Origin of the sequence: Castellaniella sp. S9 (assembly GCF_027257175.1) — a bacterium.
Taxonomy (GTDB): Bacteria; Pseudomonadota; Gammaproteobacteria; order Burkholderiales; family Burkholderiaceae_B; genus Castellaniella.
Genome location: NZ_JAPFGD010000005.1, coordinates 1 through 225,208, shown reverse-complemented (window position 1 = coordinate 225,208; position 225,208 = coordinate 1). Strand labels below are relative to the sequence as shown.

The 225,208-nt window shown below is 66.4% G+C and carries 220 protein-coding genes, 2 tRNA genes and 2 pseudogenes (1 of these 224 cut by a window edge); 124 read left to right on the top strand and 100 right to left on the bottom strand.

Features of this window, described 5'->3' with window-relative positions; genetic code table 11:
• The 13 genes from OOZ48_RS10120 to OOZ48_RS10060 all read left to right on the top strand — a co-directional run.
• On the top strand, positions 1-418 hold the 3' portion of the coding sequence (locus OOZ48_RS10120) for an enoyl-CoA hydratase-related protein (RefSeq protein ID WP_269498195.1). Its footprint begins 386 nt before the window's first position; the window shows 418 of its 804 coding nt (coding positions 387-804); its start codon lies beyond the left edge, outside the window; the stop codon is at positions 416-418.
• A 2-nt stretch (positions 419-420) separates the two neighbouring features.
• The gene (locus tag OOZ48_RS10115; RefSeq protein WP_269497895.1) at positions 421-1,956 is read left to right on the top strand and encodes a malonate--CoA ligase; all 1,536 of its coding nucleotides are present in this window, start codon (positions 421-423) and stop codon (positions 1,954-1,956) included.
• A 135-nt stretch (positions 1,957-2,091) separates the two neighbouring features.
• Positions 2,092-3,270 (top strand): branched-chain amino acid ABC transporter substrate-binding protein, encoded by a 1,179-nt coding sequence (locus OOZ48_RS10110; RefSeq protein WP_269497893.1) that lies wholly within the window; start codon positions 2,092-2,094, stop codon positions 3,268-3,270.
• A 72-nt stretch (positions 3,271-3,342) separates the two neighbouring features.
• Positions 3,343-4,272, top strand: coding sequence for a branched-chain amino acid ABC transporter permease (locus tag OOZ48_RS10105; RefSeq protein WP_269497890.1), 930 nt, complete (start codon positions 3,343-3,345; stop codon positions 4,270-4,272).
• 4 nt (positions 4,273-4,276) lie between these two features.
• Complete coding sequence (locus OOZ48_RS10100) at positions 4,277-5,446, top strand: branched-chain amino acid ABC transporter permease (RefSeq protein ID WP_269498194.1); 1,170 nt, start codon at positions 4,277-4,279, stop codon at positions 5,444-5,446.
• The gene (locus OOZ48_RS10095; RefSeq protein WP_269497886.1) at positions 5,443-6,231 is read left to right on the top strand and encodes an ABC transporter ATP-binding protein; all 789 of its coding nucleotides are present in this window, start codon (positions 5,443-5,445) and stop codon (positions 6,229-6,231) included. The genes OOZ48_RS10100 and OOZ48_RS10095 overlap by 4 nt, the downstream gene beginning before the upstream one ends.
• The gene (locus tag OOZ48_RS10090) at positions 6,228-6,935 is read left to right on the top strand and encodes an ABC transporter ATP-binding protein (protein ID WP_269497883.1); all 708 of its coding nucleotides are present in this window, start codon (positions 6,228-6,230) and stop codon (positions 6,933-6,935) included. Before OOZ48_RS10095 ends, OOZ48_RS10090 begins: the two co-directional genes overlap by 4 nt.
• A 7-nt stretch (positions 6,936-6,942) precedes the next feature.
• A complete protein-coding gene (locus tag OOZ48_RS10085) occupies positions 6,943-8,241 on the top strand; it encodes an amidase (protein WP_269497880.1) in 1,299 nt (432 codons plus the stop codon).
• Positions 8,238-9,524: a M20 family metallo-hydrolase gene (locus OOZ48_RS10080; RefSeq protein ID WP_269497877.1), complete on the top strand. Its 1,287-nt coding sequence runs from the start codon at positions 8,238-8,240 to the stop codon at positions 9,522-9,524. Before OOZ48_RS10085 ends, OOZ48_RS10080 begins: the two co-directional genes overlap by 4 nt.
• Positions 9,521-10,669, top strand: coding sequence for an acetylornithine deacetylase (argE, locus tag OOZ48_RS10075; RefSeq protein ID WP_269497874.1), 1,149 nt, complete (start codon positions 9,521-9,523; stop codon positions 10,667-10,669). The genes OOZ48_RS10080 and argE overlap by 4 nt, the downstream gene beginning before the upstream one ends.
• Positions 10,670-10,742: 73 nt before the next feature.
• Positions 10,743-11,000, top strand: a complete 258-nt coding sequence (locus tag OOZ48_RS10070) for a hypothetical protein (protein WP_269497871.1) — start codon at positions 10,743-10,745, stop codon at positions 10,998-11,000.
• 102 nt (positions 11,001-11,102) lie between these two features.
• Positions 11,103-11,372, top strand: coding sequence for a CopG family ribbon-helix-helix protein (locus OOZ48_RS10065; RefSeq protein WP_269497868.1), 270 nt, complete (start codon positions 11,103-11,105; stop codon positions 11,370-11,372).
• Complete coding sequence (locus OOZ48_RS10060) at positions 11,369-11,662, top strand: type II toxin-antitoxin system RelE/ParE family toxin (RefSeq protein WP_269497865.1); 294 nt, start codon at positions 11,369-11,371, stop codon at positions 11,660-11,662. Before OOZ48_RS10065 ends, OOZ48_RS10060 begins: the two co-directional genes overlap by 4 nt.
• A gap of 293 nt (positions 11,663-11,955) precedes the next feature.
• Here the strand turns inward: OOZ48_RS10060 and OOZ48_RS10055 are convergent, their stop codons facing one another.
• The 31 genes from OOZ48_RS10055 to OOZ48_RS09910 all read right to left on the bottom strand — a co-directional run bounded on the left by OOZ48_RS10055 (position 11,956) and on the right by OOZ48_RS09910 (position 36,451).
• Positions 11,956-12,204 carry a hypothetical protein gene (locus tag OOZ48_RS10055; protein WP_269497862.1) on the bottom strand — a complete coding sequence of 83 codons (249 nt, stop codon included), beginning with the start codon at positions 12,202-12,204 and terminating at the stop codon, positions 11,956-11,958.
• A 144-nt stretch (positions 12,205-12,348) separates the two neighbouring features.
• Positions 12,349-12,750 (bottom strand): lysozyme, encoded by a 402-nt coding sequence (locus tag OOZ48_RS10050; protein WP_442867570.1) that lies wholly within the window; start codon positions 12,748-12,750, stop codon positions 12,349-12,351.
• Positions 12,751-12,821: 71 nt separating this feature from the next.
• Entirely contained in the window at positions 12,822-13,100 is a 279-nt protein-coding gene (locus OOZ48_RS10045) for a holin (protein ID WP_269497858.1), read from the bottom strand.
• A gap of 4 nt (positions 13,101-13,104) precedes the next feature.
• A complete protein-coding gene (locus OOZ48_RS18540) occupies positions 13,105-13,458 on the bottom strand; it encodes a DUF5658 family protein (RefSeq protein WP_442867566.1) in 354 nt (117 codons plus the stop codon).
• Positions 13,459-13,461: 3 nt separating this feature from the next.
• On the bottom strand, positions 13,462-15,309 hold the full coding sequence (locus OOZ48_RS10040; protein ID WP_269497855.1) for a right-handed parallel beta-helix repeat-containing protein: 1,848 nt from the start codon (positions 15,307-15,309) through the stop codon (positions 13,462-13,464).
• A gap of 108 nt (positions 15,310-15,417) precedes the next feature.
• Entirely contained in the window at positions 15,418-18,111 is a 2,694-nt protein-coding gene (locus tag OOZ48_RS10035) for a phage tail tip lysozyme (RefSeq protein WP_269497852.1), read from the bottom strand.
• Between the two features lies 1 nt (position 18,112).
• Positions 18,113-19,279 carry a hypothetical protein gene (locus OOZ48_RS10030; protein WP_269497849.1) on the bottom strand — a complete coding sequence of 389 codons (1,167 nt, stop codon included), beginning with the start codon at positions 19,277-19,279 and terminating at the stop codon, positions 18,113-18,115.
• 1 nt (position 19,280) lies between these two features.
• Positions 19,281-20,381 (bottom strand): hypothetical protein, encoded by a 1,101-nt coding sequence (locus OOZ48_RS10025; RefSeq protein WP_269497846.1) that lies wholly within the window; start codon positions 20,379-20,381, stop codon positions 19,281-19,283.
• On the bottom strand, positions 20,363-20,812 hold the full coding sequence (locus tag OOZ48_RS10020) for a hypothetical protein (protein ID WP_269497843.1): 450 nt from the start codon (positions 20,810-20,812) through the stop codon (positions 20,363-20,365). The genes OOZ48_RS10025 and OOZ48_RS10020 overlap by 19 nt, the downstream gene beginning before the upstream one ends.
• The gene (locus OOZ48_RS10015) at positions 20,796-21,134 is read right to left on the bottom strand and encodes a hypothetical protein (RefSeq protein WP_269497840.1); all 339 of its coding nucleotides are present in this window, start codon (positions 21,132-21,134) and stop codon (positions 20,796-20,798) included. Before OOZ48_RS10015 ends, OOZ48_RS10020 begins: the two co-directional genes overlap by 17 nt.
• Before the next feature lie 3 nt (positions 21,135-21,137).
• Positions 21,138-21,767 carry a hypothetical protein gene (locus tag OOZ48_RS10010; protein WP_269497837.1) on the bottom strand — a complete coding sequence of 210 codons (630 nt, stop codon included), beginning with the start codon at positions 21,765-21,767 and terminating at the stop codon, positions 21,138-21,140.
• Positions 21,764-22,840 carry a hypothetical protein gene (locus OOZ48_RS10005; RefSeq protein ID WP_442867565.1) on the bottom strand — a complete coding sequence of 359 codons (1,077 nt, stop codon included), beginning with the start codon at positions 22,838-22,840 and terminating at the stop codon, positions 21,764-21,766. The genes OOZ48_RS10010 and OOZ48_RS10005 overlap by 4 nt, the downstream gene beginning before the upstream one ends.
• Positions 22,841-23,209: 369 nt before the next feature.
• On the bottom strand, positions 23,210-23,644 hold the full coding sequence (locus OOZ48_RS10000; protein ID WP_269497831.1) for a hypothetical protein: 435 nt from the start codon (positions 23,642-23,644) through the stop codon (positions 23,210-23,212).
• A gap of 4 nt (positions 23,645-23,648) precedes the next feature.
• Positions 23,649-24,338 (bottom strand): hypothetical protein, encoded by a 690-nt coding sequence (locus OOZ48_RS09995; protein WP_269497828.1) that lies wholly within the window; start codon positions 24,336-24,338, stop codon positions 23,649-23,651.
• Positions 24,339-24,530: a hypothetical protein gene (locus tag OOZ48_RS09990; protein ID WP_269497825.1), complete on the bottom strand. Its 192-nt coding sequence runs from the start codon at positions 24,528-24,530 to the stop codon at positions 24,339-24,341.
• 41 nt (positions 24,531-24,571) lie between these two features.
• Positions 24,572-25,786 (bottom strand): P22 phage major capsid protein family protein, encoded by a 1,215-nt coding sequence (locus OOZ48_RS09985; protein ID WP_269497823.1) that lies wholly within the window; start codon positions 25,784-25,786, stop codon positions 24,572-24,574.
• A 9-nt stretch (positions 25,787-25,795) separates the two neighbouring features.
• Positions 25,796-26,599: a hypothetical protein gene (locus tag OOZ48_RS09980; RefSeq protein WP_269497820.1), complete on the bottom strand. Its 804-nt coding sequence runs from the start codon at positions 26,597-26,599 to the stop codon at positions 25,796-25,798.
• A gap of 9 nt (positions 26,600-26,608) precedes the next feature.
• Entirely contained in the window at positions 26,609-28,723 is a 2,115-nt protein-coding gene (locus tag OOZ48_RS09975) for a portal protein (RefSeq protein ID WP_269497817.1), read from the bottom strand.
• Positions 28,724-28,773: 50 nt separating this feature from the next.
• Complete coding sequence (locus OOZ48_RS09970; protein WP_269497814.1) at positions 28,774-30,300, bottom strand: hypothetical protein; 1,527 nt, start codon at positions 30,298-30,300, stop codon at positions 28,774-28,776.
• On the bottom strand, positions 30,203-30,817 hold the full coding sequence (locus tag OOZ48_RS09965) for a terminase small subunit (RefSeq protein ID WP_269497811.1): 615 nt from the start codon (positions 30,815-30,817) through the stop codon (positions 30,203-30,205). Before OOZ48_RS09965 ends, OOZ48_RS09970 begins: the two co-directional genes overlap by 98 nt.
• A 341-nt stretch (positions 30,818-31,158) precedes the next feature.
• On the bottom strand, positions 31,159-31,602 hold the full coding sequence (locus OOZ48_RS09960) for a hypothetical protein (RefSeq protein WP_269497808.1): 444 nt from the start codon (positions 31,600-31,602) through the stop codon (positions 31,159-31,161).
• A complete protein-coding gene (locus tag OOZ48_RS09955; RefSeq protein ID WP_269497805.1) occupies positions 31,599-31,835 on the bottom strand; it encodes a hypothetical protein in 237 nt (78 codons plus the stop codon). The genes OOZ48_RS09960 and OOZ48_RS09955 overlap by 4 nt, the downstream gene beginning before the upstream one ends.
• Complete coding sequence (locus tag OOZ48_RS09950) at positions 31,832-32,395, bottom strand: hypothetical protein (protein ID WP_269497802.1); 564 nt, start codon at positions 32,393-32,395, stop codon at positions 31,832-31,834. Before OOZ48_RS09950 ends, OOZ48_RS09955 begins: the two co-directional genes overlap by 4 nt.
• Positions 32,392-33,333 carry a DnaB-like helicase C-terminal domain-containing protein gene (locus tag OOZ48_RS09945; RefSeq protein ID WP_269497799.1) on the bottom strand — a complete coding sequence of 314 codons (942 nt, stop codon included), beginning with the start codon at positions 33,331-33,333 and terminating at the stop codon, positions 32,392-32,394. Before OOZ48_RS09945 ends, OOZ48_RS09950 begins: the two co-directional genes overlap by 4 nt.
• Positions 33,330-33,659, bottom strand: coding sequence for a hypothetical protein (locus tag OOZ48_RS09940; RefSeq protein WP_269497796.1), 330 nt, complete (start codon positions 33,657-33,659; stop codon positions 33,330-33,332). Before OOZ48_RS09940 ends, OOZ48_RS09945 begins: the two co-directional genes overlap by 4 nt.
• The gene (locus OOZ48_RS09935) at positions 33,656-34,456 is read right to left on the bottom strand and encodes a hypothetical protein (RefSeq protein ID WP_269497793.1); all 801 of its coding nucleotides are present in this window, start codon (positions 34,454-34,456) and stop codon (positions 33,656-33,658) included. The genes OOZ48_RS09940 and OOZ48_RS09935 overlap by 4 nt, the downstream gene beginning before the upstream one ends.
• On the bottom strand, positions 34,449-34,919 hold the full coding sequence (locus OOZ48_RS09930; RefSeq protein WP_269497790.1) for a hypothetical protein: 471 nt from the start codon (positions 34,917-34,919) through the stop codon (positions 34,449-34,451). The genes OOZ48_RS09935 and OOZ48_RS09930 overlap by 8 nt, the downstream gene beginning before the upstream one ends.
• A complete protein-coding gene (locus OOZ48_RS09925; RefSeq protein WP_269498193.1) occupies positions 34,916-35,389 on the bottom strand; it encodes a class I SAM-dependent methyltransferase in 474 nt (157 codons plus the stop codon). The genes OOZ48_RS09930 and OOZ48_RS09925 overlap by 4 nt, the downstream gene beginning before the upstream one ends.
• A complete protein-coding gene (locus OOZ48_RS09920) occupies positions 35,389-35,655 on the bottom strand; it encodes a hypothetical protein (RefSeq protein ID WP_269497787.1) in 267 nt (88 codons plus the stop codon). Before OOZ48_RS09920 ends, OOZ48_RS09925 begins: the two co-directional genes overlap by 1 nt.
• Positions 35,652-36,083, bottom strand: coding sequence for a hypothetical protein (locus tag OOZ48_RS09915; protein WP_269497784.1), 432 nt, complete (start codon positions 36,081-36,083; stop codon positions 35,652-35,654). The genes OOZ48_RS09920 and OOZ48_RS09915 overlap by 4 nt, the downstream gene beginning before the upstream one ends.
• The gene (locus OOZ48_RS09910) at positions 36,083-36,451 is read right to left on the bottom strand and encodes a hypothetical protein (RefSeq protein WP_269497781.1); all 369 of its coding nucleotides are present in this window, start codon (positions 36,449-36,451) and stop codon (positions 36,083-36,085) included. Before OOZ48_RS09910 ends, OOZ48_RS09915 begins: the two co-directional genes overlap by 1 nt.
• Positions 36,452-36,634: 183 nt before the next feature.
• Here OOZ48_RS09910 and OOZ48_RS09905 point away from each other — a divergent pair, with 183 nt between their 5' ends.
• The 10 genes from OOZ48_RS09905 to OOZ48_RS09860 all read left to right on the top strand — a co-directional run bounded on the left by OOZ48_RS09905 (position 36,635) and on the right by OOZ48_RS09860 (position 42,602).
• Complete coding sequence (locus OOZ48_RS09905) at positions 36,635-36,892, top strand: hypothetical protein (RefSeq protein WP_269497778.1); 258 nt, start codon at positions 36,635-36,637, stop codon at positions 36,890-36,892.
• A gap of 327 nt (positions 36,893-37,219) precedes the next feature.
• Positions 37,220-37,588 (top strand): hypothetical protein, encoded by a 369-nt coding sequence (locus OOZ48_RS09900; protein WP_269497775.1) that lies wholly within the window; start codon positions 37,220-37,222, stop codon positions 37,586-37,588.
• A gap of 102 nt (positions 37,589-37,690) precedes the next feature.
• Entirely contained in the window at positions 37,691-38,275 is a 585-nt protein-coding gene (locus tag OOZ48_RS09895; RefSeq protein WP_269497774.1) for a hypothetical protein, read from the top strand.
• A gap of 159 nt (positions 38,276-38,434) precedes the next feature.
• A complete protein-coding gene (locus OOZ48_RS09890; protein WP_269497771.1) occupies positions 38,435-38,704 on the top strand; it encodes a hypothetical protein in 270 nt (89 codons plus the stop codon).
• A gap of 1 nt (position 38,705) precedes the next feature.
• Positions 38,706-38,999 (top strand): hypothetical protein, encoded by a 294-nt coding sequence (locus OOZ48_RS09885; protein WP_269497768.1) that lies wholly within the window; start codon positions 38,706-38,708, stop codon positions 38,997-38,999.
• Positions 38,996-39,283, top strand: a complete 288-nt coding sequence (locus OOZ48_RS09880; protein ID WP_269497765.1) for a hypothetical protein — start codon at positions 38,996-38,998, stop codon at positions 39,281-39,283. Before OOZ48_RS09885 ends, OOZ48_RS09880 begins: the two co-directional genes overlap by 4 nt.
• Positions 39,280-40,101, top strand: coding sequence for a hypothetical protein (locus tag OOZ48_RS09875; protein ID WP_269497762.1), 822 nt, complete (start codon positions 39,280-39,282; stop codon positions 40,099-40,101). The genes OOZ48_RS09880 and OOZ48_RS09875 overlap by 4 nt, the downstream gene beginning before the upstream one ends.
• On the top strand, positions 40,098-41,768 hold the full coding sequence (locus OOZ48_RS09870; RefSeq protein WP_269497758.1) for a YqaJ viral recombinase family protein: 1,671 nt from the start codon (positions 40,098-40,100) through the stop codon (positions 41,766-41,768). The genes OOZ48_RS09875 and OOZ48_RS09870 overlap by 4 nt, the downstream gene beginning before the upstream one ends.
• 91 nt (positions 41,769-41,859) lie before the next feature.
• Entirely contained in the window at positions 41,860-42,159 is a 300-nt protein-coding gene (locus tag OOZ48_RS09865; protein ID WP_269497754.1) for a KTSC domain-containing protein, read from the top strand.
• A complete protein-coding gene (locus tag OOZ48_RS09860) occupies positions 42,159-42,602 on the top strand; it encodes a hypothetical protein (protein ID WP_269497751.1) in 444 nt (147 codons plus the stop codon). The genes OOZ48_RS09865 and OOZ48_RS09860 overlap by 1 nt, the downstream gene beginning before the upstream one ends.
• A gap of 113 nt (positions 42,603-42,715) precedes the next feature.
• Here OOZ48_RS09860 and OOZ48_RS09855 read toward each other — a convergent pair whose 3' ends face one another.
• Positions 42,716-43,051 carry a hypothetical protein gene (locus OOZ48_RS09855; protein ID WP_269497748.1) on the bottom strand — a complete coding sequence of 112 codons (336 nt, stop codon included), beginning with the start codon at positions 43,049-43,051 and terminating at the stop codon, positions 42,716-42,718.
• A 76-nt stretch (positions 43,052-43,127) separates the two neighbouring features.
• Here OOZ48_RS09855 and OOZ48_RS09850 point away from each other — a divergent pair, with 76 nt between their 5' ends.
• The 11 genes from OOZ48_RS09850 to OOZ48_RS09800 all read left to right on the top strand — a co-directional run bounded on the left by OOZ48_RS09850 (position 43,128) and on the right by OOZ48_RS09800 (position 47,871).
• Entirely contained in the window at positions 43,128-43,406 is a 279-nt protein-coding gene (locus OOZ48_RS09850; protein WP_269497746.1) for a hypothetical protein, read from the top strand.
• On the top strand, positions 43,403-43,621 hold the full coding sequence (locus OOZ48_RS09845) for a hypothetical protein (protein WP_269497743.1): 219 nt from the start codon (positions 43,403-43,405) through the stop codon (positions 43,619-43,621). The genes OOZ48_RS09850 and OOZ48_RS09845 overlap by 4 nt, the downstream gene beginning before the upstream one ends.
• Positions 43,618-43,914 (top strand): hypothetical protein, encoded by a 297-nt coding sequence (locus tag OOZ48_RS09840; RefSeq protein WP_269497741.1) that lies wholly within the window; start codon positions 43,618-43,620, stop codon positions 43,912-43,914. Before OOZ48_RS09845 ends, OOZ48_RS09840 begins: the two co-directional genes overlap by 4 nt.
• Positions 43,911-44,255, top strand: a complete 345-nt coding sequence (locus tag OOZ48_RS09835) for a hypothetical protein (protein WP_269497738.1) — start codon at positions 43,911-43,913, stop codon at positions 44,253-44,255. The genes OOZ48_RS09840 and OOZ48_RS09835 overlap by 4 nt, the downstream gene beginning before the upstream one ends.
• Before the next feature lie 212 nt (positions 44,256-44,467).
• Entirely contained in the window at positions 44,468-44,959 is a 492-nt protein-coding gene (locus OOZ48_RS09830; RefSeq protein ID WP_269497735.1) for a hypothetical protein, read from the top strand.
• Positions 44,952-45,167 (top strand): hypothetical protein, encoded by a 216-nt coding sequence (locus OOZ48_RS09825; RefSeq protein ID WP_269497732.1) that lies wholly within the window; start codon positions 44,952-44,954, stop codon positions 45,165-45,167. Before OOZ48_RS09830 ends, OOZ48_RS09825 begins: the two co-directional genes overlap by 8 nt.
• On the top strand, positions 45,164-45,364 hold the full coding sequence (locus OOZ48_RS09820) for a hypothetical protein (protein WP_269497728.1): 201 nt from the start codon (positions 45,164-45,166) through the stop codon (positions 45,362-45,364). The genes OOZ48_RS09825 and OOZ48_RS09820 overlap by 4 nt, the downstream gene beginning before the upstream one ends.
• Positions 45,345-45,545: a hypothetical protein gene (locus OOZ48_RS09815; RefSeq protein WP_269497725.1), complete on the top strand. Its 201-nt coding sequence runs from the start codon at positions 45,345-45,347 to the stop codon at positions 45,543-45,545. Before OOZ48_RS09820 ends, OOZ48_RS09815 begins: the two co-directional genes overlap by 20 nt.
• Positions 45,529-46,344 carry a hypothetical protein gene (locus OOZ48_RS09810; protein ID WP_269497722.1) on the top strand — a complete coding sequence of 272 codons (816 nt, stop codon included), beginning with the start codon at positions 45,529-45,531 and terminating at the stop codon, positions 46,342-46,344. The genes OOZ48_RS09815 and OOZ48_RS09810 overlap by 17 nt, the downstream gene beginning before the upstream one ends.
• Positions 46,341-46,472: a hypothetical protein gene (locus OOZ48_RS09805; protein ID WP_269497720.1), complete on the top strand. Its 132-nt coding sequence runs from the start codon at positions 46,341-46,343 to the stop codon at positions 46,470-46,472. Before OOZ48_RS09810 ends, OOZ48_RS09805 begins: the two co-directional genes overlap by 4 nt.
• A gap of 214 nt (positions 46,473-46,686) precedes the next feature.
• Positions 46,687-47,871, top strand: coding sequence for a tyrosine-type recombinase/integrase (locus OOZ48_RS09800; protein WP_269497717.1), 1,185 nt, complete (start codon positions 46,687-46,689; stop codon positions 47,869-47,871).
• Positions 47,872-47,922: 51 nt separating this feature from the next.
• On the opposite strand, the gene OOZ48_RS09795 is transcribed toward OOZ48_RS09800, so the two are convergent.
• From OOZ48_RS09795 to OOZ48_RS09780, 4 genes are all read right to left on the bottom strand, one after another.
• Positions 47,923-47,999, bottom strand: a tRNA-Arg gene (locus tag OOZ48_RS09795).
• A 64-nt stretch (positions 48,000-48,063) separates the two neighbouring features.
• A complete protein-coding gene (locus OOZ48_RS09790) occupies positions 48,064-48,654 on the bottom strand; it encodes a DNA-3-methyladenine glycosylase (RefSeq protein WP_269497714.1) in 591 nt (196 codons plus the stop codon).
• Entirely contained in the window at positions 48,651-49,700 is a 1,050-nt protein-coding gene (locus tag OOZ48_RS09785) for an adenosine deaminase (RefSeq protein ID WP_269497711.1), read from the bottom strand. The genes OOZ48_RS09790 and OOZ48_RS09785 overlap by 4 nt, the downstream gene beginning before the upstream one ends.
• A gap of 61 nt (positions 49,701-49,761) precedes the next feature.
• Complete coding sequence (locus tag OOZ48_RS09780; RefSeq protein ID WP_269497708.1) at positions 49,762-50,142, bottom strand: DUF423 domain-containing protein; 381 nt, start codon at positions 50,140-50,142, stop codon at positions 49,762-49,764.
• Positions 50,143-50,350: 208 nt separating this feature from the next.
• On the opposite strand from OOZ48_RS09780, the gene OOZ48_RS09775 reads away from it, so the two are divergent.
• The 3 genes from OOZ48_RS09775 to OOZ48_RS09765 are packed head-to-tail and all read left to right on the top strand — an operon-like array spanning position 50,351 to position 53,115.
• A complete protein-coding gene (locus OOZ48_RS09775) occupies positions 50,351-52,000 on the top strand; it encodes an acyl-CoA dehydrogenase family protein (RefSeq protein ID WP_269497705.1) in 1,650 nt (549 codons plus the stop codon).
• Entirely contained in the window at positions 52,001-52,636 is a 636-nt protein-coding gene (locus tag OOZ48_RS09770; protein ID WP_269497702.1) for a thermonuclease family protein, read from the top strand. It abuts the gene before it with no gap.
• Positions 52,637-52,638: 2 nt separating this feature from the next.
• Positions 52,639-53,115 carry a DUF1178 family protein gene (locus tag OOZ48_RS09765; RefSeq protein WP_269497699.1) on the top strand — a complete coding sequence of 159 codons (477 nt, stop codon included), beginning with the start codon at positions 52,639-52,641 and terminating at the stop codon, positions 53,113-53,115.
• A gap of 64 nt (positions 53,116-53,179) precedes the next feature.
• On the opposite strand, the gene efp is transcribed toward OOZ48_RS09765, so the two are convergent.
• The 9 genes from efp to OOZ48_RS09720 all read right to left on the bottom strand — a co-directional run bounded on the left by efp (position 53,180) and on the right by OOZ48_RS09720 (position 64,129).
• Entirely contained in the window at positions 53,180-53,737 is a 558-nt protein-coding gene (efp, locus tag OOZ48_RS09760; protein ID WP_269497696.1) for an elongation factor P, read from the bottom strand.
• Positions 53,738-53,793: 56 nt separating this feature from the next.
• The gene (earP, locus tag OOZ48_RS09755; RefSeq protein WP_269497693.1) at positions 53,794-54,903 is read right to left on the bottom strand and encodes an elongation factor P maturation arginine rhamnosyltransferase EarP; all 1,110 of its coding nucleotides are present in this window, start codon (positions 54,901-54,903) and stop codon (positions 53,794-53,796) included.
• A gap of 42 nt (positions 54,904-54,945) precedes the next feature.
• Complete coding sequence (locus tag OOZ48_RS09750) at positions 54,946-56,151, bottom strand: DUF2863 family protein (protein WP_269497690.1); 1,206 nt, start codon at positions 56,149-56,151, stop codon at positions 54,946-54,948.
• A gap of 220 nt (positions 56,152-56,371) precedes the next feature.
• Positions 56,372-58,957, bottom strand: a complete 2,586-nt coding sequence (gene acnB, locus OOZ48_RS09745) for a bifunctional aconitate hydratase 2/2-methylisocitrate dehydratase (protein WP_269497687.1) — start codon at positions 58,955-58,957, stop codon at positions 56,372-56,374.
• 105 nt (positions 58,958-59,062) lie between these two features.
• Positions 59,063-59,338, bottom strand: a complete 276-nt coding sequence (locus OOZ48_RS09740; protein ID WP_269497684.1) for a GNAT family N-acetyltransferase — start codon at positions 59,336-59,338, stop codon at positions 59,063-59,065.
• Between the two features lie 80 nt (positions 59,339-59,418).
• On the bottom strand, positions 59,419-60,870 hold the full coding sequence (locus OOZ48_RS09735; protein WP_269497681.1) for a bifunctional 2-methylcitrate dehydratase/aconitate hydratase: 1,452 nt from the start codon (positions 60,868-60,870) through the stop codon (positions 59,419-59,421).
• 25 nt (positions 60,871-60,895) lie between these two features.
• Entirely contained in the window at positions 60,896-62,122 is a 1,227-nt protein-coding gene (prpC, locus tag OOZ48_RS09730; protein ID WP_269497678.1) for a bifunctional 2-methylcitrate synthase/citrate synthase, read from the bottom strand.
• A gap of 46 nt (positions 62,123-62,168) precedes the next feature.
• The gene (prpB, locus tag OOZ48_RS09725; protein ID WP_269497675.1) at positions 62,169-63,068 is read right to left on the bottom strand and encodes a methylisocitrate lyase; all 900 of its coding nucleotides are present in this window, start codon (positions 63,066-63,068) and stop codon (positions 62,169-62,171) included.
• 71 nt (positions 63,069-63,139) lie between these two features.
• Positions 63,140-64,129, bottom strand: a complete 990-nt coding sequence (locus tag OOZ48_RS09720; RefSeq protein ID WP_269497671.1) for a malate dehydrogenase — start codon at positions 64,127-64,129, stop codon at positions 63,140-63,142.
• Positions 64,130-64,324: 195 nt separating this feature from the next.
• On the opposite strand from OOZ48_RS09720, the gene OOZ48_RS09715 reads away from it, so the two are divergent.
• The 7 genes from OOZ48_RS09715 to gltA all read left to right on the top strand — a co-directional run bounded on the left by OOZ48_RS09715 (position 64,325) and on the right by gltA (position 70,056).
• Positions 64,325-65,092: a GntR family transcriptional regulator gene (locus tag OOZ48_RS09715; RefSeq protein ID WP_269497668.1), complete on the top strand. Its 768-nt coding sequence runs from the start codon at positions 64,325-64,327 to the stop codon at positions 65,090-65,092.
• 72 nt (positions 65,093-65,164) lie between these two features.
• Entirely contained in the window at positions 65,165-65,578 is a 414-nt protein-coding gene (gene sdhC, locus OOZ48_RS09710) for a succinate dehydrogenase, cytochrome b556 subunit (RefSeq protein ID WP_269497665.1), read from the top strand.
• Entirely contained in the window at positions 65,578-65,961 is a 384-nt protein-coding gene (gene sdhD / locus OOZ48_RS09705; protein ID WP_269497662.1) for a succinate dehydrogenase, hydrophobic membrane anchor protein, read from the top strand. Before sdhC ends, sdhD begins: the two co-directional genes overlap by 1 nt.
• 2 nt (positions 65,962-65,963) lie before the next feature.
• Positions 65,964-67,739 carry a succinate dehydrogenase flavoprotein subunit gene (gene sdhA, locus OOZ48_RS09700; RefSeq protein WP_269497659.1) on the top strand — a complete coding sequence of 592 codons (1,776 nt, stop codon included), beginning with the start codon at positions 65,964-65,966 and terminating at the stop codon, positions 67,737-67,739.
• A gap of 13 nt (positions 67,740-67,752) precedes the next feature.
• A complete protein-coding gene (locus tag OOZ48_RS09695; RefSeq protein ID WP_269497656.1) occupies positions 67,753-68,469 on the top strand; it encodes a succinate dehydrogenase iron-sulfur subunit in 717 nt (238 codons plus the stop codon).
• Between the two features lie 9 nt (positions 68,470-68,478).
• Positions 68,479-68,748, top strand: coding sequence for an FAD assembly factor SdhE (locus OOZ48_RS09690; protein WP_269497653.1), 270 nt, complete (start codon positions 68,479-68,481; stop codon positions 68,746-68,748).
• A gap of 12 nt (positions 68,749-68,760) precedes the next feature.
• Positions 68,761-70,056, top strand: a complete 1,296-nt coding sequence (gene gltA / locus OOZ48_RS09685) for a citrate synthase (protein WP_269497650.1) — start codon at positions 68,761-68,763, stop codon at positions 70,054-70,056.
• Positions 70,057-70,121: 65 nt separating this feature from the next.
• Here gltA and OOZ48_RS09680 read toward each other — a convergent pair whose 3' ends face one another.
• Positions 70,122-70,601: a hypothetical protein gene (locus OOZ48_RS09680; RefSeq protein ID WP_269497647.1), complete on the bottom strand. Its 480-nt coding sequence runs from the start codon at positions 70,599-70,601 to the stop codon at positions 70,122-70,124.
• A 69-nt stretch (positions 70,602-70,670) separates the two neighbouring features.
• On the opposite strand from OOZ48_RS09680, the gene gspG reads away from it, so the two are divergent.
• The 16 genes from gspG (at position 70,671) to rrtA (ending at position 88,560) form a co-directional block, all read left to right on the top strand.
• Positions 70,671-71,114 (top strand): type II secretion system major pseudopilin GspG, encoded by a 444-nt coding sequence (gene gspG / locus OOZ48_RS09675; RefSeq protein ID WP_269497644.1) that lies wholly within the window; start codon positions 70,671-70,673, stop codon positions 71,112-71,114.
• The gene (gene gspH, locus OOZ48_RS09670) at positions 71,026-71,619 is read left to right on the top strand and encodes a type II secretion system minor pseudopilin GspH (RefSeq protein WP_332108272.1); all 594 of its coding nucleotides are present in this window, start codon (positions 71,026-71,028) and stop codon (positions 71,617-71,619) included. The genes gspG and gspH overlap by 89 nt, the downstream gene beginning before the upstream one ends.
• A complete protein-coding gene (gene gspI / locus OOZ48_RS09665) occupies positions 71,616-71,987 on the top strand; it encodes a type II secretion system minor pseudopilin GspI (protein ID WP_269497639.1) in 372 nt (123 codons plus the stop codon). Before gspH ends, gspI begins: the two co-directional genes overlap by 4 nt.
• Positions 71,984-72,616: a PulJ/GspJ family protein gene (locus OOZ48_RS09660; RefSeq protein ID WP_269497636.1), complete on the top strand. Its 633-nt coding sequence runs from the start codon at positions 71,984-71,986 to the stop codon at positions 72,614-72,616. The genes gspI and OOZ48_RS09660 overlap by 4 nt, the downstream gene beginning before the upstream one ends.
• Positions 72,617-72,627: 11 nt before the next feature.
• Positions 72,628-73,527: a type II secretion system minor pseudopilin GspK gene (gene gspK, locus OOZ48_RS09655; protein WP_269497633.1), complete on the top strand. Its 900-nt coding sequence runs from the start codon at positions 72,628-72,630 to the stop codon at positions 73,525-73,527.
• A gap of 5 nt (positions 73,528-73,532) precedes the next feature.
• Entirely contained in the window at positions 73,533-74,552 is a 1,020-nt protein-coding gene (locus OOZ48_RS09650) for a GspL/Epsl periplasmic domain-containing protein (protein ID WP_269497630.1), read from the top strand.
• A complete protein-coding gene (gene gspM / locus OOZ48_RS09645) occupies positions 74,549-75,133 on the top strand; it encodes a type II secretion system protein GspM (protein WP_269497626.1) in 585 nt (194 codons plus the stop codon). The genes OOZ48_RS09650 and gspM overlap by 4 nt, the downstream gene beginning before the upstream one ends.
• The gene (gene gspN / locus OOZ48_RS09640) at positions 75,130-75,900 is read left to right on the top strand and encodes a type II secretion system protein N (protein ID WP_269497623.1); all 771 of its coding nucleotides are present in this window, start codon (positions 75,130-75,132) and stop codon (positions 75,898-75,900) included. The genes gspM and gspN overlap by 4 nt, the downstream gene beginning before the upstream one ends.
• 107 nt (positions 75,901-76,007) lie before the next feature.
• Complete coding sequence (gene gspD / locus OOZ48_RS09635; protein ID WP_269497620.1) at positions 76,008-78,425, top strand: type II secretion system secretin GspD; 2,418 nt, start codon at positions 76,008-76,010, stop codon at positions 78,423-78,425.
• Entirely contained in the window at positions 78,425-79,843 is a 1,419-nt protein-coding gene (gene gspE, locus OOZ48_RS09630; RefSeq protein ID WP_269497617.1) for a type II secretion system ATPase GspE, read from the top strand. The genes gspD and gspE overlap by 1 nt, the downstream gene beginning before the upstream one ends.
• Before the next feature lie 17 nt (positions 79,844-79,860).
• Positions 79,861-81,066, top strand: a complete 1,206-nt coding sequence (gspF, locus tag OOZ48_RS09625) for a type II secretion system inner membrane protein GspF (protein ID WP_269497614.1) — start codon at positions 79,861-79,863, stop codon at positions 81,064-81,066.
• 130 nt (positions 81,067-81,196) lie between these two features.
• The gene (locus tag OOZ48_RS09620) at positions 81,197-83,212 is read left to right on the top strand and encodes a S8 family serine peptidase (protein WP_269497611.1); all 2,016 of its coding nucleotides are present in this window, start codon (positions 81,197-81,199) and stop codon (positions 83,210-83,212) included.
• A 95-nt stretch (positions 83,213-83,307) separates the two neighbouring features.
• Positions 83,308-85,323, top strand: coding sequence for a S8 family serine peptidase (locus OOZ48_RS09615; protein ID WP_269497608.1), 2,016 nt, complete (start codon positions 83,308-83,310; stop codon positions 85,321-85,323).
• A gap of 96 nt (positions 85,324-85,419) precedes the next feature.
• Entirely contained in the window at positions 85,420-85,890 is a 471-nt protein-coding gene (locus tag OOZ48_RS09610) for a hypothetical protein (RefSeq protein ID WP_269497605.1), read from the top strand.
• A gap of 13 nt (positions 85,891-85,903) precedes the next feature.
• On the top strand, positions 85,904-87,913 hold the full coding sequence (locus OOZ48_RS09605; protein WP_269497602.1) for a S8 family serine peptidase: 2,010 nt from the start codon (positions 85,904-85,906) through the stop codon (positions 87,911-87,913).
• 2 nt (positions 87,914-87,915) lie between these two features.
• A complete protein-coding gene (gene rrtA / locus OOZ48_RS09600; RefSeq protein WP_269497599.1) occupies positions 87,916-88,560 on the top strand; it encodes a rhombosortase in 645 nt (214 codons plus the stop codon).
• A 14-nt stretch (positions 88,561-88,574) separates the two neighbouring features.
• Here rrtA and OOZ48_RS09595 read toward each other — a convergent pair whose 3' ends face one another.
• The 11 genes from OOZ48_RS09595 to tssJ all read right to left on the bottom strand — a co-directional run bounded on the left by OOZ48_RS09595 (position 88,575) and on the right by tssJ (position 104,139).
• Positions 88,575-89,336: a prepilin peptidase gene (locus OOZ48_RS09595; protein ID WP_442867569.1), complete on the bottom strand. Its 762-nt coding sequence runs from the start codon at positions 89,334-89,336 to the stop codon at positions 88,575-88,577.
• Between the two features lie 45 nt (positions 89,337-89,381).
• Complete coding sequence (gene tssA / locus OOZ48_RS09590; RefSeq protein WP_269497593.1) at positions 89,382-91,019, bottom strand: type VI secretion system protein TssA; 1,638 nt, start codon at positions 91,017-91,019, stop codon at positions 89,382-89,384.
• A 34-nt stretch (positions 91,020-91,053) separates the two neighbouring features.
• Positions 91,054-91,833 (bottom strand): hypothetical protein, encoded by a 780-nt coding sequence (locus tag OOZ48_RS09585; protein ID WP_269497591.1) that lies wholly within the window; start codon positions 91,831-91,833, stop codon positions 91,054-91,056.
• Positions 91,834-91,841: 8 nt separating this feature from the next.
• Positions 91,842-94,562 (bottom strand): type VI secretion system ATPase TssH, encoded by a 2,721-nt coding sequence (tssH, locus tag OOZ48_RS09580; protein ID WP_269497589.1) that lies wholly within the window; start codon positions 94,560-94,562, stop codon positions 91,842-91,844.
• A 185-nt stretch (positions 94,563-94,747) separates the two neighbouring features.
• Complete coding sequence (locus tag OOZ48_RS09575) at positions 94,748-95,236, bottom strand: Hcp family type VI secretion system effector (RefSeq protein ID WP_269497587.1); 489 nt, start codon at positions 95,234-95,236, stop codon at positions 94,748-94,750.
• 74 nt (positions 95,237-95,310) lie between these two features.
• Entirely contained in the window at positions 95,311-96,795 is a 1,485-nt protein-coding gene (gene tssC, locus OOZ48_RS09570; RefSeq protein WP_269497585.1) for a type VI secretion system contractile sheath large subunit, read from the bottom strand.
• A gap of 74 nt (positions 96,796-96,869) precedes the next feature.
• On the bottom strand, positions 96,870-97,358 hold the full coding sequence (tssB, locus tag OOZ48_RS09565) for a type VI secretion system contractile sheath small subunit (protein ID WP_269497583.1): 489 nt from the start codon (positions 97,356-97,358) through the stop codon (positions 96,870-96,872).
• 188 nt (positions 97,359-97,546) lie between these two features.
• Entirely contained in the window at positions 97,547-101,350 is a 3,804-nt protein-coding gene (locus OOZ48_RS09560) for a type VI secretion protein IcmF/TssM N-terminal domain-containing protein (RefSeq protein WP_269497581.1), read from the bottom strand.
• A complete protein-coding gene (locus OOZ48_RS09555; RefSeq protein WP_269497579.1) occupies positions 101,347-102,024 on the bottom strand; it encodes a DotU family type IV/VI secretion system protein in 678 nt (225 codons plus the stop codon). The genes OOZ48_RS09560 and OOZ48_RS09555 overlap by 4 nt, the downstream gene beginning before the upstream one ends.
• A 3-nt stretch (positions 102,025-102,027) precedes the next feature.
• Positions 102,028-103,422 carry a type VI secretion system baseplate subunit TssK gene (gene tssK / locus OOZ48_RS09550; RefSeq protein ID WP_269497577.1) on the bottom strand — a complete coding sequence of 465 codons (1,395 nt, stop codon included), beginning with the start codon at positions 103,420-103,422 and terminating at the stop codon, positions 102,028-102,030.
• 9 nt (positions 103,423-103,431) lie between these two features.
• Positions 103,432-104,139, bottom strand: a complete 708-nt coding sequence (tssJ, locus tag OOZ48_RS09545) for a type VI secretion system lipoprotein TssJ (protein WP_269497576.1) — start codon at positions 104,137-104,139, stop codon at positions 103,432-103,434.
• Between the two features lie 158 nt (positions 104,140-104,297).
• Here tssJ and OOZ48_RS09540 point away from each other — a divergent pair, with 158 nt between their 5' ends.
• Positions 104,298-105,035: a hypothetical protein gene (locus OOZ48_RS09540; RefSeq protein WP_269497575.1), complete on the top strand. Its 738-nt coding sequence runs from the start codon at positions 104,298-104,300 to the stop codon at positions 105,033-105,035.
• A gap of 10 nt (positions 105,036-105,045) precedes the next feature.
• On the opposite strand, the gene OOZ48_RS09535 is transcribed toward OOZ48_RS09540, so the two are convergent.
• The 9 genes from OOZ48_RS09535 to tssF form a co-directional block, all read right to left on the bottom strand.
• Positions 105,046-105,441, bottom strand: coding sequence for a DUF4150 domain-containing protein (locus tag OOZ48_RS09535; protein WP_269497573.1), 396 nt, complete (start codon positions 105,439-105,441; stop codon positions 105,046-105,048).
• A 9-nt stretch (positions 105,442-105,450) separates the two neighbouring features.
• The gene (locus OOZ48_RS09530) at positions 105,451-106,110 is read right to left on the bottom strand and encodes a DUF3540 domain-containing protein (RefSeq protein ID WP_269497571.1); all 660 of its coding nucleotides are present in this window, start codon (positions 106,108-106,110) and stop codon (positions 105,451-105,453) included.
• A gap of 15 nt (positions 106,111-106,125) precedes the next feature.
• Entirely contained in the window at positions 106,126-107,175 is a 1,050-nt protein-coding gene (locus tag OOZ48_RS09525; protein ID WP_269497569.1) for a pentapeptide repeat-containing protein, read from the bottom strand.
• A gap of 34 nt (positions 107,176-107,209) precedes the next feature.
• The gene (locus OOZ48_RS09520; RefSeq protein WP_269497567.1) at positions 107,210-109,648 is read right to left on the bottom strand and encodes a DUF2169 family type VI secretion system accessory protein; all 2,439 of its coding nucleotides are present in this window, start codon (positions 109,646-109,648) and stop codon (positions 107,210-107,212) included.
• A 31-nt stretch (positions 109,649-109,679) separates the two neighbouring features.
• Positions 109,680-110,972 (bottom strand): hypothetical protein, encoded by a 1,293-nt coding sequence (locus OOZ48_RS09515; protein WP_269497565.1) that lies wholly within the window; start codon positions 110,970-110,972, stop codon positions 109,680-109,682.
• 134 nt (positions 110,973-111,106) lie between these two features.
• Entirely contained in the window at positions 111,107-112,744 is a 1,638-nt protein-coding gene (locus OOZ48_RS09510) for a type VI secretion system Vgr family protein (protein WP_269497563.1), read from the bottom strand.
• Between the two features lie 123 nt (positions 112,745-112,867).
• On the bottom strand, positions 112,868-114,226 hold the full coding sequence (locus OOZ48_RS09505; RefSeq protein WP_269497561.1) for a hypothetical protein: 1,359 nt from the start codon (positions 114,224-114,226) through the stop codon (positions 112,868-112,870).
• Positions 114,227-114,534: 308 nt separating this feature from the next.
• A complete protein-coding gene (gene tssG / locus OOZ48_RS09500) occupies positions 114,535-115,482 on the bottom strand; it encodes a type VI secretion system baseplate subunit TssG (protein WP_269497559.1) in 948 nt (315 codons plus the stop codon).
• The gene (gene tssF / locus OOZ48_RS09495; protein ID WP_269497557.1) at positions 115,479-117,254 is read right to left on the bottom strand and encodes a type VI secretion system baseplate subunit TssF; all 1,776 of its coding nucleotides are present in this window, start codon (positions 117,252-117,254) and stop codon (positions 115,479-115,481) included. Before tssF ends, tssG begins: the two co-directional genes overlap by 4 nt.
• A gap of 101 nt (positions 117,255-117,355) precedes the next feature.
• Between tssF and tssE the strand changes: the two genes are divergently transcribed.
• Positions 117,356-117,793, top strand: coding sequence for a type VI secretion system baseplate subunit TssE (tssE, locus tag OOZ48_RS09490; RefSeq protein ID WP_269497555.1), 438 nt, complete (start codon positions 117,356-117,358; stop codon positions 117,791-117,793).
• Positions 117,794-117,967: 174 nt separating this feature from the next.
• Positions 117,968-119,032 (top strand): hypothetical protein, encoded by a 1,065-nt coding sequence (locus tag OOZ48_RS09485; RefSeq protein ID WP_269497553.1) that lies wholly within the window; start codon positions 117,968-117,970, stop codon positions 119,030-119,032.
• Between the two features lie 50 nt (positions 119,033-119,082).
• On the opposite strand, the gene OOZ48_RS09480 is transcribed toward OOZ48_RS09485, so the two are convergent.
• Genes OOZ48_RS09480 through OOZ48_RS09470 form a run of 3 tightly spaced genes read right to left on the bottom strand, consistent with a single transcriptional unit; the run spans position 119,083 to position 124,238 of the window.
• A complete protein-coding gene (locus tag OOZ48_RS09480) occupies positions 119,083-119,718 on the bottom strand; it encodes a response regulator (RefSeq protein ID WP_269497551.1) in 636 nt (211 codons plus the stop codon).
• On the bottom strand, positions 119,693-121,918 hold the full coding sequence (locus tag OOZ48_RS09475) for a sensor histidine kinase (RefSeq protein ID WP_269497549.1): 2,226 nt from the start codon (positions 121,916-121,918) through the stop codon (positions 119,693-119,695). The genes OOZ48_RS09480 and OOZ48_RS09475 overlap by 26 nt, the downstream gene beginning before the upstream one ends.
• 25 nt (positions 121,919-121,943) lie before the next feature.
• Entirely contained in the window at positions 121,944-124,238 is a 2,295-nt protein-coding gene (locus tag OOZ48_RS09470) for an NADP-dependent malic enzyme (RefSeq protein WP_442867564.1), read from the bottom strand.
• 306 nt (positions 124,239-124,544) lie between these two features.
• On the opposite strand from OOZ48_RS09470, the gene OOZ48_RS09465 reads away from it, so the two are divergent.
• From OOZ48_RS09465 to OOZ48_RS09440, 6 genes are all read left to right on the top strand, one after another.
• The gene (locus tag OOZ48_RS09465; RefSeq protein ID WP_269497547.1) at positions 124,545-127,424 is read left to right on the top strand and encodes a 2-oxoglutarate dehydrogenase E1 component; all 2,880 of its coding nucleotides are present in this window, start codon (positions 124,545-124,547) and stop codon (positions 127,422-127,424) included.
• A 48-nt stretch (positions 127,425-127,472) separates the two neighbouring features.
• Positions 127,473-128,681, top strand: a complete 1,209-nt coding sequence (gene odhB, locus OOZ48_RS09460; RefSeq protein WP_269497545.1) for a 2-oxoglutarate dehydrogenase complex dihydrolipoyllysine-residue succinyltransferase — start codon at positions 127,473-127,475, stop codon at positions 128,679-128,681.
• A gap of 127 nt (positions 128,682-128,808) precedes the next feature.
• On the top strand, positions 128,809-130,236 hold the full coding sequence (lpdA, locus tag OOZ48_RS09455; protein WP_269497543.1) for a dihydrolipoyl dehydrogenase: 1,428 nt from the start codon (positions 128,809-128,811) through the stop codon (positions 130,234-130,236).
• 10 nt (positions 130,237-130,246) lie between these two features.
• Positions 130,247-131,338 (top strand): cell division protein ZapE, encoded by a 1,092-nt coding sequence (gene zapE, locus OOZ48_RS09450; RefSeq protein ID WP_269497542.1) that lies wholly within the window; start codon positions 130,247-130,249, stop codon positions 131,336-131,338.
• A gap of 60 nt (positions 131,339-131,398) precedes the next feature.
• Positions 131,399-132,736 (top strand): tryptophan--tRNA ligase, encoded by a 1,338-nt coding sequence (locus OOZ48_RS09445; RefSeq protein ID WP_269497541.1) that lies wholly within the window; start codon positions 131,399-131,401, stop codon positions 132,734-132,736.
• Between the two features lie 29 nt (positions 132,737-132,765).
• Positions 132,766-133,956, top strand: a complete 1,191-nt coding sequence (locus tag OOZ48_RS09440) for an acyl-CoA dehydrogenase (protein ID WP_269497540.1) — start codon at positions 132,766-132,768, stop codon at positions 133,954-133,956.
• A gap of 51 nt (positions 133,957-134,007) precedes the next feature.
• Here OOZ48_RS09440 and OOZ48_RS09435 read toward each other — a convergent pair whose 3' ends face one another.
• Both OOZ48_RS09435 and OOZ48_RS09430 read right to left on the bottom strand, forming a co-directional pair.
• Positions 134,008-134,175, bottom strand: coding sequence for a hypothetical protein (locus tag OOZ48_RS09435; protein ID WP_269497539.1), 168 nt, complete (start codon positions 134,173-134,175; stop codon positions 134,008-134,010).
• A 93-nt stretch (positions 134,176-134,268) separates the two neighbouring features.
• Entirely contained in the window at positions 134,269-136,638 is a 2,370-nt protein-coding gene (locus OOZ48_RS09430) for a Tex family protein (RefSeq protein ID WP_269497538.1), read from the bottom strand.
• A gap of 109 nt (positions 136,639-136,747) precedes the next feature.
• Between OOZ48_RS09430 and OOZ48_RS09425 the strand changes: the two genes are divergently transcribed.
• A complete protein-coding gene (locus OOZ48_RS09425; RefSeq protein WP_269497537.1) occupies positions 136,748-138,748 on the top strand; it encodes an ATP-dependent DNA helicase in 2,001 nt (666 codons plus the stop codon).
• Here the strand turns inward: OOZ48_RS09425 and OOZ48_RS09420 are convergent.
• Entirely contained in the window at positions 138,745-139,551 is an 807-nt protein-coding gene (locus OOZ48_RS09420) for an outer membrane protein assembly factor BamD (RefSeq protein ID WP_269498188.1), read from the bottom strand. The two genes, OOZ48_RS09425 and OOZ48_RS09420, sit on opposite strands and share 4 nt — an antisense overlap.
• An 88-nt stretch (positions 139,552-139,639) precedes the next feature.
• Here OOZ48_RS09420 and OOZ48_RS09415 point away from each other — a divergent pair, with 88 nt between their 5' ends.
• The 9 genes from OOZ48_RS09415 to OOZ48_RS09375 all read left to right on the top strand — a co-directional run bounded on the left by OOZ48_RS09415 (position 139,640) and on the right by OOZ48_RS09375 (position 147,816).
• Complete coding sequence (locus tag OOZ48_RS09415; protein WP_269497535.1) at positions 139,640-140,611, top strand: RluA family pseudouridine synthase; 972 nt, start codon at positions 139,640-139,642, stop codon at positions 140,609-140,611.
• Entirely contained in the window at positions 140,608-141,390 is a 783-nt protein-coding gene (pgeF, locus tag OOZ48_RS09410; RefSeq protein ID WP_332108271.1) for a peptidoglycan editing factor PgeF, read from the top strand. The genes OOZ48_RS09415 and pgeF overlap by 4 nt, the downstream gene beginning before the upstream one ends.
• Before the next feature lie 138 nt (positions 141,391-141,528).
• Positions 141,529-143,130, top strand: a complete 1,602-nt coding sequence (locus OOZ48_RS09405) for a PHA/PHB synthase family protein (protein ID WP_269497534.1) — start codon at positions 141,529-141,531, stop codon at positions 143,128-143,130.
• Positions 143,131-143,153: 23 nt separating this feature from the next.
• The gene (phbB, locus tag OOZ48_RS09400; protein WP_269497532.1) at positions 143,154-143,891 is read left to right on the top strand and encodes an acetoacetyl-CoA reductase; all 738 of its coding nucleotides are present in this window, start codon (positions 143,154-143,156) and stop codon (positions 143,889-143,891) included.
• Between the two features lie 8 nt (positions 143,892-143,899).
• Positions 143,900-144,472 (top strand): polyhydroxyalkanoate synthesis repressor PhaR, encoded by a 573-nt coding sequence (gene phaR, locus OOZ48_RS09395; protein ID WP_269497531.1) that lies wholly within the window; start codon positions 143,900-143,902, stop codon positions 144,470-144,472.
• A 151-nt stretch (positions 144,473-144,623) separates the two neighbouring features.
• Positions 144,624-145,160, top strand: coding sequence for an iron transporter (locus OOZ48_RS09390; RefSeq protein WP_269497529.1), 537 nt, complete (start codon positions 144,624-144,626; stop codon positions 145,158-145,160).
• The gene (locus OOZ48_RS09385) at positions 145,160-145,504 is read left to right on the top strand and encodes a cupredoxin domain-containing protein (RefSeq protein WP_269497528.1); all 345 of its coding nucleotides are present in this window, start codon (positions 145,160-145,162) and stop codon (positions 145,502-145,504) included. Before OOZ48_RS09390 ends, OOZ48_RS09385 begins: the two co-directional genes overlap by 1 nt.
• Before the next feature lie 21 nt (positions 145,505-145,525).
• Positions 145,526-146,383, top strand: coding sequence for an FTR1 family iron permease (locus tag OOZ48_RS09380; RefSeq protein WP_269497526.1), 858 nt, complete (start codon positions 145,526-145,528; stop codon positions 146,381-146,383).
• Between the two features lie 5 nt (positions 146,384-146,388).
• Positions 146,389-147,816: a 4Fe-4S binding protein gene (locus tag OOZ48_RS09375; RefSeq protein WP_269498184.1), complete on the top strand. Its 1,428-nt coding sequence runs from the start codon at positions 146,389-146,391 to the stop codon at positions 147,814-147,816.
• A 159-nt stretch (positions 147,817-147,975) separates the two neighbouring features.
• On the opposite strand, the gene OOZ48_RS09370 is transcribed toward OOZ48_RS09375, so the two are convergent.
• The gene (locus OOZ48_RS09370) at positions 147,976-148,134 is read right to left on the bottom strand and encodes a hypothetical protein (protein ID WP_269497525.1); all 159 of its coding nucleotides are present in this window, start codon (positions 148,132-148,134) and stop codon (positions 147,976-147,978) included.
• Between the two features lie 25 nt (positions 148,135-148,159).
• Positions 148,160-148,236, bottom strand: a tRNA-Met gene (locus OOZ48_RS09365).
• Positions 148,237-148,311: 75 nt separating this feature from the next.
• On the opposite strand from OOZ48_RS09365, the pseudogene scpB reads away from it, so the two are divergent.
• The 8 genes and pseudogenes from scpB to typA form a co-directional block, all read left to right on the top strand.
• Positions 148,312-148,908 (top strand): annotated as a pseudogene (scpB, locus tag OOZ48_RS09360) (SMC-Scp complex subunit ScpB); the annotation flags it as partial.
• A 98-nt stretch (positions 148,909-149,006) separates the two neighbouring features.
• A complete protein-coding gene (locus OOZ48_RS09355; RefSeq protein ID WP_269497523.1) occupies positions 149,007-150,548 on the top strand; it encodes a pseudouridine synthase in 1,542 nt (513 codons plus the stop codon).
• A 210-nt stretch (positions 150,549-150,758) separates the two neighbouring features.
• Positions 150,759-151,232 carry a ribosome maturation factor RimP gene (gene rimP, locus OOZ48_RS09350; protein WP_269497521.1) on the top strand — a complete coding sequence of 158 codons (474 nt, stop codon included), beginning with the start codon at positions 150,759-150,761 and terminating at the stop codon, positions 151,230-151,232.
• Positions 151,229-152,710 (top strand): transcription termination factor NusA, encoded by a 1,482-nt coding sequence (gene nusA, locus OOZ48_RS09345; protein WP_269497520.1) that lies wholly within the window; start codon positions 151,229-151,231, stop codon positions 152,708-152,710. Before rimP ends, nusA begins: the two co-directional genes overlap by 4 nt.
• A 57-nt stretch (positions 152,711-152,767) precedes the next feature.
• Positions 152,768-155,569 carry a translation initiation factor IF-2 gene (gene infB, locus OOZ48_RS09340; protein WP_269497519.1) on the top strand — a complete coding sequence of 934 codons (2,802 nt, stop codon included), beginning with the start codon at positions 152,768-152,770 and terminating at the stop codon, positions 155,567-155,569.
• Between the two features lie 7 nt (positions 155,570-155,576).
• Positions 155,577-155,987, top strand: a complete 411-nt coding sequence (gene rbfA / locus OOZ48_RS09335; protein WP_269497516.1) for a 30S ribosome-binding factor RbfA — start codon at positions 155,577-155,579, stop codon at positions 155,985-155,987.
• A 34-nt stretch (positions 155,988-156,021) separates the two neighbouring features.
• The gene (truB, locus tag OOZ48_RS09330; protein WP_269497515.1) at positions 156,022-156,777 is read left to right on the top strand and encodes a tRNA pseudouridine(55) synthase TruB; all 756 of its coding nucleotides are present in this window, start codon (positions 156,022-156,024) and stop codon (positions 156,775-156,777) included.
• Positions 156,774-158,594 (top strand): translational GTPase TypA, encoded by a 1,821-nt coding sequence (gene typA, locus OOZ48_RS09325; protein WP_269497514.1) that lies wholly within the window; start codon positions 156,774-156,776, stop codon positions 158,592-158,594. The genes truB and typA overlap by 4 nt, the downstream gene beginning before the upstream one ends.
• Here the strand turns inward: typA and OOZ48_RS09320 are convergent.
• Positions 158,546-159,490: a DMT family transporter gene (locus OOZ48_RS09320; protein WP_269497512.1), complete on the bottom strand. Its 945-nt coding sequence runs from the start codon at positions 159,488-159,490 to the stop codon at positions 158,546-158,548. The genes typA and OOZ48_RS09320 overlap by 49 nt on opposite strands.
• Positions 159,491-159,521: 31 nt before the next feature.
• Complete coding sequence (locus OOZ48_RS09315) at positions 159,522-160,205, bottom strand: helix-turn-helix domain-containing protein (RefSeq protein WP_269497511.1); 684 nt, start codon at positions 160,203-160,205, stop codon at positions 159,522-159,524.
• Between the two features lie 134 nt (positions 160,206-160,339).
• Between OOZ48_RS09315 and OOZ48_RS09310 the strand changes: the two are divergent.
• Positions 160,340-160,924: pseudogene (locus OOZ48_RS09310) on the top strand (YqiA/YcfP family alpha/beta fold hydrolase); the annotation flags it as partial.
• Entirely contained in the window at positions 160,904-161,392 is a 489-nt protein-coding gene (locus tag OOZ48_RS09305; protein ID WP_269498182.1) for a GNAT family N-acetyltransferase, read from the top strand. The pseudogene OOZ48_RS09310 and the gene OOZ48_RS09305, both read left to right, overlap by 21 nt.
• 63 nt (positions 161,393-161,455) lie before the next feature.
• On the opposite strand, the gene OOZ48_RS09300 is transcribed toward OOZ48_RS09305, so the two are convergent.
• From OOZ48_RS09300 to OOZ48_RS09280, 5 genes are all read right to left on the bottom strand, one after another.
• Positions 161,456-162,223, bottom strand: a complete 768-nt coding sequence (locus tag OOZ48_RS09300) for an ABC transporter ATP-binding protein (RefSeq protein ID WP_269497510.1) — start codon at positions 162,221-162,223, stop codon at positions 161,456-161,458.
• A 4-nt stretch (positions 162,224-162,227) separates the two neighbouring features.
• Positions 162,228-162,938 carry a histidine ABC transporter permease HisM gene (gene hisM / locus OOZ48_RS09295; protein WP_269497509.1) on the bottom strand — a complete coding sequence of 237 codons (711 nt, stop codon included), beginning with the start codon at positions 162,936-162,938 and terminating at the stop codon, positions 162,228-162,230.
• Positions 162,935-163,624: an ABC transporter permease gene (locus tag OOZ48_RS09290; protein ID WP_269497507.1), complete on the bottom strand. Its 690-nt coding sequence runs from the start codon at positions 163,622-163,624 to the stop codon at positions 162,935-162,937. The genes hisM and OOZ48_RS09290 overlap by 4 nt, the downstream gene beginning before the upstream one ends.
• Positions 163,625-163,630: 6 nt before the next feature.
• Positions 163,631-164,425: a transporter substrate-binding domain-containing protein gene (locus OOZ48_RS09285; protein WP_269497505.1), complete on the bottom strand. Its 795-nt coding sequence runs from the start codon at positions 164,423-164,425 to the stop codon at positions 163,631-163,633.
• Positions 164,426-164,490: 65 nt separating this feature from the next.
• A complete protein-coding gene (locus OOZ48_RS09280) occupies positions 164,491-165,162 on the bottom strand; it encodes a TIGR00730 family Rossman fold protein (RefSeq protein WP_269497504.1) in 672 nt (223 codons plus the stop codon).
• Here OOZ48_RS09280 and polA point away from each other — a divergent pair.
• On the top strand, positions 165,161-167,884 hold the full coding sequence (gene polA / locus OOZ48_RS09275; RefSeq protein WP_269497503.1) for a DNA polymerase I: 2,724 nt from the start codon (positions 165,161-165,163) through the stop codon (positions 167,882-167,884). The two genes, OOZ48_RS09280 and polA, sit on opposite strands and share 2 nt — an antisense overlap.
• A gap of 16 nt (positions 167,885-167,900) precedes the next feature.
• Here the strand turns inward: polA and OOZ48_RS09270 are convergent, their stop codons facing one another.
• Positions 167,901-169,562, bottom strand: a complete 1,662-nt coding sequence (locus OOZ48_RS09270; protein WP_269497501.1) for a Na/Pi cotransporter family protein — start codon at positions 169,560-169,562, stop codon at positions 167,901-167,903.
• Positions 169,563-169,616: 54 nt separating this feature from the next.
• Positions 169,617-170,495 (bottom strand): protease HtpX, encoded by an 879-nt coding sequence (htpX, locus tag OOZ48_RS09265; protein ID WP_269497500.1) that lies wholly within the window; start codon positions 170,493-170,495, stop codon positions 169,617-169,619.
• A gap of 92 nt (positions 170,496-170,587) precedes the next feature.
• Between htpX and OOZ48_RS09260 the strand changes: the two genes are divergently transcribed.
• Together OOZ48_RS09260 and OOZ48_RS09255 are read left to right on the top strand one after the other, a co-directional pair.
• Positions 170,588-171,487 (top strand): DMT family transporter, encoded by a 900-nt coding sequence (locus tag OOZ48_RS09260; RefSeq protein WP_269497499.1) that lies wholly within the window; start codon positions 170,588-170,590, stop codon positions 171,485-171,487.
• Positions 171,488-171,489: 2 nt separating this feature from the next.
• Positions 171,490-172,356 (top strand): sulfurtransferase, encoded by an 867-nt coding sequence (locus OOZ48_RS09255; RefSeq protein WP_269497497.1) that lies wholly within the window; start codon positions 171,490-171,492, stop codon positions 172,354-172,356.
• Between the two features lie 7 nt (positions 172,357-172,363).
• Here OOZ48_RS09255 and OOZ48_RS09250 read toward each other — a convergent pair whose 3' ends face one another.
• Positions 172,364-173,497 carry an aromatic ring-hydroxylating oxygenase subunit alpha gene (locus tag OOZ48_RS09250; protein WP_269497495.1) on the bottom strand — a complete coding sequence of 378 codons (1,134 nt, stop codon included), beginning with the start codon at positions 173,495-173,497 and terminating at the stop codon, positions 172,364-172,366.
• A 186-nt stretch (positions 173,498-173,683) separates the two neighbouring features.
• Here OOZ48_RS09250 and OOZ48_RS09245 point away from each other — a divergent pair, with 186 nt between their 5' ends.
• The 9 genes from OOZ48_RS09245 to OOZ48_RS09205 all read left to right on the top strand — a co-directional run bounded on the left by OOZ48_RS09245 (position 173,684) and on the right by OOZ48_RS09205 (position 180,703).
• Positions 173,684-173,959, top strand: coding sequence for an exodeoxyribonuclease VII small subunit (locus tag OOZ48_RS09245; RefSeq protein ID WP_269497493.1), 276 nt, complete (start codon positions 173,684-173,686; stop codon positions 173,957-173,959).
• Positions 173,956-174,870 carry a polyprenyl synthetase family protein gene (locus tag OOZ48_RS09240; RefSeq protein WP_269497492.1) on the top strand — a complete coding sequence of 305 codons (915 nt, stop codon included), beginning with the start codon at positions 173,956-173,958 and terminating at the stop codon, positions 174,868-174,870. Before OOZ48_RS09245 ends, OOZ48_RS09240 begins: the two co-directional genes overlap by 4 nt.
• Before the next feature lie 72 nt (positions 174,871-174,942).
• Positions 174,943-176,805, top strand: coding sequence for a 1-deoxy-D-xylulose-5-phosphate synthase (gene dxs / locus OOZ48_RS09235; protein ID WP_269497491.1), 1,863 nt, complete (start codon positions 174,943-174,945; stop codon positions 176,803-176,805).
• Positions 176,802-177,611: a GTP cyclohydrolase FolE2 gene (gene folE2 / locus OOZ48_RS09230; RefSeq protein WP_269497489.1), complete on the top strand. Its 810-nt coding sequence runs from the start codon at positions 176,802-176,804 to the stop codon at positions 177,609-177,611. Before dxs ends, folE2 begins: the two co-directional genes overlap by 4 nt.
• A gap of 108 nt (positions 177,612-177,719) precedes the next feature.
• Positions 177,720-178,097 carry a 30S ribosomal protein S6 gene (rpsF, locus tag OOZ48_RS09225; protein WP_269497488.1) on the top strand — a complete coding sequence of 126 codons (378 nt, stop codon included), beginning with the start codon at positions 177,720-177,722 and terminating at the stop codon, positions 178,095-178,097.
• 28 nt (positions 178,098-178,125) lie between these two features.
• A complete protein-coding gene (priB, locus tag OOZ48_RS09220) occupies positions 178,126-178,419 on the top strand; it encodes a primosomal replication protein N (protein ID WP_269497487.1) in 294 nt (97 codons plus the stop codon).
• Between the two features lie 53 nt (positions 178,420-178,472).
• Positions 178,473-178,745: a 30S ribosomal protein S18 gene (rpsR, locus tag OOZ48_RS09215; protein WP_269497485.1), complete on the top strand. Its 273-nt coding sequence runs from the start codon at positions 178,473-178,475 to the stop codon at positions 178,743-178,745.
• A gap of 16 nt (positions 178,746-178,761) precedes the next feature.
• Positions 178,762-179,217, top strand: coding sequence for a 50S ribosomal protein L9 (gene rplI, locus OOZ48_RS09210; protein ID WP_269497483.1), 456 nt, complete (start codon positions 178,762-178,764; stop codon positions 179,215-179,217).
• A 112-nt stretch (positions 179,218-179,329) separates the two neighbouring features.
• Entirely contained in the window at positions 179,330-180,703 is a 1,374-nt protein-coding gene (locus OOZ48_RS09205) for a replicative DNA helicase (protein ID WP_269497482.1), read from the top strand.
• On the opposite strand, the gene pdxA is transcribed toward OOZ48_RS09205, so the two are convergent.
• Genes pdxA through OOZ48_RS09185 form a run of 4 tightly spaced genes read right to left on the bottom strand, consistent with a single transcriptional unit; the run spans position 180,700 to position 184,403 of the window.
• Positions 180,700-181,713 carry a 4-hydroxythreonine-4-phosphate dehydrogenase PdxA gene (gene pdxA / locus OOZ48_RS09200; RefSeq protein WP_269497481.1) on the bottom strand — a complete coding sequence of 338 codons (1,014 nt, stop codon included), beginning with the start codon at positions 181,711-181,713 and terminating at the stop codon, positions 180,700-180,702. The genes OOZ48_RS09205 and pdxA overlap by 4 nt on opposite strands.
• A 31-nt stretch (positions 181,714-181,744) precedes the next feature.
• Positions 181,745-183,451, bottom strand: coding sequence for a PhoH family protein (locus OOZ48_RS09195; protein ID WP_269497480.1), 1,707 nt, complete (start codon positions 183,449-183,451; stop codon positions 181,745-181,747).
• 11 nt (positions 183,452-183,462) lie between these two features.
• Positions 183,463-183,933, bottom strand: coding sequence for a peroxiredoxin (locus OOZ48_RS09190; protein ID WP_269497479.1), 471 nt, complete (start codon positions 183,931-183,933; stop codon positions 183,463-183,465).
• Complete coding sequence (locus OOZ48_RS09185) at positions 183,930-184,403, bottom strand: Mth938-like domain-containing protein (RefSeq protein ID WP_269497478.1); 474 nt, start codon at positions 184,401-184,403, stop codon at positions 183,930-183,932. Before OOZ48_RS09185 ends, OOZ48_RS09190 begins: the two co-directional genes overlap by 4 nt.
• 181 nt (positions 184,404-184,584) lie before the next feature.
• On the opposite strand from OOZ48_RS09185, the gene alaC reads away from it, so the two are divergent.
• From alaC to thrC, 3 genes are read left to right on the top strand one after another with little or no spacing between them, the layout of a single operon-like run.
• A complete protein-coding gene (alaC, locus tag OOZ48_RS09180; protein ID WP_269497477.1) occupies positions 184,585-185,772 on the top strand; it encodes an alanine transaminase in 1,188 nt (395 codons plus the stop codon).
• The gene (locus OOZ48_RS09175; RefSeq protein WP_269497476.1) at positions 185,769-187,073 is read left to right on the top strand and encodes a homoserine dehydrogenase; all 1,305 of its coding nucleotides are present in this window, start codon (positions 185,769-185,771) and stop codon (positions 187,071-187,073) included. Before alaC ends, OOZ48_RS09175 begins: the two co-directional genes overlap by 4 nt.
• Positions 187,070-188,470: a threonine synthase gene (thrC, locus tag OOZ48_RS09170; RefSeq protein ID WP_269497475.1), complete on the top strand. Its 1,401-nt coding sequence runs from the start codon at positions 187,070-187,072 to the stop codon at positions 188,468-188,470. Before OOZ48_RS09175 ends, thrC begins: the two co-directional genes overlap by 4 nt.
• A 6-nt stretch (positions 188,471-188,476) precedes the next feature.
• Here thrC and hpnE read toward each other — a convergent pair whose 3' ends face one another.
• From hpnE to hpnC, 3 genes are read right to left on the bottom strand one after another with little or no spacing between them, the layout of a single operon-like run.
• Entirely contained in the window at positions 188,477-189,769 is a 1,293-nt protein-coding gene (gene hpnE / locus OOZ48_RS09165; RefSeq protein ID WP_269497473.1) for a hydroxysqualene dehydroxylase HpnE, read from the bottom strand.
• Positions 189,766-190,632: a presqualene diphosphate synthase HpnD gene (hpnD, locus tag OOZ48_RS09160; protein WP_269498180.1), complete on the bottom strand. Its 867-nt coding sequence runs from the start codon at positions 190,630-190,632 to the stop codon at positions 189,766-189,768. Before hpnD ends, hpnE begins: the two co-directional genes overlap by 4 nt.
• Positions 190,632-191,516, bottom strand: coding sequence for a squalene synthase HpnC (gene hpnC / locus OOZ48_RS09155; RefSeq protein ID WP_269498178.1), 885 nt, complete (start codon positions 191,514-191,516; stop codon positions 190,632-190,634). The genes hpnD and hpnC overlap by 1 nt, the downstream gene beginning before the upstream one ends.
• A gap of 66 nt (positions 191,517-191,582) precedes the next feature.
• On the opposite strand from hpnC, the gene alr reads away from it, so the two are divergent.
• The 10 genes from alr to phoU all read left to right on the top strand — a co-directional run bounded on the left by alr (position 191,583) and on the right by phoU (position 201,185).
• Entirely contained in the window at positions 191,583-192,731 is a 1,149-nt protein-coding gene (alr, locus tag OOZ48_RS09150) for an alanine racemase (protein ID WP_269497471.1), read from the top strand.
• Positions 192,732-193,448, top strand: coding sequence for an SDR family oxidoreductase (locus OOZ48_RS09145; RefSeq protein WP_269497470.1), 717 nt, complete (start codon positions 192,732-192,734; stop codon positions 193,446-193,448).
• Positions 193,449-193,450: 2 nt separating this feature from the next.
• Positions 193,451-194,815 carry a DNA repair protein RadA gene (gene radA, locus OOZ48_RS09140; protein ID WP_269497469.1) on the top strand — a complete coding sequence of 455 codons (1,365 nt, stop codon included), beginning with the start codon at positions 193,451-193,453 and terminating at the stop codon, positions 194,813-194,815.
• Positions 194,760-195,590, top strand: coding sequence for a 3-deoxy-D-manno-octulosonic acid kinase (locus OOZ48_RS09135; protein ID WP_269497467.1), 831 nt, complete (start codon positions 194,760-194,762; stop codon positions 195,588-195,590). Before radA ends, OOZ48_RS09135 begins: the two co-directional genes overlap by 56 nt.
• Before the next feature lie 66 nt (positions 195,591-195,656).
• Positions 195,657-196,751: a polyamine ABC transporter substrate-binding protein gene (locus tag OOZ48_RS09130; RefSeq protein WP_269497465.1), complete on the top strand. Its 1,095-nt coding sequence runs from the start codon at positions 195,657-195,659 to the stop codon at positions 196,749-196,751.
• 5 nt (positions 196,752-196,756) lie between these two features.
• The gene (locus OOZ48_RS09125) at positions 196,757-197,881 is read left to right on the top strand and encodes an ABC transporter ATP-binding protein (RefSeq protein ID WP_269497463.1); all 1,125 of its coding nucleotides are present in this window, start codon (positions 196,757-196,759) and stop codon (positions 197,879-197,881) included.
• Between the two features lie 2 nt (positions 197,882-197,883).
• Positions 197,884-198,789, top strand: coding sequence for an ABC transporter permease subunit (locus OOZ48_RS09120; protein WP_442867568.1), 906 nt, complete (start codon positions 197,884-197,886; stop codon positions 198,787-198,789).
• The gene (locus tag OOZ48_RS09115; protein WP_269497459.1) at positions 198,786-199,586 is read left to right on the top strand and encodes an ABC transporter permease subunit; all 801 of its coding nucleotides are present in this window, start codon (positions 198,786-198,788) and stop codon (positions 199,584-199,586) included. The genes OOZ48_RS09120 and OOZ48_RS09115 overlap by 4 nt, the downstream gene beginning before the upstream one ends.
• Positions 199,587-199,637: 51 nt before the next feature.
• On the top strand, positions 199,638-200,321 hold the full coding sequence (gene rpiA, locus OOZ48_RS09110) for a ribose-5-phosphate isomerase RpiA (protein ID WP_269497458.1): 684 nt from the start codon (positions 199,638-199,640) through the stop codon (positions 200,319-200,321).
• A 141-nt stretch (positions 200,322-200,462) separates the two neighbouring features.
• Positions 200,463-201,185 carry a phosphate signaling complex protein PhoU gene (gene phoU, locus OOZ48_RS09105; protein WP_269497456.1) on the top strand — a complete coding sequence of 241 codons (723 nt, stop codon included), beginning with the start codon at positions 200,463-200,465 and terminating at the stop codon, positions 201,183-201,185.
• 1 nt (position 201,186) lies between these two features.
• Here the strand turns inward: phoU and OOZ48_RS09100 are convergent, their stop codons facing one another.
• The 6 genes from OOZ48_RS09100 to argA are packed head-to-tail and all read right to left on the bottom strand — an operon-like array spanning position 201,187 to position 205,889.
• Positions 201,187-201,459 (bottom strand): oxidative damage protection protein, encoded by a 273-nt coding sequence (locus tag OOZ48_RS09100; protein WP_269498177.1) that lies wholly within the window; start codon positions 201,457-201,459, stop codon positions 201,187-201,189.
• Positions 201,460-201,485: 26 nt separating this feature from the next.
• The gene (gene rfbD, locus OOZ48_RS09095; RefSeq protein WP_269497455.1) at positions 201,486-202,391 is read right to left on the bottom strand and encodes a dTDP-4-dehydrorhamnose reductase; all 906 of its coding nucleotides are present in this window, start codon (positions 202,389-202,391) and stop codon (positions 201,486-201,488) included.
• Positions 202,391-203,458, bottom strand: a complete 1,068-nt coding sequence (gene rfbB / locus OOZ48_RS09090) for a dTDP-glucose 4,6-dehydratase (protein ID WP_269497454.1) — start codon at positions 203,456-203,458, stop codon at positions 202,391-202,393. The genes rfbD and rfbB overlap by 1 nt, the downstream gene beginning before the upstream one ends.
• Complete coding sequence (locus OOZ48_RS09085; RefSeq protein ID WP_269497453.1) at positions 203,455-204,234, bottom strand: glycosyltransferase family 25 protein; 780 nt, start codon at positions 204,232-204,234, stop codon at positions 203,455-203,457. The genes rfbB and OOZ48_RS09085 overlap by 4 nt, the downstream gene beginning before the upstream one ends.
• Positions 204,235-204,265: 31 nt before the next feature.
• A complete protein-coding gene (locus OOZ48_RS09080) occupies positions 204,266-204,499 on the bottom strand; it encodes a hypothetical protein (RefSeq protein ID WP_269497452.1) in 234 nt (77 codons plus the stop codon).
• 34 nt (positions 204,500-204,533) lie between these two features.
• The gene (gene argA, locus OOZ48_RS09075; protein ID WP_269497451.1) at positions 204,534-205,889 is read right to left on the bottom strand and encodes an amino-acid N-acetyltransferase; all 1,356 of its coding nucleotides are present in this window, start codon (positions 205,887-205,889) and stop codon (positions 204,534-204,536) included.
• Positions 205,890-205,934: 45 nt separating this feature from the next.
• Between argA and hrpA the strand changes: the two genes are divergently transcribed.
• The 8 genes from hrpA to OOZ48_RS09035 all read left to right on the top strand — a co-directional run bounded on the left by hrpA (position 205,935) and on the right by OOZ48_RS09035 (position 219,140).
• Positions 205,935-209,744, top strand: coding sequence for an ATP-dependent RNA helicase HrpA (hrpA, locus tag OOZ48_RS09070; protein WP_269497450.1), 3,810 nt, complete (start codon positions 205,935-205,937; stop codon positions 209,742-209,744).
• A gap of 24 nt (positions 209,745-209,768) precedes the next feature.
• Complete coding sequence (gene dnaE, locus OOZ48_RS09065; RefSeq protein ID WP_269497449.1) at positions 209,769-213,254, top strand: DNA polymerase III subunit alpha; 3,486 nt, start codon at positions 209,769-209,771, stop codon at positions 213,252-213,254.
• On the top strand, positions 213,251-214,357 hold the full coding sequence (locus tag OOZ48_RS09060) for a glycosyltransferase family 4 protein (protein WP_269497448.1): 1,107 nt from the start codon (positions 213,251-213,253) through the stop codon (positions 214,355-214,357). The genes dnaE and OOZ48_RS09060 overlap by 4 nt, the downstream gene beginning before the upstream one ends.
• Positions 214,345-215,181: a polysaccharide deacetylase family protein gene (locus tag OOZ48_RS09055; RefSeq protein WP_269497447.1), complete on the top strand. Its 837-nt coding sequence runs from the start codon at positions 214,345-214,347 to the stop codon at positions 215,179-215,181. Before OOZ48_RS09060 ends, OOZ48_RS09055 begins: the two co-directional genes overlap by 13 nt.
• Positions 215,182-215,190: 9 nt before the next feature.
• A complete protein-coding gene (locus OOZ48_RS09050) occupies positions 215,191-215,976 on the top strand; it encodes a glycosyltransferase family 2 protein (protein ID WP_269497446.1) in 786 nt (261 codons plus the stop codon).
• 21 nt (positions 215,977-215,997) lie between these two features.
• Positions 215,998-216,765: a polysaccharide deacetylase family protein gene (locus OOZ48_RS09045; RefSeq protein ID WP_269497445.1), complete on the top strand. Its 768-nt coding sequence runs from the start codon at positions 215,998-216,000 to the stop codon at positions 216,763-216,765.
• Between the two features lie 4 nt (positions 216,766-216,769).
• Positions 216,770-217,879 (top strand): glycosyltransferase, encoded by a 1,110-nt coding sequence (locus OOZ48_RS09040; protein WP_269497444.1) that lies wholly within the window; start codon positions 216,770-216,772, stop codon positions 217,877-217,879.
• A 70-nt stretch (positions 217,880-217,949) separates the two neighbouring features.
• A complete protein-coding gene (locus tag OOZ48_RS09035) occupies positions 217,950-219,140 on the top strand; it encodes a glycosyltransferase family 4 protein (protein WP_269497443.1) in 1,191 nt (396 codons plus the stop codon).
• Here OOZ48_RS09035 and OOZ48_RS09030 read toward each other — a convergent pair.
• On the bottom strand, positions 219,116-219,880 hold the full coding sequence (locus tag OOZ48_RS09030; RefSeq protein WP_269497442.1) for a YdcF family protein: 765 nt from the start codon (positions 219,878-219,880) through the stop codon (positions 219,116-219,118). The two genes, OOZ48_RS09035 and OOZ48_RS09030, sit on opposite strands and share 25 nt — an antisense overlap.
• Positions 219,877-220,863 carry a glycosyltransferase family 9 protein gene (locus OOZ48_RS09025; RefSeq protein WP_269497441.1) on the bottom strand — a complete coding sequence of 329 codons (987 nt, stop codon included), beginning with the start codon at positions 220,861-220,863 and terminating at the stop codon, positions 219,877-219,879. Before OOZ48_RS09025 ends, OOZ48_RS09030 begins: the two co-directional genes overlap by 4 nt.
• 57 nt (positions 220,864-220,920) lie before the next feature.
• On the opposite strand from OOZ48_RS09025, the gene msbA reads away from it, so the two are divergent.
• Together msbA and OOZ48_RS09015 are read left to right on the top strand one after the other, a co-directional pair.
• Positions 220,921-222,708, top strand: a complete 1,788-nt coding sequence (gene msbA / locus OOZ48_RS09020; protein WP_442867563.1) for a lipid A export permease/ATP-binding protein MsbA — start codon at positions 220,921-220,923, stop codon at positions 222,706-222,708.
• Positions 222,709-222,795: 87 nt separating this feature from the next.
• Positions 222,796-223,227: a hypothetical protein gene (locus OOZ48_RS09015; protein WP_269497439.1), complete on the top strand. Its 432-nt coding sequence runs from the start codon at positions 222,796-222,798 to the stop codon at positions 223,225-223,227.
• A gap of 55 nt (positions 223,228-223,282) precedes the next feature.
• Here OOZ48_RS09015 and rng read toward each other — a convergent pair whose 3' ends face one another.
• Positions 223,283-224,755 (bottom strand): ribonuclease G, encoded by a 1,473-nt coding sequence (gene rng, locus OOZ48_RS09010; RefSeq protein WP_269497438.1) that lies wholly within the window; start codon positions 224,753-224,755, stop codon positions 223,283-223,285.
• Between the last annotated feature and the right edge of the window lie 453 nt (positions 224,756-225,208).

The following is a 225,208-nucleotide window of genomic DNA, read 5'->3' as shown; positions in this document are numbered from 1 at the left end:
CATCGCGGCGCGCGGCGCGTGCTTCGGTGCGCCCATCAATCGCCTGGGCTTTCCCATGGCACCCGACGAGATGCGCGGCCTGCTGGACCTGGCCGGCCATGCGGCCACGCTGGAGATCCTGCTCGAGGGCAGGGTGTTCGATGCCGACGAGGCCATGGCCAAGGGGCTGCTGACGCGGGTGGTCGACGATGAGGCGTTCGACGAGGCCTTGCAAGGCGCCGTGGCCCGCATCGTGGCCGGCGCACCGCTGGCGGCGCGGCTGAACAAGCGGATCGCCGCGCAATTGCGGCGCGCCGAGCCGGCGAGTTTCTCGGACGCGCAATGGCGCGAATTCTTCAGTTATGCACACAGCGGCGACCACCGCCGCGGCATCCAGGCCTTCCTGGATGGACAGGACCCGGTATTTACAGGAGATTGATCTTGGAGTCCAACGCCAATCTGTACGCGGTGCTTGCCGCCGGCTTCCCGGCGGATCGCCGGGGCGTCGCCATCGAGACCCCGGAAAGGCACTATTCCTGGGATGACATCGAGCGCGGCAGCGCGCGCATCGCCAATCTGCTGCGCTCGCTCGCAGACCCGGGGGCGCGCGTTGCGGTGCAGGTCCACAAGTCTCCGGAGGCCCTGATGCTGTACCTGGCGGCGCTGCGCGCGGGCCTGGTCTATCTGCCGTTGAACACGGCCTATCACGAGTCCGAGGTCGCCTATTTCCTGGGCGACGCCGAACCCGCCGTCGTCGTGTGCGACAACGGCAACCTCGAATGGATAGAGCGTGTCGCCAGGCAGGCGGGCACCGCGCACGTGCTGACCCTGGATGCCGATGCGGGCGGCACCCTGATGACCCGCGCCGCGGACTGCGGGGACATGCTGGATCCCGTGCCGCGGCAGGCCGACGACCTGGCCGCGATCCTCTATACCTCGGGCACGACCGGCCGCAGCAAGGGGGCGATGCTGACCCATGGCAACCTGGCCTCGAATGCGCTGACCCTCAAGGCATACTGGGGCTGGCGCGCGGACGACGTCCTGCTGCACATGCTGCCCATTTTCCACGTTCACGGCCTGTTCGTCGCCTCGCATGGCGCGCTGCTCTCGGGTGCCCGGATGATCTGGCTGCCCAAGCTGGACGTCGACCAGGCGCTGCATTACCTGCCCCGAAGCACGCTGATGATGGGGGTGCCGACCTATTACGTGCGCCTGCTGGGCGATGCACGCTTTACCCGCGAGCTCTGCGCCGGGATCCGCCTTTTCGTTTCGGGCTCGGCGCCACTGCTGGAGGACACCTTCCGCGAGTTCGAGGCGCGCACCGGACAGCGGCTCCTCGAGCGTTACGGCATGAGCGAAACGGGCATGAATACGTCGAACCCCTACGACCCAGCCCTGGGTCCGCGCATCCCCGGCACCGTCGGCCCGGCCCTGCCGGGGATCACGGTGCGCGTGGTCGACGATGCCGACCAGCCCGTCGGGACCGGCACCACCGGCCACGTCCAGGTGCGCGGCCCCAATGTGTTCGCGGGCTATTGGCGCATGCCTGAAAAAACCCGCCAGGAGTTCACCGCCGATGGCTGGTTCCGTACCGGCGACCTGGGGGTGCTCGGCGGCGAGGGCATCCCGGATCACTACCTGAGCATCGTCGGCCGCAGCAAGGACTTGATCATCTCTGGTGGATACAATGTATATCCTAAGGAAATCGAGATGGCCATCGACGTCATGCCCGGTGTGCAGGAATCCGCCGTGATCGGCGTGCCGCACAAGGATTTCGGCGAGGCCGTCGTGGCCGTCGTGGTGCCGCGATCGGGCGCCACGGTCGATACCGCCGCCATACTGGCCGGCCTGAAGGTCGAACTGGCCAATTTCAAGATCCCCAAGCAGATCCACGTGATCGACGCGCTGCCGCGAAACACCATGGGGAAGGTACAGAAGAACGTGCTGCGGCAGCAGTATGGCAACCAACCCGCATAGGAGGCGCGCACCCCGTAACTCGCAGACAGCCGCCGGTTCGCCGTGGAGGGCGGGCCTGACAGAAGGCGGCAAGGGCCGGTGTGCAGGCACGCGGGCCAACCCCTTGGAAAACGACAGGAATTCTGGAGACAAACGATGAAGACAACCGTCAAGACTGTACTGAAAGCCACTGCGCTGTGCCTGTCCCTGGGCTTGGCGTGGGCCCCCGGCTCCGCGAGCGCAAAGGATGTGGTCAAGATCGCGTTCATCGGGCCGCTGACCGGCGGCTCGGCCTCGATCGGCCTGGGTGGGCGCAACTCGGCGGATCTCGCCGTGCGCTTGCGCAATGCCGACCCCAACGCGAAATACACCTACGAACTGGTCGTGCAGGACGACGAGTGCCGCCCCAACATCGGGGTGCAGGTGGCCACCAAGATGGCGGCCGACAAGAGCATCATGGGCGGCGTGACGCATTATTGCTCGGCGGTCGCGATCGCCACCACCGGCGTCTACCACCGTTTCGGCATGCCGGCGATGGTCTGGGGCGCGGTGCTGCCCGAGGTCACCTACGGAAACGACTACAAGGAAGTGTTCCGCGTCAACGGCACCATGATCAACCAGAACGAGGTCGCGGTGAAGTTCATGGCCGGGCAGGGCTACAAGACCTGGGGCGTGATTCACGACACGACGGACTACGGCAAGGGGCACAACGAGTATTTCAACCGCTACCTGAAAGAGGTCGGCGGGCAGGTCCTCACCACCTTCGGCGTGACCGCCGACCAGCAGGACTTCACCACCGAGCTCACCAAGATCAAGGAGCTCAATCCGCAAGTGCTGTTCTTCGGCGGCCTCACGCCGCTGGGCGTGCGGATCCGCACCCAGATGGACAAGCTCGGAATCGTGGCGGCCTTCCAGGGCACCTCGGGCATCAAGTCCGACGCCTACATCGAAGGGGTCAGCCCGGCCGTGGCCGAGGGTTCGCTGTCCTTCCTCGAGGGCGCTCCGCTCGAGAAACTGCCCGGCGGCGCGTTCTTCAGCGAGCAGTACGAGAAACAAGGCTACGGCGAGCGGCCGGAGGCCTACGGCCCGTTCGCCTTCACGGCAGCGAACCTGATCATGGACGCCATCGAGAAAGTCGGACCCGACCGCAAGAAGATCATCGCCGAGCTTGGCCAGACCAAGGATGCCGAGACCATCATCGGCAAGGTGACCTTCGACGATCATGGCCAGAACGTCGTGCCGCTGGTCACCAAGTATGTCGTCGACGACGGCAAATGGGTCGTCTGGGAAGACAGCAACTACGGCACGGGCAGCAAGAAGCTCCCTGGCAAGTAATCCCGGCCGGGGCCGCGAGCGCGCGCGGGCTCGCGGCCCCGGGCAGACAGACATCCGCTTTCGGGGAAGACAATGAGTGTCATTGGGCAGTATGTATTCAACGGGCTCATGCTGGGCATGATCTACGCAATGGTCGCGGTGGGCTTCACGCTGTTTTTCGGCGTGCTGGACGTGATCAATTTTTCGCACGGCGACGTGCTGGTCGTCGGCGCCTTCATGGGCCTGGCGGCATCGATCGGCGTGTTGATGCTGGGCTTCGACGCCGCCTGGCTGCAGTTGCTGGCCGCCCTGGTTTGCGCCATCAGCGTCACCTGCCTGTTGGGCGCGGCGGTCGCCAAATTCCTGGTCCTGCCCCTGCGCAAGGCCGATCCGCTGAACACGCTGCTCGCCACGCTGATGCTGGGCACGGTCCTGCGCGAGGCGGTGCGCCTGTTCTATCCCGACGGCTCGAACCCCAAGCGCTTCCCGGCCTTGCTGCCGACCTCGTCGATGGAGCTGGGCGGCTTCACCCTGCGCGCCGACAGCGTGATCCTGCTGCTGGTGGGACTCGTGGCCATCTACGGGGTGCATGTCCTCATCACCCGCACGCGGCTGGGGCGCGCGATTCGCGCGGTCGCCCAGGACAGCGAGACCGCGCGGCTGATGGGCATCAACTTCGAGGCCGTGGTCCTGCTGACCTTCGCCCTGGGCTCGGGGCTGGCCGCGTTGGCCGGGATCATGAACGGCCTGTATTACAACGAGATCAACTTCAGCGTGGGCCTGATGCTCGGGGTCATCGGCTTCGCCTCGGCGATCCTGGGCGGGCTGGGCAGCATGTACGGCGCGATCATCGGGGGCTTCCTGTTCGCCGGCCTGCAGGTATTCGGCAGCGTGGCCTTGCCGGCCCTGGTGCCCGGCATCGCCAGCGCCTACAAGGACGTCTTCGCCTTTGCGATCGTCATCGCGCTGATGGCCTGGAAACCCACGGGCCTGATCGCCGAGAAATCCAGCGAGCGAGTCTGACATGATGAAGCCAAAAACGCCTCTCACAAGTCTCGGCGCCTCGGGCCTGCTGGCCTTGACGACGCTGTGCCTGACCTTTTATCTGTGGATGTTCCTGCACGCCGAGACCCAGCTGGGCGTCGCCGCGCTGCTGGTGGTGGCCGGCCTGGTGGTCGCCGGCGCACGCCGCTACGGCCTCATGGCCCGCGTCGAGCAGGCGGGGGAAATGCACGTGGGACAGTCCAGGCTCTGGGCGGTGGCCAGCGTGCTGATCCTCGTTGTCGCCCTGCACGATTCGCACTTCGAACTGCTGATGATCTGCACGGTGCTGCTCTTTACCACGGCCTGCCTGGGCCTGACCATGCAGTTCGGGTTCACGGGCATCCCGAATTTCGCCGGCGCGGCGTTCTTCGGCATCGGCAGCTACACCACGGCGGTGCTGGCCGAGCACACGGCGGTGCCGCACCTGCTGATCCTGGCGCTGTCCGGCGTGGTCGCGGCCGTGGTGGGCAGCCTGCTGATCCTGCCGGTGCTGCGCACGCGCAGCCACTACACCGCGCTGGTGACCATCGCCTTCGGCATCCTGTTCAAGACCTTCCTCGAGGTCAACGACACCCTGGGCGGCCCACAAGGGCTGCACGTGCCCGGCATGTCCGTGCTCGGCTTCGAGTTCAACCAGGGCTTCGAGCTCTTCGGCGCGGATGTCTCCTTCTATGTCGGCTATACGCTGCTGGCGCTGGTGATCTGCGCCGCGGCCTACCTGGTCGTCGACGTGCTGCGGCGTTCGTGGATCGGCTTGAGCATGGACGTGGTGCGCACCGACGAGACCGCCGCCGCGACCTTCGGCCTGCACATCGCCCGCTGGAAAGTGCTGTCCTTCATCCTGGGCAACTTCATGGCCGGCGTGGCCGGCAGCGTCTACGGCATGACCACCGAGTTCGTGGCGCCGAACAACTTCACCTTCGCCGATTCGCTGCTCATGGTGTCCATCGTGATCCTGGGCGGCCTGGGCAACAGCCTCGGGCTGATTCCCGCCGCGATCATCGTGCTCGTGCTGCCCGAAAAACTGCAGTTCATCCAGGAATACCGGTTCCTGTTCTATGCCGCCCTGGTCATCGTGATCCTGCTGTTCCGGCCCGACGGGCTCATTCCCCGCAAGACGCGTCTGTTCTTCAAAGAGAGGGCCTCGGCATGAGCAGCGGAAACGTACTGAGCGAAGTCACCGACCTGACCATGCGCTTTGGCGGGGTGGTGGCCCTGGACCGGCTCAACATGCAGATCCTCGAAGGCGAGATCCTCGGCCTGCTGGGGCCGAACGGCTCGGGCAAGACGACGTTCTTCAACGTCCTCACGGGCCTGTACAAGGCGACTGCCGGCCGGGTGACCTTCGAGGGCCAGGACGTGATCGGCAGGTCGCCGCAGGAGGTCTACCGCATGGGCGTGGCGCGGACCTTCCAGCGGTCGCGCCTGTCGCTGCCGCTGACCGTGTTCGACAACATCGTGATCGGCGATTACGAGAACATGCAGCGCGGCCTGATGTTCAACCTGCTCCGGCGCAGCGCCTTTCGCGCCGAATACGAGCAATATGTCGAGAAGGTGCGCGCCTTGCTGCGGATATTCAGTCCCATGCTGGTGGACCGCCTGTTCGAGGCGGTCGGCACCTTCACCATGATCGACCGCCGCCGCATCGAGGTGTGCCGGGCGTTGATCAGCAACCCCTCGCTGCTGCTGCTGGACGAACCCTCGGCCGGCATGACGCACGACGAAACGGCCGAGCTGATGGGCGACATCCTGCAGGTGCGCGACAAGATGGCCGGCTTGACGGTCGTGCTGATCGAGCATGAAATGAACGTCATCGAGCGGATCACCGATCGCTGCATCGTCCTCAACTACGGCCAGAAGATCGCCGAGGGCACCTATGCCCAGATTACCGCCGATCCGGCGGTCCAGACCGCCTACCTCGGGGGGGAAGCCGCATGAGCAATCTCGTGATCCGCGATCTGACGACGCGCTACGATACCGTCGACGTCCTGCACGACGTGTCCCTGGACGTCGAGGCGGGCAAGATCACCTGCATCCTGGGCGCCAACGGCGCGGGCAAGACCACGCTGATCCGGTCGATCCTCGGCCTGACGCCGCCGCGCAAGGGGTCGCTGCAGTGGGACGGGCGCGAACTCGCCGGGATGAAGACCCATCACATCGTGGCCAGCGGGATTTCCTGCATTCCCGAGGGACGCAAGGTCTTTCCGCGCATGACGGTGGCCGAGAACCTCGCGCTGGGCGCCTTCCTGGAAAAGGACGAGGCCGTCATGCAGCGGCGCATGGACAAGGTCTACGAAATCTTCCCCCGGCTGGGCGAGCGCATGGGACAGCTGGCCGGCACGATGTCGGGCGGCGAGCAGGCGATGATCTCCATCGGCCGCGGCCTGATGGCCGAACCCCGGCTGCTGGTGATCGACGAACCCTCGCTGGGCCTGTCGCCGCTGTACGTGAAGGAGAACTTCAACGTCATCAAGCGCATCAACGAGCTGGGCATCACCGTGCTGCTGGTCGAGCAGAATGCGCGTCAGACCCTGGCCATCTCGCATTACGGCTACGTGCTGTCCCAGGGCAGGGTCGTGGCGCGGGGCGGCGCCCGCGAGCTGTCCGAGAACGACGAAGTCCGTTCCGCCTACTTTGGATGAGGCCGCCATGAACCAGAGCGTGACGGACTTGCCGGTGCGCGAATTGGCGCGGGGGATTTCGGACGGCAGCCTGAGTGCCGTCGAGGTCACGGCCGCGTTCATCCAGCGAATCGAGGCCGCGGCACCGGTCCGCGCCTGGCTGTCCTTCGATCCCGAGGCGGCGCTGCGCCAGGCGCGGGCCGTCGATGCCGGCGGCGGCGCCCGGCCCCTGGCGGGCGTGCCCATCGGCGTCAAGGACCTGATGGACACTGCGGGCCTGCCGACCGCATACGGCTCGCCGATCTATGCCGGCCACGTGCCGCGCCGGGATGCGGCCTGCGTCGCCCGCAGCCGCCAATTGGGGGCGGTGGTGATGGGCAAGACCGTCACCACCGAGTTCGCGGCGTTCGAGCCGGGGCCGACACGCAATCCACGCAGCCCCGACGGCATGGTGCATACGCCGGGCGGATCTTCCAGCGGATCGGCGGCCGCGGTGGCCGCGGGCATGGTGCCCCTGGCGCTAGGCACGCAGACCGCGGGCTCCATCGTCCGGCCCGCGGCCTTCTGCGGCGTGGTGGGCTACAAGCCCACCCTCGGCGCGGTCTCGGGGGTGGGGATCAAGGCGTTTGCCCCCAGCCTGGATACGGTCGGGGTGCTGGCCCGGCGGGTGGATGACGCCGCCTATTTCATCGGCGCGCTATGCCGCTGGGCGCTGGACCCGCGGCCCATCGAGGGCCTGCGGGTCGGGATCTGCCGCACGCCGTACTGGGACTGCGCCGATGGCGATGCGCGCGGGGTCTTCGAGGACGGCATCCGCGGTTTCGAACAGGCCGGCGCCCGGGTCGTCGAGGTCGTCCTGTCCCCGGCGTGCGCGGGCCTGAACGATGCCCAGGTCACGATCATGCGCTACGAGGCCGCGGCTGCTTTCCAGGCCGAGGCGCAAACCGATGCGGCCGGATTCAGCCCGTCGTTTGCGCAATTGCTGGAGCAGGGCGCGGCGATCACGGGCGAGGCCTATGCGCAGGCGCGCCGGCTGGCCGACAAGGCCCGCGTGGAACTCGCGCGGGTCTTCGAGTCGGTCGACGCGCTGATCGCGCCCAGCACCCCCGGCGAGGCGCCGCAAGGCCTCGAGTCCACGGGCGATCCCGTATTCAACCGGATGTGGAGCCTGCTGGGCAATCCCTGCATTCATCTGCCGATCGGGACGGGGTCGACCGGCATGCCCGTCGGCGTCACCGTCGCCGGCGCCCTGCACGAGGATGCCCGGGCGCTGTCGGCGGCCTGGATGCTCGAGCAGGCCACCGGCGGTCCGGGAGGCGCCCGATGATCAACCCCCATGCGGATGCGGCGGTCCGGGCGGACCGGGCGGTGGATCACGATCGCCTGCAGGCGCGCATCGCGACGCTGGCGACTTACGGTGGGCGCGAGGACGGCGGCGTCTCGCGCGAGACCTTGACCGACGTCGATCGCGCCGCGCGCCGCTATTTGGTCGACGAGGCCCTGTCCCTGGGATGCGAGGTGGCGATCGACGACTGTGCGAATCTGTACTTCCGGCGTGCGGGCACGGAGGACCTGCCGCCGGTCGTCACCGGTAGCCACATCGACACCCAGCCGATCGGCGGCAAGCTGGACGGCGCCTATGGGGTGGTGGGCGGCCTGGAGGCGATCGCCGCCCTGAACGATGCGGGCATCCGGACGCGGCATCCCATCGAGGTCGTGGCATGGACCAATGAGGAAGGCTGCCGGTTCGGGCCCGGCGCGATGGGTTCCAGCGCCTTCGTCGAACCCGCCGGCCTGGCGGGCTTCCGGCAGTCCGAGGACGGGCGCGGCGTGCGCTTCGGCGATGCCCTGGACCGTACCCTGTCCGAGGCCCGCGACTTGGCGCATCGGCCGCTTGCGCGGCCGCTGGCCGCCTATGTCGAGCTGCATATCGAACAAGGCCCGGTGCTGGAGCAGGCGGGCCTGCCGCTGGGCGTGGTCACCGGCATACAAGGCGTGCGCTGGTACCGCGTGACCTGCACCGGCCAGGCGGCGCACGCGGGCACCACACCGATGGACCGGCGCGCCGACGCCATGCTCGCCGCCATGGACCTGGCGCGGCAACTGCACGCGCAGGCCGGCGAGGCCGCCGACACCCCCCGCGTCACACTGGGCCGCTGGCTGGTCGAGCCCAATTCCGTGAACACGATCGCCGGCAAGGTCACGTTCACGGTCGACGCCCGCTGCCCGGACGAGGGCGCGCTGGAGCATTTCGAGGCATTTCTCGAGGCCGCGGCCCGCGACCTGGGGTGGCGTGGCACCGTCGAGGTCGAGAACGTCTTCCGGAAATCGCCGACGATCTTTCCCGCCGACCTGGTCGAGCTCATCGGCCGCAGCTGCGACGCGGTCAGCGCCGCCGCCGGGCATCCCGCCGCGCGGCGGCTGAGCTCGGGCGCCTTCCACGATGCCATGTACCTCGCGCAGCACTGCCCCAGCGCCATGATCTTCGTGCCCAGCAAGGACGGCATCAGCCATAATGCGGCCGAGGCCACCGATCCCGTGGCGCTCACTCTGGGTGCGCGCGCGCTGGCGCATGCCCTCACCGTGCTTGGACAAGGAACCCGACCATGAAAGCAGACACCTTCGACATGATCGCCAGGCTCGTGGCCTTCGACACGGTCTCGCGCAATTCCAACCTGGAACTCATCCATTTCGTGCGCGACACCCTCTCGCGGCACGGGGTCGACAGCCAGCTCGTGCCCAGCCCCGATGGCCGCAAGGCGAACCTGTTCGCCACCGTCGGCCCTATGGCCGAGGGCGGGGTCGTGCTCTCGGGCCACACCGACGTCGTGCCGGTCGACGGCCAGCCCTGGGATACGGACCCCTTCGAGGTGACCCGCAAGGACGGCCGGCTGTACGGGCGCGGCACCTGCGACATGAAATCCTTCATCGCCATCGCCTTGGCCAAGGTGCCCGACATGCTGCGCGCCGGCCTGCGCCGCCCGATCCACCTGGCGCTCAGCCATGACGAGGAAGTCGGCTGCCAGGGCGCCCCCGCCATGATCGAGCGCATGGCGGCCGAACTGCCCAAGCCCAGCGCCGTGGTGATCGGCGAGCCCACCAGCATGCGGCCCATCATGGCGCACAAGGGTCTGGCCATCCTGCGGACCACCGTGACCGGCCACGAGGCCCATTCCAGCCAGATCCAGCGCGGCGTCAGCGCCGTCATGACCGCGGCCAAGCTGATCGGCCGGCTCGAGTCCATGACCGCCGAGAATCGCCGCAACGCGGACCCCGCCTCGCTGTTCGTGCCGCCGTTCTCCACCCTGCATGCGGGGGTCGTGCACGGCGGCACAGCCGTGAATATCATTTCGCGCGAATGCTCCTTCATGTGGGACGTGCGCGTGCTGCCCGGCGAGACCTTGTCCGCCTACCTGGATCCCTTCAAGCGGTATTGCGAGGAACTGCTGGTCGACATGCGGCGTGTCGCGCCCGAGGCCGACATCGTGACCGAGGTGCTGGCCGATGCGCCGCCGATGGCCGACGAGGGCGGCGAGGCCCAGGCGCTGGCCCAGCGGCTGTCCGGGCATCGATGCTGCGGGGTCGTGCCTTATGGCACCGAGGGCGGCCAGTTCCAGCGCGCCGGATTCTCGGTCGTGGTCTGCGGCCCGGGATCGATCGACCAGGCGCACCAGCCCAACGAGTACATCGACATCGAGCAGGTCGGCGCCTGCGAAACCTTCATCGACGGGGTGATCGCGCAATTGGCGGCGTAGGACTGCGTGCTGCGGGCGCACCCTGTTTCGGACGGTTACGCACATCCCGGGCGGCGCACCTTATAGTGCGGGCATGCCAGGAAAAATCGTTCCCATCCCCGCCCGCTGCGCGGCGGTCCTGTTCTTGGTCGCACTGGTGTCCGGCTGTTCCGCGGTCGACTCCGGGGTGACGGCCGCGGCCCGCCTGTTCGGCAACGAATGTGGACTGAGCCGCAACGCGTGTCTCTACGAGGGATCGTACGAGCCGGGCGAACGCGCTTATGCCGAAAACGAGGCGCGGCGGCTGAACCAGGCATCGCTCGACAGGCTGCGCCGCAACGCGGGGGGTTGAACCGCCGCGGCAACGCAAAAGCCGCCTTTATGTCATCTACTTGGTTTGCTGCTGCAGATTTTTTCGATTATATTTTAATCGAACTGATAGCAGGTGATAAATATGGCAACCGAGACGAAGGTGTTGACCGCGCACGTCCCGTTGAGGCTCGCGGAAAAGGTTGAAGCGATGGCCTCGCGGCTTGAACGCTCGCGCGGCTGGGTGATGAAACAGGCGCTCGCCGCCTGGGTCGATCAGGAGGAGGAGCGTCACCGGATGACGCTCGAAGCCCTGGAGGATGTCGATGTTGGCCAAGTGATCGACCATCGGGCAATCCAGGTATGGGCCGACAGCCTCGGGACGGACAAGCCGCTGCCCTCGCCAGTCAAATGAAGATTCAGTGGACCAGTAAGGCGTCGTCGGACCTTGTGCGTCTGCACGAGCATCTGAGTCCGGTCGCGCCCGAGGCGGCGGCGCGCGTGATCCAGCAACTCGCCCATGCGCCCGATCGGCTGCTCGATTATCCGAGGATCGGCGAGAAACTGGAAGCCTATGAGCCGCGTGAGGTCCGCCGAATCATCGTCGGCAATTACGAGATGCGCTACGAGGTCGCGGCCGGGACGATCTTCATCCTGCGCCTCTGGCATTGCCGCGAAAATCGCAGCTTCGAGTCGGAGGAGTAGCGGCGATGGCGTAGGTGAGTCCGGTCGGCGACGCGGCGTTCCACAAAAGCACAAGGGCTTACAGACCAAAATCTGTAAGCCCTTGACTTGTATGGCGCGGCTGGCAGGATTCGAACCCACGACCCCTTGGTTCGTAGCCTCACGCTTGATTTTAAGTTGTTGATTTATAACGGTACTTAATGTGCGTTCGCTGCCGATTCTGCACCGTAACGTACCGTTTTTCAGGGGCTATTCCCCCAAAATTCACCCAGGCTGTTTCGATAGGATTGCCTTCACGTACCCTTGCAGCCCGTTCACGGTGTCTGCCCACTCTGCAGCATCTGCAGCCAGGTCTGCATATTCCCCGTAGCACGCTGCAAAACCTCCGATCCAGTCGGGGCCGGCTGCATCAGATCCGCTGCGGGCTCGGGGATTCTCGAGGTCACGACCATGGGCGCGGAGCACCCTGTCAAGTTGACCACGCACAGCGACAAGATCACGCTCCACAGCCTCGCGGGCAAGAACCGCACCCCGATGTTCGGCATCAGCTCGATCACGTTCATATTGCATCCCCTCGGATAGGGCTGCGGCTGCAAGGGCCGCATCGATTTTCGCCTGGGCATACCCAGCGCGGTACTGAGCGGTGCCGTGGGCCCGCCACGCCAGCCCGATGATGCCGGCCAGGACCAGGCCGCCGGCCGCGGCAATCAGCGCAGTCCTGACAGACATATCTGCATTTCCGCGTTGCGGCGCTTGACCAGGCCGGCCAGCTTCCGGCCGCCCGCGTAGACCCAGCGCGGCAGCTCCTTGCAAGCGCCGATGACGTCGCCGGCGCGCAACTTGCGCAGCAGGGTTGACCCGTTGTAGGCTCCCGGACCGACGTTGTAGACGAAGCTGGCCAGGGCCACCCGAGGGCCGTCAGGCAGGCCCGGCGCGGACGCGTCCACGACAGCCAGGGCCCGGGCAACCTCCTGCCGTGTGAGCGCGTCACACTGCGCTGGTGTGGCTACGTCGCCCATCTTTACACCATGTGTAAAGCCCTCGCAGATGGTGGGGATGCCCACCGGATCGATGTAGGCCACGAGGCTGCGACCTTCGTACCAGCCCACCAGTGCGACGGCGGCGGTCAGTGCACCAGCCGCCGCCCGAGTTGCAAGGCGAGATTTCAGACCCTCAGGAATCACAGCTCGCACCGTTCTTTGAGCGCCGCGATCCGTGCCTCGCTCTCGCGCGTCTCACGTCGATCCCTACGTATCTGGAAGTACGCATTCAGCGCAAGACCGAGGATCGCCACAGCCCCGGTGATGATCGAAATCCAGTTCCATCCAGCCATGGACGCGACAATGCTGCTGGCGCTGGCTCCGTAGGTGGTGGTGGCTGTCGCCTTGATCGCAGCCGCGTCTGCTGAGTGGGGCGGCATGTCTACTATGCGCGCGATGATTGTCCTTATGACACTCATGGCATCACCTCAATTTGATATATTGCGATGCGTTCCATCCGCAAACCCAGACGTACCAGAGACACAGCAGGAACATCACCCAGGTCCACATCCACGGCAGGACCAGGAATATCGCCGCGCAGATCACAACCTTCGTGGCGAACAGAGTTGGCACGACGCCAATCCGGCCCATGGCCCATCGCATGATCGGGTTCAATTCCCGTCCGCCCCGGTTGAGGGTTAGGGTGGTGAGAACAGCATCGGCCCTTTGTGTGGCGAGGAATAATACATAGAGCCAGTGCTCAATGTATATCCTGTCCCCGAGTACATGCAGCGTGTGGGGGAGATATGAAGCTGTTTGTATATAAAACCATAACATGAACTATGGATCAATCTTACCAAACGCCTTCCACGTCCCGGGGGTTCCTGCCGCAACACACACCCATCCGATATTTCCAGCAGCGACGGGGGTTGAGTGATATACAATATCCCCAACTGCCCAAGTCCCGGTTGAGGGGGCTGAAGTATAATAACTAACACGATAGTTGGTGCCACTCTCAAACCGCTGGGCATTATGGATACCAACAACATATGGGTGCGTTGCTGAGTAGTTTCCGGTTATAATTGCTCCCGCAACATTACATTCGATAAAACGCTCTAACACTGTGTAGGGGGCCACGTTAGCGTGTGTGTTGTTTTGAATATAAACACGATCTGCCGTTACTGCTCCCGGGACAAGAATGCAGTCTACATAAGATATGCCAGCAATATTAACCTGCTTAAAATCATTATCGCAAACACGCACGATACCCGATGCGGAGGTTATTGCTACCCCGTATACGAAAATATTTTTAAAGGAATTACCTATAATACTAATGTCTTTAGCACCTTCTTGTACATCCGCGCCGTTGCCCCCGGAGATACCATCAAAAATATTTCCAGAGAAAATAACTTGTTCTGCCGCTCTAATTATAGAGCTAGTCTTTACGTTGCGGAAGATGTTGCCGGAAACTAAGATGTCCTTTGCCGTATAACCCGGATTAGACGAGCTAATAAATATTCCAGTGGCAATGGTGCCTGTCGTACAGTTCTGGCCAATATTATTACTAACGACAACCCGTTTTGGGGCGAACGTATTATATGAAGACTCAGAGGCAAGGTAATAAGCGGCCTGAGCCGAGTTATCGACGAAATTCCCCTGGATTAAAATGTCTTCTCCCCCCACAACTGTAATGCCTCTAGCAAGGCCGTCTATACACGTGTTGTTTACAATTTTTATATAACTCACCGGGGAGCCATTCGATACGTAGGAAACAGCTGCAATACAATCGTCCCCCGTACTTGCTGTTTTGTTTCCCTGAATCAAAACCTCGGTAGATGCCCCTGTTACGTGAATCCCATCCGCCAACGTATCAGTGACGAGATTATTTAGAACAATACCACCTGTGGATTGAGTTATAAAAATCCCTGCTGAAGCAGAATCTGCCACGGAACAGCCAGCAACTTTAAAATTAGTTGCATTATTTATGAAAATTCCTGCTGAGTTGGCGTTCGCTTGCCTAACTCCTCCCCAATCTGCCTTAATTATAATATTTTCGATGGATGGGCTATTTCCAGTTAATACAACTGCATGTTGCGGGTCGGGGGTAGTAGTATCCGTAGATCTTAAAGTTCCACCCCCATAAACTGAAATGGAATCAAAAGTAAGTATTCCTGAGTGACTGAACTCACCAGCAGGAATGTGCAGCGCTACCTTCCAAATTTTGGCTGCATCTGCTGCCGCCTGGATAGCCGCAGTGTCATCGGTGACTCCATCCCCCACAGCACCAAAATCCTTGACGCTGACAACCTCGCGCATCTTGTCGCGCGAGGTCCTTGCGACTGCGCCGGCGCCAGCCTGGATAAATCCAACCATCGACGACCCATCAGGAGCCGCAAGATCAATCTGAGAGGCACCCCCTGCGACATCATCCTGGCTCCACACAAGCGCCCCGAACCAGTCTCTGAGGACGAACGTATAGACTTGTTCAGGATCCAGCCAGACTACAGCCTCACCTCGCGCATCAAGCACGATCGGGTTGGTGTTGTACGCGGTCTGTTCCCGGTCCTTCCACGTCGGGTGTGGCGTGGTGGTCTTGTTCTGGTAGGTGTAGAGCGTGGACCCGACCATGGGACGGCCATTTTGATCGATGGCCTGGAAGCGGGGCATGGTGTAGGATATTCCGGACATATCGTTATCTCATAAAGAAGCCCCGCTCGGGGCGGGGCCTATATGGAAGAAAGCAACTTGTTATGGGGTCACAACCCTATATTGATCGGGTGGCTAGGCGCCATGATCCTACTCGCTGCCTGGCATGCCTGGCGCAGCAAGAAGTGAGCCAGTCGTAGACAATTGCAGCAAGCGATTCGAGGGGGTCGTGACCCGGTCAAGCAGCGCGGGCGATACACGTTGAGCGGCACGTTGTTGAAGCCCCCCCTGGATCGCGCCGATCTGATCCCCAATTCCTAAAATGCGCAAGCCTCGACCTACTGTGCCGAGCGCATCAAACGCGCGCCCAACAAACGTAGTGGCGCTGTTGCTGTTGTTCACAGCGCTTCCCACTGGCTGATTGGACATCAGCCGACCGACGCGAGAAATAGCCTCGAGCTGTTCGATCTCCTGGGGTTCAAAGAACGCCGCCAATTTGTTGCGGCCGAGCTGTTTCAGCGCTTTTGTGTAGTTCGCTGCACTGAATCTCGCTGCACCGATATCGTCCGGCATCCCCGATAGCGCTCGATCTTTCAGATGCTGAACCAAGGCGCCGCGCACCGAATCTCGAGCAGGTGGGTCGGCTGCCAGCAGACGCGCCAATCGGTTGACGTTGCGTGCCGGCACCGACGAACTGATGATGTATTTCTGTAGAAAATTATCCGGCGCTACCGTGCCTTCATACAGGGCCTTAAGCGCTGGGGTGCTTTCTACTTGACGCATCATCGCCCGGTTTGCCGATCTGGCACGATTGAATGCCTCTACCGCTTGCTCGCCGATTTCAGACCCGGTGGTGGCAGGCAGATTGCCAGGATTCACCGCGCGAGCGCCTGCGGTTGTAGTCTGCTGACCCAACGGCAACACAGGAGCATCGTCCAAAGCCTGGCGCACAAGGCCCAGAGCGTAGCGGGCGCTGCCATCACTGGTGCCGCGTTGCAGGCGACCCATCAGAGTTTTCAGTTGCTCGGCATAGTCCACGGTGAATGGCACTTCGCCCGCGCTGATGCGATTCAAATGGTTGCGCACATCTGCTGGCAGCGCGCCGCCCACCAACTGATCATCCAGCGCCTGGATGGCTCGATCTGCAAATGCACGACCATCCAGAGGGAAGCTGCGGCCCGCACTGTCACGTGCAAGACTGTACAGATCATTGATGCGGGCCTGTTGTCCGCCCAAGCGACGTTGCAGGGATTCGATTGCGCGATGCCCGGCAGTCATGGCGTCGTCAGACGCGCCAGCCTGATCCAGGGCCCGCACCAACGATACGTTGTTTTCGTTTTGGATCTGCGACAGGTTGCGACCGCCTGCCACAGTAGAGTTGGCCTGAATCTTTGCGAGATTTTGCTCTCGCGTGATTTGCCCCGGATCCTGCGTGAGCATGCCTCGTGTTGGCGTTGCGCCCTCGATGCGCTGGAAATCAGCCAGTCGTCGCAAAGCCCCTGGGCTCAGCTCATCGCCTTGCCGCAACGCCTGAGAAACCTCGATGCGCATTTGTTGCTGGACGCGTGCTGGGAGATCGTCAAAGTTGGTCCCGGCTTGTGCGAGGGTTTGCCGGATGCGCTGATCAATGTCGGAAAATCGACTTTGGATACCGCGCACGGCAGATTGAGCACTAGAGACCGCCATAGGCGCCACAAGGCCACCAGCGAGAGCTGCCCCTGCCTGGGCCAATGGTGATCCGCCAGCCTCGCGCACGGCGCCCCCAGCAGCCCCAGCACTGGCAGCTGAAGCGACCTGACTTCCGGGGTTGGCCCCAAGCGCCTGTAATGCCGATTGGGTCACGCCCGCCGCCCCGCGCGCCAATGCGTTTGCTGTCCCGGCCACTCCTGCCACGCCCGCCATCAGCCGAGTCGCATCACCGACCACCCGCTCATTGGCAGTCTGTGGCCCTGGGAGCCCCAACGTGTCTGCTGCGGATGATGCAACCTGGGCGGTGTTCGCCGCCTCGGGCAGTCCAGCTGCGCGCAGACCCACATTTAGGCCCTGACGAATTGGCTCAGTCACGATGCCCGCTGCTTGGCCAAGGCCTTCTAATCCGTAGCGTGCGGTCAGCCCGACCTGGCGCGGGATCTCCATAATGGCTGCACCGGCGCGCTCAGCAAAAGAGCGCTGAGGCGGTTCTGCCAGTAGATCCGGCTGCTGACCAGCCTTCAGCCCCATGCGCCCAAAGATTTCTTCATCTGTGAAACCAGCATCACGAGCCTTTTGAATTCTGGCAGACATGTCGGCGTTGGCCTGGATGCGCTTTAAAATTTCGTTGTCGTCAAAACCAGCGGCATGGGCCCTATCGATGCGCGCGCGTATGGATTCGTCCTGCTTAGGCAAGGTCCCGGCCCGTGCCGCTGGCATGATGAAATTCAAGGCTTGCTCCGTCCATGATTGCCGTTTGTCATATGCCGGGACACCGGGGCGCAGGAACTGGTCAGTGAACACGCGCCCGGCTGTCTGTGCGTCTTGTGCTTTTCGGACGCCATCGAGGACGCGGGACTCTGGTGTATCCCTCAGTTCATGCAGCAGGAACTGATAGTTTGCCTCGGGGTCTGTCACATCCATTTTTTGTCCGGCGGCAAATGATTCGAACTGTTGACGACGGGGCCCGGTCCATTGCGCCCAGCCGAAGCCACCACGAGATCCGGGAACTGTCGGATTGCGCTCGTTGATGGCTTGCAATCCATCCGACTCATACCCGAGCTGGCCGACAATTCCAGCGGCCTGCGCAGGCGTCAATTGCAGGTCTTTGGAGAGCCTTGCTATCACCTGCGGGGCGAGTTGTTCCCATGCCATGTTAGAACCCCAGAATTTGATCCAATTGAGCGTCTCGGTCCGTGGCTTGAGTCTCATTGGACCGAGGCGGCGCGCCTTCCGCCGCTGCGCCAAGGCCAGAACGAATAGCATCGAGCGCGGTGCGTCGAGATGTCCTCTTCTGCGCCAGAACCTCGGGGCTATCTCCGGGCTGGGGCAGATACATCTTTCCGTAGATGTCGAATTCCTGGCTGGTGATGGCCGCGCCTGTATCCTTTCTCAGGATGGCCGCCAAGAACTCTCGGCCCGCCTGGTCGGCCCGCTGAAAGTCCGGCGACACGGTGAAGTTCCCAACCAGTGGAATTGCGCCACCGGCGCGCTGGGCAGGGTCCGCGAGCTGTGATCCCAGTTTATCCAGGATGGGGCTGGCCGCCTCGCCTCGGGTCAGATACACCAGGTCCTTGCTTTGCTGTTCGGTCAGTTTTCCGGACTTCGCGCCGCCCGTAGTGACGCTGACCGTCCCATCCGGATTCGTGGTGATGGATAGGCCTTCTCGAGCCTTGGGGGAAAATCCTTGAACCGGCCGCAATGAGCCATCGCCGTAGCGCTGAACCAGCATCGGCACGCCGTTGGGCCCAGTGACTTCAATGGGCGCTCCTATCGGGGCGCCTTGCTTTTCCGACGCCTGCGATGCGCGGAATTGGTTGTCCAACTGCTGCTGGTAGGTCAGCGTCTGCCGTCGTTGCTGATCCACCCATGCGGGATCGTATCGGTCAGGCACACCAGTCAAGGGAATTCCGAGTTGCAGAGCTTGTTGCCGTGCGGCCTGGAAACTGTTCTCGTCTGTGACGCTGCCAAGCAACCTGCCGACCAGATCGATCTGTGTTTTCGCCTGATCGAGCTGGGCCTTTTGGGCGTCGGATATTGCCTTCCTCTGACCCTGGATCGTCTTCGAGAAATCCATGGCCTGGCCAGGCGCGACACGTGCGACTTCGGGCAGAATGGTTGGGTTGATGCCGCCCTGGGAATCGAAGGTTCCCGGCCTCTGAAAGAGAGCCGCCAGCGCGTTCTGTTGCTCCAGTGCCCGGCCGCGTTGAGCAATGTCCATTTCCTGACCCTGGATCGCCAGCGCCTGCAACCGATTCTGGTTTGGCGTGTTGATCTGGGGGGATTGGAAGGACATCGGGATTCGGGTATCGAGTGTGGCCATATCAGCTCCAGCGAAGTCCGTTCAGCGCCACCCCGGTCGACGAGGGCAAGCTCTTGTTTGTGAAGTACTGGCTCAGTGCGTTGGTGACGCCGCCCAGCGCGTTGCCCCATGCATTGGCCTGGCCCATGATCCCCGCCGCCCCAGCATTTCCGGCGTTGATATACCCGGACGCTGCGGCATTGCCCCCGGCCATCGTCAGGTTCCCTATGTTCGACGCCATGTTCGAGCCCAGGTTTGCCAGTTGGTTCGTGGCCTGCTGGCCTGTTCCGGCAACGCCAGATAGACGGTTGAAGATGTTCGTCTGGTCATTGTTCCAGCGACCGTATGCGTTTCCGAATTCCTGGGACGCAAGGCCGGAATTGAATTCGGTCAGGTCTTTCAGGGCGCGGCCCGAGTCGTACCGGCCAGCAGCGGCAGCGGCGCGGTTGATGGCCTGCTCGCCCTGGTCAATGCGAAATTGATAGCCCGGGTCCTCGAGGTAGTCATCCATCGTGAATCGACGCAGCAGGGATCCGTACTGGGGATCGTTTTGGGCGTCTATCCCGGCCTGCCTCTGTTGCGCGTTCCAGGCGTCGTATGCCGCTTGTTGTTCGGCCATTCTGCGGGCCACGGCAGCATCGAGAGCTGCATAGTCCACCGACTCGGATGTGATCGGCTGTTGATCGTTTAAGCCTGGGAACGGGAGATCGTGCCCGACGAGCCCGAACCCCATATTCAGGCGAGCAGCAAGCTCAGGGCTGATTCCCTCGGGAAGCTGTGCCGCCGCGTTCTGCGTGGTGCGCGTCGTGTACTGGGGCAGTAGCTCCGCGCGGATCTGGGCCTCAGTCATGCGCTGTGGCGCCCCAGTGGGCACGTTCAGCCCCATCAAGTACGCCAGACGGTTGAGCGCGGCCCCGCCAGTGGCCCGCCACGGCTCGAGATCGGCGCGTGACGTGTCGTACTGTCGGCGTTGTTCCTCGATCGCAAGGCGCTGGGCCTCGAGCTGGGCTTGCGATGCGCGATCCGCCGCGGCCGATTGAGTACTGGCTGCGCTGTCAGCGGCATCGGCCCCCATGAGACCGCCGACGATGCTGCCAGCCGCTCCTATTGCTGCTTCAGGCATTTCGATACTCCCATCATGATCATGTCGTGCAGCTTCCCGCGCGACAGAAAGGCGCCGGTAATGCGGCCCTCTTGTGTGTAGCCAGCGCGGCGCGCATAGGCGATCGCGGCGCGGTTTCTGGCCGGTATATTGGCGGTCAATTTTCGGGCTTCGGTGTTGTCCCACATCCAGCGCACACAGGCGCATGCGAAATCATCCGAACGCACGCCCGGCAGCATCGCAACATGCGATTCGTACATCACCGCGCCGACCGCCCGAAATGCAATCACGCCTCGGTCATCGAGACGCAGATAATGCACTCGAGGATGGATAATCGGGCGGTAACCCTCCGTGCGCTGGCCGTCCTCGGAGACCCAGGGCCAGATTCGCGGGTGCGTGAAGATGGACACGAGGAAATCCACGTCCTCAGTGCGCTCAGGCGACAGTTTCATATCCAGATGCCACCATATTCAGGGACGCCGCAGTGCCTGCTACGGCCTGGATCGTCCCGCCCGGGTGGAGTGTCTGCCCCACAGCCTCGCCGATGATCCGGGACTCACCGGGAGATAGGTTGCGCTCGAACAGGATCGCATTCGTCGCGTCGGGCGATCCGCCAGAAGGCACCAGATACACGGTCACGTCCACCACGTTTCCAGTGGTGTTGGTGACTGTCATCGCTGAGATCGTGGTCCACGTCCCGCCAGGTGTCGTGTACATGATTCCTGCGGTGTCTGCGATTGCACTGACCACCAACAGTTTCGGTTCGCGTTTCATTTGTCACCTCGGAATAAGTGTCAGGGTCGGGGCTGAGGTGTAAGCCACCGTCAGTGTGTCGCCCAGGTTCAGTTCGATGAGGTTCCCCGAGACGTCCAGATTCACGCCGGCGCGGGAAAAGGTCAGGGAATCCACGGGGCCGTCGACGTGGATCGCGCAACGCCTGTCGGCAGTGATCGTCATCGGTGATGCAGTGACGGTCAGAGCCTGAGGCGCCAAGGGCGATCCATCGATTCGCAGGACCTGGAATGTGGCCTCGCCACGTTCAGAATCGCCCTGGGGCTGAAAAATAGCGGGCTCCTGGGCTTGGAAACTGTCTGCCGGTGCCTGGGCATGGACCGCCTCGAAAACATCGCCTGTGGCCTCGTTTCGTGAGGCCTGCACCATGTCCCCGAGCATCATCGCGGCCTCTTGCGCATCCTGAGAAAGCGGCGAGGCCATCGTGGCTTCGAGGAAGATTTCATCGATGGTCGGGATCTCGGATGACGGGCCTCCAAGACGCTGCAGGGTCAGTTGAAGCGCACGATAGAACTCCGGCGTCATCTGCACCTTGACGGTCTGCTGCCGACCGCCCGAGCTCGTGGAGAACTGGCCGATGGCGATCCGGGCTGGAAAGAGGGGAAGGGAACTCATGAGTTTCCAGCCTCCCCAGTCATCACGGCCCCAAGGATCACGGCATTCACAGGGTCCGTGATCGAGATTTCCCACACGCGAGCCCGACCCGACCCGAGACGATTCCAGATGCAGCGGGCGCCGTATTCTCCGAGCTTGCCCATGGTGGCGACTCGCACATTGCTCCAGGTGTGGCCACCATCGTTGGACCAACGGAGCATCATCACGGGTTCGGATCCTTGCCCGACAGGAAGACCGACACCGGCCTGCAGGTCAAGCTGCAGGGATGCATAGAACACCCGCCGAAGATCCGCGTCATCCGCGTATGTGGTCCGTACCCGCCGAATCGTTTCGCCAGCGTCCGTGTAGACCCGGGGGTCAAGGATGTACAGGTTTCCCGATTGCCAATCACCGACTACGTGATCCCGGCCAAGCATGAAGTGACAGTTGGAACGATGGCGGTGGAACTGGCCCGATGCATCATCGAAAGCCAGCCACTCGTGCCAGTACGATCCGTTGATGTTGTAGACCCAGGTCTTATCCGCGGTGGGGAAGTGCAGCACGTACCATGCGGATCCACCGAGTTGATAGACGAAACCTATTGCGTCATCGATCCGGGGGTACTGGCGAAGTTCCCATTCAAGCGCGTGGGTCGAGACGCGAAGAGGGTCGTATCCCTTCATCCGCCACACCACACCGTCGCCTGTACGGTCTCGGCCAAGCCAGAAAACGTCACCCAGGGCCTTGCGGACCGAATAGACGGCGGCGCAGCCTGTTTCCCCGAAGGCATTTCCGGAACGTTCAATGGGGAAGGTCGAATTCCCAGTGTTGGTCCAAATCTCGAAAGATGCGTCTCCGAACAGGAACAGGTCTCGGTAATTCACGATGCCGGCGATCAGTGGATCCGGATCACCCTCGGCATTCGCGTATTCTGTGCCGACCCACACAGAACCGTCTCCAAGATCGGAAATGTAGAACCGGCCCGATCCGTCACCACCGACCACGAAATACTGGTCCAGGTACTGCGCCCAGGTCACGCCGTTGGGGAAGTCCACGTCAACGATCTGCGAGACCGTGTTCGCGGTGGTGTCCACGAGATAACCCCTAGATCCATCCACGATCAGGAATTGCCGACCGTTGTACGCCATTCCCACAGGGCCAGTGGCAGATCCGATCGAGCCCGCACGTGACGACACGAAGCCAGGAGACACGCGGTAGACCTCAGGCCCTGACACGACATACACATGACCGCCGTTGATCTCCAAGGCTCCACGGACAGGGCCAGAGCCCACCACTGCACCCAGACGAAGCCCAGGGGTAGGGTAGAGCGTGAAATCGGTCTTGCCGCCTTGCTCAGTGGCCTCGACATACCAATTGATCAGACGCTGGGCTGACTGATTCGGAGAGCGGGTTTCGTAGGCCGGGCCGACGAATGGGACTCTGATTGGACGCACTGCCATATATCAACCCTCCACCCAGTGCGCCTTCTTTAGCCCGCCGCCGTGGCTTCTGGCCAGCGCAAACAGACGCGAATTTCCGTAGTCATGGCAGACTGGGCGGCCATCCAACATCCCCCAGTTGCTGACCTTCATGTCGCAGAAGAGTGCGGGAATTTTGTCGGGCAGTTCGCTGGCCCGAATGGGTTCGGTTTTTCTCTGAATCAGCCAGAATCCATCATTGCTCAGCCACTCGACAGGTGCGAGCCATTTGCTCAAGGGCGTGCCTTCGAGTTCTCGCCACAGGGAAAACTCGAAGATGTTCGAATGGTTGTCTCGCGTGTCGTGCTTGATAACCCACGCCGGGTTGAGCCTGCACTCGAAAACTGTTCGGTAGGCTCCGCTTCCAATCTGTCGTCCGCACACCAGATTCACAAGATCAACGGCTGCTTTCTTTTCCATCGCGTCACCCAGCGGCAAAGGTCCGGTATGCGCCAGTCAATGCCACATCGAACTGCGCTGCCTCGGGCACCGCATTGATGTTGTTGCGCTTGACGGACGCAACAGCGTCGCTCATCAGCTCAGGCAAGCCAGCCGGGATGTCACGCTGGAACTCGACACACAGGTCTATGGCCAGCGTCAGGAAAATGGCGCGATCGTACCCCGGCGCGAATGTGATGTCCTGAGCCGGCGACTCTACGCGGGACAACTGTTGATTGACGATCAGATGGATTTCGCAACTCGAGTTTGGCGTTGGCCACAAGTCGATCCTGGCGTCTGGCATCGTCGGCCAGAATCGGTATTTCGTCGGTCGGTTGACTATAGACTTGTTGTCGATGCGCGAATATTCGTCGTCACCAGCCGGAGCGATGGGGGAGTCGTCAGCTCCGACACGAGAAAATGCGGCGACGATCATTTCGGGACGAGTGCCAACTACATCCCCGGTGGGTCCGATGGTATAACCAACGGAACCGTCGCCAGAGAACGTTATTTCTCGCCGTGCGTAGACGGTCAGGCCATCGATCGACCATTGCTCGAGGATTCCATTGAGTACAGCCAGCGCATCCGACGTTTCGCCGGCCTCAGGCGTTTCGCCGGCCGCAAGGATGCCAGCCCGACGCATTGAGCGACCGATCAGATCAATCGCGGTGGCCATTTATTCCTCGGCCTTGGGCTCGGCCCTTGACGGTCTTCCTCGGCGCGGCTGATCGGAAGGCTTTTCCTCGGCCTTGGGCTCGGCATCGAAATCGTGCCACCCATCGGTGCGCAGTGCATTTTCGTGTTCCGCATCATTGGCGATGGTGTTCTTATCGTCGCGATAGAGCATCTTGGGGAATTCTTGGAACATGATTTCTCCTGTTGGGCCGAGCCGAAGCCCGGCCCGGTTCATCACTCGGTGATGCGCGAGGCGTGTATGCCCCGAACAGCGGCGAACCCGTACAGAACGTCGATACGGGTCGCTTCCTTGTCATTGGTGAAATCACCGCCCGTCATGACGCGGATGGAAAACCCGTTGGGCATCCGAGCGGTGTAGCCCTCGCAGCCCGGCAGGACTTCCAGCGGAACCATTGCGGTCGTGAACGCATCGCGGTGGAACATGATGTTCTGCCGGTACGCAGTGCTGGCCGCGCCCACGAACGTCAATGCCGCCGAGTTGGCGGGAAGCGCCGAAACCGTTTTATTCGGCATCGCCGCCTTGATGGGCGGGTAGATACCGATCGTGCCGGTGGTGCCGGCCGCAGTGAAATCGGCCGTCACGACGAACTGTTGCAGGTGGGCATACGGCAGACCGGTGAGCGGGTGCGTTGCGTAGACCCCGGCGATGGTGAACACGGAACCCTTGGTAATGGTGTCCGCAGCGGTCAGGCCACCAATGGTCAGTTCCGCCCCGGATTGGCTTGCACCGGACACCACCACGCTGGCCACCTTTGTGCCGTTGGTGTGGATGGGGCAGGATTGATGCTCGTAGAAATCCGCGCCCTGGGCCTCGCCGATACTGCCGCGCAGGAATCCGCGATCGATTTCCTTGGCGGTGTGAAAAAGCGCCTTGGACGAGTCGACCAATTCCAGGTTGGCATCGGAACTGAATACCGTGCTGCGATTGCCAGATGGCGCAAGATAATGCTGCAACTTGCTCCGGGCCTCGCCGTAAGTCTTCATGGCCGTGGGCGTGGTTCCAGGGGTGCCGACAAGGTTCGGGACACTGGCGTAAGCCCGTTGCAGCAGATCGGCCTCCACCACCGATGACAATGTTTGGATCGCGGGGCGCAGGAAGCGATCGCGGAACTCGGACAGATCGAGCTTCTTTTGGGCCGCGCCGAACTCGATACCCGTGTGCTTCTGGGTGTCGACCGTGAGCGTGACTTCCTGCTCGCCGAAGTTGTTGGGCGTGCCGCCCCCGGCAAAGGTTGCGCCGTCGTAGACGATGGGCACCGGCGGAATCTTGATGCGAACGCTGTTGCCCTTCTTGAACCCTTGGGTGACGGCGCCGAATTCATCCTGGCGCCCCTTGTTGATGTTGGCGGTGAAAGGCGCTTCCTCCAGAAACATCTTGGCGGATTCACGCGCAATCATTTGGTGTGTGAGTACTTGGGTGGTGGCCATGCTGGCTCCTTAAGACTTGGATTTCTGTTGCGATGCCCACCATTCCGCATCCGTCATGGTTCCTGGATCCTTCTGGAACTGACCGGATGCCGATCGATTCGGCTGGGCTGGGGGCGGGGCTTTCGATACAGACGGCTTCGTCTGCTGTTGGTCTGGCGCATCGGTCTGTTTTCCGATCGAGGCTTCGATCTTGATCAAGTGGCGCAGCTGCTGGCGTGGCGTCATTTCAGCCAGTTCAGCGGCCTCGTCTGGGTTGCTCCCCAGGTGGTAGATCAATGCCGTAGGATCATCGGCGTCCAGGATCGCATGCAGGATCTGGGTGGGCTTACCGTGCGGGTCAAACAGCGGCAATTCATGGCCAAGCTCGAGGACCTTTTCCTTGAAATCGGAATGTTGCGCCTCGCCTTTGGCCGCCACATCATCACAGCGCGCATTGATGCGCTCGAATTCGACCATCTCGCGCGCCTGCCGTTGCAGGTCCTGGCGCGTCGGCGCTGCGGCATTTGCCTGCGTGTCTTCAGCGTTATCCTGGCCCGGCTGGGTGCGGAATTGCGCGAGCTCTGCCTGCAATTGTTGGATCTGGGCTTGGGACTGATACTTGTTGCGCGTCAGCCGATCGATGCGGCGCTGTTGGCGTCGAAGTTCGATATCCTGCGGCGTCTGTTCGGTCTTTTTGCCTTCGTCCTGGCCCTCTTGCTGTTGGCCATCATCGTGCTGCTGCTGGTCGCCATCGATATGGGCGTTCTGCTGCTGCTCGTCGGCTTGGGTGGTCTCGTCGGATGTGGTTTGTTGCTGTTGGTCTGCGGTTTGCATATCAGGTCCTCAAAGGGGGTCATCCGGAATAACGGCGCCGGAAGTCGCGGGAACGGCGCCGGGTGCAATCGGTGACTGCGCTGGCGCAAAATCGGTGGAACCAAAAGAAAAGCCCGCTTGGGGCAGCGGGCTGGTCGGTGATGTGGACTGTTGTGCAGGAGGCGCACCCGGATCTGCCCCGGTTCGGTACGCGGCGGCTGTAAGCGGCGCTGGAGGCTGCAAACGCTCAGACAGCAGCTTGACCATGCCCTTGAGCTCTTCCACGTCCTGGCGGCTTTGTGCGTTGATCTGTGCGACAGCAACACGGCTGTCCGCATCAATGCGGGCCTTTTCGACTCCCGACTGGGCTTCTTGCAACGCTTGCTGGGCCTGTTGCAGCATCTGCTGCATTTGGGCCATCTGCTGCTGGACCTGCGGCGGAATGGCTTGTTGCTCCTCGCCTTCTTCAGGCCCTCGTATCTCGGGCGGGATGGTGCGTTTGATGCGCTCTGCCACTTCGTCTGCGCCGGGCCAGTCCAGATTCCCGATCACCTTGTCGCCTGCGATGTCCATCATCTTTGGCCAGGCCTGGGCAAGCTGGGTCATGCCGTCAGCGGCCTCTTGACGCTGGGTGGTGTAGCTCGGGCCCGCAGTCACGGTCACGTCATATTTTCCGACCGTCAGATCATTCAGGATTCGCTGCGTGCCGTCATCGCCCGTGACGGGCGTGTTGATCTGGGCAGAGTCCAGGGCCTCATCGTCGCCCCGGATTTGCACTACACGCTCGGTGTCGTAATAGTGAGGCAGCATGTCGATGATGCAACGCCCGGCATGTCGAACAGCGCGATTCAGGTTGTCCGTGAAATGGAAGTTCGACAGGTCGCCCTCGCGCTGGCGGGCCATGATTGCCCGGCCCGAGGTCTCGTTGCTGCGCGCCCCCAGGCTGGCGTCGAAAATACCGGTGACCGATTTAATGTCCTCATTGGCGTGCGCCGCCATCTGTAAGACACCAATGGGCACATCAGCCATCGGCTGACGTTGCGGGGGCGGTGCCAAGTGCCCATCAATCGTCTTGGGCGTGTACTGGATGTAAGGCCAACTCCTGAGGTTTGCCGTCGCCCATTTGGCCTTGTCGGCCTCAAATTGCCCTGCGGCACCGATGAATGGGGTCTTGGGTCGAAGCGCGACTTCCTCGGTCGCTGTCGTCATCCAGAAGTTGTACATGCGTGCAGGATCCTTTGCGTCCCGCACCATGCCACGCCGGGTGACCTCACCACCGACATCGATCTCGTCACCGTAGACAGGAAAGACCGGGATCCAGCGACACTGGATGTCTGTCTCTTCCAGCACATCAGCGCCTGTGATCTTCGCCCACCGAACACGCCGCCGGGTGCTTTCGCGCTCGGCGACGATGCTGACGCCTGCCGTCGCCGCAACGTCCGCGTTGAAATCGTCCTTGTAACCGGTCGTGCCGTCCGACAGCATGATGAGTGTGGCCGCAACCTCATCGATCCAATAGTATTCCGCGACCACGACCGCATCACCCTGGAACCAGTGCGCGGCGGACGCCCCGATCGATGCCGCGTCAAAGTCGGCCGATGAAATCGCGGCCTTGGGGTGCTGACGCTTGAACTCGCTCTTTGGCATCGCATCGATGATGAACGCCCACCCCATGTCCGAGCCGTCAGGCTTTGTGGAAAAGGGGTCGATGAATACATTCAGCGGGTTGCGCTCACGCTTGAATCGGATGACCTGGTTAAAGCTTGTCTCGCTCTCATAGTCGGTCACCAGACGGAAGAACCCCCGCCCGCAGGTTGCCGCGCTGTTGACCGCAGTGTCGTAGGCAACATCGGCGTCACTGTCATATTCGATGTGTCGGACGATCCCCTGAATGACTTTAGCGGTCTCGATGTCCGCGCCGGAATCCACCGGATGCACCTTGATCGAAGGTGTGTTCTGTCGCTGATCGTTGGTGATCTGCCGCAGCGATGCGGGCAGCTTGTTGAAGGTCATCAGCGGGCGGCCGTCAATTTTTCGCTGTGTCACGGCTTCGGCTGGCCACTGATCTTCGCCGCCGCGCATGAATTTCAGATCGTCAAGCGCAAGAGCGCGGTCCGCGGAATCGGATTCGACGGCCAAGGCCATGCGCTCTCGAGCTGTACTCAATAGCGTGTCGTGATCTTTGCTTGCCATCATCAACCCCAAAATCCACCACTGGCGAGCTCGGCCACTTCGGGCTCAGGCTCTTCTTCTTTCGGCCACACCAGGTCCAGCCCGGGCTCTTCAATCCGTGCCAGTGCATCCAGCATGTCATCATGCAACGGGACCGGGAACGCCTTATATTCCTGTTCCACGAACACATTGACGAGATCCTGTGTGCGCCCTTCGTAGTCTGTGTAGGTGAGTTGCCGAGGCAACAGAATGTCGCCCTGTTCGAATAGCGGGATCAAACGCTTGATCCTGTCGCTTTTGGCCGTGCGCCCAGCCACCTTCGTAATCTCGAACGTGTACGTTTCCTGGGCCATCAAGGTTTTCAGGTGCTGGATGTCGGCTTGCAGACCGTATTCTTCATAGCGGGTTTGCAGCGGCTTCCATTTGCGATGCATCTTCATCACCTTTGCGCCGCGCTCCGTCAGGTTCAGCCTGTCACGCACGATGTCCAGCACATACCGCTTGCGATCCACGCCGAGACCCAGGGCCCATATGGCGGTGTAATCGTTATGCTTGCGCTTGCCGTTGGCCGCGTCGACCAACAGATAGACATTCATCTTGGATCGATTTGCGCCGTCGTGATAGCGCAGCCATTCATCCTTGAAGCCCTGTGTTTCGTCGCCTTTGGGGTTTTGCATGATTTGACAGGAAAACGTGTAGGGGCCCATGTCGCGTCGTTTGTCAGCCAGCTGACTGCGGCTCCAAAGCGCTGGCGTGCCGTCGAGTGTGCCGTCATGAGTGGCCAGCCGGATCCGTGGGGTCACAGTTTTACGCTCGATCAGCGTTTTGTACGTGTCGTTGTAGTGATACCTGGTACCAATAAACCGCCGAAAGCCGCCATCGGTCCCGAGGTTGTATGAGGTCTCCAAGGCCGCTGTGGTCTTCTGGATCATTTCCGGCGTGGTAACGGACTCGAGCGTCACGATGTCGTCATAAACCAGGCCGTTGAAGTGCTTCGATGTCGGCTGCCCATCAACCAGCCCCCACGCCTCCACGGTGGCCTCTTTCGGGTTGCTCTTGCGCTTGAGCACAATGCCACCATCCTCGGACCATTTCGGCGCCTCGACCTCGGGTCTCGCCCAAATCACATCGGGAAAGAGGTCACGCAGGAAATCGTTCGTCTCGAACTCCCGCTTGATCTGCCGCAGGAAACCCTTTGCGATCGGCCGCGTGTGGCTAAATATGCCGAACGTCAGTTCCTGCCCGCCCCACTGTGGAAGCGGATCACCACCATGACTGGCCAAAATATCCTGAATGGTCTTTGCGTAGGTGATGATTGTTGACTTGTAGTGTTCGCGGCTCCAAAGGTCGAGCATGCTGTCGGGGGCGGTCTGTATCTCCTGGCAACGGTCAAACAACCACTGACGCTGTACATCGGGGCGCGACAGGCCAAACCGCAGCAGGTAGAACAGATCAGTCCTGCACAGGCGGCGCATCGCTGACGCCTGCTGCTGCTTTGGCAAGCTCTGCAAGAGCGCGCTCAGCTGCGTCAGATAGTTCGATAGTTGCATTTGTCTTGATCGGGCCCCCTGCGGCGCCGGTGTGCTCGATGCGATCCTTGAACATTCCGAGGTGCCGGCCAATATCAACCAGCGCGCCCTTTTTGTCGTGGAACTTGACCTTCAGACCTTCCTTGCCTTGAGATATTTCAGCGATCGCTGCGGCCGTGTCGTCATCGATCTCGTCCGCGGCGGTAAGAGCAAGGCCATGATAGATCTCGACCAGCCCCTCATCAGCGCCGTCATTCAAGCGGATTTCGGTATTGCCCCAGCGGACCACCTTACGAATGTCGGCAAAGCCAATCTTAGCCAGCTCCTTGAGCACCATGTCTTGCGTAATCTCGGTGCGCTTAGAGCGCTCTGCCTGGGCCGCCTGAACTGCCTTAGAAATCTCAGGTTTTCTCAGGTTCTCTTCGCCGATGGATGCTGCGGTCTTCTTCGAGTACCCCGCCCTGACTGCCGCTTGCGTGGCATTGAGGTCTATCAGATACTCTTCCACGAAGCGGCGCTGTTTTGCAGTGAGCGCCATTGTGATATTCCAGAAATAGAAGCGCCCCGCGAATCCAAGGACTCAGCGGGGCGCGAAACGATGCCGAAGCATCGGGAGGAGACAACTGGCTGCGGCAACCTGGCGCCACCAGGTCAAAGGCTTTTTGTTTGCAGACCCCAGGATCCAATCTGACCAGCCTGCCGGTACCGCATAATCTATCGCCCGGCGATCAACCCGGGCGGCCTGCCACCTACTCGACAGGACTTAAGCCGCGCCCACGTGGGGCCGGAAAAGCAAAAAGCCCCCGGCGATTACTCGCAAGGGGCTTGCTGTTCCGACTCACGCTTATTTTGTGCGCGCGCCGTCCGCCGAAGGGCTTTCTACTCACCCCGTAGGGCGGCCTCAGTTTGTCTTGGTCCTATTTTACCCCGATATTCCAGAATATCAACAGCCTGGCGGAATCTCTCCACAGCCTCGCACAACAGAGACTCCCATGACAGGAATCTGATCTTCAGCGCGGAGCAAACACGGCGCGGGTCTGCATTCTCGGCCCAGTACGCCCGAATCAGAGCACGGTCCTGCACGCTCACGCGGTACGCGCACATGCACCAATGCCGCTCCATGATCATCGCGTCATCAACGTTAATTTCTGGTCTGGGGTTAGATTCCCTATAGCCGTCTTTCCAGCCCTGGCCCTGCGCGGCTGCGAGTTCTTTGCAGACTCTGTATGTCGCTGATTCCGCAGGCCGGTACTGGTCGCGGTAATACATGCCCCAGTTTTCCAGGCGGGCGATGAATGCTGGATCAAGGTCGGAGATTTTCATCCGGCCATCTTTTTGAATTCGGCCCGCGACATGACCTGGACGGCATCGAGCCTCGCCTCATCAATGCACGAGGAAATTCTTTTCGCAACCGAATCGATGCTCTCTCCCTCGGAAGTCAACACCCCGACTTGAGTGACACCCCCGCCTCTCAGCAATACCACTACCATCGCCAGTCTCTTTCCGTCGCCGGACTCCGGATGCAGATAAACCTTCTCGTTCGGAATTTCCATCATTCGCTCTCCTGTTCGATTGCCCAATGCAGAATTGCCAGCGCGTCAGCCGCGTTATCTGAGTCCGGCCGAAAGCCGCGGCGCTTGGCTTCAGCGATCATCGCGGCCTTGTCGGCATTGCCTTTGCCTGTCCAGTGCCGCTTGATGACCCCGACGCCCACGGGCAGCAGTTCGATGTTGCGTCCCTCGGCGGACATTTCCGTGAGCGCCTGGAATGCGCCGTAGGCGTGGGCGGCTTCGGTGCCGAGGTGCCGGTGGACCAACTCGTAGGTGATCGCGTGGACCTGTTCGCGATCGATGATTTGCGCCAGCCAGGACCGATACCGCTTCCACCTTTGGCCTGGCCCCCACGACTTGCGCGGGCTGAAAGATTCGGTCCCGTGGATGATCGTGCCGTCCCGCCGACGCACGGCCCAGCCGGTGTGCGTGCCCAGATCGAGGGCCAATAGGTTCCGGTCATGAGCTTCCGGTTTTGCGTCCAGATTTGAGGCCCGGATCATGCTGGCAGTGACTTGCAGCATTTCGCTGGCCACAGGAGGGAATGCGAGGTCATCGAGGCTCATTCCAGGCTCCCGAGAAAGTTCAGCGGCTTGCAGCGGGAATCTCCGGTGTATTGCAGGCTCTCTCGGTGATACCAGAGCGGGATGCGCCCCTCCCACTCGCCGTTGCGGTTTTTCTCGCAGCAGAGCATCGCGTCGGGTTTGTCGCGCACTTCGTCGTCCAGCTGTTTGCCCGTAGCCGCAGCCGCCGCTATGGCGCGCTCCTTGGCTTTGTTGCGCCAGACGATCATGAGCTGATCGAGCTGGTCCACGATGGTCCCCGAACCCTTCACGTCCCATTTTGTGGGCGGCTTGTCCTCGTTGTCGCCTTTGCGCACGTGGTGCACGACGTGGATGTGGATGTTCTCGTCTCTGGCCAGCGTGCACAGCATGCCGACGAAATCTTTTTCCCCGTTCCGATCGTCCTCGCCACGAACGCATTTCATCAGACTGTCGACCACCATGTGTTGGATTTTCAGGACTCGGGCGCAGTACCGGATGACGGCGTACAGCATTTTGGGTTCGACCTGCCCCTGCTGGTCGTAGAGCCACATTTTTCCGTCCAGAAGCCGCATGAATCGATCTGTGAAGGATCTTGCCGGCGCCTCGCACATCGCCGCCTGCCGCCGCATCCTGGCCAGCGTGTTCAGGGGCGTCATTTCGAAACTGGCGATGCAGGACCGCTCTTGCTGGGCCGCGAACCCAAGCACAACATTTCCCAGCAGCTGGGACTTTCCGGATCCGTTGATGCCGACCCAGCCTGTTGTCTCGCCGGGCCGAAAGCGGATGTGATCATGGGTCCTGGACCAGGGCAGTTTCGCGCCCTTGATTTGCAGCGGATTATCGGACAGGGAGGCGAGCTGGTCGGCCCAGGTGGATGCGGAATGCACCCTCGCCGCGGGCTCCGCATCGGCGTAGTACTCCGCAAAATCCGCGTCGTCGGATGAGAAAATGACACTCATTTTTTGCTCCAAATTATGGGTGTGTCACCCCAGCAGGCGACGACAGTCGAGGGGTGAAAATGTGTGGCGCGTCGGGCGACAGCACGGACCCTGGCCTCTGTCTCGCCGATGACGTGGACACGGACGCCACGGAGGAACCGCAGGTCCAGCAGTCCCACGACCTCGGATGGGCCGATTTCGACCTCGGGGAAAAAGCCGTTGGCAATCGAATCTTCGGGATCGGCAATGCCTGTCGCCGGGTCTCGGTCCGCGAGGACGAATACGAACACCTCGCTGGGCAGGATGTTCGCCAGACGAAGGCGCGTGATGGCTTCGTGGCCTCTCACAGCGGGACTCCGTACTGGTCGGTGGCACCGCCCTGGTTCCCCTGGCGCGGCTTGTCCTGCTGTCGGGTCAACCACGAGACGATGAACGCATTGATGCCCCGGGCGGTCTTGCGCTTCCGAGGGTTTGCGGTCAGCCAGACGGACATTCGCTTCAACTCGGCTTCGATGTCCACGGCCGGGAATGCCTGTGCCCAGGCCGCAACGTCGTCGGGCATGACCCGATGATCTGGGCCGGTGTTCAACGGCAGTTCAGCAACGGGATCAGGTTCCGGTGCTGGTGGAATTTCCGGGACCAGCGCAAGGGGCTTTTGCTCCGCGCTTATATCCTGTTCCTGTTCCTGTTCCTGTTCCTGGTTAAGGAAGGGTTCCGGAACGGTTTCCGAACTGCTTGAATATTCTTCGTCGGAAATTTCCAGAAAATCACGCCAATCCCGCATGAATATTGGCTTCCATCCACATTCGTCCGGCACACTTAGGGCGATTTTCTTGGCTGCTTTACGTTGATTTGGATTTTCTGGCTTGTTCCACTCAAAATGCTTGCAGATATAGACCCATTTTGTGGTTTCGCAACGGTTAGCGAAACCCTTGCCTAACAGTTCATCAAACCCTTTACTAACCCTTTCCGAGGACCATCCCATGTCCTCGCAAACGTACCCATCAGGCAGTCGAAAAACACCCGATATGGTGCTGTGAGGGCTGGTCAGAAGGTACAGGGCGAGCATCTTCCCGTCGTCTGAGAGCATCCCAATTGTTTTGCTCGACCAGAACGATGTGTGGATTTTTCCGTAGTCACGCATGGGCTGCCTCCCCGTGGACCACCCGCGCCAGCGGCACGATGGCGATCTGATAGGCGGCCTCGACCTCAGCCGGCCACTGGTTGCGCCGGATCAGCAGCGCTCGAGTGCGATCCACGTATTCCCATTCGCGCTTGATGCGCTCCAGGCGGGTCATGCCGCCGCCTTGGTCGTGCTCGCGGTGCAGCTCCGGGCACAGCGGAAAGCACAGGGAGTCGCAGACCTTCAGGCCCATGCCCTTGCCGAAGTTCGCGTGACATGCCTGGGCTGGCCGTCCTGTAATCAGGCAGCCCAATGCAGCCACATTGCGGCGGTGCGCTTCGCTGCGCAGCAAGCCCGATTCACCGCGAGCGTGCTTGATGGCGCGGCCAAGCGATTCGGCGATGCGCTGCGCCAGACCCTTTCCTTTCTTCTCGCGGTTGCGCTGCAGGGGCTTGCCGGGCTTGAGGGTGGAGTTGAAGGTCATGCGGCCCCCTTCATAAATGTCAGCCAGTGCGTCTTTTCGCGCTTGCCGGACTTGTGCCCAAACAGTGGCTTGTGGGGCGTCAGGGCCAGGATCTGCGATACAGGAATCTGGATCGCTGACCACTTGAGAATCAGCACGCCCTCCGGTTTCAGCACGCGAAAACATTCAGCGAAGCCCTGGCGCAGGTCGTCGCGCCAGTCGTCGCTCAGGATTCCGTATTTAGCGCGAAGCCAGGATGTCTGTCCGGCCACACGCAGGTGCGGGGGATCGAACACCACCAGACGGAACGATTTGTCCGGGAACGGCATGTCCCGAAAATCCATGTTCAGGTCGGGCGTGATGTTGAAGGCCCTGCCGTCGCAGAGCGTGTGTTCTTCGCTGCGGATGTCGCCAAACAAGGCGCGTTGGTCCTGGCTGTCGAACCACATCATGCGGCCGCCACAGCAGGGATCGAGGACGGGCATATCCATCATGCCGGCACCTCCAGGTCCTTGCGCGTCGGAAGGCTGTCGCCGTCAGCTGGCGGGTCGATTTTCTTCAGCGTCGACGCGAGCATGAAATCGCCAGGCGACTTCACAATGTCGACCGGGATGGCAGTGCTTTTTCCGCACAGGCAGCAGTCCCCTATTGCGCTGAGCGTCCTTGCAACGGTGAACACTAAGCCTAGGTTGCCCGAATAGCCGCAGCACGGTGCGGGTTTGACCACCATCACGAGATCGCCGGCTTTGATGTTCACGCGGCCACCCCATCCAGTTCGAGAATGACGCCCAGCGGCTCGAAATGCTCCCGCATGGCATCGATGTAGCGGCCGATCTGTCCTTTGTCCATCAGCGACGTGACCGGGAAATACGCCATCACGGCGAGTTTGGTCACGTAGGGCAGGGGCTTGATCGACTTGTCGTAAACGTCGCGGAACTGCTCATCCTCGGCGCGCAGGATTCCAACGCCGAAATGCAGCTTGCAGTACCGCTTCCACCCAGCTGCGTCGTCCTCGGGCAGTGCCTGGGCGATGATTTCGTACAGGACATGCGTACCGGCGTTCTGAGCGCCGGTCCTGGGAGGCGGGGTGATCCGTGCGACCCAGCCATCGGGAGCAGTCGCTACCAGCTTCGCGGCATATTCGCGGGCACGCGGATTGGTGAGGGGGATGACTTTGCGTTCCATTATGACCTCCCAAGCACACGGCGCAGCGCGGCGACTTCCTCGCGCAGTTCCCGGTTCTGACGCTCAACCTCGGTTTCCCGTTTGCGCAGGGAACTCAGGTCATAACCCCGGTTGTGCAGCATCCAGAGCAAGGGCGCATCGTTGCCACAGGCATCCATGAGCGTGCAGAGCTTCTCCCACTTGATGCCCTCGCCGCCAGAACGCCAGCGCGAGAACTGGGCCTTGTTCACGCCCATGGGGATGGACACTTCCTTGTCCACGTCGAAGCCTGCGGCCTTGGCGCACAGACCGATGGCGCCGCCCAATGACTTCTCGCGGGATACCTCTTGTGAGGTCACGTCGACGGGGATGGAGATCTGGTTACTCATCACTTCGCAACCTTGTTGAGAGCGGTTGAGAGGTGTTTAGGCGCAAAATTTTTTGCATGAACACCTCACACATCCAGCGGCCCGACCGGAACCCTTTCGTCCCGGTCGAGGGTATTGGCGCCAGGCTCCTTCCCCGTATGATCGAAGTTGCGACACAACAACCACTTGGGAAGGGAGTCGGGCATGACCGAAAAGGACTTACTGGCAAGCATTCGCGCGCTCACTATCAAGAATCTTGGCGTGGCGATGGCGCATCAGGCCGCGCTCGGGGCCATCGTGTCAGGTCTATCTGCAGAGCAGCGTCAATCTCTTTCTTCCACATTTCGTACTGCTGCCGAGTCTGCTCTTTCTCAGCTAGACGACGGGCCATTCTCGGAAGAACTGCGCGCAGCAATCGCCGACTCCATGAACGGACTGATTCGCGAAGCCGAGAGGGAATAGATGGGTCAGACATTGCCGGCCTCCGCAGGCTGGGGCTCGGGGGTGGTGGGTTCTTGGGTGGGGGCCAGTGGTGCACCAGCAAGAAATATCTCTGGGTGGGCGACTTTCACGTGCGCGGGAATGCCTCGCGTCATCCAGTTGGAGACCCGGTTTGTTCCCCAGCGCCCATAACCGAGCATTCGGGCCAGCTTTGCCGGCCCCCCATAGTTGAGAATTAGCGTGCGATCGTCATCCATGCCAATATTACACACCATGTGTGATAACCGGTCAACACATCATGTGAAACAACATCGCGTGTGGTCGAGGCAACATCACCGCATGGAGAAAATGCATAAGACGACGGCCCGCCTCTTCGCCGCCATTGAGGATCGATATCCAGGGGAAGCGGTGACGTCCAAAGTGGCCGCCAAGATGAACGTTGCCGACAATCGGGTCACGAACTGGAAGGCTCGAGGGATCAGCTTTGAGGGTGCCGTGCAGGCCGAAGTGGTTTTTGGAATCCCGGCAGCCTGGATCATGTACGGCCAACAGCCGCTGCAAACGGATCAGTGGCCGTTCGATAAATGGGTGAGGAAGGAAGAAATAACCGCTCTGTCGGAAGCCGATTTGGGCTATGTTGCGCACAGCATAAGGGCAGCACTCAACGACATCAGTCGGGCCCAAGGTTCCAAAAGCGCGATCAAAAGATCATCTTAAGTTGATCTGGTCGGATGGTTTTTTTTGGAATGGAGGTAATAAAAAGTGAAAGGTGTATGCAGACTGTTGGTGACGGCCGCTCTTCTTGCTGCGACGAGTCACGTGCACAGCCAAGTGATAACAGAGGATATGATAGGGAAGGAAAGGCGCGGGAGTTGGTCCAGCTATGCCCTGGGCAAAGGGAAAGATCTGGTGCTTCGGGCGTTCTCAGTCGCCACGCACACAACCACGGGCTTGGCCATCGATATGGCCCCCGAGTCATGTGGCACCAATTTGTCGTTCATATTTCCTTACGACGCCCCGCTTGATCGCGATCTGGAAATGCAGTCTGTGCAGATAGACGCGCGGATCGATTCTGGCGGTATCTTTTACCTGCTGGGTATGACTAAGGGAACCATGGGTGACGAGTTCGGCATCATATATCTGAACGCCACAGATCGGTACAGCGCCTTGATAGACGCCATGCGGGCGGGGAACACTGTTAGGTTCAAAATATCCAGATCGAGCGGGGAATACATTTCGACAGAAATTTTTTCATTGTCTGGGCTGACGTATAGCCTGAATCGAATCGGTGCGGCTTGCGGCGAGATCAGCTCTGCAGCGAGCCGAGGCGCACCAGACGCCAATCTGCCGCGGGTTCCTGCCAAGCCCGAGCGGGGGCTAAAAAGCCTGCTTTACAGGCCGTGATCAGAGCCCCACTTCGGGGCAACATCCAGCTGTAATCAGGTCAAGTTACAATTTAATCACACATCATGTGTGATTTTTCTTGACCTTCGATCACACATGATGTGTAATTCTCCCATCGCCTCACCAAACGAGGCAGTCCACCGAGACAGGGAGACCACCATGAACCCACGCCTCACACTCGCCCGCCGCCGGGCCCTGCACCCGGGGTACGTCCGGGCCACAGCGGCCAAGCTCGACACCCCCGCCGAAATCTACGCGTACCCCGCCGCAGCTCGGCGCGAAGCCGCGAAGGCCTGGCGCGCACCGAAAGTGCCGGCCACGCCCAGTGCGCCCGAGCCGGTGCCGTCGCTGCGCTGGTTGCCTGCGGCCTACGGCGTTGTGCTGCTCGCGGTCTGGGCGGCCGCGGCCAACATCACTCCGGGAGCCTGACATGGAATCCAATCACACGCCGGGCCCCTGGCACCTGGACGACTCCGTGCGCCCCGTCCGCGTGGTCGCCGACGGCCTCATCATTTGCGAGATCCCGCCCCATGCGGCGGGGCTGGACATCGACATTGGCCGCAGGATCGCGGCCGCGCCTGGGCTGCTGGAAGCCCTGAAGCTCGCCCGCGCCTACCTGTCCAAGTGCCCGCCCCACGGCGAGGACATCACCGGCACCGAATGGGGGCGCGTGATGGATTTGTCCGGCGCAGCGATCAATAAAGCCGCGGGAGGCGAATCATGATCCTCGCCGCCCACATCCAGGGGATCCCCTGCAGGGTGCGCGTCACCCGCTATTTTCACCAGCCGGCGATGGGCTACTGGGCTGACAGCCCGGACGACTGCTACGGCTACACCGAGGTCGAGTTCGAGGTCCTGGATGGCCGCGGCAGGCGGGCGCCATGGCTCGAGCGCCGGATGCTGAGCGAAGACCGCAACGTCATCGAGCAGGAAATCATCGCGGCCAAGGAGCGCGAGCGGCAGGACGCCGAGATTCAATCATTTTCCGAATGGGGAGCATACGCATGAACGAACTGACCACTGGCGAACGTTTCAGCCTGACGCCGCAATCACTCGACGAGGCCATGCGCTTTGCCGAGATCCTGTCCGAGTCGACCATCGTGCCGAAGGACTTCGCCCGTAACCCGGGCAACATCCTGGTCGCCATCCAGTGGGGCATGGAGTTGGGTCTGCAGCCGATGCAGGCCATGCAGAACATCGCCGTGATCAATGGCCGCCCATCGCTCTGGGGTGACGCCGTGCTGGCCCTGGTGCGCAGCTCGCCGCTGTGCGAGTACGTGCGCGAATCGGATGACGGCGAAACGGCGACCTGCCGCGTCAAGCGCCGCGGCGATGAAGAGCATGTCAGCACGTTCAGCATGAGCGATGCGAAGACGGCAGGCCTGGCGGGCAAATCGGGACCTTGGGCTCAATACCCCAAGCGCATGCGCCAGATGCGGGCGCGCGCCTTCGCGCTGCGCGACGTCTTCACCGACGTGCTCAAGGGCATTCCAGTCACAGAAGAACTCATGGACGCAGCTCAGGAGCGTGACATGGGCGCGGCCGAACAGGTCGCTCAGCCAGCGGCCAGCGCTCCCGCCGCCCTACCCGACTACACCGAATCCCAGCTCAAGGAAAATCTGGACGCTTGGCGCGATGCCATCGAGGCCGGCAAGGCCACGGGCGAACGGATCATCAGCATGGTCAGCAGCAAGTACACGCTGACCGAGGACCAGAAGCGCGCCATCCATGACTTGGAAAGGCCCGCCTTTGGCCCTGCTACCGCCCAGGCGAAGGACCCGTTCGTGGCCGAAATGGAACGCGCTGAAAAGGAGCAAGCACAGTGAAAATTCACAACCTGATCCAGGGCAGCCCGGGATGGCTGGAGTTCCGCCTGAACCGCCATGGCGCCAGCGAAGCCGCCGCAATGCTGGGCGTGTCGACGAAGGTCAAGCGCTCCGAGCTGCTGCGCATGAAGGCCACCGGCCTGCCGCAGGAATTCAGCGACTGGGTCCAGCGCTACATCCTGGACTACGGCCATGAGGTGGAGGCCCTGGCGCGCCCGATTGTCGAACGCATGATCGGCGAGGATCTGTACCCGGCCACATGCTCGAATGAGGACGTCGGCGGCAACCTGTCGGCCTCCTGCGATGGTCTGACGATGCTCGGCGACACCGTCTTCGAGCACAAGCAGTGGAATGAGGAGTTGGCCGAATCGGTGCGCGCCGGCGTGCTGCCCGAAGAGCACAAGCCGCAGACCCAGCAGCAGCTGCTCGTGACTGGCGCCGCCAAGGTGAAGTTCGTCGTGTCGGACGGGACCGAGGTCAACATGGTCATGATGGACGTCTACCCCGAGCTCGAGTATCAACGCCGGATCGTGGATGGCTGGCGCCAGTTTGATGAGGACCTGGCCAACTACGCGCACGAACCCGCTGCCGATCCGGTCACCGCTCAGGCCCAGGAGGCTCTGCCGGCCGTGTTTGCTCAGGTGTCGGGGTCGTTGTCAGTGTCGTCCAACCTGGATCTGTTCGGCGTGGCTCTGCGCGCTTTCGTCGATCGCATCCCCAAGAAGCCCGAAACCGACCAGGAGTTCGCCGACACGGAAGCCGCCTGCAAGCGGTTGAAGGAAGCCGAGGATCGGCTGGCAGCCGCCGAGGATTCCGCGTTGGCCAGCCTGACCAACGTCGAGAAGATGCGCCGTACTGTGGCCGACCTGAAGGAACTGGCTCGCCAGACGCGCCTGGCCAGCGAAAAGTTGGTCAAGGCTCGCAAGGAAGCCATCCGCACCGAGATTGTCGTCCAAGCCCGCCAGGACATGACGGCTCATGTCGCCAGCCTGCAAAAGATCATCCCCGAGGTCAAGCTGGCCGTCGCCATGCCCGATTTCGGCACCGCCATCAAGGGCCTGAAAACGCTGTCGAGCATCCGAGACGCCGCTGCCACCGCGCTGGCAAACGGCAAAGTCGAGGCCAATCAACTGGCCACCGACATCCGCGCCATGCTCGATTGGTTTGCCGAGAACGTGCCCGAGGAGTACCGAGGCCTGTTCCGCGATCTTGACGATCTGGTGACGATGGCCCCCAAGCACTTCGAGGTGACGGTGTCCGGCCGGGTCGAGCAACATAAGGCCCAGGAGGCTGCGCGCCTGGAAGCAGATCGCGAACGGATCCGGAAAGAAGAACAAGCCAAGGCTGAACAGCAGCTTCAAGCGACACCACAGCAAGTCGCGCAGCCAACACCGCTGCATGGTGCGCATGGCGTGGTCGCCTATGAGGGGAACGGCCTACCGCGCCAGCCTTCGCCTCAGCCCGATGAGCCAGCCACCTTGTCGCTCGGTGCGATCAACACCCGCTTGGCTCCTATCGGCCTGACGGCTGCCGGACTGGCTGAATTGGGCATCACTCACTCGGCCACCCATAAGGCCGCAAAGCTCTATCGGGAAAGTGATTTCGATCGGATCTGCGCGGCCCTTATCCAGCACATCGAAGCCGTCCACCAGACAGCAGCAGCGTAGAACCTGCCCCCCCCGGGGGAGAGGGGACGCCGCCGATGATCCAGGCGTGACAGCTGGCAGAGACCGCAATACCAAATACCAGGAGATGGAAATGGACACCAACATCATTGCCAAGCCGATCATTGTCATGGACTCGGTCGAGTCCTCGCAAGTTGCCGCTATCGGCCACGACCCAGCAACCAACACGCTTGCCATTCGGTTTCCCAAGAACCGGCGCGGCGTAAGCAGCGTCTACCACTACGCCAACTTTACCGCCGAACAATTCGAGGCCTTCAAAGCCGCCCAATCGAAGGGTTCGCACTTTGGCAAGTTCATCAAACGCTGCCCTGATCAGTTTCCGTACGAAAACGTGACGGAGCTGTATGCGGCCAAGGCAGACGAGATTGCGTAATGGACAAATTCACCTACTGCGGCCCCGCTGTGATCCGCCATCTGAACATCCGCAAAGAAGGCCCAGAAGAGGACAAGATCCTAGCCGTGGACATCAAGTTCCAGTGCACGGCTCCGTCGACCATGTTCGACTTCTTCGATAGCGACTTGCGCAGCGTCCTCTACACGGACATCGGTGCCGTCAAGAACACCGCCATCAAGCCAATCGAATTCACCAATACGGTCATGAATTGCGATCTGACGGTGCTGGGACGCCGATACGGCAGCGTCGAGGTCGGCAAGTTCAGCCTCAAGCCGAAGGATGACCACAAAGTCGAAATGATCTTTGGTACCAGCGTCCAACCGACCGGCGACGAAGTGGCGCAGCTGTCGGAATTTGTCGCCGACGAAGTCGATATCCGCATCGAGCCGCAGCCGGAGCTGGACTTCGGCGCCACGGCTTAGATCAACGGGCATCAAGGGCGCGGCGGCACCGGTCTCCTCCCTCACAACCCGCTGCCGCGCCTGCCCACCTATTTCAGAGCATAGACATGAAAGGATCACCACACACCATCGCATCAGGCCTCCGGATAGCCATCCCTTGCCCGCTCAGCACGAATCAGTTGCTCGCAAAGTGCAGGGGCGTGGCTTCTGGCCTCAGCAACAGACGCAAACAAGTGGGGCGACTCCATCACTGCCCCGTTGCCTGCGACGGCCCGGACCCGATACCCGCCGTCATCCTTCTTGATCTGCGCGATGCAAGCCCATCCTTCTGCCAGCACCCTTCCCATTTCGCCCCAAGCCCGAGGGTCAAAGTCTTTCTCCATATCAGCGCTCCTAATGTGGTTAAACGCACATCCATGATCGCTCATATTTGGGCCAAAACCAGGGTGGGGGATCTTGATGAAAGCCAAGCGGAAATCCTTATTTAAAGAACTTGTTTGCTTAACAAACTTAGTTAATTAAGAGAGCGAAATATTGGAGATTGAGATGAGCGAATACCCCATCGAATCCAAGCCGAGCGCACCACGAGACGGCGGGCCCGCATTCCCCACGAAAGGCCCTGACAACGGCGTGTATGGAGCCGGGATCAGCGTCCGGGATTACTTCGCATCCAAGGCGCTGCAGGGTCTGTGCGCGAATCCCGGAGGCCCGTTCCAGCGAAGCGACCGATGCGGCTGGGAGATCGTCAATTGCACGGTGTCCCAGGTTGCCGAGGAAGCCTATGGACTGGCCGACGCCATGCTTGCAGCCAGGGAGCGGACATGAGCACCCAACGCGGCACCACAGCCACATACAAATGCGCGAACTGCGGCGATCCGTTCATCGCCCGCACTGCCGACCGCAAGCGCGGCTGGGCGCGGTTCTGCTCGAAGTCCTGCAAGGCAATCAAACAGGAAAAGCGCACCGGCCAACATGCGGCGCACAAGATGAGCGAGGCGGGCGAATGTTTCCCGTCCCATGCTGATGGAGAAGTCCAATGAGCACCGAAGCTTATCCACTCGAAGACATAGCGGAAATCACGCTGAGCGTTTGGCACAGAGATATTTCATCCGACGACGCGACCAACCAGATCACTGATCTGATAGATGCATACACCGCTGCCAATGCGCGCGAGGCGCTTGAGGCGGCGGCCCAGGCCTGTGAGGCGCTGAAATCCATGCGCGCGTATCTGTCCAAATGCCCGCCCCACAGCGAGGACCGCACAGGTGCCGAATGGGGGCGCGTGATGGATGTGTCGGGCGCGGCCCTGGCCCGGGCTGGAGGGAAGTCATGAGCCTGTTCGCCGACGTCTGCTGGCGCCACTGGCCGAAGGCCTGCACTTGCCCGCCGTCCGCCGACGAAATCGAGCGGATGAAGTCCGACGTTTTCCTTCTGGGCCGCGAGGTCCAACGCGAGAACCGGCGCGCCCGCGAATTTTCCGAGGCTCTGGCCGATCTGGTGCGGGCTGTGTGCCGGGCGCGTGATGTGCGGATGGCCGACGGCGGCGAGGACAACGTACCAGCGGACATCCAGGCACTGGCCGAGCAGGCGAAGCAAGCCGCTGATCTGTTGCGCGAGGATCGCAACCAGGACCGCGTGACCGAACTTATGAAGCGCATCGAGGGGAAATCATGAGCAAGAAATCTCGCCAGAAGCGCCAGAAGCCATTTCGCGACTACCCCATTCCAGGCCAGGACGAGGAATAGACAAATGCAGCCACCGATATCTCATAACGAGCTTGTGAGCCTGATCACCTATGACCAAGAAAGCGGCACTACCCCCCCCGATTTGGCTCGCTGGCTCGTAGAAACAGCCAGGCGGTGCCGCGTGAATGAAATGGAGGTCGCATGACCATCAACACACAGAAGCTGGCACTGCAAGCACTCGCTGGGCACGGACACGTAAAGCCAAGGCCAGACGGGGTTCGGGCGCGATGCGGCGGCCCTGCTATTTGCCGGGTCTGCCAGCAAGAAAAAGCACAGTTGGAAATGTCTCAACGGATGGATCAAGCCCTCCATCCACTAGACGGCCAGCACATCAATCAGGGCAGCGTAGATGCCGCCGCAGAAGCATACGAGCGCGACTTCCTGCAAGCCAAGATCGACGCCCAGTCAGCAGAGATAGCGCGATTGCGCAACATGGCCTGGACCAACGGCGACATCCTGAAAGAGTCCCAGGCCGAGACGGTGAAGCTACGCGCGGAACTTGCTCATTTGCGAGCTGTGCTGTCTCAAGCGCTTATGGCGCTGGAGGGCTACTTGCCGAGCCATCGAAACGACGTGACGGATCGCGCTATTGCTGTCGCCCGCGCCGCCCTATCAGGAGAATCCAATGGATGACAAATATGCTGACCTGCGGGCCGCGCTGGATGACGGGTGGGTGCAATCGATCCACCCTGACACAGTGCGCGCCCTGCTGGCCGATTACGACCGGATGCGGGATGCGCTCACGACGATCAAGGAATGGCCCATCACTAGCCCACTGAATATGGACGCCTACAACATGCAAGTCGTCGCGCATGCCGCACTCGAACAGGAGGGGTCATGACCACCCTGAATTACGACACCACAGACCCAGACAAGATGCGCCTGCCAGCAGGCAAGACGTGCGGCGATTGTGTGCACATCCGCCGCTGCAAAGCGATCTTCGGGCACACCGAAACCGACACGTATTGCGATTGGTCGCCGTCTCGATTCCAGCCCGCACATGAACAGGGAGGCAGCAATGCGAACGGTAATCGTTGAAGTGAAGAACGACATCCTGGGCGATGGCGTGTTCTGGCGCGGCCCGGAAAATTTAATCGAGGAAATCCACAACCTGCCAGCCCGCATGCTTGCCCGCAGCGTGGTCGCCACCGGAAAACCGGCGCAAACAGGGATGTGGCATGTGCGTATTGAGGAAGGCCATCATGACAACCAAGACTGAAATCACCCTGCCACTGCTGCCGCAGCCGTGCGGACAGATCGGGGAATACGCCGATGAAATGGGCGATGCGTTCGACGTGGGGCAGATGCAGGATTACGCCCGCGCCGCAGTCGAAGCCGACCGCAAGCGCAGGGGTGAGCCGGTGGCATGGCCGAAGGTCAACGGCGTGGGGCGCGACGCCGAACATGAGCGAAGCCTCGTAATCTACTTCGCCAGCGAGCCAACCGACGACCAGTTGCGGTCAGTATATGAATTTCTCAAAGACCCACAACCCGCCGAGCCGGTGAAGGTGCCGAGTGACGAACATTTGATAGGAACAGGGTGCTATCAGACCGTCATCGAACGCCATAGCCAGCCTGCCGCAAGCGTGGGGCCGGTGCCGGACATTCCTGTCGGATGCGAAATGACGCGCAACTGGTCGGTCACGGTGTGCGCCGAAGGGACAGACATCCTCACACTCTCGTCCGAGTATGTCGCAGGCGTCGCAGACCTGGAACCGTGGTATTCGACGATTCGCGGCTGCGCTCAGCATCTACTATCGTTCGTCGGGGACGCCGCCTCTGTAGCACAGGAGCCGGTGTCCATCATGGAGCGCTGGCAGGACGGCGACGACAGAAACATGGTATCGCGCGTAGATACAACCGCCCCTGTTGCCGCCCAGGCGCAGCACGACGAACTCAAATCTGTTCTCGCAGCGGCGCGTCAAACGGGATGGTCATTCGAAAAGCGCGCGGATGGCATCACCTATATGGTCCCGCTGGTCGTCGGGGACGCCCGCGCAGCGAAGGGGCAATCATGAGCGTAATCATCTTTTTGGTGGGCCTGGTGCTGGGCATTTGCTTCTACGCGATTGCGCGGTGGATTGAGTATTACGTCGAGACCCGGCGCGAGGATCGGCGGCGGTTCACGCATCACGAACGGAGGTGAACATGAAACGGTGCTTCAACACGGCGGAAGCCATGGAGTATCTGGGGGTGCGCCGAAAGTTCTTCACCCAGAACATGGCACCGCTGCTGGAGGGGAAGGGCGTTCGGGCCGGGACATCCATCGTCTACGAAAAAACGGACCTTGATGCCGCGTGGGATCGGTATAAACTGAGTGCCGGCAGCGAACGCACCAGCTCTGATAAAGGAACACAGATATGGGACGTTCAAAACAAACCGGCATCTACCCGGAACCGGACGGCAGCTACTCGGTTGACGCCAGGTGTTGCGGGCAGCGGATTCGCCGCCGTGGTTTCGATGGCTACACGCAGGCAAGCGAATACCTGATCGGCCAGAAGGCTGCAATCCGCGCGGTTTATCGAGACGGTGACCGGATCGATATGACCCTTGAGCAAGGGGCGATCCGGCTATTGCAGGACAAACTTGATCGGGGCATGCCATCGGTCGCAACCGACGCGTTCATGCTCAAGCCTTTGGTGGAAATGCTCGGCTCTTTAACACTGCGAGACATCAGCAATGACACCCTGGCGCCTTTCATCGAAAGACGAAGGGCCCAGGGCATGAAGGCTAAGACCATCAACAATGCGTTGACGGTCGTGAACCGGATCTGCAATCTGGCGGCCACATCCTGGCGCCTACCAAATGGTTTGACTTGGCTGGCCTCGGCCCCCAAGGTCGATCTGCTCGAGCTGGATGACCAGCGTCCCCCGCGGCCAATTACCTGGGCCGAGCAGGCGCGGCTCATGCCTCACCTGCCGGAACACCTTCAGCGGATGGCGCTGTTCGTTCTGAACACCGGAACGCGGGATGACGTACCGTGCAGTCTGGAATGGTCTTGGGAGGTTCCCGTGAAGCTATCCTCTGAGCTTACGGTATCGGTGTTCGTGGTGCCACGCCGACACGTGAAGGGGCGCAAACAGGAACGCATCGTAGTCTGCAACAGCGTTGCCCAGGAAATCATCGAATCTCAGCGCGGTCGGCATTCGGATCGTGTTTTCACGTGGTGCCGGAAGACGAAGCCAGACAGCACGACGGTCCCCAAACATCAGCCGGTGAGCAGGATGAGCAACACAGCGTGGCAGCGGGCCAGAAAGGACGCTGGACTGGACGGTCTGCATGTCCACGACCTGCGACACACAGTGGGTATGCGATTGCGCCATGCAGGGGTTTCTGAGCGCACCCAGGACGATATCCTGTGGCACTCAAAAAAGGATATGACGAGCCACTATTCAGTAGCCCAGATCCGAGAAATCTACGACGCTCTGGAGTTGATATCGAGGGAAAGTGAGCAGGGGGAAACGCTCAACCTGTTGGCATTGATGCGCCGCCACCAAATGAAGGTGTTTACCCAAAATTCACCCAGGCAAAGAAAAACCGCCTAAGGGGGCGATCCTTAGGCGGTCTCCAACCAATTGACTTCATTGGTGAATTTCTGGCGCGGCTGGCAGGATTCGAACCCACGACCCCTTGGTTCGTAGCCAAGTACTCTATCCAACTGAGCTACAGCCGCAAAAGAGGCGTAACTATAGCATGCTTTTTTTGCCCTGTCATATGGGTGATCGGGATGCCGTCTGTCAGCGCGCGCGCCGGCGGGGCTGGCGGCTGACGCAAGGGTGGCCGTCGGCGTAGAAGCGCAGCGGCTTGGCCGCCCACTCGCCGGCGTAGTCCACGCCGATGCGCGGGCTGCGCGCGATGTCGTAGCCATGTCCCAGGCCGTCGTCGGCCAGGTATAGGCTGTCGCCGCACAGATCCCGGCCGTAGTGTGCCAGGCTGATGCCCAGCGCCTTGCACAGGCGCCCCGGGCCGTTGGTGGCGCAGGGCAATGCCGTGACCGGCTCGAGGGCGCGCAGCAGCACCGCCGTGCCGCTGCCTTCGGGCCCCGCCACCACGTTCATGCAGTGGTGCATGCCATAGACCAGATACACGTAGGCGTGGCCGGGCGGGCCGAACATGGCGCGCGTGCGCGGCGTGGGGCCGCGCGCGGTGTGGGCGGCCAGGTCGCCCGGCCCCAGGTAGGCCTCGACCTCGACGATGCGGCCGATGCGCGCGTCGTCGCCGTCGTGATGGACCAGGAGCTTGCCGATGAGGGCCTGGGCCAGGATCACCGCATCCCGATCGTAGAAGTCGCGGGGCAGTTTCCGCAAGCCGTCGGCTGCGATGTTCATGGCTGCGTCACCGCCTGTGCAAGGCGGTCGAGCAGCCGGGCCTTGTCCGCCAGCGGCAGGAAGCTGGCCTGGAGGCTGTTGCCCGCCAGTGTCGCCAGTTCGTCGCGATCCAGGTCCAGGGCGGTGGCGCTGGCCATGTAGTTGTCCAGGATGTAGCCGCCGAAGTAGGCGGGATCGTCCGAGTTCAGCGTCACCATGGCGCCTGCGCGCAGCAGCCGGGCCAGGTTGTGCCGGCTCAGGTCGTCGACCACCCGCAGCTTGAGGTTGGACAGGGGGCACACCGTCAGCGGAATGCGGCGGCGGATCAGTTCGGCGAGCAGCGCCGGATCCTCGTCGCTGCGCACGCCGTGGTCGATGCGCTCGACGCCCAGCGCGTCGAGGGCGCCGCGGACGTATTCGGGCGGCCCTTCCTCGCCCGCGTGGGCCGTCAGCCGGAAGCCCAACTGGGCGCAGCGCGCATAGACGCGGGTGAATTTTTCGGGGGGATTGCCGCGCTCGCCGGAGTCCAGACCGATGCCGGTCCACAGGTCGGCGTACGTCTCGCGCAACGGCAGGGCCTGTTCCAGCGTCCGCAGGGCATCCTCCTCGGACAGGTGGCGCAGGAAACTCAGCAGCAGCACACTGGTAAGGCCCAGGGTGTCGCGGGCCTCGCGCAGGGCCGAGGCCAGGCCCGCGAACACGGTCTGGATCGGGATGCCGCGCGCGGTATGCGTCTGCGGGTCGAACATGATTTCCGCATGGACGACGCCGTCGGCGTGCGCCCGCGTCAGGTAGGCGGCCGCCAGGTCGTGGAAGTCCTGCTGCGTGCACAGCACGCCGGCGCCCGCATAGTACAAGTCGAGGAAGGACTGCAGGTCCGTGAACTGATAGGCCTCGCGTACCGCCCGCACGTCGGCGTAGGGCAGGCGCACGCCGTTGCGCGCGGCCAGCTCGAACATCATTTCAGGTTCGAGCGTGCCTTCGATGTGCAGGTGCAGCTCGGCCTTGGGCAGTGCGCGCAGCCAGCCGCGCAGGGCGGCCTGGTCCTCGGTGGGGTCGGTGGGCATGGGGTATCCGGTGTCTGGCCTTTGCGATCATTATAGGCACCTGGCCCGGCCGCGGCGGCGCTCAGCCGGGCCCGGCGCGCCAGGCCGCGAGCGCGACAAGGACCCAGGCGCCGATCAGGAGGACGCCGCCCACCGGCGTGATCGCGCCCAGCGCGCGCATGCCCGACAGGGTCAGGATGTACAGGCTGCCGCTGAACACCAGGACGCCGCCCAGCATCAGCCCGCCCGCCCAGGCCGCCAGGCCGGGATCCAGAGCGCGCGCCAGCGCTGCGAGCAGCAGCAGGCCCAGGCCGTGGATCACCTGGTACAGGACGGCGGTTTTCCAGACCTCGAGCAGGTCCGGGGAGACGAGGCGTTTGAGGCCGTGCGCCCCGAAGGCGCCGGCCGCGACGCCCAGCGCCAGGAGGAGTGCGCCGGTGATGATCAGGGTCCGGATCGACACGAATGGGCTCCGCGTATGTGAGTAAGGGTGGTCAGCCCGCTGGGCTGTGCCGGAGGGCGGCGAGGCGGCTCGTGGCCGGGCTGCGTGCCGCGGGTATGCCGCCGATTGTAGCCCCCGGGGCCCGGGCTCGGCGATGGCCCCGGCCGATGAACGCGGGTAGACTGGAGAGATCCGGCGGCGCCGGACACAGACTTTGACGGAGGCGACCATGTCCGTGGATGACAGGATGCCGCGCACGCCCGAGGCCGACAATCAGGTGCCCGACCTCAAGGACTACAACCTGTACCTCAGCGACACGGCCCTGCGCGACGGGGTGCGGCGCGAGGGGGCCGGCGACCACGAGGCCCGGCTCGAGGCCTATGGGGCGCAGCTGGGCCGCGCCGAGACCATGGCGCTTGCCCATGCGGTCAATCGCCATGGCCCGGAGCTGCGGGCCTACGACCGGCGCGGCGTGCGCATCGACCGGGTCGATTTCCATCCCGGGTGGGCGGATTTCATGGGCATGGCGTTCGCCCAGGGCATGCATTGCAGCGCCTGGTCGCACGCCGGGCCCGGCGCCCACGTGGCCCGCGCGGCCTGCTATCTGATGCATGGCCAGGTCGAGGCCGGATCGCTGTGCCCGACCACCATGACCTCGGCGGCCATTCCGCTGCTGGCACGCGAGTCCTGGTTCGATGCTTTGCGGCCGTTGCTGTACGCGCGCCGCTTCGACGGCCGCGATCGGCCGCTGGCGGACAAGGCCTCCATGATGGTCGGCATGGGCCTGACCGAGCGGCAGGGCGGTTCCGACCTGCGCGGCAGCACCAGCCGCGCCGTGGCGGCGCCCGAGGGCGGCGGCTGGTACCGCCTCAGCGGCCACAAGTGGTTCTTTTCCTCGCCCACGTCCGATGCGCATCTGGTGCTGGCCCGCGACGAGGAGGGCTTTGGCTGTTTCTACGTGCCCCGCTGGCTCGAGGACGGCCAACGCAACGGCGTGCGCATCCAGCGTCTCAAGGACAAGCTCGGCAATCGCTCCAACGCCAGCGCCGAGGTCGAGTTCGACGATGCGCTGGGCCGCCGGGTGGGGCCGGCGGGACGCGGCATCCGCACCCTGGTCGAGATGGCCGCCTATACGCGGCTGGATTGCGTCCTGGGCAGCGCCGCCCTGTTGCGCCAGGCCGTGGTCCAGGCGGTCCACCATGCCCGTCACCGCAGCGCCTTCGGGCGCCCGCTGGCCGCCCAGCCCCTCATGCGCCAGGTGCTGGCCGACCTCGCCCTGGAATCGGAGGCCGCCACCGTGCTGGCCTTGCGCCTTGCCGGCGCCTTCGATGCGCCCGAGGACGAGGACGAGCACGCCTTGCGCCGCATCCTCACGCCGGCCGCCAAGTTCTGGGTGTGCAAGCGCACCGTCGAGGCGGCGGGCGAGTGCATGGAGGTCTGGGGCGGCAATGGCTACATCGAGGACGGTCCGATGGCGCGCCTGTACCGCGAGGCGCCGGTCAATTCGATCTGGGAGGGCTCCGGCAACGTGATGTGCCTGGACGTGCTGCGCGCGGCCAGCCGCGCGCCCGAGGCCGCCGGTCGGGTGGTCGCCGGCCTGGCGGCGGGCCATCCGGGCGAGCCGCTGGTCCAGGCCGCCGCCCGGCGGCTGCTGGATGCCTTGGGCCGCCCCGACGACGAGCAGCAGGCGGCGGCCCGCTATACTGCGCAAGACCTCGTCTTGCTGGCGCAGGCCGACCTGCTGCTGCGCCATGCGCCGGACTGGCTGGCGCGCGCTTTTGTCGACAGCCGCCTGGGCGGCGAGGGCGGGCGCGTGTACGGCGCGCATGCGGTGGCACTGGCCTCCGATGCGCTGTTGCAGCGGGCCTGGCCGGATTGAATGGAGCACTACTTTATGGATGGACGGCGCAGGGCCGCCGCCTGGCGGCGCATTCGCCGCGGGACCGCCGGATGGTTGCTGGCCGCGGGCCTCGCCGCCGGCCTGGGCGCGGCGGCCTTCGGGCTGGGCGCCGAGGACGCGCCGTCCGCAGGCACCTACGCGCTCGCCGGGCGCGTGGTCGACGTGGCCGACGGTGACACCCTGACCCTGCTCGTCGGCCGCAATCGCGAGCGCATCCGCCTGGCCAGCATCGATGCGCCCGAGACCTCGCACGGGCGCGAACGCCCCGGACAGCCCTTCGGCCAGGCCGCGCGCAAGGCGCTGGCCGGCCTGATCGCCGGCGGTACGTACACGCTGGCCTGCTACGAGCGCGACCGCTATCGGCGGCATGTCTGCGACCTGCCGCTGGGCGAGGGCGAGACCGCCAATCGCCGCATGGTGGCCGCCGGCATGGCCTGGGCCAATATGCAGGGCGGCGGCAAGTACATGCGTGATCCGGACCTGCCCGGGCTGCAGGATCATGCCCGCGACCGACGCCTGGGGCTGTGGGCCCAGCCCGGCGCAATCGCCCCCTGGGAGTGGCGCTGGCGCTGCTGGGCGGCCCTTGAATCCGGCAACGCCGCCCCCATCTGCTGACCATGGCACTCAAAGTATTCGACCTCTCGTGCGAGCACGATCATCTCTTCGAAGGCTGGTTCGCCTCGCTGGAAAGCTATGAGGACCAGGCCTCGCGGGGGCTGGTCCGCTGTCCCGTCTGCCAAAGCGCGCAGATCACCCGGCGCGTCTCGGCGCCTCACCTGAACGTCAGCCACCTGAAGGCCCAGCGCGAGGACGCCCCATCGGTGCCCGCCGGCCGCGCGTCGGTCATGGCGCCCTCGGACGGGCAGCTCGCCCACCTGCAGGCCGAGGTGCTGCGCCACATCCGCCGGATCGTCAGCCAGTCCGACAACGTCGGGGCGCGTTTCGCCGACGAGGCGCGGCGCATGCACGAGGGCGAGATCGAGCATCGCGCGATCCGCGGCACGGCCACCGCCGAGGAATGCCAGTCATTGGTCGAGGACGGCATTTCGATCATGCCGATTCCCGATATCCTCGACGACGACCGCCTGCAGTAGTCTTGCGGTTGCGCGGCCATGAAAAAAGCCAGGCATCGCCTGGCTTTTTCGCATCCCGACCGGATCACATCACGCGGCTGCGGTACTCGTTGGTGCGCGTGTCGATCTCGATCTTGTCGCCGATGTTGCAAAACAGCGGGACGGCGAGCTCGTAGCCCGTGTTGATCTTGGCGGGCTTGAGGACCTTGCCCGAGGTGTCGCCCTTGACGGCCGGCTCGGTGTAGGCGATCTCGCGCACGATGATGGTCGGCAGTTCGACCGAGATCGCGCGGCCTTCGTAGAAGACCACCGCGACGGTCATGCCTTCCTCGAGGTAGTTGAGGGCGTCGCCCATGCTGTCGGCCTCGACCTCGTGCTGGTTGTACTCCTCATCCATGAAGACGTACATCGGGTCGGCGAAATAGGAATAGGTGCATTCCTTGTTCTCGAGCACGACGAGTTCGAATTTTTCATCGGCCTTGTAGACGGCCTCGCTGGCGGTGCCCGACAGCAGGTTCTTGAACTTGAGCTTGACGACGGCGGCGTTGCGCCCCGACTTGTTGTATTCGGCCTTCTGGACGACCAGGGGGTCGTTGCCGACCATGATGACGTTGCCCACGCGCAATTCTTGTGCGGTTTTCATAAAGGAAGTGGCTCCGGGGTGTTCTGCCCCGTGGGGTCCGGAGCAAAGCTGAAAAATCAATAACTTTCTATTTTAACGCTTTGGCGATGCCGCATGCAAAACGCCAGCAGGTTTGCGGCCAGGTCGGGCGCCTCGGACAGCGCGTCGGACCATTGCCGGCTGCGCCGGCGCCAGGCGTCGCAGGCCGGCGCCTCGAGGGCCTGCGCCAGGGCTTGTGCCAGCGCCGAGGCGTCTGGGCCGTTCCATGCCCGCACCGCCTCGGCCGCGGGTGGCGGCAGGGCGGCAAGCGCCAGCCAGGCCTCCAGCTTGTCGAGGTGCGTGTCCCCGGTCTGGGGATAGATGTGCCAGAGCAGCGGGACGCCCGCCCACAGGGCGCGGACCAGCGAATCCTCGCCGCGCACGAGGTTCAGGTCGCAGCACCACAGCAATTCGTCGAATCGCCGCTGGGGCGTGAAGGGGATGGCATGGACCTGCAGGGCGCCCTCGCCGGTCAATCCGGCGGGCACGGCGCCCGGCGCCAACAGCAGGGTGGGGCGCGGATCGGCGGCGAGCGCGCGCTGCAGTCCCGCCAGCGGGGCGTGCGGATAGCAGAACAGCAGGACCACCCGCGCCTCGTCGGCCAGGGCGCCGAAATCCCGCCCGGTCAATTCGCGCAGGCGCTGCCGGCGCGGGATCGACTGCGCGGCCTCGCGCCGGGCGACCAGGCCGGGCTCGCGCAGCAGGCCGCCGGTGCCGGGGACGAAGCCGGGAAAAAAGAAATGCTTGGGGACCCCGTTGGCCTGCGGCGAGGGCAGGCCATGGCAGCCGCGCACCCAGTCCTCGGCGCTGAGGTATTCGAGATTGATCCACAGGCAGCCGCGCCCGGGCATGGCGGCCAGGTAGGGGGCCGGCGGCGTGCAGGCAAAGGCCTCGATGACGACGCCGTCCCGGGGCGGCAGCGCCGCCGCGGCGTGCGCCCATGGCAGGACGCGGACGCCTTCGACGGTCTGGTCGGATGCCGCGGCATCGATCGCCGGCACGAGGCGCGCCAGTGCCGCCCGTTCATCGATCCATAGCCTGACGGCGTGGCCGCCGGCCGCCAGCTGGGCCGCCAGCCGCCAGCACACCCCGGCGTCGCCAAAATTGTCGACCACCCGGCAGAATAGGTCGAAAGCCGGTGGGTTCATGCGCACGAACCGGGTGTCATGGATGGACGGGATGCGGCGACGTCAATGGAAATGCATGGGCTCCGGGTCGATTTCCTCGGGCAGCTCGGGGTGTTGCATCTCGCCCAGCATGTTGGGGAAATAAGGAGTGCCGCAATCATCGCAGAATTCCAGTGCCTGCAGGCCCGGCAGGCGGCGGATGTCCTGGATGCCTTCCTCGCGCAGCAAGGCGGCGATTTCCTCCCAGGCATTGATCTGGTCGTCGGTGCTGGGCTCGGGCAGGGCCTCCTCGCGGCTGAGGGCCGGCCAGACGCAGCCGTAGATGACGTCGTTGTTCTCGCGAGTGCAGAATCCGACCCGGTATTCCTCGACGCCCTGTTCGCCGCAGGCGACGATGGCCGCGCGCAGATCCTTGGCCGGGATGTGCCCCGCGGTCTGCAGCCAGGTCACCGCGGCCTTGAGCGACAGCGGGCGGATGCGCTGGTCGGCCAGGCGGGTGCTGGTGTAGTAGGCCTCGGGCTGCAGGTATTCGACCTGGCAGCCCGTGAAGACCGGATCCAGGAGCCGTGCGCAATTGGCGCGCCAGCGGGCCGCCGATTCCTCGCGCAGTTCGGCGGGCCGCTCGGCTTGGGCATCCTGCCAGCGAAACAGGGCCTCGCCCTCGGGGACGGCGATGATGCCCACGAGGAACAGCACGTCGGCCAGCAGGTTGTCGGGCTGCTCGGCGTCGCTGCGGATCGGTGCGCCCGGGCCGCCGCCCAGGGCGCGCAGCGCGAGGCTTTGGGTCCAGGCGCGGGTTTCATGGAAGGACTGCGGCAGGCGCTCGAAGCGGATCAGTTCGGGCAGCAGCGCCAGCCGTGCGCCCGGGGCCGCCACCGAATCCGCCAGCAGCGCTTCCAGTTCGCGGACGTGGTCCGGGTTCAGCCCGCCCTCGGGCAGCTTGTAGCGCGTCCAGGCCAGGATGGGCGCGGAAAACAGCAGAACCTCCCAGGCCTGGCCCTGATGGGTGAGGCGCAGGGATTCCGAACGGTTTTCCGCCTGTTCGACCAGGACCTCATAGGCCTGCGACTGGGCATCCATGAGGTGGTCGAGGGCCGACTCGACCGTGCGTCCCGGTTTGCCCGACAGGGCGCGATCCAGCAGGGCGCCGAGCTGGCGTTCCCAGTAATCGTCCTCGATGCGGCTGCCCGAGCGCGCCAGCGCGTCGGCCAGGGCGATCAGGGAACGGGAGGGGCGGGACAGGTGTGCGTGACGAGAGGAGGATGCCATGACGTGCGGACGAAGGGCTGCGGCTTGCTGGTGTCGTGTCTCGTGGACGCAACCGTGACATCGCGCCTGCGCGGCGATGTGCGTATGAGACACCGTACTAGTGTACCGCCTGCCCGCCGTTCGTGTTTGGGTGGACTGGAAGGCCCGGGGGGGCGGGACGGTCCGCGAAGACCGTCCCGCCCCCCGGGAGGATGCCCGCCTTGGGCGGCGGGCCGTGCCGTCAGGCCTCGACGGTATTGGCGACCGCCGTGAAATCCTCGATCTGGTCGAAGTTCATGTAACGGTAGATCCGGTCGCCGTCCTTGGACAGCACGCCCATGTCGGCCAGGTATTCCTCGCGCGTCGGGATGCGGCCCAGGCGCGAGCAGATCGCGGCGAGCTCGGCCGAACCGAGGAACACATTGGCGTTCTTGCCCAGGCGGTTGGGGAAGTTGCGGGTGCTGGTCGAGAACACGGTGGCGCCTTCGCGCACCTGCGCCTGGTTGCCCATGCACAGCGAGCAGCCCGGCATCTCCATGCGCGCGCCGGCGGTGCCGAAGGTGCCGTAGTGGCCTTCCTTGGTCAATTCGCTGGCGTCCATCTTGGTCGGCGGGGCGACCCAGAGCTTGGAGGGCAGGTCGCGCTTGCCCTCGAGCAGCTTGGCGGCCGCGCGGAAGTGGCCGATGTTGGTCATGCAGCTGCCGATGAAGACCTCGTCGATGGGGGTGCCGGCCACGTCCGACAGCGTCTTGACGTCGTCGGGGTCGTTGGGGCAGGCGACGATGGGTTCGTGGATGTCGGCCAGGTCGATCTCGATCACCGCCGCATAGTCGGCATCGGCATCGGGCTCGACGAGCTGCGGGTCGGCCAGCCAGGCCTCCATGGCCTTGATGCGGCGCGCCAGCGTCCGGGCGTCCTGGTAGCCGTTGGCGATCATCCACTTCAGCAGCGTGATGTTGCTGTTCAGGTATTCGATGATCGGTTCCTTGTTCAGGCGCACGGTGCAGGCCGCGGCCGAGCGTTCGGCCGAGGCATCGGAGAGTTCGAACGCCTGTTCGATCTTGAGGTTGGGCAGGCCTTCGATCTCGAGGATGCGGCCCGAGAAGACGTTCTTCTTGCCTTTCTTCTCGACCGTCAGCAGGCCTTGCTTGATGGCATACAGCGGGATGGCGTTGACCAGGTCGCGCAGCGTGACGCCGGGCTGCATGTCGCCCTTGAAGCGCACCAGGACCGATTCGGGCATGTCCAGCGGCATCACGCCGGTGGCCGCGGCGAAGGCCACGAGGCCCGAGCCGGCGGGGAAGCTGATGCCGATGGGGAAGCGCGTGTGCGAGTCGCCGCCGGTGCCCACGGTATCGGGCAGCAGCATGCGATTGAGCCACGAGTGGATGATGCCGTCGCCTGGGCGCAGGGACACGCCGCCGCGCGTGCTGATGAAGGCGGGCAGCTCGTGGTGGGTCTTGACGTCGACGGGCTTGGGATAGGCGGCGGTGTGGCAGAAGGACTGCATCACCAGGTCGGCCGAGAAGCCCACGCAAGCGAGGTCCTTGAGCTCGTCGCGGGTCATGGGACCCGTGGTGTCCTGGCTGCCGACCGAGGTCATGCGCGGTTCGCAGTAGGTGCCGGGGCGCACGCCCTGGCCCTCGGGCAGGCCGCAGGCGCGGCCGACGAGTTTCTGGGCGATCGAGTAGCCCTTGCCGCTGTCGACGGGGTTTTCGGGCAGGCGGAACAGGGTGGTGGGCGGCAGGCCCAGCGCGGCGCGCGCCTTGGCCGTCAGGCCGCGGCCGATGATCAGCGGGATGCGGCCGCCGGCGCGGACCTCGTCCAGCAGCACGTCGGACTTGAGCTGGAACTCGGAGATGACCTGGCCGTCCTTCAAGGCCTTGCCTTCGTAGGGACGCAGCTCGATCACATCGCCCATGTTCATGGCCGAGACGTCGAGCTCGATGGGCAGGGCGCCGGAGTCCTCCATCGTGTTGTAGAAGATCGGCGCGATCTTGCCGCCCAGGCAGACGCCGCCGAAGCGCTTGTTGGGCACGAAGGGGATGTCCTCGCCGGTGTGCCAGATCACCGAGTTGGTGGCGGATTTGCGCGAGGAGCCCGTGCCGACCACGTCGCCCACGTAGGCGACCAGGTGGCCCTTGGCCTTGAGCGCGTTCAGGAATTGGATGGGGCCGACCTTGCCGGGGACGTCGGGCTCGATGCCGTCGCGCGGGTTCTTCAGCATGGCCAGCGCGTGCAGCGGGATGTCGGGCCGGCTCCAGGCGTCGGGCGCGGGCGACAGGTCGTCGGTGTTGGTTTCGCCCGTGACCTTGAACACGGTCAGGGTCAGGCTTTGCGGGACCTCGGGGCGGCTGGTGAACCACTCGGCGTCCGCCCAGCTTTGCAGCACCGCCTGGGCGTGGGCATTGCCCGCCTTGGCTTTTTCCTCGACGTCGTGGAAGGCATCGAAGATCAACAAGGTCTTTTTCAGGCCCTCGGCGGCCACGGGCGCCAGTTCGGCATGGTCGAGGAGTTCGATCAGCGCGCTGATGTTGTAGCCGCCCAGCATGGTGCCCAGCAGTTCGGTGGCGTGCTTGCCGTCGATCAGCGGACAGACCTCTTTGCCCAGGGCCACCGCGGCCAGGTAGGACGCCTTGACGCTGGCCGCCTCGTCCACGCCGGCCGGCACGCGATGGGTGAACAGGTCCAGCAGGAACTGTTCCTCGCCCGCGGGCGGGTTTTTCAGCAGTTCGATCAGGTCGGCGGTCTGGTGCGCGGTCAGCGGAAGCGGGGCTATGCCCATGGCTTCGCGCGCGGCGGCTTCGGTGCGGTAGGAATCCAGCATGTCGGGGCTCTAAAGAAAAGTTTCAGGGGGATTCTGTCGGCCCCTATTTTACGGGGAGGCGGGATTTCAGGCAACAGTCTTATATAAGATATAAGACACGAGTGTTCAATCCAGCAGATCCTGGTATTCCGGATGCCGCCGCATGAAGGCGGCGACGTAGGAGCAGACTGGGCGGACGCGCCAGCCGCGCAGCCGGGCGGTCTCCAGGGCGGTGCGCACCAGGTCGGCGGCGATGCCCCGGCCCTCGACGGGGCGGGGGACCCCGGTGTGCGTGAAGGCCGCCACGCCGTCGGCCAGGACGTAGTCCATGACGCAGAGGTGGCCTTCCTCGGTCCATTCGAAGCGGCGGCGGGCCTCGTCGTGCCGTACAGCGCGTGTCATGGCGATCTTCTCTCTGGGGTTCGGTGTCGATGCGGGGCGGCGCGGCGTGCCGGGGCCTGTCCGGCGGCCGCGCCCAGGCCTCAGATGACGTACAGGTCCACGTACTCGTGCACCGGCATCGCCTCGAGCGCCTTCTGGTCCAGGGACACGTCCAGGATGCGCTGCTGCTGGCGCGCCGGGAACTGGCGCGCGAGATTGGTGCGGAACTTGGCCTCGAGCAGCGGGATGCCTTCCTTGCGGCGGCGCTTGTGGCCGATCGGGTACTCGCAGACGATCTCGTCCAGGCGTGTGCCGTCCGTGAACTCGACCGTCAGCGCGTTGGCGATGGAACGTTTTTCGGGATCGTGGTAATCGGCGGTAAAGGCCGGATCCTCGACGCAGACGATCTTGTCGCGCAGCGCGTCGATGCGCGGGTCGGCGGCGATGCCGTCCTCGTAGTCGGCCGCCGTCAGGCGCCCGAAGATCACCGGCACGGCGACCATGTACTGCACGCAGTGGTCGCGGTCGGCGGGGTTGTCCAGCGGGCCCTTCTTGTCGATGATGCGGATGCAGGCCTCGTGGGTGCGGATGGTGATCTTGGCGATGTCCGCGTCGGTCTTGCCCAGCGCCTCGAGGCGGTCGTGGATCTGCATGGCGCATTCCACGGCGGTTTGCGAGTGGAATTCGGCCGGGAAGGAGATCTTGAACAGCACGTTCTCCATCACGTAGCTGCCGTAGGGCCGCTGGAACTTGAAGGGCTGGCCCTTGAACAGCACGTCGTAGAAGCCCCAGGTCGGCGCCGTCAACACGGAAGGGTAGCCCATCTCGCCGGTGCGCGCGATCAGGGCCAGGCGCACGGCGCGGCTGGTCGCGTCGCCCGCGGCCCAGGACTTGCGGCTGCCGGTGTTGGGGGCGTGGCGGTAGGTGCGCAGGCTCTGGCCGTCGACCCAGGCCAGGGACACCGCGTTGATGGTCTCGTCGCGCGACAGCCCGAGCATCTGCGAGACCACGGCCGTCGAGGCGATCTTGACCAGGACCACGTGGTCCAGCCCGACCTTGTTGAAGGAGTTCTCCAGCGCGATGCAGCCCTGGATCTCGTGGGCCTTGATCATGCCTTCGAGCACGGCCCGCATGGTCAGCGGCGGCTTGCCGGCGGCCACGGCGTTGCGCGAGAGCCAATCGGCCACCGCCAGGATGCCGCCGAGGTTGTCCGAGGGATGGCCCCATTCGGCCGCGAGCCAGGTGTCGTTGAAGTCCAGCCAGCGGATCATGCAGCCGATGTTGAAGGCGGCCTGCACCGGGTCCAGCTGGAACTGGGTGCCGGGGACCTTGGCGCCGTTGGGCACCACGGTGCCCGGCACGATGGGTCCCAGCAGCTTGCGGCAGGCGGGGTATTCGAGCGCCTCGAGGCCGCAGCCCAGGGTGTCGATGAGGCAATTGCGCGCGGTCTCGAGCGCGAGCGCGCTGTCGATCTGGTAATCCAGCACATAATCGACGATGTCCACCAGGACCTGGTCGGGCTGGGGACGCACGTTGGAAATAGTCGCAGACATGGGGTTTCCTGAAAGAGGTTGCGGCTTATTTGCGCTTTTCGATGGGGAGGAACTTGCGGTCCTCGGGGCCGACGTAGTTGGCCGTCGGGCGGATGATCTTGTTGTCGATGCGCTGCTCGATGATGTGCGCCGACCAGCCGGCGGTGCGCGCGATCACGAACAGCGGCGTGAACATGGCGGTGGGCACGCCCATCATGTGGTAGGACACGGCCGAGAACCAGTCCAGGTTCGGGAACATGCGCTTGACCTCCCACATCACCGATTCCAGGCGCTCGGCGATGTCATACATCTTGGTCGAGCCGGCCTTCTTGGACAGTTTTCGGGCGACTTCCTTGATGACTTTGTTGCGCGGGTCGGAGACCGTATAGACCGGGTGCCCGAAGCCGATGATGACCTCCTTGGCCTCGACGCGGCGGCGGATGTCGGCCTCGGCCTCGTCGGGATCGTCGTAGCGTTTTTGAATCTCGAAGGCGACCTCGTTGGCGCCGCCGTGCTTGGGGCCGCGCAGCGCGCCGATCGCGCCAGTGATGGCCGAGTACATGTCCGAGCCGGTGCCCGCGATCACCCGGCCGGTGAAGGTCGAGGCGTTGAACTCGTGCTCGGCATACAGGATCAGCGACGTATGCATGGCGCGCACCCAGTCGTCGCTGGGGGTTTCGCCGTGCAGCAGATGCAGGAAATGTCCGCCGATGCTGTCGTCGTCGGTCTGGACGTCGATGACGCGGCCGTTGTGGCTGTAGTGGTACCAGTACAGCAGGGCCGAGCCCAGGCCCGCCATCAGGCGGTCGGCGATGTCGTGCGCATCGGCGAGGTTGTGGTCGTCCTTTTCGGGCAGCACGCAGCCCATCACCGAGGCGGCCGTGCGCATGACGTCCATCGGGTGGCTGGCGGCGGGCAGCGCCTCGAGGGCGACCTGGACCTGGGCGGGCAGGCCGCGCAGGCGGCGCAGCTTTTCCTTGTAGGCCTTGAGTTCGGCCCTGGTCGGCAGCTTGCCGTGGATCAGCAGGTGGGCGACTTCCTCGAATTCGCAGGTGTCGGCGATATCCAGGATGTCGTAACCGCGATAGTGCAGGTCGTTGCCGCTGCGGCCCACCGTGCACAGCGCGGTGTTGCCGGCGACGACGCCCGACAGGGCCACCGATTTCTTGGGCTTTGGCCCGGCGGGGGCATCGGCCTGGGCGGCGGGCGTCTGCGGCACCGCGGCCTTGCGGGCCGGGGTTTTCCGGGCATTGGAGGTGTTCTTGGTCGCCATCGGGGGTCTCCTTGGATGAGGGTTTCGGGTCGCGGGCGTATCCCGGTCAGGACGCCTTGTGCTTGCCCTGCCGGAACAGGGCGTCGAGCTGCGCTTCGTAGCGGTGGTAGCCGATCCGGTCGTAGAGTTCCTCGCGGGTCTGCATCAGATCGACCACATTGTGCTGGTGGCCGTCGCGGCGAATCGCCTCGTAGACGGCCTCGGCCGCCTTGTTCATGGCGCGGAAGGCCGACAGCGGATACAACACCATGCCTACGCCCGCGCCGGCCAGCTCCTCGACCGTGAACAGCGGCGTCTGGCCGAACTCGGTGATGTTGGCCAGGACGGGGACCTTCAGGCTGGCGGAGAATGTCCGGTAGGTGTCCAGGTCGTAGGACGCCTCGGCAAAGATCGCGTCGGCGCCCGCCTCCACGCAGGCGTGCGCGCGTTCGAGCGCCGCGTCCACGCCGTCGACCGCGATCGCGTCGGTGCGGGCGATGATGTAGAAATCGCTGTCGGTGCGGGCATCCACGGCCGCCTTGACGCGGTCGGCCATTTCATCGGTGCCGACGATTTCCTTGCCGGGGCGGTGCCCGCAGCGCTTGGCGCCCACCTGGTCCTCGATGTGGCAGCCGGCGGCGCCGAACTTGATGAGGGACTTGACGGTGCGGGCGATGTTGAAGGCCGACGGCCCGAATCCGGTGTCGATGTCCACCAGCAGCGGCAGATCGCAGACGTCGGTGATGCGGCGCACGTCGATCAGCACATCGTCGAGCGTATTGATGCCCAGGTCGGGCATGCCCAGCGAGCCGGCAGCCACGCCGCCGCCCGAGAGGTAGATCGTGCGATAGCCCGCGCGCTGCGCGAGCAGGGCGTGGTTGGCGTTGATGGCGCCGATGATCTGCAGGGGCGATTCGTCCTTGAGGGCCTGGCGAAAGAGCGCGCCGGGGGAAGCGGGTCGGGTCATGTGGATCTCCTGTGCGGATGCCGGCGTCCGAGCCCGGGTGCGCTGTCCGGCCGGCGCGCCGGGGGGGCGGTTTACTGCAGCAGGTCGGCGATGCCGTCGCGTTCCTCGAGCAGCTCGTTCAAGGTGAAGTCCATGCGCTCGCGCGAGAAAGCGTCGATCTCGAGGCCCTCGACACGCGTGTATTCGCCCTTGGCGGTGATGACCGGCACGCCGTAGATGATGCCTTCCGGGATGCCGTAGGAGCCGTCGGAGGGCACGCCCATGGTGACCCACTTGCCGTTGGAGCCCAGGACCCAGTCGCGGACGTGGTCGATGGCGGCATTGGCCGCGGAGGCGGCCGAGGACAGGCCGCGCGCCTCGATGATGGCGGCGCCGCGCTTGCCGACGGTCGGGATGAACGTGTCGCGGATCCAGGCGTCATCGTTGATCAGCGTTTGCACAGGCTGGCCGTCGATGGTGGCAAAGCGCGTGTCCGGGTACATGGTGGGCGAGTGGTTGCCCCATACGATGAGTTTTTCGATGCCCGCGACGGCCTTGCCCGTGCGGGCGGCGATCTGCGACAGGGCGCGGTTGTGGTCCAGGCGCAGCATGGCGGTGAAATTGCGGGCCGGCAGGTCGGGCGCGGATTTCATGGCGATGTAGGCGTTGGTGTTGGCCGGGTTGCCGACCACCAGCACCTTGACGTCGCGGCTGGCGACCTCGTTGAGCGCCTTGCCCTGGGCGGTGAAGATCTGGGCGTTGACCTGCAGCAGGTCCTTGCGCTCCATGCCCTTGCTGCGGGGGCGGGCGCCGACCAGCAGGGCCACGTCGGCATCCTTGAACGCCTCGCGCGGATCGCTGTGGGCGCTCATGCCGGCCAGCAGCGGGAAGGCGCAGTCCTCGAGTTCCATCATCACGCCCTTGAGCGCCTGCTGGGCCTTGTCGTCGGGAATTTCCAGCAGCTGCAGGATCACGGGCTGGTCCTTGCCCAGCATTTCTCCGGAAGCGATGCGAAACAACAGGGCGTAGCCGATCTGGCCGGCGGCGCCGGTGACGGCCACGCGCATGGCGGCTTTGGACATAAAAATCTCCGAGAGGATGAATGGCGGAAACGGGGGATCCGGAAACGCGGAAAAGAGTAGTTTATTCCAGTTCTTGCGTCAAGACTCTTATATCTTATATAAGACACAAGAGTATTAGACATCTGGCGTCCGCCATGCGAAAATGCGAAAGTTTTATTTTGTAGCACGACCGCCCCGCGGGCCCCTCCCGAACCCATGTCAGATTCCTCCCCGACCGATCGCGTCCACGAGCTGGGCCGCGCCAATAGCGCTGCCTTCAGCCCGCTGTACCAGCAGATCAAGGGACTGATCCTCCAGGGGCTGGACCGGGGGGAATGGAAGCCCGGCGAGGCCATCCCCAGCGAATTCGAATTGGCGGCGCGCTTCCAGGTCAGCCAGGGCACGGTGCGCAAGGCCATTGACGAGCTCGCGGCCGACAACCTCCTGATTCGCCGCCAGGGCAAGGGCACCTTCGTGGCGACCCACAACGAGGCCAAGGTCCGCTATCGCTTCCTGCGCCTGGCGCCCGACGACGGCCGCCAGGCGGTGTCCTCCAGCCAGATCCTCGACTGCCGCCGCACCAAGGCGCCCGCCGACGTGGCCCAGGCCCTGGACCTGCGCGCGGGCGACGTGGTGGTCAACATGCGGCGCGTGCTGTCCTTCGACGACATGCCCACCATCCTCGATGACATCTGGCTGCCGGGCGCCCCCTTCAAGGGCCTGACCATGGAGTCCCTGACGCGCTATCGCGGTCCGGTCTATGCCCTGTTCGAAACGGAATTCGGGGTCAGTATGGTGCGCGCCGAGGAAAAGCTGCGCGCCGTCGTCGCCAGCGACGCGCAGGCCGGCTGGCTGAAGGTCGATCCCGGCAGCCCGCTGCTGCAGGTCGAGCGCGTGTCCTACACCTTCGGCGACCGGCCCATGGAGCTGCGCCGGGGCCACTACGTGACCGAGCGCTATCATTACCGGAACAGTTTGAATTGAATCCCGGATCGGCGAAAATGCCTGTCACGAGGATGAGCATCCACGACATTTGTTTAAATAAAAGAGGCCATCATGTCTGAACCCGCCACAAAGCCGCGTCCGCAGTTCCGGAACCTCGGCTTGACCGACCTGCTGAGCTACCGCCAGCCCCCGGCCGCCAAGTCGTCCATCCTCCACCGCATCAGCGGCGCCCTGCTGTTTCTCGCGCTGCCCATCGTGCTGGTGCCGCTGTTCGCGCAAAGCGTCCAATCGCCGGCGACTTTCGCCGCGATGCAGGAATGGGTCGCCAATCCCTTCTGTAAGATCATCCTCCTGGTCCTGATGTGGGGTTATTTCCACCACTTCTGCGCGGGCATCCGCTACCTGGCGCTGGACCTGCACTACGGCAACGCCCGCGAGCCCTCCCAGCGCTCGGGCGCCCTGGTGCTGGGCGTCGGCCTCGGGCTGACGGTCGTGTTCGGTTTGAAACTGTTTGGAGTCTGGTAATGGCCCACCAAGAACGCATCGGCCGCCGGCGCCTGGTCGTCGGCGCCCACTATGGCACGCGCGATTTCATCGTCCAACGCGCGACCGCCGTCATCATGGCGGTCTACACCCTGGCCCTGGTGTTGTACGCGGTTTTCGTCCCCAGCCTGGATTTCGAGTCCTGGCGCGCCTTCTTCTCGTTCACCGTCGGGGCCCTGCCGCTGGGCCAGCTCCTGGCGACGGTCGCCTTCCTGTCGCTCGCCTGGCATGCCTGGGTGGGCGTGCGCGACATCTGGATGGACTACGCCCGTAACGACGGATTGCGCCTGTTCCTGCAGGTGCTGACCATCATGTGGCTGGTGGCCGCGGTGGTTTTCTTTGCTCAAATTCTCTGGAGTCTATAACCGTGGCCGCTGTCAAGACATCTCTCCCGCGCCGCCAGTTCGATGTGGTGGTCGTCGGCGCCGGCGGGGCCGGCATGCGCTGCTCCCTGCAGCTCGCGCAGGCGGGCCTGTCGGTGGCTGTGCTCTCCAAGGTCTTTCCGACGCGTTCGCACACGGTGGCCGCGCAAGGCGGCGTCAGCGCCTCGCTGGGCAACATGAGCGAGGACAACTGGCTCTGGCACATGTACGACACGGTCAAGGGCTCGGACTGGCTCGGCGACCAGGATTCGATCGAATTCATGGTGCGCGAGGCGCCCAACGCCGTCTACGAACTGGAACACTTCGGCATGCCGTTCGACCGCAACGCCGACGGCACCATCTATCAGCGCCCGTTTGGCGGCCACACGGCCAATTTCGGCGAAAAACCCGTGCAGCGCGCCTGTGCGGCGGCCGACCGCACCGGCCACGCCATGCTGCATACGCTCTACCAGCGCAACGTCGCGGCGCGCACCCAGTTCTTCGTGGAATGGATGGCGCTGGACCTGCTCAGGAACGGCGACGGCGACGTCCTCGGCGTGACCGCCATGGAAATGGAAACCGGACAGATCTACGTCCTCGAGGCCAAGCACACCGTGCTGGCCACGGGCGGGGCGGGGCGCATCTTCCAGGCGACCACGAACGCCTTCATCAACACCGGCGACGGCCTGGGCATGGCCGCGCGCGCCGGCATTCCGCTGCAGGACATGGAGTTCTGGCAGTTCCATCCGACCGGCGTGGCCGGCGCGGGCGTGCTCATCACCGAGGGCGTGCGCGGCGAGGGCGGCTTCCTGCTCAACAAGGACGGCGAGCGCTTCATGGAACGCTATGCGCCCCAGCTCAAGGACCTCGCGCCGCGTGATTTCGTGTCCCGTTCGATGGACCAGGAAATCAAGGAGGGCCGCGGCTGCGGCGACGGCAGCTACGTGGTGCTGAAACTCGACCACCTGGGCGCCGAGACCATCATGAAGCGCCTGCCTTCGATTCGCGAGATCGCGATCAAGTTCGCCAACATCGATCCGATCAAGGATCCGATCCCGGTGGTGCCGACGCTGCACTACCAGATGGGCGGCATCCCGGCCAACTATCACGGCCAGGTCGTCACCCGCGTCAATGGCGAGGACCAGATCGTCAACGGCTTGTATGCCGTGGGCGAGTGCGCGGCAACCTCGGTGCACGGCGCCAACCGCCTGGGCACCAACTCGCTGCTGGATCTGATCGTCTTCGGCCGCTCGGCGGGCAACTTCATCGTTTCCCAGCACCCCGAACGCCAACACGCCCACCAGGACATCCCCGAGTCGGCCATCGACGCGTCGGTGGATCGCGTCGATCGCACCGAGCGGCGCACCTCGGGCGAAAAGACGCATGACGTCATCGACAAGATGCGGGCGATCATGCAGAGCCATTGCGGCGTGTTCCGCAAGCTCGACATCCTGGCCGAGGGCGAACGCATGATCGAGGACATGGTCGAGGAATTCAAGGCCATCCACTATGCCGACAAGTCCAAGGTCTTCAACACGGCCCGCATCGAGGCGCTCGAGGCGGCCAACATGATCGAGGTGGCCCGCGCGACCACCAAGTCGGCCGTCAACCGCCTCGAATCCCGCGGCGCCCACGCCCTCGAGGAATACCCCGAACGCGACGACGTGGAGTGGCTGAAGCACACCCTCTGGTTCTCGGAAGGCAGCCGCCTGGAATACAAGCCCGTACGCATGAAGCCGCTCACGGTGGACACCATGCCGCCCAAGCCGCGCACCTTCTGAGCAGGAACCCGAAATGAGCCAAAAACGCATCGTCAAGTTCGAGATCTACCGCTACGACCCTGACAAGGACGAGCGCCCCTATATGCAAAAGCTCGAGGTCGAGCTGCAGCCCACCGACAAGATGCTGCTGGATGCGATCCTGCGCATCAAGAACGAGGTCGACGACAGCCTGGCGCTGCGCCGCTCGTGCCGCGAGGGCGTGTGCGGCTCCGACGCCATGAACATCAACGGCAAGAACGGCCTGGCCTGCACGACGAACCTGCTGACGCTCAAGGAACCCATCGTGCTCAAGCCGCTGCCCGGCCTGCCGGTGGTGCGCGACCTGATCGTCGACATGACGTTCTTCTTCGACCAATACCATTCGGTCAAGCCGTATCTGATCAACGACACGCCGCCGCCCGAGAAAGAGCGCCTGCAAAGCCCCGAGGAACGCGAGGAACTCAACGGCCTGTACGAGTGCATCCTGTGCGCCTGCTGCTCGACGGCCTGTCCCTCATTCTGGTGGAATCCCGACAAGTTCGTCGGCCCCGCCGGGCTGCTGCAGGCGTATCGCTTCATTGCCGACTCCCGCGACGAGGCGACCGGCGAACGCCTGGACGACCTCGAGGATCCTTATCGGCTGTTCCGCTGCCACACCATCATGAACTGCACGGATGTGTGTCCCAAGGGGCTGAACCCCTCGGCGGCGATCGGCAAGATCAAGGAAATGCTCGTGCGTCGCACGATTTAGGCATACGAGATGCCCAGCGGACTCTCGGACCTCGATCGTGCGCGCCTGCGTTGGCGTGCACGTCGCGGCCTGCTCGAGAACGACTTGATCATCACGCGTTTCCTGGACGCTCACGAGTCCACGCTGGCCGCGCGGGACGTCCAGGCGCTGACGCACCTTTTTGAAATGGGCGACAACGAACTGCTCGATGTGCTGCTGGGCCGCGCCGATCTGTCGGGGGATTACGACGACCCCGACATCCGCCGGCTGGTCGAGCAAATGAAAGCGATATCACTTTAAGGAAGACCCGACATGCAGTTATCCGATAAAAAAGCCACGCTATCGTTCTCGGACGGCAGCCCGTCCGTCGAATTCCCCGTCTACGAGGGTACTGTGGGCCCGAACGTGGTCGATATCCGCAAACTGTACGGCCAGACCGGGATGTTCACGTACGACCCGGGCTTCCTGTCGACGGCCGCGTGCGAATCGGCGATCACCTACATCGACGGCGACAAGGGCCAGCTGCTGTATCGCGGCTATCCCATCGACCAGCTCGCGCAAAAGTGCGACTTCCTGACGATCTGCTACCTGGTGCTCAACGGCGAGCTGCCCGATGCCCGCCAGAAGGCCGATTTCGACGACCTGGTGACGCATCACACGCTGGTGCACGAGCAGATGCACACCTTCCTGCAGGGCTTCCGGCGCGACGCCCATCCGATGGCGGTGCTGACCGGCCTGGTGGGCGCGCTGTCGGCCTTCTACCACGACTCGACGGACATCACCAATCCGCGTCATCGCGAGGTTTCGGCCATCCGGCTCATCGCCAAGATGCCCACGCTGGTGGCGATGGCCTACAAGCATTCCCTGGGCCAGCCCTTCATCTATCCCAAGAACGATCTGTCGTACACGGGCAATTTCCTGCGCATGATGTTCGCTACGCCTTGCGACGATTACCACGTCAACGAGGTGGTCGAGCGCGCGCTGGACCGCATCTTCATCCTGCACGCCGACCACGAGCAAAACGCCTCGACCTCGACGGTGCGCCTGTGCGGTTCTTCGGGCACGAACCCGTTCGCGGCCATTGCGGCCGGCGTGGCGTGCCTGTGGGGGCCCGCCCACGGCGGCGCGAACGAGGCCTGCCTGAACATGCTGGAAAACATCCAGGCCCAGGGCGGCGTGGCCAAGGTCGGCGAGTTCATGGAGCAGGTCAAGGACAAGAACTCGGGCGTGCGCCTGATGGGCTTTGGCCACCGCGTCTACAAGAACTACGACCCGCGCGCCAAGATGATGCAGGAAACCTGCCGCGAGGTGCTCGACGCGCTGGGGCTGCATAACGACCCGCTGTTCAAGCTGGCCATGGAGGTCGAGCGCATCGCGCTCGAGGATCCGTACTTCGTCGAGCGCAAGCTCTACCCGAACGTCGACTTCTATTCGGGTATCGTGCAACGTGCAGTCGGTATCCCGACCTCGCTGTTCACGGCGATCTTCGCCCTGGCCCGCACGGTGGGCTGGATTGCCCAATGGAACGAGATGCTGTCGGATCCCGACTACAAGATCGGCCGCCCGCGCCAACTCTATTCCGGCGCGCCGCTGCGCAACGTGCCCTGATCCGCGGGTCCGCCCGCGACCCAGGCCGCGGGCGTCCGGGCGCATTCGACCGGGTCGCCGCGCGGCTAGTTCGAATGAGGCCTTGTCGTGCCGGCGTCCGCCGGCACGAATCCTTCAATGGGGGCGTGTTGCCGGGGCATGGCGATGTCTTCGGCCAGGCCGTCCTGCTCGATCGTGATCGCGCCGGGCAGCACATCGGACAGGATCACGCCCGGGACCAGCGTCTGGCCGACGTGATAGGCGCGCGGCGGCGCGCCGTTGATGGACAGCAGGGCGGCGCCGTCCCGGCCCGAGGCGATCAGGCCCACGATGGTCAGCCGCAGGCGTGCACTGCCGCCGCCGAACCAGCCGATGACGGAATCCACGCCATGGCCCTGCGTGTCGGCCGCGGCCAGCGCCGGCGGCACCGGCGCCGGGCGCGGCGCCAGCAGCAGGGCGCCCCACAGGCCGATGCCGGCCGCCAGCGCCAGGGCCGAGGCCGCCTGCAGGATGCCGGGGCCGCGCTGCACGAACCAGGGCGCGGCCTGTTGGAACGGAGCGCGCATTGACCTTCCTCCTTCGCCACAAGTAACATGATTTTTCCATCGAATGCCCGTGACTTCAAGTATCACGCCATGACCCAGACTCGCTCCCGTGTCCTGCGCCGACACCGTTACGCCCGCTTGCAACGGGGTTTTTCACTGATCGAGATCATGGTGGTCGTGGTCATCATGGGCGTCCTGGCCGCCCTGATCGTGCCCAACGTCATGGATCGCCCCGACCAGGCCCGCGTGATCGCGGCGCGGCAGGACATCGGCGCGATCATGCAGGCGCTCAAGCTCTATCGGCTGGACCATGGACGCTATCCCTCCAGCGAGCAAGGCCTCGCCGCGCTGCTGGGCGACGCGCAAGGCCAGGGCACGCGCTATATGGACCGGCTGCCCAATGATCCCTGGGGCACCCCCTATCAATACCTGAATCCGGGCGTGCATGGCGAGATCGATGTGTTTTCCCTGGGGGCCGATCGGCAAGCCGGGGGCGAGGGCTTCGATGCGGACGTCGGCTCCTGGGGGGACTAGGGCGTCGACAGGCCCTGGGACCCAGGCAGGCTTCAGCCTGCTCGAAATGATGGTGGTGTTGCTGATCATCGGGATCGCCACCGGCCTGGCCAGTGTGGCGGCCTTCGGCCATGAGGGCGAGCGCGCGCTGCGACACGAGGCACAGCGCCTGGCGCGCTTGTTCGCCCTGGCCCAGGTCGAGGCGCGCGCGGGCGGCCAGCCCATTGTCTGGACGTACGATGCGCAAGGCTATGGCTTTGCGCGCCTGCCCGGCTCCCTGGTCCTGTCGCCGCGCCTGGCGGCGCGCGCGCGGGCGCAACAGCCGCCCTTGTCCCAGGCGAACACGGCCTTGCGGCGGCGCGATTGGCCGGACGGGGCGGCCATCGAGGTGCACATTCCCTCAGGCACGGACCTTGTGTTCGATACCGAATGGGTTCATGCGCCCTTTCAGGTCGAGCTGCGCTCAGGGGCGTACGGGGCACGCATCGCCCGCCTGGACGACGGCCATTTCGTGGTGCGGCCATGAGCGCCCGGCGGCGGGCCGGCGGCTTCACCCTGGTCGAGGTCCTGGTGGCCCTGGCCATCGTCGCCGTCGCCTTGGCGGCATCGATCCGCGCTTTGGGGATCGGTACCAACGGTGTGCGCAACCTGCAGGAACGCAGCCTGGCCTTGCAGGCCGCCGGCAATCTGCTGGCCGAGATGCGGCTGCAGGGCGCTTTTCCGTCCGTGGGCCGCCACAGCCAGCCGTGCCCCCAGGGGGGCATGCCCCTGTTGTGCGAGCAGTGGGTGCAAGCCACGCCGAATTTGCGCTTTCGCCGGGTCAGCGTCAGCGTGCGCATGGCGAACGGCCCTGTGCTGGCCCGGATCGACGGGCTGGCCTCCAGCCTGCAATGAGCCGCCCGCACCGCCCGCAGGGCTTCACCCTGATCGAAGTGCTGGTGGCCTTGACGCTGCTGGCCTTGCTCAGTCTGATCTCGTGGCGCGGCCTGGACGCCATGCAGCAGGGCGGCGAACGCCTGGACGCCCGGGCCCAGGACACCCTGTCCATCGTCCATGCGCTCTCGCAGCTGGAGCGCGACGTGCTGCTGCATGCGGGCGCCGATGTGCTGCCGCCCGCCGCGCCGCCGCCCGCCGGCCTGGCCTCCAGCGCGCAGGACCATCCCGGGCTGGCATTGCCGGGCATCGCCTGGTCGCCGGATACGGGTCTGCGGATCCTGCGCGCGGCGGGCGAGGGACGCTGGCAGGCCTTGCATTGGTATCTGAAGGACGGTGTGCTGTACCGCGCCGCGGGCCCGGCCGGCTTCGCGGTCGCGCCGGCCGAGGCGCGGGCGCCGGTGCCGGTGGTCGAGCGTGTGGCCGATTGGACGGTCCGGTTCTGGCGCCCCGGCCTGGGCTGGGTGGCGGCCGGCCAGACGCAGGGCATTCCTTCCACGGCCGACGCCTATACCGGGGTCGAGATCACCATTCGTCGCCAGGGCGCGGACGAGGTCATGCCTTACCGCAAGGTCGTGGTGCTGGGATGAGGCGGCGGCGCGTGTCTTCGGTCCCCGGGTCGCAGCGCGGCGTGGCGATCGTCGCCGCGCTGCTGGTCGTCATCGCCGCCGCCGCGATGGCGACCGCCTTGATCGAGCGCCAGGGCGTGCTGGCGGCTGAACTGACCATGCAACGCGACCGCGCGCAGGCCGCCTGGGCCCTGCGCGGCGCGTTGGACTGGTCGCGCGTGGTGCTGCGCATGGATGCGGAACGCAGCGCAACCACGCGGCTCGACGGCCTCTGGTCGCATCCCGTGATCGACCTGCCCGTGGGTCCGGCCGAGGATCCGGGCCGCATCCTGCTGTCCGGGCAGATCGAAGACGAACAGGGCAAGTTCAACCTGACCAGCCTGTCGCACAAAGGCCGCATCGACCCGCAGGCCTTGCATGGGCTGGAACAATTGCTGCAGTGGCTGCGGCTGGAACCGGCGCTGGCGGCCACGGTGGCCCAGCGGGTGGCCCAGAGCCAGGCCGCCGAGGATCGGCCGCCGCTGGCGCTGGCGCTGCGCGCGGTGGAGGACCTGGCCGCCCTGGAGGGCTTCACGCCCGAGCATGTCCGCGTGCTGCAGCCTTATCTGACGGTCTTGCCCGATGCCTCGCAGATCAATGTCAACACCAGCTCGCCCGAGGTGCTCGCCATGGCGATCGAGGGGGTGGATCTGGCGGCTGCCCGCGCGCTGCTGCGCGAGCGGGACCGCGGACTATGGTTTACCAACCGCGGGGATTTCATCAACCGGCTGCGGCGCAGCGGCGCGGACGGCGGCCAGCGGGTGGTGGTGCGCAGCCAGTGGTTCCGGGTGGCCGGCGAAGCGCGGGTCGGTGCTACCATAGTCGCCTTGCGGGCATTGCTGCATCGCGACGAACAAGGGCAATCCAGCGTGCGCTGGATCGCTTATCCATAAAGATCATGAGACAAGAACTGCGGCTGGCCTTGCCTTCTTTGCCCGAGCTGGACCCGGACGGCGTCGTGGCGTTCGCGCTGATCGGCCGCGATGGGCAATTGCTGCGCGGCGGCGAACTGCCGCTGCGTTCGCTGGGCGCGCTGTACCCGCGCATACCGGTGGTCGGCATTTTGCGCGATACGGATGCGATCAGTGCCCGGGTCACGGTGCCGCCGGTCGGGGCCGCCCGTCTGCGCGCCGCGGTTTTGAGCAGTGTGGAGCCCATGGCGCTGTCCGAGCTCGACGAACTGGTCGTGGCGCACGGTCCGCGCGCCGACGATGGCTCGGTCCAGGTCGCCTGGGCCGCGCGCGACGCCTTGCGAGCCGCCTGGATGGCGCTGGCCGGCGTGGGCCTGCGCGTCGACGCGCTGTTGCCGCAGGCCCTGGCCGTCCGGGCCGAGGACGATCCAGACGTTCCGCTGTCGCTGCCCGTGGGGCCGAGGTGGCTGGCGCCCCTGCCGCGCTGGTCCCTGGCCGAGGAAGGCCTGCGTCCGGCCAGCGGCCTGGGGGCCTGGCGTCGCCCGCTGGCATGGACGGGCCTGGCATGCGCGGTGTGGCTGTTGGGCCTGAATGCGTACGCGGCCCGGCTGGATGCCCGGATGCGGCACTTGCAGGATTCGATGCAGGCCGCGGTGGCGCAGGCCTTTCCGCAGATTCCGGTCATCATCGATCCCTTGCGCCAGGCCATGCAGGAACGCGATGCCCGCCGGCAGGCCTTTGGCGGTTCGGGTCAGGATGATTTCATGCCGCTGGCACGGGCCGCGGCGCAGGTGCTGGGTTTTGCGCAGGGCCATGTGCGTTCGGTGGCGTACCGCCAAGGCACGCTCAGCCTCGTCCTGGCCGAGGGCTACGTGCCGCCGGCCAACGAGGCGGCGCTGGCGCAGGCGGCCTCGGTGCAGCAGATCCACATCGAGAAAGACCCCGTGCAGCCCCATGTCTGGCATGCCCGGCGGACCACGCCGGCCGCCGCACCGGGGGCCCGATGAGTCCGCGCGACCGGATGGCGCAGGGCGTGGCGCGCTGGCGCAACGGAATCGACGCCGTCTCCGTCCGGTGCGCCGCCCTGTGGGCGGCGCGCAGCCAGCGGGAAAAGCGCCTGCTGCTGGCGATGGCGGCAGTGCTGCTGGCGGCGGTGCTTTGGGCGCTGGCCCTGTCGCCCGCGCTGCGCACGATCGAGCGCGCCCAAGCCGGCTTGCCGGGCCTGCAGGCGCGTGCGGCGCAGCTCGATGCCGTGATACGCGAAGCCCAGGCGCTGGGCCAGGTGCGGCGCGGACAGCTGTCGGCCGCCGAGGCGGGCGAGGCGCTGGCCGCGAGCTTGCGCGGCGCCGGCCTGGATGCCGGCCTGGCGGCGCAGGGACCGGGCGCCGACAGCGATGCCGTTGCGCAGTGGCGTATCCGGTTCGACGACGCACCGGCCGCGCAAGTCCTGGAATGGCTGGCGGGGCTGCCCGACATCGCGTCCCTGCGCGTGCTCGAGCTCGATCTGGGGCGCAGCCTGGTTGCGGGGCGCGAACGCCCCGGCCGGCTCAGCGGCGAAATCCTGCTGGTCCTGGCGGAGGCTGCGTGAGGCCCGCGGCGCGCATCCTCGCGGCCGTGCTGCTGCTGTGCGTGGCGGCGGGCGCGGCCCTGTGGGTGCTGCCCGCGCGCTGGGTCATGGCCTGGATTCCGGCAAATTCCCCGGTCGTGGTGGTCGATGCCAGCGGTTCCATCTGGGCGGCCAAGGCGCAATTGGCGGTGGGCGTGCCGGGCTTGCGGCGCACCGTGCCCGGCCTGGCGCAATGGCGGCTGCAGTTCGATCCGGCACCTGTGCTGGTGGTGCAGCACGCCTGGCTGCGCGGTCCCGTGGCGCTGTCCGCCACCTGGCGCGGCGTGCGCTTGACGGGACAGTCCCTGCAGTTGCCCGCCTCCGTGCTGACGACGTTGCATCCCCTGTTCAATACGCTCGATCCGGGTGGGGCGCTCTCGATCGAATGGCCGGACCTGCTGCTGCGCGGCGGCGGGGCCGTGCCGGCGCAAGGCGGCTCGCGCCTGCTGACGGCGCGCTGGCAGCAGGCATCCTCGTCGCTCAGCCGCATCCGCCCCTTTGGCGACTATACGCTCGCCGCCGACCAGGTTGACGAGGGCGCGCTGCAGTTCACGGTCCAGACCGAGCGCGGTCCCCTGTTGATCGAGGGCCGCGGCCGGCTGCCTCGCGGCGGCCGGCTGAGCTTCGACGGGCGGGCGCGCGCGGATGCCTCGTCGGGGCCCGATGTGCGCGCGGCCTTGCGCGGGGTGCTCGACGTGCTGGGCCCGGGTGCCGGCGAGACCGGCGAGGTCGCCTTGCGGCTGCGTTGATGTCATGAAGCCGCATTTGGGGCAGCCCTGCATTGTGCCGATCAGGCTATCCGTGGTTTGATGGCAAAGATTTGCATTTGTATCCTGATTTTTAACTGTCGATGAAGATGAGCCCAGCCCCTGTCGTCCAACCCCGTGTCCGCGTCCGCATGTGCCGGCGGCTGGCCCTGCCGCTGCTCGCCGTGCTGCTGGCGGGCTGCGCCGTCCCCCAGGCCACGCAGGATCGCGAATCCCCGATCACGGTTTTCACGGCTGTGGGTTCCGAGGCGCCGCAGGCCGCCGAGCGCTATACGCCCTCGGCGCCCGCACCCGCTGCGCGGCCGCGCAATCTGCCGCCCATCCCGGAGCGCCCCGCGCATGCCACGCCGGAATCCGCCTCGGCGGCATCGGCGGGCCCGCGCACCATGCTGAACTTCAACGAGGCCGAACTGCACGGCGTGGTGCGCGCGCTGGCGCAGTTCACCGGCCGTAATTTCGTGGTCGATCCGCGCGTCAAGGGCCAGCTCACCCTGGTGTCGGATACGCCCGTCGACAAGGATACCGCCTACGCCATGCTGTTGGCGGCCCTGCGCATGCAGGGCTTCGCCGTGGTCGACGTCGACGGCGTCAATCGCGTCGTGCCCGAGGCCGACGCCAAGACGCAAGGCGGCGCGGTCGTGGGCGCGGCCGGCCCGGACGCATCGGGGGAACTCGTTACCCGCGTGTTTTCCCTGCATTACGAAAACGCCGGCGATCTGGTGCCCGTCCTGCGGCCCATGGTGACCCCCAACAATACGATCGTCGCCGAGGCCGGCAGCAACACGCTGGTCATCACCGACTATGCGGACAATATCGAGCGGGTGGCCCAGGTCATCGCGCGCATCGATACGCCGATGGCGGTCAACACCGACGTGATTCCGATCGAGTACGGGGTCGCCCTGGACGTCGCCGCGCTGGCGCAGCAGCTCCTGTCGGAAGGCGGGACGGCGGCGGCCGGCAGGGCGGGGCGCCAGTCGGTCGTCGTCGTGGCCGATCCGCGCAGCAACACGGTGCTGGTGCGCGCCAGCACCCCCGAACGCCTGCGCCTGGCGCGCGACCTGATCCTGCGCATCGATACGCCCGAATCCCGCGCCGGCAACCTCCACGTCGTCTACTTGCGCAACGCCCAGGCCACGCACCTGGCCGAGGTGTTGCGCGGCGCGCTCTCCGGGCGCGGCGGCGGCACGGGAACGGGGGGGACGGAGTCCAGCCTGGGCGGCGGGACCTCACCCTTTTCGCAGACGGGCGGACGCACCGGCAGCGGCGCCATGGCGGGCCTGTCGGGCGGCACGGGGCGGGATGCCGGCCAGTCGAATCTGATCACGCCGGCCATGATGGACAGTGTCGGCCTGTCCTCGTCGTCGGTGGCCTTCACGGCGGGCGGGGCGACCGTCCAGGCCGATCCCACCACCAATACGCTGATCATCTCGGCGCCCGATCCGCTCTACCGCAGCTTGCGCGAAGTCATCGACATGCTCGACCAGCGCCGCGCCCAGGTGCTGATCGAAAGCCTGATCGTCGAGGTCAATGCCGACAAGGCGGCCGAATTCGGCCTGCAGTGGTCCGCCGGCGGCAACAGCCTGGCCGATGGCGGCACGGCGTTCTTCGGCGGCGCCAATCTCGGCGGTTCGGGGTTGGGCACGGCGGTCGTCAACCCCACCACCACCATCGATGCGCTGGGGGCGGGACTCAGCGCCGGCATGGTGCGCGGCACCGTGAACGTGCTGGGCACCGAACTGGTCAACCTGGGGGTGCTGGCGCGCGCCATGCAGCAGCAGGGCGGCGTGAACGTGCTGTCGACCCCGAACCTCATGACGCTCGACAACGAGGAAGCCAGCATCATCGTGGGCAGCACCGTACCCTTCGTCACCGGCAGCTACACCACCTCGGGGGACGGCGCCAGCAATCCCTTCCAGACGGTACAGCGCGAGGACGTCGGCCTGACGCTGCGCATCCGGCCGCAGATCTCCGAGGGCGGCACGGTCAAGCTTTCGCTGTACCAGGAGGTCAGCAGCCTCGATCGGGCGGCGTCCACCGAAAACCGCATCATCACGCGCAAGCGGGCGCTCGAGACCAAGGTGCTGGTGGACGACGGCCAGATCATCATCCTGGGCGGCCTGCTGGAGGACATCATCGATGACAGCACCAGCCAGGTCCCCTTGCTGGGCGACATCCCCGTGCTGGGCAATCTCTTCAAGTATCAAAAACGCACGCATTCCAAGACCAACCTGATGCTCTTCCTGCGCCCGCACATCGTGCGCACGGCCCAGGATGGGGCGCGCCTGACGCTGGATCGCTACAACTACATGCGCGCCGCACAGCTCGACATGCCTGTGTCCTCGTCCTGGCTGATGCCCGGCTCCACGGGAACCAGCCTGCCGCCGATACGGCGCGATCCGGCCAGCGGCCTGCTGGATTTGCGCCGTCCGTCGCAGGATCCCGGCGCAGCGGCGCCGGCCACGCCGCAGGCCGTCCCCACGCCGGGCGAGGCGTCGGAGGCGCACTGATGGCGCGCCTGCCGTATGCGTGGGCGCGCAGCCATCGCGCGCTGATCCAGGCCGGCACGGCCGGGCCGTCGCTGACGGTGTCCGAGCGCACCCCGGCCTGGGCGCTGGCCGAGATCCGGCGCCGTTACGGCAGCCTGCCGCAGCGCCGCGTGCCCGATGCCGAACTGGACACGCTGCTGGCGGCCGCTTACGCGCGCACGGATGACGCGGCCTCGGTGGTGGACGCCGCCGCCAGCGAGGTCGACCTGGACCGGCTGATGCAGGACATGCCGGAAATCGAGGACCTGCTCGACACCAGCGACGATGCGCCCATCATCCGCATGATCAACGCGCTGTTCACCCAGGCGGTGCGCGACCAGGCCAGCGACATCCATCTCGAGGCCTTCGAGACCCATTCGGTCGTGCGCTACCGGGTGGACGGCACCTTGCGCGACATCGTCAGCCCGCGCCGCGCGCTGCACAACGCCCTGGTGTCCCGCATCAAGATCATGGCCAGCCTCGATATCGCGGAAAAGCGCATGCCGCAGGATGGCCGCATCGCCCTGCGCGTGGGCGGCCGCGCCATTGACGTGCGGGTGTCCACGCTGCCCACCGGCCATGGCGAGCGCGTGGTGCTGCGCCTGCTCGACAAGGAGGCCGGCCGGCTGGAACTCGGACGCCTGGGCATGGCGCCCGACGTGCTGCAGGGCCTGGATGCCCTGATCCACCTGCCGCACGGCATCGTGCTGGTGACCGGGCCCACCGGCAGCGGCAAGACCACCACCCTGTATGCCGCCCTGGGCCGGCTGGATGCGGGCACCACCAACATCCTCACCGTCGAGGATCCCATCGAATACGATCTGCCCGGCATTGGCCAGACACAGATCAATGCCCGCATCGACCTCAGCTTCGCCTCGGCCCTGCGGGCCATCCTGCGCCAGGATCCGGACGTCATCATGGTGGGCGAGATCCGCGACCTCGAAACGGCCGAGATCGCGGTGCAGGCCTCGCTGACCGGCCACCTCGTCCTGGCCACCCTGCACACCAACGATGCGGTGTCGGCGGTGACGCGGCTCATCGACATGGGGGTCGAGCCCTTCCTGCTCGCCTCGACGCTGCGCGGCGTGCTGGCGCAGCGTCTGGTACGCAAACTGTGCACGCATTGCCGGGTGCCGCAGGCGGACGGCACGGCGGCGTGGAATCCCGCGGGCTGCGCGGCCTGCAGCCATACGGGCTATAGCGGCCGCACGGGGGTGCACGAGCTTTTCGTGCTGGATGACGGGCTGCGGACGCTGATCCACGAGGGCGAGGGCGAGCAGGCCTTGCGCACCGCCGCGCGCCGCGCGGGCATGCGCTCCCTGTACGACGACGCGCAGCGCTGGGTGGTCCAGGGCGTCAGCTCGCTCGAGGAAGTCCTGCGCGTCACGCGCGAGCAATGAGTCGATAGGACCAGGCCATGCCTACCTACCAGTACGAAGCCCTGGACGCCGGCGGCCGCAGCGAGCGCGGCATGCTGGACGCCGACAGCGAACGCGGCGCGCGCCAGGCGCTGCGCGCGCGCGGGTTGCTGCCGCTGTCGGTGTCCGAGGCGCGCGGCCGCGGCCGCCAGGCCTGGATGGCCCGGGCCCGCATCAGCGACGCCGACCTGGGCTGGCTCACGCGCCAGCTCGCCAGCCTGTTGTCGGCCAGCCTGCCGCTGGAGGCCGCGCTGCGGGCCACGTTCGAGCAGGCCGAGCGCCGCCACGTGGCGCGGGTGCTGGCCCAGGTGCGCGACGATGTCCGCGCCGGGCTGCGGTTCGGCCAGGCGCTGGCCGCCCATCCGCGCGACTTTCCCGAGATCTATACGGCCCTGGTCGATGCCGGCGAACAGTCCGGCGACCTGGCGCAGGTGCTCGAGCGCCTGGCCGACTACATCGAGAGCCGCAGCGCATTGCGCAACAAGGTGCTGACCGCCTTCATCTATCCCGGCATGGTCACCCTGGTGTCCATCGGCATTGTGATTTTCCTGCTCAGCTATGTGGTGCCGCAGGTGGTCGGCGCCTTTTCACAGGCGCACCAGGCGCTGCCCCTGCTCACCCGCATGATGCTGGCGGCCAGCGATTTCGCCCGCCATTGGGGGCTGGCCACCCTGGCCGGGATGGCGGTGCTGTTCATCCTGTGGCGGCTGCACCTGCGCCGGCCCGCGGCGCGCCTGGCCTGGCATGCCCGGGTGCTGCGCCTGCCGGTGTTCGGGCGCTACGCGCTGGGGGTGGACGTGGCCCGCTTTTCGGCGACGCTGGCGATCCTGACGGCCAGCAGCGTGCCCCTGCTGACCGCCCTCGAGGCGTCGCGCCGCACCCTGGGCAACCGGCGGCTGCAAGCCGCCGTGGCCGATGCCACCAACCGCGTGCGCGAAGGCAGTCCGCTGGCCCGGGCCTTGCTGGCGCAGCAGATCTTCCCGCCGCTGTTGATCCATCTGATCGGCAGCGGCGAGCGCACCGGCGAACTGCCCGCCATGCTGTCGCGCGCGGCGACCGTGATGTCCACCGACCTCGAGCGTCGCGCCATGACGATGACGGCGATCCTCGAACCCCTGATGATCCTCATCATGGGCGGCATCGTGCTGGTGATCGTGCTGGCCGTGATGATGCCCATCATCGAAATCAATCAACTGGTGCTGTAGGCCGCTATTGCGGCGCCGGCCCTGGGCGTGCCATGCGGGCGGCCCGGCATCCGGCCAAAGACCCATTGACTTATACAGTAACACCAGCAACACTTTGAATACATATCGGTTACACATGCAAAGGAGCCCCATGCGACGACTCGCCCTACTGCCCATCAGCCTGCTGATACTGGCTGGTTGCGACGGCAGCGGTTCTTCCTCGTCTCCGCAGGCCGCGGCCACTTGCCCAGAGACCGGCCCCCACGCCTGCAAGGCGGGCGAAACCGAGCCGCTCTACACCTTCCAGTGGGCCTTGAACCACGTCGCCAGCTTTTTCAGCGGCACGCCCGACGTATCGGACGGCGGCCTAGACCTGAACGTCGAACCCGTCCATCGCCAAGGCATCAAGGGCCAGGGCGTGAACGTGCTGGTGCTGGATTCGGGCGTCGATTTCCGCAACGAGGACCTGGCGCCGAACGCCGATCCCAGCCTGTCCCGCAATCTGCTCACGCAGACGTCCGATCCCTTTCCCTCTGAAACCGAGCTCAAGGCCCCCGAAAGCGCCCACGGCACGGCGGTGTCCGGGACCATCCTGGCGGCCCAGAACGGCCAGGGCGTCATGGGCATCGCGCCGCGGGCGTCGCTGGGCGCCGCCAACCTGCTCGATGCCGCCGTGGTCGCGATCGCGGATGCCGCCACCCTGTTCGAGGCCTATGGCGGCGGCGACTGGTCCAGCAAGGCGCACGTCATCAATGCGTCCTATGGCAAAGGCATTTACGCTGAACCCTACGAGCAAGGCACCGCGATCGATACCGCGGCGATACGATCCCTGAAAGGCCTGCGCGCCCAGAAGGGCATCGTCTTCGTCAAGTCGGCGGGCAACTATTTCGGCAGTTTCAACCTTGGCGGACTGGGATTCCGCTGTATGCCGGTCGGGCAGGCCCGGTCCCCTTGCGTCAATCCCGCCAACGACATCGAAATGCTCGAACCCAACGTCATCGCGGTGGCGGCGCTCAATGCGCGCGGGCAACGCAGCAGCTACAGCAGCGCCGGGCCGGTGGTGTGGATCACCGGCATGGGCGGCGAATCCGGCAGGGGCGGCGTCTATGGCGAGGGCAACGGCCCCGTGGACGGGCCGACGATCTTCACCACGGACATCAGCGGCTGCTCGCTCGGTTTCAGCCAGTACGAGGCAAACCTGGACCCCGCGCGGTACATCGTGACCGACTTCATGGTGGGCAAGTCCAGCCGCAACGGCGTGCCCGACAATCCCAACTGCGACTATACGTACATGAACGGCACCTCGTCGGCCGCGCCGACGATTTCAGGCGTGGTTGCCCTGGTGCTCAGCGCGAATCCGGATTTGTCGTGGCGCGACGTGCGCGACATCCTGCGCCTGTCGGCGCGCAAGGTCGATATCGGCTACCCCGATCGCAGTCCGGCCCTGGGCGAACCCGCCTACGGCGCGCTGTTCGATTTGACGGACCACAGCTTCGCGGCGCCGGGCGCGGCGGACGATATCGTGGCGGGCGCGACCGCGGTGCCGCTGAACCTGGGCTGGCAGACAAACGGCGCCGGCCTGGAATATTCCGACTGGTACGGCTTCGGCGTGCCCGATACGCAACGGGCGGTCGCGCTGGCCCAGGAATACGCCCGCGACCCGGCCCTGGGGCGTGGCCACGATGTGCGTTTCGAGCCCTTCAAGGAAGTCGCCTTCTGGCACAAGGACACGCCGCGCGCCGCGCCGCAGCCGGGCGATGATAGGTTCAAGGACGTCGGCTTTCCTTATCAAACAGTCACCCAGATTGCGACGTTCCCGGGCGGCGACGGGGTGGCCGACGAGTTCCAGGTGCGCCTCAGCCAGCAGAACGTCTGCCTGGGTTCCGTGGGGATCGCCGTGCGCTCGCCGGCGGGCACGGTGTCCCTGCTGAAGCAGCCCCTCGATCATTTCGCGCTGATCAGCTCCAGCTATTCCAACGCCCAGCATTACACCGTGGGCAGCTACGCCTTTTATGGCGAGCCCGCCGCCGGCGACTGGCAGATCCTGGCGGTCGCGTCGAACCCCGACACGCCGCCTGCCGACCCGGCGTTGTGCTCAGCTTTGGACGGTGGCGGTGATCCACGCGCATTCCAGTTCCTCGCCGAGGCCCGTATCATCAAGCAATGAAACGACTCTGGGGTCTCGCAGCCATCAACCATACGGGCGACATGATTCGCAGAATTGCGGGCTTGCGGGCTCCATCAACCGACGGAAGACTTGCAATGAACATCCATCGCAGCATGAAACGATACGGCATGGGCCTGCCGCTGGCGCTGGCTTTGGCCGGCTGCGACGGCAGTTCCACGCAAAGCGCAGGCGCGCCACAACCGGCCTGCCCCGAGACCGGCCTCTATGCCTGCAAAACGGGCGAGGGCGAGCCTCTATATACCTTTCAGTGGGCTCTGAACTATGCCGCCAGCTTCTTTCGCGCATACCCCGAGACGTTCGGCGGCGGCCTGGACCTGAACGTCGAGCCTGTGCATCGGCAGGGCATCAAGGGCCAGGGCGTGAATGTGCTGGTGCTGGATTCGGGCACCGACTTCAAGAACGAGGACCTGGCGCCGAATGCCGACTACGGCATGTCGTGGAATTTCGTGACGCAGACGTCCGACCCCTATCCCATCAATCCCGAGGATCCGGAGCAATCCCACGGAACCAACGTGGCCGGCATGATCGCCGCGGCCCAGAACGGCAAGGGCGTGATGGGTATCGCTCCCAGGGCAGTCCTGGGCGCGGCCAATCTGATCGAGCCGCCGGTGTCCGACGATCCGTCAAACATTTTCCTGGCCTATGGCGGCGCCGACTGGTCGCGCAAGGCCCACGTCATCAACGCCTCGTATGGCAAGAGCGATGCACTCGAGGCCTATGACACCAAGGGCGGGAAGGTCGACACCTACGCCGTGCGAGGCCTGAAGAACCTGCGCGACGGCAAGGGTGTGGTCTTCGTCAAGGCGGCGGGCAACGACTTCGCCAAGCATCGGGTGTGCCGGATCGATGACGCCCAATTCCATACCTGCGAGAATCCCGCCAATGACGTCGAGGCGCTCGAGTCCAATACGATCATGGTGGCGGCGCTGAACGCCCGTGGCCAGCGCAGCAGCTACAGCAGTGCGGGCCCAGTCATGTGGATCACCGGCATGGGCGGGGAGGGTGGCAAGCTGGGCGTTTATGGCGAGGGCGGCACCGATGTCGCCGATGGCCCCACCCTATTTACCACCGACGTGGCGGGTTGTGACCGGGGTGCCAGTCAGCACAAGGCCACCCTGCCTGAGGACGAGATCGACACCGATTTCATGGTCGGGGTATCCAGCCGCAATGGGGTGCCCGACAACCCCAATTGCGACTATGCCTACATGAACGGCACCTCGTCGGCCGCGCCGACAATCGTCGGCGTAGTGGCCCTGATGCTCAGTGCGAATCCGGATCTGTCGTGGCGCGACGTGCGCGACATCCTGCGCCTGTCGGCGCGCAAGGTCGACGCCGATTACCAGGACCGCAGTCCGGCGCCGGGCAAGGCCGCCTATGGTGCGCGGCTCGACTTGGTGACGAACGCCATGACGGCCGACCAGGGCAGCGCCGCAGACTTCAAGGATGGCAGCACGGCCGCACCCCTGAACCTGGGCTGGCAGCGCAATGGCGCCGGACTGGAGTATTCCGACTGGTATGGCTTCGGCGTGCCCGATGCCCAGCGCGCCGTGGCCCTGGCGCGGGAATACGCCCGCGATCCGGCACGCAGCCGCCTCGGCGACGTGCGGATTCCCGGCAAGTTCACGGGCGTCATGTTCTGGCGGAACAATCTGGCGCCGGCCCCCGATGGGACACCGGACGCCGATCTTCCGGCTTTTCCTTACAGGAAGGTCGCGACCATCGGCACGCTCGAAGGCGGCGAGGGCGTGGTCGACGCCTTTCAGGTGCGTCTGACGGGCGAGGGCGTCTGCCTGGGCGCCGTGGGGATCGCGGTGCGTTCCCCGGCGGGGACGGTGTCCCTGTTGAGGCTGCCGAACGATCAGGTGGTGGAACTGGGCCTGCCGGCCGCCGATTTCCGCAACTATGGGCTGGCCAGCTTCGCCTTTTATGGCGAAGCCGCGGCGGGCGCCTGGGAAATTCTGGCGTTTTCGGTTGACCCGGATAAGCAGGATCCTCCGGTTGGCGATCCGAAGAATCCGCCGCCACCGGACAAATGCGTACCGGGGGCGGGGTTCTCCCTGCTGACCGAGGCCCGTATCATCACGCAATGAAACCGGGGGTGGCCAGGGCGGGTGAAACCTGCTCGGCCCGCCCCGCCTGACGCGCTTGCATCTTCATCAAACGACGCACTGACGAAAGGAACTCACATGAACATTCATCAACAAATGATCCGCTTCGGGGGTAGCCTGGCCCTGGCGCTGGGCCTGGGTGTGGCGGCGCCGGCCGGCGCCTACGAACTGGGCCAGAAGCTCACGGCCGACGAGATCGCGCAATTGGGCGAACTGCCCAGCGCCACCATCGATGGCACGGAATTGCGGGTGCTGCCGGGCGTGCCCGAGGGCGGCCAGGGCACGTTCCTGCTCAATGCGCAGGGCGCGGTGGGCATCAGCCGTCACGAGGTGATGGTGGCCGATGCCGACGAGGCCGATCTGGACGTGCAGTTGCGCATGGTGCAGCCGCAGCCGGTGTCGGTGCGGCGCTTTGCGCCCACGGGCATCACGCTGGTGAAATTCGCCGACTTTTCGCAAAGCGTGGAGGGCTACGAGGCGCTGAGCCAGGCGCTGCCGCAGGCGACGGTGCGCCTGTCCGTGGTCTTTGGCCGCAAGACGCCGCGTTAAGGAACAGCACATCATGCTCCATGCCCGACTCCTGATCGCACTCCCCCTGGCTTCGCTGCTGCTGGCCGGCTGCGACGGGGGCGGCTCCACGCAGACCGCCGCCGCGCCGTCGGCGTGCCCCGAGACCGGTGCCTACGCCTGCAGGACGGGGGATAGCGAACCCCTCTATACCTATCAGTGGGCGTTGAACTACGCCGCCAGCTTCTTCACGGGTTTTCCGGCCACGGCCAGCGGCGGCGTCGACCTGAATGTCGAACCCGTGCATCGCCAGGGCATCAAGGGCCAGGGCGTGCGCGTGCTGGTGCTCGATGGCGGCACCGACCTGCACAACGAAGACCTGCTGCCCAATACCGATTTCGGCATGTCGCGCAACCTGGCGGACGGCAGCGACAATCCCTATCCAACGGAGGATCCGAACGATGCCCATGGCACGGCGGTGGCGGGCATCATCGCCGCGGCGCAGAATGGCAAGGGCGTGATGGGCATGGCGCCCCGGGCGACGCTGGGCGCCGCCAATTATGTCGAGCAAGAGGACAAGGTGTTCGAATCCTACGGCGGCGAGCCCTGGTCCGCCCAGGCTCATGTGTTCAACGCGTCCTATGGCGAGGACGAGGGCGTCCTGCCCTATGAGGCGGGCGTGGGCGGGCAGGGCCCCCTCCTCGTGCGCAGCATGAAGGCCTTGCGCAATGGGCGCGGGGCGATCTTCGTCAAGGCCGCCGGCAATGCGTTCGAGGGGGAGGCCTGCCGTTACCTGAATGCGGACAAGTCCCAGGCGCCATACCATTATCCCTGCACCAACCCCGCCAACGATCCCGAGACGCTCGAACCCAACACCATCACGGTGGCTGCGCTCAACGCCCTGGGGATGCGCAGCAGCTACAGCAGCGCCGGGCCGGTCGTGTGGATCACGGGCATGGGCGGCGAGTACGGCAACAGCGGCGATTATGGGGAAGGGGCGGTCAACAACGATGGCCCCACCCTGTTCAGCACCGACCTGCGCGGCTGTGCCGTCGGCTACAGCCGTACAACCGCCAACACGTCCTTCAATCGCGGCCAGACCACGCGCAACGGTCAGCCCGAAAACCCGGCTTGCGACTATACCTACATGAACGGCACCTCGGCGGCCGCGCCGTCCATCAGCGGCGTGGTGGCCCTCATGCTCAGCGCCAATTCCGATCTGTCCTGGCGCGACGTGCGTGACATCCTGCGCCTGTCGGCGCGCAAGGTCGATGCGGACTACCCGGCCCGCGTGCCGCTGCGCAGCACCCAGCCCTACGGCACGATGCTGGACCTGTCCACCACCAAGCCGGTTGCCGACAATGAGCAGGGCGGGCCCGACCGTCTCGTGGATGGTGCCACGCGGGCCCCCATCAATCTGGGCTGGCAGCGCAATGGCGCGGGCCTGGACTATTCCGACTGGTACGGCTTTGGCGTGCCGGACGTACAAAAGGCGGTGGCGTTGGCGCAGGATTATGGCCGCAATCCGCAACGCAGCCGCCAGATCGACGTGAACATCCCGCCGTTCGAGGAATTCGCTCGCTGGCAGCGCGACCCTTTCGCGCCCCAGCCCGTGCCAGAGGGCGGGCGCGTAGGGGCCTTCCCCTACGAGCACGTGACCTTGATCCGCGAGCTGCCCGGCCCCGACCGGATCGTCGATCAATTCCAGCTGCGCATGAGCGGGGAGGGCGTCTGTCTGGGTTCGCTGGGCATCGCCGTGCGCTCGCCGGCCGGCACGGTCTCGATCCTGAAGTCGCCCGCCGACCACTTCGCGGGCCTGAAAACCGGGCCGATCACCGAGTTCGCAAACTATGCGCTGGGCAGCTATGCCTTCTATGGGGAATCGGCCGCGGGCCCCTGGCAGATTTTCGCCATCGGGGGTAATCCCGACTTGCCGGTGTCGGTGAGGGAGATCGTCGGTGGGGTCGCTAAGGAAACGATCATGCCCAGCTGCCACTCTCTGGACGAGCCGAGTGTGCCAAGAAACTTCAACCTGCGCTTCGAGGCCCGGCTGATCACGCAATAACCATGGCTTCGGACTCGCCCACGGGATTCCAGGAGGACCGGGTCATCGCCAATGGGTTCGACGGCCAACCGCCGCCCCGGCGCGTCTGGGCCGCAGTGGCTGCATTGTGCGCGGCCTTCCTGGTCCTGGCCGCGCTGGGCGACGAGGCTCGCACGGCCTTGCGTTTCGATCGGGCCGCCCTGGCGCAGGGCCAGTGGTGGCGGCTGCTGAGCGCGCATCTCGTGCATCTGGGGTGGGCGCATGCCCTGTTGAATGTCATCGGCGTGGTGCTGTGCGGCCTGCTGGCGCCGGCGGTGTTCGGTCGCGGATTGGGGGCGCGCCTGGTGCTGCTGGGCCTGGGGGTGGGCCTGGCCTTGTGGCTGGCATCGCCCGGTGTGCCGGATTATGCGGGATTCTCCGGTGTGCTGTACGGCTTGTTCGCCTGGGGCCTGCTGCCGCAGCTGCGTGCCGGCGACCGGATTGCCGGCTGGGTGCTGGCCGGGATCGCGGGCTGGATGCTGTGGCAATGGATTCAGGGGCCGGCGGTCTCCGAGGAACTCCTGATCGGCGGGCACATCGTCGGCATCGCCCACGTGTATGGGTTTTGCGGGGGCATCGTGGGATGGGGCGCCTGCGCGCTGGCGGCGCGGCGCCGCCGGGGTCGCTGAACGCGGCGACCGCCTCAGAGCTGCGGGCCCAGCAGGGCCCAGGCGCCGGCCAGGGCCAGCCACGGCCCGAAGACCAGGTGTTGCCCGGCCCCGGCGCGGCCGGTCGCGCGCAGCCACACGGCAAAGCACAATCCGCCCAGAGACGCCGACAACAGGATCCCGGGCAGGGCCTGCCAGCCCAGCCAGGCGCCCAACGCGGCGGTCAGCTTGAAGTCGCCGTAGCCCATGCCCTCGCGCCCGGTCAGGCGTAGGAACACCAGATACAGCGTCCACAGGCACAGGTAGCCGGCGACGGCGCCCAGCACGGCATCGGGCAGGAAGGCAAAGGTATCGTCCAGGTTCACCAGCAGGCCCGCCCACAGCAGGGGCAGCGTCAGGCCGTCGGGCAGCAGGCCCGTGCGGCCATCGATCCAGGCCAGCGTCCACAGGACCAGCACGCAGCCCGTGGCCGCGAGGGCCGCCGGGGTGGCGCCGAAGCACCCGCCGCAGGCGGCCGCTAGCGCCAGGGCGCCCGTCCACCAAATCGCCAGGATGCGGCGGCGGCCGGGCCCTGCGCCGGGCAGCACGGAGCCGGCCTCCAGCGCCTCGGCTAGGCGGTGGGCGGCATGCAGCAAGACGCCGCCCAAGGGCAGGGCGAGGCCCATGCACAAGGCGATGCCGAACCAGCGTTCAGGATGCCAGGGCATCCACATTCCCATTGTCATGTCGTGTTCCCGGCGATGGGTGTCGGGCGCATTCCGGTGCGCCGCGCCATTGTGCCATGCGCCCGGCAGGATCGGTCAGGCGTATATGCCGACATCCTGCCGGGCGGATAGAGGGATTCAGCGGCTTTTCGAGGCCATGATGAAGTCGATGGCGGCCAGTTCGCGCAGGGCCTCGCGGGCCGCCTCCTGACAGGCCTTGTGCCGGTGCTCGTCGTCGGCCGCCGCGGGACCGGCCAGGGCCTGGCGGGCGGCGCGCAGGACGAGCTGCCAGGCCTGGAGGGCCAGCTTGGGTTCCCAGGCGGCCAGTTGGCGCTGGCGGCATTCCTCGGCCAGGTGGGATACCAGGGGCACGAGGTCCGCGTCGCCCGGCATGCCGAGGAACAATTCGGCCAGCGCCAGGCGGGCCTGGAAGCGTTCGCGCCCGCTCCAGGTGGATTCGATCAGCGCCTGATAGCATTGCATGGCCTCGTCCTGCCGGCCGGCGTCCAGGGCCTCGAGGGCTTGCTGGCGCACGCGGCTGAATCGGTCGGCGGGGCCTGCGCCGCCCTGGCTTTCCGCCTTGCAGTTCTCCAGCCATTGCAGGGTGGCGTCGTCGGCGAACGGCGTGCCGTCGGAAAAGGCCAGGCGTTCGATGCCCGGCAGCCGCTTGACGAAGGCCAGGGCGTTCTGGACGACGGCCTGGCGCATGGCGGCGCCGGGTTCGCCCAGCATGCCGTAGCCGCGGGCGGATTCACGGTCCAGGTCCAGCCAGTAGGGAAAGGTCGCGATGCGCGATTCGCAGAACTCGATCAGGCCGTCGGCGTTGCCGCTGCTGGCGATGGTGGCGAAGGCATCGGAGATGGCCACGGGCGGCGGGATGAAGGGTGTGACGCCTTGTTGCGCGGGCGGCGGGCTGATCAGGGCGCCACGCGCGGCAAAGCGCCCCATTTCGATGGACAGGGGATTGAACCGGTCCAGGGTGCGCAGCGCGTTGGTGATCTGGCCGATGTAGCCGAGGGCGGGCGACAGTGCGCCGATCACGGCATCCAGGCTATCGAGCGCGTCGGCGGCCGGCGCTGCCGCGCTGAATGCCTGGGGTGAGGGGCCAGCGGCCGGCGCGGTGCGCGCCGCTGCGGGGGCGGCGGGTGCGGCCGTCGAGCCGGCACCCGCGGCGCCGTCCTGGGGCGCGGCCGCCTCGGCGGCCGGGGCCGCTTCCGGCGCCTCGGCCGCGACCGGCGCGATGACCTCCAGCCGGCGGATCTGCTGGACGAAGGCGCCCAGGGGCGGCGATTCGGGATCGAGTTCGGCCAGCCGGGCGTCCAGGGATTCGGCGGCGGCCACCATGGCCTGGTAGGTTTCCTCGCGCAGCGGCGGGATGTCCTTGTTTTCGAACCAATTGGTGGTGCGCTCGGTCCACCAGTTCAGGGCGTTGCGGCGGCCGCGCAAGCGCTTGAGCGGCGGGTATGCCGTGTCCCAATACCGGCTGACCAGGCCCTCCTGGAGCTGCAGGCCGGCGCCCAGGCCCTCGATGCCGTAGCGCTCGGTCCAGGCCGCCGCCACCCAGGCGGCGATCATGAAATCCTTGCCGTGGGCGGAAAACAAGCGGGCGCCCAGGGTCTCGACCTTTTGCCAGTCGACCTGCCCCGAGCTGGTGGGGCTGGTCATTTTCTCGATTTCGGCCGCGACGGCCTCGTAGTCCTCGGTGTCGCGGATGTCGGTGCCGCCGGGCGCGGCCTCCGAGACGGGTTCCAGCAGGGGTGCAACGTCGATGATCATGCCATGGGGGGAAGTGGGTTCGCAGGGGCGGGCATCAGCCCATGGCGACGAGGCTGACGTCCTCGGGTTCGCCGCCGGGCAGGGTCCCGATGGCCAGTGTATCGGGTTCCCCGTCCAGACGGACATAATAGCTGTGGTCGGGGGCGATGGCATTGCGCAGGCCCCAGGCCTGGAACGCCTGGCCGCCGGCCTCGAATTGCAGGCCCTGGAGCTCGTATTCGTTGACGGTACGTTCCGGCATGCCGCCGGCCGGACCGACGGCATGGAAATCGATCCGCGCATCGTTGCCGGCGATGCCGACCAGGGCGCCCGGGGCCGTGCCGCCGGGCGCGGGATGGGTTTCCAGCCAGATGCCCAGGCGTTCGTGCGCGTGCAGGGCCAGCCGGGCCGGCCAGGACGGCGCGATCGGTGCATGGGCGCGCGCCACGACTTTGGCCTGCCAGCGCGTGCCATCGAGGCGGCTCCAGTCGCCCAGCACCGCGTGGCCGGCGGCCGGCTCGCCGTCGGACGCCTCGCCCGTCACCAGCGTGAAGCCGTTGACGGCGCGGCCCAGCCGCGTCTGGAGGGCCAGGCGAAACAGCGCGAGGCCGCGCCGCACGGCGGCCTCGGCTTGCCGTGCCGGCGATCCGATCACGAGGACGACGGCCGCGCCCGCATCGGCGGCCTCCTGGGCCGATCCCAGCCAGGCTTTGTCCTCGGCGGGCCAGCGCTGGCCCTTGACCGCGAGGCCATACGGGCCGAGCTGCCCGGCGGCCAGCCGGGCGGCCGTGTCATCCTCGTCCAGGTTGATGAACCATGCGCACTTGTCCGCCATGCCCGCCCCTATTCGAAACTGGCCGTGAACTGGCCGTGCTCGTCGACCCCCAGGCGTGCGCGACTGAGCGCGTCGGCGTCGGACATGCGCGCCAGCAGGGTATTCGACAGCAGGGGCAGGATGGTGCCCTTGAGGATGAAGTCGATGTTGCGCGCGCCGGTCTCGACCTCGGTGCAGCGCTGGGCGATCGCATCGATCGCCTCGTCGGCGACCTCGAGGGCGATCTTGTTGTTGCGCTGCATGCGCTGGGCGAGCTTGCGCAGCTTGAGTCGCACGATGCCATGCAGCGCGTCGCCCTTCAGCGTCATGAAGGGGACGATGGTCATGCGCGCGAGCAGCGCCGGCTTGAAGTGATTGGACAGGATCGGCCGGATGGCGGCCTGGATGGCCTCCATCGGCGGGGGCTCGTCCCCCGCGCACAGCTCGGTGATCACGTCTAGGCCCAGGTTGGAGGTCAGGAACACCACGGTATTGCGGAAATTGATCTCGCGGCCCTCGCCGTCGGACAGCACACCCTTGTCGAAGACCTGGTAGAACAGATTCACCACGTCGAGGTGGGCTTTCTCGACCTCGTCGAGCAGGACCACCGAGTAAGGGCGTTGGCGCACCGCCTCGGTGAGCACGCCGCCCTCGCCGTAGCCGACGTAGCCCGGGGGCGAACCCACCAGGCGGCTGACGGTGTGCTTTTCCTGGAACTCGCTCATGTTGATAGTGACCATCGATTGCTCGCCGCCGAACATGGTGTCGGCCACGGACAGCGCGGTCTCGGTCTTGCCCGTGCCCGAGGGGCCGACCAGCAGGAAGATGCCCATGGGCTGGTCGGGATCGCGCAGCCCCGAACGCGCGGACTTGAGGACCTCGGCGATGTGGGACAGCGCGTAGTCCTGGCCTTTGATCCGGGCGCCGAGGGTGTCCTCTAGGGCCAGGGCGGCCGCGGCCTGGTCGCGCATCATCTTGCCCAGCGGGATGCCGGTGCGGTCGGACACGACCTTGGCGACGGTGTCGGGCGAGACGTCGATGAAAATGAACTTGTCCTGCGCCTGCAGCGTGTCGAGGGCCTGCTCGGCCTCGGCCAGTTCCGCCTCGATGGCCGCCAGGTCGCGCGCCGCGGCCGGCGCGGCCTGGGCGGCGCCCTCTGCCGGCGCCTGGTCTGCGGTGGGCGCTGTCTCGTCGGCCGGCGCCGGGGACGCCGCGCCGTCGCGCGCCTGGGCACGCTCGGCCCGCAGGGCGAGGATGCGCTGGGCCGCGTCGTATTGCGCCTGGAAGCGGTTGCGGCGCTCGTCCAGTTCCGCCTGGGTGCTGGCGGCGAGCGCGTCGATCTCGTCGAGGCGCGCGGCATCGGTGGGCACGCGGTTCTCGATGTCGCGCAGCAGGCCGCGCTTTTCGCGCTCGAGCATCTGCAGGGTGCGCTCGCGATCCTCGATGAAGTCGGGCTTGGAGGACAGGTTGACCTTGATGCGCGCGCAGGCCGTGTCGAGCAGGTCGATCGCCTTGTCGGGCAGCTGGCGGCCGGTGATGTAGCGGTTGGACAGTTCGGCCGCCGCCACCAGGGCGTCCTCGCGGATGATGACCTTGTGGACCTGCTCGTAGCGTTCCTTGAGGCCGCGCAGGATCTGCACCGCCATGTCCACGGTGGGTTCGTCGAGCTTGACGAGTTCGAAGCGGCGCGCCAGCGCCGGGTCTTTTTCGAAGTATTTTTTGTACTCGCTCCAGGTGGTGGCGGCGATGGTGCGCAGCTCGCCGCGCGCCAGGGCGGGCTTGAGCAGATTGGCGGCGTCGCTGGTGCCGGCCGCGCCGCCCGCGCCGATCAGCGTGTGCGCCTCGTCGATGAACAGGATGATGGGGGTGGGCGAGGCCTTGATCTCGTTGATCACGCCGCGCAGGCGGTTTTCGAATTCGCCCTTGACGCCGGCGCCCGCCTCGAGGGCGCCCATGTCCAGGCCGAGGATGGTGACGTCCTTGAGAAGCTCGGGCACGTCGCCCTCGGCCACGCGCACGGCCAGGCCCTCTATCACGGCGGTCTTGCCCACGCCGGGGTCGCCGACGCAGATGGGGTTGTTTTTGCGGCGCCGCGCCAGGATGTCGACCATCTGGCGGATCTCGGGGTCGCGCCCGAACACCGGGTCGATGCGGCCCTCGCGCGCCTTGGCCGTGAAATCCTCGCAGAATCGCTGGATGGCCGAGCCCGCGCGGCCCTCGGGTGCGCCGGCCGCGGCGGGTGCGCCGCCCGGGCCGGCCGCGACGGCCTCCTCGGATTCCCGCGACGTGGCGGCGACGACGCCCAGCAGCTCGACCGTGCGGTTCTTGTCGAGTTCGGCGAGCAGTTCGGAATAGGTGCCGCTGGCGTAAAAGGATGCGCGAGCGACGAAGGCCGCCAGCAAGGCGCCGGAGCGGATGGAGCCTTCGTAGAGGTCGACCGAGGCGATCATCCACGCGTCGGCGAACAACTCGGGCAGCAGCGGTGAAAACTGGGGGCGGCCGGCGTTGCCGGTCTTGAAGGTCTCGATGGATTGCTCGAGGGCGCGCTGCACGCGTCCCGGATCGATGCCGGCCTGCTTGAGGATGAGCTGCGTGTCGCAGCGCGGATCATCGATCAGGCGCACCAGCATGTGCTCGATGGTGATCTCGTAGTGCGTGCGGTTCAGGCAGATGCCCGCCGCGTTTTCCAGCGCATCGCGACAAGTGGGGTTCAGTCTGCTGACCAGCGACTTGAACTCGACGATTTGCATGCTCGCCCCCGGAGGTGGTTGAGTCATATCGGGGGGTGGCTCGAGCTCTTGCGTGATGGGGCCCGGTCACTCGCCCGCGGAAAGACGGTGTTGCGGCGCCAACCGCCCGCCGGGAACGCAGGCGGTGTGCGATGGCGGGCGGCAGGGTGTGGCGATCGTGGACGAACGCCACCCCTTGGGACTGCTTAGGACTTCGGCGCGTTCCAGGAGTCCTGGGCCTCGATGCCGTCGGGCGTGAAGGTCTCGATGATGGTCTCGTAGGTGAACGACACCGCCTCCATGTGGCCCATGGATTTGTTGGCCGGGTCCAGGCACATGGGGACGAACTTGTGCATGGAGGTGATGATGGCGTTCTTGATCTCGACGGTGTAGTAGAGCTCCTCTTTCCCTTGCGGCGAGATGCGGTAGTACTCGAGCTTGGCGTCGGTGAGCTGCTCGCCCGAGGTCAGGGCCTGGAAGAGTTTCGGCGAGGCCTTGTCGATTTCCTTGGTGATCGTCAGCGGCCCGTGGATGCGCTTGCCGGTGGGCAGGCCGGTCTGAATGGATTTGGGGATCTCGATCGTGTGGTCGACAGCCTGGACCAGGATTGTGTCCTCGTGGCCCTGGATGGTGCAGCTACCGTCGATTTTTCCTTGCGTCTGACCCGTCAGGGTGAAGTAGCCTGGCATTGGCATGATTGTGATCTCCTACCCGCATCTTGCGGTGGTTAAGGAATCCATGATCCATGGATGGCATTGGGGCCGTTCCGTCATTTGCGATCGAGCTTGCCGACCAGCGAGAGCGTGAACGATGCTCCCATGTATTTGAAGTGCGGTCGCACCAGCATCGACACGCGATACCAGCCGGGGTCGCCTTCGACGTCCTCGACGTTGATCTGTGCGGTGCGTAGCGGCCGGCGGCTGCGGACTTCGGGCCCCGGGGCGTCCATGTCGGCCACGTACTGACGGATCCAGTTGTTGAGCTCGCCTTCGAGATCGGCGCGTTCCTTCCAGGTACCGATGTTCTCGCGCTGCAGCACCTTGATGTAGTGGGCCAGGCGGCTCACGACAAAGATGTAAGGCAGCTGCGTACCCAGTTTGTAGTTGGTTTCGGCCTCCTTGCCTTCCTTGGTGTTGCCGAAGAATTTCGGTTTCTGGCAGGAATTGGCCGAGAAGAAGGCCGCGTTGTCGCTGTTCTTGCGCATCGCCAGGCCGATGAAGCCTTGTTCGGCCAGTTCGAATTCGCGGCGCTCGGAGATCAGCACCTCGGTGGGGATCTTGGTCTGGATCTCGCCCATCGCCTCGTAGTTGTAGATGGGCAGGTCGCCCACCGTGCCGCCGCCCTGCGGGCCGATGATGTTGGCGCACCAGCGGTAGTCGGCAAAGCTGGCGGTCAGGCGCGATGCGAAGGCGAAGGCCGCGTTGCCCCACAGGAAGGCGTTGTTGCCGGCGGAGACGTCTTCCTCGTAGTTGAATTTCTTGGACGGCGTGGTGTCGTTGCCGTAGGGCGTGCGCAGCAGGAAGTGGGGCAGCACCAGGCCCACGTTGCGCGCGTCTTCGCTTTCGCGAAAGCCGTTCCATTTGGTGTATTGCGGCATCTCGAAGATCGAGGAGAGATCCTTGAGGTCGGGCAGCTTGGCGAAGTCGTCCAGGCCGAAGAACTGCGCGCCGGCGGCCGCGATGAAGGGCGCATGCGCCATCGAGGCCACGCTCGCGCAGTACTGCAGGAGCTTGACGTCCGAGGATCCGGGGCCGAACTCGTAGTTGGCGATGATGGCGCCGAAGGGCTGGCCGCCGAACTGGCCGAATTCAGCCGTATAGCAGTTCTTGTAGAGGCCGGATTTGGTGACCTCGGGCGAGTCCTCGAAATCGCTGAGCAGATCGTCCTTGTTGACGTTCATGATCTGGATCTTGATGTTCTCGCGGAAATTCGTGCGGTCGATCAGGAACTTCAGCGAGCGCCATGAGGATTCGAGCCGCTGGAATTCCGGGTTGTGCAGGATCTCGTCGACCTGCCGGCATAGTTTCTTGTCCAGCTCGGCGATCATGTCGTCGGCCAGCGAGGCGGTGATGCGGTCGGTCGCGCGCGCCGGGTCGAGCAGGGAGGAAATGAAGGTCTGGATCCCCTGACGGGTGATCGCGTAGGATTCGTCGCCGGGGCGCACCCGGGTGGTCTCGAGGAGCTGGTCGATCAGGGAGCCGCTGGCGGCCTCGCTGCCGGCGGCTTCCTCTTGCTTTGCGGTTTCTTCGCTCATGGTGTCTCAACCCTGTATGGCGTATCTGGTTTTTACAGCGTGTCCGTGACGGCTCGATGTCCGTCGGGACGGCGTCATTTATCCTCGATGCCGAGTTCCTTGAGCAGCTTGTCGCGCGCGCCTTCGTTCTGGACGAGTTCCTGGAGCTTCTTGCGGAAGTCGGGGATGTTGCCCAGGGGGCCCTTGAGGGCCTTGAGCGCGCCGCGCAGCTCGACGATGTTGCGCAGCTCGGGGACTTTCTCGACGATGTTGTCGGGCTGGAAATCCGCGAGGGAATCGAACTTGAGGTTGACTGCGATGTTGTCGTCGGAATCGGGTTCCAGGCGGTTGGGCACCGACAGGTCGAGGGACAGGTTCTGGGCCTTGAGGACGTCGTTGTAGTTGTCCTTGTCGACGCTGATGGGGGCGCGGTCCTCGACGCTGCGGTCGTCTTCCCGTTGGGTGAAATCGCCCAGAATCAGCAGCTTGAGGGGCAGTTCGACTTCGGTCTGGGCATCGCCGGTGGCCGGCTTGTAGGTGATGTTGACACGTTCCTTGGGGGCGACGGATCCTTCGGTTGCCATGGTGTTCTCCTGTGACGGGGTGCTGTTGGCCGATCGGACCGCAAGGGCGCATGGCGGCGCACGCTGACAGTGCAAAAAGGAAGGTTCGAAGTTTTATTAATAAACTTTGCAACAGCGGAATGATTTTGTCTTATGAAGCAAAACGTGTCAATGCATGGAAAGCCTTGCCCGCCGTAAGTTTCGGGTTGTTACACGGGGGTGTCCTCCGGCGGCAGCTTGAGAATCTGGCCCTTCATGATCAGGTCGGTATTTTTCAGGTGGTTCAGTTGCTGCAGGACCTGGACACTGGTGCCGTATTGCTTTGCAAGTGAATACAAAGTATCGCCTTCCTTGACACGGTGCGTGCGTTCCGGCAGCGGTGCGGGCGGGGGCGGCAGCGGCGGCGGAGGCGGCGACGCCTCGATGATTTTCTCGGCGCGCTGGCGGATGTACAGCGGCATGGGCGAGGCGGACTGCTCGGGCGGGCCTTCCGTCCAGCATTGACCGATGCGCTCGGGCACCTTGAAGGCGGCGCGCGCCGGCGTGGCGCTGGTCGAGGGCGTCGAGGTGCTGGCCAGATAGTCCAGGTTGTCCGCGAGGTTGAGGAGCTGGTCCTGGCCCGAAAAGTCGTAGCGGACGTGGATGGTGCGCACGTTCAGCGCCTCCAGCCGCTCGCGCGATTGCGGGAAATCCTCGGGGGTGAAGATGCGTTCGCCGTCCCGGAATTCAGCGATGAAGCGGGCCATCCCCATGGGGCCCGGATAGCGCTGCGTGAGCGTCAGCTCGTCGATGGTGATGCGCAGCGTGACGTCCCCGCACTGGTCGGGCGACCAGTCGAAGCTGTTGGTCACCGACATGTTGAAATTGTCCAGCGTGATTTCCTGCTGCGCGCACTGGATCGACAAGGTGACCGAGTATGGCTTGGCCTTGGCACCCTCGTTGATCCCGATCGGGCGGGCCGTGATGAGGATGGTGGCGGACTTGCCCTGCGCCGATTCGGCCAGCTGCGATTTGACCACCGCCTCGACGCGGGTGTCGACCGAGCGGTTCAGGAAAGGCAGGAAGGGATTGGCGAAAGGCAGGGTGTAGTCGTCCTTGGTGGCGGGCGTGAAGTGGGTCGCCTTTTGCAGGATGAAGGGCTTGGCCGGCCCGTCGACGAAGGCCCACACCGATCCGTTGTCGCCAAAGAGCTGGTCGTTGGTCTCGCGGGCGCTGACCGCCATCTGAGTCTTCCAGAGGACTTTCTCCTCCCATTCCTTTTGCAGGTGGCAGGAGGACTGTTCGAGCGCGTAGCGGGTCAGGATGCGCAGCGGCCCGCCGATGAGCTTCCAGATCACCTGGTCGTCGGGCAGGTCGAAGCCGGAGGCCTTGCGGAAGGCCTGCAGGCTGTCCTGCGCGGTCTGCAGCGCCGAGGCGCTGGTTTCCGGATTGGTGCCCAGATTGAAGTAGTCGGCCATGAGCTGGTAGGACTGGCCGTTGCCTTCCATGGCCTGGGCCGCCGCGACGTCGAACTGGTGCGCATAGTCGGCGAAGGCTTGCACGCCCTTGATGGAGCGGCGGATGGTGGAGCTGGCCGTCGTCGAGGGGTTGGCGCCGAAGTCCGAGGGCCGCACGATGCGCTCGCCCACCGTGTTGATCGTCTCGAGGATGGCCTTGGCCTTGCCCACCGAGGCGCCCTCGGCCGCCGCGCGCCGCAGGGCGGGGAACTCGCGGGCGAACAGCATCAGGCCCGGCAGTTCGCCGTCCGGGATCTCGGCGAATTCGCTGCGCAGGCGGTCGAAGAACTCATAATAGGGACTGGTGTCGGTGTCCACCTTGGTCACCATGTCGCGCCAGGCCGGCTCGTTGGCGAGCAACAGCTCGCCGTTGTCGAAGGACCAGGCAAAACCCTGCCAGGCGTTGAAGCGCTCGGTCCGGTACCAGGCCTCGAAGGCGCCGCGCTTGAACTGGAAGGCGGTCGAGTTGCTGAGGGCCTGTTCCATCTCGTTCAGGAAGCCGCGGATCTGGCGCTGGCCGGCCAGCGTGAGCGCGGGCGGGATGGTCTCGGGGCTGCCGCCCTGCGAGCCCGGCAGCCAGAAGGTCCGCAAGGTCACGGGGCTGAGGCTGCTCTGCTTGTTGGCCCAGTTCAGCAGCCACGAGAAATGCTCGGACTGGTCGACGGCCTGTGCGAGGGCCCGGCGGTCGACGTCCAGGGCTTGCAGCAGCGCCGGGTCGGCAGGGTCGCTCCAGGCCTTGTAGGCGGCGGACATGTGCGCGGGCGCCTGGATCAGGTGGGCCGGCAGGTCCAGGCCCAGCACCTCGGAGATCTGCTCGGGGGCCTGTGGCATCCGCAGCAACTGATCATAGGTCGCGCCGTCGATGCGCGCCTGAGTCATGTTGATGCTGCGCGTGAGCGTGAGGACGGCCTCGGCATAGGTGGTCGCGTCGGCATTGCCGGCCAGGGCGGGCAGGATGTCCTCGCGGCGGTTTTTCTGCAGCAGCTCGCGGAATCCCCTGACGTATGCGGCCTTGATGTCGACCTCGAGCCGTTCGAGGTCGGGGCTGAAGGCCAGCCAGCGGGTCTGCCAGTTGCGCTCGTGGTTCTGGATCAGTTCGATGAGCCTGAGCATGTCCTGCAGCGTGTTCAGGCGCTGCTCCGCAGGCTGGTCCTTGTCCAGCGCCTGCATGGGGTAGGCGTCCTGGATGGCCGTCAGGCTGCTGCGCGTCTGGTAGTAGGACAGCATCAGGAACAGCAGCGCGGCGGCGAAGGTGCAGATCCAGAACACGGCCGCCAGGTTGCGCGTCGCCAGGCGCCAGCGGTCGATGATGACGGTGGGGCGGAACGTCCAGCGGTCGGCCGGCAGCACGCGCTCGAAGAAATCATGCAGGAAGGCGCCCTTTTCGGAGGCGCGCGCAGCGCTGGGTTCCTGGATCAGGCCGAGCATGTTGGGCAGGGTCTCGCCGTCCTGGCGGGCGCTGCTCAGGAACAGCCCGCGCAACAGGGGTTGCTCCAGGTAGGGGTTGTTGCCCATGCAGGCAGCCAGGAAGCGCTTCAGGCCGCCGCGCAGGCGGTCGATCTCCTCGGGCAGCAGCAACAGGGGCGCGCTGAGGTCCACGCCCTTGACGCCCATGTCCAGGCGCAGCTGCCGCAGGCGCGTGGTGATCTGGTCGAAGGCCTGGTCGGCAAAGCGGGCCTCGGCGCCGTCGCCTTCCTCGAGGGCGCCGACGTAGCCCATGGCCTGGGCCAGGGCTTCGGGCGGCAGGGTCTGCGTCCACTGCTCGAAGCCGTAGATGCGGTCGCACTTGGTGACCAGCAGGAAAATCGGAAACCGCTTGTCGAACAGGCGGATGAGCTGGTCGATGCGTTCACGGATGACGTGGCCGTATTGCTCGAGCTTGTCGTCGCCGCGCGCCAGCTGGTCGGCATCGACCGCCAGGACCAGGCCGTTCAAGCCTTCCTTGAGCCGGTACTTGGCCAGCAGCTCGAGCATGCGCTCCCATTCGGCCTGGTCCTCGGACGTGCCGGTGGGCGAGACGTAGCGGCCCGCGGTGTCGATGATCACGGTGCGGTTGAAGAACCACCAGTCGCAGTTGACGGTCTGCTCGATCGGTTCGAACTGACTGCCGGTCTTGTTCAGCGAGCCCAGGCGCGAGCGGGTGATGGCCGAGGTCTTGCCCACGCCCGACTCGCCGATCACCATGTACCAGGGCAGGGCGTAGATGGGGTTGCCGAAGCGGCGCAAGCTGGAGCGGCGCAGCGTGGCGATCGCGTCCTTCCACTTGCGCGTGAGGTCGGCTTGTGCGCTGGATTTTTCGACCTGTGCGCGGCCGGCCGCCTCCGAGGCGGCCAGCTTGACCCGCGAGCGCGAAACCAGCCACAGCCGCCGGGCGAGCTTGATGCCGAAGTACGCGCCGATCACGCCAAAGAAAATCGCCAGGCCGCCCCAGAGCGGCCAGAGCAGATAGAGGGTGACCACCCAGCTGAATAGCGCCAGGGTGATGAGCTGCAGCAGCCGGATGAGGATGACCTTCATAGATTGACGGCTTCGCGGAACTGTTGGACGGCATGGGTCAGGTTGGCGTGCATCACCAGCCCGACCACGAGGAGGATCAGCGGTGGCAGGAGGACGAACAGCACCTGCCGGGTGGAAAAGCGCCCGAGCAGGCCGCGCGGCTTGCGCTGGGTCTTGCCGCCTTGCAGGTAGGCCTCGGGAAAGAGTTCGTGGCTGCCGCCGGCCAGGGCGGGATCGTGCTGCTGCAGCAGGCGGTATTGCTCGATCCGGATGTTGGCCAGTTCAGAGGCATTGGGCGCGATGCTGTAGCGGCCCTCGAAGCCCAGGCACAGGCACAGCAGGTAGACCTCGCGCAGGGCGCTGTCGCGCGGCTCCAGCGCCTCGAGCCGGTCGAAGAACTCGCGGCCGGCCAGGCCGGTCTTGAAGTAGCGCCGCTGCAGCAGGAAGGGCTGCCAGGCGTGGCCGCTGTCCCAGGCGCGTGAACGCGAGATCTGCTCGTCGGCCCAGGCGAGGACCGGAAACAAGGCCTCCTGGAAGCGGGGCGGCTCGATGCCGTGTTCGAGCGCGCTCACCCGCGCCTGGTTGACGAGGGCGTCGATTTCCTTGGACAGGCCTTCGGGCGTGCGCTCGCCGGACGCCTGTCCGAAAGCCTTGACGAAGGCCGTCACCGGTATGAAGTAGTCCACGAGTTTCATGGCTCAGCCCTTGAGGACGACGACCTGGGCACGCAGGTCGGCAGGTGCGCTCGGCCAGAACAGGCCGATCTCGGCGACCTGCTCGACCTGCTCCCACGCATCGCTCATTTGCTCGATGCGGAAGTAGCGGGCATTGGCGCGCTGGGGCATGCCCTGCGGCGGCGTCGAGACCTCGATCATGTCGATGCCCGGCAGGGCGTGGTCGATCATGGCGGGCAAGGCATGCGGCGTGGCCAGGCGCGCGGTCTTGAGGAATTCCTGGCCGCCGTCCTCGCCGAGGGAGGCCGCCTGGATGACCAGGTAGAAGCGGTTGCGCGAGGTGAAGTAGTCGCGCGGGATGGGCGCCACCAGGTAATTGTCGAGAGGCTCGAGCGTGACGCGGAATTCCGGCCCCACGGAGATCTCGCCCAGCAGCCGGTTGATCATGCGGCGTGCCGCATGAAAGCAGGCGTAGAGCTGCTGGTGGTCGTAGGGCGGCAGGCCCTCGTCGCCAGGGCGGTCGCGCCGGCGCCCGAGGGCGTCGTATTGCTCGGAAAACGTACTGATCTCGCCCACGCACTGGCGCAGGGCGCCGTAGACTTCCCAAGGATGGATCTGGTCGGTCTCGGTCAGGTGGGTCAGGGTCGGCACCATCCGGTTGAGGGCCTGCAGCGATTGCATCAGCATGATGAAATCGGGGTCCAGGTCCTGGCGCAGCATGTCGCGCGGCGCCTTGTACTCCGAGAGCTGGCGCATGCGTCCGGACATGTCGTCGCGGATGTCGCGCACGAGGTCCTGCAGGATGTGCGAGCCCGACATCGCATAGCAGGGCGGGACCTGGTCGGCGCTGAACTTGATGGCGTCGTTGTCGCGCGTGAGGCGGCCGATCGGGATCAGGTCGTATTCATCCAGCGACTCGAGCTCGGGGCCGAAGAATATGCGCACCACGTTCATGACGACGGGGATGTGGGCGCTGGGGCCTTCGCCGTAGAAATCGGGGGTGGGCAGGCCGTTGGCTTCGGATGCGAAGCGCGTCTGGACCGATGCGGCCGCGTCGAACGAGTCCACGACCGTGACGTTGGGCGACACGATGGAGAATTTTTTCAGGCCCAGGTAGAGGTCCAGCGGCTGGTCCGTGTCGGTCCAGGCCTTGTCGAAGGACCGGGGCGGAATGACGGCGTTGCCGGGGAACTCGACGTAGGTGTCCTGGCGGAAGATCAAGCGGGCGCTGCGGACCTCGACTGTATGCGCGGACAGGGACTCGGGTGCGCATTCCAGCTCGCCCACGCCCCAGAAATGCGGGGTGACCAGATCGAACAGGGGCTTTTTCAGGAACTGCTGGTGCAGTTCCTGGCGCTGGAAGTGCTGGGGTTGCAGAAACAGTCCCTGGTGCCAGTACGTAGCCGTCCGGAAGTCCATTGGCGATCCTTATTTCCTGAGCTTTCTGGCGGCGCCGGCGGAAGCCTCGGCGTCGCTCAAGGTTTTGTCGTTCAGCTCGATCTCGAGCGCGCCGGCATCGAGCGGCACGGCCTCGATGTTGGGTTTTGCGTCGGCGTCGAAGGTCAGGCTTTGCGCATTGGCGATGCGGGTGCGCCCCAGCTGCAGGCGCAGCGCGAGGTGCGCGGGCTGGGCCTTGTAGGTCGTGCTGACCAGCCCGCTGGTCTCGATGTTGAGCGGTATGCGAAAGAGCCGCGACGACGCCGTCGGATCGAAATGATAATACCCCGCAACGATACCCACGAACTTGGCGTCCTGTACGCGGTCGATGTCGAGGATGGTGTGCTTGCCGGGGCTGACCACGTAGCGGTCGAGCTGGATGACGTCCTGGCCGGCGTCGCCCGTGGCGAGGATGGTCTTGAGCTGGCCGGCGTCGCCCAGCAGCTTCGTGAAGGCCTTGGCGTCCTCGAGCTGGAACACCCCCATGACCAGGGTGTGCGGCTGGTCGAAATAGGCGTTCAGGTTGTCGTCGGACGCCAGTTCGATCTGGATGGCATCGCGGGCGAAATCCCAGCTGACCTCGGCCTTGGCTTCCTTCTGGGTATTGCCGCCCATGGCGGAATTGACGCTCGAACACCCCTGGGCCAGAAACAGCGCACCGGCCAAGGCGAGTAACAACAGGTGTCGTTTGTCAGGCATTCGGGTGCGCTTGCAATGGTGAGGGTATGAAAATAAACTGCCTCAATATTCGAGATGTATCCCGACGTCTCGTGGGATTATAGCCCATGACCCTTCGTCAATCCCCAGGTTTTGTGCCGCGCACCCTCGGAAAATCATGTGCTTGCGTGATCTACTCAATGTCCTTTCTAGCTTGGGGCATGGCGTGCGGGACGGGTTCCGCCTGGGCGGCGGGCGCCTCGTTCGGCGCGCGGGCCGCCGGCGCGCAGGGCAGCGTGCCGGTCCTCTCGGTCACACATGAAACAATCGCCAAAACAAAAAAAGAGGACGTGTGCTGGCAGACGATCGTCAGCGAACGCGAGCGCGCCCGACAGCAGTACGAGAACCAGTCCTGGCTGGTGAAATACTGGAAACCGATTCTGGGCGGGGTGCTGGGCGGCCTGGTGGGCTACAAGTTCACCCGCAACTATGGTGAAAATCACAAGAAATGGACCTACCCGACGGTCGCCGGCGGCATCGCCGTCGGCGCCATCGCAGGGCCGGGCATGGTGGCCGGCGCCTATGGCCTGGGCTCCTTGGCCTACTCCTACTGGCCCGGCAAGCTGCCCCTGGTCGCGGCGGTCTCGCTGATCGGCGGCATCCTGGGCGATGGCTTGTTCAATCTGCTGTTTCCGGACAGCCCGCCCCAGTCGCTGCTCGAGCCCACGCAGCCCGGACAGTTTCTGCCCGACCAGCAGTTCTACATCGAGACCACCTGCCTGCCCAGGGTGCGCGTGCAATACACCGAATCGCCGTTTCGCGTCACCTACGAGTACGGCGGCGAGCGGCGCAGCGCCCTGGTCCGGCACTATCCCGGCGACCGGATCGCGCTGGACGCCTCGGGCCGTCCGGTCAATGAGTTTCATCCGCAACCTTAGGCGCCGGCCTTCAATTGCAGTTGACCTTGGCTTGGCTGGGCTGCAGCAGTGATCCGAACGCGTTGCCCTTGTTCGACTTGGCGCTGTCGCCCTGGCGGATGACGGGCTTGCCCTCGAACTTGACCTTGAAGCTGGCCATGACCCACTCGCATTCGCCCATGATGGTGCCCGACACCACGCCGCCGACCGACCCTGCGGTGTCGCCGTTGCTCAGCGGTAGCTTTGAGGATTTCGTCACGGCGGGCGCGCCATCGACCAGGACTTTGGTGGTGGGCGGGTTGGCCAGCGTCGTCATGGCCGTGTTGGGATAAGGGATCGGGATGGGCGAGCCCGGCGGCGCGGGGGTCTTGCAGACGTCGGGCGTGCAGATGGCCTGCCCGGACTTGATGGTGGCGACGAATGGCATGGCGTGTCCTCAACCCAGGTCGATCTTCTGGCCGTCGATCTTGACGAAGCCGTCGGCGCGCGCGGTGATGTGGCCGGCCTCGAGCCGATGGTCGTCGCGCACCCGCGTGCGGCTGCGGCCCACGCGGGTTTCGTCCAGGCCCTCGACGGATCGGAAGCTTTCGAGCGAGCGCGACAGCAGCCGCCCCAACCTGGCCGACAGGGTCTTAGCCGAATATTCGATGGAGACGGCGTAGGCCTCGAGGGTATCGAACCAGCCTTGCCAATGCTTGACGGTCGTGGAGGCGCTCACGGCGGCCACCTCGAGCGCGCCGGTATCCAGGGCGATGCGCTCGCGGCCCTCGAGCCGCAGGGACGGCGCCCGCAGGGCCACCTCGCCGTCGCGGGCGAGGATCACGCCCCCGCCGGGCAGCGCCAGGTCGGCATCCTGCGGCCCGGGCCGCTCGAGGACGGCAAGAACATGCCCGTGCACGTGTGCCGGATCCAGGGCCAGCAGGACGAGGTCGCCGGCCTGCGGTTCGATCAGGCAGCTCAGGGCGCGCCGCGCGACAGGGCCTTCGGGATGATCGACCTGGATCATGCCGTCCTGCGTCCCGCTGACGCGGGCGTGGACGAGGCGCGCCTCGATGGCGGGCGCGGTCTTTTTCAGGGGGGAAATCGTGGCGGCCATATCGGGCTCCGGAACTTATTGGGGCGGTGCCCAGTTTTCAGCCTGGGCGCGCTCCGGATTGGTGCGCTGGGTTTCGTTGAACGTGGTACCGTCCCAGAGGGTCTTGTCCTCGGACATCTCGTGCAGGTTGCAGATGTTCAGTGAACCGTTGCGGAAACTGGCCCGGTCGAATACCACGTGGGACAAGTCGCAGAGCTTGAGCGAGGCGCCGTCCCAGACGCTGTCGCTCGCCTGCATGTGGACCAGCGGGCAGGTGGAGAATGTGCTGTTGGTGCAGCGTGCCGCATTCAGCGTCGCGTTGGAGAAGTCGCACATCTCGAAACTGGCGTCCGAGAGGTCGGCGGCGCTCAGGTCCGCCATGGCGAAGCTCACGCTGTTGGCATTGACCCCCTTGAGGCTGGCGCCGCTCAGTTTGGATTTGGCGAACTGCGTGTCCTGCAGGGTGCAGTTCGAGAAATCCGCCCCCTGCAGATCGGCCTCGACGAACAGGGTCAACTCCAGCGCGCATCCGGGGAAGCGCTGGCCCGCCAGGTTGGCCTTCATCAGCATGGCGCTGTCGAGTGTATTGTCGCGAAACAGGGCTTTGCTGAGATCGGTGTCCAGGGCCATGAAGCGCTCCAGGTTGGCGCCCGACAGGTCGGTGCCGTCCAACTGGCAGCCGTTGATGCGGGCCAGCGACAGGTCGGTGTTGCGCAGCACGGCCTGGTTCAACGAGCACTGATCCAGGAGCACAGCCGACAGATCCGCGCCTTCGGCGCTGGCGCCGTTCAGACTGCTGCCGGTCATGGTGGCGGTGGTCAGGCTGGCGCCGTCCAGCCGGGCCTGGTCCAGTATGCAGGCGGCCAGCGTGGCGCCCATGAGGTTGGCCTCGGCCAGGTTGGCGCCCGTGAAATCGCACGCCTGGAAATCCGCGCCGGTGAAGTCTACGGTCCCCAAGTCGGCGTTGCGGAAGATCACCTGGCGGAAACGGATGCCGGTGAAGTCGGTGCCGGCGAGGGCGGCATCGCTGAGGTCGGCGTCTTCGAGGGTGCCATCGATGATTTGAGGGGTCGTGTGTGGTGGCATGGCGGGTCCGTGGGTGGGCTACGGTCGATCGGTCTCAGGCATCGGCACGAATCTTGAGTATCGTGCCATCCAGGTTGGCGCCTGCGAGCCTGGTATGGTCCAGCGTCGTATCCATGAATGTCGCGCCGTACAGATTGCTGTCCTCGAGCCGGCAGTGGCTGAGGTCGGCATGGATGAATGAGGCCTCCATCAGGTTCGAGCGCTCCAGCCTGGCGTGGCTGAGGTCGGCGCGGTCGAAGGTGGCCTTGCGCAGGTCGGCGTTCGCGATGCCCGCGCTGCGCAGATCCGCATCCGACAGATCGGCATTCAAGGCCTTGAGGCCGTCCATCTGCGCGCCCTCCAGCGAGGCGCCGATCCAGCTGGCGTCATCGAGTACGGCCTTTTGCAGATTGGCTCCGCTCCATTGCGAGCCCGCGGTGGATTGGCTGTTGCGCAGATCGCAGCGCGCCAGCGAGGCATCGTTCAGGTCGGCCTGGGTAAAGTTGGCGGACACGCAGGAGGCATCGTCCATGACGGCGCGGCGCAGCCGTGCGCCTGTGAAGTTCGCCTGATCCAGGCTGGCGCGCGCCAGATCGATGCCCTCGAGATTGGCATGCGAGAAATCGGCGCCGTCAGCCTGGATCTGGGGGGCCCGGACGCGATTGAGCCACGCGTAGGACAAGGTGGCCTGGCGCAGGCTGACGCCCGACAGGTCGGTGCCGGCGAAATTGGCGCCGGTGCAGTCGCTGCCGTCCAGGATCGCCCCTTGCAGAACGGCCCCTGAAAAACTGGCGCGGTCCAGCGTTGCCTGCTCGAGCCGGCAACCGGCCAGATTGGCCGCATCCAGCCGGGCCCCTTGCAGGACGGCCCCTTGCAGGTTGGCCCCTTGCAACTGGGCACCCGCGAAATTGGCGCCGGCCAGCAAGGCGCCGGAAAAATCCATGCCGGCCAGGTTCAAGCCCGCGAGATTCGCCTGGCTGAGGTCGAGCTGGCTGCAGGCTTGGCCATTGCTCGCCCGGTTGAGCACGATCTGGCGATGGCGGGCGCCCAGGGCCTCGTCGCGCAGTGCCTCGCCGTGGGATGCGGGCGATGCGATCGGGGCGTCGGGGGCCTGCGGCGCCGTGGCCGCGGGTGGCGGCAGCACCGAGGCCAGGGAGGGCATGGGCGCCGCGGTCGCCGTCGTGTCCGTCCCCTCGATGGCGTGCAGCAGTTGCTCGATTTCGCTGAAAAAGCCGGACAGGCTGCCGCTGCGCTGCGCGATGGTCTGGGCGAACTTCCGGGTGTGGGGGTTGTCCGAGAGTTCGCGCATGAGGGTGGCTTCATCCACGCCCCGCTTGGCGAGCATCTGATGAAACAGTTCTTTTTGCTCGGTGATTTTCTGCAGCAGTTCGTGGTTGTCCAGGTTGGCGTTGGCCTTTTCGACCTCGACCGGATCGGGAATGTCCTTGAACGCCTCGGGCGACATGGCCCGCAGGCAGCGGCCGATATAGTATTCAAGCGGGCTTTCCGGGTCGTCGGGGGACTCGAATTCGGCCAGGAAACCATTGACGTCGCGGGCATCGGGCGTGTGGATGGGAACCAGGGCGCGATAGATCGCCACGCCGATGCGTTCGCCCGGCAGCAGCCAGACGGTATCGGTGTTGACCTTCAGTTCGACGAAACGCACCTCGCCGTCAGGCTGGGTCTGGTGGACGAAGAACCGGGGCCGCAACTGGGGCACGCGGCCGCCCAGGTCCGGAAAATCCGGGTGCATATTGCGCGCCAGGACGGGCTCGCCTCCTGCCCAGAATCCCTGGATCCGCTGGTCCTCGGGTGCCGCCATGAAGAACTGCGGATCGCTGTCCAGCGGCAGATGTGGCCAGCGTTCCTCCAACCACTGCGGCCCGTGGGATCCCAGATGGCGGGCGCGCTGCGGCGCCGTGATGGGCAGCGGTCCGAAGCCGGCCGGATCGGGCCGGTCGCCGTGGGCTGCGATCAGTGCGTGCGGGGATTCGATATTGGGCAACTCGGCCCCATCCTGGGTATCGAATCCCTTGCCCGCTGTGTTGAAAGCATGATCCTCGCCGCCGAAGGCCTGGGCGAGTGTGAGGGGCATCGCGTCGAAGGGCAGGGGCGCCGAAATTCGGCCCATCGGACCATAGCGCCGTTCGCCGAAAACCGCCAGCTGCTTGGTGAGAGAGCCCGCCGAGATGCTGGCGGATACCGGCTGGTCGCGGTGGCCTTGGGGCGGATGGCAGGATCCGGCCGCCAGCAGTTCGCCGCGGGGTTTGGGCCAGCCTTCGTCCAGCAGGCCCTCCTTGCCCAGGACCTGGGTCACCCGGTTCCAGAGACCGTCCATGGCCGGCGCCGGTCCGCCCTCGGGTGGGTACAGGGGGAACGGCAGGATGACGCCGAAGGCGAGCGCGGTCTGGCCCGGGGCGGGGCTGTAGATTCGCCGCATGAGTTCGGCGCCCTCGGGGATAAAGGTCTGCAGGGAGGGAAAAGCGGGGGTCACGGGCGGTGTCCTGGCCTCGGGAAATGGTGGTTCATGCGTCGGGATTCGAGACGGAGCTTGCGCTGATGATGGCGGCCTGCGACGAATCTGCGGATTGGTCTTCGATCTCGATTTTCTGCTGCTGGGCTTTCAATTGGGCCTTCTCGGCTTTCCTGGCCGCCTTGAGCTTGCTGAGGTGTTTTTTGATCTTGGCGATGTCCTTGGCGCCGAGCGTTGAACTGCCGCCCCCGGGTGCCATGATCGTCAGTGCGCCGCCGCCCAGGTTGATGCCGGTGGGGTCGATCTTGATTTCGGTACCGCCCAGGTCCAGTGTGACTTTCCTGTCCTCCAGGCAGAGCGTGCTGTCGCCGTGCTTGAGCAAGCATAAGTCCTCGCTCACGAGCACAGAGGATGTGTCGGCCGCGATGCAACTGCCTATGTTCTTGTCCGTGAAAAATCCGGTTGTGTTGGTCGCCTGGATGGCGGCGCCGGTCGCATCCATGCGCAGGTGGCTGTCGGTCTCGCCGCCTTGATCGTCAGTGATCACCAGGTTGTGCTTGCGTGCCTTGTGGGTGGCGTCGCCCTTGAGGGTGATCGCCATGTCCTTGCCCCAGGCTTCGATATTGCCTTTGGCATTGAGCTTCAGCCGTGCGCCCCCTACGGGACCCGCATTGGGTTTTTTCTTGAAGCCGATGGTGGCGGTGCCGGCCTTCCGGTACTCCAGGTCGTCATCCGCGGTGCTGAGTTCGATCCCGGTCCTGTTCATGGCGACGCCGGCCGAACTGCGCCCGGACGAATCCCGTGTGCCCAGGAAGACGGAGCCCGTCGCGGCGCTTTGCATTGAAAGCAGGCCCACCGGCGTGTCGGTCTTGCAATACCGGTTGAATCGTTTGTTCAGAATCCCCAGCATGACCGCCAGGCTGGTGAGGATCGTGGCGATCGAGGCCACGTAGCCAAAGACGTCTTTGCTGCTGTGCGGATCGGCTTTGCCTGCGTTTTCCAGTTCGTCGACCTTGAATGCCAAAGCCGTTGTCGCCAATGCGGTCATCGACACGGTCTGGATATTGATCAGCAACCAGGCGGCCGAGCGCGCCTTTTCGATCAGGAGCTTTTGCGCCCTGCTCGAGCCGACGCTGGCAAAGTGGTGGTCGGAGTAGTGAAACCCACCCTCTCCGCCTACCCGAAGAACGCTCGCCTTGGATATCTCGAACGCGGTCCCTTTTTTGGCGTCGAAGCTGGTCCCGTGGAAAAACGTGCTCTTGGCGCCGATCGTGAAATCGTTGGTCATGCCCAGGAACAAACTGGTTTTGACCCCATAGGTCAGTGTGTAGTTCGAGGCGGCCACCACCTCGGTCTTGCCTTGGCCGATCCACGTCTTGTAGTTGCCTGCCGTGAAAAGGCCCATGCCTTTGTCTGCCATTGTTCAATCCAGGTGAGGTTTGATCCAGGTACGTATCAGGGTGAGTCGGGCGCCTTGCGTCATATCACGGACTGCAGGACGTCGGCCGGGTTGCTGGCGGATTGGGTCTCTTTCGGCGAATCCTGCGCCTCTGGAAATGCGCCGATGTAGATCAGTGACTTCTGGGTGGGCGAGTAGAAACTGATTAACTGTTTATCCTTTGTGTCTACCATCACGAGCGAATTCCCGCCGGCGGTGCGTATGCCGTTGTTGGTGGCATTGGAACTGTCGACGATGCTTTGCGCCTCGGAATTGGGGGCGGCGCCCAGGATGATCGGCTGGTCCGGGTCGCCCTGGTTGAAGGCCAGCAGCACCTCGGTCCCCTTGAGCAGCGGAAAATGCATGCCCTCGGATTTCCCGGCGTAGGGCGTGGCCATGCGCAGCCACGATGATCCCTTGTTGACGGGCTTGTCCGAATAGTCGTACAGCAGCTGGACCTTGTATTGGCCGTAATCGTTGAGCTCCGCCACCGCCCCATCGCCCTCGGAGTCGATCAGGGCGCTGAGGACCCCGTCGATGGAGGGGCGCGGCGTCAGCCGGGGGGCGCGGTACTGCAGGTCCGAGCCGATGGCCTGGAATTCGCAGTGGTAGGTCGAGCCTTGCTCGCTCTGGTTGTAGCCGGTGTTCTGTCCGGCGAGCACGACGCCGGCCTGGGATCCGCGGTGGGTCACCTCGGTGACGAGGTAGCGGGCGTTGCAGCTGTCGCGGAAATGGTTGTCGACCTCGATGAAGTAGCCGCTGCGCACGCCGATCGCCGGGGCTTCGCCGTGGAACACGGTGCCTTGCGCGCCCAGTTCCTCGGCGCGGATCCTGGACAGGCGCCGGGCGTCGCCTTCTGTGCGCAGGTTCTGGCCATAGAGCATGTATTCGCCTTGCGCGCCGTCGCGGACCTGGGCCTCGGCCTTGAGGTTGTCGCCCAGCTTGGCCAGCCGGTAGTTGAAGTCCTGGACCAGTGTCTTGCCGGGCAGGTGCGTCTTGCGGCAGGTGAATGCGGTGACGCAGCTGTCCTGGCGGTCGGTCTGGACGTTTTCGGGCGGGGTGTAGCGCAGTTGCAGGGCGTCGGTGGGCTGGGCTTCCTTGTAGTCCAGGATGGCCAGCACCTCGCCGGAGTGGCTGCTGTCGTGGTCGAAGTAATAGTACAGGCCTTCCTGTTCCATCCAGCGCGAGACGAAGGCCAGGTCGCTTTCCTGGTACTGGCAGGTGAAGCTGCGGGCCCGATAGTCCGAGGGCTCCTTCAGCAGCATCTTGAGGTCGGGGCCTTTGAGGTCGTTGCGTTCGAGCAGCGTCCGGATGATCTGGGGGATGGTTTGTTCGTCGAGGTAGACCTCATTGAGGCGATTGAGGCCGGCCCGCCAGAGCCGGGGGACGAGCGTGGCGCGATAAAAATAATAGTTGTCGACGCCGCCCAGCTGTTCGAATTGCGCGAGCATGCCGCGATAGGGCGTGGAGGCCGATAGGTCGCGTGATCGAAGGGTGAGGACCGCCGTGGACTTCAGGGCCGCATCGAGATCGATGTCGGGATCGTCGCTGACCAGGGTGATGTCGAATTCGAACAGGCGCGATATCGCCTCGCGGCCCTCGAAGCGTATCACTTGCAGCTTGGAGCCGGACCCGTCCAGTTCGAAGGTGAAGAGCAGATCCTTGTCGTTGATCGCCATATGGATGTCTCCCTGTCGCTGTCTCAGGGCCAAGCTTAACACCAAGCAATATCGAGGTGTATGACGCGCGGCGCCGCAGGACGCGGGCGCATGATTCGAGTGCGCGCATCAAGCGACCGGGCGCTACATCTTGTCGCCCGGACGAAGGGCGATCAGTGTCTCGTTCATCGTGCGCACGGCCTTGCTCAGGGCCTGGAGCTTTGCATTGTGCACGATCAGTCGGGTGACATGGGCTCTTTGGAGCGCCTCTTGCTCGGTGGACCGCATCTTGAGGTTGACGAGGTCGAGCGAACTGATGGGGCCCCCCGGCGCCATGATCGAGATCGCACCGCCGCCCAGATTGATGCCGGTGGCATCGATGGTCAGCTTGGTGTTGCCGAATGCGAGCGTGACCGCGCCCGCGCTGCATTCCAGGGTGTTGCCGTCGCGGCCGATCGCGGCCTTGGATGCGCCCACGCCCAGGAACGAGTCCCCGGCGATGGCGTTGACGCCGATCGCGGAGCTCACGAACAGGGCGTTGTCCGCATTGGCGTGGATGTAGGTTCCGCCCTCGTTCGTGCGCAGGAAGCTGGGCTGGTCCGCACCCGTTCCGTCCGTGACCTGCAGCACGTGGATCTGCGCTTTTTGAGTGGCGGAGCTGGCCACTGTGGTCGTCAGGCTGTCGCCCCAGGCCTGGAGCGAGCCGTCCGCATTCAGGTTCAGGCGCGCGCCCGCCACGTTCTGCGCGTTCGGCTTGTCCTGGAAGCCGATGATGGACGAGCTGTGGGGGGAGGGCTTCTGGTAGCGCAGGTCCGCGTTTGCGGTGCTCAGCTCGATGCCGGTGGCATCGAGGGTGACCCCCGCGGATGTGCCGCCGGCGGCCGGCCGGGATCCCAGGAAGACCGCCGAGGTCGTGTCCATGGACAGCACGCCGGCCGGATCGCTGGTCTCGCTCAGGTCCATGAGACGGCCCGCCGCAATCGTCAGCATGGCGCCGAGGTTGATGGCGATCGTGAGCATGGAACTCAGATGCGCCATCGGGAATTTGCTGTCGGGCAGGTAGAGGTGCTCGTCCTTCGGGTCCTTGACCTTGATTGCCACCGCGGCGACCGAATACGCCACCATCAGGGCCGCCTGCAGGCCGATCAGGATCCAGGCCGCCGTCGAGAGGATTTTGATGGCGAGGCGTTGGCCGGCGCTGGCACCGATGTTGGCGACATAGGAATCGAGGTAATGAACGCCGCCGCTCTTGGCGAACTCGAGCGCCCCGTCCTTTTTGAATTCGAAGGCATAGCCGACGCTGGCCTCGAGTTTGGCGCCGATGGATATTTCGGTTTTGGCGGCCAGCGAGAATTCCGTACTCATCCCCAGGGAAACCTCGGTTTTCACCCCATAGGTCAGCGCGAATTCCGAGTTGGCGGCGACCTTGGTCTCGCCGTCGCCGTACCAGGAGAACTTGTGTCCTTCAGTGGACTCGGCAACGCCGTGTTCGGGTTCTGTCATGATGGGTCCAGAAAGCTTGCCCACCTGGACCGTGTGCGCGGATCCGGCGTGGGAAATGAGAGTGGCGGTAGGATGGAATCGCGCCTTGAGGGTGGGGGCGCCTGCCGATGAACGTCAGGGTTCGGCGGGTGGCCGAGGGGGCGCGCTGGACCATGTGCCTGGGGGAGGCCAGGGGGTGAGGAAGGATTGCTTGCTGGAGGTCGCCATGAGGGTCTCCCGTCGCTGCTTTTGACGAAAGATTACATCAAGACACAATCCCGCGGCATGCTTTTCGGGGGGATTTTTTAATTAGAAAATGATTCTTTGATTTACAAAATGAATCTCAGCCGGCCCCGGTGCTTGGTATCGTGCCAGACGAGCCAGCTGTCGCGGCCCAGCGAGGTCCAGCGTCCCGCCCCCAGCAGCAGCGGGCGCGCCGTGCCGGTCTTCAGCCCGATCTCGAGTTGGACGTGCAGGGGGTCCAGCAGGTAATAGCGCACCAGGAAGCGGAGCTTTTCGAATTCCTCGCCGCCGGGCAGCAGCTTGAGGAACAGGCCGCTGTCGACCTCGGTGATGCGCAGCGCGAGGTTGCCGCTGCGGCATTTGACCAGGACGCCCAGGTGCGCGTCCTCGCCCAGGGTGCAGGCCTGGTGGCCCAGGGCCAGGCGCTGGTCCGGCGGAATGGGCTGCCAGCGCTCGTCCTGCTGGATGATGTCGACCCGGGTGCCCGGGTACAGGGCCGCGACGATGGTCTGCAGACCCATGGCCGAGCGCGGGTACTGGCTGAACAGCCCGGCAAACCGCAGCAGGTGCGAGACGCCCGGGCGGTCGAGGTAGCGCAGCGGCCGGCTGATGCCGACGAAAGTGTGGAAAATCTCGAGCAGCCGGCGGTCGTCGAATTCCTTGATGCGGATGTGCGCCCGCGATTTCAGCCACGCCCGAAAGAACAGCGGATAGATGGTCTGGCTGATGATGTCGAGGAAGTCGCGATTGCTGTGGCGCCCGTCATGCAGTTCGTCGAGCAGGTCCTCGGTATAGAAATTGGGCAGCGGCGAGGTGACCCCGTACAGGCCCAGGAAATTGGCCGTCAGGCGGTATTCGCCCGGACCGACTTCATGGACCGAGCTGAGGTCCGTGCCGGGAAAATCCAGGCTGAGGTTCGGCCGCACCTTGATGGCGGGGGTCTCGGCGCCTTCGCGCCGGGCGAGCAGCCGCAGCAGGCGGTAGGCCTGCGAAAACGAGAAGCGCTCGCCGTGGGCGAGCAGCCGGGGCTTCATAGCACCGGCTTGCGTCCCATGCGCATCGGCCATTTGAATGTGGTCCCCGTATTCTTGTCGTGGATTTCGAACCGCGTATAGGAATTGATGCCGGCGTAGCAGGCCAGGAAGCGATCCAGGACGCAGCCCCACAGATACATCGCCCCCGCGCTGGGCCAGTTTTTTTCCTCGCACGTGAGCACGACGTGCTGGCCCTGCATCATGGTGCCGCGCACCAGGCGCATCTCGCGGGTGATGGCCAGATCCAGCAGGCCGTCGATCTGGCGTTCGTTGGCGCTGCGCACGCCGCTGTCGTACGAGCAGGTCGAGTTGTACAGCCGCAGCATGGCGCGCAGGGTCTCGATGCTGGAGAGCGACAGCAGATTGAGCGTGGTGTGGCTGATGACGTCCCACAGCAGTTTCTCGCCGTGCGGCGGGTCGATGGCGGCGGTGACGGGCGTGATGTTGCGAAATTCGAAGCGCTCGGGCGATGAACTGGTGGCGCGCGAGACGTCGCCGAGCTTGAGATTTTCTGGCAGGGTGCGGTTGGTGCAGGTCAGCCGCAGCGACAGGGTTTCGTTGGCGGGCTCGTCGCCGGCGTGGTAGACGACCGACAGATAGGTGTCGATGGTGTCGCCCACCATCGCGGGCCGCATCGAGGTCCGGTAGCTGGCCTGCGCCTCCTGGCGCGAATGGGTCAGCAGGGAAAAGGGCACGTAGCGCTTGGGCTCCGCGCCGCCCTGCACGTAGCCGCTGACCGAGTCGATGGAATAGATCTGATGATGCCGGCGCTGCGAGCCATGGGGCAGGATCAGGTATTCCGACATCTCGTGGTCGAGATTGATGGGCTCGGCCTCGACGGGAAACAGATTGACCGCCGGCGTGACGTTCAGCGCAAAGTTGCGTGCCGTGACCTCCGGCATGGTGAAGCTGCTGCGATGGAAGACGATCTCGATGCGGAAGCGCTCGCCTTGCAGGCGCCCGAGGCCTTTGTGCAGGTCGGTGAATTCGATGAACAGGAATTTTTGCGGCAGGAACAGCAATTCCTGGATCCAGCTGAAGGCCGGGAAGGCGTTGTCCGGATAGGGCAGTAGGGATTCGTCGAAGCCGGGTAGGGACAGCGTGCTCGACAGCGGGACGCTGTGCCCGCTTTGGTCCAGCGCGCGTACGCTCTTGACCTGGCTGCCGAGCAGCATGAACAGATTGGCCGCGTCGGCGTGCTCGCCGGCGAGGAACAGGCGCAGCCGTTCGGGCAACTGGATGCCCTGTGCATCCTGGGGCGCCTGGAATTGCAGGCGCAGGGCGTGGGAGCCGTCCGGGAGGCGCTCGCTGGAGGCCGTTTCCAGCGTGATCGGCTGAATCTGCAGCGAGGCCGTGGTGCGGAAGCGGCACGAGACGCCCTCGACGGGCGTCGAGCCGATCTCGGTGCCCTCGGCGATGGTGGCCGTCTCGGACAGCTTGGCCTTCGGCGTGAAGGCGATCATGGTCGAGGCCGGCAGGGGGCGCAGGAACTGGGGCACCAGGATGCTGGCCAGCTCCTGGACGATCTCGGGGAACTCGTCGTCGAGCTTCTGGCGGGTCAGGCCATTGAGAAAGGCCACCCCCTCGAGGAGGCGCTCGACGTCGGGATCGGTGGACACCGAGCCGAGCATGGGGGCGACGGCCGGGTTGGCCTGCGCGAATTCCAGCGAATTGGCGCGCAGGCGGGCGAGTTCGGTGGCGTAGAACCGGTTGAAGCTGGTGGCCATGGCCTGTTCGGTAAAGGAGTCTTGGGCGGGGACCGCGCCGGTCATACTGCATGAACCCGTTTCCCCGTGTCAAGGCAGGCGTGACGGCGGGCGCGCGGGAGATGCTATGATTTTTCACGCCATTCTTTCAATGGAAGCCCGACGGCATGAGCAATATTCGTCTGTTTGAGCGCTTGACGGCGCTGGAGGATCCGGGCCGCGTGGGGGGCGTTCCGTACGACCGCCAGTTGCGCGACTCCGTCGCCCGCCACCTCGAGCGGCTGCTGAACACGCGGGCGGGCTCGGTGCCGATCGATCATGAGTATGGCATGCCCGACATGAGCAACATCGCCGGCTCGTTCGCCCTGGGAACGACCGAATCGCTGTCGGAGGCCATCATCCGCCAGGCGGCCCGCTACGAGCGCCGCTTGCGCAACGCCCGTATCACGGTCGAACAGGAACAGCGCGAGGTCATCACCCTGCGCTTCGAACTGCGGGGACAGCTCGAGTCCGACCGCGCCGATGCACCCGACCAGGCGTTTGCCATGATCCTGCGGGTGAATTCGGCGGGGCGGATCTACGTGGAGCCCAGGACCTCGGCCTAGCGCGGGGCTCCGTACGCATTTCCTCAAAAACATCCCCTGTACGCGGGATGGTTTCAAATCTTGAACGTGTGTAAATTTTTCATGTCGACGACATGAACCTGTGTCCGGCATGCCTAATGCCGGGCGCTCCGGCCCGGAATGCGTGGTCGACCATTTTCAAGAGGATTCTGAATCATGGTTTTCAAGCTTCGGTCTGTGGCCCCTTGTCTTCTGCTTGCCACACTGGCGGCCTGCACGACGGTCGGCACGACAGACGGCGTCGTGGGTGCCGAGACCCGCAAAGGCGGTTTTCTGGGCCTTTCCACCAAGGACGCCGTCGAAGTCCGCTATGCGAAAGGCTTTGCGCAGGTGAGCAAAGTCGTCATCGGCGGCTTCAAGGTCGGGTTCAACGACAGCAAGGAGCTGGAACGCAAGCGGGAGACCATGGCGTACAACACCGTGACCCGTGGGCTGGTCAAGCTCGAAGGGATAGACGATGCCACGCGTCAGCGCGTGACCGATGAAATGTACGAACACCTCATCACGCTGCTGCAGGCGCGCGGCTACCAGGTCGTGCCTCGCGAGACCTTCACGGGCAGCCCGGCCTACCAGGGCGTCAAGGAATTCGACTTCCCCTATCAGGAAGATAATTCGGGCCTGTTCTCTTCCTACGGAACAGGCTACTTTTATTCCCCGGCCCAGATCGGCCCGAAGCAGGCTTTCTTCACGGGCGAGCGCCCGGACCCCGGCGCCTTCGCGGGCTTCGACAGCATGGGGATCTCGAATGCCGCGTTCAAGTTCGCCGAGATCTCCGATGCGCGGGTCCTGAACGTCTCCTATATTGTGGACTTCGCCGGGGCGGCCGGCAGTGATGGTTTCTTTTCGTCGACGGCCATGCGGGTCGGGCAGCGCATGACGGTGGATTCGGGCATTCTGGGCATCAGCAAGGGCGAGACGGGGATCACCACCGCCCAGACGGGGCAACTCACGCTGGGCCAGCCGGTGCATTCCGACCAGGAATTCGCCACCATCGAGGACGTCACCAGCGAGGTCGAGGCCGGCGCCACGATGGCCCTCAATGCAGCGACGGGCTACCTGAGGGGCGGTCTCTTCGGGGCCATGACCAAGACCCAGAACCAGACGCGCGAATACATTTTCCACGCCACATCGGGCAAGTACGCCGATGCCGCCCGCGCCGTCCTGACGCAGGCCAATACCCTGATGGTGGACAAGATGGCCGAGCTGCGCAGCGGCGGCTGAATCCCGAGGGCGGGTGGCCGGCGCGGCCCGCCGCCCGTGCAGAGGATGGATCAATCGACCAGGCCCAGGCGTTGGGCCTCCAGCGCGGCTTCGGCTCGACTGCTGATGTTCAGCTTGCGGTAGATGGCTTTGACATGGTCGCCCACCGTATGGTGGGAAATTCCCAGGGCTTGGGCGATGTCCGCCAGGCGCAGGCCTTTGGCCAGCAGGCCCAGTGTTTCGGACTCCCGGGGGCTGAGGCGGCATTCGACCGCGGGCAGGGCATGCGTTTTGCGAAAATGCCGGATCATGCGCCGGGCGATGGCGGGAGACAGGGGCGGCTGCTCGTTGCGGATGCCCTGCAACTGCTGTGCGACCAGCTCCGGTGGTTCGTCTTTCAGGATGTAGCCTTGGGCGCCGGCCTGCAGCGCCGCCATGAGATGATCGTCGTCATCGAAGATCGTGCCCACGATCGGCACGCAGTCGGGCTGCCGCTCGGCCAGCCAGGCGATGAGTTCGGCGCCGTCGCCGTCGCCCAGTTCGAGGTCGATGAGCGCGAGTTGAAATGTCCGGCGGCGGATGCAGCGCTTGGCCTCCTGCACGCTGTCCGCCGTCTGTAATGCGATGTCGGGAAATGCCCGGCGGATCAGGTCCGACATCAGCGCCAGCGCATCGGGCAGGTCATCGACCAGCAGGCAGTGTTCCATGGTCGTTCCTCCTGGGTGAGGCGCCCGCCTGCCGGCCTGGCGGGAGGGCGAGGGCCATTTGCATGCGGACCCGGCTGCCTTGGGGCAGACGGTGAAATTCAACCGTGCCGCCCAAGTCGTGCAGGCGCCGCTCCAGCCCGCGCAGGCCCCGGCCCTTGATCCATTGCCCGGGGTCGGCCGCCTCGCCATTATCGGTGCAATCGAGGGTGAACAGGCCCGTCTCCGACAGCATGCCGCACAGTTCGATCTGCAAGCCGTCGTGGTGCGCGTGCTTGAAGCAGTTGTTCAGGCATTCCCGCAGCGCCCGGGTCAGCAGCATTTTCTGGCGCGGCTGGATCAGCGGATCGGTGACCGTGGCCGGCACACGCCATATCAGGCCGGCGCCTGCCGCATGGCAGCGGGATTGGGCTTCCGAGCGCCAGTCGGCCAGGCTTTCGCTCAGCCGGCTGGGCTCGGCGTCGATCACCGAAAGCGCGTCGCGCAGATCGCTCATGGCCTGGCGCGCCAGGTCGGCGGTTTCCTGCTGCGGTGCGCGATGGATGAGCATCAGCAGGCGGGCGCCGACGTCATCGTGCAGATCCTGCGCAATGCGGCCGCGCTCCTGGCGGATGGCGTCCTCGAAAGCGTCGCGGCTGGTTTCGGCGCGCTCCAGCAGGCGGATCATGCTGGTGGCGAAGCGCGCGTCGCGGCTGGAAAACAGACGCGTGCCCTGGTTGCGGTGCAGCAGCCGCAGATCGGGGCGCCGGGTGCCGGCCGGGACGTACAGCGCGGCGCCGTCCTGCTCGACGGCCGCCCGGCTGTCCAGCGTTCCAGCGCTGTCCGGCAGGATCTCGATGCGCAACGGATCATAGTGCGTGCGCAGTAGCTGCTGCCAGCCGTGCTCGCGTTTCTGCGGGCCGGGTTCGAAGGCGACTTCGACCAGCAGGGGCAGAACCCGGACCAGGTCATCGTCGCGAGGCCTGTCCAGCAGCTTCCAGAGCCGTTGCCGTACCAGGAGATACAGCAGTCCGACGCCCCAGATCGACAGGCCCAGCGAGGTTTGCGCCGACCAGCCCAGGAGCGTGATCATCGCGGCGTCGGCCAGCAGGATGGCCAACAGGACCCCCATCGACACCAGCAGGCGGTAGGCCCAGGCATCCAGGTCGAACAGGCGGTAGCGCCTCAGGCCCAGGGCGATGCCCAGATAGATGATGAGAAAGAACCCGAAGGCATAGCCTTGCGGGATGGGCGGCAGCCAGCCGAGGATGCTGGAGACGACATGGCTGGCGATATACAGTCCGGCGCCCAGCAGCAGCGACAGCAGGAACCAGCGCAACGCGGCCCGGTCCGCAGCCTGGAAGCGGCTCAGCCGCCATTGGATCAGCGCGAAGGCCAGGGCCGCCAGCATCAGGCTCAGCGTCGGCAGGCGGATCACCCAGTCCGGGTCGGTCAGCAGGCCCACGGCGGAGAGCAGCCACCAGAGGACGGCGGCGAGCGGAAAGGCCAGCAGCACCGCCGGCTTTGCGAGGCGGCGCGGGTGTGCCAGAAAGATTGCCGCAAAGGCGGCGCCGTATGTGAGGGCGCCCAGGCAGTTCAGCGAGGTCAGCACGCGAAACAGGCCGGGGTCGAGCGCGAGTTCCCGGGTGCCGTAGATCGCTGCCGGCAAGGCAAAGAGCGGGAAGGTCAGGCCGGTCAGGGCAAACAGCCGCGTAGCGGCATCCCCCGGCCTGAGCGCCCAGACCCAGATGGCGATCAGGCAGCCCGTCGCGGCAGCCAGCCACTGGAACCAGAAGATGGCCGGCAGGCTGGTCCAGGGGCGGGTGGCCGGCTCGATCCGAGTCTGGTGCGGGGCCGCCCCCGCCGTGCCGTGCCAGAGGACGGAGACGGCCGGCGCGCCCAGCAAGGCCGCCAGCCTGCCCTGGTCTTCGAGGAACTGCCGCAGGGCCGCCGCGTCCGGCAGGACATCCGGCTCTTCGGTGAGATCGACGACGGTGATTTCTGCAAGCGCCCCGGCGCCGGGCGCTTGCAGGCCGGCGATCACGGCGCCGGACGGGATGCCGGCGCAGGGGGTGCGGCAAGTCTGCGCCGTCACCCGGCCATCGGGGCCGCCATGCAGACCCAGGCCCAGCCAGGGCTGGGCGGTGGCGATCCAGATCGCGGCCAGGCCCGCCGCCAGGCAATAAACGAGAGCGGCCAGCAGCCGATGGCCGGGGGTGCGCATGGGCAGCGCCGCTGTCTGAGCCGCTTTACACCGCCTCCCCCACCTCCTGCTGGGCGTCCACCACCGCCAGGGCCGTCATGTTGACGATCCGGCGCACCGTCGAGCTGGTGGTCAGGATGTGCACCGGACGGGCGGCGCCCAACAGGACCGGACCCATCGCCACGCCGTTGCTGCCGGTCATCTTGAGCATGTTGTAGGTGATGTTGCCCGTGTCGAGGTTGGGCGTGATCAGCAGATTGGCCGCACCGGCCAGCGTCGTGTCCGGGAAGGCCTTGTTGCGGATCTTTTCGGACAGGGCCGAGTCCGCGTGCATCTCGCCGTCGACCTCCAGGTCGGGCGCGCGCGCCTGGATGATGCGGCGGGCCTCGGCCATCTTCATCGACGAGGCGGTGGGCCGGCTGCCGAAGTTCGAGTGCGAGAGCAGGGCGATCTTGGGCACGATCCCGAAACGGCGCACCTCGGCGGCGGCCTGTATCGTCATGTCGGCGACCTGTTCGGCCGTCGGGTCCTCGTTGACGTGGGTGTCGCAGATGAACAGCGTCTGGGTGGGCAGCATCAGCACGTTCATGGCGGCATAGGTCTGCGCGCCGTCCTTCAGGCCGATGACCTCCTGCACGTAGCGCAGCTGGTTGTCGAAGCGGCTGGCCACCCCGCAGATCATCGCATCGGCATCGCCGCGCTGCAGCAGCATCACGCCGATCAGGGAATTGTGCTTGCGCACCATGGCCTTGGCGATGTCGGGCGTCACGCCCTCGCGGCCGCGCAGCTTGTAGTAGGCGCTCCAGGTTTCATTGAAGCGGGCATCGTCCTCGGGGTCGACGATCTCGACGTTTTGACCCGGCACCAGGCGCAGGCCGAATTTCTGGACCCGCATCTGGATGACCGAGGGGCGGCCCACCAGGATGGGCTGGGCGATCCCCTCGTTCAGCACCGTCTGTGCGGCCTGCAGGACGCGCTCGTCCTCGCCGTCGGCATAGATGACGCGCTTGGGCGAGGCCTTGGCCTGGCGGAACAGGGGCCGCATCAGCTGGCCCGAGTGATAGACGAAGCTCATCAGGGACTGGCGGTAGGCATCCATGTCCTCGATGGGCCTGGCGGCCACTCCCGAGGCCGCCGCCGCCTCGGCCACGGCCGGCGCGATCTTGGCGATCAGGCGCGGATCGAAGGGTTTGGGGATGATGTATTCCGGCCCGAAGGACAAGTCCTGGTCGGCGTAGGCGGTGGCGACCTCGGCGCTGGACTCGGCCTCGGCCAGTTCGGCGATCGCCTTGACGCAGGCGAGCTTCATCTCCTCGTTGATGACGGTGGCGCCGCAGTCCATCGCCCCGCGGAAGATGAACGGGAAGCACAGCACGTTGTTGACCTGGTTCGGGTAGTCCGAGCGCCCGGTGGCGATGACGCAGTCGGGGCGCGCCGCCTTGGCGTCCTCGGGCCGGATCTCGGGGTCGGGATTGGCCAGGGCGAGGATCAGCGGGCGCTCGGCCATGGTGCGCAGCATGTCGGCGGTCAGCACCCCGGGGGCCGAGCAGCCGAGGAAGACGTCGGCATCGCGGCAGACGTCGGCCAGGGTGCGCGCATCGGTGTCCTGGGCGTAGCGCGCCTTGTTGGGCTCCATGTCCGGGTCGCGCCCCTTCCAGATCACCCCGCGCGAATCGACGACGAAGATATTGGACTGGCGCACGCCGAGCTTGACCAGCAGGTCGAGGCAGGCGATGGCTGCCGCGCCGGCGCCCGAGCACACCAGCTTGACCGTCTCGATCTGCTTGCCCACGACCTTCAGGCCGTTGAGGATGGCGGCCGACGAGATGATGGCGGTGCCGTGCTGGTCGTCATGGAAGACCGGGATCTTCATGCGCTCGCGCAGCTTTTTTTCGATGTAGAAGCATTCGGGCGCCTTGATGTCCTCGAGATTGACCCCGCCCAGGGTGGGTTCCAGGGCGGCGATGATGTCCACGAGCTTGTCGGGGTCGTGCTCAGCGAGCTCGATGTCGAAGACGTCGATGCCGGCGAATTTCTTGAACAGGCAGCCCTTGCCCTCCATGACGGGCTTGGCCGCCAGGGGGCCGATGTTGCCCAGGCCCAGCACGGCGGTGCCGTTGGTCACCACGCCGACGAGGTTGGCGCGCGAGGTGTACTGGGCCGCGGCGGCCTCGCCCTGGGCGTGGATGGCCATGCAGGCGACGGCCACGCCCGGTGAATACGCCAGCGAAAGGTCGTCCTGGTTGCCCAGGGGCTTGGTCGGCACCACGGAAATCTTGCCCGGCTGAGGGTGGGCGTGGTAGTCCAGTGCCAGTTTTGCGCGATCGTCGTTCAGGTCCATGTTGTAGGGAGCTCCTGCTTTTCCTTTGTTTGGGACGTGCGGGGCGGCCTCCCGGAAGGTCCGTCCCGTGAAGTGTTTGTTAATGCCAACGCCGATGCGGCCGAAACGGGCACTAAGCGGGCATTTCGGGCCGATCAGTGTATACCCCTTGGGGTTCGCGGGTATACTTGAATCCTAATACGGCTTATGCAAGGCGTCGTACTATTGCCTTCTGCCCCCGCTATCCGCTATCCGGTCTGGCCGTGTCGCGGAAGGTTTTTCAATCCTGCATCGTCCGAGTGAAGCACTCGTAAGGTGAAGCATACAATGTCCACGGAACAAGAACTCCAGTCCAATTCCTATCTTTTCGGCGCCAATGCCCCCTACGTAGAAGAACTCTACGAATCCTATCTGGACAATCCGGGCTCCATTCCGGATCAGTGGCGCAGCTACTTCGATCAACTCCAGCTCCAGCCCGCCGCCGACGGCCGCGAGGCGACGCGCGACCAGGCCCATGCGCCGATCATCGCCTCGTTCGCCCAGCGCGCCCGCGAGAACACCTTCACCGCCCGGCCGGCCCAGGCGTCCGACCAGGCCCTGGCGATCGCCGGCAAGCAGGTCTACGTCCAGTCCATCATCGCCGCGTATCGCTCGCTGGGCTCGCGCCTGGCCGAACTCGATCCGCTCAAGCGCCGCGATCGCCCCGACATCCCAGAACTGGACCCGACGTTCTACGGCCTGACCGAGGCTGACCTGGACCAGGTCTATTCAGCGACCAACACCTATTTCACCAAGGCCGACACGATGACCCTGCGGGACATCCTCAAGGCCTTGCGCGACACTTATTGCCGCAACATCGGCGCCGAGTTCATGCATATCTCGGATCCCACGGTCAAGCGCTGGATCCAGGAACGCCTCGAGTCCACGCTGGGCGTGCCCGAATTCGCCGTCGAGCAAAAGCGCAACATCCTGCGGCAGGTGACCGAGGCCGAGGGTCTCGAGCGCTTCCTGCACACCAAGTACGTCGGCCAGAAGCGCTTCTCCCTCGAGGGCGGGGAAAGCTTCATCGCGTCCATGGACGAGGTGGTCAACCACGCGGGCGACAACGGCGTCCAGGAAATCGTGGTCGGCATGGCCCACCGCGGCCGCCTGAACATGCTGGTCAACATCATGGGCAAGATGCCCGGCGACCTGTTCGCCGAATTCGAAGGCAAGCACAGCCAGGCCCTGAGCGACGGCGACGTCAAGTACCACAACGGCTTTTCCAGCGACCTGTCCACCCGGGGCGGCCCGGTCCACTTGTCGCTGGCCTTCAATCCCTCGCACCTCGAGATCGTCAATCCGGTCGTCGAAGGCAGCGTGCGCGCCCGCCAGGACCGCCGCGGCGACGACCAGGGCCTGCAGGTCCTGCCCGTGCTGGTGCACGGCGACGCGGCCTTTGCCGGCCAGGGCGTGGTGATGGAGACCCTCAACCTGGCCCAGACGCGCGGCTATGGCACCGGCGGCACCCTGCACATCGTCATCAACAACCAGATCGGCTTCACCACCTCGGACCCGCGGGATACGCGCTCGACGCTGTATTGCACCGATGTGGTCAAAATGATCGAGGCGCCGGTGTTCCACGTCAACGGCGACGATCCCGAGGCGGTGGTGTTCGTGACGCAGCTCGCCCTGGACTACCGCCAGCAATTCCAGCACGACGTCGTGGTCGACATCGTGTGCTTCCGCAAGCTCGGCCACAACGAGCAGGACACCCCCTCGCTGACCCAGCCCCTGATGTACAAGAGCATCGGCAAGCACCCCGGCACGCGCAAGCTCTACGCCGACCGGCTGGTGGCGCAAGGCGTCCTCGCCGAGGGCGAACCCGACCAGATGGTCAAGGACTACCGGCAGCTCATGGAGGACGGCCAGCGCACGGTCGAGCCCGTGCTGACCGACTACAAGAACAAATACGCCACCGACTGGTCGCCGTTCCTGGGGGCCAAATGGACCGACCATGCCGACACGGGCATTCCGTTGGCGGAACTGACACGTATCGGTGAAAGGCTCACCCAGGTGCCGGATGGCTTCACCGTGCACCCGCTGGTCAAAAAGCTCCTGGGCGACCGCCTGGCCATGGCGCGTGGCGAGCATCCCGTGGACTGGGGTATGGGCGAGCACCTGGCCTTCGCGACCCTGGTGGCTAACGGCTATGCCATCCGCATTACCGGGCAGGACTCGGGGCGGGGCACCTTTACCCACCGCCATGCGGTGCTGCACGACCAAAAGCGCGAGCGCTGGGACGACGGCACGTATGTACCCCTGCAGAACGTCTCCGACGGCCAGGCGACCTTCACGGTCATCGACTCGGTGCTCTCCGAGGCGGCGGTCCTGGGCTTCGAGTACGGCTATGCGACGGCGGAACCCAACGTGCTGACCATCTGGGAGGCGCAGTTCGGCGACTTCGCCAACGGCGCGCAGGTCGTGATCGACCAGTTCATCAGCTCGGGCGAGGCCAAGTGGGGCCGCCAATGCGGCCTGACGCTGATGCTGCCGCACGGCTACGAGGGGCAGGGCCCCGAGCACTCCTCCGCCCGCGTCGAGCGCTTCCTGCAGCTGTGCGCCGACAACAACATGCAGGTGGTGCAGCCGACCAACGGCGCCCAGATCTATCACGTACTGCGCCGCCAGATGATCCGGCCCTTCCGCAAGCCGCTGGTGATCTTGACGCCCAAGTCCCTGCTGCGCCACAAGGATGCCACGTCACCTCTCGAGGACCTGGCCCAGGGCGGCTTCAAGCCCGTGATCGGCGAGACCAACGCCGATATCGTGCCGGCCGAGGTCAAGCGCGTGCTGGTGTGTTCGGGCAGGGTCTATTACGACCTGGTTCATGCGCGTGCCGACCAGGATCGCAAGGACGTCGCCATCCTGCGTATCGAGCAGCTCTATCCGTTCGCGCACAAGTCCTTCCAGGCCGAGATGCAAAAGTACGGCAATGCCACCGAGATCGTGTGGGTGCAGGACGAGCCCCAGAACCAGGGGCCCTGGTTCTACGTCCAGCACCACCTCTACGAGAACATGACCGACGGGCAAAAGCTCGGCTACGCCGGCCGCGCGGCCTCGGCCTCGCCGGCCGTGGGCTATCTGGCCAAGCACCAGGAACAGCAGCGCAACTTGATCGAGCAGGCCTTCTCGGCCAAGCTGAAAAGCTTTTCGCTGATCAAGTAGTACGATCACCGATACGCCAACATCAATAGATAGAACGGAACACACATTATGGCCATTACCGAAGTCCTCGTGCCCCAGCTCTCCGAGTCGATCTCCGAGGCGACGCTGCTGAACTGGAAGAAACAACCGGGCGAAGCCGTCGAGGCCGACGAGATCCTCATCGAGGTCGAAACCGACAAGGTGGTGCTCGAGGTGCCCGCGCCGTCCGCCGGCGTCCTGACCGAGATCGTCAAGGGCGACGGCAGCACCGTCACGTCCGGCGAGGTGCTGGCGCGCATCGACACCGCCGCCAAGGCGGCCGCGCCGGCAGCGCCCGCCGCCGCACCCGAAGCCCCCACCGCCCCCGCGGCGGAATCGAAGCCCGCCGCCAAATCCGCCGCGGCCTCGCCGGCCGCGGGCAAGATCCTGTCCGAGAAAGGCATCGACCCGGCGACCGTCGAGGGCTCCGGCCGAGGCGGCCGCGTGACCAAGGGCGATGCCCTGAACGCCACCGCCGCACCCGCGGGTGCATCCAGCGGGGCCGCCGCGCCGGCGCCGGCGTCGGTGGGCCTGGACGGACGCCCCGAGCAGCGCGTCCCCATGAGCCGCCTGCGCGCCCGCGTGGCCGAGCGCCTGCTGCAGTCGCAGTCCGAGAACGCCATCCTGACCACGTTCAACGAGGTCAACATGCAGGCCATCATGGACCTGCGCAAGCAGTACAAGGACCAGTTCGAAAAAGAGCACGGCGTCAAGCTCGGCTTCACGTCCTTCTTCGTCAAGGCCGCGGTCGCCGCCCTCAAGCGCTATCCGGTCGTGAACGCCTCGGTCGACGGCAAGGACATCATCTATCACGGCTACTTCGACATCGGCATCGCGGTCGGCAGCCCGCGCGGCCTGGTGGTGCCCATCCTGCGCAATGCCGACCAGCTCTCGATCGCCGAGATCGAAAAGCAGATCGCCGATTTCGGCCGCCGCGCCCAGGACGGCAAGCTCGGCCTCGAGGAACTCACCGGCGGGACCTTCTCGATCTCGAACGGCGGCGTGTTCGGTTCCATGCTGTCGACTCCCATCATCAATCCGCCGCAATCGGCCATCCTCGGCATCCATGCCACCAAGGACCGCCCGGTGGCGGAAAACGGCCAGGTCGTCATCCGTCCCATGAACTATCTCGCCCTGTCCTACGACCACCGCATCATCGATGGCCGCGAGGCCGTCCTGGCCCTCGTGGCCATGAAGGAAGCCCTCGAGGATCCGCAGCGCCTGCTGCTCGGCATCTGAGTCCGCGTTCCGCATCGCGCGCCCGGCGGTCCCGGCCGGTGGTTCGCCGGGGATGCCGGGGGTGCGCCCTTCCGGTGCGCCCCGGCTTCGGCCGGGCGCCGCCCGAACACCCTTTATGAGTACTGTCATGGCAAAACAATTCGATGTGATCGTGATCGGCGCGGGCCCCGGCGGCTATATCGCCGCGATCCGGGCCGCCCAGCTCGGCCTGTCGGTGGCCTGCGTGGACGCCTGGTCCAATGCGGCGGGCAAGCCCGCGCCCGGCGGCACCTGCACCAATGTCGGTTGCATCCCGTCCAAGGCGCTGCTGCAGTCTTCCGAGCACTTCCACCAAGTCAACCATCTCCTGGGCGACCACGGCATCCAGGTCAAGGGCGTGAGCCTCGATCTAGACACGCTGATCGGCCGCAAGGACACCGTCGTCAAGCAGAATAACGACGGCATCCTGTACTTGTTCAAAAAGAACAAAGTGTCGTTCTTCCACGGCACCGGCGCCCTGGCCGCCAAGACCGATTTCGGCTGGCTGGTGAAGGTCTCCGGCGCCGCCGAGGACGAGCTCGAGGGCCGCCACGTGATCGTGGCGACCGGTTCCAGCGCCCGCGAGCTGCCGGGCGTGCCGTTCGACGAGACGCAGGTGCTGTCCAATGACGGCGCGCTGCGCATTCCCGCCGTGCCGAAAAAGCTCGGCATCATCGGCGCGGGCGTGATCGGCCTCGAGATGGGCAGCGTGTGGCGCCGCCTGGGCGCCGAGGTCACCATCCTCGAAGCCATGCCCGACTTCCTCGCCGCCGTCGACCGCGACGTCGCCAAGGAGGCACGCAAGGCCTTCGACAAGCAAGGCCTGAACATCCAGACCGGGGTGCGCATCGGCGAGGTCAAGACCTCGTCCAAGAGCGTCACCGTCGCCTATACCGACGCGGCGGGCGCCGAACAGAAGCTCTCGGTCAGCCACCTGATCGTCTCCATCGGCCGTGTGCCCAACACGGCGGGCCTGGGCGCCGACGTCGTCGGCCTGAAGCTCGACGAGCGCGGCTTCGTGGTGGTGGACGAGGACTGCCGCAGCAACCTCACCAACGTCTGGGCGGTGGGCGACGTGGTGCGCGGGCCGATGCTGGCGCACAAGGCCGAAGAGGAAGGCGTGGCGGTCGCCGAACGCATCGCCGGCCAGCACGGCCACGTCAATTTCGACACGATCCCCTGGGTGATCTACACCTCGCCCGAGGTCGCCTGGGTGGGCAAGACCGAGCAGGCGCTCAAGGCCGACGGCCGCGAGTACAAGGCAGGCAGCTTCCCCTTCATGGCCAACGGGCGGGCGCGGGCGCTGGGCGACACCACCGGTTTCGTCAAGATCCTGGCCGACGCCAAGACCGACGAAGTCCTGGGCGTGCATATCGTCGGGCCCATGGCGTCGGAACTGATCGCCGAGGCGGTGACCATCATGGAATTCCGCGGCGCGGCCGAGGACATCGCCCGCATCTGCCACGCGCATCCGACGCTCTCGGAAGCCGTCAAGGAGGCCGCCCTCGCGGTCGACAAGCGTACGCTGAACCTGTGATCCGCCCGGCATGAACGTCCGGGAATACTACGAGGAAGCCCTGCGCGAGCGGGGCTTCCTCGCTGACGCCGCCCAGCAGGCCGCCGTCGAGCGGCTGCAGCGTTATTACGACGACTGGATCGAGTTCAAGCGGCAGCGCTCCAGCCCCTTGAAAAAACTCTTCCTGCATCCGGCGGTGCCGCGCGGCGTGTACATGTGGGGCGGGGTGGGGCGCGGCAAGAGCTTCCTGATGGATGCGTTCTACCTGACGGTCCCCGTCAAGCGCAAGACGCGTCTGCACTTCCACGAATTCATGCGCGGCGTGCATCGCGAACTGCGCGAGGTCAGCGGCGAGGCCGACCCCCTGGACCACGTGGCGCGCAAGGTGGCCCGGCGCTACCGCCTGATCTGCTTCGACGAATTCCACGTGTCGGACGTGGCCGACGCCATGATCCTCTATCGCCTGCTGTCCAGATTGTTCGAGTACGGCACGTCCTTCGTCATGACCTCCAACTACGAGCCCTCGACCCTGTATCCCGACGGGCTGCACCGCGACCGCATCCTGCCCGCGATCGAGCTGATCCAGGCCCGGATGGACGTGATGAACGTCGATGCCGGCACGGACTACCGCCGCCGTACATTGGCGGCCCTGCGCACCTACCTCACGCCGATCACCGCCGCCACGCACGACGAGCTGCAGGCGGCCTTCGATCGCTTGGCGGACACGGCGGCGCAGAAACCGGTGCTGACCATCGAGAACCGCCAGGTCCAGGCGCTGGCACTGGCGGGGACGGTGGTCTGGTTCGATTTCGCGACCCTGTGCGGCGGCCCGCGCTCGCAGAACGACTATCTGGAGCTCGTCGACCGGTTCCAGACCGTGATCCTCTCGGACGTCCCGCGCATGACGCCGCGCCAGGCCTCCGAGGCGCGCCGGTTCACCTGGCTCGTGGACGTGCTCTACGACCACAAGGTCAAGCTCATCATGTCCGCGCAATGCCCCCCCGACGAGTTATATACTCAGGGTCCCATGTCCAACGAGTTCCACCGCACCGTGTCGCGCCTGCTGGAAATGCAATCGCGCGAGTACCTGGACGAGCAGCGCCGGGTGGCGGTGGCGCTCTAGTGTGAACAGGCCCTAAACACCCGGGCGTTCCTGCGCCTTCAGTCAACAGGCTCCCATCGCATGACCACCACCACGACGCGCGTCCTCACCGGCATCACGACCTCCGGCACGCCCCATCTGGGCAACTACGCGGGGGCGATCCGTCCCGCCATCCAGTCCAGCACCCAGCCCGGCGTGGACGCCTTCTTTTTCCTGGCCGACTACCATGCGCTGATCAAGTGCGACGATCCGGCCCGCATCGCCCGCTCGCGCCTCGAGATCGCCGCGACCTGGCTGGCCGCCGGCCTGGACCCGGACCACGTCACCTTCTATCGGCAGTCCGACGTTCCCGAGATCCCCGAACTTTGCTGGATGCTGGCCTGCGTCACGGCCAAGGGGCTGATGAACCGTGCCCACGCCTACAAGGCCTCGGTCGATGCCAATACGGCGAACGCCGTCGATCCGGACGACGGCGTGACCATGGGCCTGTTTTCCTACCCCGTGCTGATGGCCGCCGACATTCTGATGTTCAACGCGCATCGGGTGCCGGTCGGGCGCGACCAGATCCAGCATCTCGAGATGACGCGCGACATCGCCCAGCGCTTCAATCACCTGTATGGCGGTGGCGAAGCATTGTTCGCGCTGCCCGAGGTGCAGATCGACGACGAGGTGGCCACGCTGCCGGGCCTGGACGGACGCAAGATGTCCAAGAGCTACAACAATACGATTCCGTTGTTCGAGGGCGGGCCCAAGGCCTTGCGGGCCGCTGTCTCGCGCATCGTCACCGATTCACGCCAGCCGGGCGAACCCAAGGATGCCGAGGGCTCGCACCTGCTGACCCTGTACCGGGCGTTCGCCTCGGCGGATGAATCCGCGGCTTTTCGGGCCGCCCTCGAGGAGGGCCTCGGCTGGGGCGAGGCCAAGCAGGCCCTGTGCGAGCGCATCGAGGCGCAGATCGGACCCATGCGCGCGCAATATGCGGACCTCATGGCGCATCCCGGCCGGATCGAGGATATCCTGCAGGCCGGCGCCGCCAAGGCGCGGCGCATCGCCGTACCTTTCATGGCGCGCCTGCGCGAGGCGGTGGGCCTGCGTGCGCCGGCCCGTGCCGACGGTGCCGCGCGCGCCGCCGCAGACGCGGCGCGCGCCGGTCGTGCCCGCATCGTGTCCTTTCGTGACGAGGACGGGCGTTTTCGCCAACGCCTCTTTGGCGTCGACGGCGCCGAACTGCTGCTGTCCGAGCCCTTCGACGATCCCAAGGCGCTGAACGCTTTGGGCCGCGGCTTTGCCGGCCGCGACCTGTCGGCGCTGGCGGCCGACGGCCATGGCATGGTCCGGCTGGAGGCCGATGGCCTATGCTGGGCACACGTGCCGGCCGAACGCCTGGACGCCGTGCAGGCGGCCCTGGCGGCGATCTAGGGCCGGCGTCCGACGTTTAGGAGATCCTCATGTCCCCCTCACGCTCCTCTCCATTCCAATGGCTGGACCCGCTGCTGCTGGACCAGCAACTGAGCGACACCGAGCGCATGGTGCGCGATGCCGCTCGCGCCTATGCCCAGGATCGCCTGGCGCCCCGTGTCCAGCAGGCCTTTCGCAGCGAACGCGCCGAGCCGGCGATCTTTCGCGAGATGGGTGAACTGGGTTTGCTGGGCGCCACGACTGCCGAGGAGTACGGCGGTGCCGGCATGAATGATGTCTGCTATGGACTCATCGCCCGCGAGGTCGAGCGCGTCGATTCCGGCTACCGCTCCATGATGAGCGTGCAGAGCTCCCTGGTCATGGTGCCCATCGAGACGTTCGGCACCGCCGCGCAAAAGGAAAAATACCTGCCCAAGCTGGCCTCGGGCGAGTGGATCGGCTGCTTTGGCCTGACCGAGCCGGACCACGGCTCGGACCCGGGCTCCATGGCCGCACGGGCCAGGAAGGTGCCCGGTGGCTACAGCGTGACGGGTGCCAAGACCTGGATCACCAACAGCCCGATCGCCGACGTGTTCGTGGTCTGGGCCAAGGACGAGGCCGGCGACATCCGCGGCTTCATCCTCGAAAAGGGCTGGAAGGGCCTGTCGGCGCCCGCCATCCACGGCAAGGTCGGCCTGCGCGCCTCGATCACCGGCGAGATCGTCCTGGATGAGGTCTTCGTGCCCGAGGACAACGCTTTTCCCGAGGTGCGTGGACTCAAGGGGCCCTTCACCTGCCTGAACTCGGCACGCTATGGCATTGCCTGGGGCGCCCTGGGCGCCGCCGAGGCCTGCTACGAGACCGCACGCCAATATGTGCTGGACCGCAAGCAGTTCGGCCGTCCCCTGGCCGCCAACCAGCTGGTTCAGAAAAAGCTGGCCGACATGCTGACCGAGATCACCCTGGGCCTGCAAGCCGTGCTGCGCGTCGGCCGCCTCAAGGGCGAAGGCATGGCCTGCGTCGAGGCCACCTCGATCATCAAGCGCAATTCCTGCGGCAAGGCCCTGGACATCGCCCGCGCGGCGCGCGACATGCTGGGCGGCAACGGCATCTCGGACGAATTCTGCGTCGCCCGCCATCTGGTCAACCTGGAGGTCGTCAACACCTACGAGGGCACGCACGATGTGCATGCCCTGATCCTCGGACGCGCGATCACCGGCATTGCGGCCTTCGCCAACTGACGGCGCGCCGCATCGCCGGCGCCGTGGTGTGCCGATTCCGGCAGCGGGGCGCTAGCCGAAGACCTGGATCGCCTTGGCGATGACGGCGGCCAGGATGCCCAGAAAGCCGATTCCCAGCAGGATGATGCCAGGATTGCGGTCGCGGATGCCGAAACCGATGAAGGTGGCAATGACGCCCAGCACGAAAACCGTCAGAATCGTGTTGTTGTGCAGGAACATTCCGTAAGCCTCGGCAAACAGTCAGGAATGCATCCATCATAGGCGGTGCGCGGCGGGGCCACCTTGCGCCAGGACAATAACCGTGCGTTCGGTTCAGCGCTTGCCTTGCAGGCGCGCAAACGCCGCGGCCATGGCGCCTTGCGGCGCAGCCGCCGCCGGCCGTTCGGCGCGGCCGCCGCGAGGGCCGGGCCGTCCTCCCGGCGCCGGTGCCTCGGCCCGCGGGCCGCGCGCCGCCGCGGGCTCGTCCTTGCGCATGCTCAGCGCGATCCGCTTGCGGGCGACGTCGACCTCCAGGACCCGCACACGCACCGTCTGGCCGACGCGCACCACATCGCGCGGGTCCTTGACGTAGCGGTCCGACAGGGCCGACACGTGCACCAGGCCGTCCTGGTGCACGCCGATGTCGACGAAGGCCCCGAAATTGGCGACGTTGCTGACCACGCCCTCGAGCATCATCCCGGGGACCAGGTCCTTGATGTCATTGACGCCTTCCATGAATTGCGCGGTCTTGAACTCGGGACGCGGGTCGCGCCCGGGTTTCTCGAGTTCGGCAAAAATGTCGCGCACGGTCGGCAAGCCGAAACGCTCGCTGGTGAAGTCGGCGGGCGACAGGCCCTCGAGGGCCTGGGCTTGGCCCATGACCTCGGCCGCCGGCTTGCCGATCCTGGACAGGATCCGTTCGACGACCGGATAGGCCTCGGGGTGCACGGCAGATGCATCCAGCGGGTTGTCGGAGGTCGGCACGCGCAGAAAGCCGGCCGCCTGTTCGAAGGCCTTGTCGCCGAAGCGCGGCACCGCGCGCAGGGCCTCGCGGTTGGGGAAGGCGCCGTGCTGCTCGCGCCAGCCCACGATGTTGCGCGCCAGCCCGGCATTCAGCCCGGACACGCGCGTCAGCAGGGGCGCCGAGGCGGTATTGACGTCCACGCCCACCGCATTGACGCAGTCCTCGACCACGGCATCCAGAGACCGCGCCAGATCGCGCTGGCTCACGTCGTGCTGGTATTGCCCCACGCCGATGGCCTTGGGTTCGATCTTGACGAGTTCGGCAAGGGGGTCCTGCAGGCGCCTGGCGATCGAGACGGCGCCGCGCAGGCTGACGTCCATGTCGGGGAACTCCTGCGCGCCGAGTTCGGAGGCGGAATAGACCGAGGCGCCGGCCTCGGAGACCACCACGCGGTCGAAGCGCAGTTCCGGATGGCGTTCGCGCAGCAGGCCGGCCAACCGTTCGGTTTCACGCGAGGCCGTGCCGTTGCCGATGGCGACCAGCGCGATGCCGTGGCGGCGGATCAGATCGGCGAGCGTGCGCAGGCTGCCGTCCACGTCCCGCCGAGGCTCGAAGGGATAGATCGTATGCGTTTCTAGGACCTTGCCGGTGGCGTCGATGGCGGCGGCCTTGACCCCGGTGCGGATGCCCGGATCCAGGCCGAGAACGGCCTTCGGGCCGGCCGGCGCGGCCAGCAGCAGGTCCTTCAGGTTGGCGGCGAACACGCGGATCGCCTCGGCCTCGGCGGCTTCGCGCAGGCGTCCGACCAGTTCGGTCTCGAAGGCGGTGAGCAGCTTGACCCGCCACGTCCAGCGGCAGACTTCGGCCAGCCAGTGCTGGCGCGCATCGGCATGGGCGTCGAAGCGCGCATCGATGCCCAGGACCTCGGCCACGCGCAGGACGCAGGGGTGCGGATTGCGGGCCTCGAGGTCGGGTTCGAGTTCCAGGCGCAGGTCCAGGATGCCTTGCTGGCGGCCGCGCAGCAGCGCCAGAGCACGGTGCGAGGGCATGGCGCGCAGAGCCTCGCTGAAATCGAACCAGTCGCGGAATTTCTCGCCCTCGGCTTCCTTGCCGGACACCACCCGGGCATGCAGCAGCCCGGTGTTCCATAGATGCTCGCGCAGTGTATCCAGCAGGCCGGCGTCTTCCGCAAAGCGCTCGGCCAGGATGTCGCGCGCGCCGTTGAGCGCCGATTTGGCGTCCTCGAAGCCGGCTTCCGGATTCAGGTGGCCGGCAGCCAGGGCGGCGGGGTCGGCCGCCGGCCCCGCGAGCAGGGCATCGGCCAGCGGCTCCAGGCCCGCCTCGCGGGCGATCTGGGCGCGTGTGCGGCGCTTGGGCTTGAAGGGCGCGTACAGGTCCTCGAGGCGCTGCTTGCTGTCGGCCTCGAGGATCCGCGCGCTGAGGGTGTCGTCGAGCTGGCCCTGCTGCTCGATCGAGTCCAGGATCGCAACCCGGCGGGTCTCCAGCTCGCGCAGGTACAGCAGCCGCAGTTCGAGCGTGCGCAGCACCGTGTCGTCCAGGCCGCCGGTGGCCTCCTTGCGGTAGCGGGCGATGAAGGGAACGGTGGCGCCGGAATCCAGGAGTTCGACCGCGGCCGCCACCTGTCCGCCGCGCGTGCCCAACTCGTCGGCGAGCTGCTTGAGGATGCGGGCGTGGTCGACGGTCCGGGCGGAGGCGGGGGCAGGGCTGATCGTGTTCATGGGTCCATCATAAAATGCGGGCAACAAGGGGCAGATTTTGCCACAAGGCGGGCCCATGGCCGAAATGCCTCGGCTATCATGTTCCCCGTTCCTCCTCCACCGCACAGCCATGTTTCCCGATGAGTTGGCCGACGTGTTCGGTCCGTCCGGCGCCCTGGCGCGCCACATGCCGGGCTACAGCCCCCGTCCCGCCCAGCGCGAGCTCTCCGAGGCCATCGGGCGCGCCCTGGCCGACGGCGGCGTGCTGGTGGCCGAGGCGGGCACCGGCACGGGCAAGACCTGGGCGTACCTGGTGCCGGCCTTCCTGTCGGGCGACAAGGTCCTGGTGTCCACCGGCACGCGCACCCTGCAGGACCAATTGTTCCACCGCGACATCCCGCGCCTGCGCGAGGCGCTGGCCTTGCCGGTCGACGTGGCGCTGCTCAAGGGCCGCGGCAATTACGTCTGCCATTACCACCTGGACCGGCTGGGGCAGGATCCACGCGGCCTGAAATCCATCGACGAGGTCCAGCAGTTGCGCGAGATCCAGCGCTTCGTGCGCGAAACGGGCACCGGCGACAGGGCCGACCTGCCGGCGGTCCCCGAAGGGGCCGACATCTGGAATCGCGTCACCTCCACGCGCGAGAACTGCCTGGGGCAGGAATGCCCCTTCGTGCGGGACTGCTTCCTGCTCAAGGCCCGCCGCCACGCCCAGGAGGCCGACGTCGTGGTGGTCAACCACGCGCTCTTCATGGCCGACCTGGCCTTGCGCGAGGAGGGCATCACCGATCTGCTGCCCGAAACCCGCATGGTGGTTTTCGACGAGGCTCATCAATTGCCCGATACGGCGACGCGTTTCCTGGGGCACAGCGTCTCCCTGCATCAGGTGCTGGATTGCGCGCGTGCCATGGAGGCCGCGGGACTCGCCCATGCGCGCGAGGCGACGCCCTGGAGCGACACCGCCCGGCGCCTCGAGGGGGCGGCGCGCGAATTGCGGCTTGCCGCTGCGCCGGTGGGGCTGCTGCCCGGGGCGCGGGCCACGTTCCAGGCCCTGCCCGAGGCTGCGGCATTCGATGAAAAGCTCGACGGCCTGATCGAAGCCTTGGACGAGGCCTTGCGGCGCCTGCAATCCCAGGAGGACCGCCATCCCGACCTGGCTGCGGCGGCGCGCACGGCCCAGAGCCTGCTCGAGCGTCTGCGGCAATGGCGCCTGCCGGGGCGCGGCGACGAGGCGCCCGCCGCCGACGCCGCCGTGCGCTGGATCGAGGCAGGGCACCAGGCGCTGCGGCTGCATCGCGCGCCCTTGTCGGTGGCGCGGATATTCTCGGGCTTCCGGCGCCCGGGCCAGACCTGGGTGCTGACCTCGGCCACGCTCTCGGTCCAGGGGGATTTCGGGCATTTCCTGCGCCAGCTCGGCCTCGAGGATGCCGTCACCCACCATTGGACCTCGCCTTTCGATTATCCGGCGCGCGGCCTGCTGTACGTGCCCCAGGGCCTGCCGTGGCCGGGCGATTCCCGCTTCGTCGACGCCTTCGCCCAGGCGCTGCTGCCGCTGGTCGAGGCCTGTGCCGGCGGGGTGCTGGTGCTGTGCACCACGCTGCGCGCCGTCGACCGGGTTGCCGACGTGCTGGCGCGGCATCTGGGGGCTTGCGCCCCCGCGCGCCCGGTCATGCGCCAGGGCGAGGCCTCGCGCGGCTTGCTGCTCGAGCGTTTTCGCCGGGCGGGCGACGCGGTCCTGGTCGGCAGCGCCAGTTTCTGGGAAGGCATCGACGTGCCCGGCGACGCACTCACGCTGGTGGCCATCGACAAGCTGCCCTTCGCGCCGCCCGACGACCCGGTCATCGAGGCGCGCCTGAGCGCCTGCCGGGCCGATGGCGGCAATCCGTTCATGGAATATCAGCTACCCCAGGCCGCGCTGGTCCTCAAGCAAGGCGCGGGACGCCTGATCCGCTCAGAGGGGGACTGGGGGGTGCTGATGGTGGGCGACGGCCGCCTGGTCGACAAGCCCTACGGCCGCCAATTGTGGCGCGGCCTGCCGCCGTTCGCCCGCACGCGCGATGCGGAATGCGCGCGCGATTTCCTGGCCCGTCCGCCAGAGGCGGGCGCGGACTCGCCGGCGGAACAGCACTAGAACCAGTTGATCGGATTCCAGTAGTTGACGGGCGCATCCAGGCCCTGGGTGTAGTACTTGCTGTCCGGAAAATTCTGGTCGAGTACGCGCTTGGCGTCGTCGCGCAGCGTGTCCAGGTGCAGCTTGTCGTAGCTGAGCACCATCAGGTAGAGGGCTTTCTCGACGATCGGCGCGCCTTCGAAGTCCGTGACTACGGTCTGGGCCCGGTTGGCCGCCGCGACGTAGGCGCCGCGCCGGTAATAGTACTCGGCGACGTGCACCTCGTTTTCGGCGATGGTGTTCACCAGCCAGGCGACACGCTTGCGGGCGTCGGGGGTGTAGCGGCTGTCGGGGTAGCGCTTGATCAGGTCGTTGAAGGCCTCATAGGAGGCGCGCAGCCCCTTGGGATCGCGTTCGGCGGGGTCCTGGCGCGTGATGTTCGACAGCACCGCGCTGGGCGGGGTGAACGTCAGCATGCCCTTCAGGTACAGCATGTAGTCAGTGCCCGGATGGTTGGGGTACTGCTGCATGAAGCGGTCGATCGATGCCCGCGCCTGTTCGGGCTCTTCGTCCTTCCAGTTGACGTAGGCCTGGTCGATGAGCGCCTGCTGGGCATAGATGCCGAAGGGGTAGCGGGCCTCCAGGGCCTCGAGGTTGCGGCGGGCGTCGGTCCAGCGGCCGCCGCTCATGTCGTCGCGGGCCTGCTGGTACAGGCGCTCGGCACTCCAGCCGGCGGTGGGGTCGACGTCGCCCTTGGTGGAACTGCAGCCGGCTGCGAGCGCCAGGCAGAAAACGGCGATGGCGGTCAGTGCGCGCCGCGCGATGGCGTTGAAACGAAGCGAGTCGCGGAGGGTCACGGAGCGTCCTTGTTTAGGGTGTTAGCATTGCTGGCAGATTATATGATTTGTCGACATGTCTGACACGGATATCGAAACAGAGGACCTGGAGGCGGACGAACCCGAGACGTTCGAACTGCCGTTCACGGCGCTGGCCGAGCGCCTGGACAAGGTGCTGGCGCGCCTGATGCCGCAGCATTCCCGCAGCCGCCTGCAGGCCTGGATCGAGGAGGGCCATGTGCGCGTCAACGGCCACGCGGCACGGGTGCGCGCCAAGGTGGGTTCGGGCGACCGCATCCAGGTCTGGCCGCAGCCCGCGCCCGAGACCCTCGCCTTCGTGGCCGAGCCGGTCGAATTCAAAGTGCTTGGCGAGGGCGCCGATTGGATCGTGGTGGACAAGCCCGCGGGGCTGGTCACGCACCCCGGCGCGGGCAACTGGCACGGCACGCTGCTCAATGGCCTGCTGCATCGGTATCCGGAGCTGGCCCGGGTGGCCCGCGCGGGGATCGTCCATCGCCTGGACAAGGACACCTCGGGCCTGCTGGTGGTGGCGCGCCATGAGATTGCCCAGACTCATCTGGTGCGCCAGTTGCAGGCGCGCAGCGTCAAGCGCGAATACCTCGCCCTGGCGCACGGCTGGCCGGATGCCGAGGGCACCGTCGACCTGGCCATCGGCCGCGATGCGCGGGTGCCGGTGCGCATGAGCGTCCAGCAGCCGATCGCGCCCAAGCCGGCGATCACCCATTACCGGACCCTGCGCCGCGGCCGTGCCGGCGAGGCGCCGGTCGCCGAGGTGGCCTGCAGGCTCGAGACCGGCCGCACGCACCAGATCCGCGTGCACATGGCCAGCCTGCATCATCCGCTGTTGTCCGATGCCGTCTATGGCGGGCGGCCCCTGGCGGGCGCCGCCCGCCAGATGCTGCACGCGCGCGCCTTGGCCTTCGACGACCCGGCCTCGGGCGAGCGGCTGGCGTTCGAGGCCGGCGTACCGGATGACTATGCGGCGGTGCGCCGCGCGATCCAATGGCAATCAGGAGAACACCAGTGACGGTGGATAGGGGCCGGATGGTCGTCGAGGATGTGCGCGGCCTGCCATGGCCCGGCGTGCGCTATTTCTGCAGTACGCGGGCGGGCGGATTCAGCGCGGCGCCCTGGGATGGCCTGAACCTGGGCCTGCACGTGGATGACGCCCCCGCGGCCGTCCTGCGCAATCGCGCGCTGCTTGCGGATGGGCTGCCGGCCGAGCCCCTGTGGCTCCGGCAGGTCCATGGCATCGAGGTGTGCGACGCCGACGCATGGACGGGTGGCGAGGCGCCCCAGGCCGACGCGGCGATCACGACCCGGCCGAATCGTCCGCTGGCCGTCCTGACCGCGGATTGCCTGCCGGTGGTGCTGGCCGATGACGGCGGCTGCGTGCTCGGCGTCGCCCATGCGGGCTGGCGGGGGCTGGCCGCGGGCGTGCTCGAGAACACCCTGGCCCGGATGCGGCCGAAGGCCCCCGCGGACAGCCGGTGGCGCGCCTGGATCGGGCCGGCCATCGGCCAGGCCAGCTTTGAGGTCGGGCCCGAGGTCCGCGAGGCATTCGTCGCGCCCGACCCGGCGGCGGCGCCGTTCTTCGCGGCGCGCCCGGGCAGCGATCGCTGGCTGGCAGACCTGCCCGCGATCGCCCGCCACCGCCTGTATGCGGCCGGCGTCGACCACATCGAATGCAGCGGGCATTGCACGTACCGGGACGCGCAGCGATTCTATTCCTACCGGCGCGCCGCGCGCACCGGGCGGCAGGCGACCGTCGCCTGGTTGACGGGCGACAGGGCGGAGCAGCCGTGAGGCGCATGGATGCTAGCGACTTACCCTGATTGACACGATTTGTCAGAATCGCCATGATCATTTCCAATGAACGGCCACGTGTGGCCGCATTCAGGCAGGGGGAAAACAGTGGGTGAGCGCAACGGATTTCAAGGGCAGATGCCACCAGGCATTTCGCCGGATCGCCTCGCCCGCATCCAGGCCGACTTCATGGGCGAATGCCAGGCCTTGTTCGACCAGGCCCGCCAAGGCGCGTTGGCGCCACCCGACGATCGGCGATTCTCTTCGCCTGCCTGGGCCGATAGTCCGCAGGGCCTGTTCGCCGCGCATGCCTATCTGATCGGCGCCCGCGCGCTCCGGCGCCTGGCCGAGTCCGCCGACTTGGGCGACGATGCACGCCAGCGCCTGCAGTTCGCGGTCATGCAATGGATCGAGGCCGCGTCGCCCGCCAACTTCCTGGCCACCAATCCCGAGGCCCTTGCCACCGCCTGGCGCACGCAGGGCGAATCCCTCTTGAAAGGCATGAGCAACCTGCTCGGCGACATGCAAAAGGGCCATATCAGCCAGACCGACGAGTCCGCGTTCGTCCTCGGGGAAAACATCGCCGCCTCGCCGGGCGCGGTGGTTTTCCAGAACGCGCTGATGCAGGTGATCCAGTATCGCCCCCTGGCACGGCAGGTGCATGCGCGCCCGCTGCTGATGGTGCCGCCGTGCATCAACAAGTTCTACATCCTCGACCTGCAGGCCGACAATTCATTCGTGCGCCATGCCCTGGAGGCGGGGTACGCCGTCTACATGATTTCGTGGCGCAACCCGCTGGCCTCCGATACGGACGGCATCGAACGTGCCGGCTGGGACGACTACATGCAGGACGGTGTGCTGCAGGCGATCGAGGTGGTGCGCGACATCAGCGGCCAGGACCAGATCAACGCGTTGGGGTTCTGCGTCGGCGGCACCATGCTGGCCAGTGCGCTGGCCCTGGCGCAGGCCCGCGGCGAGGACCCCGTGGCCGCGCTCACACTGCTGACGACTTTCCTCGATTTCCGGGATACCGGGATCCTCGACGTCTTCGTCGACGAATGCCATGCCCGGTCGCGTGAGCAACAGTTCGGCGACGGCGGCCTGATGACCGCACGCGAACTCGGCACCACGTTTTCGTTCCTGCGGCCGTCCGAACTCGTCTGGAACTACGTGGCCTCGAACTACATGATGGGGCAGACCCCGCGCGCCTTCGACCTGCTGGCCTGGAACGCCGATGGCACCAACCTGCCGGGGCCGTTCTTTGCCTGGTATTTCCGGAACACTTATCTCGAAAACCGCCTCAAGACGCCCGGCGCGGTCCAGGTCTGCGGCCAGTCCATCGACCTGGGCGCCCTGCGCATGCCGGCGTACCTGTACGCCTCGCGCGAGGATCACATCGTGCCCTGGGCGTCGGCCTACGCCTCCCGCGGCGTGCTGGGCGGCGATACGCGTTTCGTGCTGGGCGAATCCGGCCACATTGCCGGGGTGATCAATCCGCCGGCCCGTGGGCGGCGCGGCTACTGGGCGTATGATGAGGGCGATCGACGTGACGCCGCGGTCGACGCGCAGGCCTGGCAGCGCGATGCGCCGCGGCATGCCGGCAGCTGGTGGCCCGATTGGCTGCGCTGGCTGTCCGGTCATTCCGGCCGCAAGGTGCGTGCCAAGGATACGCTGGGCAATCGCCGATACCGGACTCTCGAGCCCGCGCCGGGGCACTACGTGAGGGTACGCGCCGAATAGCGCGTCAACAAAAGGAGAATCACATGAGCGGGAAACTGGCTTACGTCACCGGAGGCATGGGGGGGATCGGCACGTCGATTTGCCAGCGCCTGGCCAAGGAAGGGTTCAACGTGGTCGCCGGTTGCGGCCCCAGCCGCGATCACGCCAAGTGGCTCGGCGAACAGGCCGCTCTGGGCTACACGTTCAGCGCATCGGTCGGCAATGTCTCCGATTGGGATTCCACGGTCCAGGCCTTCGCGCAGGTGCGCGAGCAATTCGGCCCGATCGACGTGCTGGTCAACAACGCGGGCATCACTCGCGACGGGGTCTTCCGCAAAATGAGCCTCGAGGACTGGCGCGCGGTCATGGACACCAACCTCAACAGCCTGTTCAACGTGACCAAGCAGGTCATCGACGACATGGTCGAACGGCAGTGGGGGCGTATCATCAACATCAGCTCGGTCAACGGCCAGAAGGGCCAGTTCGGACAGACCAACTATTCCACCGCCAAGGCGGGGATTCACGGTTTCACCATGGCCCTGGCCCAGGAGGTCGCCAGCAAGGGGGTCACGGTCAATACCATATCGCCGGGCTACATCGGCACCGACATGGTGCGCGCCATCCGGCCCGATGTCCTCGAAAAGATCGTGGCGACGATCCCGGTCAAGCGCCTGGGCACCCCCGAGGAAATCGGCTCGATCGTGGCATGGCTGGCCTCGGATGATTCGGGCTTTGCCACCGGAGCGGACTTCTCGCTCAACGGCGGCCTGCACATGGGTTGATGGACGACATGGCTCAGCAGACCCCCAAGGCAGTGCGCCTGGTCAAGAAATACCCCAACCGCCGGCTGTACGACACCCAGTCCAGCGCCTACATCACGCTGGCGGACGTCAAGCAGCTGGTCCTCGACAACGAGGAGTTCCAGGTCGTGGATGCAAAGTCCGGCGAGGACCTGACGCGCAGCATCCTGCTGCAGATCATCCTCGAGGAGGAATCCGGGGGGGTGCCGATGTTTTCCGCGACGGCGCTGTCGCAGATCATCCGGTTCTATGGGCATGCGATGCAGGGCGTCATGGGCTCGTTCCTGGAAAAGAACATCCAGGTCCTGATGGACATCCAGGACCGCATGGCCGAGCAGTCGCAGGGCCTGTACAAGCAACAATTCGGCCCGGAGGTCTGGGCCCAGTTCATGAACGTGCAGACCCCGGCGCTGCAGAACATGATGAACAACTACATCGAGCAAAGCCGCAACCTGTTCGTGCAGATGCAGGACCAGATGCAGGATCAGACTCGCAATATGTTCTCGGCCTTTCCCTTCGGCGAGCCCGGGGCCGGGGGCCAGGGCAAGCCCAAAAAGAAATAGCCGAGGGGCGCTCTTGCGCCTGGCCCGCACACCCACGATCCGCCCCCCCAGGCGGATTTTTTTGAGGAGACGTCGGTTTCCAGCGGGTTTTCTGGTGATATATTAACGAGAATGAATCTTGTTTCTTATTGCTAAGACGGAGGTTCCATCGATGATCAAGCAATGGTGTGTGGCGTTCGCGGGCCTGGGACTGGCAGCCTCGGCCGCGGCGGCCGAATATCCCATCGGCGAGCCGACCGAGATCAACGGACTGGAGGTCGCGGCCGTGTACCTGCAGCCCGTCGAGATGGAGCCCGCCGGCGTGATGCGCGATGCCAAGGATTCCGACATCCATCTCGAGGCCGACATTCATGCGACCGCCGACAACCAGAACGGCCTGCCCGAGGGTGCGTGGGCGCCCTATCTGAACATCCAGTACGTGCTGCAGAAGCAGGGCAGCGACCAGGTCCACAAGGGCGACCTGATGCCCATGGTGGCCAACGACGGCCCGCACTACGGCGACAACGTCAAGCTCGACGGACCCGGCAAATACCGGCTGACCTTCGTCATCGGTTCGCCCGAGACGGCCCCGATGAATCATTTCGGCCGCCACGTCGACAAGGAAACCGGCGTGGCCCCGTGGTTCAAGACCTTCGAAACCCACTACGAGTTCGTCTATGCCGGCACCGGCAAGAAGGGCGGCTATTGATGAGGATCCGACTCATCGCCCTGCTGGGCGCCCTGGCGATCGGGTTCGGCCCGGCGGCGCTGCGGGCCGATGAGCTGCCGACCTATACGCTGACTTTCAAGGCCGACGGTACGTTCGAGCCGGCGCGCCTCGAGGTTCCGGCGGGGCGGTTCAAGATCGTCCTGATCAACGAAAGCGCCGAGGCGGTCGAGTTCGAAAGCCTGCCGCTGCGCAAGGAAAAGGTGCTGGGCCCGGGCGTCAAGTCCTTTGTCGTGCTCAAGCTGTCGCGGCCCGGCGAGTATCCGTTCTTCGACGACTTTCACCCCGACGTCAAGGGCACGCTGGTCGTGATGCCCGGATCGTGAGGCATTCCACCCCTATTCATCATGGAACAAGTCGGCTTCATCGTCTGGCGTGAAAGCGTGGAGGCCCTGCTGGTCGTGGGCATCCTGTACGCCTGGCTGCGCGACGATCCCGGCGGACGCCGCGGCCTGCCGTGGCTATGGGGCGGGGTGGCGTGCGGCCTGGTCCTGGCGGGCCTGCTGGCACTGGTCCTGCTGGGCATGGCGTCCTGGCTGTCGGACACCGGACAGGAATGGTTCCAGGCGCTCATGGCGCTGGCCGCCTGCATCCTGGTGGTCCAGATGGTGGCCTGGATGCGTGCGCACGGCCGCGGGCTGAAGCGCGAACTCCAGACGGGCGCCGGCACGATGGTTCGCCGCAATCGATGGTGGGGCCTGCTCGCCCTGGTGATGATCGCCGTGGCGCGCGAGGGCAGCGAGACCGTCGTGTTCCTCTACGGCGTCATTCTGTCGTCCCGGGACGAAGGCCGCCTGGCGTCGATGCTGGCCGCGGGCCTGATCGGGTTCGGCGCCGCGCTGCTGACGTTCTGGGTGCTGCAGCTGGGCGGACGGCTGATCACCTGGCGGCGGTTCTTCAAGGTGACCGAGATCCTGCTGCTGTTGCTGGCGGGCGCCTTGCTGGTATCGGCCACTGATCGGCTGATTTCGCTCGAGGTCCTGCCCACGCTGGTCGATCCTGCCTGGGATACCTCCTGGCTGCTGGATACCGCAGGGGGCCTGGGCAAGGTCCTCGCGGATTTCGCCGGCTATCGCGCCTATCCGGCCTTGTCGCAAGTCCTGATCTGGCTGGCTTACTGGGTGGTCGCGCTCGGCGTGCTGCGACGCGCTTCCCGTCCGGCGGCCGCGCAGCCGGGTTCGCCCGTGGGCGATTCGGCGGCATGACTCCGATGCCGCGGATCCCGATGGGGCATGGATTTCGTGCCCGCATCGCGCGCGTGGGGGATGTCCTCAGGGACCACCAGCGCGCGATCCGCAGGCTGCAATGGGCCATCGTGGGCGTTTACGTCTTCTTGCTGGCGGTGCCGGCGATATTGCCGCTGCCCGATCGCACGGCCTCCGTCTTCAACAACCTGACGATCCTGGCCCAGTTTGCCTTCTGGGGCGTCTGGTGGCCCTTCGTGCTGGTATCGATCCCGCTGTTCGGCCGGGCCTGGTGCGGCCTGTTCTGTCCGGAGGGCGCCTTGACCGAATGGGCCAGCGGGCACGGGCGCGGCGGCGCCATCCCGCACTGGATGCGCTGGGGCGGCTGGCCTTTCGTGGCGTTCGCGCTGACCACGATCTACGGCCAACTGGTCAGTGTCTATCAGTACCCGTGGGCGGCGGCGGCCGTGCTGGGCGGCTCCACGGTCGCCGCCATGATCATCGGCTGGCTGTACGGGCGTGAAAAGCGGGTCTGGTGCAAGTATCTCTGTCCGGTCAGCGGCGTGTTCAACCTGCTCGCAAAGCTCGCGCCCTGGCATTACCGGGTCGACCCCCACGCCTGGCGCCGGCCCGTGCGCCGGATCGAATCGATCAACTGTGCGCCCTTGCTGCCGCTGCGCCACATGAAGGGCGCCGCCGAATGCCACATGTGCGGGCGCTGCAGCGACTACCGCGGAGCGATCGCCCTCAGCGCGCGCTCGCCGGAGGCCGAGATCGTTGGCGTGGCCGAAGGCGATGGCTGGCAGACCGCGCTGATCGTGTTCGGCCTCATGGGGCTGGCGGTCGGCGCATTCCTCTGGAGCGCCAGCCCCTGGTTCGTGACCATCAAGCAGACGGCGGCGACCTGGCTGGTCGAGCACGACGTCTACTGGCCATTGGCGCAAAATGCGCCCTGGTTCATCCTGACGCACTATCCGGAGGTCAACGATAGCTTCAGCTGGCTCGACGGGGCGGTGGTTCTCGTGTTCATCGCGGGTGCCGCCCTGTGCGTGGGCGGTCCGGTCTTTGCCGGCCTGTGGCTGGCGGATCGGATCTTGCCGGCAAGGCGGCGCCCGGGCGTGCTGGATGCGTCCGGGCGCTTGCTGCGCGGGCGGCTCGCGGGGGTGCACAAACTGGCGCAGGGCCTGATCCCGGCCGGCGGGGTCGGGGTGTTCCTGGGCCTGTCGGCGACTACGCTGACCCTGCTGCACCACGAAGGCGTGCCCACGGGCTGGGCCAATGCGGTGCGCTTCCTTCTGCTGGGCCTGGCCCTGGCTTGGAGCCTGCGATTCGAATGGCGCCTGGCCGGCTTGCGTTGCCGGCGCTGGCCGGTGCGCGCCACGGCGGTCGGCATGGTCGGGTTGGGCCTGGCGCCGTTTTGCGTGGCGTGGGTGCTGTTTTTTGCAGTGTGGTAGGGGCGCATCGCGCTATTGCAATGTCGTGTTGCGGATGTTGTAATAGCGACACTTTCCAGGCGCATCGCGCGCCGAATCCCGGAATGGCGCAGGCATGGACCCATGGTCGACGGACTTGCGCCCCGTGCGTCCGCCGTATGGGCGGGCCCGCCTCCAGGCTCATTCATATTCGGTGTTTTTATCCGGCGTGTTTTTTCCGGCATTTTCCCGCAGGCTTGGCCTGATGGCGTGCCGGCCCGGCACGGGCCTTGCGTCGTGACAGTCGATGTGCAAGGTTTTGGCCTTTCCGGGGCCGCCAAGGAAAAAGGCCATTTGCATCAGCAAATGGCCTCGATCCGAAGACTGGTTGCGGGGACAGGATTTGAACCTGTGACCTTCGGGTTATGAGCCCGACGAGCTGCCAGACTGCTCCACCCCGCGTCTGGAAAAAAGAATAATAGCAAGTATTGTGGATGCAAGCAAGTACGCAAGCAATAAACGCGAGTTCAAGATAAAATGACGGATACAGAAGTCCATCGCATACTCGAGGCAGCTCTGCTGTGCGCGCACGAACCCTTGACGGTGCCCGAACTGCGCAGGCTCTTCGACGATGCGATCGAGGGCGACGACATCCGCCGCCATCTGGCGACACTCCAGATGGATTGGCAGGAGCGCGGCCTCGAACTGATCCAGTTGGCCGGCGGGTGGCGTTTCCAGAGTCGCCCCGACATGCAGCGCTACCTGGGACGGCTAAACCCCGAGAAACCTCCGCGTTATTCGCGCGCCGTGCTCGAAACCCTGGCCATCATTGCCTGGCGCCAGCCGGTGACGCGCGGCGACATCGAGGACGTGCGCGGGGTGTCGGTGTCGGCGCAGATCATACGCACCCTCGAGGAGCGCGGCTGGATCGAGGTCCTCGGGCACCGTGATGCGCCCGGACGCCCGGCCCTGTTCGGCACGACGCGGCGTTTCCTGGATGACCTGGGACTGCGGGCGCTCGACGAACTGCCGGCGCTCGATTCCGTGCAGGCCGAGGAGGCGCTGAGCGCCCTCAACCTCGAGCCGGAGACGGCGGACCCTGCCGGCGCGCCGGCCGAGGAATCGGCCGCCAGCCCCGCTGGGTGAACAGCGCGCCATGCGCGGCCGTTCCCGCCGGACGATCATCTGGATACCGACAATTTGAATCAATGAAAAAGGAGCCACTGGACCCCATGACCTCAGACACCGAAGCGATGCCTCGATCGGATCACGCCCCCCTCCCGCAAACGACCGAGGCGCAGAAGACCGCCCCCGAGGCCGAACAGCCGAAGGACGCGGCCGGCGCGCCCCAGCGCCAGCGTGGCCGCAAGCTGCGCACGCCTTTTCGCCGGCGGCGCGGGGATGCCGAGGCAGGCGAGTCCGGCAAGGCCCCCGCGGGCGCGGCGCCCGCCGTGGACGAAGGGTCCCACGAGGAAGCCGCCCGCGCGCTGTCCTATCTGGAGCATGCGTCCAAGACCGCGCAGCGCCTGGACAAATACCTCAATAGCGATACCCTGCAGCCCAAGCTGCACAAGGTCCTGGCCGATGCGGGCATCGGATCGCGGCGCGACATGGAGGAGCTGATCATCGCGGGGCGCGTGTCCGTCAACGGCGAGCCCGCCCACATCGGCCAGCGCGTCGGGCCCGACGACAAAGTCCGCATCAACGGCAAGCCCATCACCCGGCCCAAGGCCAACAAGCCGCCGCGCATCATCCTCTACCACAAGCCCGCCGGCGAGATCGTCAGCCACGACGATCCGGGCGGCCGCGCCACGGTGTTCGCCCGCCTGCCCAAGATCCGCAGCGGCAAGTGGCTGTCGGTGGGGCGCCTCGACATCAATACCGAAGGTCTGCTGATTCTGACCACGTCGGGCGACCTGGCCAACCGCCTGTCGCATCCCCGCTATGGCGCCGAGCGTGAATACGCCGTGCGCGTCCTCGGCGAACTCAGCCCCGAGCAGCAGAACAGCCTGACGGCGGGCGTCGCGCTCGAGGACGGCATGGCGCAGTTCGGCAGCCTGGAATACCTGGGGGGCGAGGGCAGCAATCGCTGGTATCGCGTGACGCTCAGCGAGGGCCGCAATCGCGAGGTCCGGCGCATGTTCGAATCCCAGGGCGTGACGGTCAGCCGGCTGATCCGCACGCGCTTCGGCGACGTGGTCCTGCCGTCCTCCCTGCGCCGGGGCCGCTGGGAGGAACTGCAGCCCGAGATGGTCGGCGCCCTGATGTTGCGCCTGGGCCTGATCCGCGAGGCCTCCGATGAGACCGACCAGCAGTTGGAGCGCCAGCCCCTGTCCCACGCCAGCGCGCTGCCGCCGGGGTTCGGGACGCCCGGCCAGAACGGCCAGAACGGCGCGCGCCTCAACCGCCGCGGCCGCGTCTCGGGCGGCCGCGCGGGCGGGCTGGATCCCTTTACGCCGGGCCTGCTGATCAGTGGCGGCCTGGCCAACGGCCATCCGGATGGCCCCAAGCCCAAGGCCGGCCAGAAGGGCGGGCAGGGCCGCAAGAAAAATCCCAAGGCCGCCCAGGGGGCCTCCGGGACAGCCACGGCCAAGCCCGGGCCGTCGGGCGGCGGGCGCAAGCGCCCGGCCAAGGCGGCGGGCGCCGGACCCAAGGCGCCTCGCAAGACCGCCGGCAACCGTGCGCCCAAGGCCCGCGGTGCGGGCCAGGGCGAGCGTCAACCCAAGGGCGCGCACGCGCATGAATCGCAGCTCGGGCGCCTGGGCCGCAGGTGAATCGAAAGTGCTGTAGCCGGACGTTATTCTGTTATAATGTAAGGCTTTACAGCCCTTTTGGATTGTGATCTAGGCCTTTATCCTTGCATCGCGGTCGGCGCGGCTGTCTTTCCCGGGGCCTTGCCGTAGCGCCTGGTGGCAGGCATGGCTTTGGCGGCCCCAGGGGCATCGACAAAGGGCTGGCTGGACAGCCCCTTTTTTTTGGAATTTATGGCGGATATCTTTGCGGTCACCCAGCAGGCGATGCTGGGGCTCGATATGGAGCTGGTGGATGTGGAACGCGCGCCCCTGGGGCTGTTGCGCGTGACCATCGATCGCCCGGAAGGGGTGCGCATCGAGGATTGCGAACAGGTATCCAGGCAGTTGTCCCGCGTATACGAGGTCGAGGGCATCGATTACAAACGTCTCGAGGTCAGTTCGCCCGGTGTCGACCGGCCGTTGCGCCGCCTGGGCGATTATGTGCGATTCGCCGGGCAGCGCATCGAGGTTCGCCTGCGCGAGCCGGTCGAAGGCCGCAAGGTCTTTACCGGCATCCTGGGGGTTGCCGATGCGGATGCCGAAACCTCGCTGAGCCTGGAATACGAGGCGCCGCCAGGCCAGTCGCGGGTGCTGGCGTTTTCTTTCGACGATGTGGATCGGGCCAAGCTGGATCCGGTTCTTGATTTCAAAGGTAAGAAGCGATGAGTCGCGAAATTCTTCTGTTGGTCGACGCCCTGGCGCGTGAGAAAAACGTCGAGCGCGAGGTCGTCTTCGGCGCCCTCGAGAGCGCCCTGGCATCGGCCATGAAAAAGCGCTTCAAGGAAGACGCCGACATTCGCGTATCCGTCGACCGCACGACCGGCGAGCACGAGGGTTTCCGCCGCTGGCTGGTGGTGCCCGACGAGGCCGGCCTCCAGGAACCCGACCAGCAGGAACTCCATTCCGAGGCCCAGGAGATCGTGCCGGGCATCCAGGAAGGCGAGTACATCGAGGAACCCCTCGAGCCCGTCGAGTTCGGCCGCATCGGCGCCCAGGCGGCCAAGCAGGCGATCCTGCAAAAGATCCGCGACGCCGAGCGCGAGCAGGTGCTCAATGACTTCCTGGATCGCGGCGAAACCATCGTGTCGGGCACGGTCAAGCGCCTGGACAAGGGCGACGCCATCATCGAGATCGGCAAGGTCGAGGCCCGCCTGCCGCGCACCGAGATGATTCCCAAGGAAAACATCCGGGCCGGCGACCGGGTGCGTGCCTGGGTGATGAAGGTCGACTACGCCGCGCGAGGCCAGCAGGTCATCCTGTCGCGCACCGCGCCCGAGTTCATCCGCGAGCTCTTCGAGAACGAAGTGCCCGAGATCGAGCAGGGGCTGCTCGAAATCAAGGCCGCGGCCCGCGATCCAGGCGTGCGCGCCAAGATCGCCGTGGTGGCGTACGACAAGCGCATCGATCCGATCGGCACTTGCGTCGGCATGCGGGGGTCGCGCGTCACCGCCGTGCGCAACGAGCTGGGCGGCGAGCAGGTCGACATCGTCCTGTGGGCCGACGATCCCGCCGAGTTCGTGATCGGCGCGCTGGCGCCGGCGCACGTGGTGTCCATCCTGGTCGACGAGGACAAGCGCGCCATGGATGTCGTCGTGGACGAGGAAAACCTGCCCAAGGCGATCGGCGCGCGCGGCCAGAACGTGCGCCTGGCCTCCGAGCTCACCGGCTGGCAGATCAACATCATGACGCCCGAGGAAAGCCAGGACCGCCAGGAACAGGAACGTGCCGCGCTGCGCCATACCTTCATTTCCAGGCTCGATGTCGACGAGGAGGTCGCCGACATCCTGATCGACGAGGGTTTCACCGGCCTCGAGGAAGTCGCCTATGTGCCGATGCAGGAATTGCTCGAGATCGAAGCCTTCGACGAGGACACGGTCAACGAATTGCGCACACGCGCGCGCAATGCCTTGCTGACCGAGGCCATCGCCCAGGAGGAACGCGTTCAGACCGCGCGCGACCTGCTCGAGATCAAGGGCATGGATGCCGCGCTGGTGGCCACGCTCGCCGAGAACAGCGTCACGACGCTGGACGATCTCGCCGAGCTCGCCACCGACGAATTGGCGGATATGACGGGTCTGTCGCAGGATGTCGCCAGCGACATGATCATGCAGGCAAGGGCGCATTGGTTCGAGGACGAGGCCTGATCGCCGCCGTCCCCCATGCGCCATTGTCTGAAATAGTAGTGATAAAGAGAGAGTCGAATGCCGAGTAACACCGTCGCTCAGTTTGCCGAAGAGCTGAACATGCCCGCCAACGTGCTGCTGGAACAATTCCGCTCGGCCGGCGTCGAGCTCAAATCGGTGGATGCCGGCGTGACCGATGCGGACAAGGCCGCCTTGCTGGAGGCCCTGCAGCGTTCGCACGGCACCAGCCAGGGCAAAAAACTGACCTTGACCCGTCGCCAGACCAGCGAGATCCATCAGGCCGATGGTTCGGGACGTTCGCGCACCATCCAGGTCGAGGTTCGCAAGAAACGCGTCTTCGTCAAGCGCGATCCGGCCGAGATGCTCGAGGCCGCCCGGGCCGAAGGCGCCGCCGCGCCGGCGCCCGCGGCCATCGAGCCGGAGGTATCCGCGCCGCAGGCCGAATCCGCGCCCGCGCCCGAGCCGGTCATGCAGGTCGAGGACGCCGCGCCGGAGGCTCCGGCCGCCGAACCTTCCGCGCCCATCGAAGCCGAAGCCGAGGTCGCACCGCCGCCTGCCGAGCCTTCCGCGCCCGCCGAAGCCCCCGTTGAGGCGGCCGCCCCCGAGCCTGTGCAGCAGCCACAGGCCCCGGCCGAGGTGTCCGAACCCGCCCCGGCGCCCGCGCCCGCGGCGCCGTCCCCGGGCAAGGCCCGCCGCGCGGCGCCCGCCGCCGCGCCCGCGGATCCCGAGCGCGATCGAGCGCGCCGCGCCGCCGAGGCCGAGGCCGCGGCCCTGCGCGAGATGCTCAGCCGTCCGCGCAAGGTTCTGCGTGCGCCCGAGCCCGAAGAAACCAAGACCGGGACGCTGCACAAGCCCGCGGGCACCCGCAGCACGCCCAAGAAAGAAACCGAAGGCAAGAAAATCATCAAGACCTCGGACGTGTCCTCCAGCTGGGCCAATGACGGCGGGCGCAAGAAACCCGCCTCCAAGGCCGAGACGCTGTCGCCGGGCGCGGGCCGGGACGCCTGGCGGGCCGGCGGCAAGGCTGGTGGCCGCGGCGCCAAGGGCCGCCAGGGGCGCCAGGGGCGCCAGCGCGTCGAACAGAACGAGGTCCAGCATACCGAGTTCATCGCCCGCGAGGTCCACGTCCCCGAGACGATCTCGGTCGCCGACTTGGCGCACAAGATGGCCGTCAAGGCCGCCGAGGTCATCAAGCACCTGATGAAGCTCGGCCAGATGGTCACCATCAACCAGATCCTGGACCAGGAAACGGCCATGATCGTGGTCGAGGAATTGGGCCATACCGCCATCGCCGCGAAGCTCGACGATCCCGAGGCGTTCCTCGAGGATTCCGCCTCGGCGGAGGCGGAAGCCCTGCCGCGCGCGCCCGTGGTGACCGTCATGGGCCACGTCGACCACGGCAAGACCTCGCTGCTGGACTATATCCGGCGCGCCAAGGTCGCCACCGGCGAGGCCGGCGGCATCACGCAGCACATCGGCGCCTACGCTGTCAAGACCGACCGCGGCATGGTGACCTTCCTCGACACTCCGGGCCACGAGGCTTTCACCGCCATGCGGGCGCGCGGCGCCCAGGCGACCGACATCGTGATCCTGGTGGTGGCGGCAGACGACGGCGTCATGCCCCAGACCAAGGAAGCCATCCACCATGCCAAGGCGGCCAATGTGCCCCTGGTGGTGGCGATCAACAAGATCGACAAGCCCGAGGCCAACCCCGAGCGCGTCAAGCAGGAACTGGTGGCCGAGGAGGTCGTGCCCGAGGAATACGGCGGCGACGTGCCCTTCGTGCCCGTGTCGGCCAAGACCGGGGCCGGCATCGACGATCTTCTCGAGAACGTCCTGCTGCAGGCTGAAATCCTCGAACTCACCGCGCCGGTGGAAGCACCCGCCAAGGGTATCGTCATCGAGGCGCGCCTGGACAAGGGGCGCGGGCCGGTGGCGACCATCCTGGTCCAGAGCGGCACCCTGCATCGCGGCGACGCCGTGCTGGCGGGCGTGGCCTATGGCCGTGTGCGCGCCATGCTGAACGACACAGGCAAGCCCGCCCAGTCCGCCGGCCCGTCGACGCCGGTCGAGATCCAGGGCCTGGCCGAGGTGCCGGGGGCGGGTGACGAGGTCATGGTGCTTGCCGACGAGCGCAAGGCGCGCGAGATCGCGCTGTTTCGCCAGGGCAAGTTCCGCGACGTCAAGCTCGCGCGCCAGCAGGCCGCCAAGCTCGAGTCCATGTTCGACAATTTGGGCGAAGGCGCCCGCACGCTGGCCCTCATCGTCAAGACCGACGTGCAGGGGTCCCAGGAAGCCCTGGTCGCCTCCCTGCTGAAACTGTCCACCGACGAGGTCCGGGTGCAGGTCGTGCATGCGGCCGTCGGCGGCATCTCCGAAAGCGACGTCAATCTGGCGATCGCCTCGAATGCGGTCATCATCGGCTTCAACGTGCGCGCCGACCAGAGCGCCAAGAAACTGGCCGAGGCCAACGGCATCGATCTGCGCTACTACAACATCATCTACGACGCCATCGACGACGTGCGCAATGCGCTCTCGGGCATGCTGGCGCCGGAGAAGCGCGAGGAAGTCATCGGTCTGGTCGAGATCCGCGAGGTCTTCACCGTGTCGCGCGTGGGCAACATCGCGGGCTGCATGGTGCTCGAAGGCCTGGTGCGGCGCGATTCGCAGGTGCGCCTGCTGCGCAACCACGTCGTGCACTGGAGCGGCTCGATCGATTCGCTGCGCCGCTTCAAGGACGACGTCAAGGAGGTCAAGTCGGGCTTTGACTGCGGGATCACGCTCAAGGGCAATAACGACATCCAGGTCGGCGACCAGCTCGAAATCTTCGAGATCAAGGAAGTCGCCAGGACGCTGTAGACCCATCATGGCCCGTCATAAGACCAAACCCGGCACCGGCCGCAACACGCGGCTGGCCGACCAGATCCAGAAGGACCTGGCCGGCCTCGTCCAGCGCGAGCTGGACGTCGCGCGTGCGGGCCTGATCACGCTCACGGGCGTGGACCTGTCGGCCGATTATGCCCATGCGAAGGTGTATTTCACCGTGCTGGGCGCCGAGCCCGAGACGGCGGCCCAGGCCCTGAATGAAAAGGCCGGATGGCTGCATTCCCAGCTCTTCAAGCTGCTGCACATCCATACGGTGCCGACGCTGCGCTTCGTGCACGACGTGCAGTTGGCACGCGGCATCGAACTCACGCAACTGATCGACCGGGCCAACCGCCCGCAAGCGGGCGCTTCCGACATCCCCGAGCTCGAAGACCCCGACGGCACGCCCTGACGGGCTGTCGTCTCCACCCTGGACGGATTGAACGATGGCTACTCGACGCGGGCAGTTGCTCGACGGTGTCCTGTTGCTGGACAAACCCGAGGGCCTGTCCAGCAACCATGCCCTGCAGCGCGCCAAGCGCACCGTCGATGCGCGCAAGGCGGGCCATACCGGCACCCTGGACCCTTTCGCGACGGGTCTGCTGTTGTGCTGCTTCGGCCGTGCGACCAAGATCTCCGGCGCCATGCTGGAGGCCGACAAGACCTATGTGGCGACCCTGGCCTTCGGCGAGGAAACCGACAGCGGCGACTGCACGGGAGTCGTGACCGGGCGTGCGCCCGATGATTTCCCGGGGGTCGAGCGCGACCGGCTCGAGGAGGTGCTGGCGCGGTTTCGCGGGCCGATCGAGCAAGTGCCGCCGATGATCTCGGCCCTCAAGCGCGACGGCAAGCCGCTGTATGAATATGCGCGCCAGGGCATCGAGCTGGAGCGTCCGGCGCGCCGGGTGACCATACACGCGCTGGACCTGCTGGCATGCGAGGCGAGGCAGGCGGTCGTGCGCGTGGACTGCAGCAAGGGCACCTACATCCGCACACTGGCCCAGGACATCGGCCGCGCCCTGGGGTGCTACGCGCACCTGGCGGCCCTGCGCCGCACCCGCATCGGCCCTTTCGACATCGAACGCTCGATCGGGCTCGACGCCTTGCAGGCCATGGAGGCGCCGCAATCGGCCCTCATCCCCTTACACGCACTGCCGGCCTCCCTGTCGCCGGCGGTCATCAAACCAGAGGACTTCGCATGAAACGCGCTTTGCGTAACGTGGCGATCATCGCCCACGTCGACCACGGCAAGACCACTCTCGTCGACCAGCTCCTGCGCCAGTCGGGCACCTTCCGGGACAACCAGCAGGTGTCGGAACGGGTCATGGACTCGGGCGACATCGAGCGCGAGCGCGGGATCACGATTCTCGCCAAGAACTGCGCGGTCGAGTACCAGGGCACCCACATCAACATCATCGACACCCCGGGCCACGCCGACTTCGGCGGCGAGGTCGAACGCGTGCTGTCCATGGTCGACGGCGTGCTGCTGCTGGTCGACGCCGTCGAAGGCCCCATGCCGCAGACTCGCTTCGTCACCCGCAAGGCCCTGGCGCTGGGCCTCAAGCCCATCGTGGTGGTCAACAAGGTGGACCGCCCCGGCGCCCGTCCCGACTATGTGGTCAACGCGACCTTCGATCTCTTCGACAAACTGGGCGCCACCGAAGAGCAGCTGGACTTCCCGGTGATCTACGCCTCGGGCCTGTCGGGCTACGCGGGCCTGAGCAACGACGTGCGCGAGGGCGACATGCGTCCCTTGTTCGACGCCATCCTGCAGTACGTGCCCCAGCGCGACGACGATCCCGAGGGGCCGTTGCAGATGCAGATCATTTCCCTGGACTACAGCAGCTACGTCGGCAAGATCGGCGTGGGCCGCATCAACCGCGGCCGCCTGCGCGCCGGGCAGGACGTACTCGTCAAGTTCGGTCCCGAGGGCGATTCGTTCAAGGGCCGCGTCAACCAGGTGCTGAAGTTCAAGGGCCTGGACCGCGAACTGGTCGAGCAGGCCGAGGCCGGCGACATCGTGCTGGTCAACGGCATCGAGGACATCGGCATCGGCTGCACCCTGATGGATCCGTCCATGCCCGAGGCGCTGCCGCTGCTGCGCATCGACGAGCCCACGCTGACCATGAATTTCATGGTCAATACCTCGCCGCTGGCCGGCCGCGAAGGCAAGTTCGTCACCAGCCGCCAGTTGCGCGACCGCCTGGACCGCGAGCTCAAGGCCAACGTCGCCCTGCGCGTCAACGACACCGACGACGACACGGTGTTCGAGGTCTGCGGGCGCGGCGAGCTGCACCTGACCATCCTCCTCGAGAACATGCGCCGCGAGGGCTACGAACTCGCGGTGTCCCGCCCGCGGGTCATGTTCAAGGAGGTCGACGGCGTGCGCCACGAACCCTACGAGCTGTTGACCGTGGACGTCGAGGACAGCCACCAGGGCGGCGTGATGGAGGAACTGGGTCGCCGCAAGGGCGATCTGCTGGACATGCAGGCCGACGGCCGCGGCCGTACGCGCCTGGAATACCGCATCCCCGCGCGCGGGCTGATCGGCTTCCAGGGCGAGTTCCTGACGCTGACGCGCGGCACCGGCCTGATGAGCCATATCTTCGACAACTACGGTCCCATGCGCGAGGGCGGCGTGGGCGAGCGCCGCAACGGCGTGCTGATCAGCCAGGACAACGGCACCGCCGTCGCCTATGCGCTGTGGAAGCTGCAGGAACGCGGCCGGATGTTCGTGTCGCCCCAGGACCCGGTGTACGAAGGCATGATCATCGGCATCCATTCGCGCGACAACGACCTGGTCGTCAATCCCATCAAGGAAAAGAAGCTCACCAACGTGCGCGCCTCGGGCAAGGACGAGCACATCGACCTGGTGCCGCCCATCGAGATGAGCCTGGAGTACGCCGTCGAATTCATCGCCGACGACGAACTGGTCGAGGTCACGCCGAAATCCATCCGGCTGCGCAAGCGCTATCTGCAGGAGCACGAACGCCGTCGCAGCCTGCGCGAATCGGCTTGATCGACCGCCACTTCAGAGCGGATGACGAGAGCCAGACCGCCCAGCAGGGCGGCCAGGCCGGCGTAGGCGGCGAGGCCCGGGTGTTCGCCGACCACCACGATGGCCAGCAGGAACGCGGTGACGGGCTCCATGAGCGCCAGCGAGACGCCGCTGGCGGCCGTGATGCCCCGCAAGCCGCTGCTGAACAGCAGGTAGGCCACACCCGTGGCGGCGATGCCCAGGAACGCCACGATCGCCCAGCCCCGGCCAGTGATGTCGAGGGGTCCCGCCCAAACCCCCGCCGCGGGCAAGGCGATGGCCGCGGCCACCGAGAATACCGCCAGGGTCACGATGGCGGGCTCCGCCCGGTGGACCATGTGCTTGTTGAGGATGGCATAGAGGGCGTAGGCGAAACCTGCCGCCAGGCATAGCGCCACGCCCGCCGGGTCGGCCTGCAAGGCGCCGCCGCGGCCCAGGACCAGCAGGATGCCCCCGCCCACCGCTAGCAGGGTGCCCGCCCACCATCCGCGCGACGGCGCGCCGCCGCCGGGAATCTGCAGGAGGCCCGCCCAGATCGGGCCGCTGCCCAGGGCGAGGGCCGTGCCGATCGCCACGCCGGTCGCCTTGACGCCTGCGAAGAAGGCCAGGTTGTAGCCCGCCATGCAGGCGCCGGCAAGTATGGCGCGGCGCCAGTCGATGCCTGCCAGCGATGCCGTGATCCGTCCCGGTCCCATGGCGGCATAGGCGGCGAAGAACGCGGCGGCGATCGACAGCCGCAGGGCGCCCACCCAGTAGGGCGAGAGGCCGGCCGGTGAGAAGCTCTGCGCGGTACCCGTGGTGCCCCACAGGATGCCCGCGCACAGGACCAGGACGATGCCCCTGGCCGAGTTCGTGGTGCGTGCGTTTATTCTTTCCATGTCGCCATGATGGCAGACGTGGAACGAGGAACTATCGAGAGACGCTCGAGCTTTGGCGCAGCGCGCGGGTGCCGGTCTGCCGGTCGCGCCGCAGGGCATAGGCCAGGGCGCTGCCCGAGCGATAGCCGACCTGCGCGGCGACGGCCTCCAGGGCCATGCCGCCCCTCAGGAGGCGCGTGGCGCGCTCCAGGCGCAGTTCGCGCAGGGTGGCACCCGGCGTGCGGCCCGTGAGTTCCGACAGGCGGGCATGGAAGCGCTGCGGACTGAGATGGAACAGGGCGGCCATGCGCGCCGTGGACCAGTCTTCATGCAGCGCCTGGCCGAGGGCACGGTCCAGCAATGCCGGATCCAGCTCGCGGCGGGAGGGCAGGACGGATGGCAGCGCCAGCAGCCGCGAGAGCTGTTCGCAGGGATCGGGAAGGGCGGCGAGCGCGCGGCAGGCCGGCGTGAGCGTGAAGTATCGCAACCGCTCGAGGCCCCGCTGATCCCGCGCATCGATCACCAGGACGCGCGTGCCTGAACGCGCCGAATAGGCGTGCGAGGCGCCGGCCGGAATGATCATGCCGCGGGACGCATCCACATAGTGGGCGCGGCCGGCGATCTCGAGTTCCATGCGCCCGGCAAGCGGCACCATCACCTGCGCGTGGTCGTGCGCATGGGTGTGCATCTGGCTGTCGTAGCTGCGGATCGAGCTGTTCGGGTGGATCAGGAGCATGGCGCGCCGTCGGGCGGGAAACTCGTCAATCTTACTTCGAAAGCGGCGGGAGGCTGGAAGGCTTCGCTCTACAATGGCCGGATGCGAACCCGGTGGGCGGTTGCGAACCGCCTGCCTCCGATCACAGGCCCCTCATGATTCTCTACCTGCATGGATTCCGCTCTTCGCCACAGTCCTACAAGGCACGCCTGATGGCCGCCGCGCTGGCGCGGCGCGGGCTCCAGGACCAATGGTGGTGTCCGCAGTTGCCGGCCAGCCCGCGCGCTGCGATGGCTCTGGCCCTGCAACGGGCCGAGGAATGGCTGGCGGCGGGCGGGCGCCGGGATGCACTGGCGGTGGTCGGCTCGTCCCTGGGCGGATTCTACGCGACCTGGCTCGCCGAGCGCCTGCGGTGCCGTGCCGCCGTGCTCAACCCGGTCGTCCATGCCGCCCGCGACCTGGCGACGCAGGTCGGCGCGCACCGGACGTTCCACGGCGACGAGCCTTTCGAATTCCTGCCGGTCCACATCGACGAACTGGCCCTGGCCGAAGCCGGAATTCCCGCGCAACTGGATCCGGCGCGCTACTTCCTCCTGGCGGCCACCGGCGACGAGGTCCTGGACTGGCGCGAGATGCGCGAACGCTACGCCGGATGCCGGCAGCGCATCATCGAGGGCAGCGACCACGGTATTGCGGATTTTGCGGACTGGCTGCCCGAGGTGCTGGCGTTCGCGCTCGGCGAGACGCCGGCTGGCGCGGCCTCCGGGCGCATCGCGACCGCGCCGCGCGTGGTCGTCGGCACCTGGGCGCAACTGGGCGCCGAGGCCTCGCGCATCCGCAGCGAGGTCTTCGTCCTCGAACAGTACGTGTCTCCCGAGATCGAGCTGGACGACATGGACGCGCAATGCGTGCATGCCGTGGCCCATGCCGCCGACGGACGGCCCATCGGGACCGGTCGGCTGTTGCCCGATGGCCATATCGGCCGCATGGCGGTGCGCGCCCCCTGGCGGGGCCAGGGGGTCGGTTCAGCGCTGCTGTCGGCGCTGGCGGACGAAGCCCGGCGACGCGGCGATCGCGAGGTGGCCCTGGCCGCGCAACTGCGGGCCCGGCCGTTCTATGCCCGCCACGGCTTTGTCGAGGAGGGCGAGACCTTCATGGATGCGGGTATTCCGCACGTGATGATGCGGTTGCGCTTTCCCCACGGCTAGGATTACTGTTTCCCGAATGCGGGTCTCAGAGCCCGGCACCTACCCGCGCGCGGGCGCCCAACCCTATTTCAAGTTCCCCGACAAAAACTGCCGCAGCCGCGGGCTTTGCGGCTTGTCGAAGATCGCCGAGGGCGGGCCGACCTCCTCGGCCACGCCTTGATGCAGGAACATCACCTGCGAGGCCAGGTTGCGGGCGAAACCCATTTCGTGCGTCACCACCAGCATGGTGCGTCCTTCCTCCGCCAGCTTTTGCATCACCTTCAGGACCTCGCCGACCAGCTCTGGGTCCAGGGCCGAGGTGGGCTCATCGAACAGCATGACCTCGGGCTCCATCGCCAGGGCGCGGGCGATGGCCACGCGCTGCTGCTGGCCGCCCGACAGCGACGAGGGATACTGGGTTTCCAGCTTGGGATCCAGGCCGACCTTGGCGAGGTAGTGGCGCGCGCGTTCGATGGCCTCGGCCCGGCCGACCTCGAGCACATGGATGGGCGCCTCGATCACGTTGCCCAGCACGTTCATGTGGGCCCACAGGTTGAAGTGCTGGAACACCATGGCCAGCTTCGAACGCAGCCGGCGCAATTGGTCCAGGTCGGCGGCGTGGGGCTCGCCGCGCCGGTCGGTGACGATCTTGAGGGTCTCGCCGTTGAGCGTAACGGTGCCCTGGTTGGGTTTCTCAAGGAAATTGATGCAGCGCAGAAACGTCGATTTGCCGGATCCGCTGGACCCGAGGATGCAGACCACGTCGCCCGCTTCGGCCTTCAGGGACACGCCCTTGAGGACCTCATTGTCGCCGTAGCGCTTGTGGATGTTTTGTACGTCGAGTGTGGACATGGTGTTATCGGTGTGGCCCCAGGTAGGCCAGGGTGCGGCGTTCAAAGCGGCGGAACAGCCCGATCAGTGTAAACGACAGGCACAGGTACAGCAGTGCGGCGATGCCGTAGGAGGCAAAGGTCTGGTAGGTGGCGGCGTTCGCATCGCGCGCGACCTTGAGGATGTCCGGGACGGTGGCGGTGAATGCCAGCGAGGTCGCGTGCAGCATCAGGATGACCTCGTTGCTGTAGGCGGGCAGGGCGCGCCGCAGCGCGGAGGGCAGGATGACCCGCCGGTACATGGCCAAGCGCGACATGCCGTAGGCCCGCGCCGCCTCGATCTCGCCCGCGCTGGTCGCGCGGATGGCGCCCGCGAAGATCTCGGTCGTGTAGGCGACGGTGTTCAGGGTCAGGGCCAGGATCAGGCAGTTGGCGCCGCTTTGAAAGAATGCCGCCAGGGGCGGGGTGCCCTTGACGACGTCGAGGCTGTAGATGCCGGCGTAGATGAACAGGATCTGCACGTACAGTGGCGTGCCGCGAAAGACATAGCTGAACAGCCACAACGGCAGGGACAGCCAGCGCCGCGACGAGACGCGGGCGACCGCCAGCGCGATCGAGATGAAGAACCCCATCGAGACCGAAGCGACCAGCAGCCACAGTGTGACCACCATCCCGGAGGGGGCGCCGTTGCTGGCATACAGATAGGCGCGCCAGAATTGATCGAGGACGTCGGTCATAGCTGCGGCTCGCGCACCCCGACGCTGTAGCGCCTATCGAGGATGTACAGGATGCCGTTCGACAAGGTGGTCAGGGCCAGGTAGATCAGCCCCGTGATGCTGATGAACAGGAACACGCGAAAAGTCACGTTGCCGGCATCCTGCGCGACCTTGACGAGATCCGACAGGCCGATCAGGGACACCAGCGCGGTGGATTTCAGCAGGACTTGCCAGTTGTTGCCGATGCCGGGCAGGGCATGGCGCATCATCTGGGGAAACAGGATGCGGCGGAACACCTGGGACTCGCGCATGCCGTAGGCGCTTGCCGATTCGAGCTGCCCGCGCGGAACGGCCATGAAGGCGCCGCGAAAGGTTTCCGTGAAGTAGGCCCCGTAGATGAATCCCAGGGTCAGCACGCCGGCGCTGAACGGATCGATGTCGATGGGGTCCAGGCCGAGCAGGTCGGTGAGGTCGTTGAGGCCGATCTGCACGCTGAAGAAAATCATCAGCATCAAGACCAGGTCGGGCACCCCGCGGATCAGTGTCGTATAAGCACCCCCGGCGAAGCGGGCGCCGCGCGACGGCGAGAGCTTGGCCCAGGCGCCCAGCAGGCCCAGGCCGACCGCCACGGCCAGGGAGAGCAGCGCAAGCTTGACCGTGACCCAGGTCCCGGCCAGCAGCAGGGGGCCGTAGCCGCTCAGGAACATGGGGCGCTAGTGGCCGTTGGGGAACGCGATATTGCCGTCGGCGAAATATTTCCCCGCGTAGCCCTGGAGCGTGCCATCGGCCAGCATGGATTTCAGCGCTTCGTCGACCTCGGCCCTGAGGTCGTCATTGCCTTTGCGAATGCCGATCGCGATGGGTTGGTTCAGGATGGGCGCATCCAGCGTCATGGCTGCGAGTTCGAAATCGGCGCCCTCGGGCTTGTTGAGGAAGCCCTCGACGGCACTTTGCGCCTCCTGGAAGGTGGCGTCCAGCCGCCCCGTGGACAGGTCCACGAAGGCGTTGGTGTAGCTGGGGTACGAGACGATCTGGACACCCTGGGAGGCCCATTCCCGACGGGCGTAGGCCTCCATGGTGGTGCCTTGCTGCACGCCGACGCGCTTGCCCTTCAGGGATTCGGCGGTGGGCTGCAGACCGCTGCCTTTGCGGACCATGAGCTTGACCGGCACGATGTACATCGGCGTGGAGAAATCGATGACCTTGCGGCGTGCGTCGGTCGCCGTCATGGTCGAATTGGCGAGATCGAACTTGCGTGCCTGCAGGCCGGGGATCAGGCTGTCGAAGGACTGGTCGATCCAGACGCAGGTGCGCGCCAGGCGCTTGCAGATCTCGTTGCCGATGTCGATATCGAAGCCTTCGAGCTGGCCGCTGGGGTTGCGATATTCGAACGGCGGGTAGCCCGCCTCAGTGGCGATCCTGAGTTCTTGCGCATCCTGCGCGGCGCCTGCTGCGGGGATCAGGCCCGCCGCGACCAGCAGGGCGGCGCCCAGCACGGTGTTTTTCATAGTGTCCTCCGAAATCGCCGGGCGTGCTCATGCCGTGCCGGCCGTGACAAGGCGTGATCTTAACCTCATTCGGGCAGGGCGGGCTCGCGGTTGGGCTCGATCTGGGCGGCGTCCTGGATCAGCCGGACGATTTCGTCCAGGTCGTCGGTCACCAGGATCAGGTCGAGGTCGTAGGGGCTGATCATGCCGTTGGCCAGCAACTGGTCGCGCACCCAGTCCATCAGGCCCGACCAGAAGTCCACGCCGACCAGGATGATGGGCGCCGGCGGTTGCTTGAGCGTCTGGACCAGCGTGATGGCCTCGAAGACCTCGTCCAGCGTGCCGAATCCCCCCGGCAGCACCACATAGGCGAGGCTGTGCATGAAGAACGAGGCCTTGCGTGAATAAAAGTATTCGAAATGCAGGCTGTCGGTCTGGTAGGTATTGTCGCGCTTTTCACGCGGCAGCCGGATGTTGAGGCCGATGCTGCGCCCGCCCGCCTCGTAGGCGCCGCGGTTGGCGGCCTCCATGAGGCCCGGGCCGCCGCCGGCGATCATCGGCAGGCCCAACTGGGCGATGCGTGCGCCGATCTCGATGCCGAGGTCGTAGTAAGGGTGCCCGCGCGGGATGCGGGCGCTGCCGAAGACGCTGACGCCCAGGCCGATATGCCGAAAAGCCTGAGCCGCCGTCGTCATCTCTGAGATAATCGTGGGAATCTGTTGTTCTGCCGAAACCCGTGTCGTCTTATTGTTAGCCATGAAAAAAACCTTGTTGCTGGTGGATGGGTCGAGCTATCTTTATCGTGCCTATCATGCGATGCCCGATCTGCGCAATGCGCGCGGGGACCCGACCGGGGCCCTCTACGGTGTCATCTCCATGTTAAGGAGACTGCTTGAGGATTACAAGGACGAGGCGGCTTACGGCGCCTGCATCTTCGATGCGCCCGGGGGCTCTTTTCGTGAGCACATGTATCCCGAGTACAAGGCCCACCGCCCGTCCATGCCCGATGACCTGCGGGCGCAGATCCCGCCCATCCACGAGGCGGCGGCGGCCCTGGGCTGGACCGTGATCGTCCAGCCGGGCGTCGAGGCCGACGACGTGATCGGCACGCTGGCCCGCCAGGCCAGCGGCGAGGGCTTCCACACCATCATCTCGACGGGCGACAAGGATCTGGCCCAGCTGGTCGACGACCGGGTCGAGCTCATCAACACCATGTCCGGCGAGCGCCAGGACGTGGCGGGCGTGATGCGCAAGTTCGGCGTGCCGCCCGAGCGCATCGTCGATTTCCTGATGCTCACGGGCGATACCGTGGATAATGTGCCCGGCGTGGACAAGGTCGGCCCCAAGACCGCGGCGAAGTGGCTGGCGACCTACGGCGACATCGATACGCTGATCGCCCGGGCGGGTGAAATCAAGGGCGTGGCCGGCGACAATCTGCGCGCGGCCGTGCCCAATTTTCCCATGACCCGCGACCTGCTGACCGTCCGGCTGGACTGCGAACTGCCCGAGGCATTGCAGCCGGCGGCCCTCGCGCTCAAGGCCCCGGATCACGACACCTTGCTGCGGCTCTACGAGACCTACGGGTTTCGCTCGTGGCTGCGCGAGGTCACCGGCGACCCGCAGCGCATACCGGCGCAGGACGCCCGCATTGCGGCCCAGCCGCCGTCGGCGCCGGCGGACATCGATTACGAGACCGTGCTCGACGTCGACAGCCTGGATCGCTGGCTCGACCGCGTGCGTGCGGCGCCGCTGGCCGCGCTGGATACCGAGACCACCAGCCTCGATCCGATGGCCGCGCGCCTGGTGGGCCTGTCGCTGTCCGTCGAGGCCGGCCGCGCCTGCTACATCCCCGTCGGCCATCGCGGGCCCGACAAGCCCCAGCAGCTGGCGCGCGAGCTGGTCCTCGAGCGCCTGCGGCCCTGGCTCGAGGACCCCGGCGCGGCAAAGCTCCTGCACCATGCAAAATACGACGCGCACGTCCTCGCCAACGAGGGGGTGGCCCTGCGCGGCGTGCAGCACGACACCATGCTGCAGGCGTATGTCCTGGAGTCCCACCGGCGCGTGAACATGCAGGAGCTCGGCCAGCGCTGGCTGGGCGTGACCGGCACGACGTACGAGGACCTGTGCGGCAAGGGCGCCCGGCAGATCGGCTTCGACGAGGTCGATCTCGAGCGCGCGGCCCACTACGGGGCGGAGGACGCGGATTTCACTTTTCGCCTGCACGAGGTGCTGTATCCCAAGATCTGCGCCGATGAAGGCCTGGCGCGCATCTATCGGCTCGAGATCCAGACCTCGGACGTGCTGACCACCATCGAACGCAACGGCGTGGCCATCGACGTCGAGGTCCTGGCCGCGCAAAGCCACGAACTCGGCCGGCAGATGCTCGTGCTCGAGGGCGAGGCCCACGCCCTGGCCGGCCAGCCCTTCAACCTGAATTCGCCCAAGCAGCTGGGCGAGATCCTGTTCCAGCGCATGCAGCTGCCGGTGCTGCGCAAAACGGCCGGCGGCGCGCCCTCGACCGATGAGGACGTGCTCAGCCGCCTGGCGGCGGACTATCCGCTGCCGCGGCTGCTGCTCGAATACCGGGGCATCGCCAAGCTCAAATCCACGTATACGGACAAGCTGCCGCGCATGGTCGATGCCCGCAGCGGCCGCGTGCATACCCGTTATGCGCAGGCGGCGGTCATCACCGGCCGCCTCGCCTCCTCGGACCCCAACCTGCAAAACATTCCCGTGCGCACGGCCGAGGGCCGCCGCGTGCGCGCGGCCTTCGTGTCCAGCCTGGGGCGCATCGTGTCGGCGGACTATTCGCAGATCGAATTGCGCGTCATGGCGCACGTGTCGGGCGACGAGAACCTGCGGCGGGCGTTCGCCGAGGGCCTGGACATCCACCGCGCCACGGCGGCCGAGGTGTTCGGCCTGCCCCTGGACGAGGTGGGCGCCGACCAGCGCCGCGCGGCCAAGGCGATCAATTTCGGCCTGATCTACGGCATGGGCGAATTCGGCCTGGCCTCGAACCTGGGCATCACGCGCGCCGCGGCGAAATCCTATATCGACCGCTACTTCATGCGCTACCCGGGCGTGGCCGAGTACATGGACCGCATTCGCAAACAGGCCCGCGAACAGGGTTATGTGCAGACGGTGTTCGGGCGCCGGCTGCATTTTCCCGAGCTGTCCTCCGGCGCCAAGGGCCCGCGCGCCGCGGCGGCCGAGCGCGCGGCCATCAATGCACCGATGCAGGGGACGGCGGCGGACCTCATCAAGATGGCCATGGTCGCGGTGCAGGACTGGCTGCGGGCCGAGGGCCTGCGCAGCCTCATGGTGATGCAGGTGCATGACGAACTGGTGTTCGACGCGGTCGAGGACGAGGTCGAGCGCCTGCGCGCCCACGTGCCGGTCCTGATGGCCGGCGTGGCCGAACTGGCCGTGCCCCTGGTCGCCGAGGTCGGGGTCGGGGCGAACTGGGGCGAGGCGCACTGAGCCCGGCGCCCGCGGCTCAGGCTGCGGGATCGCGCAGGCGGTTGGGGCGCAGTTCGCCGTGGCGCTCGAGGATGGGGTAGGCCGAGGCGTTGATCAGGCAGGCGTTCACGCTGCTCGCATCGCGCAGGATGTTCAGGTAGAACGCGCCGACGTCGGCGGCCTCCAGGTGTCCCGCCTTGATGCGTTCCAGGTGGCGGTCGGCCGCATGGGCTTCCAGCGTGCGGAAATAGTCCTTTTCGAAGGCCAGCCGCCGGGCGGCGTCCCGGTCGCCCGACACGAACAGCGCCGACGCCTGCCTCAGGTTGTGCCGCAGGCGCTCGAGGGTGGTGCGCAGCTCCTCGCGCTGCGCCGGTTCCAGCACCCAGTGCGTCCGGCGCAGCTGGGTCGCGTGGCCCAGCAGGCCCATGCCTGCCAGGCCCGCGGCGTGAGACATGTTCATGGAAAAGGTCAGGATGGTCTTCAGGTATTGCTGGTCCTCGGCGCTGAGGCTCTCCTGGTCGAGCTTGGCCAGGTATCCGGTGATCGACAGCTCGAGCTGATCGATGGCGCTGTTCAGATAGCGGGCGTGGCTGCCCGCCTGGCTGTTCTCCTCCAGCAGGGCGCTTTGCGTGGATTGCAGGGACTCTTGCAGCAGATCGGTCAGGCGCAGCGCCTCGCGGGCCGCCTGGCCCATGGCCACGGCCGGGACTTCATGGGCCGAGACGTCCAGGTAGATCGGCAGCGCGGGATCATTGGGGTCGCCCTGATGCGGTAAAAGCCGCGTCAGCACGTGGGCGTAGGGCCGCAGCAGCGGCATGAAGCAGGCCGCGACCAGCACGTTGAACAGGACATGGAAATTGGCGACGGCGTGGGCCGGATCGCTGCCCAGCAGGCCCATCATGCCATCCGCCCAGGGCAGCGCCGCTATGCCGGCGATGCAGCCCGCCAGGCGGGTGCCGAGGTTGCCGACGGGCAGGCGCCGCGAGGCGGGGTTCTTGTCGCTGACGCCTTCCAGCACGGGGTTGATGGCCGTCCCGAGATTGGCGCCCAGGACCAGCGCGTAGGCTAGCGCAGGCTGCGCCAGCCCGTGATGAGCGAGGGACATGATCAGAATCACGACGGCCACGCTGGAGTGCGAGGCCCAGGCGAGAACCGCGCTGGCGATGAGCGCCAGCACCGGCGCCTGTTCCAGCGCTTCGAGGGCCAGGGCCAGCAGCGGGGCGCTCTTGAGCGGCTCGAACATCGAGACCAGCTGGTCCAGGGCGAGGAGCAGCAGGCCGAGCCCCACCAGCGTGCGGCCCAGGTCGCGGGCGCGTCCGGGGGCATAGTGGCGGAACATCCACACCCCCACGAGGATCAGGCCCGGGGCGAGGAAGGTCGGATTGAAGGACAGGACCTGGACGATCAGCGTGGTGCCTACGTTGGCGCCCAGCATGGCGGCCAGGCCCGGCGCCACGGCCACCAGTCCGTTGGAGGCCAGGCCCGTGATCATGAGGCCGGTGGCCGTGCTGCTCTGGATCGCCGCCGTGATCGCCAGGCCCGTCAGAAAGGCGCGCAGAGGGTTCCCCAGCGCGCGGGCGAGCCATATCCCCAGCGCCTTGCCGTAGGCGCGCTGCACGCCGGTCTGCACCATGTGGACGCCCCATAGCAGCAGGGCGACATAGCCGCCGAAACCGAGGATGACCTGGAGTTCTTTCATGGTGTCCGGACGGCGGGGCCGCCGCCCGGTGGCTCAGGGCGGCGGCCTGCGCGTCTATTGGGCGCGCAGCGCCCGCAAGGCCTCGATGCGGGCCTCGATGGGCGGGTGCGAGGCGAACAGGGCGCCGATCGCGCCGCCCGTGATGCCCGCAGCCTGGAAGGATTTGGGCAGTTCGCCTGCCTGCAGGCCGCCCAGGCGCGCCAGCGCATGGATCATGGGCTCGCGCGCCCCCAGCAGATGGGCCGATCCGGCGTCGGCGCGGAACTCGCGGCGGCGCGAGAACCAGGCGACGATGATCGAGGCCAGGACACCGAAGAAAATCTCGCAGGCGATGACGGTCAGGTAGTAGCCCATGCCGACGCCGCGATCGTTCTTGAGGATTGCGCGGTCGACGAAGTAGCCGACGATGCGCGAAAGAAAAATCACGAAGGTGTTGACCACGCCCTGGATCAGCGTGAGGGTCACCATGTCGCCGTTGGCGATGTGGGCCACCTCGTGGCCGAGCACCGCCGTGACTTCCTCCTCGGTCATGGAGGACAGCAGCCCGGTCGAGACCGCCACCAACGAGTCGTTGCGGAAGGCCCCGGTGGCGAAGGCGTTGGGCGCGCCTTCGTAGATGGCGACCTCGGGACGGCCGATCCCGGCGCGGTCGGCCAGCTGGTGGACCGTGTCGACCAGCCAGGCTTCGCGGGCGTTGCGCGGCGCGCGCGGATCGATGACCTGGGCGCCGGTGCTCATTTTGGCCATCCACTTGCTGGTCAGCAGCGAAATGAAGGCGCCGACGAAGCCGATCATCCCCGAAAAGATCAGCAGCTGGACCGGATCGATGCCGTTGGCGGTGAGGTAGCGGCCGACGCCCAGGATGTTCATGGTGATGCTGAGCACCAGCATGACGGCCAGGTTGGTTGCCAGGAACAGGACGATTCTTTTCATGAAATGGGACCCCGCGGGGAAGACGATCGTGCGATAACCAAAGTGTATAGTATCGACTTCCTGGTTTGTGTCTTCCGCGACCTACGACGAGCATGCAGTCATTGTGGATGTTGTTGGCGTGCGCCATGTTCGCCATCATGGGCGCGTGCGTGAAGATTGCCGCGGATCTGGGCGCGAGCCTGCCCGAGATCGTCCTCTTTCGCGGCATTCCGTCCGTCCTGCTGTTGTGTTCCTGGGCGCTGGCCACCCGACGCCAATTGCGGCCGCGCAGCTGGCGCCCGCACATCTGGCGCAACCTCAGCGGCATCGCCTCGATGTGGCTGGGTTTTTTTGCGCTCGCGCACCTGCCGCTGCCCACCGCCATCAGCCTCAATTACACCGCCCCCTTGTTCATCGCCGGCTGGATGCTGGGCTGGGGTGGTTCACAGCGCGACCCGGTGCGCATCCTGGCGGTGTTGGCCGGGTTCCTGGGGGTGTTGGGCGTGTTGCGCCCCAGCATCGAGCGCGAGCAGTGGCTCGCCGCCCTCATGGGGCTGGGCGCCGGCGGGCTTGCGGCGGTGGCCATGATGCAGATCCGCCAGCTGGGCCGGCTCGGGGAGGCCGAATGGCGCACCGTGCTGCTGTTTTCCGCCGGCGTGTGCGCCAGCGGCCTGGCGGGGCAGGGCGTCCTCGGCTGGCGCTGGCTGGATCTGCCGACGGTTGGCGCGCTGGTGGCCCTGGGCTGTGCCGGCCTGGTCGGTCAATTGGCGATGACCCGGGCCTTCGGGCTGGGCTCGACGCTGTTGACGGCGGCGCTGCAGTACACCACCATCATCTTTGCCGCCCTGATCGGGGTCGTCTTCTGGGGCGACCGCCCCGCGACCCTTGCCTGGGCCGGCATGGCCCTGATCATCGGATCGGGCCTGCTGTCGATCTGGCGCACATACACCGAAGGGCGGATCCTGAGCGGCGCCGGTTCGTCCCCACCCAAGACCGCCCAGGAGGTGCGATAGTCATGAATGCCTTGTTGATCCAAGCCGAGGAACTGCGCGAGCGGCTGGCCAAGCCCGGCTGCCTGGTGTTCGATGTCCGCCACGACCTGGCCGACCATGAGGCGGGCCGGCGGGCCTACGAGGCAGGGCATGTCCCGGGAGCCCTGTACCTGGATCCGGAAACCCGGCTCAGCGGCCCGCGCACCGGCCGCAACGGCCGCCATCCGCTGCCTGAACGCACCGAATTCGCGGCCCTGATGCGGTCGCAGGGCCTGACCGCGCGCACCCAGGTGGTGGTCTACGACGCCGGCAACGGCATGTTCGCCGCCCGCCTGTGGTGGATGCTGCGCTGGCTGGGCCACGAGTCCGTGGCGGTGCTCGACGGCGGCTGGGCGGCATGGCTCGCGGCCGGTGGCGAGGCCGAAACCGGCTGGCGGGATCCGGCGCTCAGCGAGGCCCAGGCCATTCAGGGTACCGTGCTCTCGGGCAAGCCCTCGATGCCCCAGGTGGATGCGCGCGCGGTCCTGGCGAACCTGGACGAACGGCGCTTCACGGTGCTGGATGCGCGGGCGGCCGATCGCTTCAGCGGTGCGGCCGAGACCCTGGATCCGGTGGGCGGGCACATCCCGGGCGCGCTGAACCGGCCCTTCCAGGACAACATCGGGCCCGACGGACGCTTCAAGCCGCCCGCCCGCCTGCGCGAGGAGTTCGAAGCCCTGCTGGGTGATCGCCTGGACCACGGCGTGGTGCATCAGTGCGGTTCGGGCATCACGGCCTGCCACAACCTGCTCGCCATGGAACTGGCCGGCCTGCGGGGCTCCGCCCTGTATCCCGGGTCCTGGAGCGAGTGGTGCAGCGAGCCGACGCGCCCCGTGGCACAGGGCGCGTGAGCCCGGCTCACTCGTCCATCATGCGGCGATACCAGGCATGGAAATGCTCCATGCCGTCCTCGAGGGGGCTCTGGTAGGGGCCCGCCTCGTCGGCGCCGCGGCGCAGCAGCGCGAGGCGGCCGGCGTCCATGCGTTCGCCGATTTCGTCGTCCTCGACGGCGGTTTCCATGTAGGCGGCGCGCTGTGCCTCGATGAACTCGCGCTCGAAGGCGACGATGTCCTCGGGATAGTAGAACTCGATGACGTTCATGGTTTCCCGGGGGCTGACCGGATGCAGGGTCGACAGCACGAGGACGTGGGGGTAGACCTCGATCATGTGGGTGGGAAAATAGGTCACCCAGATCGCGCCGAAATCGGGCGCGGAGCCCGAGCGGTATTGCAGCAGGCGGTCGTGCCACTGGCTGTAGACGTCGGTGCCGGGTTGGCCCAGGGCCTGGTGGATGCCCACGCGCTGCATGCTGTGGAACTCGCCGAACTCCCAGCTCAGGTCGTCGCAGGTCACGAAGCGCCCGAGGCCCGGATGAAAGGGGCCGACGTGGTAATCCTCGAGGTAGACCTCGATGAAGGTCTTCCAGTTGTAATGGCAGCGGTGCAGCTCGACGTGGTCCAGGACATAATCCGAAAAATCGAATTCCGGGGTGCCGAACAGCTCGCCGATGTCCGCCAGGGGGTCGCGCGGGCCTTCGAACAGCAGCCCGTGGCAGTCCTGCAGCGGATACGCCTGCAGGCTCAGGTCGGGCTTTTCGGGAAATAGCGGCGCGCCGAGGAGCTTGCCGCGCGTGTCGTAGGTCCAGCGGTGGATCGGGCAGACGATGTTGCCCCCCGTGGCGCACAGCGAGCCGCTGGCGCAGGCGGGGTCGTCGCCGCGCTGGGCGCCCAGCATCAGGGCCTGGCGGTGGCGGCAGACATTCGACAGCAGCCGCACGCCCTGCGCATCGCGCAGCAAGACCCGGCCGCCGCCTTCGTGGGCCAGGGTGCGCCAGTCGCCCGGTTCGGGCACCATGCGCTGGTGGCCGACGTAGCGGGCGCTGCGCGCGAATATGCGTTCGCGCTCGCGCGCAAGGACCGCCTCGTCGAAATAATGTTGCACGGATAGCTGGGTCACGGCGTTGACCGTGGTTTGACCGAGTGAATTGGCCATGATTCCCCCCGCAAAGATGAATGCGGGCGCGGGGCCGCGCCGCTGCGAAGAAAAAATCGGAGTGACCGGAGGTTTTCCGAAAAAGGACCGAAATTGTACCCCATGCGCTTGCGCGGGTCGGACCGCCGTTTTATCCGTGCGCGGGGTTCCCGTACAATTCGGGATGGAATCCTTTTGACGAAACACATGGTCGACAAGCACACACCGCCGGATGCGGCATCCGCGCCGGCCCAGAGCCTGCCCGCCGACTTCGAGCAGGCCCTGGCCGAGCTCGAAGCCCTCGCCGGGCGCATGGGCGCCGGCGACATGGGCCTGGACGAATCCATCGCCGCCTACGAGCGCGGCGTCGCCCTGGCGCGCGTCTGCCAGCAGCGCCTGGAGGCGGCCGAGCGCCAGGTCAGCGTATTGCAAGGGCAGCTGCTGCGCCCGCTGGATGCCGGCGATGCCGGGGGGGATGCATGAGCACCGTCCAGATCGCTTTCGACCAGTGGCTGCGCGAAACCGTCGAGCACACCGAGTCGGTCCTCGACGAGCTCCTGCCCACCGTCGACGAAGGGCCCGCGCGCCTGCACGAGGCCATGCGCTATGCGGTCCTCGGGCCCGGCAAGCGCGTGCGCGCGGCGCTGGTCCATGCGGCGGGCGAGGCCAGCCTGCAGGCCGGATCGGCGGCGATGGCCCAGGAACTGGCCCTGGACTATGCCGCCGCGGCGGTCGAACTCATCCACGCCTATTCCCTGGTGCACGACGATCTGCCCTGCATGGACGACGACGACCTGCGTCGCGGCCGCCCCACGGTGCACCGGCAGTTCAACGAGACCCTGGCCATGCTGGCGGGCGACGCCCTGCAGCCGCTGGCCTTCGACCTGCTGGCCCAGATGCCCATCGCGCCGGCGCTCACCGTGCAAGCGGTACAATTGCTCGCCCGCTCGGCGGGCAGCTTCGGCATGGCCGGCGGCCAGGCGATCGATTGCGAAAGCGTCGGCTGCAGCCTGCCGATCGAGGACCTGCAGCGCATGCACCGCATGAAGACCGGCGCCATGCTCGAGGCCAGCGTGCTGCTGGGCGGCATCGTGGCGGGTGCCGGATCGACCGCGCGCGAAGGCCTGGAGGCCTATGCGGGGGTGATCGGCCTGGCGTTCCAGGTGGTCGACGACATCCTCGACGTGACCGGCGATACGGCCACATTGGGCAAGACCGCCGGCAAGGACGCCGCCAGCGCCAAGCCCACCTATGTGTCCGTGATGGGCCTCGAGGGTTCGCGCGCCCTGCTCGAAAACCTGCGCGTACAGGCCCACGAGGCCTTGCGACCCCTGGGGCCCCCGGCATGCCGCTTGCACGAGCTGGCCGATTTCATCATCGGCCGGACGTGCTAGCGCCTGTGCGCACCGACCCCGCCGTACCGACCGTCCCGAGCAGATCCCATGGATGCGATGATGCCTGAAGGAATGACTACGAGCTTGCTGCAGCAGATCGCCTCGCCGGCGGACGTGCGCCGCCTGGACCGGCGCGAACTCAAGGCGCTGGCGACCGAACTGCGCGCCTTCGTCCTGGAATCCGTGTCGCGCACGGGCGGGCACCTGTCCTCGAACCTGGGGACGGTCGAACTCACCCTGGCGCTGCACCACGTATTCGATACGCCTGACGACCGCCTGATCTGGGATGTCGGACACCAGTCCTATCCCCACAAGATCCTGACCGGCCGGCGCGAGCAAATGGCCGGCCTGCGCCAGCGCGGTGGCATTTCGGGCTTTCCCAAGCGCAGCGAATCCCCCTACGACGCCTTCGGCACGGCGCATTCCTCGACCTCGATCTCGGCCGCCCTGGGGATGGCCGTGGCTTCGCGCAATGCCGGCGTGCAGCGCCAGCACATCGCAGTGATCGGCGACGGCGCCATGAGCGCCGGCATGGCCTTCGAGGCGCTGAACAACGCCGGCGTGACGCCCGGGATCAACCTGCTGGTCGTGCTCAACGACAACGACATGTCGATCTCGCCGCCGGTGGGCGCCTTGAACTACTATTTCGCCCGCCTGTTGTCGGGGCAGTTCTATGCGCGCGCCAAGACCATGGGGCGCGCGGTGCTGCAGCACGTGCCGCCGGTGCTCGAACTGGCGCGCAAGCTCGAAGGCCATGCCAAGGGCATGCTGTCGCCGGCCACCCTGTTCGAGGAGCTCGGCTTCAATTACATGGGGCCGATCGACGGGCACGACCTGGATGTGCTGGTGCCCACGCTCGAGAACCTGCGGTCGCTGGGCGGCCTGCAGTTTCTGCACGTCGTCACCCGCAAGGGCCAGGGCTACAAGCTCGCCGAGGCGGATCCCGTGCTGTATCACGGCCCCGGCAAATTCGACCCCAGCATCGGCATCCAGAAACCCTCCGCGCCGTCGCGCACGACCTTCACCCAGGTGTTCGGGCGCTGGCTGTGCGACATGGCCGAGGCCGATCCGCGCCTGGTCGGCATCACCCCGGCCATGCGCGAGGGCAGCGGCCTGGTCGAATTCGAGCGGCGCTTCCCCAGCCGCTATTTCGACGTCGGGATCGCCGAACAGCATGCCCTGACGTTCGCGGCGGGCCTGGCCTGCGAGGGCGTCAAGCCCGTCGTCGCCATCTATTCCACCTTCCTGCAGCGGGCCTACGATCAACTGATCCATGACGTCGCGCTGCAGGATCTCGACGTCACGCTGGCCCTGGACCGCGCCGGCATCGTGGGCGCCGACGGCGCCACCCATGCCGGCAACTACGACATCGCGTACTTGCGCTGCGTGCCCAACATGGTGGTGGCGACCCCCTCGGACGAGCATGAGGCGCGCCTGCTGCTCAATACCTGTTTCCTGCACCCGGGGCCGGCCTCGGTGCGCTATCCGCGCGGCGCCGGGTGCGGCGCCGACCCGGGGGCCACCCTCGAGCCCGTGCCGATCGGCCGGGGCGTGGTGCGCCGCGAGGGCGCACGCATCGCGCTGCTGGTGTTCGGCACGCTCCTTCCAGAGGCGGCACGGGCGGCCGAAGCCCTGGATGCGACGCTGGTGGACATGCGCTTCGTCAAGCCGCTGGACGAGGACCTGCTGCAGCGCCTGGCGCAGACCCACGAGGCCTTCGTCACCCTCGAAGAGGCCGCCGTCATGGGGGGGGCGGGCAGCGCCGTCCAGGAATATTTCAGCCGCGCCGCCATCCAGCATCCCGTCCTGCTGCTGGGCCTGCCCGACATGTTCATCGACCACGGCGACCAGAAAGCCATCCTGTCCGAGCTCGGACTGGATGCCCAGGGAATCGAGGCGTCGGTGCGCCGACGCTTTTCAAGGGAATCGCAATGACCATCGTGACCGAGCCGCCGGCCTCCATGCCGGACGTGCAGCGCAGCCCGGATACCCGCCGGATCCCCATCCAGCGGGTCGGCGTGCGGGGGGTGCGCCATCCTCTGGTGCTGGGGGGCGAGGGCGGGCCCCAGGCGACGGTCGCCGACTGGGAGCTCACCGTCGCCCTGCCGGCGACGGAAAAAGGCACCCACATGTCGCGTTTCGTGGCGTTGCTGGGACGGTACCGCGGCACGCCGCTGGACCCGCAGGCCTTTTGCCGGGTGGCCGACGACATGCTCGAGCTGCTCGATGCGCAGGAAGGCGACCTCACCGCCGCATTTCCCTATTTCATGGACAAGGCCGCGCCGGTGTCCGGCGTGCGCAGCCTGATGGATTACCAGGTGCGCTGGACGGCGCGGGCGCGCCGGGGGGCCGAGGCGCGGTTCTCGATGGACGTCCAGGTGCCGGTCACCAGCCTGTGCCCATGCTCGAAGGCCATCTCGGAATACGGCGCGCACAACCAGCGTTCGCACGTCAGCGTGCACCTGGACTATGCCGCGCCCGCGCAGGCCGCCCTGGACGCCCTCATCGGAGGCGTCGAGGGCCAGGCTTCCTGCGAGCTCTGGGGGCTGCTCAAGCGCGTGGACGAGAAGCACGTCACCGAGCGCGCCTACGACAATCCGAAATTCGTCGAGGACCTGGTGCGCGACGTGGCGGGCATGCTGCGGGACCTGCCCGGGGTCGAGGGCTACCGGGTCGAGGCCGAGAACTTCGAGTCCATCCACAACCATTCCGCCTATGCCATGGTCGTCAGCGATTTGTGATACGGCCGATATATTGCTAGAATAACTGGTTTTCTTGCTCGATCGGCCGAAACTGTCGTGCCGACGGGCTGTCTGTCAACATCGCAGATATCCTCAAGGAGTTCATCCATGCGTCACTACGAAGTAGTGTTCATCGTGCATCCCGATCAAAGCGAGCAGGTGCCCGCCATGATCGAGCGTTACCAGGCCATGGTCACCGCCCACGGCGGCCAGATCCACCGTCTCGAGGACTGGGGCCGCCGCCAGCTGGCCTATCCCATCCAGAAGCTCGTCAAGGCGCACTACGTGTGCTTCAACATCGAGTGCGACCAGGCCGCCCTGGACGAGCTCGAGCATTCGTTCCGCTACAATGACGCGATCCTGCGTTACCTGTTCATCAAGACCAAGGCCGCGCAGTCCACGCCGTCGGTCATGATGAAGTCGGTCGAGCGCGAGGAAGCCCGCAAGGCGTCGGCATCCGCCGAGGCGCCCGCGGCGCAGTCCTGATCGGACGGCGGTCGGGGCGGGCCTGGATTTGAACCGTCTGGAACTCGGTGCGCGCGTGCTTGAAATCGACGCGCTGCGGCATACACCGGCGGGCATTCCGATCCTGCACATGCGGCTGGCGCACGAGTCCGAGGTTTCCGAAGCCGGGCATCCGCGCCGGGTCGAACTGGAAATTCCGGCGGTGGCCCTGGGCGAAATGGCCTTGCTGCTGTCCGATGCCCCGCTGGGTTGCGGCATGGACGTCGAGGGGTTTCTCGCGCCGTCGCGCAAAGGCTCTTCCAGGCTGGTCCTGCATGTCACCCGCGCATCCCGCCGCTCATGAATGAATACTCCGGGCACAGGCCCGGCAAACGTTAAAGGTTAAAGGCAACCATCATGGCTTACTTCAAAAAGTCCAAGGAAAAACGCAAATTCAACCAGCAGAACCCGCTGTTCAAGCGCCGCAAGTTCTGCCGCTTCACGGCCGCCAATGTCGACGAGATCGACTACAAGGACCTGGACACGCTGCGCGATTTCATCCAGGAAAACGGCAAGATCATTCCCGCCCGCCTGACCGGCACCAAGGCGCACTACCAGCGCCAGTTGGACACCGCCATCAAGCGCGCGCGTTTCCTGGCCCTGTTGCCGTACACCGACAACCACAACTGATCCGAGGTCAATCGTCATGCAAGTCATTCTGCTTGAAAAAGTCGTCAATCTCGGCAACCTCGGCGAGGTCGTGCGCGTGCGCGACGGCTATGCGCGCAACTACCTGATCCCGCAGCGCATCGCGCGCCGGGCGACCGATGCCGCGCTGAAGGAATTCGAGGCGCGCCGCGCCGAACTCGAAAAGCAACAGGCCGACAAGCTGGCCGCGGCCCAGGCCGTCGGCGAAAAGCTGGCCGGATACAACCTGGTGATCGGCCAGAAGGCCGGCGTGGACGGCCGCTTGTTCGGTTCGGTCACCAACATGGACGTCGCCGCCGCCTTGCAGGCAGCCGGTTTCGCCGATGTGCACAAGTCCCAGGTCCGCATGCCCGACGGCGCGATCAAGGCGGTGGGCGAGTACCCGCTGCAGGTTGCGCTGCACGCCGACGTGGTGTCCGACATCACCGTGGTGGTGCAAGGCGAAATGGCGTGATCGCCATTTGCGCAACGGGTGCTATGCTCTAAGGATGGCGCCAGTAAGGCCGGCGTGATGCCGGCCTTTTGTTTTTTCCCTGAACGATCAGGCGGCACAAAGAGGATTGGGCGTGGAAATCGATACGGATGCGCAACTGGACTATCTGCGCGTGCCCCCGCACTCGGTCGAGGCCGAGCAATCCGTGCTGGGCGGCCTGCTGCTGGACAATGCCGCATTCGACCGGATCGCCGACGTCCTGATCGACGACGATTTCTATCGGTTCGACCACCGCCTGATCTGGCAGCACATCACGCGCCTGGTGGGCCTGGCGCGGCCGGCCGACGTGGTGACCGTGCACGAGTCCCTGGCCATCGCGGGCAAGGCCGAGGAATGCGGCGGCCTCGCCTACCTGAATGCGCTGGCGCACAACACGCCTTCGGCCGCCAACATCCGCCGCTATGCCGAGATCGTGCGCGAGCGCGCCATGCTGCGCAAGCTCGTCTCGGTCGCCGATGAAATCTCGTCCACCGCCTTCAATCCCCAGGGCAAGGAGGCGCGCCAGATCCTCGACGAGGCCGAGTCGCGCGTGTTCCAGATCGCCCAGGAGGGTGCGCGCGGGACTGCCGGCTTCCAGGAAATCCAGCCGCTGCTGTCCCAGGTCGTCAACCGCATCGACGAGCTCTACCATCGCGAGGGCGATTCCGACGTCACCGGGGTGCCCACCGGCTTTACCGACCTGGACCGGATGACCTCGGGCCTGCAGCCCGGCGACCTGGTGATCGTGGCGGGCCGTCCGTCCATGGGCAAGACCTCCTTCTCGATGAACATCGGCGAGCACGTGGCCATCGAGCAGGGCCTGCCGGTGGCGGTCTTCTCGATGGAAATGGGCGCCGTGCAACTGGCCATGCGCATGGTCGGCTCGGTGGGCATGCTGGACCAGCACCGCATGCGCACCGGCAAGCTGACCCAGGAGGACTGGCCGCGGCTGACGCATGCCGTCCAGCGCGTCCAGGAGGCCCAGATCTACATCGACGAGACGCCCGCGCTGACCTCGATGGAGGTGCGCGCCCGCGCGCGCCGCCTGGCGCGCCAGTGCGGCCAGCTCGGCCTGATCATCATCGACTACTTGCAGCTGATGTCGGCCAGCGGCGCCGGCGAGAACCGGGCGACCGAGATCTCGGAAATCAGCCGCTCGCTCAAGAGCCTGGCCAAGGAACTCAACTGCCCGGTGGTGGCCCTGTCGCAGCTCAACCGCAGCCTGGAGCAGCGCCCCAACAAGCGCCCGGTCATGAGCGACCTGCGTGAATCCGGCGCCATCGAGCAGGATGCGGACCTGATCGTCTTCATCTACCGCGACGAAGTCTACAACCCCGACTCGCCCGACAAGGGCACGGCCGAGATCATCGTCGGCAAGCAGCGCAACGGGCCGATCGGCACGGTGCGGTTGACCTTCCAGGGTGCCAGCACCCGCTTTTTGAATTTCTCGACCGCGCCCGGTTTTTAAACACCGCCGGAATCGGCGCTGCTCATGCGCAGGGCCATGTGCAAGGCCGCGCGCAGCGAGGCAGGATCGGCGATGCCACGGCCCGCGATGTCAAAGGCCGTGCCGTGATCCACGCTGGTGCGCACGAAGGGCAGGCCGACCGTGATGTTGACGCCTTCCTCGATGCCCAGGTACTTGACCGGGATCAGGCCCTGGTCGTGATACTGCGCCACGACGATGTCGAATTCGCCGCGCCGGGCGCGCATGAATACCGTGTCCCCCGGCCAGGGGCCGCTGGCGTCCAGGCCGTCAGCCTGCGCGCGGCGGATCGCCGGCAGGATGTGGCGGGCCTCCTCGTCGCCGAACCGGCCGCCCTCGCCGGCGTGCGGATTGAGGCCCGCGACCGCGATGCGCGGGCGTTCGATGCCCTCGCTGCGGCAGGCCCGGTCGGCCAGGCCGATGATGCGCCGCTGCGATTCCACATCGAGGCTGCCCGGCACCGCCGCCAGGGGGATGTGGATCGTCGCCAGGATGACGCGCAGCTCGGCATTGGCGAGCATCATGGCGTAGTCCGTGGTGCCCGTGCGGTCGGCGAGTATTTCCGTATGGCCTGGAAATTCCAGGCCCGCCGCCTGCATGGCCAGCTTGTTGAGCGGCGCGGTCACCAAGGCCCGCACGCGCCCATCCACGGCATCGTCGATCGCATGGCAAAGGTATTCATAGGCGCCGCGACCGGCTTGCGCATCCACACGGCCCGGCGGCAAGTCCGCCGGCAGGGGTTGCCAGCGGTTCAGGACGCCCACGACGCCGGCGGTGGTGCCGGCGCCGGCGGCCTCCAGGGCCTGGATGCGCAAGGTGTCGTCCAATCCCAGGCGCCCGCGGGCGGCGCGCAGCGCGCCCGCATCACCGTACACCACCGCGGGGTGCGGCAGGCCCTCGGCGAACAGCTTGAGGATCAGCTCGGGGCCGATGCCGGCGGCGTCGCCCATGGTGATGGCCAGCGGACGGTCGCGGCGCGCGGGCGTGTCCATGTCTGTGCGGCGCCCCTGATCGAGCGCGACGCTAGAGCGCGTCGCTGGCATAGTCCGCCAGGCGCGAGCGCTCGCCACGCTGCAGGGTGATGTGCCCGGCGTGCGGCCAGCCCTTGAAGCGGTCGACCACGTAGGTCAGGCCTGAACTGCCCTCGGTCAGGTAGGGCGTGTCGATCTGCGCGATGTTGCCCAGGCAGACGATCTTGGTCCCCGGGCCCGCCCGGGTGGCCAGTGTCTTCATCTGCTTGGGTGTGAGGTTCTGGGCCTCGTCGATGATGAGGAATTTGTTCAGGAAGGTGCGCCCCCGCATGAAATTCAGGGACTTGACCTTGATGCGCGCGCGAATCAGGTCCATGGCCGGGGACTTGGACCAGTCCTGGCCGTTGCCGGCCGCGCCCAGGCCGCCCGCGCCCTGGTGCAGGACCTCGAGGTTGTCCTCGAGCGCGCCCATCCAGGGCGCCATTTTTTCCTCTTCGGTGCCCGGCAGGAAGCCGATGTCGTCACCGACCGGCACGGTGGCCCGGGTGATGATGATCTCGTTGTAGCGCTTGGTCTCGAGCGTTTGCGCCAGGCCGCTGGCCAGCGCCAGCAGCGTCTTGCCCGTACCGGCCTGGCCCAGCAGCGAGACGAAGTCGATTTCCGGGTTCATCAGCAGGTTGAGGGCGAAGTTTTGTTCGCGGTTGCGCGCGGTCACCCCCCAGACGCTGTTCTTGGCGTGGCTGTAGTCGCGCAGCGTGGCCAGCACGGCGCTCTTGCCGGTGACCTCGCGGACCTGGGCGTACAGGGGCATCTCGCCCTCGTAGTAGACGAACTCGTTGACGATGAATTCGGCGCATAGCGGGCCGCGCACCCGGTAATAGGTGGTGCCGCCCTGTTGCCAGGACTCGATGTTCTTGCCGTGCCGCACCCAGAAATTCTCGGGCAGCGGCATCACGCCGTCGTACAGCAGGTCCGAGTCATCGAGGACGTGGTCGTTCAGGTAGTCCTCGGCGGGCAGGCTCAGGGCGCGCGCCTTCAGGCGCATGTTGATGTCCTTGGACACCAGCACGACCTCGCGCTTGGGGTTTTCCTGCTGCAGGCTGTGGACGATGCCGAGGATCACGTTGTCGGCCTTGCCCATGGGCAGCTCCAGGGGCAGCCGCGTGTCCTTGGCGGAGGTCTGGAAAAACAGCGTTCCCAGGGCTTCCTGGTTGCCCAGGGTATCCAGGGGCACGCCCTTGGCCAGGTCCTCGGCGCCGATCAGGCCGTCGAGGTAGCGGCTGACCTGGCGTGCGTTGCGCGCCACCTCGGACATGCCTTTTTTCTGGTGGTCGAGTTCTTCGAGGACGATCATCGGCAGGAAAACGTCGTGCTCGGCGAAACGGAACAGCGAGGTCGGATCGTGCAGCAGCACGTTGGTGTCGAGTACGAAGAATTTGCGCTGCGCCGCCGGCAGCCGCCGCAGCGCCGCGCCCTTGGGCCGGACGGCGGGCGCCCTGTCGGGCTTCGCGGCGGGGGCCTTGTCGGCGCGGGCGGCGGGCGCGGGCGTGGTCGCGGGGGCCGGCGGCGCGGCCTTGGCCTTGGTGAGGATGGCGGCGGTGCGGCGGGCGGGGCGGGCCTCGGGGGCCTTGGCGCCGGTCCGGGCGCTCTTGGCCGTCGGGACCGGTTCGGCCAGGGCCGGCCCGGGGACCGCTTCAGTGTGCGCGGCGCGCGCTTGCACGATGGTACCCATCCGGGTCGGCTGCTTGGGTAGGGGCATGAGGGCTCCGGTCAGGCCGCGAGGTTCTGGACGGCTTGGAGGACCTCGAGGGCGTGGTCAGGCACCTTGACCCCGCGCCATTCGCGCACCAGCACGCCGTCCTTGTCGATGAGGAACGTGCTGCGGTCGATCCCGCGCACCTGCTTGCCGTACATGTTCTTGAGCTTCATGACCCCGAACAGCGTGCACAAGGCCTCGTCCGGGTCGCTGATGAGCGGGAAGGGCAGGGATTGCTTGTCGATGAAGCCCTCGTGGGATTTCAGCGAGTCGCGCGAAATACCGAAGACCGCGCAGTCCGCGGCCTGGAACTGCGCGTACAGGTCGCGGAAGTCCTGCGATTCGGTGGTGCATCCCGGCGTGTTGTCCTTGGGGTAGAAATACAGCACGAAAGGCTTGCCGTGCAGCGCCCGGCTGTCGATGTCCCCGGCGGTGGAGGGGGCGGTGAAGGCGGGCAGGGGCTGGCCGACGGCGATTTGAGTCATGGCGTGGGTTCTCCTGGAAGCAACAGGGCGAGGACGCGGCGTTCCTCGGACATGAGAATGTTGTAGGTGCGCGCTGCCGCCTGGGTGGTCATGGTTTCGATGCCGATCCCGAGGGACAGCAAGGCGCCGGTCACGGCGGGCGGCAGGAAGGCCTGCCTGGCGCCGGTGCCGATCAGCACCACCTCGGGCGCGTCCGGCGGCAGGGCGGGCGGCGCGTCGTCGAGAAAAGCGAGGGGGTCGCGGCGGGCATCCTTCAGCCCGACCAGAGACCGCAGCAGCTCGGCGTCGATGTCCGCCGGGGATGTCAGGTCCAGGCTGCGGATGAGACCCTCGGGTGTGAAGCTGACGGCAGTCCGGAAACGCACCCGGTTGATTTCCAGGTAATCGTCGCCGTAGGCGGTGACGGTGTTGAGCGCGGGGTTCGAGTCTTTTTGCAATAACACAGACGGCTCCGTTATTCCTGTGATCATAGCGCAATCCTTGCGGCGGCCCCGCGTCGCGCGGCTCGTCACCCGCGGCGCTGGACGTTCCCCGCTGGACGCTCCCATTTGCGAGTCTCCATCGCTTGCGCTAGATTATTGGATTTGCTGCGCTGCATCCATGTGCCTTGCGCGGCTTTCCATCGGCCACCCATCCCCTTCGAGGATCATCATGACCACGTTCTCGCGCATCGAACGCCTGCCTCCCTATGTGTTCAACATCACGGGCGAGCTCAAGATGGCTGCACGGCGGCGCGGCGAGGACATCATCGACATGTCCATGGGGAATCCGGACGGCCCCACGCCGCAGCACATCGTGGACAAGCTCGTCGAGGTGGCCAACCGCCCCGATACGCACGGCTATTCCGTGTCCAAGGGCATTCCGCGCCTGCGCCGGGCGATCTCCGGCTGGTACCAGCGCCGCTATCAGGTCGACATCGATCCCGATTCCGAGGCCATCGTCACCATCGGCTCCAAGGAAGGCCTCGCGCACCTGATGCTGGCCACGCTGGACCGGGGCGACACGGTGCTGGTGCCCAATCCCAGCTATCCCATCCATATCTACGGCGCGGTCATCGCCGGCGCCAACATCCGCTCGGTGCCCATGACGCCCGGCCTGGACTTCTTCGAGGAAATCGAACGCGCCGTGCGCGAGTCGATCCCCAAGCCCAAGATGATGATCCTGGGCTTCCCCAGCAATCCCACGGCCCAGTGCGTCGAGCTCTCGTTCTTCGAGCGCATCGTGGCGCTGGCGCGCGAGCACGGCATCCTGGTGGTGCATGACCTGGCCTACGCGGACATCACCTTCGACGGCTACGTCGCGCCCTCGATCATGCAGGTGCCGGACGCGCGCGACGTAGCGGTGGAATTCTTCACCATGAGCAAGAGCTACAACATGGCAGGCTGGCGCATCGGCTTCATGGTCGGCAACCGTGAACTGGTTCACGCCCTGGCACGGATCAAGAGCTATCACGACTACGGCACGTTCACGCCGCTGCAGGTGGCCGCGATCGCCGCGCTGGAAGGGCCGCAGGATTGCGTCGCCCAGGTGGTCGAGCAATACCGCAGCCGGCGCGACGTGCTGGCGCGCGGCCTGCACGAGGCCGGCTGGAACGTCGACGTGCCCAAGGCCTCGATGTACATCTGGGCACGCATTCCCGAGGCCTACCGCGACCAGGGCTCGCTGGAATATTCCAAGCGGCTGCTGTCCGACGCCAAGGTCGCGGTGTCGCCCGGCATCGGCTTCGGCGAATACGGCGACGAGTACGTGCGCTTTGCACTGATCGAGAACGAACAGCGCACGCGCCAGGCGGTGCGGGGGATCAAGGACATGTTTCGCAAGGATGGGCTGTTGAAATGAAGCCGATACGCATCGGATTGCTGGGCCTGGGCGTCGTGGGCGGCGGTGTCTGGACCGTCCTGGCGCAAAACGGCCCCGAGATCGCCCGTCGCGCGGGACGCAGCCTCCAGGTGGTGGCGGTGGCGGTGCGCGACGTCGCCAAGGCGCGCGCCCTGGTCGGCCCCGACGTGCAGGTGACCACCGACGGCCTTTCCCTGTGCCGGGACCCGGACATCGACATCATCGTCGAACTGATGGGCGGCGAGACGCTGGCGCGCCAGTGCATCCTCGAGGCCGTCGCCCACGGCAAGCACGTGGTCACGGCCAACAAGGCCCTGCTGGCGGTGCATGGCAACGAGATCTTCGCCGCTGCGCAGGCCCAGGGGGTCATGGTCGCCTTCGAGGCCGCCGTGGCCGGCGGAATCCCCATCATCAAGGCGATCCGCGAGGGGCTGACCGCCAACCGGATCCAGTGGGTGGCGGGCATCATCAACGGCACGACCAATTTCATCCTGTCGGAAATGCGGGCCCGAGGCCTGCCGTTCGACGAGGTTCTTGCCGAGGCCCAGCGCCTGGGCTATGCCGAGGCCGACCCCACCTTCGACATCGAGGGGGTGGATGCGGCGCACAAGCTCACCCTGCTGGCCTCGCTGGCATTCGGCATCCCGGTGCAGTTCGACAAGGCCTACGTCGAAGGCATTGCCCGACTGGCCTCGGAGGACATCCTCCATGCCCAGCGCCTGGGCTACCGGATCAAGCTCCTGGGCATCACGCGCCACCGGCCCGACGGCATCGAGCTGCGGGTCCATCCGGCGCTGGTGCCCGACCAGTGCCTGCTGGCCAACGTCGAGGGCGCCATGAACGCCGTGCTGGTGCGCGGCGATGCGGTGGGGCCGTCGCTGTATTACGGGCAGGGCGCCGGCGCCCTGCCGACGGCATCGGCCGTGATCGCCGACCTGGTCGACGTCACGCGCCTGCAGATGGCCGATCCCGAGCACCGGGTCCCGCACCTGGCCTTCCAGCCCGATGCCATGGCCGACATCCCGGTCCTGCCGATGGCCGAGGTGCGCACCAGCTTCTATCTGCGGCTGCGCGTCGACGACCGGCCCGGCGTCCTCGCGGACCTGGCGCGGGTGCTCTCCCAGGGGGGGATCTCGGTGGGGTCCATGTTCCAGCAACCGCACGGCGAGCACCAGGCCGACATCATTTTCCTGACCCATGAGGCGCGCGAAGGCGACGTCGACGCGGCGCTGGCCGCGATCCGCGAGCTGCCCTTCGTCCATTCCGGCGTCACGCGCCTGCGCGTGGAGAACATCAATTGAAATATCGTTCGACCCGCGGCGGCATGGCTCCGCTGCCGTTTTGCGACATCCTGCTCGAGGGCCTGGCGCCCGACGGCGGCCTGGCCCTGCCCGAATCGCTGCCGCGTCTGGATGAGGCCACGCTGGAGGCGTGGCGCGAGCTCGATTACGCCGGCCTCGCGGCGCGCGTGCTCGGCCTGTTCATCGACGACATCACGCGCGACGATCTGCTGGCGATGACCCACGCCGCCTATGCGCCCGAGGTGTTCCCGACGATTGCGCCGCTCAAGCCCCTGCAGCCGGGCCTGTCGCTGCTCGGCCTGTCCGAGGGGCCCACGCTGGCCTTCAAGGACATGGCCATGCAGTTCCTGGGCCAGGCCTTCGAGCATGTGCTCGCGCGGCGGGGCCAGGTGCTCAACATCCTCGGCGCGACCTCGGGCGACACCGGATCGGCCGCCGAATACGCCTTGCGCGGCAAGCGCGGCGTGGCGGTGTTCATGCTCTCGCCCCACGGCCGCATGAGCGCGTTCCAGCGCGCGCAGATGTATTCCCTGCAGGACGAGAACATCCACAACATCGCGGTGCGCGGTGTCTTTGACGAATGCCAGGACATCGTCAAGACCCTGGCCGGCGACCTGGATTTCAAGAGCACGCATCGCCTGGGGGCGGTCAATTCGATCAACTGGGCGCGCATCGCGGCGCAGGTCGTGTATTACGTCTGGGGCTGGCTGCGCGCCTCGGGACGTCCGGGCCAGGCCGTGTCCTTTGCGGTGCCCTCGGGCAACTTCGGCAATATCCTGGCCGGCCACATCGCCCGCCGCATGGGCGTGCCCATCCGCCGCCTGGTGCTGGCGACCAATGAAAACAATGTGCTCGAGGAATTCTTCCGCACGGGCGTCTACCGTCCCCGGCCGGCCAGCCAGACGCACGCGACCTCCAGCCCGTCGATGGACATTTCGCGCGCCTCGAACTTCGAGCGTTTCGTATTCGATCTGGTGGATCAGGATCCGGCGCGCGTGCGCGCCCTGTGGGCCGCCCTCGCGCGCGACGGGCAGTTCGACCTGTCGCCACTGCGGCCGACGTTCACCGAACGCCATGGTTTCGTGGCCGGCGTCAGCACCCATGCCGATCGGCTGGCCACTATCCGCGACCTGTACCGCGAGACCGGCGTGCTGGTGGATCCCCACACGGCCGACGGCGTCAAGGTCGCCCGCGAGCACCTCGAGGACGGCGTGCCCATGCTGGTCCTGGAAACCGCGCTGCCGGCCAAGTTCGCCGAAACCATCCGCGAGGCCATCGGCGAGGAGCCGCCGGTGCCCGAGGCCTTGCGCGATCTGCATGATCGCCCGCAGCGCGTGCAGGTCATGGATTGCGACGCGCGGCTGGTCGCCGATTACCTGGATCGGCACGGGCTGTAGCCGGCTTCAGGCGGAGGCCAGCGCCTCGGCGGCCTGATGGCCGCTGCGCACGGCGCCTTCCAGCACGGCGGGATAGCCCGTGTCGGTCCAGTCGCCGGCCAGCGCCAGGCGCGGCCAGGGCGTGCGGTTCCCGGGCCGGCGCTGGCCGGGGGTCGCGCTGAAGGTCGCACGCTTTTCAGTGATGAGGGTGCCGGCACGGACCTCGGGCAGGCGCTCGGGCGCCTGTTCGCGGATCTGGCCGATCACGCCCCCGATCACGGTTTCGGCATCGCAGGCCGCAATGCGGCTGGCGCCGCTGATGACCACGTGCACCAGGCCGGCGGCGTCGCCGTGCGCGATGGCGCTGCGATCGAACAGCCATTGTCCGTGGGCGTCGCGCTCGGGGCGTTCCTCGAGCATGCGCATGGCCTGGCCCGAGCCCCAGGGGCGATCGAGGCGCAGGGTGACGGTGCCGATGCCTTCGAAGCGCCATTGCGGCCAGGCGGCGAGCCATGGCGCCGCGTCGGGCAGTTGCCCGAGCAGGCGTGCCGCCTCGCCGGGCGGGGTCGCCAGGATGACGCCTTCGAAGTCCGCGCCGTCGACGCGGTAGCCGCCGGACACCGCCTCCAGGCTGAGGACCCGATGACCGATGGCGAGCCGGGGCAGCCGCGCCTGCGCCTGGGCGGGCCAGAGTTCGTCCAGGGTGCCGCGCGGGATCAACAGGCGGGCGGCCTGGGCGTTTGCGCCCAGGCTGTCGCGCAGGACGCGGAGGAACAGGCGGGCGTCGGCGATGTCGGCTGGGGTGTTCATCGCCGCCAGGCACAGGGGTTCCCACAGCAGCCGGCGCAGGCGCGCCGGGCAGCCCAGGCGGTCCAGCCACCGGGATACGCTGTCGGCTTCGGCGGGCAGGGCCTTGCGCGGGCCGAGCGCGGCCAGGAGGCGGGCCAGGCTGCCGCGCTCGCGCAGGCCCAGGCCGCGGCCGCCCAGCAGGACGCCCAGGCCGTGGGCGGGCGCCGGCAAGGGCCAGGTGCCCAGGCTGAACCGCCCGTCGGCGGAGGCCAGGCGCAGGCCCTGCGCATGGAAGGCGCGACCGGCGTCCACGCCGAGTTCGGCCATGAGGTCCAGTGTTTCGCGATAGGCGCCCAGCAGGATGTGCTGGCCGCAGTCGATCGTGGCCTGCAGCTCGGGCCGAGGGACGGCGCGGGCCCGTCCGCCGATGCGGCGGGCGGCTTCGTAGACCCAGGGCTCGTGTCCCAACCGCCGCAGGCGCACGGCGGCGGCCAGTCCCGCCCACCCCGCGCCGATGACGGCGACCTTCATGAACCGGCCAGCCGCTCGACCAGGCCGCGTCCCCCCGTGACCCAGACCTTCCAGGCCAGCCAGAACTTGCGGATCGGCGTCAGCGCGATGCGCTGGTCCAGGACGTGCCAGCGATCGCGCTGGATCTCGGCGAGCAAGGCATGGTAGATGGCCGCCATCATCAGTCCCGGGCGCTGGGCGCGCCGGTCGGCCTCGGGCAGCGCGCGCATCGCCTCGCCGTACAACTGCAGCGCGCGTTGCGTCTGGAATGCCATGAGCGCCTCGAAGCGCTCGGAATGGCGTGCGTCGAGAATGTCGGCCACCGTGACCTCGAAGCGCTCCATCTCGTCGGCCGGCAGATAGATCCGGCCGCGGCGCGCATCGTCGCCGACGTCGCGGATGATGTTGGTCATCTGGAAGGCCAGCCCCAGCGTTTCCGCGTAGACCAGGGTGCGCGGATCGGTGTGCCCGAAGATCGCCGCGCTGAGTTCGCCCACCACGCCGGCGGCGTGCCAGCAATATTTGCGCAGGGCGTCCCAGTCGGCGTAGCGGAACTGGTCCAGGTCCATTTCCATGCCTTCGATCACGGCGTACAGCGGATCGGGGCGCAGGCCGAACGTCCGGACGTGGCGCGCCAGTGCGATGGCCACCGGATGGTCGGGCGTGCCCTCGAACATCTGCTCGACCTGCGTGCGCCACCAGGCGAGCTTCATCCGGGCGACCGAGGGTTCGGAGGTGTCGTCGACGATGTCGTCGACCTCGCGACAGAAAGCGTACAGCGCGGTGATGGCCTTGCGCTGTTCGGGCGGCAGGAACAGGAAGGCGTAGTAGAAGCTGGAGCCGCTGCGGGCGGCCTTTTGCTGGCAGTAGTCGTCGGGATTCATCATCGGGGATCGGAAGGCGGACGAGGGGCGGAGAACGCCGGACGCAACGCGCGCCAGCATAGCAGCAAGCCGTCGCCGCGGGTGAGTGTGGGACGCCGGGCAAAGACGTCGTAGCCGGTGTGCTCGAGCTTTTCGAGGATGCGCAGGCCGCCGTGCACCACCAGGCGCAGCTCCAGGCCGATGCGGCCCGGCAGCCGCCAGGCCAGGGGCGCGCCCGCCGCCAGCGCGGCGCCCGCCCGGGCGGCCTGCTCGCGCATCAGGGCCCGCCAGGCGTCCGAGACGCGGGCGGGGGGCTGGCGCACGCAGCCGTCGATGTAGGATTCGTCGACCCCGTGGCGCGCCAGGCTGTCCTGCGGGATGTAGACGCGGCCCTTGGTCCAATCGATGGCCACGTCCTGGCAGAAGTTCACCCGCTGCAGCCCGGTGCAGATGGCGTCGGACTGCGCCAGGTCTTGCGCCTCGAGCGCGCCGAACAGGTGCAGCATGATGCGGCCCACCGGATCGGCGGAGCGCCGGCAGTAGTCCAGCAAGGCAGCCTCGTCGGCGTAGCGTGTGGTGCGCAGGTCCTGCGAGAACGCCGAGAGCAGATCGAGGAAAGGCTGGATGGGCAGGGCGTGCCGATCGATCGCGGCGCCCAGGTTCAGGAAGATCCGGCGGTGGGCGGGGTCCAGGCCGGCGTCGGGATCGCGTCGCGCGGCCAGCGCGTGCAGCGCCGCGCGCCAGGCATCGAGCTGGCGCGCGCGTTCCTCGACGGGCGCCTGGCCCTCGTCGGCGATGTCGTCCGCGCCGCGTGCGAAGGCGTAGACGTCGCGCACCGCCGGGCGCAGCCGCGCGGGCAGCAGCACCGAGGCGACGGGAAAGTTTTCATAATGATCGACGGCCATAATCATGGCAGTATACTGAGCGGCGGCTGCCATGCCGCCGCCGCACCGCTCGCTTTGGGGGATTCCATGCCGCGCCCGATCCTGGCCACCATCCATGTGCCAGCCTTGTCCCACAACCTGGAAATCGTCGCCCGCCGGCTGGCTCGGGACGTGGGGGCGTCGCGGCCCTCGATCTGGGCCGTCATCAAGGCGCGCGCGTATGGCCACGGGATCGACCAGGCGCTCGAGGGTTTCGCCCGGGCCGACGGTCTCGCGATGCTGGACCTGGACGAGGCGGTCCGCTGCCGCGAACGCGGCTGGAGCGGGCCGCTGCTGCTGCTCGAGGGCTTTTTCGAGCCGGCCGACATCGAGGTGCTGGACCATTACCGGATCAGCACCGCCATCCATTGCCCCGAGCAGCTCGAGATGCTCGAAGCCGGCGCGGTCCGCCATGCCCTGGATGCCTTCGTCAAGATCGATACCGGGATGCACAGGCTGGGATTCCAGCCCGATGCCTACCGCGCGGCCTACCAGCGCGCCCTCGACCTGCAGTCCGAGGGGGTGCTGGGCACGGTCGGAAAAATGACCCATTTTGCGCGGGCCGACGACGACGCGGCGACGACCGCCGCCCAATTACGGGTGTTCGCCGAGGCGACGACGGGCCTGTCGGGGCCGGTCAGTGTCTGCAATTCGGCCGCCACCTTGACCGAAGGCCTGGCCGCCGGAGTCCCGGGGGATCAATGGGTGCGGCCGGGCATCTGCCTGTACGGCGGCTCGCCGTTCGAGGATCGCTCGGCGCAGTCCATGGACCTGCGCCCCGCGATGACCCTCAGTTCCCGGCTGATCGGCACGCATACCGTGCCGGCCGGCGCCGGCGTCGGCTATGGCCACCGCTACGTGGCCCGGCATCCGACGCGGGTGGGCGTGGTCGCCTGCGGCTATGCCGACGGGTATCCGCGCCACGCGCCCACGGGCACGCCCATCACCGTGGACGGCGTGCGCACCCGCGTGCTCGGCCGGGTCTCCATGGACATGCTGGTGGCCGATCTGGACCCGGTGCCGCAGGCGCGCGTCGGCTCCCCTGTGGTGTTGTGGGGGGAGGGCGGGCCTTCCGTCGACGAGGTGGCCCGCCCCTGCGGGACCATCGGGTATGAACTCCTGTGCGCCGTGGCCCCCCGGGTGCCCCGGCGCATCCAGGGCGCGCAGGCCGCGCCGATTGCCGACGAGGGATCTTGAGTGAAGAACAATTGCGTACTGGTGACGGGGGCGACCAAGGGCATCGGCTGGGCCATCAGCCAGCGGCTCGCCGATCAGGGCTGCCACGTGGTGGGGCTGGCCCGCAATGTCCAGGACATCGATTTTCCCGGCTACCTGTATGGCTGCGATCTGTCCAATGCGGGCGAGACCGAGGAGGTCCTGCGCATCATCCGTGAAAAATACCCCGTCGACGCGCTGGTCAACAGTGTCGGGCCGGCCTTGCCCGAGGCGCTCGGCGAGGTCGACTTGTCGTCCCTCTACCAGGCCTTCGACCTGAACGTGCGCGTCTCGGTGCAGGTCGTGCAGGCGTTTGCGCCCGGCATGAAGGCGCGCAAGTCCGGCCGCATCGTGAACATCTGCGGCCGCGCGGTCCACGGATCCGCGGGGCACACCAGCTATTCGGCCGCCAAGAGTGCGCTGCTGGGCTGTACCCGGACCTGGGCGCTGGAACTCGCGCCGCACGGGGTCACGGTCAACGCGGTGTCGCCGGGGCCGGTGGAAACAGGCTTGTTCCGCGCCGAATATCCGGTGGACAGCGAGGCCGAGCGCGCGGTGCTGGCCACCATCCCCATGGGGCGCCTGGGCCAGGCGGCCGAGGTGGCGGCCGCCGTGACCTTCCTGCTGTCGGACGAGGCCGCCTACATCACGGGCCAGGAGCTGGGGGTCGACGGGGGTGGCAGCCTCGCGGGCCGCTGACCATGGCCAAGGCGAGGACACTGTTCGTTTGCGCCGAGTGCGGCGGCGGGGCTCCCAAATGGGAGGGCCGCTGTCCCCACTGCGGGGCCTGGAACACACTGCAGGAATCGCGCGAGGCCGCCGGCCCGGCCCATCGCTTTGCGCCGCTGGCGGCCTCCACGCCGGTGCGCAGCCTGGCCCAGATCGAGGCGCGCGAGCAGGCGCGCAATCCCACGGGCATCGCCGAGTTCGATCGCGTCCTGGGCGGCGGCCTGGTGCAGGGCGCGGTGGTACTGATCGGCGGCGATCCAGGCATCGGCAAGTCCACCTTGCTGCTGCAGGCGCTGGCCAGCATGGCGCGCGTGGGGCCGGTCCTGTACGTGACCGGCGAGGAATCCGCCGAGCAGGTCGCATTGCGGGCGCAGCGCCTCGAGGTCTCGGGCGAAGGGGTCGACCTGCTGGCTGAAATCCGCCTCGAACAGATCACCCAGGCGCTGGTCGAACGCCAGCCCGGCGTGGCCGTGATCGACTCGATCCAGACCCTGTATTCCGGCGAGCTCACCGCGGCGCCGGGTTCGGTCTCGCAGGTGCGCGAATGCGCGGCCCAACTCACCCGCATCGCCAAGCAGACCGGCATCACCCTGATCCTGATCGGCCACGTCACCAAGGACGGCTCGCTGGCCGGCCCGCGCGTGCTCGAACACATCGTCGACACCGTCCTCTATTTCGAGGGCGACACCCATTCGTCCTTTCGCCTGGTGCGCGCCATCAAGAACCGCTACGGCGCCGTCAACGAACTCGGGGTGTTCGCCATGACGGACCGCGGGCTGCGTGGCGTCAGCAACCCGTCCGCGCTGTTCCTGTCCGGGCATGCGCGCGACGTCGCCGGCTCTTGCGTGATGGCGACCCAGGAGGGCACGCGGCCGCTGCTGGTCGAGGTGCAGGCGCTGGTCGACACCGCGCACGTGCCCAATCCCCGGCGCCTGTCGGTGGGCCTCGAGGGCACCCGGCTGGCCATGCTGCTGGCCGTGCTGCACCGGCATGCCGGGGTGGCGACCTTCGACCAGGATGTCTTCGTCAATGCGGTGGGGGGCGTGCGCATCATGGAGCCGGCCGCGGATCTCGCGGTGTGCCTGGCCATACTGTCGTCCATGCGCAACCGGCCGATGCCGGCAGGCCTGCTGGCCTTCGGCGAGATCGGCCTGGCGGGCGAGGTGCGGCCCGCGCCCCGCGGCCAGGAGCGTCTGCGCGAGGCGGCCAAGCTCGGCTTCGGCCAGGCGGTGATTCCCAAGGCCAACCTACCGCGCCAGCCCATCGAGGGCCTGCGCATCCATGCGGTCGAACGCATCGAGGACGCGCTGCGGGTATTCGACGAGGCCGGGCCATGAGCCGCGCGACGGCGGGCGGGCGGGGCACGCCGTGCTGATCGGGCGCGGGGCCGATCGGGGGCGCGTCCAGGCCTTCGACGGCGGCGCGCTGTGCGTGCCCGAGTCCTGGGCGGCGCAGGCCGATCCGGCCTGGTTCGATCCCGTCGCCCTCGGCGGCGAAGCCGTCGGCGAGGGCGGCCGCCAGGCCGCCTGGTTCGTCCAGGGGCCTTTCGGCGCCGCCGTGCTGCGCCACTATCGCCGCGGCGGCCTGCGCGCCCGCCTGGGGCGGGAGTCGTACCTATGGCTGGGGGCGTCCCGCACACGCTCGTTCGCCGAATACGGGGTGCTGTCCCTGCTGCGCGCGGCGGACGTCGCGGTGCCCGCCCCGCTGGGTGCGGTCTATTGGCGCCACGGCGCATTCTATCGCGCCGCCATCCTGGTCGCACGGATACCGGCAGCCCGGACCCTGGCCGGATGCCTGGCCGCGGATGCCGGGGGCGGCCCGGCGGCGCAGGATTGTCCGGCGGTGGATCCGCCGGCCGTGGCCCGCGCCATCCACGCCATGCATGAGGCCGGGGTCCGCCATGCGGACCTGAATGCGCATAATATTTTGCTGGACGCGGGGGGCAGGGTCTGGCTGATCGATTTCGACCGGGCGGCCGTGGGTGTGGCGTCCCCGGGACAGCGCCGGAAAAACCTGTTGCGTCTGCGGCGCTCTTTGGTTAAGGTGTGCGGCGCGCCCGGTGCGCGGTGGTGGGACGCGCTGCATTCGGCCTATGGACGCCTGTCTGGCTAAAGGGCCACGCCGGCAGCATGAGTCGGTCCTTTTGATCCCGTTTTTCACTACGAGAGGGGCTTTGCCATGAAACTGGGCATCACCCATGCGATTCTTGTGGCCGGCGCGCTGGCGGCGGCATCCGCGGGCGCGCAGGAGCGCGTCGTCAACGTCTACAACTGGGCCGAATACACCGCGCCCGATACGATCCCCGGTTTCGAGAAGGCGACCGGCATCAAGATCCGCTACGACGTCTACGACAGCAACGATACGCTGCAGGCGAAACTGCTGACCGGCAAATCCGGCTACGACGTGGTCGTGCCCTCGACGCACTATGCGGCCCGCCAGATCGAAGGCGGCCTGTTCCAGAAGCTCGACCGGTCCAAGATCCCCAACTGGAAATACCTGGATCCGGCCCTGATGGCGCTGGTGGCCTCGGTCGATCCCGGCAACCAGTACCTGGTGCCCTGGGGCTACGGCACCAACGGCCTGGGCTACAACGTGACCAAGGTGCGCGAACTCATGGGCGCCGATGCGCCGCTGGGCTCCTGGGACATGCTGTTCAAGCCCGAGAACGCCGCCAAGCTCCAGGGCTGCGGGATTTCGATCCTGGACGAGGCCGCCCAGGTGTTTCCGGCGGTCCTGCACTACATGGGCAAGGATCCCAACAGCAGCGAGCCCAAGGACTACGAGGCCGCGCTCGCCCTGCTCAAGACCATCCGCCCCTACGTGCGCCAGTTCAGTTCCTCGGGCTATATCGACGAGCTCGCGGCCGGCGGCCTGTGCATGGTCTACGGGTATTCGGGCGACGTGATGATCGCCTCGGCCCGCGCGCGCGAGGCGGGCAAGGCCTACGCGATCGACTACTTCATCCCCGAGGGCGGGGCGCCCGCCTGGTTCGACACCATGGCCATCCCCAAGAGCGCCGAACACGTGGACGAGGCGCACGCCTTCATCAACTACATCGAGACGCCCGAGGTGCATGCGGCGATCACCAATACGATGTTCTACCCGAACGCCAACCAGGAGGCGCGCAAGCACGTGATCAAGGAGGTCGCCGAGAACCCCATGATCTATCCGCCCGCCGAGGTCGCCCAGACCCTGTTCGTGATCAAGCCCCAGCCCCTGCGCATCCAGCGCCTGCAGACGCGCATGTGGGCCGAGCTCAAGTCCGGGCGCTAGCGGCCATGCAGGACGTCCGCGGCATGCCTCGCCAGGGCGACGCCGATGATTTCGTGCGCGTCGAGGATGTGGTCAAGATCTTCGGCGACACGGTCGCGGTGCAATCCGTCAGCCTCTCGGTGCGCCGCCACGAGATCTTCGCCCTGCTTGGCAGTTCGGGCTGCGGCAAGTCCACGCTGCTGCGCATGCTGGCGGGTTTCGAGGAACCCACCTCGGGGCGCATCATCCTCGATGACGAGGACATCACCCAATTGCCCCCGCACCGGCGGCCGGTGAACATGATGTTCCAGTCCTATGCGCTGTTTCCGCACATGACGGTCGAGGCGAACGTCGCCTTCGGCCTGCGGCAGGAGGGCGTGCCGCGCCAGGAAATCCACGAGCGCGTCTTCGAGGCGCTGGACCTCGTCCAGATGGCGGGCTATGCCCGACGCAAACCTCAGCAGCTCTCGGGCGGACAGCAACAGCGGGTGGCCCTGGCGCGCAGCCTGGTCAAGCGTCCCAAGCTCCTGCTGCTCGACGAGCCCATGTCGGCGCTGGACAAGCAGATCCGCCAGGCCACCCAGATCGAATTGGTCAAGATCCTCGACCAGGTCGGCGTCACCTGCATCATGGTGACCCACGACCAGGAGGAGGCCATGACCATGGCCAGCCGCCTGGCCGTCATGAGCGAAGGCCAGATCGTGCAGTGCGGCACGCCCTACGAGGTCTACGCCTTCCCGAACTCGCGCTTCGTGGCGGGCTTCATCGGGTCGACCAATCTGTTCACCGGCACCATCGACGTCGACGAGCCCGACCACGTCCTGATCGGCAGCGACGCGCTGCCGCGGCCGCTGTACGTCAGCCACGGGGTCAGCGAGCCCTTGGGGATGGAGGTCCATGTCTCGATCCGTCCCGAGCAGATTCGCGTGCTGCGCGAGCAGCCCGCCACGGACTCCAACTGGGGCCACGGCATGGTGTCGCACGTCGCCTGGATGGGCAGCACGACGCGCTACCAGATCCGCCTGGACGCCGGACAGGTGATCGAGGCCAGCGTCCCCAGCCTGGACTGGAACCAGGCCGAGGCCCCGGGCATCGACGACGAGGTCTACGTCTCCTGGGGCCACGACGCCGGCACGGTGCTCGCCTCATGAACCTGCGCCTGCCCGCGCGCCTGCGCCCCTCGGCCCGCCAGCTCGCCGTCGGCGTGCCCACCGTCTGGTTGATGGTATTCCTGCTGGTGCCGTTCCTGCTGGTGCTGAAGATCAGCTTCGCGGACCTGCAGTTCGGCATCCCGCCCTACACCCCGCTGGCGACCCTCGAGGACGAAACCCTGCAACTGTCGGTGCACCTGCGCGGCTATATCCTGCTGTTCACCGACAACCTGTACCTGGCGACCTATCTGAATTCGGTCAAGATGGCCCTGGTCACCACGGTCTGCTGCGCCCTGATCGGCTATCCGATGGCCTACCAGATCGCCCGCTCGCGCCCGGCGATCCGCAACCTGCTGTTGCTGGGGGTCATCCTGCCGTTCTGGACCTCGCTGCTGCTGCGGGTGTATGCCTGGGTGGGCATCCTGCGCAGCGACGGCCTGCTCAACGGCGTGCTGATGGGCCTGGGTCTGATCGACGCGCCGCTGGAAATCTATCGCACCGACCTGGCCGTGTACATCGGCCTGGTGTATGCCTACCTGCCGTTCTTCATCCTGCCGCTGTACGCCAACCTCGTGAAGCTCGACCATCGTCTCCTCGAGGCGGCCTACGACCTGGGCGCGCGGCCCTGGCGGGCCTTCCTGCAGATCACCCTGCCGCTGTCGATGCCCGGCGTGATCGCGGGGGCGATGCTGGTCTTCATCCCCTCGGTGGGCGAGTACGTGATCCCCGAGATGCTGGGCGGGGCCGACACCCTGATGATGGGCCGCGTCATGTGGACGGAATTCTTCAACAATGCCGACTGGCCCATGGCGGCCGCGGTGACCTGCGTCATGGTCCTGTTGCTGCTGGTTCCCCTGTCGATATTCCAGTACAACCAGGCGCGACAGCTGGAGGGGCGCCGGCCATGAAGGGCAGTCCGGTCCTGCGCTTCCTGGTCCTGGTGGCGGGCTACGCCTTCCTGTACGTGCCGATCGCCTGCCTGATGGCGTTTTCCTTCAACGATTCCAGCCTCATGACCTCCTGGTCCGGCTTTTCGCTGCGCTGGTACGTCGAGCTCTTCCAGGACACGGCCCTGCTCGAGGCCGCCCGCCTGTCGCTGCTGATCGCGGCCCTGACGGCGACCACCGCGGTGATCATCGGCACCTGGGCGGGCTATGTGTTGGCGCGCATGGGCCGTTTTCGCGGCTTCGGCCTGTACATCGGCATGCTGAGCGCGCCGCTGGTGATGCCCGAGGTGGTCCTGGGAATTTCGCTGCTGCTGATGTTCGTCGAGATGTCCAAGCTCCTCGGCTGGCCCGATGGCAACGGCATCTTTACCATCTGGGTCGGGCACGTGACGCTGTGCATGGCCTACGTCGCCGTCATCATCCAGTCGCGCGTGCGCGACCTGGACCGCTCGCTCGAGGAGGCCGCGCTGGACCTGGGCGCCTCGCCGCTGAAGGTCTTCTTCCTCATCACGGTGCCGCTGATCTCGCCCGCGCTGCTGGCCTCCTGGCTGTTGGCCTTCACCTTGTCGCTGGACGACGTCGTAGTGGCGTCTTTTCTTTCCGGGCCGGGCTACACGACCTTGCCGCTCGAGGTCTTTTCGCGCGTGCGGCTGGGCCTCAAGCCCGAGATCAACGCGCTGGCGACGCTGTTCATGCTGGTGGTCGGCATCGTCGTGGTGGCGGCCAACCGCATGCAGGTGCGCCAGTCCGCCCGCTAGGTCGCCCCGGGTACAATGGCCGTTCGTCCCCCGCCGGAACCCCTCGCCACCATGTCCACCCAAGACCAGCTCAAGCAACAGGCCGCACAGGCGGCCATCGACCACGTCCTGCCGCAGCTCCAGCCCGAGGACGTCCTGGGGGTGGGCACGGGCTCGACGGTCGACCTGTTCATCGACCTGCTGGCGGCGCACCGGGGTGCTTTTCGTGCCGCCGTGTCCAGTTCCGAGCGCAGTACGCGCCGCCTGCGGGCCGCGGGAATCGACGTGCTGGACCTGAACGCCGTGCCCGCCATGGCCTGGTATGTGGACGGCGCCGACGAGATCGATGGCGCGCTCAATATGATCAAGGGCGGCGGGGGCGCCCTGACCCGGGAAAAGATCGTGGCCTCGGTCGCGGACCGTTTCGTCTGCATCGTCGATGAATCCAAGCTCGTCGACCGACTGGGCCGCTTTCCGCTGCCCGTCGAGATCATTCCCCTGGCCCGCGAGGCGGTGGCGCGCACCCTGCGCCAGTTCGGCGGCCGGCCGGTGCTGCGCGAGGGTTTCGTGACCGACAACGGCGGGCACATCCTGGACGTCGCCGGGCTGGCGATCGACGAGCCCGCGCAACTCGAGGCGATGATCAACAACATTCCCGGGGTGGTGTCCTGCGGCCTGTTCGCGATTTCGGGCGCGGACGTCGCGCTGGTCGCCGGCGAGGGCGGCGTGCGCACGCTGCGCCGCGCGGTGTCATGACATTGTCACAGCCCGGGTATAAGCTACGAAGACGCGTTCATGCGTAGCTCGCCGTTCGCAGCCGGGCCGTCATTCTTCACAAGGCATCGTCGGGGTGCTACGCTCTGCGGTCATGCGATTCCCCGTTATTGAGGTCAGGACATGCTGGAGCACACGAACAAGCAATTTCACACGGAACTCGAAACCACGCGCTCGATGTTTCTGCAGATGGGCGGCCTGGTCGAATCCATGGTGCTCGACGGCATGCGTGCGCTGGCCGACGGTGAACTCGACCTGGTCGACAAGGTGCGGGAGCACGAGCGCCAGGTCAACCAGCTGGAGGTCAGCATCGACGAGCGCATCGGCCAGCTGATCGCGCGCAACCAGCCCACCGCGGTCGACCTGCGCCTGCTGCTGTCGATCTCCAAGATGCTGACCGACATGGAACGCTGCGGCGACGAGGCCGTCAAGGTCGCCAAGGTGGCGCGGCGTTTGCATGAGGCCGATTCTTCCTACGAACCGGTGGTCGAGTTGCGCCACATGGCCGATGCCGTGGCGGGCATGATCCGCGCGGCGCTGGACGCCTTTGCCCGCGAGGACCCCGTGGCGGCCGCCCAGGTGGTGCGCAACGACAAGGACGTGGACCGCGAATGGAAGGCTGCGCTGCGCCACATGATCACCTACATGATCGAGGATCCGCGCACGATCTCGCGCTCGATCGATCTGGTCTTCATCGCCCGCGCCCTGGAGCGCATCGGCGACCACGCCAAGAACATGGCTGAACGGGTGATCTACATGGTGCTGGGCGACGACGTGCGCCACATGGGCGTTGCCAACACCGAGCGCATGGCGCGTGGCGAGGCGCCGGAAATCAAGGAAAAGTGACTCAGGCGCCCGGCGGCACGTAGCCCTGGGCCTCGACGTCCTGGTCCTCGAACAGGAATGCCTGCATCCGGCCGGACAGGAATTTCCGGGCCTCGGCGTCCGCGAGGCTCAGGTGGTTTTCGTTGACCAGCCGCGTCTGGATGTCCAGCCATTTGGCCCAGGCATCCTTCGAAATCTCGCGCCAGATGCGCACGCCCAAGTCCCCGGGATAGGGCGGATAGTCCAGCCCTTCGGCCTCGCGGTTCAATTTACGGCAGTGGATCATGCGGGCCATGGCGGACTCCAGATAGTGTGCTGCGCTCATTGTAGCCCGTCGGCATCCCGCGCCAGCGCGTCCAGCGTCCGCGCCAGGCCCGGGCGCCAATCGCAGGGCGGCAGGTTCAGCAGAGCGGCCAGCCGGGTGCCGTCCAGGCGGCTGTCGGCCGGTCGGGGTTCGGGCGAGGGCCAGTCGCGCGCGGCCATCGGGCCCAATGCCGGCAGGCGCCCGATCAGGCCCTTGCCGAGCGCCTGATCCAGGATTTCCCGGGCGAATCCATGCCAGCTCGTCCAGGGCGTGCCGCTGAAATGCAGAATGCCGCCGGGGATGGCGGGACGTGTCGCCAGCGCCAGCAGGGTGCGCGCCAGATCGCCCGCCCAGGTGGGGCCGCCGACCTGGTCGTCGATGACCCGCAGCGTGTCGCGTTCGCGGGCCAGTCGCAGCATGGTCTTGACGAAGTTGCCGCCGTAGGCGCTGAAGACCCAACCGGTGCGCAGCACGAGGCTGTCGGGCGCATGGGCCAGCACGCGGCGCTCGCCCTCGAGCTTGCTCAGTCCATAGGTGTTGAGGGGATTGACGGGATCGTCCTCGGTATAGGGGCGCCCGGCGCGGCCGTCGAACACGTAATCCGTCGAGACATGCAGCAGGCGTGCGCCGCGCCGTGCGCAGGCCTGCGCCAGCAGGCCCGGGGCCTGGGCATTGGCGGCCATGGCCTGCTCGGACTCGGCGGCGGCGCGGTCGACGGCGGTGTAGGCGGCTGCGTTGATGACGACGTCGGCCGGGTTGCGGTCCAGCCAGGCGTCGATACTGCCGGCCCGGCTGACATCCAGCATCCGCCGGTCGGCGAATGCCAGGGTGGCCGATGGCGGCAAGGGGTCGGCCAGTGCCCGCAGGGACCGGCCCAGCTGCCCGCCGGCGCCCGTCACCAGGATGCGCAGGCGGCCCGGCATCAGTGCGCGCCCATGCCCAGCCGGTCGCGCCGGTAGCCGCCATCCTGGATGTTGCGGCACCAGTCCAGATGGTCCAGATACCAGCGGACGGTCTTGCGCAGTCCGGTCTGGAAGGTTTCGACGGGCGTCCAGCCCAGCTCGCGCCCGATCCTGCCGGCGTCGATGGCGTAGCGGATATCGTGGCCCGGCCGATCGGCGACGTGGGTGATCAGCTCGGCATAGGGGCGCCGGCCTTGGGCGGCTGCCGGGACGAGTTCCTCGAGCAGCGCGCAGATCGCCCGGACCACGTCGATGTTGCGCTGCTCGTTGTGCCCGCCGATGTTGTAGGTGCGTCCCGGCGCGCCGTCCTCGACCACCCGCCGCAGGGCGCGCGCGTGGTCCTCGACGTACAGCCAGTCGCGCACCTGCAGGCCCGCGCCGTAGACTGGCAGCGGCTGGCCTTCGAGGGCGTTGAGGATCGTCAGGGGGATGAGTTTTTCCGGAAAGTGGTAGGGCCCGTAGTTGTTGGAGCAGTTGCTGACCAGGACGGGCAGGCCGTAGGTCCGGTGCCAGGCGCGCACCAGGTGGTCGGCCCCGGCCTTGCTGGCGGAATAGGGCGAACTGGGCGCATAGGGCGTGGACTCGGTGAATAGCCCGCCGTCCGCGCCCAGGTCGCCGTACACCTCGTCCGTCGAGACGTGGTGAAAGCGGAAGGCAGCGCGCGCGCCGGCATCCAGGGAATCCCAATAGCGACGGGCGGCTTCCAGCAGCGTATAGGTGCCGACCATATTGGTCTGGATGAAGGCCGCCGGGCCGTCGATCGACCGGTCCACGTGGGATTCGGCCGCCAGGTGCATCACGGCGTCGGGCCGGTGCTGCGCAAAGACGCGCGCCATGGCTCCGGCGTCGCAGATGTCGAGCTGCTCGAAGACGTGGCGCGGATCCTCGCCGATCGGGCGCAGGGATTCGAGATTGCCCGCGTAGGTCAGCTTGTCGACGTTGACCACCGAATGGCCGGTATCGAGGATCAGATGGCGGACCAGGGCCGAGCCGATGAATCCGGCGCCTCCGGTGACGAGGATCTTCATGTCCGCAGGCGCCGGTGGTGCAGGCGGAACACGGTGTTGTGGACGGTCTTGCGCAGGTTGTCGCGCAGCTTGAAGGCCTCGCGCCGCAGCTTGTCGCCGAGGCTGCGCCGCGCGCGGGTGGCGGGGCCGGTGATGTCGGAGGCCGAGTCGTCGTCGTGCGTCACGCAGGGGGGCTGCAGCGCGATCGATTCGACGCCGTGTTCGTAGAAGCGAATCATGGTGTCGTCCACCGGATAGATCCAGGTCTCGCAATGGCGCAGCAGGGTGGCGGCGCCCTGCGGCGTGATCAGGTAGGCCACGGTGCGGAAGTGGCCCTTGAGTTTCTTGTGCAGCACGAAAGGCCCGGCGCGTTCGATCGCGACGCTGGGGTCGCGCCCCGGCTTGTCGTTGCCGTGCAGCCACACCAGCGGCCAATGCTGCGCGATGGCGGGTGCGTGGGCGAGGAAATCCCCGAAATTCGGCCGCAGGACGGCGTCGTCCTCGATGACGATCAGCGGGCAGTCCGATTCGACGCATTCCTGCCACAGCAGGTAGTGGCTGGCGAAGCAGCCCAGTTGCGAGGGCTTGAGCGGATTGCCGCTGCCTTTGACCCGCCGGCGCGCGGCGGGGTCGTAATGCCGGAACAGCGGGTGGTCCGGCTGCAGCGTGCCGTGCACCGCCGGAAAAAAGCGATACGGATGATCGCCCAGTGCGACCATCTGGGCAGAGACCTGCGCGCGCCGATCGGCGCGCGAGGGCAGGTTGACGATGCGGATCGGAATGCGGGCGTCGGTCATGGCGGATGCGCGGGTGGCGCCTGGTGCGGGCCTAGGGTCTGTTCACACTAATTAAGGAGATCGCGTTGGGTCTGAACGCTGTCGAGCGCAAGGCGTCCACCGCAGCAAGGCTCAATGCCTTGCGAGGAAGGGCAACGCAGCGGGCGGCGGCGTTCAGACCCAACCCTGCGGGAAGCCATGAAAAATCCGCCTGCCCTGCGTTGCCCGTCTTGCGCGTATGGACATACGCGCTGCGCCAGGCGCCTTGTTCAGCCAGATTTTTCATGGCTTCGCGACTCCTTAATTAGTGTGAACAGACCCTAGAGCCGTTTGATGAAGACCAGGCTGTTGCGCGATCGATTGTAGTGCGCCTGCTTTTCCTTGGGCAGATCGGAAACCCCACCCTGGACGAAGCCGCGCTTGATGAACCAGTGCGAGGTTCGGGTGGTCAGCACGAACAGCCGGCGTGCGCCCATGGCGCGCGCGCGCGATTCGGCGTGGCGCAGCAGCATTTCGCCGTCGCCCGTGCCCTGCCATTCCTGCTGGACGATCAGGCAGGCCATCTCGGCCATGCCCTCGTCCAGGTAGGGAATCAGGGCGACGCAGCCGTAGATCACGCCGTCGTGCTCGAGCACGGTGAAGCGTTCCACCTCGCGCTCGATGGTGGCGCGGCCGCGCGGCACCAGCGTGCCGTCCGCCTCGAGCGGCTCGATGAGCTGGACGATGGCGCCCACGTCGTCGGCGACCGCGGGGCGCAAATCCTCGAGGGTGTCCTCGACCACCATCGTGCCCACGCCGTCGTGGGTGAAGATTTCCAGCAGGATGCTGCCGTCCAGCGTATAGGGCACCAGGTGCGCACGCGCCACGCCCCGCTTGATCGCCAGCGAGGCATGGCGCAGGAATGAACTGGTGTCCTCGTCGAGAGTGTTTTGCGCCAGGATCTCGTCGGCGTCCTTGCGGGCCAGTTCCGTATCCACCGAACCGTCCTGCTCGGTGATCGTCCGGCCCTGCGTCAGGAAGATGAGCTTTTCCGCGCGCAGGGCGACCGCCGCGCTGGTGGCCAGGTCCTCCATGGCGAGGTTGAAGGCCTCGCCCGTGGGCGAGAAGCCCAGCGGCGAGAGCAGGGCGATGGCGCCCTGGCCGATGATGTTGCGCATCGCGTCGATGTCGAGCTTGCGCACCGCGCCGGCGCGCTTGTAGTCCACGCCGTCGATGACGCCGACCGGACGCGCGGTGACGAAGTTGCCGGAAATGACGCGGATCTTGGCGTGCGACATCGGCGTATTGGGCAAGCCCTGGCTGAAGGCGGCCTCGATGTCCAGGCGGATCTCGCCCGCGGCCTCCTTGGCGCATTCCAGGGCCTCGGCGCCGGTGGGCTCGACGCCGCGTCCGAACTGGATGGGGTAGCCCTTGAGCCGCAGCTGTTCGTTGACCTGGGGACGCGAGCCGTGGACCAGCACCAGCCGGATGCCCAGCGCCGACAACAAGGACAAGTCGGCCACCAGCGGCTCGAGCGCACCGTCGTTGATCAGTTCCCCGCCGAAGGCCACCACGAAGGTCTTGCCCCGGAAATCGTGCACGTACGGCGCGACCTCGCGGAACCAGCGCACGAATTGCGCGGGGGCGAATTCAGGGGCGTCCTGGGCGGAATAGGTGTCGGTGTCTGGCGTCGTCATGGGCGGTGCCGTAAAAGAATCCAGCCAAAATTATAATGACCGTTCATGGACGCATCCCAGAAATCATCGCGGCGCGCCGCGCCGCCCGCCGCCGACCGGCCATTGCCGGCCCTGAATTATCCCGAGGAACTGCCCGTCAGCGCCCGTCGGGAGGACATCGCGCGCGCGATCGCCGAACACCCGGTGGTGATCGTCTGCGGCGAGACGGGCTCGGGCAAGACCACCCAGTTGCCCAAGATCTGCCTCGAACTGGGGCGCGGCCGCCGGGGGATGATCGGCCATACCCAGCCCCGGCGGCTGGCCGCGACCTCGGTGGCGCAGCGCGTGGCCGAGGAACTGAGCACAGAGATCGGCGACTGGGTCGGCTACCAGATCCGCTTCAGCGAACGGGCGGGGCCTTCCACGGCCATCAAGCTCATGACCGACGGGATTCTGCTGGCGGAATCGCAACGCGATCCGCTGCTGCGCCGCTACGACACGCTGATCATCGACGAGGCGCACGAGCGCAGCCTGAACATCGACTTCCTGCTGGGCTTTTTGAAGCAGCTGCTGGCCCGCCGCCGCGACCTGAAGCTGATCATCACGTCGGCCACGATCGACGCCCAGCGCTTCGCCCGTCATTTCGGCACGCCGGAACAAGCCGCGCCGGTCATCGAGGTGTCGGGCCGGCTGTATCCCGTGGACATCCTGTACCGGCCGGTCATGGCGCCCACGGTCCAGGGCGAGGGCGGCGCGGTGCCGACTGCGCGCGACGAGGAGCGCGACCTGATCGACGCGGTGGCCGATGGCGTGGACGAGTGCGCCCGCCACGGCACGGGCGACGTGCTGGTATTCCTGCCCGGCGAACGGGAAATCCGCGAGTGCGCCGAGGCGCTGCGCAAGCGCCACCCCGCGGGCGCCGTCATCCTGCCCCTGTACGCCCGCCTGTCGCGCGCCGAACAGGAGCAGATCTTTCACCCGCGCGGCAATGCGCGCCGCATCGTGCTGGCCACGAACGTCGCCGAGACCTCGCTGACGGTGCCGGGCATCCGCTACGTGGTCGACAGCGGCCTGGCGCGCATCAAGCGCTATTCCTGGCGCAGCAAGGTCGAGCAATTGCGCATCGAGCCGATCAGCCAGGCCTCGGCCAACCAGCGCGCGGGGCGCTGCGGGCGCATCGGCCCCGGCGTGTGCCTGCGACTGTACGCCGAGGATGACTTCAAGCGCCGGCCGGCCTTCACCGACCCCGAGATCCTGCGTTCGTCGCTGGCCTCGGTGATCCTGCGCATGAAGGCGCTGCGGCTGGACGACGTCGAGGCTTTTCCATTCGTCGATCCGCCCAGCGGCCGCGCGGTGGCCGACGGCTACCAGTTGCTGCAGGAATTGGGCGCCCTGGATGCGGGCAATCGCTTGACGCCGGTCGGCCGCTCACTGGCCCGCCTGCCGGTGGATCCGCGCGTCGCGCGCATCGTCCTGGCCGCGCACGAGCAGCAGTGCCTGGCCGAGATCCTCGTCATTGCCGCGGCCCTGTCGGTGCAGGACCCGCGCGACCGCCCGCTGCAGGCGCGCGAGGCGGCCGAGGCCGCCCATGCCAAGTTCAACGACAAGCAGTCCGAGTTCATGTCGTGGCTCAAGCTCTGGGCCTGGTATGGCGAACAGGTCGCGCACAAGGGCTCGCAGCGCAAGCTCGTCGAGCGGCTGCGCGCCAATTTCCTCTCGCCCGTGCGGCTGCGGGAATGGCGCGACACCCAGGTGCAATTGTTGACGCTGGCGCGCGAACAGGGCTGGCGGCTGAACCAGGCCCCGGCGACGGTCGAGCAGATCCACATGGCGCTGCTGGCGGGCTTGCTGGGCAACATCGGCATGAAGGGCGAGGATGCGAACCTGTACCAGGGCGCGCGCGACATCCGCTTCGCCATCCATCCCGGGTCACCCCTGCAAAAGAAAGCCGGGCGCTGGATCCTGGCCGGCGAGCTGGTCGAGACCACGCGCCTGTACGCGCGCTGCGTGGCGCGCATCGAACCGGCCTGGATCGAGCGTGCCGGGGCTCACCTGCTGCGGCGCGCATGGTCGGACCCGCGCTGGGAAAAAAAGGCGGGCCAGGTGGTCGCCAACGAGCGTGGCACGGTCCACGGCCTGCCGGTGTACTCGGGGCGCCGGGTGCATTACGGCCGCATCGATCCGGCGGCCGCGCGCGAGATCTTCATCCGCGACGCGCTCGTGCCCGGCGACATCGACACGCCCTTGCCCTTCGTCGCCCACAATCGCAAGCTCATCGCCTCGATCGAGCGGCTGGAGCACCAGAGCCGACGACCCGACATCCTGGTCGACGACGCCCTGATCCAGGCGTTCTACGAACAGCAGATCCCGGCCGACGTCTGCCAGACCGCCACCCTCGAAAAATGGGTCCGGGGACTGGACGCCGCGGCGGCCGCGCGCCTGAAGCTGACGCGCGAGGATCTGATGCGCCACGACGCGGCCGGTGTGACGACCGATGTGTTTCCCCGCCGGCTCAAGCGCGCGGGCGTCGAGATGGCCGTGGACTACCACTTCGAGCCGGGCTCGCCGCGCGACGGCATGACGCTCACCGTCCCGCTGTACGCACTCAACCAGATCGACGCGGCCGCCTGCGAGTGGCTGGTGCCGGGCATGCTCAAGGAGAAAGTCCACCTGCTGCTGAAATCCATGCCGCAAAGACTGCGGCGCCATTGCGTGCCGCTGCCCGACTATGCCGCGGGTTTCCACGAGCGTTGGTTCGAGCGTGCCGCGGATCCCGACATCGGCCTGCTCGAGGCCCTGGTCCAGGATATCTGGGCGCAGTGCAAACTGCGTGTGCAGGCGGCGGACTTCAAGCTCGAGACGCTGCCCGCGCATCTGTTCATGAATTTCAAGGTGGTCGATGAACACGGCCGGATGCTCTCGGGCGGGCGCAGCCTGGACCAGCTGCGCGCCGAACACGGCCGCGAGGCCCAGGCGTCGTTCCAGCAGGTCGCCGCGCATGACCGCGAGGTGGCGCAGGCCTTGGACCACGAGGGCCTGACCGCCTGGACCTTCGGGCCGCTGCCCGAATTGCTCGAGATCCACCGCAAGGGCCAGTCCTTCATCGGTTATCCGGCGTTGCGGGATCGGGGCGATTCCTGCGACCTGGACGTGTTCGACGACCCGCGCGAGGCCCGGCGCGCGCACCGGGCCGGTCTGCGCCGCCTGTTCCGCATCGCCTTGCGCGAGCAGGTCCGGTTTCTGGAGAAGAACCTGCCCGAGCTGACCCGCATGGGCATGCTGTACATGGACCTGGGGACGCAGCAGGAACTGCGCGACCAGATCATCGACTGCGCCCTGGACCAGGCCTGCCTGGCTGAACCCTGGCCCGAGGATGCCGACAGTTTCGAGCAGCGCCGCGAGCAGGGCAAGGGGCGGCTGGGCCTGCTCGCCCAGGAGATCGCCCGGCTGGCCGGACAGATCCTGGCCGAGCGCGCGGCACTGCACAAAAAACTGCCCCAGGCGCGGCCCTGGCCCGAGGCGCACGAGGACCTGCGCTGCCAGGAAGCGGCGTTGGTGGGCAAGTGGTTCCTGCGCGATACGCCGTACGAACAACTGCGCCATTTCCCGCGCTATCTCAAGGCCGCGCAGATGCGCGTCGACAAGCTGCGCGAGGATCCCGCGCGCGACGCGCGCTCGATGGCCGAGATCGCCGCCCTGCTCCAGCCCTGGCAGCGCGCGCGCGCCGCCCTGAAAGGGGCGCCGGACCAGCAGCTCGAGACCTTTCGCTGGCAGCTCGAGGAACTGCGCGTGGCGCTTTTTGCGCAGACGCTGCGCACCCCGTTTCCGGTGTCGGTCAAGCGCCTGCAGAAGGCCTGGTCCGCGATGCCGCGCTGACGGCCGGATGGGTACAATCCGACCATGACCACGAGCCCAGACACCCCCTTGTTCGTCCATCTGCGCAGCCACTCCGAATTTTCGGTGGTCGACGGCATCGCGCGCATCCCCGACCTCGTGGGGCGGGCGGTGGCCTTCGGCCAGCCGGCGCTGGCCCTCACCGACCTGGGCAATCTGTTCGGCCTGATCAAGTTCTACCGGGCGGCGCGCAAGGCGGGGATCAAGCCCATCGCCGGCTGCGACGTCTGGCTGCAGAACCCGGACGATCGCGACAAGCCCCACAGGATCGTGCTGCTGGCCGGCGGCCATGAATCCTACCTGGCCCTGTGCGACCTGCTCTCGCGCGCCTGGACCGGGAACGGCTACCGGGGGCGCGCCGAGGTCCGACGCGAATGGCTCGACGGCGCCAGCGGCCTGATCGTCCTGTCGGGCGGGCGGGCCGGGGACGTGGGCCAGGCGCTCGAGGCCGGCCGTGCCGATGACGCCGCGCGGCTGGCCCGCCGCTGGGCGGCCGACTTTCCCGGCAGTTATTTCATCGAACTGCAGCGCGCGGGCTTCGATGGCGACGAGGCCTACGTGCAGGCCGCCCTGCGGCTGGCTTCGGCCGAAGGCCTGCCGGTCGTGGCCACCCATCCGATCCAGTTCATCGAGCAGGCCGATTTCCGGGCGCACGAGGCGCGGGTGTGCATCGCCGAGGGCGAACTGCTGGGCAATCCGCGACGGGTGCGCCGCTTCACCCCCGAGCAATACATGCCCGACAGCGCCGAGATGGCGCGGCGCTTCGCCGACGTGCCGTCGGCGCTGGCCAATACCGTGCAGATCGCCAAGCGCTGCAACCTCACCCTGCAGCTCGGCCAGCCGCAATTGCCGCGCTTTCCGACGCCCGACGGCGTGACGCTGGACGATTATCTGCACGAGCTCGCCCGCCAGGGACTGGACCGGCGCCTGCTGCAGCTCTATCCCGACGAGGCGGAACGGGCGCGCTGCGCGCCGGCCTATCGCGAACGGCTCGAGCTCGAGTGCAAGACCATCATCGACATGGGCTTCCCGGGCTATTTCCTGATCGTGCAGGACTTCATCAACTGGGGCAAGGGCCACGGCGTGCCGGTGGGTCCGGGGCGCGGCTCGGGCGCGGGTTCCCTGGTGGCCTTCAGCCTGGGCATCACCGACCTGGATCCCTTGCGCTACGACTTGCTGTTCGAGCGCTTCCTGAATCCGGAGCGGGTCTCCATGCCGGACTTCGACGTGGATTTCTGCCAGGACAACCGCGAGCGCGTGATCGACTACGTCAAGGAAAAGTATGGCCGCGAGGCCGTCAGCCAGATCGCGACTTTCGGCACGCTGGGCGCCAAGGCGGTGGTGCGCGACGTGGGACGGGTGCTCGAGATGCCCTACAGCGTCTGCGACAACCTCTCCAAGATGATCCCCTTCAATCCGGCGGACCCCTGGACGCTGGATCGCACCCTCGAGAACGAACCCGCTTTCAAGGAACGCTACGACAGCGACGAGGAAATCCGCGCGCTGGTCGACCTGGCGCGCCCGCTCGAAGGCCTGACGCGCAATATCGGCATGCACGCCGGCGGGGTGCTGATCGCCCCCGGCAAACTCACCGATTTCTGTCCGCTGTATTGCCAGCCGGGCAGCGAGTCCAGCGTGGTCTCGCAATTCGACAAGGACGACGTCGAGGCGGCCGGACTGGTCAAGTTCGACTTCCTGGGCCTGCGCAACCTGACGATCCTGGATTGGGCCGTGCGCTACGTGCGCCAATTCAATCCCGGCCAGCGCGATTTCGATCTCATGAGCCTGCCGCTGGACGATGCAGGCACCTATGCCCTGTTGGCCGAGGCCAACACCACGGCGGTGTTCCAGCTGGAATCGCGCGGCATGAAGGAGCTGCTGAAGGTCATGCAGCCCAACACTTTCGAGGACGTGATCGCCTTGCTGGCGCTGTTTCGGCCGGGTCCGCTGGAATCGGGCATGGTGGTGGACTTCGTCAACCGCAAGCACGGGCGCGCCGAGGTGGATTACTTCCATCCGGACCTCGAGCCCGTCCTCAAGAGCACCTACGGGGTCATCGTCTACCAGGAACAGGTGATGCTGATTTCGCAGATCATCGGCGGCTATTCGCTGGGCGGCGCCGACCTGCTGCGCCGAGCCATGGGCAAGAAAAAGCCCGAGGAAATGGCCAAGCACCGGGTGATCTTCCAGGAGGGCGCGGCCGCCAAGGGGTACGACCCCGACCTGGCCGCCCATCTGTTCGACCTGATGGAAAAGTTCGCGGGCTACGGTTTCAACAAGAGCCATTCGGCCGCCTACGCCCTGATCTCCTACCAGACGGCCTGGCTCAAGGCCTACCATCCGGCCGAGTTCTTCGCCGCCACCATGCTCTCGGACATGGACGACACCGACAAGGTCCAGGTGTTCTGGCGCGATGCGGTGGCCAACAAGGTGGTCGTGCTGCCGCCCGACGTCAACGCCTCGGCCTATCGCTTCGAGCCCGTCGAGGACGAGCACACCGCGCGCGGCAAGCCGCCGCGCACCATTCGCTATGGACTGGGGGCGGTCAAGGGCACGGGCCAGTCCGCGGTCGAGGAAATCCTGCGTGCACGCGCAGAGGGCGGGCCGTTCGCCAGCCTGTTCGATTTTTGTGCGCGCGTCGACCGCCACACGGTCAATCGCCGCTGCATCGAGGCCCTGATCCGCGCCGGGGCCTTCGACACGCTCGAGCCCAACCGCGCGGCGCTGCTCGCGACGCTGGGCAGCGCCATCGAGGCGGCCGAGCAGGCCGAGCGCAATGCCAACCAGGTGTCGCTGTTCGACGACGACGCCGGCCAGGTGGTCGCGGGCGAACTCGCCCGCGTGACGCCCTGGGACCTGCAGACCCGCCTGACCGAGGAAAAGGCGGCGCTGGGCTTTTACTTCAGCGGCCACCTGTTCGATGCCTGGCGCGACGAGGTGCGGCGCGTGGCGCCCACGCCGCTGGCGCGGCTGGCGCCGTCGCGCGGGCCGCAATGGATCGCCGGGGTGCTGGCCGCGGTGCGTCCGCGCATGACGCGCCGCGGCCGCATGCTGTATGCGCTGCTCGACGACGGGACGGCCCAGGTCGAGGTGGCGATCTTCAACGAGCTCTACGAACAATACCGCCAGCGCCTCAAGGAGGACCGCCTGCTGGTGATCCATGGCCGGGTCAGCCATGACGATTATTCGGGCGGATTGCGGATATCGGCCGACGATCTCTACGACCTGCAGCGCATCCGCGAATCGCGCGCGCACTCCTTGCGCCTGGTGCTGCCCGAGGCGCCCGACGCGCGCCGCCTGCGCGACCTGCTCGAGCCCTGGCGCGCACAGTCGGACGAGGAGGGCGTCCCGGTCGAGATCCGGCTGCGCCGGCCGGCGTTTTCCTGCGCCCTGCGGCTGGGCGATGACTGGCGGGTGCGCATGGACGACGAGCTCATTGCCGGCGCGCGCCGCTGGCTGTCGGCCGACAACGTCCAGGTGAACTACGGATGAGGCCGCTGCGCATCCTGCATGCCGAGGCCGCCACCGGGTTCGGCGGCCAGGAACAGTACATCGTCCGCCTGCTGCACGCGCTGCGCGCGCGCGGCCACCAGGCGCAGGCCGTCTGCCAGCCCAACGCCCGGCTGGCGCCGGCCTTGCGTGAGGCGGGCTTCCAGGTGGACACCCTGGCCATGGACGGCGCCTGGAACCATCTCAAGGGCTTGCCCTGGCTGGTGCGACTGCTGCGGCGCGGCGCCTTCGACGTGGTCAATACCCACAGCCGCCGGGACACCTTGCTGGTGGGCGCCGCCGCGCGGCTGGCCGGGGTGCCGCTGATCGTGCGCACGCGGCACCTGGCCAAGCCGGTCGGATCCCTGCTGTCCTATACCCGTGTGCCCAAGCGCGTGATCGCGGCCAGCCAGTTCGTGCGCCGCCACCTGATCCAGCGCGGCGTGCCGCCGGGCCATGCGGCGGTCGTCTATCCGGCCGTCGATTTTCCCGATCCCATGCCGGCGCCCGTGTTGCGGTCCGAACTGGGGCTCGGGCCCGAGGCCGTGGTGGTCGGCAGCGTGGGCGTGCTGCGCAAGGAAAAAGGGCACACCCAGCTGATCGAGGCCATGCAGCCCCTGTTCGCGCGCCATGCGGGCCTGCACCTGGTGATCGTCGGCGGCGGCTCGCCGGCGCTCGAGCAATTGCGCGACCACGTTCGCGCCCTGGGGCTGGACGGGCGCATCCATCTGCTCGGCAATCGCGGCGATGTGCCGGCCCTGCTGCCCGATTTCGACATTTTCGCCCTGGCCACGCACATCGAGGCCTCGGGCACGGCCTTCGTCGAGGCGGGCGCGGCCGGCGTGCCCGTGGTCGGCACCCGGGTCGGCGGCGTGCCCGAGATGATGGAGGAGGGCGCCAGCGGCCTGCTGGTGCCGCTGTTCGACATTCCGGCGCTGGCCGCGGCCCTGGATCGGCTGATCGGCGATCCCGCGCTGCGCGCGCGCATGGGCGCCGCGGGGCGGCGCTATTGCCTCGAGGACGGCCGTTTCACCCGGGAGGCCCTGGGGCGCGAGACCGAGGCGTGCTACCTGCGTTGGCTGGAGGAACTGGCATGGCATCCGTAGTCACCGTCCCGGTGCTCATGTACCACCACATCCGCCCGGGCGCAGGCATGATCGCCGCCACGCCCGAGCACTTCGCCGACCAGCTCGATTGGCTGGCCAGGCATGGCTACACCACCCTGGGGGCCGACGCGTTCGCCCGCCACCTGCGCGAGGGCGGCGCGCCGCGCCGCTCGGTGCTGATCACGTTCGACGACGGCTACCTCGACAATTGGGTGTACGCGGCGCCTGTGCTGCGGCGCTACGGGATGAAGGCCGTGGTGTTTGTCGTGACCGGCTGGATCGGCGACGGGCCGCCGCGGCCTTTCATGGGCCAGGGCCGCCCCTTGCCCGAGGCGCCCGAGCACCGCGAATGCGAGCGGCGCATCGCCGACGGCCGGGCCGACGAGGTGATGCTGCGCTGGTCCGAAATCGAAGCCCTGCGCGCGGAAGGCCTGATCGAATTCCACAGCCATACCCATACGCACACCCGCTGGGATCAGACCGAGCCCGCCGGCAAGAACGCCCGCATGGCCGACGAACTGGCTCAGTCGCGCGCCAGCCTGGCACGGCGCCTGGGCGAGGCCTCGCCGCACCTGTGCTGGCCCCAGGGCTATTTCGACGCCGACTACGTCGATATCGCGCAGCGCGCGGGCTTTCGCTATCTCTACACGACGCAGGCCTTCGGCCGCAATCTGCCGGGCGCCGACCCCTTGCACATCTATCGTTTCGCCGTCCGGGACACCACGGGCGCCTCGGTGGGCCGGCGCATCCAAGTCGCCGCCCACCCGCTGATCGGCCCCGTCTTCAACCGCTGGAAGCGCTGGAAGCGCGGCCTGCGACTCTAGGCGGCTTCCATGGCGAACGCGCGCGACACGGCTGCCGACGGCCCCCGCCTGTCGGTCATCGTCATCACCCGGAACGAAGCCGCCCATATCGGCGATTGCCTCGATTCCGTGGCGTTTGCCGACGAGCTCATCGTCCTGGACTCGGGCAGCACCGACCAGACCTGCGACATGGCGCGCGCCCGCGGCGCACGGGTCGAGGTGTCGGCGGACTGGCCCGGATTCGGACCCCAGAAGAACCGCGCCCTGGCGCTGGCGACGGGCGAGTGGGTGTTGTCGATCGATGCCGACGAGCGGGTCACGCCCGAACTGGCGCGGGCCATCGAGGCCGCGCTGCGCGCGCCGCAGGCCGAAGCCTACCGGATCGCGCGATTGTCGGACTTCTGCGGCCGCTGGATCCGCCATAGCGGCTGGTGGCCGGATTACGTGGTCCGGCTGTTCCGCCGCGACGCGGGACGCTTCACCGACGCGCCCGTCCATGAACGGGTCGAGGTGCGGGGCCGGACCGGCACGCTGGCCGGGCATTTCCTGCACTATCCCTACGCCAGCCTCGAGGTCTTCATCGACAAGATCAACCGCTATTCGACCGAGGCGGCGCGCGCGGCCTACGCGCGGGGCCGGCGTACCGGCGTGCTGGGGCCCTTCGGGCATGCGGCCTGGACCTTCATCCGCCACTACCTCTTGCGGCGGGGTTTCCTGGACGGCTGGCAGGGCCTGGTGCTGGCCGGAATGGCCGCGACGGGCAGTTTTTACCGCTATGTGAAGCTGTACCGGCTGGGCCGCGGATCGGGCCCGTGAACCGGTCGATATAATCGACCCATGATTCCCATCCTCATGTACCACCAGATCGGGGAACCCGCCCCGCGCGGCACCCCTTACCGGGGCCTGACCGTGCATCCGCGGGATTTCCGCCGGCAGATGCTGTGGCTGCGCCGCCTGGGCTACCGCGGCCTGTCGATGGCTCAGCTCATGCCGTATCTGCGTGGCGAAAAACACGGCAAGGTCGTGGGCATTACCTTCGACGACGGCTATTGCAACGTCCTGGACCACGCCGTGCCGATCCTCGAGGATTGCGGCTTTCATGCGACCAATTATTTCGTCGCGCGCCAGTTGGGCGGCTCGAATGTCTGGGACCGCGACGAAGGCGTGCCGCCGTCGCCCTTGATGGACGCCCAGGGGGTGCGGGCCTGGGTCGCGGCGGGTCACGAGGTGGGCTCCCATACCTTGAACCACCCCGTGCTGCCGCGTATTTCCCCGGAACTGGCCATCAACGAGATCCGGGACTCCCGCGATGCCCTGGAACAGCTCGCGGGCGCGCCCGTCACCGCGTTCTGCTACCCCTACGGCAAATTCACCCCGGCGCTGGCGGACTGCGTGCGCGACAGCGGCTACCATAGCGCCACGACCACCGCCCGCGGGCTGGTGCGCCCGGACGACGACCCCTTCGCCTTGCCGCGCGTGGCGGTCGTGCGCTCCACATTGCTGCCGCGCTTCCTGCTGAAATCCCTGACGCGGCTCGAGGACCGCAAGCGCATCCAGGCCGAACGGGCGAACGCCGCGACGGGACCCGGCCCGCGCGCCTCGTGATCCTATGAGAATCCTCTATACCAACTTCCATCCGAAAGGCAGCGGCGGCCACGCCCCCTACATCATGAATCTGGCCCGTTCCTTCCAGGGCGAGCATGAGATCACGCTGGCAACGCCCGGCACGAGCCGCTTGTACGCACTGGCCGGCGGGATTCCGGGGGTGCGCCGCGTGGATGCGGTCTACAGCACGCGCCTGTGGCCGATGCTGGTCGAGGTCTGTTGGCTCAGGCGCCTGTTGCGCGAGGGCGCCTTCGACGTCGTGCACGTCAACGGGTCCGCCGATCATCGGCAGGTGATGCTGGCGCGCCTCGGCCTGCGCCGTGCGCCGCGCATCGTGTGGACCAAGCACAATACCAAATCCGTGCGCAGCCCCGGCAACTGGATCAGGGCTCGGTGGGGCACGGACGGCGCCATCGGCGTCTGCGACTTCGTCAGCCGCCAGTTGCAGGCGCCGCCTTATGGACGGCTGCCGGTACGGACCATCCGCCTGGGGGTGGATACCGACCACTTCGCGCCGCCGTCGCCGGGGGCGGTGGCCCAGGCGCGCGAGGAACTGCTGGGCGAGCTGTCCGAGGATGCGCTGGTGCTCGGCAGCGTGGGCGGCACGGATCGGGACAAAGGCTGGATTTTTCTCGTGCGGGCCCTGGCACGCCTGCCGCAGGCGGCGCGCATGCGCGTGCGCCTGTTGATTGCCGGGGACCCGCCGCCCGAATCCCTGCGGCAGGAGGTCCGTGAACGGGGCATGGAGGACATCGTGGTCTTTCCGGGTCAGCTCGAGGATCCCCGCCGGGTGCTCGCGGCCAGCCACGTCGGCTTTGTACTGTCCTTGCACGAGGCCGGTTCCTATGCCGCTTGCGAATCCCTGGCCATGGGCCTGCCGACGCTGGTGTCCGATGCCGGCGGCCTGCCGGAATTGGTTCGCCACGGCGAGGACGGCTGGGTGGTGCCCAAGGGCGATGTGGACGCCCTGCGTGGCTGGTTGCTGGAACGCCTCGATGCGCCCCCGATCCGCCCGGGCGTTGTCCAGTCCGCCCGCGACCGTGCGCTCGCGCTCTTTTCCATGCCCGTCTTTGCGCGGCGGACGATGGATTTCTATCGCGAGGTCTGCGCGTGACGCGGATCCGGCCGATATAATCCGCCCATGAGCCCTATCCCCGTTTGTCCGGCGCGGCGCTCTCCAGGCCATGCCTGATCCCGCGTCCTCCCCCGCCCGGCCTCTGGCGATCGCCTTTGTCGTCGATCGCTTCGGCGCGCGCTTCGGCGGGGCCGAAGCCTACGGGGTGGCACTGATGCGCGAGCTCTCCGCCGCGGGCCATCAAGTCACTGTCTTTGCCCGCGAATACGATGCCGCCTGCGGCCTGGACCTGCCTTTCCGGCCGATCGCGGTCGGCCGCCGTTGGCCAAGCTGGATCCGGGTCCTATTGTTCGCCCGGCGCGCCGCGCGCGCGACCCGTTCCGGTTTCGACATCGTTCATTCGCACATGAACGGCTGGTGCGGCGACGTCGAGGTGGTGCACGTCACTCCAGTGCGCTACCGCTGGCGCGTCCAGCCCATGTCTGCACTGCGGCGCATGCTCTCGGCCGTCAGTCCCCGCGTGCGGGCCTACCTGGGCCTCGAGGCCCGGCGCGTGGCGCCCCGACCTGGGCACCGGGTGGTGGCGGTGTCCTCGCTGATCGCCCACCAATTGTCGCAAGCCTACGGTGCCCGGATGCGCGTGCCGGTGATCCCGCCCGGTGTTTCCCGTCCCGGCGCGGGGCTGCCCGACCGGCGGGCCGCCGTGCGCGGCGAACTGGAACTGGACGAGGACGCCCATGTCTGTCTGCTGGTCGCCCGCAACCCGATGCGCAAGGGCCTGCCCACGGTGCTCCAGGCGCTGGAGCGCCTGCCCCGCGAGGTCCATCTGCTGGTGGTGGGTGCCAATGCCGCCGCCCGCGACCGGGTGCGCGAGGCGCCCGAGGCGGTGCGGGCGCGCGTCCGCCTGGTCGGCGAGACCTCGGACGTCGCCCCTTACTACCAGGCCGCGGACTGTTACGTGCATCCCACCCTGAACGACAGTTTCGGGATGGCACCGTTGGAGGCCATGTCATTCGGGCTGCCGGTGGTGCTCAGCCCGGCGCCTTGGTGCGGATTCGCACAGTACGTGCGCCCGGGCGAGGATGCCCTGGTGATCTCGCATCCCGAGCGGCCGGACGAACTGGCCGAGGCCATCGGACGTCTGCGCAGCGATGCGGGGCTGCGGGATACGCTGGCCGAGGGCGCGCAACGGCTGCTCGAGCGTCACGCCTGGCCCGAGGTGGCGCGCCAGTACCAGGATCTGTACGCGGCGATCCTGTGCGAGCGCGAGGCGGCTCAGATCCAGCCGCGCAGCCAGTAGACGAGCATCCCCAGGTATTCCTTGACGATCGAGCGGCTGGCATCCAGCGTGCGCAGGTCGGGTGACCAGAATGAAAAATCGGGCTGCTCGGGCACCACGATCTGGGGCGGCGAGGGGGCTGCGGTCGGCGTGAGGCCGGTTTTCTGGAAGCTTGCCATCGCGCGCGGCATGTGCAGGGCCGAGGTCACCAGGAGGATCCGGTCGATATTCAGGCGGCGCAGCACCTCGGCGGTGTAGACGGCGTTCTCGCGTGTCGTGAAGCTGTGGTCTTCCTGGATGATCGCATGCGAGGGGACGCCCTGGTTGCTCAGGGCCATGGCCATCATGTGCGCCTCGCTCTGGCCGCCATCCAGCGCGGCGCCCGAGACGACGATGAGCGGCGCGCGGCCTGCCTCATAGAGTTTCAGCGCGGTCTCGATGCGCGACACGGCGGTCGAGCGGTCATAGGGTTCGAACCAGTTGTCGCGGTTGTTGGCCGTGTTGCCCCCCAGGACCACGATGGCCTGCTCGACGGGCTGCCGGTCGGCCTGGATATAGGGGTAGCGCTGTTCGAGCAGGCCGCCGGCCCATAGCGAGGACGTGGGCAGCGACCAGAACAGCACCCAGCCGACGGCCCCCACGGCGATCAGCGCCGCGGTCTTGCGCCAGCGAACCATGAACAGGATGGCGGCCAACAGCAGCAGCGTGACGGACAAGTTCAGCGGGACGATCAGGTTGGCCAGCAGGTTGTTGACATTCATGCGACTTTCGGACGGTCAAGAAGGGTCAGGGCGGTAGAGAGCACGTCGGGCGCGGCCGGCCAGGCGTCCGGCCCGCCCATCCGGACGGCCGTGGGCGACCAGGGTCCGGTGCGTGCGGGATCGGTGACGCCGAACAGGGTGATCTGGCGGGCGCCGGCAGCGGCGGACAGATGCGAGACCCCCGAGTCGTTGCAAATCGACAAGGCGGCCAGGCGGGTCAGCACGGCAAAGGCGCCCAGCGGCATGGGCGGCAGGCATTGCGCCGTGGGTGCCGCCGCGAGCGCCGCCTCGCGCTCGGCCGGCGGCGGCGCCATCAGCACCGGGTAGCCGCGCGCCTGCAGCGAGCGGGTCAGGGAATCGAAGCCCTGCCACACCTTGATCCGGCCCTTGTGCAAGCCCACGGCCGTGGGGGCGATCAGCACGAAGGGCATGTCCGCCACGCCGGCCGCCTCGACCGCCGCGCGCCCATCCTGGATATGCGAGCCGGCCGCTTGCCAGGTCAGTTCTGGTGCCGGTGCCGGCGGGCCGGGCGGCAGGCCCCAGCGCTCCAGCGCGTGTCGGGTCAGATGGAACCAGGACCGCACGGCATGCACCGGCGCACGGGGCTTGGCGACGGGCCAACGCAGGATCAGGCTGCGGCCGTCGTCGCGATAGCCCGCGCACGGCACCCCGGCAAAGCGGAATACCAGCGCGCTGGACAGCGAGTCCGGCAGCAGCAGTCCGACGGTGCGGGCGTGGCGGGATTTTCTGCGGCAGGCGTGCACGGCGCTGCGGTCGGCGCGCCAGTTGCCCGCCATCGGCACGAAGCCGGCCAGGTCGTAGGCCGAGAGCAGATCCCGCGCCCATGGTCGGGCGCAGACCACCACCGGCACGCCCGTGGCGATGAGCGCATCCAGGCTCGGCAGGCTCATGCAGACGTCCCCGACCCAATTCGGCAGGCGGACGTAGAGGGCCTGGATGGCGGACGTGGCAGGGACTGGCATGGTGGTATCACTGAAGCCCGCGCGGCGCAGGCTAAAATGCATGATTCCCAAGTATAAATGAGAGTGCCTCGGGTGAAGTCCGAACGAGTGCAAGCGGCCGATGGCCACCCCCCGAAATTCGTCCTGTGGCGGCGCATCTATGGCCGTCTGGGCAAGGACTGGAAGGCCGCCCTGGTGGCCTTGCTCCTGGTCACGATCGCCTCCGCCACCCAGCCGGTGCTGGCGGTCATCATGAAGCCGCTGCTCGACGAGGGCTTCTCGGGGGCGCGGCCGTCCTACGTCTGGTCCATCCCGCTGGCCGTCATCGGCCTGATGCTGCTGCGCGGCGTCTGCACGTTCTTCAGCACCTATCTGTTGTCCTGGATTGCCAACAACATGCTGCTGGGCCTGCGGCGCGACATGTTCGAGCGCCTGCTCGGGCTGTCCGACGAGACCTACCGGCGCGGCGACCACGGCCGCCTGCTGAATCGCTTCACCATCGACGCCGGCACCGTCAGCGGCCTGGCGACCGAGGTCATCATGGTGATCGTGCGCGAGTCGCTGACCGTCGTCGCCCTGCTGGCCGTGCTGCTGTACATGTCCTGGCAACTGACCCTCATCGTGCTGGTGATGCTGCCGCTGTCGGTGGTGACGGCGCGGATCTTCATCCGCCGCCTGCGGCGCATCAACCGCGACACCATCAACATGAACGCCGAACTGACCCGCGTGGTCGGCGAAGGCATCTCGGGCCAGCGCGTCATCAAGCTCTTCGACGGCTACGAGCGCGAACGCTCGCGCTTCGACTATGTCAACGGGCGCCTGCGCCGCTTCGCCATGCGGGCGGTCAGCTCGGACGCGGCCATGTCGCCGATTTCCCAGTTCTTCGTCGCGCTGTCGGTGGCGGCCGTGGTGGCCATGGCCCTCTACCAGGCCAATCACCAGGGCCTGACGGTGGGCAGCTTTGCCGCCTTCATGGCGGCCCTGGGCCAGATTTTCGACCCGATGAAGCGCCTGACCAACATCGCGGGCGCCATGCAGCGCATGCTGGTGGCGGCTGAAAGCGTCTTTACGCTGATCGACGAGCCGACGGAGACCGAGACCGGCATGCGGCGCATCGAGGGGCGCAGCCAGGGCCGGGTCAGTTTTCGCGGCGTGAGCCATCGCTTTCCCGATGCGGCCACCGACACGCTCAGCGAGGTCACCCTCGAGGTCCGGCCCGGGCAGACCGTCGCCCTTGTCGGCCGCTCGGGCAGCGGCAAGACCACCCTGGTCAACATGCTGCCGCGCTTCGTGTCGCCCTCGGCCGGCGCCATCCAGGTCGACGGCGTCGATATCGCGGACCTGCGGCTGCGCTCGTTGAGGGCGCAGCTCTCGCTGGTCAGCCAGGACGTCGTGCTGTTCGATGGCACGATCGCCGAAAATGTAGCCTACGGCGCGCTCAGCGAGGTCGACGAGGCGCGCATCCGGGCCGCCCTCGAGGCGGCCAACCTGCTGGATTTCGTCGACGGCCTGCCCGAGGGCCTGCACACGCAGGTCGGCAGCAACGCCAGCATGCTCTCCGGGGGCCAGCGCCAGCGCCTGGCGATTGCGCGCGCCCTGATCAAGGACGCCCCCATCCTGATCCTGGACGAGGCGACCTCGGCCCTGGACAATGAGTCCGAGCGCCAGGTGCAGGCCTCGCTCGAACGCCTGATGGCGGGGCGCACGACGCTGGTGATCGCCCATCGCCTCAGCACTGTGCAAAAGGCGGACCTCATCGTGGTGCTGGACCGCGGACGCATCGTCGAACAAGGCACGCACGATGCCCTGCTGGCGCGCGGCGGGCTGTACGCGTCCCTTTACCGCATGCAGTTCCAGGATGCCTGAAATCATCGGACAGGCGCCGGCACGCCGCTCGATACCCTCGGCGGCTCACCGGGGCGGGTCCGGACAGTTCGCAGATACGGAGTCCCCATGAAAGCCCTGATAGCCTCGATCCTCATTGCCGGTCTTGCGGCCTGCGCGGCCCAGCCCCGTGGGCTGACGATCAACGAACTCGAAACGCCCGAGCACCTGGTGACCGAGCGGCGGCGCCTGCCGGTCGATTTTGCGCAGGTTCAGCAGGCCTTGTTCAAGCACGAGGCCTTGTGCGGCGAAACCTTCGTGTTCGAGATGGTGCCGGATACCTCGGCCTACGGGCGGGTGGTCTACCGGCCGACGCCCGACGCCGGCTGGGACCGCAGCGTCGTGATCAGCCTGGTGCTGCTGCACAACCGCAGCGTCAACGCCAAGGCCTACAGCTACTATGCCGGCAGCCTGGACACCGTCTACCGGATGTTCAGCGCGATGATGAAGCCCGAGGTGTGCGGCATCGCCGAGGGCTGGGAAAATTCGTTCAGCCATTGAGCGCAGCCCGCGTCAGGCGCTTTTGCGCCGTACGGCCGGCGGGCCCCGCGGCGCCTTACAGCAGGACGATGTCGTAGTGCTCCTGTGAGTACGATGCCTCGACCTGCAGGGAAATCGGCTTGCCGACGAAATCCCCCAGCATCGCCAGGTGCTGGCTTTCCTCCTCGAGGAACAGGTCGATCACGGCCTGCGCGGCGACGACCCGGAATTCCTTGGGGTTGAACTGGCGCGCCTCGCGCAGGATCTCGCGCAGGATCTCGTAGCACAGCGTGCGCGGCGTGCGTACGCTGCCGCGCGACGCGCAGGTGGGGCAGGGCTCGCACAGCTGATGGGCCAGCGAATCGCGCGTGCGCTTGCGCGTCATCTCGACCAGGCCCAGCTGGCTGAAGCTGCTCACGGTGACGCGGGTGCGGTCGCGGCTCAGGGCCTTGTTCAGTTCCTCCAGGACCGAGGCCTTGTGGCCCTCGTCGTCCATGTCGATGAAATCCAGGATGATGATGCCGCCCAGGTTGCGCAGCCGCAGTTGCCGCGCAATGGCCACAGCGGCCTCGAGGTTGGTCTTGAAGATCGTGTCGTCGAAGTTGCGCCCGCCGACGTAGCCGCCCGTGTTGACGTCCACTGTGGTCAGGGCCTCGGTCTGGTCGATGATGAGATAGCCCCCGGACTTGAGGTCGACGCGGCGCGACAGGGCGCGGGCGATTTCCTCGTCCACGTTGGCGGTGTCGAACAGCGGCCGGTTGCCGCTGTAGTGGTGGATGCGCTCGACCACGGACGGGGTGTAGCGCCGGGCCCAGTCGATCAGCTCCTGGGTCACGGCGCGCGAATCGACCGCGATCGAATGGGTCTCGGGCGAGACCATGTCGCGCAGGACGCGTTGCGCCAGGGTCAGGTCCGTATAGACGGCGGAGGGGGCCGGCTGCTGCTTGATCCGGGCCTGGATCTCGGCCCACAGGATGCGCAGGTACGCGATGTCGGCGGCCAGTTCCTCGTCGGTGGCGCCTTCGGCCTGGGTGCGGACGATGAAGCCGCCGGCCTCGCCGTCCGGCCGCAGGGCCTGCAGGCGGTCGCGCAGCGCATTGCGCTCGTCCTCCGGGCCGATGCGCTGGGAGACGCCGATGTGGGGTTCGTGCGGCAGGTAGACCAGCATGCGCCCGGCGATGCTGATGTGCGTCGATAGCCTCGCCCCCTTGGTGCCCAGGGGATCCTTGATCACCTGGACCAGCAGGGACTGCCCCTCGAACAGCAGTTTCTCGATGGGAGTGGGCGCAGCCGCCGCCTCGGCCCCTGCGCGCCCCATGCGGTTCTGTCGCAGGTCCGAGACGTGGATGAATGCGGCGCGTTCCAGGCCGATGTCCACGAAGGCGCTTTGCATGCCGGGCAGTACCCGGGCGACGCGGCCCAGGTACAGGTTGCCGACATGGCCGCGCTGGATGCTGCGCTCGATGTGCAGCTCCTGGGCAATGCCGTTGGCCGTGACGGCCACGCGGGTTTCAAAAGGGGTGACGTTGATGAGGATGTCTTCGGTCATGGTCTGGAAAGCCTGGTGTGGGCGGCAAGGCCCGCCCGGCGGCATGCCGCCGGGCTCAGGAGCATATTATGCCTTTCATGCGTCCCGGCGCCCGCCGGGCGGGCGCTTGGCGCGCGGCTGCGCCGTCGTCTTTTTCTGGATATTCTGCTTTTGATTTGCCCCTTTTCAAAATGGTGTGCTATAGTCACGCTTCTTCGCAGCCGGGGCACCCGGGTTAACCCGGTAAGACGGGTTGGGTGCATGATCCAAGGGATTGATTTGATTGATCTTTTGGGGCGGGTGGCGAAGGCGGCGCAAGCCGGGCGGATTGGGCGCTTGACAGGTTGATCTGGATAGTTCATAATTTCGCTTCTGTGCTGATTGCGGCACAACTGCTCTTTAACAACTTAACAGCCGATAAGTGTGGGCGCTTGAGGGATCAGGCGTGCAGACGATCATCGCGGGCTTATCCAG

Excerpts from the sequence above, each read along its gene's own strand:
- OOZ48_RS10110 (WP_269497893.1), top strand. The coding sequence starts at position 2,092 with ATGAAGACAACCGTCAAGACTGTACTGAAAGCCACTGCGCTGTGCCTG.
- OOZ48_RS10105 (WP_269497890.1), top strand. The coding sequence starts at position 3,343 with ATGAGTGTCATTGGGCAGTATGTATTCAACGGGCTCATGCTGGGCATG.
- OOZ48_RS10100 (WP_269498194.1), top strand. The coding sequence starts at position 4,277 with ATGAAGCCAAAAACGCCTCTCACAAGTCTCGGCGCCTCGGGCCTGCTG.
- OOZ48_RS10095 (WP_269497886.1), top strand. The coding sequence starts at position 5,443 with ATGAGCAGCGGAAACGTACTGAGCGAAGTCACCGACCTGACCATGCGC.
- OOZ48_RS10090 (WP_269497883.1), top strand. The coding sequence starts at position 6,228 with ATGAGCAATCTCGTGATCCGCGATCTGACGACGCGCTACGATACCGTC.
- OOZ48_RS10085 (WP_269497880.1), top strand. The coding sequence starts at position 6,943 with ATGAACCAGAGCGTGACGGACTTGCCGGTGCGCGAATTGGCGCGGGGG.
- OOZ48_RS10080 (WP_269497877.1), top strand. The coding sequence starts at position 8,238 with ATGATCAACCCCCATGCGGATGCGGCGGTCCGGGCGGACCGGGCGGTG.
- argE (WP_269497874.1), top strand. The coding sequence starts at position 9,521 with ATGAAAGCAGACACCTTCGACATGATCGCCAGGCTCGTGGCCTTCGAC.
- OOZ48_RS10070 (WP_269497871.1), top strand. The coding sequence starts at position 10,743 with ATGCCAGGAAAAATCGTTCCCATCCCCGCCCGCTGCGCGGCGGTCCTG.
- OOZ48_RS10065 (WP_269497868.1), top strand. The coding sequence starts at position 11,103 with ATGGCAACCGAGACGAAGGTGTTGACCGCGCACGTCCCGTTGAGGCTC.
- OOZ48_RS10060 (WP_269497865.1), top strand. The coding sequence starts at position 11,369 with ATGAAGATTCAGTGGACCAGTAAGGCGTCGTCGGACCTTGTGCGTCTG.
- OOZ48_RS10055 (WP_269497862.1), bottom strand. The coding sequence starts at position 12,204 with ATGAACGTGATCGAGCTGATGCCGAACATCGGGGTGCGGTTCTTGCCC.
- OOZ48_RS10045 (WP_269497858.1), bottom strand. The coding sequence starts at position 13,100 with ATGAGTGTCATAAGGACAATCATCGCGCGCATAGTAGACATGCCGCCC.
- OOZ48_RS18540 (WP_442867566.1), bottom strand. The coding sequence starts at position 13,458 with ATGTTATGGTTTTATATACAAACAGCTTCATATCTCCCCCACACGCTG.
- OOZ48_RS10040 (WP_269497855.1), bottom strand. The coding sequence starts at position 15,309 with ATGTCCGGAATATCCTACACCATGCCCCGCTTCCAGGCCATCGATCAA.
- OOZ48_RS10035 (WP_269497852.1), bottom strand. The coding sequence starts at position 18,111 with ATGGCATGGGAACAACTCGCCCCGCAGGTGATAGCAAGGCTCTCCAAA.
- OOZ48_RS10030 (WP_269497849.1), bottom strand. The coding sequence starts at position 19,279 with ATGGCCACACTCGATACCCGAATCCCGATGTCCTTCCAATCCCCCCAG.
- OOZ48_RS10025 (WP_269497846.1), bottom strand. The coding sequence starts at position 20,381 with ATGCCTGAAGCAGCAATAGGAGCGGCTGGCAGCATCGTCGGCGGTCTC.
- OOZ48_RS10020 (WP_269497843.1), bottom strand. The coding sequence starts at position 20,812 with ATGAAACTGTCGCCTGAGCGCACTGAGGACGTGGATTTCCTCGTGTCC.
- OOZ48_RS10015 (WP_269497840.1), bottom strand. The coding sequence starts at position 21,134 with ATGAAACGCGAACCGAAACTGTTGGTGGTCAGTGCAATCGCAGACACC.
- OOZ48_RS10010 (WP_269497837.1), bottom strand. The coding sequence starts at position 21,767 with ATGAGTTCCCTTCCCCTCTTTCCAGCCCGGATCGCCATCGGCCAGTTC.
- OOZ48_RS10000 (WP_269497831.1), bottom strand. The coding sequence starts at position 23,644 with ATGGAAAAGAAAGCAGCCGTTGATCTTGTGAATCTGGTGTGCGGACGA.
- OOZ48_RS09995 (WP_269497828.1), bottom strand. The coding sequence starts at position 24,338 with ATGGCCACCGCGATTGATCTGATCGGTCGCTCAATGCGTCGGGCTGGC.
- OOZ48_RS09990 (WP_269497825.1), bottom strand. The coding sequence starts at position 24,530 with ATGTTCCAAGAATTCCCCAAGATGCTCTATCGCGACGATAAGAACACC.
- OOZ48_RS09985 (WP_269497823.1), bottom strand. The coding sequence starts at position 25,786 with ATGGCCACCACCCAAGTACTCACACACCAAATGATTGCGCGTGAATCC.
- OOZ48_RS09980 (WP_269497820.1), bottom strand. The coding sequence starts at position 26,599 with ATGCAAACCGCAGACCAACAGCAACAAACCACATCCGACGAGACCACC.
- OOZ48_RS09975 (WP_269497817.1), bottom strand. The coding sequence starts at position 28,723 with ATGGCCTTGGCCGTCGAATCCGATTCCGCGGACCGCGCTCTTGCGCTT.
- OOZ48_RS09970 (WP_269497814.1), bottom strand. The coding sequence starts at position 30,300 with ATGCAACTATCGAACTATCTGACGCAGCTGAGCGCGCTCTTGCAGAGC.
- OOZ48_RS09965 (WP_269497811.1), bottom strand. The coding sequence starts at position 30,817 with ATGGCGCTCACTGCAAAACAGCGCCGCTTCGTGGAAGAGTATCTGATA.
- OOZ48_RS09960 (WP_269497808.1), bottom strand. The coding sequence starts at position 31,602 with ATGAAAATCTCCGACCTTGATCCAGCATTCATCGCCCGCCTGGAAAAC.
- OOZ48_RS09955 (WP_269497805.1), bottom strand. The coding sequence starts at position 31,835 with ATGATGGAAATTCCGAACGAGAAGGTTTATCTGCATCCGGAGTCCGGC.
- OOZ48_RS09950 (WP_269497802.1), bottom strand. The coding sequence starts at position 32,395 with ATGAGCCTCGATGACCTCGCATTCCCTCCTGTGGCCAGCGAAATGCTG.
- OOZ48_RS09945 (WP_269497799.1), bottom strand. The coding sequence starts at position 33,333 with ATGAGTGTCATTTTCTCATCCGACGACGCGGATTTTGCGGAGTACTAC.
- OOZ48_RS09935 (WP_269497793.1), bottom strand. The coding sequence starts at position 34,456 with ATGCGTGACTACGGAAAAATCCACACATCGTTCTGGTCGAGCAAAACA.
- OOZ48_RS09930 (WP_269497790.1), bottom strand. The coding sequence starts at position 34,919 with ATGACCTTCAACTCCACCCTCAAGCCCGGCAAGCCCCTGCAGCGCAAC.
- OOZ48_RS09925 (WP_269498193.1), bottom strand. The coding sequence starts at position 35,389 with ATGGATATGCCCGTCCTCGATCCCTGCTGTGGCGGCCGCATGATGTGG.
- OOZ48_RS09915 (WP_269497784.1), bottom strand. The coding sequence starts at position 36,083 with ATGGAACGCAAAGTCATCCCCCTCACCAATCCGCGTGCCCGCGAATAT.
- OOZ48_RS09910 (WP_269497781.1), bottom strand. The coding sequence starts at position 36,451 with ATGAGTAACCAGATCTCCATCCCCGTCGACGTGACCTCACAAGAGGTA.
- OOZ48_RS09905 (WP_269497778.1), top strand. The coding sequence starts at position 36,635 with ATGACCGAAAAGGACTTACTGGCAAGCATTCGCGCGCTCACTATCAAG.
- OOZ48_RS09900 (WP_269497775.1), top strand. The coding sequence starts at position 37,220 with ATGCATAAGACGACGGCCCGCCTCTTCGCCGCCATTGAGGATCGATAT.
- OOZ48_RS09890 (WP_269497771.1), top strand. The coding sequence starts at position 38,435 with ATGAACCCACGCCTCACACTCGCCCGCCGCCGGGCCCTGCACCCGGGG.
- OOZ48_RS09885 (WP_269497768.1), top strand. The coding sequence starts at position 38,706 with ATGGAATCCAATCACACGCCGGGCCCCTGGCACCTGGACGACTCCGTG.
- OOZ48_RS09880 (WP_269497765.1), top strand. The coding sequence starts at position 38,996 with ATGATCCTCGCCGCCCACATCCAGGGGATCCCCTGCAGGGTGCGCGTC.
- OOZ48_RS09875 (WP_269497762.1), top strand. The coding sequence starts at position 39,280 with ATGAACGAACTGACCACTGGCGAACGTTTCAGCCTGACGCCGCAATCA.
- OOZ48_RS09865 (WP_269497754.1), top strand. The coding sequence starts at position 41,860 with ATGGACACCAACATCATTGCCAAGCCGATCATTGTCATGGACTCGGTC.
- OOZ48_RS09860 (WP_269497751.1), top strand. The coding sequence starts at position 42,159 with ATGGACAAATTCACCTACTGCGGCCCCGCTGTGATCCGCCATCTGAAC.
- OOZ48_RS09850 (WP_269497746.1), top strand. The coding sequence starts at position 43,128 with ATGAGCGAATACCCCATCGAATCCAAGCCGAGCGCACCACGAGACGGC.
- OOZ48_RS09845 (WP_269497743.1), top strand. The coding sequence starts at position 43,403 with ATGAGCACCCAACGCGGCACCACAGCCACATACAAATGCGCGAACTGC.
- OOZ48_RS09840 (WP_269497741.1), top strand. The coding sequence starts at position 43,618 with ATGAGCACCGAAGCTTATCCACTCGAAGACATAGCGGAAATCACGCTG.
- OOZ48_RS09835 (WP_269497738.1), top strand. The coding sequence starts at position 43,911 with ATGAGCCTGTTCGCCGACGTCTGCTGGCGCCACTGGCCGAAGGCCTGC.
- OOZ48_RS09830 (WP_269497735.1), top strand. The coding sequence starts at position 44,468 with ATGACCATCAACACACAGAAGCTGGCACTGCAAGCACTCGCTGGGCAC.
- OOZ48_RS09825 (WP_269497732.1), top strand. The coding sequence starts at position 44,952 with ATGGATGACAAATATGCTGACCTGCGGGCCGCGCTGGATGACGGGTGG.
- OOZ48_RS09820 (WP_269497728.1), top strand. The coding sequence starts at position 45,164 with ATGACCACCCTGAATTACGACACCACAGACCCAGACAAGATGCGCCTG.
- OOZ48_RS09815 (WP_269497725.1), top strand. The coding sequence starts at position 45,345 with ATGCGAACGGTAATCGTTGAAGTGAAGAACGACATCCTGGGCGATGGC.
- OOZ48_RS09810 (WP_269497722.1), top strand. The coding sequence starts at position 45,529 with ATGACAACCAAGACTGAAATCACCCTGCCACTGCTGCCGCAGCCGTGC.
- OOZ48_RS09805 (WP_269497720.1), top strand. The coding sequence starts at position 46,341 with ATGAGCGTAATCATCTTTTTGGTGGGCCTGGTGCTGGGCATTTGCTTC.
- OOZ48_RS09800 (WP_269497717.1), top strand. The coding sequence starts at position 46,687 with ATGGGACGTTCAAAACAAACCGGCATCTACCCGGAACCGGACGGCAGC.
- OOZ48_RS09790 (WP_269497714.1), bottom strand. The coding sequence starts at position 48,654 with ATGAACATCGCAGCCGACGGCTTGCGGAAACTGCCCCGCGACTTCTAC.
- OOZ48_RS09785 (WP_269497711.1), bottom strand. The coding sequence starts at position 49,700 with ATGCCCACCGACCCCACCGAGGACCAGGCCGCCCTGCGCGGCTGGCTG.
- OOZ48_RS09775 (WP_269497705.1), top strand. The coding sequence starts at position 50,351 with ATGTCCGTGGATGACAGGATGCCGCGCACGCCCGAGGCCGACAATCAG.
- OOZ48_RS09770 (WP_269497702.1), top strand. The coding sequence starts at position 52,001 with ATGGAGCACTACTTTATGGATGGACGGCGCAGGGCCGCCGCCTGGCGG.
- OOZ48_RS09765 (WP_269497699.1), top strand. The coding sequence starts at position 52,639 with ATGGCACTCAAAGTATTCGACCTCTCGTGCGAGCACGATCATCTCTTC.
- efp (WP_269497696.1), bottom strand. The coding sequence starts at position 53,737 with ATGAAAACCGCACAAGAATTGCGCGTGGGCAACGTCATCATGGTCGGC.
- earP (WP_269497693.1), bottom strand. The coding sequence starts at position 54,903 with ATGAACCCACCGGCTTTCGACCTATTCTGCCGGGTGGTCGACAATTTT.
- OOZ48_RS09750 (WP_269497690.1), bottom strand. The coding sequence starts at position 56,151 with ATGGCATCCTCCTCTCGTCACGCACACCTGTCCCGCCCCTCCCGTTCC.
- acnB (WP_269497687.1), bottom strand. The coding sequence starts at position 58,957 with ATGCTGGATTCCTACCGCACCGAAGCCGCCGCGCGCGAAGCCATGGGC.
- OOZ48_RS09740 (WP_269497684.1), bottom strand. The coding sequence starts at position 59,338 with ATGACACGCGCTGTACGGCACGACGAGGCCCGCCGCCGCTTCGAATGG.
- OOZ48_RS09735 (WP_269497681.1), bottom strand. The coding sequence starts at position 60,870 with ATGTCTGCGACTATTTCCAACGTGCGTCCCCAGCCCGACCAGGTCCTG.
- prpC (WP_269497678.1), bottom strand. The coding sequence starts at position 62,122 with ATGGCGACCAAGAACACCTCCAATGCCCGGAAAACCCCGGCCCGCAAG.
- prpB (WP_269497675.1), bottom strand. The coding sequence starts at position 63,068 with ATGACCCGACCCGCTTCCCCCGGCGCGCTCTTTCGCCAGGCCCTCAAG.
- OOZ48_RS09720 (WP_269497671.1), bottom strand. The coding sequence starts at position 64,129 with ATGTCCAAAGCCGCCATGCGCGTGGCCGTCACCGGCGCCGCCGGCCAG.
- OOZ48_RS09715 (WP_269497668.1), top strand. The coding sequence starts at position 64,325 with ATGTCAGATTCCTCCCCGACCGATCGCGTCCACGAGCTGGGCCGCGCC.
- sdhC (WP_269497665.1), top strand. The coding sequence starts at position 65,165 with ATGTCTGAACCCGCCACAAAGCCGCGTCCGCAGTTCCGGAACCTCGGC.
- sdhD (WP_269497662.1), top strand. The coding sequence starts at position 65,578 with ATGGCCCACCAAGAACGCATCGGCCGCCGGCGCCTGGTCGTCGGCGCC.
- OOZ48_RS09695 (WP_269497656.1), top strand. The coding sequence starts at position 67,753 with ATGAGCCAAAAACGCATCGTCAAGTTCGAGATCTACCGCTACGACCCT.
- OOZ48_RS09690 (WP_269497653.1), top strand. The coding sequence starts at position 68,479 with ATGCCCAGCGGACTCTCGGACCTCGATCGTGCGCGCCTGCGTTGGCGT.
- gltA (WP_269497650.1), top strand. The coding sequence starts at position 68,761 with ATGCAGTTATCCGATAAAAAAGCCACGCTATCGTTCTCGGACGGCAGC.
- OOZ48_RS09680 (WP_269497647.1), bottom strand. The coding sequence starts at position 70,601 with ATGCGCGCTCCGTTCCAACAGGCCGCGCCCTGGTTCGTGCAGCGCGGC.
- gspG (WP_269497644.1), top strand. The coding sequence starts at position 70,671 with ATGACCCAGACTCGCTCCCGTGTCCTGCGCCGACACCGTTACGCCCGC.
- gspH (WP_332108272.1), top strand. The coding sequence starts at position 71,026 with ATGGCGAGATCGATGTGTTTTCCCTGGGGGCCGATCGGCAAGCCGGGG.
- gspI (WP_269497639.1), top strand. The coding sequence starts at position 71,616 with ATGAGCGCCCGGCGGCGGGCCGGCGGCTTCACCCTGGTCGAGGTCCTG.
- OOZ48_RS09660 (WP_269497636.1), top strand. The coding sequence starts at position 71,984 with ATGAGCCGCCCGCACCGCCCGCAGGGCTTCACCCTGATCGAAGTGCTG.
- OOZ48_RS09650 (WP_269497630.1), top strand. The coding sequence starts at position 73,533 with ATGAGACAAGAACTGCGGCTGGCCTTGCCTTCTTTGCCCGAGCTGGAC.
- gspM (WP_269497626.1), top strand. The coding sequence starts at position 74,549 with ATGAGTCCGCGCGACCGGATGGCGCAGGGCGTGGCGCGCTGGCGCAAC.
- gspD (WP_269497620.1), top strand. The coding sequence starts at position 76,008 with ATGAGCCCAGCCCCTGTCGTCCAACCCCGTGTCCGCGTCCGCATGTGC.
- gspE (WP_269497617.1), top strand. The coding sequence starts at position 78,425 with ATGGCGCGCCTGCCGTATGCGTGGGCGCGCAGCCATCGCGCGCTGATC.
- gspF (WP_269497614.1), top strand. The coding sequence starts at position 79,861 with ATGCCTACCTACCAGTACGAAGCCCTGGACGCCGGCGGCCGCAGCGAG.
- OOZ48_RS09620 (WP_269497611.1), top strand. The coding sequence starts at position 81,197 with ATGCGACGACTCGCCCTACTGCCCATCAGCCTGCTGATACTGGCTGGT.
- OOZ48_RS09615 (WP_269497608.1), top strand. The coding sequence starts at position 83,308 with ATGAACATCCATCGCAGCATGAAACGATACGGCATGGGCCTGCCGCTG.
- OOZ48_RS09610 (WP_269497605.1), top strand. The coding sequence starts at position 85,420 with ATGAACATTCATCAACAAATGATCCGCTTCGGGGGTAGCCTGGCCCTG.
- OOZ48_RS09605 (WP_269497602.1), top strand. The coding sequence starts at position 85,904 with ATGCTCCATGCCCGACTCCTGATCGCACTCCCCCTGGCTTCGCTGCTG.
- rrtA (WP_269497599.1), top strand. The coding sequence starts at position 87,916 with ATGGCTTCGGACTCGCCCACGGGATTCCAGGAGGACCGGGTCATCGCC.
- tssA (WP_269497593.1), bottom strand. The coding sequence starts at position 91,019 with ATGATCATCGACGTTGCACCCCTGCTGGAACCCGTCTCGGAGGCCGCG.
- OOZ48_RS09585 (WP_269497591.1), bottom strand. The coding sequence starts at position 91,833 with ATGGCGGACAAGTGCGCATGGTTCATCAACCTGGACGAGGATGACACG.
- tssH (WP_269497589.1), bottom strand. The coding sequence starts at position 94,562 with ATGCAAATCGTCGAGTTCAAGTCGCTGGTCAGCAGACTGAACCCCACT.
- OOZ48_RS09575 (WP_269497587.1), bottom strand. The coding sequence starts at position 95,236 with ATGCCAATGCCAGGCTACTTCACCCTGACGGGTCAGACGCAAGGAAAA.
- tssC (WP_269497585.1), bottom strand. The coding sequence starts at position 96,795 with ATGAGCGAAGAAACCGCAAAGCAAGAGGAAGCCGCCGGCAGCGAGGCC.
- tssB (WP_269497583.1), bottom strand. The coding sequence starts at position 97,358 with ATGGCAACCGAAGGATCCGTCGCCCCCAAGGAACGTGTCAACATCACC.
- OOZ48_RS09560 (WP_269497581.1), bottom strand. The coding sequence starts at position 101,350 with ATGAAGGTCATCCTCATCCGGCTGCTGCAGCTCATCACCCTGGCGCTA.
- OOZ48_RS09555 (WP_269497579.1), bottom strand. The coding sequence starts at position 102,024 with ATGAAACTCGTGGACTACTTCATACCGGTGACGGCCTTCGTCAAGGCT.
- tssK (WP_269497577.1), bottom strand. The coding sequence starts at position 103,422 with ATGGACTTCCGGACGGCTACGTACTGGCACCAGGGACTGTTTCTGCAA.
- tssJ (WP_269497576.1), bottom strand. The coding sequence starts at position 104,139 with ATGCCTGACAAACGACACCTGTTGTTACTCGCCTTGGCCGGTGCGCTG.
- OOZ48_RS09540 (WP_269497575.1), top strand. The coding sequence starts at position 104,298 with ATGTCCTTTCTAGCTTGGGGCATGGCGTGCGGGACGGGTTCCGCCTGG.
- OOZ48_RS09535 (WP_269497573.1), bottom strand. The coding sequence starts at position 105,441 with ATGCCATTCGTCGCCACCATCAAGTCCGGGCAGGCCATCTGCACGCCC.
- OOZ48_RS09530 (WP_269497571.1), bottom strand. The coding sequence starts at position 106,110 with ATGGCCGCCACGATTTCCCCCCTGAAAAAGACCGCGCCCGCCATCGAG.
- OOZ48_RS09525 (WP_269497569.1), bottom strand. The coding sequence starts at position 107,175 with ATGCCACCACACACGACCCCTCAAATCATCGATGGCACCCTCGAAGAC.
- OOZ48_RS09510 (WP_269497563.1), bottom strand. The coding sequence starts at position 112,744 with ATGGCGATCAACGACAAGGATCTGCTCTTCACCTTCGAACTGGACGGG.
- OOZ48_RS09505 (WP_269497561.1), bottom strand. The coding sequence starts at position 114,226 with ATGACAGAACCCGAACACGGCGTTGCCGAGTCCACTGAAGGACACAAG.
- tssG (WP_269497559.1), bottom strand. The coding sequence starts at position 115,482 with ATGAAGCCCCGGCTGCTCGCCCACGGCGAGCGCTTCTCGTTTTCGCAG.
- tssF (WP_269497557.1), bottom strand. The coding sequence starts at position 117,254 with ATGACCGGCGCGGTCCCCGCCCAAGACTCCTTTACCGAACAGGCCATG.
- tssE (WP_269497555.1), top strand. The coding sequence starts at position 117,356 with ATGAGCAATATTCGTCTGTTTGAGCGCTTGACGGCGCTGGAGGATCCG.
- OOZ48_RS09485 (WP_269497553.1), top strand. The coding sequence starts at position 117,968 with ATGGTTTTCAAGCTTCGGTCTGTGGCCCCTTGTCTTCTGCTTGCCACA.
- OOZ48_RS09480 (WP_269497551.1), bottom strand. The coding sequence starts at position 119,718 with ATGGAACACTGCCTGCTGGTCGATGACCTGCCCGATGCGCTGGCGCTG.
- OOZ48_RS09475 (WP_269497549.1), bottom strand. The coding sequence starts at position 121,918 with ATGCGCACCCCCGGCCATCGGCTGCTGGCCGCTCTCGTTTATTGCCTG.
- OOZ48_RS09470 (WP_442867564.1), bottom strand. The coding sequence starts at position 124,238 with ATGGACCTGAACGACGATCGCGCAAAACTGGCACTGGACTACCACGCC.
- OOZ48_RS09465 (WP_269497547.1), top strand. The coding sequence starts at position 124,545 with ATGTCCACGGAACAAGAACTCCAGTCCAATTCCTATCTTTTCGGCGCC.
- odhB (WP_269497545.1), top strand. The coding sequence starts at position 127,473 with ATGGCCATTACCGAAGTCCTCGTGCCCCAGCTCTCCGAGTCGATCTCC.
- lpdA (WP_269497543.1), top strand. The coding sequence starts at position 128,809 with ATGGCAAAACAATTCGATGTGATCGTGATCGGCGCGGGCCCCGGCGGC.
- zapE (WP_269497542.1), top strand. The coding sequence starts at position 130,247 with ATGAACGTCCGGGAATACTACGAGGAAGCCCTGCGCGAGCGGGGCTTC.
- OOZ48_RS09445 (WP_269497541.1), top strand. The coding sequence starts at position 131,399 with ATGACCACCACCACGACGCGCGTCCTCACCGGCATCACGACCTCCGGC.
- OOZ48_RS09440 (WP_269497540.1), top strand. The coding sequence starts at position 132,766 with ATGTCCCCCTCACGCTCCTCTCCATTCCAATGGCTGGACCCGCTGCTG.
- OOZ48_RS09435 (WP_269497539.1), bottom strand. The coding sequence starts at position 134,175 with ATGTTCCTGCACAACAACACGATTCTGACGGTTTTCGTGCTGGGCGTC.
- OOZ48_RS09430 (WP_269497538.1), bottom strand. The coding sequence starts at position 136,638 with ATGAACACGATCAGCCCTGCCCCCGCCTCCGCCCGGACCGTCGACCAC.
- OOZ48_RS09425 (WP_269497537.1), top strand. The coding sequence starts at position 136,748 with ATGTTTCCCGATGAGTTGGCCGACGTGTTCGGTCCGTCCGGCGCCCTG.
- OOZ48_RS09415 (WP_269497535.1), top strand. The coding sequence starts at position 139,640 with ATGTCTGACACGGATATCGAAACAGAGGACCTGGAGGCGGACGAACCC.
- OOZ48_RS09405 (WP_269497534.1), top strand. The coding sequence starts at position 141,529 with ATGCCACCAGGCATTTCGCCGGATCGCCTCGCCCGCATCCAGGCCGAC.
- phbB (WP_269497532.1), top strand. The coding sequence starts at position 143,154 with ATGAGCGGGAAACTGGCTTACGTCACCGGAGGCATGGGGGGGATCGGC.
- phaR (WP_269497531.1), top strand. The coding sequence starts at position 143,900 with ATGGCTCAGCAGACCCCCAAGGCAGTGCGCCTGGTCAAGAAATACCCC.
- OOZ48_RS09390 (WP_269497529.1), top strand. The coding sequence starts at position 144,624 with ATGATCAAGCAATGGTGTGTGGCGTTCGCGGGCCTGGGACTGGCAGCC.
- OOZ48_RS09385 (WP_269497528.1), top strand. The coding sequence starts at position 145,160 with ATGAGGATCCGACTCATCGCCCTGCTGGGCGCCCTGGCGATCGGGTTC.
- OOZ48_RS09380 (WP_269497526.1), top strand. The coding sequence starts at position 145,526 with ATGGAACAAGTCGGCTTCATCGTCTGGCGTGAAAGCGTGGAGGCCCTG.
- OOZ48_RS09375 (WP_269498184.1), top strand. The coding sequence starts at position 146,389 with ATGCCGCGGATCCCGATGGGGCATGGATTTCGTGCCCGCATCGCGCGC.
- OOZ48_RS09370 (WP_269497525.1), bottom strand. The coding sequence starts at position 148,134 with ATGCAAATGGCCTTTTTCCTTGGCGGCCCCGGAAAGGCCAAAACCTTG.
- OOZ48_RS09355 (WP_269497523.1), top strand. The coding sequence starts at position 149,007 with ATGACCTCAGACACCGAAGCGATGCCTCGATCGGATCACGCCCCCCTC.
- rimP (WP_269497521.1), top strand. The coding sequence starts at position 150,759 with ATGGCGGATATCTTTGCGGTCACCCAGCAGGCGATGCTGGGGCTCGAT.
- nusA (WP_269497520.1), top strand. The coding sequence starts at position 151,229 with ATGAGTCGCGAAATTCTTCTGTTGGTCGACGCCCTGGCGCGTGAGAAA.
- infB (WP_269497519.1), top strand. The coding sequence starts at position 152,768 with ATGCCGAGTAACACCGTCGCTCAGTTTGCCGAAGAGCTGAACATGCCC.
- rbfA (WP_269497516.1), top strand. The coding sequence starts at position 155,577 with ATGGCCCGTCATAAGACCAAACCCGGCACCGGCCGCAACACGCGGCTG.
- truB (WP_269497515.1), top strand. The coding sequence starts at position 156,022 with ATGGCTACTCGACGCGGGCAGTTGCTCGACGGTGTCCTGTTGCTGGAC.
- typA (WP_269497514.1), top strand. The coding sequence starts at position 156,774 with ATGAAACGCGCTTTGCGTAACGTGGCGATCATCGCCCACGTCGACCAC.
- OOZ48_RS09320 (WP_269497512.1), bottom strand. The coding sequence starts at position 159,490 with ATGGAAAGAATAAACGCACGCACCACGAACTCGGCCAGGGGCATCGTC.
- OOZ48_RS09315 (WP_269497511.1), bottom strand. The coding sequence starts at position 160,205 with ATGCTCCTGATCCACCCGAACAGCTCGATCCGCAGCTACGACAGCCAG.
- OOZ48_RS09300 (WP_269497510.1), bottom strand. The coding sequence starts at position 162,223 with ATGTCCACACTCGACGTACAAAACATCCACAAGCGCTACGGCGACAAT.
- hisM (WP_269497509.1), bottom strand. The coding sequence starts at position 162,938 with ATGACCGACGTCCTCGATCAATTCTGGCGCGCCTATCTGTATGCCAGC.
- OOZ48_RS09290 (WP_269497507.1), bottom strand. The coding sequence starts at position 163,624 with ATGTTCCTGAGCGGCTACGGCCCCCTGCTGCTGGCCGGGACCTGGGTC.
- OOZ48_RS09285 (WP_269497505.1), bottom strand. The coding sequence starts at position 164,425 with ATGAAAAACACCGTGCTGGGCGCCGCCCTGCTGGTCGCGGCGGGCCTG.
- polA (WP_269497503.1), top strand. The coding sequence starts at position 165,161 with ATGAAAAAAACCTTGTTGCTGGTGGATGGGTCGAGCTATCTTTATCGT.
- OOZ48_RS09280 (WP_269497504.1), bottom strand. The coding sequence starts at position 165,162 with ATGGCTAACAATAAGACGACACGGGTTTCGGCAGAACAACAGATTCCC.
- OOZ48_RS09270 (WP_269497501.1), bottom strand. The coding sequence starts at position 169,562 with ATGAAAGAACTCCAGGTCATCCTCGGTTTCGGCGGCTATGTCGCCCTG.
- htpX (WP_269497500.1), bottom strand. The coding sequence starts at position 170,495 with ATGAAAAGAATCGTCCTGTTCCTGGCAACCAACCTGGCCGTCATGCTG.
- OOZ48_RS09260 (WP_269497499.1), top strand. The coding sequence starts at position 170,588 with ATGCAGTCATTGTGGATGTTGTTGGCGTGCGCCATGTTCGCCATCATG.
- OOZ48_RS09255 (WP_269497497.1), top strand. The coding sequence starts at position 171,490 with ATGAATGCCTTGTTGATCCAAGCCGAGGAACTGCGCGAGCGGCTGGCC.
- OOZ48_RS09250 (WP_269497495.1), bottom strand. The coding sequence starts at position 173,497 with ATGGCCAATTCACTCGGTCAAACCACGGTCAACGCCGTGACCCAGCTA.
- OOZ48_RS09245 (WP_269497493.1), top strand. The coding sequence starts at position 173,684 with ATGGTCGACAAGCACACACCGCCGGATGCGGCATCCGCGCCGGCCCAG.
- OOZ48_RS09240 (WP_269497492.1), top strand. The coding sequence starts at position 173,956 with ATGAGCACCGTCCAGATCGCTTTCGACCAGTGGCTGCGCGAAACCGTC.
- dxs (WP_269497491.1), top strand. The coding sequence starts at position 174,943 with ATGACTACGAGCTTGCTGCAGCAGATCGCCTCGCCGGCGGACGTGCGC.
- folE2 (WP_269497489.1), top strand. The coding sequence starts at position 176,802 with ATGACCATCGTGACCGAGCCGCCGGCCTCCATGCCGGACGTGCAGCGC.
- rpsF (WP_269497488.1), top strand. The coding sequence starts at position 177,720 with ATGCGTCACTACGAAGTAGTGTTCATCGTGCATCCCGATCAAAGCGAG.
- rpsR (WP_269497485.1), top strand. The coding sequence starts at position 178,473 with ATGGCTTACTTCAAAAAGTCCAAGGAAAAACGCAAATTCAACCAGCAG.
- rplI (WP_269497483.1), top strand. The coding sequence starts at position 178,762 with ATGCAAGTCATTCTGCTTGAAAAAGTCGTCAATCTCGGCAACCTCGGC.
- pdxA (WP_269497481.1), bottom strand. The coding sequence starts at position 181,713 with ATGGACACGCCCGCGCGCCGCGACCGTCCGCTGGCCATCACCATGGGC.
- OOZ48_RS09195 (WP_269497480.1), bottom strand. The coding sequence starts at position 183,451 with ATGCCCCTACCCAAGCAGCCGACCCGGATGGGTACCATCGTGCAAGCG.
- OOZ48_RS09190 (WP_269497479.1), bottom strand. The coding sequence starts at position 183,933 with ATGACTCAAATCGCCGTCGGCCAGCCCCTGCCCGCCTTCACCGCCCCC.
- OOZ48_RS09185 (WP_269497478.1), bottom strand. The coding sequence starts at position 184,403 with ATGATCACAGGAATAACGGAGCCGTCTGTGTTATTGCAAAAAGACTCG.
- alaC (WP_269497477.1), top strand. The coding sequence starts at position 184,585 with ATGACCACGTTCTCGCGCATCGAACGCCTGCCTCCCTATGTGTTCAAC.
- OOZ48_RS09175 (WP_269497476.1), top strand. The coding sequence starts at position 185,769 with ATGAAGCCGATACGCATCGGATTGCTGGGCCTGGGCGTCGTGGGCGGC.
- hpnE (WP_269497473.1), bottom strand. The coding sequence starts at position 189,769 with ATGAAGGTCGCCGTCATCGGCGCGGGGTGGGCGGGACTGGCCGCCGCC.
- hpnD (WP_269498180.1), bottom strand. The coding sequence starts at position 190,632 with ATGAATCCCGACGACTACTGCCAGCAAAAGGCCGCCCGCAGCGGCTCC.
- hpnC (WP_269498178.1), bottom strand. The coding sequence starts at position 191,516 with ATGGCCGTCGATCATTATGAAAACTTTCCCGTCGCCTCGGTGCTGCTG.
- alr (WP_269497471.1), top strand. The coding sequence starts at position 191,583 with ATGCCGCGCCCGATCCTGGCCACCATCCATGTGCCAGCCTTGTCCCAC.
- radA (WP_269497469.1), top strand. The coding sequence starts at position 193,451 with ATGGCCAAGGCGAGGACACTGTTCGTTTGCGCCGAGTGCGGCGGCGGG.
- OOZ48_RS09135 (WP_269497467.1), top strand. The coding sequence starts at position 194,760 with ATGCGGTCGAACGCATCGAGGACGCGCTGCGGGTATTCGACGAGGCCG.
- OOZ48_RS09130 (WP_269497465.1), top strand. The coding sequence starts at position 195,657 with ATGAAACTGGGCATCACCCATGCGATTCTTGTGGCCGGCGCGCTGGCG.
- OOZ48_RS09125 (WP_269497463.1), top strand. The coding sequence starts at position 196,757 with ATGCAGGACGTCCGCGGCATGCCTCGCCAGGGCGACGCCGATGATTTC.
- OOZ48_RS09115 (WP_269497459.1), top strand. The coding sequence starts at position 198,786 with ATGAAGGGCAGTCCGGTCCTGCGCTTCCTGGTCCTGGTGGCGGGCTAC.
- rpiA (WP_269497458.1), top strand. The coding sequence starts at position 199,638 with ATGTCCACCCAAGACCAGCTCAAGCAACAGGCCGCACAGGCGGCCATC.
- phoU (WP_269497456.1), top strand. The coding sequence starts at position 200,463 with ATGCTGGAGCACACGAACAAGCAATTTCACACGGAACTCGAAACCACG.
- OOZ48_RS09100 (WP_269498177.1), bottom strand. The coding sequence starts at position 201,459 with ATGGCCCGCATGATCCACTGCCGTAAATTGAACCGCGAGGCCGAAGGG.
- rfbD (WP_269497455.1), bottom strand. The coding sequence starts at position 202,391 with ATGCCGGGCCGCCTGCGCATCCTGGTGACGGGCGCCGGCGGGCAGCTG.
- rfbB (WP_269497454.1), bottom strand. The coding sequence starts at position 203,458 with ATGAAGATCCTCGTCACCGGAGGCGCCGGATTCATCGGCTCGGCCCTG.
- OOZ48_RS09085 (WP_269497453.1), bottom strand. The coding sequence starts at position 204,234 with ATGACCGACGCCCGCATTCCGATCCGCATCGTCAACCTGCCCTCGCGC.
- OOZ48_RS09080 (WP_269497452.1), bottom strand. The coding sequence starts at position 204,499 with ATGAAAAATCTGGCTGAACAAGGCGCCTGGCGCAGCGCGTATGTCCAT.
- argA (WP_269497451.1), bottom strand. The coding sequence starts at position 205,889 with ATGACGACGCCAGACACCGACACCTATTCCGCCCAGGACGCCCCTGAA.
- hrpA (WP_269497450.1), top strand. The coding sequence starts at position 205,935 with ATGGACGCATCCCAGAAATCATCGCGGCGCGCCGCGCCGCCCGCCGCC.
- dnaE (WP_269497449.1), top strand. The coding sequence starts at position 209,769 with ATGACCACGAGCCCAGACACCCCCTTGTTCGTCCATCTGCGCAGCCAC.
- OOZ48_RS09060 (WP_269497448.1), top strand. The coding sequence starts at position 213,251 with ATGAGGCCGCTGCGCATCCTGCATGCCGAGGCCGCCACCGGGTTCGGC.
- OOZ48_RS09055 (WP_269497447.1), top strand. The coding sequence starts at position 214,345 with ATGGCATCCGTAGTCACCGTCCCGGTGCTCATGTACCACCACATCCGC.
- OOZ48_RS09050 (WP_269497446.1), top strand. The coding sequence starts at position 215,191 with ATGGCGAACGCGCGCGACACGGCTGCCGACGGCCCCCGCCTGTCGGTC.
- OOZ48_RS09045 (WP_269497445.1), top strand. The coding sequence starts at position 215,998 with ATGATTCCCATCCTCATGTACCACCAGATCGGGGAACCCGCCCCGCGC.
- OOZ48_RS09040 (WP_269497444.1), top strand. The coding sequence starts at position 216,770 with ATGAGAATCCTCTATACCAACTTCCATCCGAAAGGCAGCGGCGGCCAC.
- OOZ48_RS09035 (WP_269497443.1), top strand. The coding sequence starts at position 217,950 with ATGCCTGATCCCGCGTCCTCCCCCGCCCGGCCTCTGGCGATCGCCTTT.
- OOZ48_RS09030 (WP_269497442.1), bottom strand. The coding sequence starts at position 219,880 with ATGAATGTCAACAACCTGCTGGCCAACCTGATCGTCCCGCTGAACTTG.
- OOZ48_RS09025 (WP_269497441.1), bottom strand. The coding sequence starts at position 220,863 with ATGCCAGTCCCTGCCACGTCCGCCATCCAGGCCCTCTACGTCCGCCTG.
- msbA (WP_442867563.1), top strand. The coding sequence starts at position 220,921 with ATGAGAGTGCCTCGGGTGAAGTCCGAACGAGTGCAAGCGGCCGATGGC.
- OOZ48_RS09015 (WP_269497439.1), top strand. The coding sequence starts at position 222,796 with ATGAAAGCCCTGATAGCCTCGATCCTCATTGCCGGTCTTGCGGCCTGC.
- rng (WP_269497438.1), bottom strand. The coding sequence starts at position 224,755 with ATGACCGAAGACATCCTCATCAACGTCACCCCTTTTGAAACCCGCGTG.